The sequence below is a fragment of the uncultured Microbacterium sp. genome, from assembly GCF_900078385.1.
In the GTDB taxonomy this organism is placed as follows: Bacteria; Actinomycetota; Actinomycetes; order Actinomycetales; family Microbacteriaceae; genus Microbacterium.
Window position 1 is genome coordinate 1 of record NZ_FLQR01000010.1, and the last position, 223,751, is coordinate 223,751.

The 223,751-nt window shown below is 71.4% G+C and carries 203 protein-coding genes, 1 tRNA gene, 2 pseudogenes and 1 riboswitch; of the genes and pseudogenes, 106 read left to right on the forward strand and 100 right to left on the reverse strand.

The features are described from left to right. The 3 genes and pseudogenes from QZL85_RS12505 to QZL85_RS12515 all read right to left on the reverse strand — a co-directional run. Positions 1-193 (reverse strand): annotated as a pseudogene (locus QZL85_RS12505) (5-carboxymethyl-2-hydroxymuconate semialdehyde dehydrogenase); the annotation flags it as partial. Between the two features lie 22 nt (positions 194-215). After that, positions 216-905, reverse strand: a complete 690-nt coding sequence (locus QZL85_RS12510) for a GntR family transcriptional regulator (protein WP_295577202.1) — start codon at positions 903-905, stop codon at positions 216-218. Beyond that, complete coding sequence (locus QZL85_RS12515) at positions 902-2,398, reverse strand: fumarylacetoacetate hydrolase family protein (protein ID WP_295577203.1); 1,497 nt, start codon at positions 2,396-2,398, stop codon at positions 902-904. Before QZL85_RS12515 ends, QZL85_RS12510 begins: the two co-directional genes overlap by 4 nt. A 121-nt stretch (positions 2,399-2,519) precedes the next feature. Here QZL85_RS12515 and QZL85_RS12520 point away from each other — a divergent pair, with 121 nt between their 5' ends. Further along, entirely contained in the window at positions 2,520-3,914 is a 1,395-nt protein-coding gene (locus QZL85_RS12520; RefSeq protein ID WP_295577204.1) for an MFS transporter, read from the forward strand. A gap of 55 nt (positions 3,915-3,969) precedes the next feature. Here the strand turns inward: QZL85_RS12520 and QZL85_RS12525 are convergent, their stop codons facing one another. Further along, entirely contained in the window at positions 3,970-4,689 is a 720-nt protein-coding gene (locus tag QZL85_RS12525; RefSeq protein ID WP_295577205.1) for an IclR family transcriptional regulator, read from the reverse strand. 149 nt (positions 4,690-4,838) lie between these two features. On the opposite strand from QZL85_RS12525, the gene QZL85_RS12530 reads away from it, so the two are divergent. Beyond that, positions 4,839-6,725 carry an FAD-binding monooxygenase gene (locus QZL85_RS12530; protein ID WP_295577206.1) on the forward strand — a complete coding sequence of 629 codons (1,887 nt, stop codon included), beginning with the start codon at positions 4,839-4,841 and terminating at the stop codon, positions 6,723-6,725. 19 nt (positions 6,726-6,744) lie between these two features. On the opposite strand, the gene QZL85_RS12535 is transcribed toward QZL85_RS12530, so the two are convergent. Beyond that, positions 6,745-8,397 carry a thiamine pyrophosphate-binding protein gene (locus tag QZL85_RS12535; RefSeq protein WP_295577207.1) on the reverse strand — a complete coding sequence of 551 codons (1,653 nt, stop codon included), beginning with the start codon at positions 8,395-8,397 and terminating at the stop codon, positions 6,745-6,747. 298 nt (positions 8,398-8,695) lie between these two features. On the opposite strand from QZL85_RS12535, the gene QZL85_RS12540 reads away from it, so the two are divergent. Together QZL85_RS12540 and QZL85_RS12545 are read left to right on the forward strand one after the other, a co-directional pair. Next, the gene (locus tag QZL85_RS12540; protein WP_295577208.1) at positions 8,696-10,168 is read left to right on the forward strand and encodes an NAD-dependent succinate-semialdehyde dehydrogenase; all 1,473 of its coding nucleotides are present in this window, start codon (positions 8,696-8,698) and stop codon (positions 10,166-10,168) included. Positions 10,169-10,229: 61 nt separating this feature from the next. After that, positions 10,230-11,309, forward strand: coding sequence for a winged helix DNA-binding domain-containing protein (locus tag QZL85_RS12545; protein ID WP_295577209.1), 1,080 nt, complete (start codon positions 10,230-10,232; stop codon positions 11,307-11,309). A 19-nt stretch (positions 11,310-11,328) separates the two neighbouring features. Here QZL85_RS12545 and QZL85_RS12550 read toward each other — a convergent pair whose 3' ends face one another. Next, positions 11,329-12,777: an XRE family transcriptional regulator gene (locus QZL85_RS12550; RefSeq protein WP_295577210.1), complete on the reverse strand. Its 1,449-nt coding sequence runs from the start codon at positions 12,775-12,777 to the stop codon at positions 11,329-11,331. A 117-nt stretch (positions 12,778-12,894) separates the two neighbouring features. On the opposite strand from QZL85_RS12550, the gene QZL85_RS12555 reads away from it, so the two are divergent. Beyond that, positions 12,895-14,781: a phosphoenolpyruvate carboxykinase (GTP) gene (locus tag QZL85_RS12555; RefSeq protein ID WP_295577212.1), complete on the forward strand. Its 1,887-nt coding sequence runs from the start codon at positions 12,895-12,897 to the stop codon at positions 14,779-14,781. Positions 14,782-15,200: 419 nt separating this feature from the next. On the opposite strand, the gene QZL85_RS12560 is transcribed toward QZL85_RS12555, so the two are convergent. Continuing rightward, positions 15,201-17,105 carry an ABC transporter ATP-binding protein gene (locus tag QZL85_RS12560; RefSeq protein WP_295577214.1) on the reverse strand — a complete coding sequence of 635 codons (1,905 nt, stop codon included), beginning with the start codon at positions 17,103-17,105 and terminating at the stop codon, positions 15,201-15,203. An 83-nt stretch (positions 17,106-17,188) separates the two neighbouring features. Further along, the gene (locus tag QZL85_RS12565; protein WP_295577216.1) at positions 17,189-17,401 is read right to left on the reverse strand and encodes an AsnC family protein; all 213 of its coding nucleotides are present in this window, start codon (positions 17,399-17,401) and stop codon (positions 17,189-17,191) included. Positions 17,402-17,535: 134 nt separating this feature from the next. Here QZL85_RS12565 and QZL85_RS12570 point away from each other — a divergent pair, with 134 nt between their 5' ends. Genes QZL85_RS12570 through QZL85_RS12580 form a run of 3 tightly spaced genes read left to right on the forward strand, consistent with a single transcriptional unit; the run spans position 17,536 to position 20,143 of the window. Beyond that, positions 17,536-18,477: an ABC transporter ATP-binding protein gene (locus QZL85_RS12570; RefSeq protein WP_295577218.1), complete on the forward strand. Its 942-nt coding sequence runs from the start codon at positions 17,536-17,538 to the stop codon at positions 18,475-18,477. Further along, a complete protein-coding gene (locus QZL85_RS12575; protein WP_295577220.1) occupies positions 18,474-19,328 on the forward strand; it encodes an ABC transporter permease in 855 nt (284 codons plus the stop codon). Before QZL85_RS12570 ends, QZL85_RS12575 begins: the two co-directional genes overlap by 4 nt. Beyond that, positions 19,325-20,143, forward strand: coding sequence for an ABC transporter permease (locus tag QZL85_RS12580; RefSeq protein WP_295577224.1), 819 nt, complete (start codon positions 19,325-19,327; stop codon positions 20,141-20,143). Before QZL85_RS12575 ends, QZL85_RS12580 begins: the two co-directional genes overlap by 4 nt. Before the next feature lie 270 nt (positions 20,144-20,413). Here QZL85_RS12580 and QZL85_RS12585 read toward each other — a convergent pair whose 3' ends face one another. The 6 genes from QZL85_RS12585 to ribD all read right to left on the reverse strand — a co-directional run bounded on the left by QZL85_RS12585 (position 20,414) and on the right by ribD (position 25,883). Then, positions 20,414-21,871, reverse strand: a complete 1,458-nt coding sequence (locus QZL85_RS12585; RefSeq protein ID WP_295577226.1) for an MFS transporter — start codon at positions 21,869-21,871, stop codon at positions 20,414-20,416. 171 nt (positions 21,872-22,042) lie between these two features. Beyond that, entirely contained in the window at positions 22,043-22,393 is a 351-nt protein-coding gene (locus tag QZL85_RS12590; protein ID WP_295577227.1) for a Fe-S protein, read from the reverse strand. 61 nt (positions 22,394-22,454) lie between these two features. Further along, a complete protein-coding gene (ribH, locus tag QZL85_RS12595) occupies positions 22,455-22,928 on the reverse strand; it encodes a 6,7-dimethyl-8-ribityllumazine synthase (RefSeq protein WP_295577229.1) in 474 nt (157 codons plus the stop codon). After that, complete coding sequence (gene ribA / locus QZL85_RS12600; protein ID WP_295577231.1) at positions 22,925-24,199, reverse strand: GTP cyclohydrolase II; 1,275 nt, start codon at positions 24,197-24,199, stop codon at positions 22,925-22,927. Before ribA ends, ribH begins: the two co-directional genes overlap by 4 nt. After that, positions 24,196-24,825, reverse strand: a complete 630-nt coding sequence (locus QZL85_RS12605; protein ID WP_295577233.1) for a riboflavin synthase — start codon at positions 24,823-24,825, stop codon at positions 24,196-24,198. The genes ribA and QZL85_RS12605 overlap by 4 nt, the downstream gene beginning before the upstream one ends. Further along, positions 24,825-25,883 (reverse strand): bifunctional diaminohydroxyphosphoribosylaminopyrimidine deaminase/5-amino-6-(5-phosphoribosylamino)uracil reductase RibD, encoded by a 1,059-nt coding sequence (gene ribD / locus QZL85_RS12610; protein ID WP_295577235.1) that lies wholly within the window; start codon positions 25,881-25,883, stop codon positions 24,825-24,827. Before ribD ends, QZL85_RS12605 begins: the two co-directional genes overlap by 1 nt. A 69-nt stretch (positions 25,884-25,952) precedes the next feature. After that, positions 25,953-26,096, reverse strand: a riboswitch (FMN riboswitch). Positions 26,097-26,217: 121 nt separating this feature from the next. Here ribD and QZL85_RS12615 point away from each other — a divergent pair. Both QZL85_RS12615 and glpK read left to right on the forward strand, forming a co-directional pair. Continuing rightward, entirely contained in the window at positions 26,218-27,915 is a 1,698-nt protein-coding gene (locus QZL85_RS12615; RefSeq protein WP_295577238.1) for a glycerol-3-phosphate dehydrogenase/oxidase, read from the forward strand. A 58-nt stretch (positions 27,916-27,973) separates the two neighbouring features. Then, entirely contained in the window at positions 27,974-29,512 is a 1,539-nt protein-coding gene (gene glpK, locus QZL85_RS12620; RefSeq protein ID WP_295577240.1) for a glycerol kinase GlpK, read from the forward strand. 10 nt (positions 29,513-29,522) lie between these two features. On the opposite strand, the gene QZL85_RS12625 is transcribed toward glpK, so the two are convergent. Both QZL85_RS12625 and QZL85_RS12630 read right to left on the reverse strand, forming a co-directional pair. After that, complete coding sequence (locus QZL85_RS12625; RefSeq protein ID WP_295577242.1) at positions 29,523-30,386, reverse strand: Fpg/Nei family DNA glycosylase; 864 nt, start codon at positions 30,384-30,386, stop codon at positions 29,523-29,525. Between the two features lie 33 nt (positions 30,387-30,419). Beyond that, positions 30,420-30,986 (reverse strand): GNAT family N-acetyltransferase, encoded by a 567-nt coding sequence (locus tag QZL85_RS12630; RefSeq protein WP_295577244.1) that lies wholly within the window; start codon positions 30,984-30,986, stop codon positions 30,420-30,422. A 371-nt stretch (positions 30,987-31,357) separates the two neighbouring features. Here QZL85_RS12630 and QZL85_RS12635 point away from each other — a divergent pair, with 371 nt between their 5' ends. Further along, the gene (locus QZL85_RS12635) at positions 31,358-32,221 is read left to right on the forward strand and encodes a DUF559 domain-containing protein (RefSeq protein ID WP_295577247.1); all 864 of its coding nucleotides are present in this window, start codon (positions 31,358-31,360) and stop codon (positions 32,219-32,221) included. 172 nt (positions 32,222-32,393) lie between these two features. On the opposite strand, the gene trpS is transcribed toward QZL85_RS12635, so the two are convergent. Further along, positions 32,394-33,398, reverse strand: coding sequence for a tryptophan--tRNA ligase (trpS, locus tag QZL85_RS12640; protein ID WP_295577250.1), 1,005 nt, complete (start codon positions 33,396-33,398; stop codon positions 32,394-32,396). A gap of 151 nt (positions 33,399-33,549) precedes the next feature. On the opposite strand from trpS, the gene ppsR reads away from it, so the two are divergent. Beyond that, the gene (ppsR, locus tag QZL85_RS12645) at positions 33,550-34,407 is read left to right on the forward strand and encodes a pyruvate, phosphate dikinase/phosphoenolpyruvate synthase regulator (RefSeq protein ID WP_295577252.1); all 858 of its coding nucleotides are present in this window, start codon (positions 33,550-33,552) and stop codon (positions 34,405-34,407) included. Between the two features lie 26 nt (positions 34,408-34,433). Then, positions 34,434-36,845 carry a phosphoenolpyruvate synthase gene (gene ppsA / locus QZL85_RS12650; RefSeq protein WP_295577254.1) on the forward strand — a complete coding sequence of 804 codons (2,412 nt, stop codon included), beginning with the start codon at positions 34,434-34,436 and terminating at the stop codon, positions 36,843-36,845. 19 nt (positions 36,846-36,864) lie between these two features. Here the strand turns inward: ppsA and QZL85_RS12655 are convergent, their stop codons facing one another. From QZL85_RS12655 to sdhC, 6 genes are all read right to left on the reverse strand, one after another. Continuing rightward, entirely contained in the window at positions 36,865-37,719 is an 855-nt protein-coding gene (locus tag QZL85_RS12655) for an exodeoxyribonuclease III (RefSeq protein ID WP_295577256.1), read from the reverse strand. A gap of 31 nt (positions 37,720-37,750) precedes the next feature. Next, the gene (locus QZL85_RS12660) at positions 37,751-38,998 is read right to left on the reverse strand and encodes a YihY/virulence factor BrkB family protein (RefSeq protein WP_295577258.1); all 1,248 of its coding nucleotides are present in this window, start codon (positions 38,996-38,998) and stop codon (positions 37,751-37,753) included. 46 nt (positions 38,999-39,044) lie between these two features. Continuing rightward, positions 39,045-39,812: a succinate dehydrogenase iron-sulfur subunit gene (locus QZL85_RS12665; RefSeq protein ID WP_295577260.1), complete on the reverse strand. Its 768-nt coding sequence runs from the start codon at positions 39,810-39,812 to the stop codon at positions 39,045-39,047. Further along, a complete protein-coding gene (gene sdhA / locus QZL85_RS12670; protein ID WP_295577262.1) occupies positions 39,812-41,617 on the reverse strand; it encodes a succinate dehydrogenase flavoprotein subunit in 1,806 nt (601 codons plus the stop codon). Before sdhA ends, QZL85_RS12665 begins: the two co-directional genes overlap by 1 nt. Before the next feature lie 109 nt (positions 41,618-41,726). Continuing rightward, complete coding sequence (locus tag QZL85_RS12675) at positions 41,727-42,179, reverse strand: succinate dehydrogenase hydrophobic membrane anchor subunit (RefSeq protein WP_295577264.1); 453 nt, start codon at positions 42,177-42,179, stop codon at positions 41,727-41,729. Further along, a complete protein-coding gene (sdhC, locus tag QZL85_RS12680; protein WP_295577266.1) occupies positions 42,179-42,613 on the reverse strand; it encodes a succinate dehydrogenase, cytochrome b556 subunit in 435 nt (144 codons plus the stop codon). Before sdhC ends, QZL85_RS12675 begins: the two co-directional genes overlap by 1 nt. A 209-nt stretch (positions 42,614-42,822) precedes the next feature. Between sdhC and QZL85_RS12685 the strand changes: the two genes are divergently transcribed. The 11 genes from QZL85_RS12685 to QZL85_RS12735 all read left to right on the forward strand — a co-directional run bounded on the left by QZL85_RS12685 (position 42,823) and on the right by QZL85_RS12735 (position 54,082). Beyond that, positions 42,823-43,938: a mannose-1-phosphate guanylyltransferase gene (locus tag QZL85_RS12685; RefSeq protein ID WP_295577268.1), complete on the forward strand. Its 1,116-nt coding sequence runs from the start codon at positions 42,823-42,825 to the stop codon at positions 43,936-43,938. A gap of 157 nt (positions 43,939-44,095) precedes the next feature. Continuing rightward, positions 44,096-45,247, forward strand: a complete 1,152-nt coding sequence (locus QZL85_RS12690) for a BMP family protein (protein ID WP_295577270.1) — start codon at positions 44,096-44,098, stop codon at positions 45,245-45,247. A 117-nt stretch (positions 45,248-45,364) separates the two neighbouring features. Then, entirely contained in the window at positions 45,365-46,879 is a 1,515-nt protein-coding gene (locus QZL85_RS12695; RefSeq protein ID WP_295577272.1) for an ABC transporter ATP-binding protein, read from the forward strand. Further along, the gene (locus QZL85_RS12700; RefSeq protein ID WP_295577274.1) at positions 46,876-48,183 is read left to right on the forward strand and encodes an ABC transporter permease; all 1,308 of its coding nucleotides are present in this window, start codon (positions 46,876-46,878) and stop codon (positions 48,181-48,183) included. The genes QZL85_RS12695 and QZL85_RS12700 overlap by 4 nt, the downstream gene beginning before the upstream one ends. Further along, entirely contained in the window at positions 48,180-49,469 is a 1,290-nt protein-coding gene (locus QZL85_RS12705; RefSeq protein ID WP_295577276.1) for an ABC transporter permease, read from the forward strand. The genes QZL85_RS12700 and QZL85_RS12705 overlap by 4 nt, the downstream gene beginning before the upstream one ends. A gap of 1 nt (position 49,470) precedes the next feature. Beyond that, complete coding sequence (locus QZL85_RS12710) at positions 49,471-49,869, forward strand: cytidine deaminase (protein WP_295577279.1); 399 nt, start codon at positions 49,471-49,473, stop codon at positions 49,867-49,869. After that, positions 49,866-51,155 (forward strand): thymidine phosphorylase, encoded by a 1,290-nt coding sequence (locus QZL85_RS12715; protein ID WP_295577281.1) that lies wholly within the window; start codon positions 49,866-49,868, stop codon positions 51,153-51,155. The genes QZL85_RS12710 and QZL85_RS12715 overlap by 4 nt, the downstream gene beginning before the upstream one ends. Before the next feature lie 89 nt (positions 51,156-51,244). Continuing rightward, the gene (locus tag QZL85_RS12720) at positions 51,245-52,360 is read left to right on the forward strand and encodes an adenosine deaminase (protein WP_295577283.1); all 1,116 of its coding nucleotides are present in this window, start codon (positions 51,245-51,247) and stop codon (positions 52,358-52,360) included. A 104-nt stretch (positions 52,361-52,464) separates the two neighbouring features. Next, complete coding sequence (locus tag QZL85_RS12725) at positions 52,465-53,058, forward strand: molybdopterin-dependent oxidoreductase (RefSeq protein WP_295577284.1); 594 nt, start codon at positions 52,465-52,467, stop codon at positions 53,056-53,058. Continuing rightward, positions 53,055-53,777, forward strand: a complete 723-nt coding sequence (locus QZL85_RS12730; RefSeq protein WP_295577286.1) for a ferredoxin reductase — start codon at positions 53,055-53,057, stop codon at positions 53,775-53,777. The genes QZL85_RS12725 and QZL85_RS12730 overlap by 4 nt, the downstream gene beginning before the upstream one ends. After that, positions 53,777-54,082, forward strand: coding sequence for a DUF6510 family protein (locus tag QZL85_RS12735; protein ID WP_295577288.1), 306 nt, complete (start codon positions 53,777-53,779; stop codon positions 54,080-54,082). Before QZL85_RS12730 ends, QZL85_RS12735 begins: the two co-directional genes overlap by 1 nt. A 21-nt stretch (positions 54,083-54,103) precedes the next feature. Here the strand turns inward: QZL85_RS12735 and QZL85_RS12740 are convergent, their stop codons facing one another. The 7 genes from QZL85_RS12740 to QZL85_RS12770 form a co-directional block, all read right to left on the reverse strand. After that, a complete protein-coding gene (locus QZL85_RS12740) occupies positions 54,104-55,438 on the reverse strand; it encodes an NAD(P)/FAD-dependent oxidoreductase (protein WP_295577291.1) in 1,335 nt (444 codons plus the stop codon). Between the two features lie 11 nt (positions 55,439-55,449). Beyond that, positions 55,450-56,604 (reverse strand): mannitol-1-phosphate 5-dehydrogenase, encoded by a 1,155-nt coding sequence (locus tag QZL85_RS12745; protein ID WP_295577293.1) that lies wholly within the window; start codon positions 56,602-56,604, stop codon positions 55,450-55,452. Further along, the gene (locus tag QZL85_RS12750) at positions 56,601-57,041 is read right to left on the reverse strand and encodes a PTS sugar transporter subunit IIA (protein WP_295577295.1); all 441 of its coding nucleotides are present in this window, start codon (positions 57,039-57,041) and stop codon (positions 56,601-56,603) included. Before QZL85_RS12750 ends, QZL85_RS12745 begins: the two co-directional genes overlap by 4 nt. Positions 57,042-57,132: 91 nt before the next feature. Continuing rightward, the gene (locus tag QZL85_RS12755; RefSeq protein ID WP_295577297.1) at positions 57,133-58,698 is read right to left on the reverse strand and encodes a PTS mannitol transporter subunit IICB; all 1,566 of its coding nucleotides are present in this window, start codon (positions 58,696-58,698) and stop codon (positions 57,133-57,135) included. Positions 58,699-58,726: 28 nt separating this feature from the next. Continuing rightward, positions 58,727-60,388, reverse strand: a complete 1,662-nt coding sequence (ptsP, locus tag QZL85_RS12760; RefSeq protein ID WP_295577299.1) for a phosphoenolpyruvate--protein phosphotransferase — start codon at positions 60,386-60,388, stop codon at positions 58,727-58,729. A 28-nt stretch (positions 60,389-60,416) separates the two neighbouring features. Next, the gene (locus QZL85_RS12765; RefSeq protein ID WP_295577302.1) at positions 60,417-60,704 is read right to left on the reverse strand and encodes an HPr family phosphocarrier protein; all 288 of its coding nucleotides are present in this window, start codon (positions 60,702-60,704) and stop codon (positions 60,417-60,419) included. Continuing rightward, positions 60,701-61,042: a PTS sugar transporter subunit IIB gene (locus QZL85_RS12770; protein WP_295577304.1), complete on the reverse strand. Its 342-nt coding sequence runs from the start codon at positions 61,040-61,042 to the stop codon at positions 60,701-60,703. The genes QZL85_RS12765 and QZL85_RS12770 overlap by 4 nt, the downstream gene beginning before the upstream one ends. A gap of 109 nt (positions 61,043-61,151) precedes the next feature. Between QZL85_RS12770 and QZL85_RS12775 the strand changes: the two genes are divergently transcribed. Continuing rightward, positions 61,152-63,071, forward strand: a complete 1,920-nt coding sequence (locus QZL85_RS12775; protein ID WP_295577305.1) for a transcription antiterminator — start codon at positions 61,152-61,154, stop codon at positions 63,069-63,071. A 110-nt stretch (positions 63,072-63,181) separates the two neighbouring features. Here the strand turns inward: QZL85_RS12775 and QZL85_RS12780 are convergent, their stop codons facing one another. The 3 genes from QZL85_RS12780 to QZL85_RS12790 form a co-directional block, all read right to left on the reverse strand. Further along, complete coding sequence (locus QZL85_RS12780; RefSeq protein WP_295577308.1) at positions 63,182-63,754, reverse strand: GNAT family N-acetyltransferase; 573 nt, start codon at positions 63,752-63,754, stop codon at positions 63,182-63,184. A gap of 159 nt (positions 63,755-63,913) precedes the next feature. Continuing rightward, a complete protein-coding gene (locus QZL85_RS12785) occupies positions 63,914-65,569 on the reverse strand; it encodes a phospho-sugar mutase (protein WP_295577310.1) in 1,656 nt (551 codons plus the stop codon). Next, positions 65,566-66,396, reverse strand: coding sequence for a purine-nucleoside phosphorylase (locus tag QZL85_RS12790; RefSeq protein ID WP_295577311.1), 831 nt, complete (start codon positions 66,394-66,396; stop codon positions 65,566-65,568). Before QZL85_RS12790 ends, QZL85_RS12785 begins: the two co-directional genes overlap by 4 nt. Positions 66,397-66,477: 81 nt before the next feature. Between QZL85_RS12790 and QZL85_RS12795 the strand changes: the two genes are divergently transcribed. Continuing rightward, positions 66,478-67,929, forward strand: a complete 1,452-nt coding sequence (locus QZL85_RS12795) for an NAD(P)H-quinone dehydrogenase (protein ID WP_295577314.1) — start codon at positions 66,478-66,480, stop codon at positions 67,927-67,929. A gap of 78 nt (positions 67,930-68,007) precedes the next feature. Here QZL85_RS12795 and QZL85_RS12800 read toward each other — a convergent pair whose 3' ends face one another. The 3 genes from QZL85_RS12800 to QZL85_RS12810 form a co-directional block, all read right to left on the reverse strand. Then, positions 68,008-68,469, reverse strand: a complete 462-nt coding sequence (locus QZL85_RS12800) for a hypothetical protein (protein ID WP_295577316.1) — start codon at positions 68,467-68,469, stop codon at positions 68,008-68,010. Between the two features lie 42 nt (positions 68,470-68,511). Next, positions 68,512-70,278: a biotin carboxylase N-terminal domain-containing protein gene (locus QZL85_RS12805; RefSeq protein ID WP_295577318.1), complete on the reverse strand. Its 1,767-nt coding sequence runs from the start codon at positions 70,276-70,278 to the stop codon at positions 68,512-68,514. A 78-nt stretch (positions 70,279-70,356) separates the two neighbouring features. After that, positions 70,357-71,013 (reverse strand): nucleoside triphosphate pyrophosphatase, encoded by a 657-nt coding sequence (locus QZL85_RS12810; protein WP_295577320.1) that lies wholly within the window; start codon positions 71,011-71,013, stop codon positions 70,357-70,359. A gap of 36 nt (positions 71,014-71,049) precedes the next feature. Here QZL85_RS12810 and QZL85_RS12815 point away from each other — a divergent pair, with 36 nt between their 5' ends. The 4 genes from QZL85_RS12815 to QZL85_RS12830 are packed head-to-tail and all read left to right on the forward strand — an operon-like array spanning position 71,050 to position 75,315. Then, the gene (locus QZL85_RS12815) at positions 71,050-72,333 is read left to right on the forward strand and encodes a class I SAM-dependent RNA methyltransferase (RefSeq protein WP_295577322.1); all 1,284 of its coding nucleotides are present in this window, start codon (positions 71,050-71,052) and stop codon (positions 72,331-72,333) included. Between the two features lie 21 nt (positions 72,334-72,354). Continuing rightward, a complete protein-coding gene (locus tag QZL85_RS12820) occupies positions 72,355-73,011 on the forward strand; it encodes a response regulator transcription factor (protein ID WP_295577324.1) in 657 nt (218 codons plus the stop codon). Further along, positions 73,001-74,230 carry an ATP-binding protein gene (locus tag QZL85_RS12825; RefSeq protein ID WP_295577326.1) on the forward strand — a complete coding sequence of 410 codons (1,230 nt, stop codon included), beginning with the start codon at positions 73,001-73,003 and terminating at the stop codon, positions 74,228-74,230. Before QZL85_RS12820 ends, QZL85_RS12825 begins: the two co-directional genes overlap by 11 nt. Further along, positions 74,227-75,315 (forward strand): hypothetical protein, encoded by a 1,089-nt coding sequence (locus QZL85_RS12830; RefSeq protein WP_295577328.1) that lies wholly within the window; start codon positions 74,227-74,229, stop codon positions 75,313-75,315. The genes QZL85_RS12825 and QZL85_RS12830 overlap by 4 nt, the downstream gene beginning before the upstream one ends. Before the next feature lie 316 nt (positions 75,316-75,631). On the opposite strand, the gene QZL85_RS12835 is transcribed toward QZL85_RS12830, so the two are convergent. Next, a complete protein-coding gene (locus QZL85_RS12835; protein ID WP_295577330.1) occupies positions 75,632-75,883 on the reverse strand; it encodes an acyl-CoA carboxylase subunit epsilon in 252 nt (83 codons plus the stop codon). Beyond that, complete coding sequence (locus tag QZL85_RS12840) at positions 75,880-77,469, reverse strand: acyl-CoA carboxylase subunit beta (protein ID WP_295577332.1); 1,590 nt, start codon at positions 77,467-77,469, stop codon at positions 75,880-75,882. Before QZL85_RS12840 ends, QZL85_RS12835 begins: the two co-directional genes overlap by 4 nt. A gap of 121 nt (positions 77,470-77,590) precedes the next feature. Here QZL85_RS12840 and QZL85_RS12845 point away from each other — a divergent pair, with 121 nt between their 5' ends. From QZL85_RS12845 to QZL85_RS12885, 9 genes are all read left to right on the forward strand, one after another. Next, positions 77,591-78,373: a biotin--[acetyl-CoA-carboxylase] ligase gene (locus QZL85_RS12845; protein ID WP_295577334.1), complete on the forward strand. Its 783-nt coding sequence runs from the start codon at positions 77,591-77,593 to the stop codon at positions 78,371-78,373. A gap of 51 nt (positions 78,374-78,424) precedes the next feature. Beyond that, positions 78,425-78,979 carry a PH domain-containing protein gene (locus QZL85_RS12850; protein ID WP_295577337.1) on the forward strand — a complete coding sequence of 185 codons (555 nt, stop codon included), beginning with the start codon at positions 78,425-78,427 and terminating at the stop codon, positions 78,977-78,979. Between the two features lie 57 nt (positions 78,980-79,036). Further along, the gene (locus QZL85_RS12855; RefSeq protein WP_295577339.1) at positions 79,037-80,164 is read left to right on the forward strand and encodes a 5-(carboxyamino)imidazole ribonucleotide synthase; all 1,128 of its coding nucleotides are present in this window, start codon (positions 79,037-79,039) and stop codon (positions 80,162-80,164) included. Positions 80,165-80,263: 99 nt separating this feature from the next. Beyond that, on the forward strand, positions 80,264-80,731 hold the full coding sequence (gene purE / locus QZL85_RS12860) for a 5-(carboxyamino)imidazole ribonucleotide mutase (protein ID WP_295577631.1): 468 nt from the start codon (positions 80,264-80,266) through the stop codon (positions 80,729-80,731). Next, positions 80,728-82,164, forward strand: coding sequence for an LCP family protein (locus tag QZL85_RS12865; RefSeq protein ID WP_295577341.1), 1,437 nt, complete (start codon positions 80,728-80,730; stop codon positions 82,162-82,164). Before purE ends, QZL85_RS12865 begins: the two co-directional genes overlap by 4 nt. 19 nt (positions 82,165-82,183) lie before the next feature. Then, positions 82,184-83,308: a glycosyltransferase gene (locus QZL85_RS12870; RefSeq protein ID WP_295577343.1), complete on the forward strand. Its 1,125-nt coding sequence runs from the start codon at positions 82,184-82,186 to the stop codon at positions 83,306-83,308. Between the two features lie 80 nt (positions 83,309-83,388). Further along, positions 83,389-85,650: an SH3 domain-containing protein gene (locus QZL85_RS12875; protein ID WP_295577346.1), complete on the forward strand. Its 2,262-nt coding sequence runs from the start codon at positions 83,389-83,391 to the stop codon at positions 85,648-85,650. Positions 85,651-85,734: 84 nt separating this feature from the next. Then, the gene (locus tag QZL85_RS12880) at positions 85,735-86,625 is read left to right on the forward strand and encodes an ABC transporter permease (RefSeq protein ID WP_295577348.1); all 891 of its coding nucleotides are present in this window, start codon (positions 85,735-85,737) and stop codon (positions 86,623-86,625) included. Beyond that, positions 86,625-87,362, forward strand: coding sequence for an ABC transporter ATP-binding protein (locus QZL85_RS12885; RefSeq protein ID WP_295577350.1), 738 nt, complete (start codon positions 86,625-86,627; stop codon positions 87,360-87,362). The genes QZL85_RS12880 and QZL85_RS12885 overlap by 1 nt, the downstream gene beginning before the upstream one ends. 2 nt (positions 87,363-87,364) lie before the next feature. Here the strand turns inward: QZL85_RS12885 and QZL85_RS12890 are convergent, their stop codons facing one another. From QZL85_RS12890 to QZL85_RS12930, 9 genes are all read right to left on the reverse strand, one after another. Beyond that, entirely contained in the window at positions 87,365-88,798 is a 1,434-nt protein-coding gene (locus QZL85_RS12890; RefSeq protein WP_295577353.1) for a glycosyltransferase family 2 protein, read from the reverse strand. Continuing rightward, the gene (gene rfbD, locus QZL85_RS12895; protein WP_295577355.1) at positions 88,795-90,222 is read right to left on the reverse strand and encodes a dTDP-4-dehydrorhamnose reductase; all 1,428 of its coding nucleotides are present in this window, start codon (positions 90,220-90,222) and stop codon (positions 88,795-88,797) included. Before rfbD ends, QZL85_RS12890 begins: the two co-directional genes overlap by 4 nt. Before the next feature lie 4 nt (positions 90,223-90,226). Then, positions 90,227-91,225 carry a dTDP-glucose 4,6-dehydratase gene (gene rfbB / locus QZL85_RS12900; RefSeq protein ID WP_295577357.1) on the reverse strand — a complete coding sequence of 333 codons (999 nt, stop codon included), beginning with the start codon at positions 91,223-91,225 and terminating at the stop codon, positions 90,227-90,229. After that, positions 91,225-92,094, reverse strand: coding sequence for a glucose-1-phosphate thymidylyltransferase RfbA (rfbA, locus tag QZL85_RS12905; RefSeq protein WP_295577360.1), 870 nt, complete (start codon positions 92,092-92,094; stop codon positions 91,225-91,227). The genes rfbB and rfbA overlap by 1 nt, the downstream gene beginning before the upstream one ends. 51 nt (positions 92,095-92,145) lie before the next feature. Continuing rightward, the gene (locus tag QZL85_RS12910) at positions 92,146-93,213 is read right to left on the reverse strand and encodes an NAD(P)-dependent oxidoreductase (RefSeq protein WP_295577364.1); all 1,068 of its coding nucleotides are present in this window, start codon (positions 93,211-93,213) and stop codon (positions 92,146-92,148) included. 7 nt (positions 93,214-93,220) lie between these two features. After that, the gene (locus QZL85_RS12915) at positions 93,221-93,931 is read right to left on the reverse strand and encodes a 2-C-methyl-D-erythritol 4-phosphate cytidylyltransferase (RefSeq protein WP_295577366.1); all 711 of its coding nucleotides are present in this window, start codon (positions 93,929-93,931) and stop codon (positions 93,221-93,223) included. Positions 93,932-93,958: 27 nt separating this feature from the next. Then, positions 93,959-95,227, reverse strand: a complete 1,269-nt coding sequence (locus tag QZL85_RS12920; RefSeq protein WP_295577367.1) for a polysaccharide pyruvyl transferase family protein — start codon at positions 95,225-95,227, stop codon at positions 93,959-93,961. Between the two features lie 30 nt (positions 95,228-95,257). Continuing rightward, a complete protein-coding gene (locus QZL85_RS12925) occupies positions 95,258-96,205 on the reverse strand; it encodes a phosphorylcholine transferase LicD (RefSeq protein ID WP_295577369.1) in 948 nt (315 codons plus the stop codon). A 313-nt stretch (positions 96,206-96,518) separates the two neighbouring features. After that, entirely contained in the window at positions 96,519-98,744 is a 2,226-nt protein-coding gene (locus QZL85_RS12930; protein WP_295577372.1) for an acyltransferase family protein, read from the reverse strand. A gap of 143 nt (positions 98,745-98,887) precedes the next feature. Here QZL85_RS12930 and QZL85_RS12935 point away from each other — a divergent pair, with 143 nt between their 5' ends. Beyond that, positions 98,888-100,276 (forward strand): bifunctional cytidylyltransferase/SDR family oxidoreductase, encoded by a 1,389-nt coding sequence (locus QZL85_RS12935; RefSeq protein WP_295577375.1) that lies wholly within the window; start codon positions 98,888-98,890, stop codon positions 100,274-100,276. Positions 100,277-100,297: 21 nt separating this feature from the next. On the opposite strand, the gene QZL85_RS12940 is transcribed toward QZL85_RS12935, so the two are convergent. The 8 genes from QZL85_RS12940 to QZL85_RS12975 form a co-directional block, all read right to left on the reverse strand. Further along, on the reverse strand, positions 100,298-101,011 hold the full coding sequence (locus QZL85_RS12940) for a 2-C-methyl-D-erythritol 4-phosphate cytidylyltransferase (protein WP_295577377.1): 714 nt from the start codon (positions 101,009-101,011) through the stop codon (positions 100,298-100,300). After that, positions 101,008-102,756 carry a CDP-glycerol glycerophosphotransferase family protein gene (locus QZL85_RS12945; protein WP_295577380.1) on the reverse strand — a complete coding sequence of 583 codons (1,749 nt, stop codon included), beginning with the start codon at positions 102,754-102,756 and terminating at the stop codon, positions 101,008-101,010. Before QZL85_RS12945 ends, QZL85_RS12940 begins: the two co-directional genes overlap by 4 nt. Then, on the reverse strand, positions 102,753-103,871 hold the full coding sequence (locus QZL85_RS12950; RefSeq protein WP_295577382.1) for an NAD(P)-dependent oxidoreductase: 1,119 nt from the start codon (positions 103,869-103,871) through the stop codon (positions 102,753-102,755). The genes QZL85_RS12945 and QZL85_RS12950 overlap by 4 nt, the downstream gene beginning before the upstream one ends. A gap of 14 nt (positions 103,872-103,885) precedes the next feature. Further along, a complete protein-coding gene (locus tag QZL85_RS12955) occupies positions 103,886-105,160 on the reverse strand; it encodes a CDP-glycerol glycerophosphotransferase family protein (protein WP_295577385.1) in 1,275 nt (424 codons plus the stop codon). Then, entirely contained in the window at positions 105,157-106,341 is a 1,185-nt protein-coding gene (locus tag QZL85_RS12960; RefSeq protein WP_295577387.1) for a polysaccharide pyruvyl transferase family protein, read from the reverse strand. Before QZL85_RS12960 ends, QZL85_RS12955 begins: the two co-directional genes overlap by 4 nt. 51 nt (positions 106,342-106,392) lie before the next feature. Next, a complete protein-coding gene (locus QZL85_RS12965) occupies positions 106,393-108,765 on the reverse strand; it encodes a CDP-glycerol glycerophosphotransferase family protein (RefSeq protein ID WP_295577389.1) in 2,373 nt (790 codons plus the stop codon). Positions 108,766-108,860: 95 nt separating this feature from the next. Continuing rightward, complete coding sequence (locus QZL85_RS12970; RefSeq protein WP_295577391.1) at positions 108,861-110,174, reverse strand: O-antigen ligase; 1,314 nt, start codon at positions 110,172-110,174, stop codon at positions 108,861-108,863. Further along, positions 110,171-111,571, reverse strand: a complete 1,401-nt coding sequence (locus tag QZL85_RS12975) for an O-antigen ligase (RefSeq protein ID WP_295577393.1) — start codon at positions 111,569-111,571, stop codon at positions 110,171-110,173. The genes QZL85_RS12970 and QZL85_RS12975 overlap by 4 nt, the downstream gene beginning before the upstream one ends. 40 nt (positions 111,572-111,611) lie before the next feature. On the opposite strand from QZL85_RS12975, the gene manA reads away from it, so the two are divergent. From manA to QZL85_RS12995, 4 genes are all read left to right on the forward strand, one after another. Then, positions 111,612-112,766 (forward strand): mannose-6-phosphate isomerase, class I, encoded by a 1,155-nt coding sequence (gene manA, locus QZL85_RS12980; protein ID WP_295577395.1) that lies wholly within the window; start codon positions 111,612-111,614, stop codon positions 112,764-112,766. 330 nt (positions 112,767-113,096) lie between these two features. Then, entirely contained in the window at positions 113,097-113,417 is a 321-nt protein-coding gene (locus QZL85_RS12985) for a WhiB family transcriptional regulator (protein WP_295577398.1), read from the forward strand. A gap of 66 nt (positions 113,418-113,483) precedes the next feature. Beyond that, a complete protein-coding gene (locus QZL85_RS12990) occupies positions 113,484-116,312 on the forward strand; it encodes a glycosyltransferase (protein WP_295577400.1) in 2,829 nt (942 codons plus the stop codon). Then, positions 116,309-117,721 carry a DUF5719 family protein gene (locus QZL85_RS12995; RefSeq protein ID WP_295577402.1) on the forward strand — a complete coding sequence of 471 codons (1,413 nt, stop codon included), beginning with the start codon at positions 116,309-116,311 and terminating at the stop codon, positions 117,719-117,721. Before QZL85_RS12990 ends, QZL85_RS12995 begins: the two co-directional genes overlap by 4 nt. Before the next feature lie 4 nt (positions 117,722-117,725). On the opposite strand, the gene QZL85_RS13000 is transcribed toward QZL85_RS12995, so the two are convergent. Then, positions 117,726-118,163, reverse strand: a complete 438-nt coding sequence (locus QZL85_RS13000; RefSeq protein WP_295577404.1) for a metallopeptidase family protein — start codon at positions 118,161-118,163, stop codon at positions 117,726-117,728. A 67-nt stretch (positions 118,164-118,230) separates the two neighbouring features. Between QZL85_RS13000 and QZL85_RS13005 the strand changes: the two genes are divergently transcribed. Together QZL85_RS13005 and ahcY are read left to right on the forward strand one after the other, a co-directional pair. Next, entirely contained in the window at positions 118,231-118,437 is a 207-nt protein-coding gene (locus QZL85_RS13005; RefSeq protein ID WP_295577406.1) for a DUF3499 family protein, read from the forward strand. A gap of 47 nt (positions 118,438-118,484) precedes the next feature. Next, on the forward strand, positions 118,485-119,942 hold the full coding sequence (gene ahcY / locus QZL85_RS13010; protein WP_295577408.1) for an adenosylhomocysteinase: 1,458 nt from the start codon (positions 118,485-118,487) through the stop codon (positions 119,940-119,942). A 10-nt stretch (positions 119,943-119,952) separates the two neighbouring features. Here ahcY and QZL85_RS13015 read toward each other — a convergent pair whose 3' ends face one another. Beyond that, positions 119,953-120,807: an RDD family protein gene (locus QZL85_RS13015; RefSeq protein ID WP_295577411.1), complete on the reverse strand. Its 855-nt coding sequence runs from the start codon at positions 120,805-120,807 to the stop codon at positions 119,953-119,955. 16 nt (positions 120,808-120,823) lie between these two features. Here QZL85_RS13015 and QZL85_RS13020 point away from each other — a divergent pair, with 16 nt between their 5' ends. The 3 genes from QZL85_RS13020 to katG are packed head-to-tail and all read left to right on the forward strand — an operon-like array spanning position 120,824 to position 124,631. Beyond that, positions 120,824-121,819 carry a stage II sporulation protein M gene (locus QZL85_RS13020; RefSeq protein WP_295577413.1) on the forward strand — a complete coding sequence of 332 codons (996 nt, stop codon included), beginning with the start codon at positions 120,824-120,826 and terminating at the stop codon, positions 121,817-121,819. Between the two features lie 53 nt (positions 121,820-121,872). Continuing rightward, complete coding sequence (locus QZL85_RS13025; RefSeq protein WP_295577415.1) at positions 121,873-122,322, forward strand: Fur family transcriptional regulator; 450 nt, start codon at positions 121,873-121,875, stop codon at positions 122,320-122,322. A 26-nt stretch (positions 122,323-122,348) separates the two neighbouring features. Further along, positions 122,349-124,631, forward strand: a complete 2,283-nt coding sequence (gene katG, locus QZL85_RS13030; protein ID WP_295577417.1) for a catalase/peroxidase HPI — start codon at positions 122,349-122,351, stop codon at positions 124,629-124,631. A gap of 232 nt (positions 124,632-124,863) precedes the next feature. Here the strand turns inward: katG and QZL85_RS13035 are convergent, their stop codons facing one another. The 6 genes from QZL85_RS13035 to QZL85_RS13060 form a co-directional block, all read right to left on the reverse strand. Further along, complete coding sequence (locus QZL85_RS13035; protein ID WP_295577419.1) at positions 124,864-125,670, reverse strand: aquaporin; 807 nt, start codon at positions 125,668-125,670, stop codon at positions 124,864-124,866. Between the two features lie 152 nt (positions 125,671-125,822). Beyond that, complete coding sequence (locus QZL85_RS13040; RefSeq protein WP_295577422.1) at positions 125,823-127,124, reverse strand: DUF58 domain-containing protein; 1,302 nt, start codon at positions 127,122-127,124, stop codon at positions 125,823-125,825. Next, complete coding sequence (locus tag QZL85_RS13045) at positions 127,124-128,119, reverse strand: MoxR family ATPase (RefSeq protein ID WP_295577424.1); 996 nt, start codon at positions 128,117-128,119, stop codon at positions 127,124-127,126. The genes QZL85_RS13040 and QZL85_RS13045 overlap by 1 nt, the downstream gene beginning before the upstream one ends. Beyond that, positions 128,116-129,285: a DUF4350 domain-containing protein gene (locus tag QZL85_RS13050; protein WP_295577426.1), complete on the reverse strand. Its 1,170-nt coding sequence runs from the start codon at positions 129,283-129,285 to the stop codon at positions 128,116-128,118. Before QZL85_RS13050 ends, QZL85_RS13045 begins: the two co-directional genes overlap by 4 nt. Next, positions 129,282-129,920 carry a DUF4129 domain-containing protein gene (locus QZL85_RS13055; protein WP_295577428.1) on the reverse strand — a complete coding sequence of 213 codons (639 nt, stop codon included), beginning with the start codon at positions 129,918-129,920 and terminating at the stop codon, positions 129,282-129,284. Before QZL85_RS13055 ends, QZL85_RS13050 begins: the two co-directional genes overlap by 4 nt. Next, complete coding sequence (locus QZL85_RS13060; protein ID WP_295577430.1) at positions 129,917-131,155, reverse strand: glycerophosphoryl diester phosphodiesterase membrane domain-containing protein; 1,239 nt, start codon at positions 131,153-131,155, stop codon at positions 129,917-129,919. Before QZL85_RS13060 ends, QZL85_RS13055 begins: the two co-directional genes overlap by 4 nt. 146 nt (positions 131,156-131,301) lie before the next feature. Between QZL85_RS13060 and mtrA the strand changes: the two genes are divergently transcribed. The 5 genes from mtrA (at position 131,302) to raiA (ending at position 136,851) form a co-directional block, all read left to right on the forward strand. Further along, on the forward strand, positions 131,302-131,982 hold the full coding sequence (gene mtrA / locus QZL85_RS13065) for an MtrAB system response regulator MtrA (protein ID WP_295577433.1): 681 nt from the start codon (positions 131,302-131,304) through the stop codon (positions 131,980-131,982). A 19-nt stretch (positions 131,983-132,001) separates the two neighbouring features. Continuing rightward, a complete protein-coding gene (gene mtrB / locus QZL85_RS13070) occupies positions 132,002-133,681 on the forward strand; it encodes an MtrAB system histidine kinase MtrB (protein WP_295577435.1) in 1,680 nt (559 codons plus the stop codon). Then, positions 133,678-135,354, forward strand: coding sequence for an LpqB family beta-propeller domain-containing protein (locus QZL85_RS13075; RefSeq protein ID WP_295577436.1), 1,677 nt, complete (start codon positions 133,678-133,680; stop codon positions 135,352-135,354). Before mtrB ends, QZL85_RS13075 begins: the two co-directional genes overlap by 4 nt. Before the next feature lie 91 nt (positions 135,355-135,445). Then, positions 135,446-136,102 carry a ComF family protein gene (locus tag QZL85_RS13080; RefSeq protein ID WP_295577437.1) on the forward strand — a complete coding sequence of 219 codons (657 nt, stop codon included), beginning with the start codon at positions 135,446-135,448 and terminating at the stop codon, positions 136,100-136,102. An 89-nt stretch (positions 136,103-136,191) separates the two neighbouring features. Then, positions 136,192-136,851, forward strand: coding sequence for a ribosome hibernation-promoting factor, HPF/YfiA family (gene raiA / locus QZL85_RS13085; RefSeq protein WP_295577440.1), 660 nt, complete (start codon positions 136,192-136,194; stop codon positions 136,849-136,851). Positions 136,852-136,911: 60 nt separating this feature from the next. Here the strand turns inward: raiA and QZL85_RS13090 are convergent, their stop codons facing one another. Next, positions 136,912-138,234 (reverse strand): hypothetical protein, encoded by a 1,323-nt coding sequence (locus QZL85_RS13090; protein ID WP_295577443.1) that lies wholly within the window; start codon positions 138,232-138,234, stop codon positions 136,912-136,914. A gap of 232 nt (positions 138,235-138,466) precedes the next feature. Here QZL85_RS13090 and secA point away from each other — a divergent pair, with 232 nt between their 5' ends. Both secA and QZL85_RS13100 read left to right on the forward strand, forming a co-directional pair. Beyond that, entirely contained in the window at positions 138,467-141,256 is a 2,790-nt protein-coding gene (gene secA, locus QZL85_RS13095) for a preprotein translocase subunit SecA (protein ID WP_295577445.1), read from the forward strand. A 162-nt stretch (positions 141,257-141,418) separates the two neighbouring features. Continuing rightward, positions 141,419-142,642, forward strand: a complete 1,224-nt coding sequence (locus tag QZL85_RS13100; protein ID WP_295577448.1) for a pyridoxal phosphate-dependent aminotransferase — start codon at positions 141,419-141,421, stop codon at positions 142,640-142,642. 263 nt (positions 142,643-142,905) lie between these two features. Here the strand turns inward: QZL85_RS13100 and QZL85_RS13105 are convergent, their stop codons facing one another. Together QZL85_RS13105 and QZL85_RS13110 are read right to left on the reverse strand one after the other, a co-directional pair. Next, positions 142,906-144,633 (reverse strand): DEAD/DEAH box helicase, encoded by a 1,728-nt coding sequence (locus QZL85_RS13105; RefSeq protein ID WP_295577451.1) that lies wholly within the window; start codon positions 144,631-144,633, stop codon positions 142,906-142,908. A gap of 92 nt (positions 144,634-144,725) precedes the next feature. After that, entirely contained in the window at positions 144,726-145,163 is a 438-nt protein-coding gene (locus tag QZL85_RS13110) for an Rv3235 family protein (RefSeq protein ID WP_295577453.1), read from the reverse strand. Between the two features lie 138 nt (positions 145,164-145,301). Here QZL85_RS13110 and QZL85_RS13115 point away from each other — a divergent pair, with 138 nt between their 5' ends. After that, positions 145,302-145,901, forward strand: coding sequence for a hypothetical protein (locus tag QZL85_RS13115; protein WP_295577455.1), 600 nt, complete (start codon positions 145,302-145,304; stop codon positions 145,899-145,901). An 8-nt stretch (positions 145,902-145,909) separates the two neighbouring features. On the opposite strand, the gene QZL85_RS13120 is transcribed toward QZL85_RS13115, so the two are convergent. Continuing rightward, positions 145,910-146,191, reverse strand: coding sequence for a helix-turn-helix domain-containing protein (locus tag QZL85_RS13120; RefSeq protein WP_295577458.1), 282 nt, complete (start codon positions 146,189-146,191; stop codon positions 145,910-145,912). 98 nt (positions 146,192-146,289) lie between these two features. Here QZL85_RS13120 and QZL85_RS13125 point away from each other — a divergent pair, with 98 nt between their 5' ends. The 3 genes from QZL85_RS13125 to QZL85_RS13135 are packed head-to-tail and all read left to right on the forward strand — an operon-like array spanning position 146,290 to position 149,709. After that, positions 146,290-146,919, forward strand: coding sequence for an SAF domain-containing protein (locus QZL85_RS13125; protein WP_295577461.1), 630 nt, complete (start codon positions 146,290-146,292; stop codon positions 146,917-146,919). Then, a complete protein-coding gene (locus QZL85_RS13130) occupies positions 146,916-148,169 on the forward strand; it encodes a hypothetical protein (RefSeq protein ID WP_295577464.1) in 1,254 nt (417 codons plus the stop codon). Before QZL85_RS13125 ends, QZL85_RS13130 begins: the two co-directional genes overlap by 4 nt. Before the next feature lie 52 nt (positions 148,170-148,221). Continuing rightward, positions 148,222-149,709, forward strand: coding sequence for a sensor histidine kinase (locus QZL85_RS13135; RefSeq protein WP_295577467.1), 1,488 nt, complete (start codon positions 148,222-148,224; stop codon positions 149,707-149,709). Between the two features lie 194 nt (positions 149,710-149,903). Here QZL85_RS13135 and QZL85_RS13140 read toward each other — a convergent pair whose 3' ends face one another. After that, positions 149,904-150,152: a WhiB family transcriptional regulator gene (locus QZL85_RS13140; RefSeq protein WP_028496164.1), complete on the reverse strand. Its 249-nt coding sequence runs from the start codon at positions 150,150-150,152 to the stop codon at positions 149,904-149,906. 262 nt (positions 150,153-150,414) lie between these two features. Here QZL85_RS13140 and QZL85_RS13145 point away from each other — a divergent pair, with 262 nt between their 5' ends. Then, on the forward strand, positions 150,415-150,804 hold the full coding sequence (locus QZL85_RS13145) for a histidine kinase (RefSeq protein ID WP_295577470.1): 390 nt from the start codon (positions 150,415-150,417) through the stop codon (positions 150,802-150,804). Positions 150,805-150,816: 12 nt separating this feature from the next. On the opposite strand, the gene bcp is transcribed toward QZL85_RS13145, so the two are convergent. Genes bcp through aroA form a run of 3 tightly spaced genes read right to left on the reverse strand, consistent with a single transcriptional unit; the run spans position 150,817 to position 153,687 of the window. After that, on the reverse strand, positions 150,817-151,284 hold the full coding sequence (gene bcp / locus QZL85_RS13150) for a thioredoxin-dependent thiol peroxidase (protein WP_295577473.1): 468 nt from the start codon (positions 151,282-151,284) through the stop codon (positions 150,817-150,819). Between the two features lie 17 nt (positions 151,285-151,301). Continuing rightward, positions 151,302-152,339, reverse strand: a complete 1,038-nt coding sequence (rsgA, locus tag QZL85_RS13155) for a ribosome small subunit-dependent GTPase A (RefSeq protein ID WP_295577476.1) — start codon at positions 152,337-152,339, stop codon at positions 151,302-151,304. A gap of 13 nt (positions 152,340-152,352) precedes the next feature. After that, positions 152,353-153,687, reverse strand: coding sequence for a 3-phosphoshikimate 1-carboxyvinyltransferase (aroA, locus tag QZL85_RS13160; protein WP_295577479.1), 1,335 nt, complete (start codon positions 153,685-153,687; stop codon positions 152,353-152,355). 48 nt (positions 153,688-153,735) lie between these two features. Between aroA and QZL85_RS13165 the strand changes: the two genes are divergently transcribed. Both QZL85_RS13165 and QZL85_RS13170 read left to right on the forward strand, forming a co-directional pair. After that, positions 153,736-154,392, forward strand: a complete 657-nt coding sequence (locus QZL85_RS13165; protein ID WP_295577482.1) for a sigma-70 family RNA polymerase sigma factor — start codon at positions 153,736-153,738, stop codon at positions 154,390-154,392. Next, positions 154,389-154,634: a zf-HC2 domain-containing protein gene (locus QZL85_RS13170; RefSeq protein WP_295577484.1), complete on the forward strand. Its 246-nt coding sequence runs from the start codon at positions 154,389-154,391 to the stop codon at positions 154,632-154,634. The genes QZL85_RS13165 and QZL85_RS13170 overlap by 4 nt, the downstream gene beginning before the upstream one ends. 25 nt (positions 154,635-154,659) lie before the next feature. Here the strand turns inward: QZL85_RS13170 and QZL85_RS13175 are convergent. Continuing rightward, positions 154,660-155,568 (reverse strand): annotated as a pseudogene (locus QZL85_RS13175) (diacylglycerol kinase); the annotation flags it as partial. Between the two features lie 35 nt (positions 155,569-155,603). Continuing rightward, a complete protein-coding gene (locus QZL85_RS13180) occupies positions 155,604-159,332 on the reverse strand; it encodes a multifunctional oxoglutarate decarboxylase/oxoglutarate dehydrogenase thiamine pyrophosphate-binding subunit/dihydrolipoyllysine-residue succinyltransferase subunit (protein WP_295577486.1) in 3,729 nt (1,242 codons plus the stop codon). A 169-nt stretch (positions 159,333-159,501) separates the two neighbouring features. On the opposite strand from QZL85_RS13180, the gene QZL85_RS13185 reads away from it, so the two are divergent. Continuing rightward, complete coding sequence (locus tag QZL85_RS13185) at positions 159,502-160,959, forward strand: GuaB1 family IMP dehydrogenase-related protein (protein WP_295577488.1); 1,458 nt, start codon at positions 159,502-159,504, stop codon at positions 160,957-160,959. Here the strand turns inward: QZL85_RS13185 and QZL85_RS13190 are convergent. The 3 genes from QZL85_RS13190 to QZL85_RS13200 form a co-directional block, all read right to left on the reverse strand. Beyond that, positions 160,949-161,572 (reverse strand): GNAT family N-acetyltransferase, encoded by a 624-nt coding sequence (locus QZL85_RS13190; RefSeq protein ID WP_295577490.1) that lies wholly within the window; start codon positions 161,570-161,572, stop codon positions 160,949-160,951. The genes QZL85_RS13185 and QZL85_RS13190 overlap by 11 nt on opposite strands. 92 nt (positions 161,573-161,664) lie before the next feature. Next, positions 161,665-162,078: a hypothetical protein gene (locus QZL85_RS13195; protein ID WP_295577492.1), complete on the reverse strand. Its 414-nt coding sequence runs from the start codon at positions 162,076-162,078 to the stop codon at positions 161,665-161,667. Then, positions 162,029-162,634 (reverse strand): hypothetical protein, encoded by a 606-nt coding sequence (locus QZL85_RS13200; protein WP_295577495.1) that lies wholly within the window; start codon positions 162,632-162,634, stop codon positions 162,029-162,031. Before QZL85_RS13200 ends, QZL85_RS13195 begins: the two co-directional genes overlap by 50 nt. Positions 162,635-162,961: 327 nt before the next feature. Here QZL85_RS13200 and QZL85_RS13205 point away from each other — a divergent pair, with 327 nt between their 5' ends. Next, on the forward strand, positions 162,962-164,293 hold the full coding sequence (locus QZL85_RS13205; protein ID WP_295577634.1) for a hemolysin family protein: 1,332 nt from the start codon (positions 162,962-162,964) through the stop codon (positions 164,291-164,293). Beyond that, entirely contained in the window at positions 164,290-165,345 is a 1,056-nt protein-coding gene (locus tag QZL85_RS13210; protein WP_295577497.1) for a hemolysin family protein, read from the forward strand. The genes QZL85_RS13205 and QZL85_RS13210 overlap by 4 nt, the downstream gene beginning before the upstream one ends. 42 nt (positions 165,346-165,387) lie before the next feature. On the opposite strand, the gene QZL85_RS13215 is transcribed toward QZL85_RS13210, so the two are convergent. Beyond that, positions 165,388-166,467: an NADH:flavin oxidoreductase/NADH oxidase gene (locus QZL85_RS13215; RefSeq protein ID WP_295577499.1), complete on the reverse strand. Its 1,080-nt coding sequence runs from the start codon at positions 166,465-166,467 to the stop codon at positions 165,388-165,390. A gap of 51 nt (positions 166,468-166,518) precedes the next feature. Here QZL85_RS13215 and QZL85_RS13220 point away from each other — a divergent pair, with 51 nt between their 5' ends. The 5 genes from QZL85_RS13220 to QZL85_RS13240 are packed head-to-tail and all read left to right on the forward strand — an operon-like array spanning position 166,519 to position 170,943. After that, positions 166,519-167,355, forward strand: a complete 837-nt coding sequence (locus tag QZL85_RS13220; protein WP_295577501.1) for an ADP/ATP-dependent (S)-NAD(P)H-hydrate dehydratase — start codon at positions 166,519-166,521, stop codon at positions 167,353-167,355. A 44-nt stretch (positions 167,356-167,399) separates the two neighbouring features. After that, entirely contained in the window at positions 167,400-168,623 is a 1,224-nt protein-coding gene (locus QZL85_RS13225; RefSeq protein WP_295577503.1) for a hypothetical protein, read from the forward strand. 9 nt (positions 168,624-168,632) lie between these two features. Continuing rightward, the gene (locus tag QZL85_RS13230; RefSeq protein WP_295577506.1) at positions 168,633-168,959 is read left to right on the forward strand and encodes a thiamine-binding protein; all 327 of its coding nucleotides are present in this window, start codon (positions 168,633-168,635) and stop codon (positions 168,957-168,959) included. 9 nt (positions 168,960-168,968) lie between these two features. Further along, positions 168,969-170,183: an MFS transporter gene (locus tag QZL85_RS13235; RefSeq protein WP_295577508.1), complete on the forward strand. Its 1,215-nt coding sequence runs from the start codon at positions 168,969-168,971 to the stop codon at positions 170,181-170,183. 37 nt (positions 170,184-170,220) lie between these two features. Continuing rightward, positions 170,221-170,943, forward strand: coding sequence for an NUDIX domain-containing protein (locus QZL85_RS13240; protein ID WP_295577510.1), 723 nt, complete (start codon positions 170,221-170,223; stop codon positions 170,941-170,943). Between the two features lies 1 nt (position 170,944). Here the strand turns inward: QZL85_RS13240 and QZL85_RS13245 are convergent, their stop codons facing one another. Further along, on the reverse strand, positions 170,945-172,147 hold the full coding sequence (locus QZL85_RS13245; protein WP_295577512.1) for a homoserine O-acetyltransferase: 1,203 nt from the start codon (positions 172,145-172,147) through the stop codon (positions 170,945-170,947). Positions 172,148-172,228: 81 nt separating this feature from the next. On the opposite strand from QZL85_RS13245, the gene QZL85_RS13250 reads away from it, so the two are divergent. Continuing rightward, the gene (locus QZL85_RS13250) at positions 172,229-173,161 is read left to right on the forward strand and encodes a hypothetical protein (protein WP_295577514.1); all 933 of its coding nucleotides are present in this window, start codon (positions 172,229-172,231) and stop codon (positions 173,159-173,161) included. A gap of 63 nt (positions 173,162-173,224) precedes the next feature. Here QZL85_RS13250 and QZL85_RS13255 read toward each other — a convergent pair whose 3' ends face one another. Next, positions 173,225-174,547, reverse strand: a complete 1,323-nt coding sequence (locus QZL85_RS13255) for a bifunctional o-acetylhomoserine/o-acetylserine sulfhydrylase (protein WP_295577517.1) — start codon at positions 174,545-174,547, stop codon at positions 173,225-173,227. A gap of 161 nt (positions 174,548-174,708) precedes the next feature. On the opposite strand from QZL85_RS13255, the gene QZL85_RS13260 reads away from it, so the two are divergent. Continuing rightward, positions 174,709-175,491: an SDR family oxidoreductase gene (locus QZL85_RS13260; RefSeq protein ID WP_295577520.1), complete on the forward strand. Its 783-nt coding sequence runs from the start codon at positions 174,709-174,711 to the stop codon at positions 175,489-175,491. On the opposite strand, the gene QZL85_RS13265 is transcribed toward QZL85_RS13260, so the two are convergent. Continuing rightward, entirely contained in the window at positions 175,412-176,956 is a 1,545-nt protein-coding gene (locus tag QZL85_RS13265) for an MFS transporter (protein ID WP_295577521.1), read from the reverse strand. The two genes, QZL85_RS13260 and QZL85_RS13265, sit on opposite strands and share 80 nt — an antisense overlap. 74 nt (positions 176,957-177,030) lie before the next feature. Here QZL85_RS13265 and QZL85_RS13270 point away from each other — a divergent pair, with 74 nt between their 5' ends. From QZL85_RS13270 to QZL85_RS13280, 3 genes are read left to right on the forward strand one after another with little or no spacing between them, the layout of a single operon-like run. Beyond that, positions 177,031-177,531: a phosphoribosyltransferase gene (locus QZL85_RS13270; RefSeq protein ID WP_295577523.1), complete on the forward strand. Its 501-nt coding sequence runs from the start codon at positions 177,031-177,033 to the stop codon at positions 177,529-177,531. Next, positions 177,531-178,241, forward strand: a complete 711-nt coding sequence (locus QZL85_RS13275; RefSeq protein ID WP_295577525.1) for a uracil-DNA glycosylase — start codon at positions 177,531-177,533, stop codon at positions 178,239-178,241. Before QZL85_RS13270 ends, QZL85_RS13275 begins: the two co-directional genes overlap by 1 nt. 9 nt (positions 178,242-178,250) lie before the next feature. Next, on the forward strand, positions 178,251-178,868 hold the full coding sequence (locus QZL85_RS13280; protein WP_295577527.1) for a GNAT family N-acetyltransferase: 618 nt from the start codon (positions 178,251-178,253) through the stop codon (positions 178,866-178,868). Here QZL85_RS13280 and QZL85_RS13285 read toward each other — a convergent pair. The 8 genes from QZL85_RS13285 to QZL85_RS13320 form a co-directional block, all read right to left on the reverse strand. Next, on the reverse strand, positions 178,845-179,171 hold the full coding sequence (locus QZL85_RS13285) for a protealysin inhibitor emfourin (RefSeq protein ID WP_295577529.1): 327 nt from the start codon (positions 179,169-179,171) through the stop codon (positions 178,845-178,847). The genes QZL85_RS13280 and QZL85_RS13285 overlap by 24 nt on opposite strands. Then, positions 179,161-180,213: a M4 family metallopeptidase gene (locus QZL85_RS13290; protein ID WP_295577531.1), complete on the reverse strand. Its 1,053-nt coding sequence runs from the start codon at positions 180,211-180,213 to the stop codon at positions 179,161-179,163. Before QZL85_RS13290 ends, QZL85_RS13285 begins: the two co-directional genes overlap by 11 nt. Positions 180,214-180,223: 10 nt before the next feature. Further along, positions 180,224-181,042, reverse strand: coding sequence for an ABC transporter ATP-binding protein (locus tag QZL85_RS13295; protein WP_295577534.1), 819 nt, complete (start codon positions 181,040-181,042; stop codon positions 180,224-180,226). Continuing rightward, positions 181,039-181,827 carry an ABC transporter ATP-binding protein gene (locus QZL85_RS13300; RefSeq protein ID WP_295577537.1) on the reverse strand — a complete coding sequence of 263 codons (789 nt, stop codon included), beginning with the start codon at positions 181,825-181,827 and terminating at the stop codon, positions 181,039-181,041. The genes QZL85_RS13295 and QZL85_RS13300 overlap by 4 nt, the downstream gene beginning before the upstream one ends. Further along, positions 181,824-182,696, reverse strand: coding sequence for an ABC transporter permease (locus QZL85_RS13305; RefSeq protein ID WP_295577539.1), 873 nt, complete (start codon positions 182,694-182,696; stop codon positions 181,824-181,826). The genes QZL85_RS13300 and QZL85_RS13305 overlap by 4 nt, the downstream gene beginning before the upstream one ends. After that, entirely contained in the window at positions 182,693-183,643 is a 951-nt protein-coding gene (locus tag QZL85_RS13310; protein ID WP_295577541.1) for an ABC transporter permease, read from the reverse strand. Before QZL85_RS13310 ends, QZL85_RS13305 begins: the two co-directional genes overlap by 4 nt. Beyond that, positions 183,640-185,151 (reverse strand): ABC transporter substrate-binding protein, encoded by a 1,512-nt coding sequence (locus tag QZL85_RS13315; protein ID WP_295577544.1) that lies wholly within the window; start codon positions 185,149-185,151, stop codon positions 183,640-183,642. Before QZL85_RS13315 ends, QZL85_RS13310 begins: the two co-directional genes overlap by 4 nt. 106 nt (positions 185,152-185,257) lie before the next feature. Next, positions 185,258-186,217 carry an alpha/beta fold hydrolase gene (locus tag QZL85_RS13320; RefSeq protein WP_295577546.1) on the reverse strand — a complete coding sequence of 320 codons (960 nt, stop codon included), beginning with the start codon at positions 186,215-186,217 and terminating at the stop codon, positions 185,258-185,260. Positions 186,218-186,286: 69 nt separating this feature from the next. Between QZL85_RS13320 and QZL85_RS13325 the strand changes: the two genes are divergently transcribed. From QZL85_RS13325 to QZL85_RS13335, 3 genes are read left to right on the forward strand one after another with little or no spacing between them, the layout of a single operon-like run. Next, complete coding sequence (locus QZL85_RS13325; protein ID WP_295577548.1) at positions 186,287-186,772, forward strand: carboxymuconolactone decarboxylase family protein; 486 nt, start codon at positions 186,287-186,289, stop codon at positions 186,770-186,772. Further along, the gene (locus QZL85_RS13330; protein WP_295577550.1) at positions 186,769-187,491 is read left to right on the forward strand and encodes a tyrosine-protein phosphatase; all 723 of its coding nucleotides are present in this window, start codon (positions 186,769-186,771) and stop codon (positions 187,489-187,491) included. Before QZL85_RS13325 ends, QZL85_RS13330 begins: the two co-directional genes overlap by 4 nt. A gap of 60 nt (positions 187,492-187,551) precedes the next feature. Continuing rightward, positions 187,552-188,016, forward strand: a complete 465-nt coding sequence (locus QZL85_RS13335) for an SIP domain-containing protein (RefSeq protein ID WP_295577552.1) — start codon at positions 187,552-187,554, stop codon at positions 188,014-188,016. 16 nt (positions 188,017-188,032) lie between these two features. Here the strand turns inward: QZL85_RS13335 and QZL85_RS13340 are convergent, their stop codons facing one another. The 4 genes from QZL85_RS13340 to QZL85_RS13355 all read right to left on the reverse strand — a co-directional run bounded on the left by QZL85_RS13340 (position 188,033) and on the right by QZL85_RS13355 (position 192,253). Then, positions 188,033-188,488, reverse strand: a complete 456-nt coding sequence (locus tag QZL85_RS13340; protein WP_295577555.1) for a Fe-S oxidoreductase — start codon at positions 188,486-188,488, stop codon at positions 188,033-188,035. Then, the gene (locus QZL85_RS13345) at positions 188,485-189,312 is read right to left on the reverse strand and encodes an arginase family protein (RefSeq protein WP_295577557.1); all 828 of its coding nucleotides are present in this window, start codon (positions 189,310-189,312) and stop codon (positions 188,485-188,487) included. Before QZL85_RS13345 ends, QZL85_RS13340 begins: the two co-directional genes overlap by 4 nt. Before the next feature lie 76 nt (positions 189,313-189,388). After that, positions 189,389-190,126 carry a PspA/IM30 family protein gene (locus QZL85_RS13350; protein WP_295577559.1) on the reverse strand — a complete coding sequence of 246 codons (738 nt, stop codon included), beginning with the start codon at positions 190,124-190,126 and terminating at the stop codon, positions 189,389-189,391. 81 nt (positions 190,127-190,207) lie between these two features. After that, complete coding sequence (locus tag QZL85_RS13355; RefSeq protein ID WP_295577561.1) at positions 190,208-192,253, reverse strand: TPM domain-containing protein; 2,046 nt, start codon at positions 192,251-192,253, stop codon at positions 190,208-190,210. A gap of 174 nt (positions 192,254-192,427) precedes the next feature. On the opposite strand from QZL85_RS13355, the gene QZL85_RS13360 reads away from it, so the two are divergent. Genes QZL85_RS13360 through QZL85_RS13370 form a run of 3 tightly spaced genes read left to right on the forward strand, consistent with a single transcriptional unit; the run spans position 192,428 to position 194,932 of the window. Beyond that, positions 192,428-193,261 (forward strand): DUF3097 family protein, encoded by an 834-nt coding sequence (locus QZL85_RS13360; protein WP_295577562.1) that lies wholly within the window; start codon positions 192,428-192,430, stop codon positions 193,259-193,261. A gap of 40 nt (positions 193,262-193,301) precedes the next feature. Next, positions 193,302-194,069, forward strand: a complete 768-nt coding sequence (gene trmB / locus QZL85_RS13365; protein WP_295577565.1) for a tRNA (guanosine(46)-N7)-methyltransferase TrmB — start codon at positions 193,302-193,304, stop codon at positions 194,067-194,069. Positions 194,070-194,080: 11 nt separating this feature from the next. Further along, positions 194,081-194,932 (forward strand): CPBP family intramembrane glutamic endopeptidase, encoded by an 852-nt coding sequence (locus QZL85_RS13370; protein WP_295577567.1) that lies wholly within the window; start codon positions 194,081-194,083, stop codon positions 194,930-194,932. Between the two features lie 14 nt (positions 194,933-194,946). Here the strand turns inward: QZL85_RS13370 and QZL85_RS13375 are convergent, their stop codons facing one another. The 3 genes from QZL85_RS13375 to QZL85_RS13385 form a co-directional block, all read right to left on the reverse strand. Further along, a complete protein-coding gene (locus tag QZL85_RS13375) occupies positions 194,947-195,141 on the reverse strand; it encodes a hypothetical protein (RefSeq protein ID WP_295577569.1) in 195 nt (64 codons plus the stop codon). A 357-nt stretch (positions 195,142-195,498) separates the two neighbouring features. Further along, positions 195,499-195,574: transfer RNA gene (locus QZL85_RS13380), tRNA-Arg, on the reverse strand. 16 nt (positions 195,575-195,590) lie between these two features. After that, entirely contained in the window at positions 195,591-196,349 is a 759-nt protein-coding gene (locus QZL85_RS13385) for an SGNH/GDSL hydrolase family protein (RefSeq protein ID WP_295577571.1), read from the reverse strand. A gap of 114 nt (positions 196,350-196,463) precedes the next feature. Here QZL85_RS13385 and QZL85_RS13390 point away from each other — a divergent pair, with 114 nt between their 5' ends. The 10 genes from QZL85_RS13390 (at position 196,464) to QZL85_RS13435 (ending at position 208,678) form a co-directional block, all read left to right on the forward strand. After that, positions 196,464-197,300, forward strand: a complete 837-nt coding sequence (locus tag QZL85_RS13390; RefSeq protein ID WP_295577573.1) for a transglutaminase family protein — start codon at positions 196,464-196,466, stop codon at positions 197,298-197,300. Positions 197,301-197,381: 81 nt separating this feature from the next. Then, positions 197,382-199,046 carry an arginine--tRNA ligase gene (gene argS / locus QZL85_RS13395; protein ID WP_295577575.1) on the forward strand — a complete coding sequence of 555 codons (1,665 nt, stop codon included), beginning with the start codon at positions 197,382-197,384 and terminating at the stop codon, positions 199,044-199,046. 1 nt (position 199,047) lies between these two features. Next, positions 199,048-199,866 (forward strand): LmeA family phospholipid-binding protein, encoded by an 819-nt coding sequence (locus tag QZL85_RS13400; protein ID WP_295577578.1) that lies wholly within the window; start codon positions 199,048-199,050, stop codon positions 199,864-199,866. A 116-nt stretch (positions 199,867-199,982) separates the two neighbouring features. Beyond that, complete coding sequence (gene lysA / locus QZL85_RS13405; protein ID WP_295577580.1) at positions 199,983-201,395, forward strand: diaminopimelate decarboxylase; 1,413 nt, start codon at positions 199,983-199,985, stop codon at positions 201,393-201,395. Further along, positions 201,392-202,705, forward strand: a complete 1,314-nt coding sequence (locus QZL85_RS13410; RefSeq protein WP_295577582.1) for a homoserine dehydrogenase — start codon at positions 201,392-201,394, stop codon at positions 202,703-202,705. Before lysA ends, QZL85_RS13410 begins: the two co-directional genes overlap by 4 nt. Position 202,706: 1 nt before the next feature. Then, positions 202,707-203,795: a threonine synthase gene (gene thrC / locus QZL85_RS13415; RefSeq protein ID WP_295577584.1), complete on the forward strand. Its 1,089-nt coding sequence runs from the start codon at positions 202,707-202,709 to the stop codon at positions 203,793-203,795. Further along, positions 203,792-204,748 (forward strand): homoserine kinase, encoded by a 957-nt coding sequence (gene thrB, locus QZL85_RS13420; RefSeq protein WP_295577586.1) that lies wholly within the window; start codon positions 203,792-203,794, stop codon positions 204,746-204,748. Before thrC ends, thrB begins: the two co-directional genes overlap by 4 nt. Positions 204,749-204,939: 191 nt before the next feature. Then, positions 204,940-206,958, forward strand: a complete 2,019-nt coding sequence (gene rho / locus QZL85_RS13425; protein WP_295577637.1) for a transcription termination factor Rho — start codon at positions 204,940-204,942, stop codon at positions 206,956-206,958. 11 nt (positions 206,959-206,969) lie between these two features. Next, on the forward strand, positions 206,970-208,049 hold the full coding sequence (gene prfA, locus QZL85_RS13430; protein WP_295577587.1) for a peptide chain release factor 1: 1,080 nt from the start codon (positions 206,970-206,972) through the stop codon (positions 208,047-208,049). A 227-nt stretch (positions 208,050-208,276) separates the two neighbouring features. Continuing rightward, positions 208,277-208,678 carry a phage holin family protein gene (locus QZL85_RS13435; protein ID WP_295577590.1) on the forward strand — a complete coding sequence of 134 codons (402 nt, stop codon included), beginning with the start codon at positions 208,277-208,279 and terminating at the stop codon, positions 208,676-208,678. 174 nt (positions 208,679-208,852) lie between these two features. Here the strand turns inward: QZL85_RS13435 and epsC are convergent, their stop codons facing one another. The 3 genes from epsC to cysK (QZL85_RS13450) are packed head-to-tail and all read right to left on the reverse strand — an operon-like array spanning position 208,853 to position 211,314. After that, on the reverse strand, positions 208,853-209,422 hold the full coding sequence (epsC, locus tag QZL85_RS13440) for a serine O-acetyltransferase EpsC (protein ID WP_295577641.1): 570 nt from the start codon (positions 209,420-209,422) through the stop codon (positions 208,853-208,855). Positions 209,423-209,427: 5 nt separating this feature from the next. After that, the gene (gene cysK / locus QZL85_RS13445; protein ID WP_295577592.1) at positions 209,428-210,372 is read right to left on the reverse strand and encodes a cysteine synthase A; all 945 of its coding nucleotides are present in this window, start codon (positions 210,370-210,372) and stop codon (positions 209,428-209,430) included. Positions 210,373-210,375: 3 nt separating this feature from the next. Beyond that, positions 210,376-211,314: a cysteine synthase A gene (cysK, locus tag QZL85_RS13450; RefSeq protein WP_295577594.1), complete on the reverse strand. Its 939-nt coding sequence runs from the start codon at positions 211,312-211,314 to the stop codon at positions 210,376-210,378. A 122-nt stretch (positions 211,315-211,436) separates the two neighbouring features. Between cysK (QZL85_RS13450) and prmC the strand changes: the two genes are divergently transcribed. From prmC to QZL85_RS13470, 4 genes are read left to right on the forward strand one after another with little or no spacing between them, the layout of a single operon-like run. Beyond that, positions 211,437-212,330 (forward strand): peptide chain release factor N(5)-glutamine methyltransferase, encoded by an 894-nt coding sequence (gene prmC / locus QZL85_RS13455; RefSeq protein ID WP_295577596.1) that lies wholly within the window; start codon positions 211,437-211,439, stop codon positions 212,328-212,330. A gap of 45 nt (positions 212,331-212,375) precedes the next feature. Beyond that, positions 212,376-213,065, forward strand: a complete 690-nt coding sequence (locus tag QZL85_RS13460) for an L-threonylcarbamoyladenylate synthase (RefSeq protein WP_295577597.1) — start codon at positions 212,376-212,378, stop codon at positions 213,063-213,065. After that, entirely contained in the window at positions 213,062-214,222 is a 1,161-nt protein-coding gene (locus QZL85_RS13465) for an MraY family glycosyltransferase (protein WP_295577598.1), read from the forward strand. The genes QZL85_RS13460 and QZL85_RS13465 overlap by 4 nt, the downstream gene beginning before the upstream one ends. Then, complete coding sequence (locus QZL85_RS13470) at positions 214,219-214,725, forward strand: hypothetical protein (protein ID WP_295577600.1); 507 nt, start codon at positions 214,219-214,221, stop codon at positions 214,723-214,725. The genes QZL85_RS13465 and QZL85_RS13470 overlap by 4 nt, the downstream gene beginning before the upstream one ends. 50 nt (positions 214,726-214,775) lie before the next feature. Here the strand turns inward: QZL85_RS13470 and QZL85_RS13475 are convergent, their stop codons facing one another. Next, positions 214,776-214,961, reverse strand: a complete 186-nt coding sequence (locus QZL85_RS13475) for a hypothetical protein (RefSeq protein WP_295577603.1) — start codon at positions 214,959-214,961, stop codon at positions 214,776-214,778. Here QZL85_RS13475 and atpB point away from each other — a divergent pair. The 9 genes from atpB to QZL85_RS13520 all read left to right on the forward strand — a co-directional run bounded on the left by atpB (position 214,899) and on the right by QZL85_RS13520 (position 222,482). Next, on the forward strand, positions 214,899-215,639 hold the full coding sequence (gene atpB, locus QZL85_RS13480) for a F0F1 ATP synthase subunit A (protein ID WP_295577644.1): 741 nt from the start codon (positions 214,899-214,901) through the stop codon (positions 215,637-215,639). The genes QZL85_RS13475 and atpB overlap by 63 nt on opposite strands. Before the next feature lie 46 nt (positions 215,640-215,685). After that, a complete protein-coding gene (atpE, locus tag QZL85_RS13485) occupies positions 215,686-215,922 on the forward strand; it encodes an ATP synthase F0 subunit C (RefSeq protein ID WP_028496101.1) in 237 nt (78 codons plus the stop codon). A gap of 29 nt (positions 215,923-215,951) precedes the next feature. Further along, on the forward strand, positions 215,952-216,509 hold the full coding sequence (locus QZL85_RS13490) for a F0F1 ATP synthase subunit B (protein WP_295577605.1): 558 nt from the start codon (positions 215,952-215,954) through the stop codon (positions 216,507-216,509). Then, complete coding sequence (locus tag QZL85_RS13495; RefSeq protein ID WP_295577607.1) at positions 216,509-217,297, forward strand: F0F1 ATP synthase subunit delta; 789 nt, start codon at positions 216,509-216,511, stop codon at positions 217,295-217,297. Before QZL85_RS13490 ends, QZL85_RS13495 begins: the two co-directional genes overlap by 1 nt. Positions 217,298-217,372: 75 nt before the next feature. Next, complete coding sequence (atpA, locus tag QZL85_RS13500) at positions 217,373-219,013, forward strand: F0F1 ATP synthase subunit alpha (RefSeq protein ID WP_295577609.1); 1,641 nt, start codon at positions 217,373-217,375, stop codon at positions 219,011-219,013. A gap of 28 nt (positions 219,014-219,041) precedes the next feature. Beyond that, positions 219,042-219,944, forward strand: a complete 903-nt coding sequence (locus tag QZL85_RS13505; protein WP_295577611.1) for a F0F1 ATP synthase subunit gamma — start codon at positions 219,042-219,044, stop codon at positions 219,942-219,944. A gap of 22 nt (positions 219,945-219,966) precedes the next feature. Then, complete coding sequence (gene atpD / locus QZL85_RS13510; protein WP_295577614.1) at positions 219,967-221,418, forward strand: F0F1 ATP synthase subunit beta; 1,452 nt, start codon at positions 219,967-219,969, stop codon at positions 221,416-221,418. Between the two features lies 1 nt (position 221,419). Further along, complete coding sequence (locus tag QZL85_RS13515) at positions 221,420-221,680, forward strand: F0F1 ATP synthase subunit epsilon (protein WP_295577616.1); 261 nt, start codon at positions 221,420-221,422, stop codon at positions 221,678-221,680. A 52-nt stretch (positions 221,681-221,732) separates the two neighbouring features. Continuing rightward, positions 221,733-222,482, forward strand: a complete 750-nt coding sequence (locus QZL85_RS13520; protein WP_295577619.1) for a YaaA family protein — start codon at positions 221,733-221,735, stop codon at positions 222,480-222,482. A 6-nt stretch (positions 222,483-222,488) separates the two neighbouring features. Here the strand turns inward: QZL85_RS13520 and QZL85_RS13525 are convergent, their stop codons facing one another. After that, positions 222,489-222,995 (reverse strand): DUF4282 domain-containing protein, encoded by a 507-nt coding sequence (locus QZL85_RS13525; protein ID WP_295577623.1) that lies wholly within the window; start codon positions 222,993-222,995, stop codon positions 222,489-222,491. A 166-nt stretch (positions 222,996-223,161) separates the two neighbouring features. On the opposite strand from QZL85_RS13525, the gene QZL85_RS13530 reads away from it, so the two are divergent. Continuing rightward, positions 223,162-223,751, forward strand: a 590-nt coding sequence (locus QZL85_RS13530) for a DUF5684 domain-containing protein (RefSeq protein ID WP_295577627.1), incomplete at its 3' end; no start/stop codon positions are given.

Consider the following 223,751-nt stretch of genomic DNA (forward strand, 5'->3'; position numbering starts at 1 on the left):
CCGCGAGCTCGACGTCGGCCTTCTTGCCGGCGGCGGCCTGCACGTAGACCTCGTTGGAGACCGGCTCGAGCACATCGAACGTGTCGCCGTCCACCGAGTCGACGAACTGCCCGTCGATGTAGTGCTGGATGCGCGCAGGCAGGTCGGCGGGGACGTGGCGCCGGTCCAGGGCGGGGGCGGTGGTGTCGGTCATGGGGTTACCTCCAGGGACGGGATCAGAAGGCCGGGAGACCGAGGGTCTCGTCGGGGTGCTCGTGGATGAGGTAGGCGTCGAGGGTCGCCGAGCGGTGTCGGCGGGCGGCCTTCTCGATCTCGCCGAGGGGCGCGCCCGTCTCGATGAGCTGCAGGATGTTCTCGTGCTCGCGCACGGACTCCTGCGCGCGGCCGGGGACGAAGCTGAACGTCGAGTCGCGCAGATGCCCGAGTCGCGCCCACTCCGCGTCGACGAGCTCGAGCATGCGGGGGTTCGCGCACTTGGCGAACAGGATCGCGTGGAACTGCTGGTTCAGGGCCGTGAAGGCGCGCGGATCGAAGTCCTCGAGTCGCGCGATCATGCGCTCGTTGATCTGCCGCGCGCTGCGGATGTCGTCCGCCGTGAGGCGGCGCGATGCCAGGGCGGTCGCGGTGCCCTCGAGGATCGAGAGGGCCTGCATGCTGAAGCGATACTGGGAGTCGTCGACCATGGACACGTGGGCGCCGACGTTCCGCTCGAACGTCACGAGTCCCTCGGCTTCGAGCTGGCGGATCGCCTCCCGCACGGGGACGACGCTCATGTCGAGCTCGTTCGCGATGGTGCCCAGCACGAGGCGGTAGCCCGGTGTGAACTCCTGCCCCGCGATCCGGGCCCGGATCCAGTCGTAGGCGCGCTGCGACTTGCTCTGCGACGCCTGCGTCGTCTCGGTCATCGGTTCTCCTCCCGGGCCTCGAAGCGGGCGCGCCACTCGGCGTTCATCGGGAACAGGCCGTGCACGGGGTGACCCGCGGCGACCTGCTCGGCGATCCAGGCGTCCTCGTCCTCCTGGGCGAGGGCGGCGTCGGCGACCTCCTCGGCCAGCGCGGGCGGGATGACGATGACGCCGTCCGCGTCGCCGACGATGATGTCGCCGGGCTGCACCGTGGTGCCGCCGCACGCGATCGTGACGTCGAGGTCCCACGGCACGTGCTTGCGGCCGAGGACCGCCGGGTGCGCGCCGGAGGAGTAGACCGGGATGCCGACGGCGGCGACGGCGCCGGCATCCCGCACACCGCCGTCGGTGACGATGCCGGCGGCGCGCTGCGCGTGCGCACGGATGGCGAGGACATCGCCGAGGGTGCCCGAGCCGGTCTCTCCGCGGGCCTCGATGACGATGACCTCGCCCTCCTGCACCGCGTCGAACGCGCGCTTCTGCGCGTTGTAGCCGCCGCCGTGGCTGTCGAAGAGGTCTTCGCGGTTCGGGACGAAGCGCAGCGTCTTCGCGGTGCCGATGATCTTCCGGTCGGGATGGTTGCCGCGGACGCCGTCGATCGTGACGTTGTCGAGCCCGCGCTTGCGCAGCTGCTGCGACAGTCCGGCGACGGGCGTGCGCTCCAGCTTGGCGCGGAGCTCGGCCGAGAGCGCGGGCGCCGCGGCGGGCAGGCCCGCCGCCTCGCGCGATCCCCAGGCCTCTTCGCGCTGCGTGTCGTCGACGGCGGGGAGCGAGCCCAGGTCGGCGTCGAACGCGGGGCCCTCGCCCTGCGTCACCGTCGTGACGAGCCGTCCGGAGGTCGCGGCCGTCGCGGGGGAGTCGACCTCCACCTCGACGACGTCGCCGGGGACGATGACCGACGAGCCGGCCGGGGTGCCGGTGAGGATGACGTCGCCGGTCTCGAGGGTGAAGTGCTGGGAGAGGTCGGCGACGAACTGCGCGAGCGGGAAGAGGAGGCCGGCGGTGTCGTCGTCCTGGACGAGGCGGCCGTTGACCCACGTGCGCACGCGGAGGGCGGCGGGATCCACGGTGCGCGCGTCGATGAGGTCGGGGCCGAGGGGGGTGAACCCGTCGCCGCCCTTGGAGCGCACGTTCGAGCCCTTGTCGTTCGCGCGCAGGTCGTAGAGGCCGAGGTCGTTCGCGGCGGTCACCCAGCCGACGTGACTCCAGGCCTCTGCGGCGGCGACGCGCTTGGCCGGGGTCCCGATGATGAGGGCGATCTCGCCCTCGAAGGCCAGCAGCTCGGTGCCGGCGGGACGCTCGACGGTGCCGCCGGAGGCGGCGACCGAGCTGGATGACTTGAAGAAGTACGACGGTGCCGCCGGTCGCCGACCGCGCTGATCGGCGCGGGAGACGTAGCTCAGATGCACCGCGATGATCTTCCCGGGGCGAGCCGGGAGCGCGGCGTAACGCGGGTCCGCGGCATCCGGTCGGGTGTCGTTCTCGGTGGTCATGAGCTCCCTCGCTCTTGCGTCGTATTCGAAATCGTATATGATCGGCACGACCGAGGCAAGCACCGCTCGGTCGCCCACACCACAGACGACGTCGTCGACCTTGACACAGGAGTCATCCCACATGAGTGCAACCCCATCCTCCCGCCGGTCCGAGGGATTCACCCCGACCGGCACGATCGCCAGTCACGGTGACCGCCGCCGCGTCGTCTTCGCAACCGTCGTCGGCACGACCGTCGAGTGGTACGACTTCTTCCTCTACGCGTCCGCCGCCGGACTCGTCTTCGGGGCGCTGTTCTTCGAGCCGGCCGGCAAGGAGTTCGGGCAGATCCTGTCGTTCCTCACGGTCGGCATCAGCTTCCTGTTCCGCCCGCTCGGCGCGTTCCTGGCCGGTCACCTCGGCGACCGCTACGGCCGCCGCCTCGTCCTGATGCTGACCCTCATCCTCATGGGCGTCGCGACGACGCTCGTCGGCCTCCTGCCGACGTACGCCGCGATCGGCATCGCCGCCCCGATCCTCCTCGTCTTCCTCCGCATCCTGCAGGGCATCTCGGCCGGCGGAGAGTGGGGCGGCGCCGTCCTCATGGCCGTCGAGCACGCACCCAAGGCCAAGCGCAGCCTCTTCGGCGCCTCCCCGCAGCTCGGTGTGCCCCTCGGCCTCCTGCTGGCGAGCGGCATGCTGGGCCTCATGGCCCTCATCGCGCCGGGCGACGCGTTCCTCGAGTGGGGCTGGCGTGTGCCGTTCCTGCTGAGCTTCGTGCTCATCCTCATCGGCTACTACGTGCGCCGGAAGGTCGAGGAGAGCCCCGTCTTCCTCGAGCTCGCCGAGCGCAAGGAGAAGAGCCGGATGCCGATCGTGCAGCTCTTCCGCAAGCACGCGCTGCTCGTGATCATCGCTGCCTTCGTCTTCGCGGGCAACAACGCCGCCGGCTACATGACGACGGGCGGCTACATCCAGCGGTACGCCACCGACCCCGAGGGGCCCGTGGGCCTCGCCACCGCCGACATCCTCGGCGCCGTGACGATCTCCGCCCTCTCGTGGCTGGTCTTCACCTGGCTGGCCGGCTGGACCGGTGACAAGATCGGCCGGCGCAACACGTACATCATCGGCTGGGCGCTGCAGCTCGTCGGCGTCATCGCGCTGTTCCCGCTCGTCAACACCGGCGACATCGGCCTGCTGACCCTGGGGCTCGTTATCCTCACGGCCGGTCTCGGCTTCACCTACGGACCGCAGGCGGCGCTCTACGCGGAGCTCTTCCCCGCCAGCATCCGCTTCTCCGGCGTCTCGATCTCGTACGCGATCGGCGCGATCCTCGGCGGCGCGTTCGCCCCCACCATCGCGACCGCTCTCGTGCAGGCCACCGGGACGACCGCGTCGGTCACCTGGTACCTGGTCGGCATGACGCTCCTCGGGCTCATCGCGACGCTGCTGCTGCGCGACCGCAGCGGGATCCCGCTCGGCCCGGACCACGAGGAGGAGCAGGCGCAGAGCCCCATCTACGGGGTCGCGAAGGCCTGAACCGCGGACGATCCGAGGGACCGCGACGCCGCCCGCGTCGCGGTCCCTCGGCGTCTCAGCCCTCGAGGGCCTCGCGGATGGCGGTGGCCGACCGGTGCAGGCGTGCCGCGATGTCGGCCGGGGCGGGGGCGCCGCCCACGTGCACGACCGCGATCGCGGCGGGGCGCGTCCCGCCGCGCAGGCGCAGCGGCACGGAGACCGCCTGCACCGTCGGGATCACCTCGTCGTGGCTCGTGGCGTAGCCGCGGTCGGCGGCCTCGGCGATCTCGGCGCGGAGACGGTCGTCCACCTCGACGGGCCACTCGCTCGGAGGGAGGGTGGAGAGGATGGCCTTGCTGGGGGCGCCGACCGTGATGGGATGCCGCGCGCCGGGACGCTGCGCGACCGACGCGACCGCGTGCCGCGGCTCGACGCTCGCGAGCGTGATGCACTCGTCGCGGTCGAGGATCGCGAGGAAGCACGTCATCCCGAGCTCGTTGGCGACCGCGGTGAGCTCGGGGAGGGCCTCGGACTGGAGGTCGGGGGCGACCCCGGCCGCCAGCGCGGCCATCCGCGCGCCCAGCGCCAGCCGCCCGCCCGAGTCGCGGGACACCAGCGCATGGCCCTCGAGCGTCCGCACGAGGCGATAGGCGATGGAGCGGTGCACGCCGATGCGGCGGGCCACCTCGTCGATCGTGACCGGCTCCCGTGCGTCGGCGAGGATCTCCAGGATCCGGATGCCGCGGCTCAGTGTCTGGGATGCCGGCGCCTCCGCGGGTGTGCTGCGTTCGGCCATCGGCATCCTTTCGCTCGCTCAGCGCCCCTTGCGGGGGATCGAGCGGTCGTATACGATCTGTTCAATAGTAGAACGGTGCGTTCGAATATAGAACACGCCGATCGAAACCACAACCCTCGACGACGCAGCCGAGGAAAGGATCGACGACGATGCAGTTCCACCACCACGGGTACATCTCGGCAGACCCCCGTCTCCGTCCCGCCGCCGGCACCGGGATCGACCGCCCCGCCGACCTGCCCGACGAGATCGACGTGCTCGTCGTCGGCTCCGGGCCCGCCGGCATGCTCCTCGCCGCCCAGATGTCGCAGTACCCCAGCGTGACGACCCGCCTCATCGAGCGCCGCGACGGGCGCCTCGCGATCGGCCAGGCCGACGGGATCCAGGCGCGCAGCGTGGAGACCTTCCAGGCGTTCGGGTTCGCGCAGCGGATCATCGCGGAGGCCTACCGGATCACCGAGATGAACTTCTGGGCGCCCGACCCCGCGGACTCCTCGAAGATCATCCGCACGGCGCGCGCCGAGGACGACCCGCACGGCATCAGCGAGTTCCCCCATCTCATCGTGAACCAGGCGCGGGTCCTCGACTACTTCGCCGAAGTCGCCGTCGACTCTCCCGCTCGCATCACGCCCGACTACGGCATCGAGTTCGTGGGCCTCACGGTCGGCGAGGGCGAGTTCCCCGTCGAGGTCGTCGTTCGTTACGTCGCGGGCGAGCGCGCCGGCGAGGAGCGGACGGTCCGAGCCAAGTACGTCGTCGGCTGCGACGGCGCCCGGAGCCGGGTGCGGGAGGCCATCGGGCGCAAGCACATCGGCGGGCAGTCCCAGCACGCGTGGGGCGTCATGGACGTCCTCGCCGTGACCGATTTCCCCGACATCCGCACGAAGTGCGCCATCACGTCGCGGGCCGGGAGCATCCTGCACATCCCGCGCGAGGGCGGCTACCTCTTCCGCATGTACGTCGACCTCGGGGAGGTGCCCGAGGGGGACAACGGCCATGTGCGTGCGACTCCGCTGGACACGATCATCGCGAAGGCGAACGACATCCTCACGCCGTACACGCTCGACGTGAAGGACGTCGCGTGGTGGTCGGTGTACGAGGTCGGGCACCGTGTCACCGACAAGTTCGACGACGTCGAGCCCGGCGCCGATCACGCACCGCACGTCTTCATCTGCGGCGACGCCTGCCACACCCACTCGGCGAAGGCCGGGCAGGGCATGAACGTGTCGATGCAGGACGGGTTCAACCTCGGCTGGAAGCTCGGCGCCGTGCTCACCGGCCAGGCGCCGGAGAGTCTCCTGGAGACCTACTCGGCCGAACGCCAGGTCATCGCGCAGAACCTCATCGACTTCGACAAGGAGTGGTCGAGCCTCATGGCCAAGAAGCCGGAGGAGTTCTCCAGCCCCGAGGAGCTCGCGGAGTTCTACACGTCGACGGCGGAGTTCCCCGCGGGATTCATGACGCAGTACACGCCGTCGATGATCGTCGGAGAGGCCGTGGACCAGGACCTGGCGACCGGCTTCCCGATCGGCAAGCGGTTCAAGTCGCACCCCGTCGTGCGCATCGCCGACACGGTCCCCGCGCACCTCGGCCACCACGCGCGCGCGGACGGACGCTGGCGCATCTACGCTTTCGCCGACCGCGACGCCACGGCGCTGCGGTCCTGGGCGGAGTGGCTCGCGACGGCGCCGGACTCGCCGCTGCACACGTACACCCCTGCGGGGACCGACCCGGACAGCGTGTTCGACGTGAAGGCGATCTATCAGCAGGACCACGCCGAGGTCGAGGTCGGCGACATCCCGCCCGTCTTCCTGCCGCGCGTGGGACCGTTCGAGCTCATCGACTACGAGAAGATCTACGCCGCCGAACCCTCCGACGACATCTTCGAGGCCCGCGGGGTCGATCGCGGCGGCGCCGTCGTCGTCGTCCGCCCGGACCAGTACGTCGCGCACGTGCTGCCGCTGTCGGCGACCGAGGAGCTGGCGGCGTTCTTCGCGCAGAGCATGCTCCCCGCCCGCGCCTCCGCCGCAGTGGTCTGACCGGGGCGGAGGAGCTCGATCAGGAGTTCACGCGGATGATCTCCTGCTGGTACGGCGCGACCACCGACGTCGAGACGCGGCAGTCGAGCATCAGGAACGGGCGATCGGATGCCGGGAGCTCGGCCCAGCGCGCGAGTGCGTCGAGGTCGTCGAGCGTCCGCACGACGACGCCCTCCGCGCCGACGGCGCGGGCGAGTCCCGCGAAGTCGACCTCGGGGATGAGCATCGGCTCGCGGGCGAGGCCCTGGAGTCCGTACAGGTTGACCTCGGCGCCGTAGGCGGCGTCGTTCCAGACGACCGCGAGCCCCCGGCCGCCCGCGACGCGGACGGCCGACTCGAGGTCGGCGAGGGCCATGAGCCCGCCGCCGTCGCCCGTCGTGAGCACGACGGTCGATGTCGGCTTGGCGAGCGCGGCGCCCGGCACCGACGGGAACCCGAGTCCGATGGACTGGTACGCCGTGCCGACCATGATCATCCGGTCCGGTGACGCCACGGGCCAGTACATGTTCGCCCAGCCGATGAAGTGCCCGCCGTCGGAGACGACGACGCGGTCCGCGGGGAGCAGTTCGCCGATCCGCGTCGCGACCGAACGCGGGTCGAGGCGACCGTCGTCGGCGAGGTCGTCGCCGCGCTCCTGGGCGCGCAGCGGCGCGATCTCGATGCTCTCCCGCCACCCGCTGGATTGCGTGCCCCCCTCGACGAGAGCGTCGACGATCGCACGGGCGGCGACGGCGGCGTCGGCGCGGAGGAAGCGCCCGACGTGCGCGTGGGTGGCCGCCGGCGCTGTATCGATCTGCACGACGTGGGTGCCCGGCGCGAAGAGGTCGCCGAAGCGCATCGTGAACTGGTTGAGCGACGCGCCGAAGATCACCGCGACGTCGGCCTCGCGGACGAGCTCCATGGCGCCCTCGGCACCGAAGCCCCCGGTGACGCCCAGGTCGAACTCGGTGCGCGGGAAGACGCCGCGGCCGAGGGCCGTGGAGGCCGTCACGGCGCCGGTCAGGTCGGCGAGGGCCCCGAGCGCCTCGCCGGCGCCGGAGATCCACGCGCCGTGGCCGGCGAGGAGGAACGGCTTCTTCGCGCCGGCCAGTGCGCGCGCGAGGTCGGCGACGGCAGCGCGCGCGAACGGCGTCGCGGGCGCGAGCGGGGCCGGCAGCCGCGGATTGGGCGCGGCCGGGACGGGCCCGGCGTCGAGCTTCGCGACGTCGTAGGGGATCGCCAGCACGGTCGGCACCCGGTAGCTGAGCGCGTGCTCGATCGCGATGGCGGTGGTGGCCGCCGCATCCGCCCGCCCGACCGTGTAGGTGCGGGCGCCGACCGCCGACGCCAGCGCGATCTGATCGACATCCCACGGCCGCGGGCCGGAGGTCGGTTCGTCGCCGACCACGAGGATCAGGGGCACGCGTGCCTGCACCGCCTCGGCCAGCGCCGTCAGCGTGTTCGTGAAGCCGGCGCCGTACGTCGCGGTCGCCGCGGCGAGCCCGCCGCCCGCGCGGTGATAGGTGTCGGCGGCGACGACACCGCCCGCCTCGTGGCGCATCGCCGTGAACGCGACGTCGGTGGAGCGCTCGAGCGCATCGAGGAAGTACGCGTTCCCGTTGCCCATCACCCCGAAGACGTGGTCGATGTGGCGCGCGAGGGTGTGGGCGACGTGCGCGGAGACGGTGGGCACGGAAGAACCTCCGGAGACAGGACGGATGCGGGGAGCCGTATGTGTCTCGCGCGTCCGGTCCCGTGCGGATGCGACGTCGCATCACGCGAGCCGGGACGGCTGCGTGCCCATTTTTCGAGCACCGGCGGGCCTCAGGCCGTGCCGGACGGTCCGAGTATACGGGCGGGCCGCGCGGGTGCACGCGCCGCGTCATCGGGGCGCGCGTGAGGCGACGCTCGACGGACGCCACCCGGGCGACGTAGGATCGTATACGATCTACCTGGATGCGGAACGGCATCCCATCGACGAGGGAGTCACCGTGAGCGAGAACCGCGAGACCGAACTGCTGGCGAGCGTGCCGGACGGACTGTTCATCGGGGGCGCATGGCGCCCCGCCGAGGGCGGCGCGACGCTGACCGTGTCCGATCCCGCGACCGGCGCCGTGGTCAAGGAGATCGCCAGCGCATCGGTCGCCGACGGGAAGGCGGCGCTCGACGCCGCCGTCGCCGCGCAGGATGCGTGGGCCGCGACGCCCGCACGCCGGCGCGGCGAACTGCTGCGCCGGGCGTTCGACCTGCTGCAGGAGCGCAAGGAGGACTTCGCGCTCCTCATGACGATCGAGATGGGCAAGCCGCTCGCCGAAGCTCGCGGCGAGGTCGCCTACGGCGGCGAGTTCCTCCGCTGGTTCAGCGAGGAGGCGCCGCGCATCCAGGGGCGCTACGGCGCGAACCCCGAGGGCACCGGCCGCATGATCGTCACGCAGCACCCGGTCGGCCCGTGCTTCCTCATCACGCCGTGGAACTTCCCGCTCGCGATGGCCACCCGCAAGATCGCGCCCGCGCTCGCCGCCGGCTGCACCGTCGTGATCAAGCCGGCCGCGCTGACGCCGCTCACGACCCTCGCCTTCGTCAAGCTCCTCGAGGACGCGGGCCTTCCCGCCGGCGTCGTCAACGTCGTCACGACCGCATCCTCCGGCCCCATGTCCGAGGCGATCATCCGCGACCCCCGCCTGCGCAAGCTGTCCTTCACCGGCTCGACCCCCGTCGGCGTGAAGCTCCTCGAGCAGGCCGCGCACGGGGTGCTCCGCACGTCGATGGAGCTCGGCGGCAACGCGCCCTTCGTCGTCTTCGACGACGCCGACCTCGACAAGGCCGTCGACGGCGCCATCGCGGCGAAGTTCCGCAACATCGGCCAGGCCTGCACCGCCGCGAACCGCTTCATCGTGCACCGCTCCGTCGCCGACGAGTTCGCCCGCCGGGTCACCGAGCGGGTGCAGGGCTTCCGCTCGGGCCGCGGCACGGAGGACGGCGTCGTGATCGGCCCGCTCATCGACGACAAGGCGGTCGCGAAGGCGGACCAGCTCGTCCAGGACGCCGTGCAGCGCGGCGCCACGCTGCGCACCGGCGGTGCGGAGATCCCCGGAGACGGCTCGTTCTACGAGGCGACGGTGCTCTCGGACGTGCAGCCGGGCAGCGACATCCTGCGCGAGGAGATCTTCGGACCCGTTCTCGCGATCGTCCCCTTCGACGACGAGGACGAGGGCGTCCGCATCGCCAACGACACCGAGTACGGCCTGGTGTCGTACGTCTACACCGAGAGCCTCACGCGCGGCCAGCGGATGATCGAGCGCCTCGCGACCGGGATGATGGGCCTCAACATCGGCGTCGTCTCCAACGCCGCGGCACCCTTCGGCGGCTGGAAGCTCTCCGGCCTCGGCCGCGAAGGCGGCGCCGAGGGCATCCACGAGTACCTCCAGACGAAGTACACGCTGACCCCCGACCCGTTCGCCTGAGCGGCGCGGAGGACCGCGACGGGGGATGCCGGATGTCGCCGCCGCGCGGCAGGATGGCGGCATGGACGTCGTCCGCATCCGGTCCGAGCGGCTGCGCTCGCACCGCCTGAGCGCTCCCGCGCCCTCCGTCGCCGAGGCGGCGGCGCACATGCTCGCGACGCAGGCGCAGGAGTTCTGGGGCGGTCGCTGGGCGCTCGCCGCCCGCACGCGCGGGCAGCCGCGCCTGTCCGACGTGGATGCGGCCTTCGACCGGGGGGAGATCGTCCGCTCCTGGACGATGCGCGGCACCATCCACGCGATCCCGGGCCGCGACCTCGGCTGGGTCCTGTCGATCACCGCCGAGCGTCAGCGTCGTCAGGCGGCGGCCGTGCACCGTCGTGAGGGGATCGACCTCGATGAGCGGCGACGGGCCGAGGTCGCCGCGCGCGCGGCGCTCCGCGGCGGCGACCGCCTGACCCGCAAAGAGCTGTTCGAGGTCTGGGAGGCGGCGGGCGTGTCCACGGGCGGCCAGCGCGGCTATCACCTGCTCGTCGCCCTATCGCTGAGCGGCATCCTGTGTCAGGGGCCGGTCGTGCCGCGCACCGGCGGTCCCACGCGGGAGCAGTACTTCGTCCTGGTCGAGGACTGGGTGCAGGATGCCGCGACGCCCGCCGATCCGCTCGCCGAGTACTTCGCGCGGTTCATCGCCTCGCACGGCCCGGCCGGCGCGCGCGACTTCGCGTGGTGGTCGGGGCTGCCGCTCGGTGAGGCGCGCCGCGCCGCCGAGGCCGCGGGTGACCGGCTGCGCGTCGTGAGCGATGACCGGGAGCCGCAGTACGTCGTCGCCGGCCCCGCGCCGCGGCGCGCCGCCGGCCTTCCGGAGGTCGTCGCCCTCCCGCCGTTCGAGGAGTACTACCTCTCCTACGCCGACCGCACGGTGCCGTGCGCACCGGAGTTCCTCGCCGCGATCGGGCCGAGCATGAACGGCATCGTCCGCCCGATCCTGGTCGCCGACGGCGAGGTGGTGGGGGTGTGGACCCATTCGGTGGCCGTCGGCCGGCACGCCGATGACCCGGTGCCGGAGCTGTTCGCCCGGGGAGCGGCGAGCGACGCAGCGGTCGCGGCGGCGCTGGATCGTTACCGCCGGTTCATCACCGGGTGAGCCGGTTCTCGCGGGCGGATCAGCCCTCCGCGTGGCGGTCGAGGAAGGCGTAGACCTCGCCGTCATCCACGCCGGGGAAGGCCCCGCGTGGCAGCGGGGAGAACATCTGCATGTGCACGCGGGCACTCGGCCACGCCTTGTCCTCCCAGCGCGCCGTCAGATCGGCCGGGGGACGCCGGCAGCACGCCTCGTCCGGGCAGGTCGAGGTCGCCCGCTTCGCGGTCTCGCGTCCGCGGAACCATCGGGCGTCGTCGAACGGCACGCCCACCGTGATCGAGTACTCGCCCTCCGTCGTCGACCCGGTCTGGCTCGAGCACCAGAAGGTTCCGGCGGGGGTGTCGGTGTACTGGTAGTGCTCGGTCGTCCGGTTCTGCTCGCCGAAGGCCGACCGGGCCGCGAACTTGCGGCACACCATCTGGCCCTCGACGGCGCCCGTGACGTCCATGGGCAGCGGGAGCTCGTCGTTCTCGTACACGCGGTTGATGGCGCCGGCGCCGTCGACGCGGAGGAAGTGCAGCTTGATGTCGAAGTGCTCGGTCAGCAGGTTCGTCATCCGCATGCCCGCGGCCTCATGGGTGACGCCGAATGCGTCGCGGAAATCCTCGACGGCCAGGTTGCGGTCCTTCTTGGCCTGGCTGAGGAATGCGACCGACGCCGTCTCGGGCATGAGGCAGCAGGCCGCGTAGTAGTTGATCTCGAGGCGCTGCTGCAGGAAGTCGGCGTAGTCGGTCGGGGGTGTGTGACCCAGCAGCCGGTGCGCCATCGCCTGCAGCGCCATCGAACGGAGGCCGTGCCCGCCCGGGATCGACGCGGGGGGCAGGTAGATGCGACCGTTCTGCAGGTCCGTGACCGACCGGGCGGAGTGCGGCAGGTCGCCGGCGTAGATGAGCTCGAAGCCGAGCTGCTCCGCCATGATGCTCACGCTGCGGTGGGTGAGGGCGCCGGACACGTGTCCCGCCGCGCGCAGCTGCTTCTCCGCGAGCTTTTCGATGTCGACGAGGTAGTTGTTCTTCTCGCGCATGAGCAGGCGCAGCTCGGTGTTGGCGCGACGCGCCTCCTCGGGGGTCGCGATCGCCTCGCGCTCGCGCCGCTGCAGCTCGCGATGCAGGCCCAGGATCGTCTCGATCGTCTCGTCCGACATCGTCTTCGTCACGCGCACCGGCGGGATGCCGAGCCGGCGGAAGACGGGGCTGGACTGCGCGCGGTCGAGCTCCAGTTCGAGAGCCGCGCGCCGGTTCGGCGGCTCGGTGGAGAGCAGGTCGGAGACCTCTGTCCCCGTCGCTCGGGCGATCGCCTGCAGCAGCGACAGCTTGGGCTCGCGCTTCCCGTTCTCGATGAGGCTGAGCTGACTGCCGGCCACACCGACGATCGCGCCGAGCTCGTCCAGCGTGTAGCCGTGGGAGACCCGGTGATGGCGGATGCGGTGGCCCAGGGTCGACAGCTCGAAGGATGCGGAGGAGGGCGCCATTCCTTGAATATATCGAAAGAATCCAGATTCTTGCGCCACTCGGGGTCGGTAAGACCTCCGCGGGGCGAGGCACAGTGGAGGAACGACGACCTTGTCCCTCGACTCGAAGGAATCGCCATGGCCCTCGCCGACATCTTCACCACCCGCCCCGTCCCGATCCAGCGACCGGCGGCGCTCACCGGCGTTTTCGGCGAGCGCCCGCAGCTGGCCGGCGAGGGGATGGCGAAGCTGTACGGCTGGGTCGAGGAGATCGCCGCGCTGACCGAGCCGGCCCGCATCCACTGGGTGGATGGCTCCCGCGGCGAGAGCGAGGCGCTCCTGCGCGAGATGGTCGACGAGGGCAAGCTCATCAAACTCAACCCCGAGTGGCGGCCGGGCTCCTACCTGGCCCGCTCGCACCCGAGCGACGTCGCTCGCACGGAGGGTCGCACCTTCATCGCCTCCGAGCGCGAAGAGGACGCCGGCCCCACGAACAACTGGGTCGCCCCGGACGAGATCCGTGCGACGATCACCCCGCTCTTCGCCGGCTCGATGCGCGGTCGCACGATGTACGTCGTGCCGTTCTCGATGGGCGCCGTCGGCGGGCCCCTGTCGCACATCGGCGTGCAGGTGACCGACAGTGCGTACGCCGTCGCGTCGATCGGGATCATGACCCGCGTCGGGTCGAGTGTGATCGAGCAGATCGCGGACGGCAAGCCGTGGGTCAAGACCGTGCACTCCGTCGGCGCGCCCCTCGCCCCGGGTCAGCAGGACGATGCCTGGCCCTGCAACGACGAGAAGTACATCGTCCACTTCCCTGACACGCTCGAGGTCTGGTCGTTCGGCTCCGGCTACGGCGGGAACGCCATCCTCGCGAAGAAGTGCTTCGCGCTGCGCATCGCCTCCGTCATCGGGCGGGACGAGGGGTGGCTCGCCGAGCACATGCTGCTGATCCGCGTCATCGACCCGCAGGGCAAGGCCTACCACGTGGCCGCCGCCTTCCCGTCGGCGTGCGGCAAGACGAACCTCGCGATGCTCCGCCCCACGATCCCGGGCTGGCGCGTCGAGACCCTCGGCGACGACATCGCCTGGATCCGCCCCGGCGAAGATGGCCGCCTCTGGGCCATCAATCCCGAAGCAGGCTTCTTCGGCGTCGCGCCGGGCACCGGCGAGTCCACGAACGTCACGGCCGTCGAGACCCTCTGGGGCAACACGATCTTCACGAACGTGGCGCTCCGCCCCGACGGCGACGTCTGGTGGGAGGGCCTCACGGATGAGGCGCCCGCCGAGCTGACCGACTGGGAGGGCAAGCCCTGGACGCCCGCATCCGGCACGCCCGCAGCGCACCCCAACTCGCGCTTCACCGTGAGCGCGGGGCAGTGCCCGCAGATCGCTCAGGACTGGGACGCCCCCGAGGGCGTGCCCCTGGATGCCATCCTGTTCGGCGGCCGCCGCGCGACGAACGTGCCGCTCGTCGTCGAGGCCACCGACTGGACGCACGGCGTCTTCCTGGGGTCCAACATCTCGTCCGAGCGCACCGCCGCCGCCGAGGGCACGGTCGGCGAACTGCGCCGCGACCCCTTCGCGATGCTGCCGTTCTGCGGGTACAACATGGCCGACTACTTCGGCCACTGGCTCAAGGTGGGCCAGTCCCTCCGCTTCGATCGCGCTCCGCGGATCTTCCAGGTCAACTGGTTCCGCAAGGGCTCGGACGGGCGGTTCCTGTGGCCCGGCTTCGGCGACAACTCGCGCGTGATCGACTGGATCATCCGTCGCATCGACGGCACCGTCGGCGCTGTGGACAGCCCGATCGGCCGCCTCCCGCTGACCGAGGACCTGAACCTCGACGGCATCCACGTGCCGCAGGAGGACCTCGACGAGCTGTTCGCCGTCGACCCCGAGCTGTGGCTGCACGAGGCCGACCTCACCGAGGAGTTCTACCGCACGTTCGACGGCAAGGTGCCCGCGCCGCTGTATGCCGAGCTCGCGGCACTCCGGTACCGCCTGAAGCGCACGCAGCTCTGACCTTCGCGGTGTTGCTGCGGGCCGGGACCCGCCGTTCGGCGCGGATGAACGGGCGACCCCCGGTTGATCCGCGGCAAAGTGTGGGTCGCGCGGCCCTGCACCGGCCATTCGGCGCGGGTGAACGGGCGACCCCCGGTTGATACGCGACGAAGTGCGGGTCGTGCGGCGCTTCACCCACCATTCGGCGCGGGTGAACCCGCGCGCCATTCGGCGCGGGCGAACCCATCCGCCATTCGGCGCGGGTGAACGGGCGACCCCCGGTTGATCCGCGGCAAAGTGTGGGTCGCGCGGCGCTGCACCCACCATTCGGCGCGGGCGAACCCTCGCCGGGCTTCCCCTGGCGCACACCCTCGCCTGGCCTGCCCGCCCGCGCGACACCCCGCCTGGCCTGCCCGCCCGCGCTACCCGCCGCGCCGAGGTCAGGCGAGCAGCTGGCGCTGCGCGAGCTCGCGGTACAGGGGCACCGTCGCGACGAGCTCGTCGTGCGTGCCCTGGCCGACGACGCGTCCACGGTCGAGGACGACGATGAGGTCGCTGTCGATCACGGTCGACAGGCGGTGCGCGATCACGACGAGCGTGCGGCCGGTGGCGACCGCGTCGATGGCGTCGCGCATCCGCTGTTCGTTGAGGCCGTCGAGCGACGAGGTCGACTCGTCCAGCAGCAGGATCGGGGGAGCGGCCAGCAGCGCCCGGGCGATCGCGAGGCGTTGGCGCTCGCCGCCGGAGAGCATCACGCCCGCCTCGCCGACGGGCGCCGCGAGCCCCAGCGGGCTGCGCTCCAGCACGTCGCCGAGGTTGACGGCGCGGAGAACGCGCTCGCAGTCGGCATCCGACGCGTCCGGCGACGCGAGGCGCAGGTTGTCGCCGATCGTCCCGGCGAGGGTCGGGGCGTCCTGCTCGACGTAACCGAGCTGCGCGCGCAGCGCGAGACGGTCGAGCGTCCGGACGTCCGCGCCGCCGAGCAGCACCGCGCCGGACGTCGGGTCGTAGAACCGCTCGATGAGGGCCAGGGTCGTCGACTTCCCGGCCCCGGACGGCCCGACGAGCGCGACGCGCGTCCCCCGCGGCACACGGAACGACACGCCGCGAAGCACATCCCCCTCCGGCGCGTCGAGCGTGAGGCCGGCGCGGTCGGCGCGCACCTCGGTCAGGGTCTTCAGCGCCTCCGACTCCGCCGACCGGCGCGCCGAGACGACGGCATCCGGGTAGGAGAAGTGCACATCGCGGAACTCGATCGCCGCCACGCCGTCGGCGACATCCGCGGCACCGGCGCCGACCTCTTTCACCCCCGCCGCCACCGCGACATCGTCGGCGGTCTCGGTGGGGAGGTCGAGCACCTCCTGGATGCGGCCGAGCGCGCCGAGCGCCTGGTTCACCGACGTGATCGCCCCGAAGAAGGACCCCAGCGGCGCGATGAGGAAGAAGAGGAACATGACGAAGGTCACGAGGGACGCGATCGAGATCGCGCCGGATGCCACGCGCAGGCCGCCCACGCCGAGCACCACCAGCAGCGACAGCTGCAGCGCGACACCGGCGATCGGGACGACGAGCGCCGACGCCTTCGCGACGCTCACACCCGCGTCGTACGCGTCGGCGGCGGTCGCCGAGATCGCGGCCTGCTCACGGTCGGCGGCGCCTGCCGCGCGGATCGTCCGGATCGAGCCGATGGCGCGCTCCACCCCGGACGCGAGTTCGCCCACCTTCTCCTGCTGCACCTGCGTCGAGCGGCGGATGCGGCCGCTGAGGACGCCCACGACTCCGACCGAGACGCCGACGACGACGAGGATCAGGAGCAGAAGGACGGGGTCGATCACGAGCATCGCGATGATCGCGCCCAGGAAGATCAGGGCGTTGCCGACGGAATCGGCGAGACCCTGCGTCAACACCGCGTAGAGGAGCGTCGTGTCGGTGCCGACGCGCGAGACGAGGTCGCCGGTGCGGCGCGCATCGTACTCCTGGACGGGCAGGTGCAGGAGCCGCGCGATGAGGCGTCGGCGACTGGACAGCACGACGGCCGTGCCGGTGCGCTGCAGCAGATAGTGCTGGAACCCGCTGATCAGCGAGGAGACGATGACGAGTGCGACGAGCGCCCAGACGAGGATGCCGAGCGCGGCGCCGGACTGCACCCGCTCGATCAGCTGGCCGACGACGAGGGGCTGCCCGAGCGTCGTGACGGCGGCGAGGATGCTGAGCACCGTCACGAGCACGATGACGCCCTTGTGCTCGAACAGGAACGGGAGCAGCTGGCGCAGGCTCGCGCGCGGGCCGTCGTCCTTCGCGGGGCGGCGCAGTCCGCGGGAGCGGCGGGCGGTGTCGGCAGACATGACGGGTTGTCCTCGGTTCTGGAGGGAGAGGAGGGGGCGGATGCCGGTTCGCGGCGCGGGACGTGCGAGAGGCGCGGGTGCTTCTATCTTCGCCCGTACTTCTTGTGCACGGCCTGGCGGGTGACGCCCAGGGCGTCCGCGATCGCGACCCAGGAGTAGCCCTTCCCGCGCGCGCGACGGACCTGCTCGGCCTCGGCGCGCGCGAGCTCGGCGTACAGCGCGTGCAGACGCCGGAGCTCGGGGAGCGGATCGCCGCCTTCGGCGGCGCCGATCGCGGTGCGCAGCTGGTCGCTCACGTGCCCTCCCGGAGTGTCGGTCGCAGGCCGCGGGTGCGGCATCCGTCGTCAACCATAGTTGACAAACGAGCGCGCTGTCAACCGTGGTTGACGCCCCCGGTCGGAGTGTCCCCGGCCTTCGCTAGGGTTGTCCGGTGCCTCAACCCGTCATCGCCGCCCAGAACCTCGTGAAGGCCTACAAGGTCAAGGGCAAGCCCGACTTCCTCGCCGTCGACGGGCTGTCCTTCGAGGTCGCGCCGGGGGAGTCGTTCGGTCTTCTCGGCCCCAACGGCGCGGGCAAGTCGACGACCATGAAGATGATCGGCGCGGTCTCGACGCGCACGAGCGGCGACCTCACGATCCTCGGCCTCGACCCGGATCAGTACGGGCCGGAGATCCGTTCGCGCCTGGGGGTCGTGCCGCAGCAGGACAACCTCGACGGCGAACTGAACGCCCGCGAGAACCTCTACATCTACGGACGCTACTTCGGCCTGCCGGGCAAGGTCTGCCACGAGAAGGCCGATGAGCTGCTCGCCTTCGCGCAGCTTGAGGACAAGGCCAAGAGCAAGGTCGACCAGCTCTCCGGCGGCATGAAGCGGCGCCTCACGATCGCGCGCGGCCTCATCAACGATCCGCGCATCCTGCTGCTCGACGAGCCGACCACGGGCCTCGACCCGCAGGCGCGGCACGTCCTGTGGGATCGCCTGTTCCGCCTCAAGGAGCGCGGCACGACGCTCGTGCTCACGACCCACTACATGGACGAGGCCGAGCAGCTCTGCGACCGGCTCATCGTCGTGGACAAGGGCCGCATCATGGCGGAGGGCACCCCGTCCTCGCTCATCCGCGCGCACTCCAGCCGCGAAGTGCTCGAGGTGCGCTTCGGCTCCGACCGCAACGCGCAGGTCGCCGGCCAGCTGGAGGCGGTCGGCGATCGGGTCGAGGTGCTCCCGGACCGCATCCTCATCTACACCGAGAACGGGGAGGCCGCGCTCGAGCGCGTAACGGCTGCCGGCCTCGACCCCATCACGAGCCTCGTGCGCCGATCGAGCCTCGAGGACGTGTTCCTGCGCCTCACCGGAAGATCGCTGATCGAATGAGCGCCACCTCGACGAACCCGACCCTCGACGAGCTGCGCGCCGAGGCCATGGAATGGGGCCGCAAGCCGCGCCGGCTCGGCAGCTGGTACGTGACCGAGCACATGGTGCGGGCCATGCGCGCCTACGGCTGGACGATCATCGTCGGCGCGCTCGGGCAGCCGATCATGTACCTCCTCGGACTCGCGGTCGGCCTCGCCGCCCTCATCCAGGCGCCGATCGTGGATCACGGGCAGGAGGTCAGCTACCTCGTCTTCGTCGCGCCCGCGCTGCTGGTGACGGCCGCGATCGCGGTGGCATCCGAGGAGATGACCTACCCCGTCATGGCGGGCTTCAAGTGGCGGCGGTACTTCTACGGCTTCAACGCATCGCCGCTCGGCAGCGCGCAGATCGCGAACGGCGTGATCGCAGGAGCGGCCGCGCGGATGTTCGTCGCCGTCGCGGCGTATTACCTGTTCATCTGGATCTTCGGCGCCGTGCCGAGTCCCGCGACGGGCTGGATCGCGATCCTCGCGGGCGTCGGGGCCGGTCTCGCCTTCGGCATTCCGTTGATGGCATACGCCGGGTCGATCGAGGACGACAAGGGGCAGTTCGCCCTCGTGCAGCGGTTCCTGTTCATGCCGATGTTCCTCTTCTCCGGCACCTTCTACCCGCTGGAGACACTGCCGGGCTGGCTCCAGTGGATCGGCTGGATCTCACCGCTGTGGCACGGCGCGCAGATCGGCCGGGTCGCGACCTACGGCGCCGACGTGGATGCCGGACTGCTCGCGGTGCACGTCGCCTACCTGCTCGTGCTCTGCGTCGTCGGCTACCTGTGGGGCCGCCGCGTCTTCATAGAGAGGCTCGCGAAGTGACCGCCGTCGTCGATGCCGCCACCCGTCGCGGGGGAGTCCGCGCCCTGTGGGCCGGGAACCCCGGCGCCGTCGTGCAACGGGGCCTCCTGGCCGCGCGATCGTCGAGCTGGATCGTCGTGCTGTCGGGCTTCTTCGAGCCGGTGTTCTATCTGGCATCCATGGGGATCGGCCTCGGCTCGCTCGTCGGCGACCTGCAGACCTCGCAGGGCGTCGAGGTGAGTTACGCCGCGTTCATCGCGCCGGCGCTGCTGGCCGTTTCGGCGATGAACGGCGCGATCTACGACTCGACGTGGAACGTCTTCTTCAAGCTCAACTACGGCAAGCTCTACGAGGGGATGCTGTCCACCTCGCTGGGCCCGCTCGACGTCGCGTTCGGCGAGATCCTGTACGCGCTGCTGCGCGGCCTGCTGTACGCGTCGGGATTCATGATCATCATGCAGATCCTCGGGCTGAACCTCTCCCCGACGGCGATCCTCGCGATCCCCGCCGTCCTGCTGATCGCGTTCGGCTTCGCGAGCCTCGGCATGGCCGTGACGAGCTACATGAAGACGTTCCAGCAGATGGACTGGATCAACTTCGTGCTGCTGCCGATGTTCCTCTTCTCGGCGACCTTCTACCCCATCACCGTGTACCCGGAGATCGTGCAGGGGATCGTCATGGCCTTCCCGCTCTGGCATGGCGTGGAGCTCGTCCGCGGGCTGACGACCGGCGTCCTGTCCGGCGACATGCTGTGGCACATCCTCTACTACGTGGTCATGATCGCGGTGGGACTCGTCTTCACGACCAAGCGCCTCCGCGTCCTGTTCCTCGACTGACTCCGCCGCACGAGGCTTCATCCGCGGCATCGTGCGGATGCGGGCCGGCGGCACCCGCATTTCGGCGCCGATGAAGCGCGCCCTGCCGTCTCATCCGCGGAGAAGTGCGGGTGCTCGGCCCACGGACCCGCCATTCGGCGCGGGTGAAGGCGGGGGCCCGGTCCCCACGCCGCGCTGCGCGAAGTCCGCCGCCGGGCCGCGCGTGGACCCGCAGAGACGACGGATGCCGCGAGGCCGAGGCCCCGCGGCATCCGCGTTTCGAGGTGAACGTCAGAGCGAGGCGGTCTCGCCGAGCCCGATGTTGGTGTCGTATTCGACGTCCTTGGTCTCCTTCGAGAGGATCAGCGCGATGAACGTCAGGACGCTCGCGCCGGTCAGGTACACCCCGACGAGCCACGGCTGGCCGTCGGCCGTCGCCCACAGGGCCACCGCGACGATCGGCGCGAGGGCGGCGCCGAGGATCGACGAGACGTTGTAGGAGATCGCCGAGCCGGTGTACCGCACGTTCGTCGGGAAGAGCTCGGGGAGGACCGCGCCCATCGGGCCGAACGTCGCGCCCATGAGCATGAAGCCGATGATGAGGAACGCCTGCACGAGCGCGCCGGTGAACTTGGGGTCCAGCTGCGGCATCAGGAAGACGTTGAAGAGCAGGCCGAACACGCCGATCGCACCGGTGATCCAGAGCAGAAGCTTGCGCCGGCCGATCGAGTCGGCGATGGGGCCGGAGAGCAGCGTGAAGATGCCGAAGAACACGACGCCGATGATCTGCATGATGACGAAGTCGGTGTAGCCGAAGCCGAGCCCGGGCACATAGGTGGCGGGGTCGAACGCCGTACCGGCGGTCTCTGCCGCCTGCTGCGCCGCCTCCAGGCCCGCCTTCGTGCCGTAGGAGAGCGTGAAGCTCGTCATGAGGTAGAAGAGCACGTAGGTCGCCAGCATGATGAACGTGCCGAGGATCAGCTGCCGCCAGTGCCGGCGGACGACCTCGCCCAGCGGGAACTTGCGGATCGCGCCGGTCCTCTCCGCCTTCGCGAACGTCTCCGACTCGACGAGCTTGAGACGCACCCACAGGCCGATGATGACCATGACGGCGGAGAACAGGAACGGCACGCGCCAGCCCCACGCGAGGAAGGCCTCGGAACGCTGCGCGGGGCCGTCGGGGTGCGGCAGCGCGAAGTTGATGAGCAGGAAGACCGTGTTCGCGATGATGAAGCCGATCGGCGCACCCAGCTGCGGGAACGTGCCGTACCAGGCGCGCTTGCCGGCCGGAGCGTTCTCGGTCGCGACCAGCGCCGCACCGGACCACTCACCGCCCAGCGCGAACCCCTGGAAGAGCCGCAGGACGAGGAGCAGGAGCGCCGCCCACCAGCCGATCTCGTTGTAGGTGGGGAGCAGGCCGATGAGGAAGGTCGCGACGCCCATCGTGAGGAGGGATGCCACGAGGGTGGCCTTGCGGCCGAACTTGTCGCCGAAGTGGCCGAAGATGACCGCGCCGATGGGGCGGGCCACCATGGCGGCGCCGAAGACGGCGAACGAGGACAGCAGCGCCGTCGTGTCGTCGCCGGTGGGGAAGAAGAGGATGGGGAAGACGAGGACGGCGGCGGTCGCGTAGACGTAGAAGTCGTAGAACTCGATCGTTGTGCCGACCAGGCTCGCCGTGATGACGCGGGAGCGGGGGTTGGCGGGAGTGGTGGGGGCCGCGGAGGCGGTCGTCGAAGCTGCAGACATGCGGGGAGGAGGACCTGTCAGTGGAAGGGAAGTCCTCGTGGGACGCACCGGTGGCGGGCATCCGTGGCAGGGGTGGCGCGGCGGACGCGGCGACGTGGGGCACCGGGGCGCCGGCGATGTCGCCGACGCACGAGGGTCGAGTTTACCCTCGGTTCACGGCGCCGGCCGGGTTCAGCGCCAGAGCAGCGCGATCGCGGCGTTGCCGAAGGTGAGGATGCCGATGAGCCAGAACACCGCGGGCGGGACGGCGCCGGCCTTGCGACCGCGGGCGGCGCCGATGCCGAGCAGGGCGCCGATCACGAGCAGGATGACGAGCTTCGTGCCGATCTTGACGTAGTTCAGGTCGTACTCGATGCCCCACGGTGCGGCGAGGGCGAAGCCGGCGACACCGGCGATCGCGAGTCCCCAGTGCATCAGCCGCGTGATGCGGCGCTCGCCGACGGCTTCGACGACCCAGGCGCCGAACAGCACGGCGAAACCGACGAGGTGGACGAGGACGACGGCGTGACGCAGGATCTCCATGCCGTCAGTCTAGCTGAAGGTCGGTGCGACCGGGACCGACGGCGCGGCCGGTTGCCCCGGCTCAGCCGTGCAGGTCGCGCAGCACGAGCGCCGTGCGCAGCGCGGCGTCGGCCGCCTCGGCGCCCTTGTCCTCTTTCGAGCCCTCCAGGCCCGCACGGTCGAGGCCCTGCTGCTCGTCATCCAGCGTCAGCACGCCGAAGCCCACCGGCTTGCCGGTGTCGAGCGCGACGCGGGTCAGCCCGTCGGTGGCGGCGGCCGAGACGAAGTCGAAGTGCGGCGTGCCGCCGCGGATGATGACGCCGAGCGCGACCACCGCGTCGGCGCCCGCCTCCAGCGCCGTCTTGCTCACGACGGGGAGCTCGAACGATCCGGGCACGCGCACGAGCCGCCACGACGCGCCGGACGCGTCGAGCACGCGGCGCGCGCCGGCGACCAGGCCCTCGGTGATCACGTCGTGCCACTGCCCCGCCACGACGACGACGCTCAGCCCCGTCGCGTCGATCGGCTGCGTCTCCGGGGCGCCGTGTCCGCTCATGCCTTCGTCTCCTCGCTGCGCGCCAGCGCGCTGTCCAGGTCGCCCGTGTCGATGATGTGGCCCATCCGGTCGCGCTTGGTGGCGAGGTACTGGTGGTTGTTGGCGCCGACGCCGACCAGCAGCGGGACCTGCTCGACGATGTCGAGTCCGAGCTGGCGCAGCTGATTCACCTTGTCGCTGTTGTTCGTCAGCAGGCGGATCTTCTCGACGCCGAGGTCGGCGAGGATGCCGGCGGCCGCGGCGTAGTCGCGCGCGTCGGCCGGGAGGCCGAGCGCGAGGTTCGCGTCGACGGTGTCGAGGCCGCGCTCCTGCAGGCTGTACGCGCGCAGCTTGTTGATGAGGCCGATGCCGCGTCCCTCGTGGCCGCGCATGTAGATGACGACGCCGCCATCCTGTTCGACCGCGTCGAGCGCGGCGTCCAGCTGCGGTCCGCACTCGCACTTGAGGGAGCCGAAGGCCTCCCCGGTCAGGCACTCGGAGTGCACGCGCACGAGCGGTGCGTCCTCGGCGAGATCGCCGGACACGACGGCGATGTGGTCGGTGCCGGTGATGCGGTCCTTGTACGCGAGGAAGCGGAACGCGCCGTGCGAGGTCGGCACCTGCGCCTCGGCGCGCAGGCTGACGCGGCGCTTCTGCCCTTGCTCGGTGTGCGCCCCCGCGACGCTCGTCCCGTCGAGGTGCGCGATGAGCTGCTCGATCGTGATGACCGGGATGCCCTCCCGCTCGCCCAGCTCCAGAAGCCCCGGCAGACGCATCATGCTGCCGTCCTCGGCGACGACCTCCCCGATCGCGCCGACCGGCTGCAGTCCGGCGAGCCGCATGAGCTCGACAGCGGCCTCGGTGTGGCCGGCGCGCTCGCGCACGCCCCCGTCGACGGCGCGGAGGGGGAGGATGTGGCCGGGCCGGATCACCGAGGTGGGTGTGGAGGCCGGGTTCGCGAGCACGTTGAGGGTGTGCGCGCGGTCGGCGGCGCTGATGCCGGTCGAGATGCGGTCGGCGGCGTCGACGCTCACCGTGTAGGCGGTGCTCCGGCTGTCCTCGTTGACCGCGACCATGGGCGGCAGGTCGAGCCGGTCGGCCCAGTCTGCGGGCATCGGTGCGCAGAGGAACCCGCTGGACCAGCGGATGGTCCAGGCGAGCCACTCGGGCGTCGCGAGCTCGGCGGAGAGGATGACGTCGCCCTCGTTCTCACGGTTCTCGTCGTCCGCGACGATGACCGGCTTGCCGGCGCGCAGGGCTTCGAGGGCCTCGGGGATGGTGGAAAGGCTCATCGGGAGCCTCCTTCGTGGGTGGGGGTGAATGCGAGGAGGCGCTGCACGTGCCGCGCCAGGATGTCGGTCTCGAGGTTGACGTGGTCGCCCGCAGCGCGCGCTCCGAGCGTGGTCACCTCGAGCGTCTCGGGGATGAGGGACACCTCGAACCAGTGCGCGTCGGCGTCGGCCGGCGAGGTCGCGCTGACGGTGAGCGAGACGCCGTCGACGGTGATCGAGCCCTTGTCGACCACGAGCGGAGCGAGGGATGCCGGCAGTCCGACGCGGAGGACCCGCCACTGCGCTCCGGGGCGCACCTCGAGCAGCTCGCCGGTGCCGTCGACGTGGCCCTGCACGATGTGCCCGCCGAGGCGGCCGTGCGCGGCCATGGCGCGCTCGACGTTGACGGGCGCACCGGTCGCGACGGCGCCGAGCGTGGACATCTCGAGCGTCTGCTTCATGACGTCCGCGGTGAACCAGTCGGGGCCCTGGTCGACGACGGTGAGGCACACGCCGCTGATCGCGATCGAGTCGCCCTGGTGGGCGTCCGAGACCGCGAGCGGGGCCCGCACGGTGAGGCGGACGCCGTCGCCGGACGGCGCGACCGCCGTGACGGTGCCCTGTTCTTCGATGATGCCGGTGAACATCAGGCGCTCTCCTTGGGGTGGGCGACGATCAGCAGGTCGTCGCCGAGTCGTTCGATGGATGTCACGGTCAGGCGCCGCTGCGCGGCGATCGTGTCGACGCCGAGCACCCGGAGCGCGGGCCGGTCGGCGCCGTCCGTCCCGGCGCCGAGGAGCGTCGGGGCGAGGTACGCGAGGACCTCGTCCACCAGGCCGGCGCGCAGGAAGGCGCTCGCGATCGTGGGGCCGCCTTCGACGAAGACGCGGTGCACACCGGCGTCGCGCAGCTCGGCCAGCAGCGACGGCTCGTTGGGGCTCTCGCCGCCGAGGTTCTCGCCGTCGCGGTGCAGGAGGGGCAGCGGATGCCGGCGCACGGCGGCGTCGTCGGGGACGGCGCGGGCGCCGAGGACCACCGGCTGCGGCTGATGGGGGTAGAGGGTGCCGTCGGGGCGGCGGGCCGTGAGGGCGGGATCGTCGCTGAGCAGCGTGCCGGTGCCTACGACGATGGCATCCGCCTCGGCGCGGCGCCGGTGCACGTCCGCGCGCGCGTCGGGTCCGGTGATCCACTGGCTCGTGCCGTCGGCGGCGGCGGCGCGGCCGTCGAGGGACTGCGCCCACTTGACGGTGACGTGCGGGCGCCCGAGGCGCTGAACGGTCAGCCAGGAGTCGAGGAGGGCCGTGGCCTCCTCGATGAGCACGCCGGGCACGACCTCGACACCCGCCGCGCGCAGGCGGTCGGCGCCACCCGCGGAGTGCTCGCCCGGATCATCGAGCGCGTAGACGACCCGCGCGACGCCGGCCTCGATGAGGGCGACCGCGCACGGTCCCGTCCGGCCGGTGTGGTTGCAGGGCTCGAGGGTGACGACGGCGGTCGCGCCGCGCGCGCCCCCGGCGGGAAGCTTCGAGAGCGCGTCGACTTCGGCATGCGCCGTGCCGGCGCCGCGATGCCAGCCTTCGGCGAGGACGGCGCCGTCGGGGGAGAGCAGGACGGCCCCGACCTGCGGGTTGACCCCGCGCGGGCCCTGGAGGGCGAGCTCGAACGCGCGCCGCATGGCGTCGCGTTCGCGGTCCGTCGCGCTCATCCCTGGTCCTTGCGTTCAGGCTCCGGGGGCGTGCGGCGCAGAAGGGCCGCCGGGCGTGCGCCGCGGCGTCCTCGTGCTGCCTCCCATCCGGACTAGCGACTTTCGTCGCATCACCGTCGGTCCCGGATTTCCACCGGATCAACCCCTCGGAGAACGAAGGGCTCGCGGACTGTCACCGCCGGTTCGGATTCCCACCGACCCCGGAGCACGTGTTGTTGCTCACGAGTGTAGTCAACGCGCGGCATCGGGGTTCATTCCCGTCATGCCCCGTCATGCCCGCGCGCCGCGTCCCGTGCGCCGGTGAACACGTAGCCTGGAGGCGGAGGCGCGACACATGGACACACCCACCCCGGGCTCGGCCCGACTGCGCGAACGGCCGTACGCCGACGTTCTCGTCATCGGCGGCGGCATCAACGGCCTGGCCACATTCCGCGATCTGGCGATGCAGGGCGTCGACGTCGCCCTCGTGGAGCGCGGCGACTTCGTCTCCGGCGCCTCGGCGGCATCCAGCCACATGATCCACGGCGGCATCCGGTACCTCGAGAACGGCGAGTTCCGGCTCGTCCACGAGGCGGTGACCGAGCGCAACGCGCTGCTGCGGATCGCGCCGCACTACGTGCAGCCCCTGCAGACCACCATCCCGATCTACTCCACCTTCTCCGGCATCCTCTCCGCGCCGCTGCGGTTCCTCCGCCACGGCGCGGGCAAGCCGCGGGAGCGCGGGGCCGCGCTCATCAAGATCGGGCTCGTGATCTACGACTCCTTCTCGCGCGGCGGTGGCCGCGTCCCCCGGCACGAGTTCCACGGCCGCAAGCGCTCGCTGGCGCAGCTGCCGCAGCTGAACCCGACCGTCACGTACACCGCGACGTACTGGGACGCGTCGCTGCGCGACCCCGAGCGGCTCGCCCTCGACGTGCTGCGCGACGCGCTCGCCGCCGGCGGAGACAAGGCGCGGGCGGCCAACTACACGGCCGCCGTGGGCGCGGAGGGCGGCAAGGTCGTGCTGCGCGACGAGACGGGGGAGGACTTCGCCTTCGCGGCATCCGTCGTCGTCAACGCCTCCGGTCCGTGGACCGACATCACCAACCACGCGCTCGGTGACCCCACCGCCCACATGGGCGGCACGAAGGGGTCGCACATCGTCCTCGACCACGACGAGCTGCTCGCCGCGACGGGCGGGCGGGAGCTCTTCTTCGAGCACTCCGACGGTCGCATCGTGCTCATCTACCCGCTGCATGGCCGCGTGCTCGTGGGCACCACCGACATCGAGCACGAGATGGGCGAGCCGATCGTGTGCACCGAGGTCGAGGTCGACTACTTCTTCGAGCTCATCGGCCAGGTGTTCCCCGCGATCCCGGTGGACCGCTCGCACATCGTCCATCGCTTCGCGGGTGTCCGGCCGCTGCCGGGGCACGGCGACCTGGCGCCGGGCTTCGTCTCGCGCGACTACCGCATCGAGGCGACGAAGCTCCCCGGCCCCGTCGAGGCGACGGTCCTGAGTCTCGTCGGCGGCAAGTGGACCACGTTCCGCGCGTCCGCCGCCCACCTGGCCGACCGGGCGCTGGAGCTCCTCGCGCAGCCGCGTCGCCGCAGCACGAAGGGCGTGCCGATCGGCGGAGGGGTCGGGTACCCGCAGTCCGAGCGCGCGCGCCGCCAGTGGCTCGCACCGTACGCCGAGACGCTCGGGTTCGAGCGGGCCGCGCGTCTCCTCGACCGGTACGGCACCGTCGCTGCCGACGTGGCGGCGGCCATCGCCGCCGACCCGGACGACGCACCGCTGCAGACCGTGCCCCAGTTCAGCACGGGCGAACTCCGTCACCTCGCCCGCACGGAGTGGGTCGCTCACCTCGACGACATCCTGCTGCGGCGCACCGGGATCGCGTTCCGCGGTGCGGCGACGCCCGAGGCCACGGCCGAGATCGCGGCGGCGGTCGCGCCCGTCTTCGGCTGGGACGATGCGACGCGGGATGCCGAAGCGGCGCGGGCGCTCGCGTCGGTGCGCTCAGCCGAGCCGGCGGCGCTCCGCGACTGACGCGCGGTAGCGTGACAGGCAGACCTGCCCGCAGGTCACGACTCGACGAGGAGGCCGCGTGGCAGACCATGTGATCGCGATCGACCAGGGGACCACCTCGACCAGGGCGATCGTCTTCGACGTGAACGGGATGCCGGTCGCGACCGCCCAGCGGGAGCACGAGCAGATCTTCCCGCGCGCCGGCCGCGTCGAACACGACCCGGTCGAGATCTGGACGAACACGCAGTGGGTGCTCGCGCGCGCGCTCGGCCAGGCCGGGCTGAACGCCGCCGACATCGCCGCGATCGGCGTCACGAACCAGCGCGAGACCGCCGTCGTCTGGGACCGTCGCACCGGACGGCCCGTGCACAACGCGATCGTCTGGCAGGACACCCGGACGCAGCCGCACATCGATGAGCTCATCGCGGCACACGGCGTGGACGCGTACGCCGACACGACGGGCCTGCCCCTGGCCACGTACTTCTCCGCGTCCAAGGTGGGCTGGATCCTCGACAACGTCGAGGGCGCCCGCGCCGCCGCGGACGCGGGCGACCTCATGTTCGGGACGACCGACACCTGGGTGGTGTGGAACCTGACGGGCGGCCGGGACGGCGGCATCCACGTCACGGACGTCACGAACGCGAGTCGCACCCTCCTGATGGACCTCCATACGCTCGAGTGGTCGGACGACCTCCTCGCGGTGTGGGGCATCCCGCGGGTGATGCTGCCGGAGATCCGGTCGTCCTCCGAGATCGTCGGCGAGGTGCAGCTGCCGGGCGTGCTGCGCGGCGTTCCGATCGCCGGGATCCTCGGCGACCAGCAGGCCGCCACGTTCGGGCAGGCCGCGTTCGAGGCGGGGGAGTCGAAGAACACCTACGGCACGGGGAACTTCCTGCTCGTCGGCACGGGCACCGAGATCGTCCGGTCCGAGGCGGGTCTCATCACGACCGTCGCGTACCGGCTCGGCGAGGAGCCGGCCCGCTACGCGCTGGAGGGCTCGATCGCCGTGACCGGCTCGCTCGTGCAGTGGCTGCGCGACAACCTCGGCATCATCCGCCGCTCCGAAGAGGTCGAGACCCTCGCCGCGTCGGTCGAGGACAACGGCGGCGCGTACTTCGTGCCGGCGTTCTCGGGCCTGTTCGCTCCGTACTGGCGGCCCGATGCACGTGGCGCGCTCGTGGGTCTCACCCGCTACGTCACGAAGGCGCACATCGCGCGCGCCGCGCTGGAGTCCACCGCCTTCCAGACCCGCGACGTCATCGAGGCCGTCGTCTCCGACACCGGGCGCGCGCTCGCGGAGCTGCGCGTGGACGGCGGGATGACGCGCAACGACGCCCTCATGCAGTTCCAGGCCGACATCCTGGGACTCCCGGTCGTCCGGCCGGAGATCGTCGAGACGACCGCGCTCGGCGCGGCATACGCCGCCGGACTCGCCGTCGGCGTCTGGCCCGATCTCGACGCGCTGCGCGCCCAGTGGCGCGAGGACGTCCGCTTCGAGCCGCGGATGGCGGAGGAGGAGCGGGAGCGGCGCTACCGCCTGTGGAAGAAGGCCGTCGCGAAGTCGCTCGACTGGGTCGACGACGACGCGCGCATCATGATGGGCACGACCGGGTCCTGAGCCGCGTCCGTCACTTGAGCAGACGGGAAAGGCGCCGGTCGGCCAGGATCTTGCCGCCGGTCTGACACGTCGCGCAGTATTCCAGGCTGTTGTCGGCGAAGAACACCGAGCGCACCGTGTCGCCGCACACCGGGCACGTCTCGCCGCGCCGCCCGTGCACGGCCATCCCCCGGCGCTTGGCGTCCTTGAGGTCGGCGGGCGGCTTACCCGACGCGGTGGCGACCGCGTCGGCGACCGTGTCGCGGAGTGCCGCGTAGAGTCGGTCGATCTCGGCATCCGTCAGCGTCGCGGCCAGCGCGTAGGGCGACATCTTCGCGACGTGGAGGATCTCGTCGGAGTACGCGTTGCCGATGCCGGCGATCACCGACTGGTCGCGGAGGACGCCCTTGATCTGCGTCCGCCGCCCCGCCAGCAAGCCCGCGAACACGTCGCGGGTGAAGGTCTCGTCGAGCGGGTCGGGGCCGAGGCGGGCGATGCCGGGGACGTCCTGCGGGTCGCGGGCCGCGTACACGGCCAGCGATTTCTTCGTGCCGGCCTCGGTGAGGTCGAAGCCCGAGCCGTCGTCGAAGCCGACCCGCAGCGCGATGGGCGTCTTGCCGGGGCGGATGAGCGCGGGCGACAACTGGTCGTACCACCGCAGCCATCCGGCCTTGGCGAGGTGGAAGACGAGGTGGATGCCGGCATCCGTCGAGAGGTCGACGAACTTGCCGTGCCGCGCGGCACCCGTGACGGTCGCGCCGCGCAGCGCGTCGATCGGCGGGTCGTAGGTCTTCAGAGCCGCGATGTTCGCGACGGAGACCTTCGTGACGGTCAGGCCCGTCACGCGCTCGCCGAGGTAGTCGACGAGGCCCTGCACTTCCGGCATCTCCGGCATGCCGTCATCCTGCCACGGCCTGCCGACCTCGGGTCAGTCCCCGAGCACGTCCCACTGCTGGGGTTCGCGGTCGTCGCGGGGGAGGAGCCCCGCGATCCAGCCGTCGTCGCGGCGGCCGGCGCCGTTGGCGAGGGCCGCGCGGATGAGCCCCTCGTACCGGAAGCCGAGGGTGCGGGCGGCCCGCGCCGAGGCGGTGTTGCCGACGACGGCCCGCCACTCGATGCGCGCGAGGCCGAGGCCGTCGGTCGAGAACCCCCAGTCGACGACGGCCCGGCACGCCTCGGTGAGGAGGCCCTTCTTGCGGTAGGCGGAGGCCATCCAGTAGCCGATCTCGGCGTCGCCGCGCCCGAGGTGGTGCAGGCCCACCATCCCGGTCAGGGCGCCGTTCAGCCGGATCGCCCAGGTCGCCTCCGAGCCGGACTCCCACCACTGCGCGCTCTTGGCCACGAAGCCGACGGCGTGCTCGCGCTCGTACGGCTGGGGCACCGTCGTGTACCGCTGGATGTCGCGGTCCTGGCAGGCCCCGAAGATGGCGTCGACGTCGGCATCGGTCGGCGGGGAGAGTACGAGTCGCGCCGTGGTCAGCGTCACCGGTTCCATCCCGTCACCCTATCGACGACGCACGCGCCGCAACTCCGCCTTGACGGGTTCGCGGTCGTCGTGTCGCGTCCATGCCCCCCGCATCGGCGGAGTTGTTGCACGAGTGCACGGCGTGACACGGTCCCTTCCCGCCCGCCCGCGCGCACGCGGGCGGAGCCCCGCGACCCCCTCGCGTGCCACAACTCCGCCTCCGCGGCCACCGGCCCGGACGAACGACCGGAATCGGCGCTGTGAGGCGGAGTCACGGCACAGGTCCGGCGGCCGGATCGTGCCGGGCGCCGCCTCCTCCCCATCCGGACGGGCCGTCCTCGCTCTCCCCGGATCGTGACCCCGGTGTCCATCGGGCCGGGCGGTCCGGCCACCGTGTCCGGATGATCGGCCCTTACGACTTCGCCACTCGCGCCGACCTCGTCGCCGCGGGCTTCTCCCGCCGGACGCTCGCTGCGGCGCTCACCAGCGGACACATCGTCCGCGCCCGGCGCGACAGGTACCTGACGGCATCGGCCCCGCCCGCGCTCCTGGAGGCGGTGCGCGTGGGCGGCCGGCTGACCTGCCTCAGTCTGCTGCAGCTGCTCGGCGTCTTCGTCCACACGAACACGGTCACCCACGTACACGTCGTCCGCGGCGCGAGCCGGTTGCGCTCAGCGACGAATCCGGCCCGACCGCTCGAAGCGCGCCGGATTCGCGCGAGCCGGGTCCACTGGATGCCGCTCATCCGATCGGACCGCGGGCACAGCGCGTGCGTCGACATCGTCGACGCGCTCGTGCACGCCGTGCGATGCCAGCCGGCGCGCTACGCGGTGGCATCCCTCGACAGTGCCCTCCACTTGAGGCTCATCGGCGAGGTCGAGATCGCCGAGATCTTCGCGGCGCTGCCGCGCAGATTCGCGGTACTCCGCAGACTCGTCGACGGGCGGGCGGAGTCCGGCACGGAGACCCTCGTGCGACTGATCGCCCGCTCGCTCGGCTGCCGGGTCGAGCTCCAGGTCTTCTTCGAGGGCGTGGGCCGCGTCGACCTGGTCATCGACGGGTGGCTCGTCGTCGAGTGCGACAGCAAGGAGTTCCACGAGTCCTGGGCGCAGCAGGTCAAGGACCGCGCACGCGACGCCGCCTTGGCCGCGCGGGGCTGCACGTCGTTGCGGTTCACTGCCGCGCAGGTCCTCTACCGGCCCGAGGAGGTCGTCGCCGCGTTGCGCGGACTCAGCTCCGCGCACCGCCGCTGCCGGGTGTCCTGAGTCCCCCCGTTTCGCCGCACGCGGACGGGCGGACGTCCACCAACTCCGCCAGCGCCCAGGCGCATCGGCCGCCGCGAGTGGCCGGACGCCCGCTCAGGCGGAGTTGCGGCACCCCGGGCCTCGGCAGCCGCGCCGCGCGCGGCGGCATCGGTCAGGCCGAGACCTCAACGCCTCAGACGCGGCGGAGGAGGCCCATCTTGTCGTAGACGTCGGCGAGGGTCTTGTCGGCGACCTCGTCGGCGCGGGCGGCGTTGGCTGCGAGGACGCGGTCGAGCTCGGCGGGGTCGTCCAGCAGCTCGAGCGCGCGCCGGCGCACCGGGCCGAACTCCTCCACGACGACCTCGGCGAGACCCTTCTTGAAGTCGCCGTAGCCGCGGCCCGCGTACTCGTCCTCGATCGCCGGGATCTGCCGGCCCGTGAGGGCGGCGTAGATGACCAGCAGGTTCGACACCCCGGGCTTGGCCTCGCGGTCGTACCGCACCGAACCCTCGGAGTCGGTCACGGCCCGCATGATCTTCTTCGCCGACAGGGCGGGGTCATCGAGCAGCCACAGGACGCCGGCATCCGACTCGGCGGACTTCGACATCTTCGCCGTCGGCAGCTGCAGGTCGTAGATGCGCGCGGTGTCCTGCTGGATGACGGGGATCGGCACCCGGAAGGCCTCGCCGTAGCGGGCGTTGAACCGCTCCGCGAGGTCGCGGGTCAGCTCGACGTGCTGCTTCTGGTCGTCGCCCACCGGCACGATGTCGCTCTGGTACAGCAGGATGTCGGCGGCCATGAGCACCGGGTAGGTGAAGAGGCCCACATTCGTGGCATCGGCGCCGTAGCGCTGCGACTTGTCCTTGAACTGCGTCATCCGCGACGCCTCGCCGAAGCCGGTGATCGTGGAGAGGATCCACGCGAGCTCGGCGTGCGCGCGGACATGCGACTGCACGTAGAGCGTCGACTTCGACGGCTCGATGCCGGCGGCGATGTACTGCGCGGCCGTGCGGCGCGTCTTCTCGCGCAGCTCCGACGGGTCGTTCGGCTGCGTCAGGGCGTGCAGGTCGACCACCGAGAAGTAGGCGTCGTAGGACTCCTGCAGGTCCCGCCACTGCATGAGCGCCCCGATGTAGTTGCCGATCTGGAGGGAATCGGCGGAGGGTTGCATACCGGAGTACAGGCGGGGTTTGCTCACCGGACAATCCTACGGGCGCGGATGCCGGCACCCGCGCCGCGGGCCGGCGCCGGGCGTCGGGTTATGCACGGCCCGTAGCCGCGCGCTCCCCCGTCCCGGGAGTACCGTGAAGGGTGCGGCAAGGACCGCCGCACCGACCGGAAGTCGGACGATGATCGACTCCACTGCGCCTCTGGGTACCGGCGCGACGCCGGTTGCTCCGCCGCGCCGTGCGGCCTTCTTCGTCTCCGACAGCACCGGGATCACGGCCGAGACGCTGGGCAGCGCGCTGCTGGTGAATTTCCCCGGCATCGCGTTCGACCATCACACCATCCCGTTCGTCGACACCGCGTCGCGCGCCGCGGCGGTCGTCGCCGAGGTCGAGCGCGCCGCGGCCGCCGGCCAGGGCCCCATCATCTTCACGACCGTCAAGCAGGCGTCGCTGCGCGCGCTGCTGGCGGCGGCGCCCGCGGTCACGATCGACCTGCTCGCGGGTCACCTGGTCGAACTCGAGCGCGCACTCGGCACAACGGCATCCGAGCAGCTCGGCCAGTACCACGGCGTCGGAGACCTCGAGAAGTACCACGCGCGGATGCGCGCGGTGGAGTACGCGATCGAGCACGACGACGGGCAGAGCGCGCGTGCGCTCGACCTCGCCGACGTCATCGTCATCGCGCCGAGCCGGTGCGGGAAGACCCCCACGACGATGTACCTGGCGCTGCAGTACGGCCTCCTCGTCGCCAACTACCCGCTCACCGACGACGACTTCCCCACCGAGGGGCTTCCGCGCACCGTCGCGCGGTACGCCGCGCGGTGCTTCGGGCTGACCACGACGCCGCTGCGCCTCAGCCAGGTGCGTCACGAACGCCGGCCCAGCTCGCGATACGCGAGCCTCGCCCAGTGCACCCTCGAGCTGCGTCGCGCCGAGGAGCTGTACCGGCGCCACCGCATCCCGTTCCTGAATTCCTCGACGAAAAGCGTCGAGGAGATGTCGGCCGTCATCATGCAGACCATGAAGCTGCGGACGTGACGGTCCTGATTCGAGGAGACAGTGACATGACCAACATCCTGTGGTTCCACGAGATCGGCATGGCCGACCTGCCCCAGGTGGGCGGCAAGAACGCGTCGCTCGGGGAGATGGTCTCCGAGCTCGCCGACGCCGGCGTGCGGGTGCCGGGGGGCTTCGCGACGACGGCCGACGCGTACCGCACGTTCCTGGAGACCGACGACCTCGCCGGGCGCATCCAGACCGCGGTCGGCGCGCTCGACATCGACGATGTCGCCGAGCTCGCCCGTGTCGGCGCGCAGGTGCGGCAGTGGATCGAGGAGCAGCCGTTCCCGCCGGCGCTGGACCGCGACATCCGGGAGGCGTTTGCGCAGCTCCTCGCCGCCGACCCCGACCCGGACCGCGTCACGTGGGCCGTCCGCTCCAGCGCGACGGCCGAAGACCTCCCGGACGCGTCCTTCGCGGGGCAGCAGGAGACCTTCCTCAACATCGGCGGCGTCGACAACATCGTGCAGGCGGTGCACCACGTGTTCGCCTCGCTCTACAACGACCGCGCGATCGCGTACCGCGTGCACCACGGCTTCGACCACTTCGACGTCGCGCTCTCCGCCGGCGTCCAGCGCATGGTGCGCGCGGACGTCGGTGCCTCCGGCGTCATGTTCACAGTGGACACCGAGTCCGGGTTCGACCGTGCGGTGTTCATCACGAGCGCGTACGGACTCGGCGAGGCCGTCGTGCAGGGCGCCGTCAACCCGGATGAGTTCTACGTCTACAAGCCGAGCCTGCGCGAGGGCCGCCCCGCGATCCTCAAGCGGCAGGTCGGGGAGAAGGCCGTCGCGATGCGGTACACCGCGGGCACCGCGGCCGGTTCGTCGACCGAGTTCGTCGACGTCCCCGCGGCCGATCGTGTGCACTTCAGCATCACGGATGCCGAGGTGCACGAGCTCGCCCGGCACGCCCTGGTGATCGAGGACCATTACGGCCGCGCGATGGACATCGAGTGGGCCCGGGACGGCGTCGACGGCAAGCTGTACATCCTGCAGGCTCGACCGGAGACGGTGGTGTCGCGCGACGACGGCGCGATCCTGCGCCGGTTCGTGCTGAAGGAGCGCGGCACCGTGCTCGTCACCGGCCGCGCGATCGGGCAGCGGGTGGGCGCCGGTCCGGTCAGGGTGCTGGAGAGCATCGCGCACATGGACCGGTTCCAGCCCGGCGACGTGCTCGTGGCCGACATGACCGACCCGGACTGGGAGCCCATCATGAAGCGGGCCTCCGCGATCGTCACGAACCGCGGCGGGCGCACGTGTCACGCCGCGATCATCGCGCGCGAGCTCGGCATCCCCGCCGTCGTCGGCACGGGGTACGCGACGCGCACGCTCCGCGACGGCACCGACGTGACCGTCTCCTGCGCGGAGGGCGACGACGGCTTCGTCTACGACGGGATCCTCGACGTCGCCGAGGAGGAGACGCACCTCGACGCCATGCCCGAGATCCCCGTGAAGATCATGATGAACGTCGGCACCCCCGATCAGGCGTTCAGCTTCTCGAAGCTGCCGCACCGCGGGGTGGGCCTGGCCCGTCTCGAGTTCATCATCAACCGGCAGATCGGGGTGCACCCGCGGGCGCTGCTGGAGCGCGACAGCCTGCCGGCCGAGGTGCGCGAGGAGGTCGACCGGATGACGGCGGCGTACCCGAACCCCCGGGAGTACTTCGTGCAGCGGATCGCCGAGGGGGTCTCGATGATCGCCGCCGCGTTCGCGCCGTGGCCCGTCATCGTGCGGATGAGCGACTTCAAGACCAACGAGTACGCCAACCTCCTGGGCGGCGACCGCTACGAGCCGCACGAGGAGAACCCGATGATGGGCTGGCGCGGCGCATCCCGCTACGTGTCGCCCGACTTCCGCGCGTGCTTCGACATGGAGTGCGAGGCGCTGCGGTTCGTGCGGGATGAGATGGGTCTGACCAACCTGAAGATCATGATCCCGTTCGTGCGCACGGTGGCCGAGGGTGCGGCGGTGGTGGAGCTGCTCGCGGAGAACGGGCTGCGCCGCGGCGAGAACGGACTCGAGGTCGTGATGATGTGCGAGGTGCCGTCCAACGCGCTGCTGGCCGACGAGTTCCTCGACGTCTTCGACGGGTTCTCGATCGGCTCCAACGACATGACCCAGCTCGTCCTGGGTCTGGACCGCGACTCGGCGCTCGTCGCGGCGACCTTCGACGAGCGCGACCCCGCCGTGCTGCGGGTGCTCCAGATGGCGATCGACGCGTGCCGGCGTCGGGGGAAGTACATCGGCATCTGCGGTCAGGGTCCGTCCGACCACCCGGACCTCGCCGAGTGGCTCGTCGCGCAGCAGATCGAGTCGATGTCGCTGAACCCCGACACCGTCGTCCAGACGTGGCTGCGTATCGCGGCGAAGCTCGCGGAGAAGGATGCGGCCAGGGAGGTGCAGCCGAGCCGGTGACCGCCGCGGCCGCCCGGACTCAGCCCGCGACGGGCAGGCCCACGGCGTAGTCGGCGACGACGGGCGCGTGGTCGCTCCACCGGGTGTCCCACGAGGGGGCGCGGACCACGGTGTACGCCGTGACGCGCTCGGCGAGGGCCGGGGAAGCCAGGTGGTAGTCGATGCGCCACCCGGTGTCGTTGTCGAACGCCTTGCCACGGTTCGACCACCACGTGTACGGACCGTCGATCTCGCCGTGGAACGTGCGGCCGATGTCGACCCAGCCGAGGCCCGGCCCCTCAGACCCGTCGACACCGGTCACGGTCTCGCCCGCGCGTCCCAGGAACCGGTCGAAGTAGGCGCGCTCGCGGGGGAGGAAGCCGGCCTTCTTGACGTTGCCCTTCCAGTTGCGGATGTCGAGTTCGCGGTGCCCGACGTTCAGGTCGCCGGTGATGAGCGCGAGGCCGGCGCCGAGCTGCGGCATCCGGGACTCCATGGCGTCGAGGAAGGCGTACTTCGCGAGCTGGCGCTCGGTGTCGGCCTCGCCCGTGAAGACGTAGGCGCTCACGACGGTCACGGTCTCGCCGTCGACGTCGATGTCGGCTTCGACCCAGCGTCCCTTCGAGTCGAGGGTGTCGTCGCCGAGCTCGGTCCGCCAGATCTCCAGCGGCTCCCGGGTCGCGATGGCGACGCCCGCGCGACCCTTCGCCACGGCTTCGTCGTTGACGATGTGCCAGCCCGGGAGGGCGGCCGCGAGGTCGGCGGCCTCGGCGCGCACCTCCTGCAGTGTGAGGACGTCGACGGCCGCTGCCTCGAGCCACGGCATCATCCCCTTGCGGGCGGCGGCGCGGATGCCGTTGACGTTGACGGTGGCGATGCGGAGCGTGCGGGTCACCGGTCAAGCCTAGCCAGGGCCCCGGACAGCCTCACTCCAGCAGGGAGCCGCGACGGCGGGGCGGGGCGGGGGCGGCGGCGATCACCTCGGCGAGCTCGTCGCTGGCCTGACCGACCGCCCGATCGGCCCACCAGCGCCGGTACCACGGGGCGGCGGCGTGCGCCTCCTCGGCGGTCCGCAGCCGCACGCGCGCGGCGAGCAGCAGCGCCTCGTGCTCCTCGCGCAGGCGGTCGGCCTCGGACTTCTCCAGCAGCGGCACGTTCTCGTCCTTCGCCGTGACGGCGATCCACGCCGCCGAGACGAGCGTCGCGATGCCCATCACGCGGAACCACACCAGGAGTCCCACGAAGATCGCGAAGGTCGCCAGCAGGGGATTGGTCGGCGTGTACGCGAGGAGGAGCCCGGCCGCGAGCTGCAGGAGCGTGATCGCGATGCTGCCGACGAGCGCCCCGGGCCAGATCGTCCGCCACCGCCGCGACGTCCCGGTGAGGAACCAGAACAGGGCTGCCAGCGCCGCGGCGTTGATGAGAAGCGAGACGAGGACGGACAGGACCTGGACGGTCCCGTTGTAGAGGTACGAGTCGGTCCCGAAGCCGAACAGCGACAGGACGGTCCGCAGCGACCACGTGCCGACGAGACTGAGGACCGAGCCCACGACGAGCGCCGACCCGAAGGCGACGGCGGCGAGGAGGTCCCGTGCTTTCAGCAGCACGTACGACCGGCTGTCGTAGGGGAGGCCGAAGATGTCGCGCACCGCCCGCCGCGCGAAGGTCACGAACCCGATGGCCGTCCACGCCGCCGCGACGAGCGCGATGGCGCCCGTGACGGCGAGGACGCCGGAGTTGCCGCTCGTGATCTGCTCCACCTGCGCATGGGAGATGAGCCCGTCGTCGGCGTCGCCGATGAGTCCGGGGATGTAGGAGTTGATCACCTCGATGAGTCCGCGGACCGCCGTCGGGCTGCCGCCGAGCCAGAGCCCCACCGCCGCGAAGGCCACGTAGATGGCCGCGAAGAACGCGAACAGCGCCTGATAGCTCACTCCGGCGGACAGCAGGAAGCCGTTGTGCTGCAGGAAATGCCGCCAGACCCGGACGGGGAACCAGCCCAGCGTGCGCCGCGTGAGCGCCGTGGCGCGGCTGATCGGCGCGTCGAACCGCTGCCGCAGCGCGGTCTGGCGCGCCTCCCACCGGACGCGCAGGCTCTCCTCTTCGGCGCGCGCGGCCGCGGCGACCCGATGCGGGGCGTGCGGTGCGGGGTCGCCGGAAGCGGGGTCGGACACGCTCACACCCTAGCCAGCCGGGGTGCGGGAGGGCATCCGCACGGCCTCAGCCGCGCAGGACCGCCTGCTTGACCTCGGCGATCGCCTTGGTCACCTCGATGCCGCGCGGGCACGCCTCGGTGCAGTTGAAGGTCGTGCGGCAGCGCCACACGCCTTCCTTGTCGTTGAGGATGTCGAGGCGCACGTCGCCGGCGTCATCGCGCGAGTCGAAGATGAAGCGGTGCGCGTTGACGATCGCGGCGGGGCCGAAGTACTGGCCGTCCGTCCAGAACACGGGGCACGACGAGGTGCACGCGGCGCACAGGATGCACTTCGTGGTGTCGTCGAAGATCGCGCGGTCGGCGATCGACTGCACGCGCTCCTTTCCGGGCTCGGGCGTCGAGTTCGCGATGAGGAACGGCTGCACCTCGCGGTAGGAGGCGAAGAACGGCTCCATGTCGACGATGAGGTCCTTCTCCAGCGGCAGGCCCTTGATCGCCTCGACGTAGATCGGCTGCGAGATGTCGAGGTCCTTGATGAGCGTCTTGCACGCGAGCCGGTTGCGCCCGTTGATGCGCATGGCGTCGGAGCCGCAGATGCCGTGCGCACACGAGCGGCGGAACGACAGCGAGCCGTCGACCTCCCACTTGATCTTGTGCAGCGCATCCAGGACGCGGTCGGTCGCGTAGAGCTCGACGTCGTAGTCCACCCAGCGCGGCTCGGCGTCGATCTCCGGATCGAACCTCCGGATGATGAACGTGACGAGGAACGACTGGATGCCGGTGTCGTTGGTCTGCTCGGCGGGCGCGGCCGCGTCGGGGGCGACGATCGTCATCAGTACTTCCTCTCCATCGGCTGGTAGCGCGTGATCACGACGGGCTTCCAGTCCAGGCGGATGTGGTCCTCCGGGTGCGAGGATCCCGCATCCCCGGAGAGGTACGCCATCGTGTGCTGCATGTAGTTCTCGTCGTCGCGCTTGGGGTAGTCGTCGCGCATGTGGCCGCCGCGACTCTCCTTGCGGTTGCGGGCGGTTACGACGACGACCTCGGCGATGTCGAGCAGGAAGCCGAGCTCGACCGCCTCGAGCAGGTCGGTGTTGAACCGCTTGCCCTTGTCGTCGACGTGGACGTTGCGGTAGCGCTCGCGGAGGTCCGCGATGACGTCCATGACCTCGGACAGGGACTCGTCGGTGCGGAACACCTGCGCCTTGCGGTCCATCTCGTCCTGCAGCGTCTTGCGGAGCACCGCGATGCGCTCGGTCCCGGCGTTGTTGCGCAGGCCCTCGAGCAGCTCCCGCACCTCACGGGCCGGGTCCTCGGGCATCGGGACGAACTCCGCCGTCTGGACGTACTCGACCGCGTTGCGGCCGGCGCGCTTCCCGAACACGTTGATGTCGAGGAGCGAGTTGGTGCCCAGGCGGTTCGAGCCGTGCACCGAGACGCACGCGCACTCGCCCGCGGCGTAGAGACCGGGGACGACGGTGGTGTTGTCGCTCAGCACCTGCGCGTCGACATTGGTGGGGATGCCGCCCATCGCGTAGTGCGCGGTCGGCATGACCGGGACGGGCTCGACGACCGGGTCGACGCCGAGGTAGGTGCGGGCGAACTCCGTGATGTCGGGGAGCTTGGTCTCCAGGACCTCGGCGCCCAGGTGCGTGCAGTCCAGCAGCACGTAGTCGCGGTGCGGTCCCGCGCCGCGGCCCTCGGCGACCTCCTGCACCATGCAGCGCGAGACGATGTCACGCGGGGCGAGGTCCTTGATGGTCGGGGCGTAGCGCTCCATGAAGCGCTCGCCGGAGGCGTTGCGGAGGATCGCGCCCTCACCGCGCGCGCCCTCGGTGAGCAGGATGCCGAGACCGGCGAGGCCGGTCGGGTGGAACTGGAAGAACTCCATGTCCTCCAGGGGCAGGCCCTTCCGCCACACGACCCCGACGCCGTCGCCCGTGAGGGTGTGGGCGTTGGAGGTCGTCTTGAAGATCTTGCCGAACCCGCCGGTGGCGAAGATGACGGCCTTCGAGTGGAAGACGTGCAGGTCGCCGGTGGACAGTTCGTAGGCGACGACGCCCGCGACCTGGGTCTTCCCGGCCTCGTCCTTCACCGTGATGAGGTCGAGCACGTAGAACTCGTTGAAGAAGTTGATGCCGAGCTTGACGCAGTTCTGGAACAGCGTCTGCAGGATCATGTGGCCGGTGCGGTCCGCCGCGTAGCACGCGCGGCGCACGGGGGTCTTGCCGTGGTCGGCCGTGTGCCCGCCGAAGCGGCGCTGGTCGATCTTGCCCTCGGGGGTGCGGTTGAACGGCAGCCCCATGTTCTCGAGGTCGATGACGGCGTCGATGGCCTCCTTGGCGAGGATCTCCGCGGCATCCTGGTCGACGAGGTAGTCGCCGCCCTTGACGGTGTCGAAGGTGTGCCACTCCCAGGAGTCCTCTTCGACGTTCGCGAGGGCCGCCGCCATGCCGCCCTGCGCGGCACCGGTGTGCGAGCGCGTCGGGTACAGCTTGGAGATCACGGCGGTCTTCGCTCCGGGGCCCGCTTCGATCGCGGCACGCATGCCGGCGCCGCCGGCACCGACGATGACGATGTCGAACTCGTGGTAGTGGACGCCGTCCTTGACGACGGTGGCTGCGGTCTGGGTGCTCACGTGTGGGATGCCTTCGTCTTCTGCTTCGTCGTCGTCACTGTCGCGGCCGTCACTGCTCTGGAGATCACTGCTCTGGAGATCACTGCTCTGGAGGTCACTGTTCTGGAGATCACTGCGCGGCGCACATCTCGATCAGCCAGTCCGTCGTGCTGTTCTCGATGCCCAGGCACGGGTCGAACGTGAACACCACGAGGGTGCCCAGGAGGATCAGGAACCCGGAGGCCAGCCAGAGCGCCCAGACCAGGACCGTGCGGATGCGCTCGCCGTGCACGTAGTCGTTGACGATCGTGCGCATGCCGTTGGCGCCGTGGATGAGGGCGAGCCACAGCATCAGCACGTCCCACCACTGCCAGAACGGCGTCGCGAACTTGCCGGCGACGAACGCGAAGTCGATGCCGTGGATGCCTTCGCCGACCATCAGGTTGACGAAGAGGTGGCCGAAGATCAGGACGATCAGCAGCACGCCGGAGGCGCGCATGTAGATCCAGCCCCACTTCTCCAGGTTCGGGCCGCTCTTGCGCGGCTTCGGCGTGCGGGGCGCGGCCAGGGTGTCGGCGGTCATCAGTGTCCCCCTCCGAGCTGCGAGAAGACGATCGGGATGTGTCGCGCGGCGAAGCCGAGCGTCGTCACCGCCCACAGGCCCAGGACGCCCCACCACAGCTGGCGCTGGTGGCGCGTGGCCCACGGCCACAGGTCGACGGCGATGATGCGGAGGCCGTTGAACGCGTGGTAGACGATCGCCGCCACGAGCGCGACCTCGCCGAGCCCCATGATCGGGTTCTTATAGGTCCCGATGACGGCGTCGTAGGCCTCGGGCGACAAGCGGATCAGTGCCGTGTCGAGGACGTGGACGAGCAGGAAGAAGAAGATGGCGACGCCGGTGACGCGGTGCAGCACCCACGACCACATTCCCTCTCGACCGCGGTACAGCGTGCCGCGCGGGGTCCGGGATGTGGTCTGGCTTACCGACGGTGTGACGCGTGCTGGTGCAGACACGGTCGTCCTCCCTTGGTGTGAACGGGCGCCTCTGCCGGACGGGGTGACCGTCCTCCCCGGGGGGAGTTCGGGCCTCATCGCCGCACACGGGCGCTCCGTTCATCCTATTCCCGTCCCCGCGGGGGAGGCGACGAAGGCCCACCTAAGTTCTCTCGACATCGAGAGATCTCCACAGGTCGGCCACGGGGCCGCCCGATAGGGTCGGGGGCATGGTGGACAAGATCGAAGACTTCTACGCGGTCATCCCGGCCGGCGGCGTCGGCAGCCGGCTGTGGCCCCTGTCGCGCGCGGACGCTCCCAAGTTCCTCCATGACCTGACCGGCTCCGGCCGCTCGCTCCTGCGGGACACGTGGGATCGCCTCGAACCGCTCGCCGGCGCCGACCGGATCGCCGTCGTCACGGGCCGCGCGCACCGCGCCGCCGTCGAGGACCAGCTGCCCGGCATCCCCGACATGAATGTGTTCCTCGAGTCCGAGCCGCGCGACTCCGCGGCCGCCATCGGCCTGGCCGCGGCGATCCTGCACCGGCGCGAGCCCGACGTCATCATCGGCTCGTTCGCGGCCGACCACGTCATCCGGGTGCTGCCTGTCTTCCACTGGGCCGTCCAGCAAGCCGTCGCGGTCGCCCGCGAAGGCTACATCTGCACGATCGGCATCACCCCGACGGAGCCCTCGGTCGGATTCGGATACATCAAGAAGGCCGGGATGCTCGCGGTCGACGGTGCGCCGGAGGCGGCGCTGGTCGAGCGCTTCGTCGAGAAGCCCGACCTCGACACGGCCAAGGAGTATGTCGCCTCGCGCGACTTCCTGTGGAACGCCGGGATGTTCATCTCCCGCGCGGACGTGCTCCTTGCCGAGATCGAGGCGAACAACCCCGCCCTGCACGCGGGACTGATGGAGCTCGCCGAGGCGTGGGACGACCGCGAGCGTCGCGGGCCGGTCGTGGACCGCGTGTGGCCGAACCTCGAGAAGATCGCCATCGACTACGCCGTCGCCGAGCCCGCCGCGCTGAAGGGCCGCCTGGCCGTCGTGCCCGGGCACTTCGACTGGGACGACGTCGGCGACTTCGCGAGCCTCGCCAAGCTGAACTCCGGCGGCCGCAAGAACGACCTCGCCATCCTTGGCGAGAACGCCCGCATCCTCTCCGATGCCGCGAGCGGCATCGTCATCAGCCACACGCAGCGGGTCATCAGCCTGATCGGCGTGAAGGACATCGTCGTCGTCGACACGCCCGACGCGCTCCTGGTGACGACGAGCGAGCACGCGCAGCGGGTCAAGGGCGTCGTGGATGCGCTGAAGCTCACCGGTCGCGGCGACGTCCTCTGAGCCCTCGCGGAGTGCGCAGGATGCCACCTGCGTGACGGGTTCATTGCGTCTTTGTAACCATTCCCTCTCACACGGTCGCGCAGGGTGCAAACGAGGCGTCACACTAGGTAGCTTTCATCTGATCCCGCGAAGTCCGCGGTCATCAATGGAGGCTGCATTGACCATCTCGACCACCCAGAAGCTCGCCGGCATCGCGGGCACGGCGCTGCTGATCGCCGCCCTCGCCGGCTGCGGCACCGCTCCCGAGGCGAACCCGACCAGCGCACCCAGCGGCGAGGCCCCCACCGTCGTCGACGGCTTCCTGCCCTGCCTGATCTCCGACGCCGGCGGCTGGAACGACAAGTCGTTCAACGAGTCCGCCAAGAACGGCATGGACCAGGCCGCCGAGGAGCTCGGCGTCGAGCCGCTCGAGTTCGAGTCGGCCAACGACAACGACTACGCGCCCAACATGGAGACCGCTGTCTCCGAGGGCTGCACGTTCATCATCGCCGTCGGCTTCAAGCTGGCCGCCGCGACCGTCGCCGCAGCGACCGCCAACCCCGACCTGCAGTTCGCGATCATCGACGACTACGCCGACGGCACGCAGGTCGACGACGCCGGTGACCCGATCTACGACGGCGCCCCCGATGCTCCGAACATCAAGCCGCTCGTCTTCAACACGGCCGAGGCCGCGTACCTCGGCGGCTACGCCGCTGCGGCGTGGTCGGCGGAGTCCGGTGTGAACAAGGTCGGCACCTTCGGCGGCATGCAGATCCCGTCGGTCGCCGTGTTCATGGACGGCTACCAGCTCGGTGTCGAGAAGTACAACGAGGACAAGGGCGCCTCCGTCCAGCTGTTCGGCTGGGACATGGCGACGCAGAAGGGCTCGTTCACCGGCGCCTTCGACGCGAACGACACCGCCAAGCAGACGGCCCAGGGTGTGCTCGACCAGGGTGTCGACGTGCTCCTGCCCGTCGGCGGCCCGGTCTACCAGAGCGCTGCCGCGGCCATCGCCGACAGCGGTGAGGAGACCCTCATGCTCGGTGTCGACAGCGACCTCGCCGTCGCCGACACGAGCGTCACCGACATCACGCTGGTGTCGATCATGAAGGCGATCGACGTGGCCGTCCACGACGCGACCATCGCCGCCGCCGCGGGCGACTTCGACCCGGCTCCGTACGTCGGCACGCTGGACAACGAGGGTGTCAAGCTCTCGAGCTTCCACGACTTCGAGTCGCAGCTGCCCGATGGCCTGCTCGACGAGATCGCCGCCCTCCAGGAGTCGATCATCGCCGGCGACATCACGGTGGAGTCGCCGAACTCCCCGTGATCTGAACGGAACACCACTCGGGGCGGGCCAGCGCAAGCGGCTCGCCCCGAGTGTCGTCCGGACGACACATCGATGGTGCCCTCCCGCCGGGGAGCAGGTGCCGGATAAGGTGCTGATATGAAGCTCGAGCTCCGCGGAATCACGAAGAGATTCGGCAGCCTCGTCGCCAACGACCACATCGATCTCGTGGTCCAGTCGGGGGAGATCCACGCTCTCCTCGGCGAGAACGGCGCCGGCAAGTCCACGCTCATGAACGTGCTGTACGGCCTCTACACCGCCGACGACGGGGAGATCCTGCTCGACGACGTCGTCCAGCACTTCCGCGGACCGGGTGACGCGATGGCGGCCGGCATCGGCATGGTCCACCAGCACTTCATGCTGATCCCCGTCTTCACCGTCGCCGAGAACGTCATGCTCGGCCACGAGGACACGAAGGGCCTCGGCCGCCTCGACCTGCAGAAGGCCCGCCAGCACGTGAAAGCCGTCGCCGACCGCTTCGGATTCCAGATCGACCCCGACGCGCTCGTGGGCGACCTCCCGGTCGGTGTGCAGCAGCGCGTCGAGATCATCAAGGCGCTCTCGCGCGACGCGAAGGTGCTCGTGTTCGACGAGCCGACCGCGGTGCTCACACCGCAGGAGACCGACGAGCTCATGGCGATCATGCGCCAGCTCCGCGACGAGGGCACCTCCATCGTCTTCATCACCCACAAGCTCCGCGAGGTCCGCGAGGTCGCCGACCGGATCACCGTCATCCGCCTGGGCAAGGTCGTGGGGGAGGCCTCGCCCACCGCCACCAACGCCGAGCTCGCCTCGCTCATGGTCGGCCGCGCCGTCGAGCTCACCGTCCACAAGGCACCCCCGCAGATCCGCGAGGGCGGCCTGGAGGTCCGCGATCTCCGCGTCCTCACCGCCACCGGGGCCATCGTCGTCGACGACGTGAGCTTCGACGTCCGGCCGGGCGAGGTGCTCGCCGTCGCCGGCGTCCAGGGCAACGGTCAGACCGAACTCGTCGAGGCCATCGTCGGCCTCGCGGTGCGCACCGAGGGATCCATCCGCCTGGGCGGGGAGGAGCTCGTCGGCAAGAGCGTCCGCGGCATCCTCGAGTCCGGCGTCGGGTTCGTCCCCGAGGACCGCACGGAGGACGGGCTGGTGGGCGGATTCACCGTCGCCGAGAACCTCATCCTCGACCGCTCCACCGACCCGGCGTTCTCGACCTTCGGCACCATCCGCCGCGGCGTGCTCGACGAGTTCGCCCGGGAGCGGATCACCGAGTTCGACATCCGCACGCAGGGCGCCCAGACCCCGGCCGGAACGCTCTCCGGCGGCAACCAGCAGAAGGTCGTCATCGCACGCGAGATGAGCCGTGATCTCAAGCTGCTCGTCGCCGCCCAGCCCACCCGCGGCGTCGACGTCGGCTCCATCGAATTCATCCACAAGCGCATCATCGAGACGCGGGATGCCGGCATCCCCGTCGTCGTGGTGTCCACCGAGCTGGACGAGGTCACCGCACTCGCGGACCGGATCGCGGTCATGTACCGCGGGACGATCGTGGGCATCGTCCCCGGCGACACCCCGCGCGAGGCCCTCGGCCTCATGATGGCCGGCGCAACCGAACCGGAGGTGACCGCATGAGCGGTTCGACGCCCGGCGCCGACGACGCGGCGCGCCCCACCGAGCAGCTGCCGCCGGCCACCGGTCCGCTGACCGGGGAGCAGGTGCCCGCCCCACCGCGCTCCAACGTCTTCTTCCGGGACCTGATGCGCGGCAGCGCCGTCACGACGTTCCTCGCGATCGTGCTGGCGATGATCGTCGGCGGCGTGCTGATCGCGATCACCAATGAGGCCGTGCAGGCGGCCGCGGGCTACTTCTTCTCGCGCCCGGGCGACACGATCGTGGCGATCTGGAACGCCGTCTACAACGGCTACGAGGCGCTCTTCCGCGGCGCGGTGTTCAACCCGCGCGCGCCGAGCTTCGAGGCGCAGATCCGCCCCATCACCAACTCGCTCGGCTTCGCGGCCCCGCTGATCGCCGCCGGCCTCGGTGTCGCCCTCGCGTTCCGCGTGGGACTGTTCAACATCGGTGCCCGCGGCCAGATGCTCATCGGTGCGATGTTCGCCGGGCTGTTCGCGTTCAACCTCGACCTGCCCATGTGGCTCCACCTGCCGATCACGCTCGTCGCCGGCATCGTCGGCGGGGCGCTGTGGGGCGGACTGGTCGGTCTCCTGAAGGCGAAGACGGGCGCGCACGAGGTGATCCTCACGATCATGCTCAACTACGTCGCGTTCTACCTCCTGCTGTGGATGCTGCGCAGCCCCGGGCTCCTGCAGATGACGGGCAGCAACCAGCCCCAGACGAAGCCGACGCCGGCGTCGGCCCAGTTCCCCGAGCTGCTCGGTCCGCTGTTCCCCGCCCTGGACTGGGGCTTCGTGGTCGTGCTGCTGGCGACCGTGTTCGTCTGGTGGCTGATCGAACGGTCGAGCCTCGGACTCCGTCTGCGCGCCGTGGGTGAGAACCCGCACGCGGCACGTGCCGCGGGCATCAACGTCGAACGGCTCTACGTCTACGCGATGCTCTTCGCCGGCGGACTGGCGGGACTTGCCGCCATGAACCAGATCCAGGGCACCGTGGTCACCGGCTTCGGCGCCACGATCGACGCCGGCATCGGGTTCGACGCCATCACCGTGGCGCTCCTCGGCCGGAGCCGGGCGTGGGGGACGTTCGCGGCCGGCATCCTGTTCGGCGCGCTCAAGGCGGGGTCGTTCTCGATGCAGGCGCAGGGCATCCCCGTCGACATCGTGCTCGTCGTCCAGTCGCTCATCGTGCTCTTCATCGCCGCGCCGCCGCTGCTGCGCGCGGTGTTCTTCCTCCCCAAGACCGAAGTCGAGAAGGCGTCCAAGGCGCGAGCCAAGGCCGCGAAGAAGGCGGTGGCGGCATGAGCGCGCCCACATCCACGCTCGAAGCGGACGACGGCACGATCCAGCTCGCCGTCGTCAAGGAGCGCCAGTTCAAGGTGCCGATCGTGTTCGGCGTCGTCATCGTGCTCCTCGGCGCGCTGTTCGCCTTCGCTCCCCGCGACGGCGTCTCCACCTTCCGGCTCGGCGACCCGTCGTCCGCGATCCCGCTGCCCGAGGTCGGACTGCCGACCGCGACGACCAGCTGGATCCTGCTGGCCGTGCTCGTCGTCCTCGCCCTCTGGGCCGCGTGGGTGGCCTGGTCCTACCGCCGGACGCCGCTGTGGCTCACCGCGGTCTTCGGCGTCGTCGGCGTCTTCGCCTTCCTCGTGTGGGCGGCCGCCGGCGGCCTCGTCCCCGTGTCGAGTCTGCTGTTCGGGGCCGTCTCCCTCTCGGTGCCGCTCGTCTTCGGCGCCCTCGGCGGCGTGATCGGCGAACGGGTCGGCGTCGTCAACGTCGCCATCGAGGGCCAGCTGCTCCTGGGCGCCTTCTCCGCCGCGCTGCTGTCCAGCATCACCGGCAACCCGTTCGTGGGCCTCGTCGGCGCCATGATCGGCGGCGTCCTGGTCTCGCTCGTGCTGGCGGCGTTCGCGATCAAGTACTTCGTCGACCAGGTCATCGTCGGTGTCGTGCTCAACGTGCTGGTGACCGGACTCACCGGCTTCCTCTACGGCGCGCTGCTCGTGCCGAACGAGATCGAGCTGAACCGCCCCGAGCGGTTCGGCCGCATCGAGATTCCGCTCCTGAGCGACATCCCGATCCTCGGCCCGGTCCTGTTCAACCAGACCTTCATCGTGTATCTGATGTACATCACGGTGGCCGTCGTCGCGTGGGGCCTGTACCGCACGCGGTGGGGACTGCGGCTGCGCGCCGTGGGTGAGCACCCGCAGGCCGCCGACACCGTCGGCGTCAAGGTCAACGCGACCCGCTTCTGGAACGTGACGCTCGCCGGCGCCATCGCCGGCGTGGGCGGGGCGTACTTCACGCTCGTCTCCGTGCCGCAGTTCGGCAAGGAGATGACCGCGGGTCTCGGCTTCATCGCCTTGGCCGCCGTGATCTTCGGTCGGTGGGATCCCATCCGGGCCACCCTCGCGGCGCTGCTCTTCGGCTTCGCGACCAACCTGCAGAACCTGCTGACGATCCTGAAGACCCCGATCCCCAGCGAGTTCATGCTCATGCTGCCCTACGTCGTGACGATCCTCGCCGTCGCGGGATTCGCCGGGCAGATCCGCGGGCCGGCGGCATCCGGCAAGCCGTACATCAAGGGATGACATGACCGACATCGACTGGGACCAGCTGCGCCACGTCGCGACCGACGCCATGCGCCGCGCGTACGCTCCGTACTCCCGCTACAAGGTGGGCGCCGCAGCGCTCGTGAGCGACGGACGCATCGTGTCCGGCTGCAACGTGGAGAACGCGTCCTACGGCGTGGGGCTGTGCGCGGAGTGCGCCCTCGTGGGCGACCTGCACATGTCCGGCGGCGGCGAGCTCGTCGCGTTCGTGTGCGTGAACAACGACGGCGAGACGATCATGCCGTGCGGTCGCTGCCGGCAGCTGCTGTACGAATTCGCGCTGCCCGGGATGCTGCTGGAGACCGTGTCCGGCATCCGCACGATCGACGAGGTCCTGCCCGACGCGTTCGGGCCGCGCGACCTCGAGGCCGCGCGATGAGCGTCGAGCCGTTCGACGCCGTCGACGTCATCCGCACCAAGCGCGATGGGGGAGCGGTCCCCGAGGACGCCCTCCGCTGGATGATCGACGCGTACACGCGCGGCTACGTCGCCGACGCGCAGATGGCGTCGTTCGCGATGGCGATCCTCCTCAACGGGATGCAGCGCGACGAGATCCGGGTCATGACGGACGCCATGATCGCCTCCGGGGAGCGGATGAGCTTCGCCGGTCTCGGCAAGCGCACCGTCGACAAGCACTCCACCGGCGGGGTCGGCGACAAGATCACGCTGCCGCTGGCCCCCCTCGTCGCGTCCTTCGGCGTCGCGGTGCCGCAGCTCTCCGGCCGCGGGCTCGGCCACACCGGCGGGACGCTCGACAAGCTCGAGTCCATCCCGGGCTGGCGCGCCGCCCTCAGCAACGACGAGCTCGTCGCGCAGCTCCGCGGCGTCGGCGCCGTCATCTGCGCCGCCGGCTCGGGTCTCGCCCCCGCCGACAAGAAGCTCTACGCGCTGCGCGACGTGACCGGCACCGTCGAGGCCATCCCGCTCATCGCCTCCAGCATCATGAGCAAGAAGATCGCCGAGGGCACCGACTCGCTCGTCCTGGACGTGAAGTTCGGCTCCGGTGCGTTCATGAAGGACGTCGACCGCGCCCGCGAGCTCGCCCGCACGATGGTCGCGCTCGGCACCGACTCGGGCGTGGCCACGACCGCGCTGCTCACCGACATGAACACGCCGCTGGGCCTGGCGATCGGCAACGCCAACGAGGTGCGCGAGTCCGTCGACGTGCTCGCCGGCGGCGGCCCGGCCGACGTCGTCGAGCTCACCGTCGCGCTCGCGCGGGAGATGCTCGCCCTCGCCGGCCAGCCCGACGCCGACGTCGACGCGGCGCTCCGCGACGGGCGCGCCATGGACGCGTGGCGCGAGATGATCCGCGCGCAGGACGGCGACCCCGACGCCGCGCTGCCCCAGCCCCGCGAGACGCACACCGTCACGGCCGACGCCGACGGCGTCGTGACGCGCCTGGAGGCCCTGCCCTTCGGGGTGGCGGCGTGGCGCCTGGGCGCCGGACGCGCCCGCGCCCAGGACCCGGTCATCCACGCGGCCGGCATCGACCTGCACGTCAAGCCCGGCGACCGGGTCGTCGCAGGACAGGCGCTGTTCACCTTGCTCGCCGACGATGAGACCCGTTTCGCGCGCGCCCTCGACGCGCTCGACGACGCGTGGACGATCGGCGCGGAGGCTCCGGCATCCACTCCGCTCGTCCTCGAGCGCATCACCGCCTGACGGACCGCCTGACGGCCTCACCGCCTGACGGACCGCCTGACGGCCTCACCGTCTGACTGCACCACCGCTTGAGAAGGAGCCCCACCCCCATGGCAACCGACACGCACGCCGACGCGACCCTGCAGGGCGTCCGCATCCAGAGTCTGCCGAAGGTGTCGCTCCACGACCACCTCGACGGTGCGCTGCGCCCCCAGACGATCATCGAGCTGGCCGCCGAGATCGGCCTGGATGTGCCCAGCACCGACGCCGACGACCTCGCCGACTGGTTCGAGGACCAGAGCGACTCCGGCTCGCTCGTGGAGTACCTGAAGACGTTCGACCTCACGACCGCCGTCATGCAGACCCGCGACGGGCTCCGCCGCGTCGCGCGCGAATTCGTCGAGGACCTGGCCGCGGACGGCGTGATCTACGGCGAGGTGCGCTGGGCGCCCGAGCAGCACCTCGCGCGGGGACTCTCCCTCGACGAGGCCGTGCAGGCCGTGCAGGAGGGCATCGAAGAGGGTGAGGATGCCGTCGACGCGGGCGGCAAGGCGATCCGCGTCGGCCAGCTCATCACGGCGATGCGCCACACCGATCGGTCGCTCGAGATCGCCGAGCTCGCCGTCGCGCACCGCGGCCGCGGCGCCGTCGGCTTCGACATCGCCGGCCCCGAGGACGGCTTCCCGCCCTCGAACCACCGCGCCGCCTTCGACTACCTCGCGTCGGAGTTCTTCCCCGTCACGGTGCACGCCGGCGAGGCTGCGGGCCTGGATTCCATCCGCTCGGCCCTCATCGACGGACGCGCGCTGCGCCTCGGCCACGGGGTGCGCATCGCGGAGGACCTCGACGTCGTGCAGGAGAAGGGCGAAGAGGTCTTCGTGCAGTTCGGCGACCTCGCCCGCTGGGTGCGCGACCGGGAGATCCCGCTCGAGCTGTCGCCGTCGTCCAACCTGCAGACCGGCGCGATCACGCGCTGGGGCACGCAGCTGGAGGACCACCCGTTCGACCTGCTCTACCAGCTGGGCTTCTCGGTGACGGTGAACGTCGACAACCGCACGATGAGCCGCACGTCGCTCACGCGCGAGCTGAAGCTCCTCGCCGACGCGTTCGAGTACACGCTGGAGGACCTCGAGGCCTTCCAGCTGAACGCCGCGGCCGCCGCGTTCCTCTCCGTCGAGGAGCGGGAAGAGCTGATCGAGCTCATCGCGGAGGGCTTCGACCGCTGAGCGCGGCCGGCCGACCGGAACTGTCGCCCGCCCTCGCGGGCGGCACCCGCACGCCCTATCCTGAGCGATATCCGAGCGGTATCGCTTGGCGGTGGGGAGAGGTCATGGCAGTGTTCTCACGCGGTTTCGGCGGTCGGAGGCGCGAGACCGACCCGGCGATTCCGCCCGGCCAGTACCTGACGAAGGACTTCCCCGTCCTCTCCGCCGGGCCGACGCCCCGCATCCCGCTCGACGAGTGGACCTTCCGGGTCGTCACCGAGAAGGCCACGACCACGACCTGGACGTGGGAGGAGTTCCAGGCGCTGCCCATCGAGGAGATCGACACCGACATCCACTGCGTCACCCGGTGGTCCAAGCTCGGCACGTCGTGGCGGGGCGTGTCGGTGGACACCCTGATGGCCGCCGTCGACACCGACGCGCAGTTCGCGATGGCCCACTCCTACGGCGGGTACACGACGAACGTCCCGATGGCGGACCTCCTCGGCGGCAAGGCGTGGGTCGCGTTCGAGTTCGACGGCGCACCGCTCGCGCCGGAGCACGGCGGTCCGGCGCGGCTGCTCGTGCCGCACCTCTACTTCTGGAAGAGCGCGAAGTGGGTCAACGCGCTGGTGATGCAGGATCGCGACCGGCCCGGATTCTGGGAGCAGAACGGCTATCACCTGCACGGCGACCCATGGACCGAGGAGCGCTATTGGTGACCGTCGGCGGCTGGCGCCCGGCGACCCTCGCCGCCGCCCGTCCCGCCACCGCCCACGCGCGCATCCTGACCCTGCACGTCCCGGGCTGGCCGGGGAACCTGCCGGGCCAGCATCTCGACATCCGTCTGACGGCCGAGGACGGCTACCAGGCCGAGCGTTCCTACTCGATCGCGTCGTCCGGGCCCGGTGAGACCGTGGAGCTGGGGGTGGACCGCGTGGACGACGGCGAGGTGTCGCCCTACTTCGTGGACGTCATCGAACCGGGCGACGCGCTCGAGGTGAAAGGCCCGCTGGGCGCCTACTTCGTGTGGGATGCCGCCGACCCGGCCCCGGTGCAGCTCATCGCCGGCGGCTCGGGGATCGTCCCGCTCCTCGCGATGGCCCGTGCCCGGTCGGTCGCCGGCGGGCACGCGCCGTTCCGCCTGCTGTACTCCGTGCGCTCACCGGGCGACGCCATGTACCGCGACGAGGTCGCGGGCCTGACCGCGGCCGGAATCACGGTGGACTGGCGGTACACGCGGCACGCGCCCGCCGACTGGACCGGCCCCGTGGGCCGGCTCACGGCGGACGGCCTCGCGGCCAGCGCGTGGCCGCCGGAGGCGGCCCCGACCGTGTTCGTCTGCGGTCCGACGGGTTTCGTCGAGGCGACCGCCGACCTGCTGGTCGCCGCCGGGCACCCGGCGGAGCGGGTCCGCACCGAGCGATTCGGAGGAGCCTGATGGACGTCTCTCCCCACCACGGAGCGCCGCCGGACGAGCCGCATGGCCCGGTCCGCCACGTCGACGGCAATGCCCTCGCGGGCCTCCTCGCCGACGTCTTCGCAGGCGACATGACGATGGCCCTCCTCGCGTGCGGACACTGCGGGCAGGTCGGCCCGCTCGCGGCCGCGTCGGTGGAGGACGACGGAGCCGCGGCGATCGTCCGCTGCCGCGCCTGCACGCGGACGCTCCTCACCGTCCTGCGCCTCGACGGCCGTCTCTCGCTCCGCATCGGCGGACTCTCGCGCCTCGACCTCGCGTTGTGACGCGCCGGCCGCGGGCCGGGTTCATCCGCGGGTCGTCCGCCGTGTGCGGAGCGCGGTGCGGGCGGGCTCGCGGAGCGAGCGGATGAGGGCGCGCACCGTCCCGCGATAGGCGTCCTTGTTGACGTAGTACGCCATGCGTTCGAGCCCCAGGTAGCGGTAGCCGCCGGTCAGGTCGGGCCACGGGACGTTCACGCGGCGCCGGAACAGCGACGCGCGCTCCGGGTGGTCGACCTCGGCGCGCAGGTACGCGGCGATGAGCTCGGCCTGCTCGTAGCGGCCCTGCCACCCGAGCCCGGACGCCTCGACCATCCCCATCACGAACAGGCCGTTGAAGGACGGCGGGAAGATGTTGAGGAAGAGCGTCGGCGCCATCCCGGTCCAGTTGAGGTCGGCGCGCTCGACGAACGGGTAGTCCAGCCGGTACCCGGTCGCGAGCAGCACGGTGTCGTACCGTCCGTGCGTGCCGTCGCGGAAATGGACCGTGTCGCCCTCGAACCGTGCGACGTCGGCGCGGATGCGCAGGTCGCCCTGGCCGAGGTGTCCCAGGATCAGCGTGTTGACGATCGGATGCGACTCGTAGATCCGGTGGTCCGGCTCCGGGAAGCCGAACCGGACGGGATCGCCGGTGAACGCGCGGAGCACGCGGGAGTCGACGAACTGCTTGATCCGCGGGGGGAGGGGACGGCCCTGGTTCAGCGTGTCGGCGGGCCGACCGAACAGGTAGCGGGGGACGAAGTGGTAGCCGCGGCGGACGCTCATCTCCACGGATGCCGCGGAGTGGACGGCATCCACCGCGATGTCGCAGCCGGAGTTGCCGGCGCCGATGATCAGCACGCGCTTGCCGTCGAGCTGCCGGGCGCTGCGGTAGCCGCTCGTGTGCAGGATCTCGCCGGTGAACGTGCCGGGGAAGTCGGGCATCCGGGGCGCGGCCAGCGTGCCGTTCGCGATGACGACGCCCGCGTACCGCGCGGTGCGCTCGCCGTCCGGACCGGATGCCGTGACGGTCCAGTCGCCGTCGTCATCCCGACGGAGCGCGGTGACGGTCGTGTCGAACCGATAGTGCGCGGCCAGGCCGAAGTGCTCGGCGTACTCGCGGAAGTACGCGACCAGCTCGCGGTGGCTCGGATAGTCCGCCGTCGTGCGCATGGGGAACTCCGCGAACTCGGTCGTCGTCCGCGAGGAGATGAGATGCGCGGATTCGTACACCGTGGAGCGCGGATTGTCGATGTCCCACAGGCCGCCCACCCCCCGCGAGGCCTCGAAGCCGTCGAAGGCGATGCCCTCGCGCTGCAGCGCCCGCGCGGCAGCGAGTCCGGACGGACCCGCGCCGACGACGGCGTAGCGACGCTCCCGCATGCCCCGGTCGATCAGGCGCCGAGCTCCCGCTGGCGCTGCGCGACGAGGGCCTCGACCCGGGCGAAGAGGGGATGATCGGTCTCGAGCCCGGTGACCGATGCCGTGAAGTCCTCCGCGGACTCCTCGCGCAGGCGGCGCTGCAGCTCGACGGCCTGCTCGTCCGCCGCGTCGTCGAAGAGGAGCGCAGCACCCACGGCGGCCAGCAGGCCGTCGACGGACAGGCCGCGCTCGGCGGCCTCGGCAGCCGGCCCGATGAAGCGCTCGTGCCGGGACAGCTTGCGGAGGGGCTGCCGTCCGACGCGGCCGACGGTGTCGGGGAGCGCGGGGTTGGCGAAGCGGCGCAGGATCGTCGCACGGTACTCCGCGAGTTCGCCGGCGTCGAGGCCGTGCTTGGCGACGAGGAGCGCGGAGGTCTCCTCGAGCGCGGCGGAGACCTTCGCGGCGATCGCCGGATCGGCGAGCACATCGGAGATCTTGTCCACGCCGGCCTGCGCGCCGAAGTACGCCGTCGTCGCGTGCCCCGTGTTGACTGTGAAGAGCTTCCGCTCGATGTAGGGGCCGAGGTCGTCGACGAAATGGGCGCCCGGGATCGTCGGCGGGTTCTCGCCGAACGGCGGCCGTTCGATGGCCCACTCGTAGAACGGCTCGACCGTGACATCCACGCCGGAGCCGGCCGGCTGGGCGGGGACGATGCGGTCCACCGCGGTGTTGGCGAACACGGCGCGGGCGGACAGGCCGTCCCACGCGTCGCCCGCCTGTGCGCGGATCTCGTCGCGCAGCTGGTCGGTCGCGTTGATCGCGTTCTCGCACGCCATGATCTGCAGGGGCGGGGCGGACGGATCGCGCAGGGCCAGCGCGGCGAGGATGTGCGGGGCGACGAACTTCAGGATCGTGGGGCCGACGGCCGTCGTGACGACGTTCGCCGTGGCGATCTCGTCGACGACCGCCTGCGGGTCTGTGGCGCTGTTGAGGGCGCGGAAGCCGGTCACGACCTTGTCGGTACCGCCCTCGCCGACCTCGTGCACGGTGTACTCCGAGACGGCGTTGATGGCGTCGACGAGCGGCGCCGCGACGTCGGAGAAGACGAGGTCGTAGCCGCCCTCGTGGAGCAGGAGCCCCACGAAACCCCGGCCGATGTTGCCGGCCCCGAAATGGACCGCCTTCATGCGTCGTTCACCGACGACAGCATGCCGTACAGCTCTTCGGGCGTCTGCGCCTCCTTGAGACGGGCGACCTCGTCGTCGTCGGAGAAGATCAGCGCGATCTGCGACAGGATCTCGAGGTGCTCATCGCCCTTGCCGGCGATGCCGACCACGAAGGTCACCGGCTCGCCGCTCCAGTCCACGCCCCCGTCGTAGCGCACGAACGACAGTGCGGAGTCGAGGATCGTGTCCTTCGTCTCGTTCGTGCCGTGCGGAATCGCCAGCTCGTTGCCCATGTAGGTGGACACCGTCATCTCCCGCTGCTGCATCGCGTCGAAGTACGCGCTCGTCACGGCGCCCGCCGCCTCGAGGATGTCGGCGGCCTCCTTCATCGCGTTCTCCTTGCTCACCGAGCCGGAGTGGATGCGGACCTGTCCGACGTTGAGAACCTCGCGTGCCATGTCTGTCTCTCTTCCTTGTGGGTCGTTCGGACTCGGAAGGCCACGAGGCCGGGTGCGTCGCGCTGCCCGGCCCCGCGGCGGTCTTCCGAGACTACGCGCGGCGGTGGTGCTGATCCACGACCAGCTGCACGACCTCGTCGTACTTCGGCGAGTTCATGAAGTTGTCCACCGACACGTGCATGGCATCCGGCGTGTGCTTGCGCGCGCGATCCGTCAGCTGCTGCTGCGTGATGACCAGGTCGGCGGAGGAGTCGAGGTTCGCGATCGCCTTGTTGACGACCGTGACGTCCTCGATGCCCGCCTTCTTGATCTTGCTGCGCAGCACGCTGGCGCCCATCGCGGAGGAGCCCATACCGGCGTCGCAGGCGAAGACGATGTTGCGCACCTCCTTGTCGGTGACCACCGAGGTGGCGCCGGCGCCGGCGGCGACACCGGCCGCAGCCGCATCGTCACCGCGCAGTCCGCCGAGGTACTCGGACTTCTTGCCCTTGTTGGCCTCGGTCTGGTCGACGGCCGACGTGAACCGGTCGGTGCCGGCCGCCTCGGCGGCGAGGTCGCGCTTGCGCGAGGCCCGCAGGATGATCCCCGCGACGATGAACGTGACGGCGGCCGAGAGGACGACCGAGAGGATGACGCCGACGTAGCTGTCGTTGGCGGTCTGCAGCATCACGGCGATGATGCTTCCTGGGGCGGCCGGTGCCCGCAGGCCCGTGTCCAGGAGCATGTTGGTCGTGACACCGGTCATGCCACCCGCGATCAGCGCGAGGATCAGCACCGGCTTCATGAGCGCGTACGGGAAGTACACCTCGTGGATGCCGCCGAAGAACTGGATGATGGCGGCGCCCGGAGCCGACGCGCGTGCCGCGCCGATGCCGAAGAACGTGAACGCGAGCAGCAGACCCACACCGGGGCCGGGGTTGGCCTCGAGGAGGAAGAGGATCGACTTGCCCTGCTCGTCCGCCTGCGCGATGCCGAGCGGGGTGAGCACGCCGTGGTTGATGGCGTTGTTCAGGAAGAAGACCTTCGCAGGCTCGATCAGGATGCTCGTCAGCGGCAGCAGGTTGTTCTCCACGAGCCAGCTCACCGCGTTGCCGAGGACGGTCATGATGCCGTTCACGAGCCACGCGATCGGGTAGAAGCCGACGACGGCCATGATGAAGCCCCAGATGCCCGCCGAGAACATGTTCACGAGCATCTCGAAGCCTGCCCGGACCTTGCCCTCCCAGAGGCTGTCGAGCCACTTCATGGTGTAGGCCGCGAGCGGTCCCATGATCATCGCGCCGATGAACATGTGGATCTGGCCGAGCTGCGGCTCACCCTCGGCGAGGGTCGCGTTGAACTGCGCGATGAGCAGGTCGGAGCCCGCGATCGCACCCATCGTCGCGATGGTCGCGACGACGCCACCGCGCTGCTTGTAGACCATGTAGCCCGCCGTGTAGGCGATGATCAGCGGCAGCAGGTAGTGGATGAACGGGCCGACGATCGTGGCCAGGTCGGCGTTGGGCGTCCACCCCACGTCGATGAAGAACGCGGTGAAGATACCCCATGCGATGAGGGCCGGGATGTTCGGCATGATCATGCCGGAGAGGAATGTGCCGAATCGCTGAACGCCGACCCGGATACCTCCGCGCGTGGTGGGATTGGACGCCGTTGTCATTGCTGGTTCTCCTTCTGGTGAGCCGTGGCTAGGCCACGGTGTCGGCTGCGGCTTGGGCCGCAGCTCGGGCTGATGCCGCCCCGTCGGCGGCGAGGGCAGCCGCGGCGATGCGCTCGGCATCGTCGCGGGTGTACTTCAGGAGCGTCGCGCGGACATCCGCGAGCGCGGTGGGCGCCATCGACAGGGTCGTGGCGCCGAGGCCGACGAGCACCACCGCGAGGAGCGGATCGGCCGCCGCCTCGCCGCAGATGCCGACCGGCTTGCCGGTCGTCCGGCCTGCGGCGCCGGTCATGCCGATCAGCTGCAGGACGGCGGGGTGCCACGGGTCCTGGAACGAGGAGACCGAGCCCAGGAGGCGGTCCGCCGCCATCGTGTACTGGGTCAGGTCGTTCGTGCCGATCGAGGCGAAGTCGGCGATGCCGAGCACCTTCTCGGCCATGAGAGCCGCCGACGGGACCTCGACCATGACACCGGCGGTCTTGATGCCGTAGTCGCGGCAGAGCGTGGTGAAGTACTCCGTCTCCTCGACCGTGCCGATCATGGGGGCCATGACCCACAGGTCGGCCTGCGTCGCAGCCTGAGCCTGCTGCAGCGCCGTCAGCTGTTCGCGGAGGATATCCTCGCTGGCCCGGAGCGACCGGATGCCGCGGAGCCCGAGAGCGGGGTTCTCCTCGTGCGCGTCGTTCAGGAACGCGAGGGGCTTGTCGGCGCCGGCGTCCAGCGCCCGGACGACGACCTTCTTGCCGGGGAACGCGTTCAGCAGCTCGGTGTAGGCCTTGGCCTGCTGCTCGACCGTCGGCGCCTGCGAGGAGCTGAGGAAGAGGAACTCGGTGCGGAACAGCCCCACGCCCTCCGCGCCGAGCTCGACGGCTTCGGCGGCGCCTTCGGGCTTGCCGAGGTTCGCGAGGAGCGGCACGGCGGTGCCGTCGGCGAGGGCGCCGGGCGTGATCGGCGCGGACGCGGCGGTGCGCCGCGCGTCGGCCCGGTGCTGCGCCTGGCTCAGCTCGTCGTCGGACGGACTCGCCGTCACGACGCCCTTGGCGGCATCCACGATGACGATCTCGCCGTCGGCGAGGTCCTTCGCGGCGGCGGCGCCGACGACCGCGACGATCGACTTCTCGCGGGCGAGGATCGCCGTGTGCGAGGTCGGACCGCCATCGGTCGTGACGAGGGCGAGGACCTTGTCGAGGTCCAGCAGGGCGGTGTCGGCCGGCGCGAGGTCCTTGGCGACGAGGACGAACGGGTGGCCGGGGTCGGGGATGCCGGGTGCCGGAAGGCCGCGAAGCCGCGCGATGACCCGCTGGGCGACGTCGTCGAGGTCGGCGGCGCGCTCGCCGAGGTAGCCGCCCATCGCGGCGAGGGTGTCCCGGAACCGCGCGAAGGCGTCGTGGACGGCGAACTCGCCGGTCTTGCCGGCGGCGGTGCGGGTGAGGACCTCCTGGTCGAGCGTGGGGTCCTCGGCCATCATGGCCTGCGCCTCGAGCACCTCGCGGGCCAGGCCTCCGGCCTGCGCGCCACGCGTCTCGAGCTCCCGGGCGACGACGGCGACGGCATCCCGGACGCGCGCGATCTCCTCCTCCGGCGAGAGCGTGCTGGGCACGTCCTCGGGGGCGGGCAGGGGCTCGGCCATCCGTGCCACCGGTCCCTGGGCGACTCCCAGGCCGATGCCGACTCCGCGCAGTTCACTCATCGTCGTGTCCTCGTTCCGTTCTTCTTCTTCACTCGTCGTGGTCGGTCGTCAGCAGCTCGGCCAGCTCGTCGAGCACGTCGTCGGCGGCGTCCCCGTCGGCGATCAGGGTCACGTAGTCGCCCTTCTCGGCACCGAGGGAGATAACCCCCAGGATGCTGGCGGCGTTCACCGGGCTGCCGGATCCCTTGGAGATCGACACCGGGATGCCGGCATCCTTCACCGCCTGCGCGAACAGCTTCGCGGGGCGGGCGTGCAGCCCGTTGGACGAGCCGATGCGGATCGTCCGGGTGGCCTGCGGTGCGGACTCTTCCGTCATGGGATGTTCCTCTCGGTGGCGTCTTCGTCCGCGGGTGCGGCCAGGGCGGTGTCGACCAGGGCGAGCGTGCGCGTCCCGTCGATGTCGGCGAACACGTCGTCCGGCAGCAGCACGACGCGCGCGCCGCGGTAGGCGGCATCCCGTCGGATGTGCTCGAGCGAGCGACGCAGGTGGGGGCCCACGAGCACGACGTCCGCGGCATCCAGATCGATGGCCAGGGACTGCTCGGTGCCGGCGACGGCACTGATGTCCCGTCCGGCCGCCTGGGCGGCATGGCGCACACGCTGCGCGACGAACGTGCTCGACGCTCCCGCGCCGCACACCACGAGGATCCTCATCGACCCGCCTCCTTCTTCGCCATTCTTGTGAAAGTGCTGGGAGCGGACAACCAGGTTCGCTTCCGCGGGGGAGGAAACTCCGTCGCGGGGTCGTGGTTGACTGTCCTCCGTGAGCAGAGCCAGGCAGGATCGCGTCGTCGCCCTGCTCACGCGACGCGGCGAATGGACGACCGCCGCAGAGCTCGCCGACGCGATCGGCGTGACCCCGCGCAGCATCCGGAGCTACGTCACGGGCCTGAACGCGCGCGTCGCGGACGGAGTCGTGGTCGAGTCGGGTCCGCAGGGCTACCGCCTCGGGCCGGACGCCGGCGCTGCGCTGCGGACGACGGGCCCGGACGCCTCCGCGCCGCGGGAGCGCCTGCACCGCCTGGTACGGGCGATCCTCGCCGCGCCGGACGGGGTGGATGTCTTCGAGATCGCCGACACCTTCCATGTCAGCCCCGCCACGGTGGAGGCCGACCTCGGTCGCGTGCGGGCCCTGCTCGGCGGAACGGAGCTGACCCTCGAGCGCGCCGCGTCCCGCGCGCGTCTGCGTGGCACCGAGATGGCGCAGCGGAGACTCCTCAGCAGACTCGCCCACGAGGAGACGGAGGACGGCGCCTTCGATCTGGAGGCGCTGCGTCGAACGCTCGGGGAAGGATCGATCGGCGCCAGAGCCTTCGGCCCGTTCAAGGCGGAGCTCGTCTCCGGCCTCGGGAATCTCGGCTACTTCGTCAACGAGTTCGGCATCGGCGACGTCATGATGCACATCGCGATCGCGGCCGACCGGGTCGCCGGCGACCATGCGCTCGACGACGGCGGCGAGGGCTCCACGCCTGCGCAGATCGCGGAGCTCATCGATCGGCTCAGCGCGGACCACCTCGGCGTGCGCCTCGGCAGCGGGGACCTCAGCCACCTCGCCGCGATCGTGCAGAGCCGGGTCATCGCACCCGGCGCGGCCGCGCCCGCCGAGGTCATCCGCGAGCGGGTCGACCCCGAGGTGGAGGCCGCGGTCCGCGGCGTCGTCTCCCGCGCCGCCGCGGAGTTCCTCGTCGACCTCGACCATGACGACTTCGTCATGCGGCTGTCGCTGCACGTGCAGAACCTCCGCGAGCGCGCGCGGGAGCAGGCATGGTCGCGGAACCCCCTGACCCGGTCGCTCAAGACGACGTACCCGATGATCTTCGAGGTCGCGGTGTTCATCGCGGACGGGCTGCGGGGACTCCTCGGCATCCCGCTGCTCGACGACGAGATCGCGTACATCGCCATGCACGTCGGCGGGCGGCTCGAGCGCAGCCGCCGCGCCGGCGCCCTGCTGACGGCGACGATCGTCTGCCCCGGGTACTACGAGCTGCACGAGCTGCTGCGCTCGAGCGTCGACCGCTCCCTCGGCGGGGCCATCGAGGTCGTCGACGTCGAGACGCGGGTCGACCCCGACTGGGAGTCGATCGACAGCGACCTGATCCTCAGCACGATCGACCCGCCGCTCACCTCCGACCGGGTCGTGCGCATCCAGCCGTTCCTCACCGAGGCCGACGTGGAGCGCGTGCAGGCGGCGGCGGGGCGCGTGCGGCGGGCCCGGCGCCTCGCGCGGCTGCGCGCCGAGCTCGAACGCTACTTCTCGCCCGAGGCGTTCGTGCACGGCCTCGGCGCCGGCGTCGACGAGGAGCAGGTCATCCGCCGCCTCGGCGGTCTGCTCGTCGCGCAGGGGGTCATCGCCGAGGACTACGTCGAGCGGACGCTGGAGCGCGAGCGGCTCTCCTCCACGGCGTTCACCGACGCGCTCGCCGTCCCGCACGCGATCGGGATGTCCGCCACCCGCACCTCGATCGCCGTGGGCATCGCCGACCCGTCGATCCCGTGGGGCGATGCGCGCGTGCAGGTCGTGGCCATGGTGGCGTTCTCCGAGTCCGACCGCGCCGCGTTCCAGACCGTGTTCGAGCAGCTCGTCGAGGTCTTCAGCGAGCGGGAGAGCGTCCAGCGGATCCTGCGCCGGGGGACGACCTTCACGGCATTCCTTGACGAACTCGTCGCCGTGGTGGACGGCTAGCGCGCTGCGCCCGCCGATGCGAGGACGCTGAGAAGCCACATCCGGCATGAGAAACCACGCCGGAGGTGGTTTCTCATGCTGATCGTGGTTTCTCGGCCGGCCGGGCGCCGTCAGGGTCGCGCGAGCCTGGTCTGCAGTCCCAGCCGGACCGCGGGCCACTCGTGCGGGAGGATCGAGTAGACGACCGTGTCGCGCAGCGTCCCGTCGGGTCCCAGTCGCGCGTTCCGCAGCACGCCGTCCTGCTTGGCGCCGAGCCGCTCGATCGCCGCGCGCGATTGGCGGTTGTGCCAGTGCGTGCGGAACTCCACGGCGATCGCATCGCACGCCTCGAAGGCGTGACCGAGGAGCAGGAGCTTCGCGGCCGTGTTCACCGCCGTCCGCTGCACGCGTGTGGCGAGCCAGGTGTAGCCGATCTCGACATGGCGGTTCGGCTGGTCGACGTTGCAGAACGTCGTCATGCCGACGGCGCGGCCCGCGTGGAGCACGGCCCACGGGTTCATGCGACCGGCATCCCGCTCGGCGAGACGGAACGCGATCTCCTCCGCGGGCGACGCGGGCACCGACGTGTACCAGGCGTACTCGAGCCCCGTGGCGGCCTCGGCGAGGTCGTCCGCGTGGTCCGCGGCGAGCGGCTCGAGCCGCACGTGGTCGTTCTCCAGGACGCGGGGCTCGGTCAGCAGCACGCCGTTCAGCCTACCGAGCGGGGTCCGGCGAAGCCGTGCAGCGCTGAGAAACCACATCCGGCATGACAAACCACGCCGGAGCGGGTTTCTCATGTTGATCGTGGTTTCTCAGCGGCGCGGCCGCGGGGCGCAGTGCGGCGAGACCGCCGGGCGGGCGGGTCAGGCCGAGGCGGCGGCGACGAGCTCGCGCGCGCCGGCGTCGAGCGCGGCGAGCCGCGCCGCGGCGTCCTCGGCGGAGGTCCCGCGCACGTCGAGGTACACCTTCAGCTTGGGCTCGGTGCCGCTCGGGCGCACGATGACGCGCGACCCGTCGTCGAGCCACAGGCGCAGCACGTCGCCCGAGGGCTGGTCGGCCGCGGGCACGAGCAGATCCTCGACCCGCTGCACCCCGACCCCGCCGAGTGCGACGGGATGCTGCGCCCGCAGCGCGGCCATGATGCGGCCGATGATCGACACGTCCTCGACGCGCACCGAGACCTGACCGCTGTCGAAGAAGCCGAACGTCTCCTGGAACTGGGCCAGGAGGTCGGGGACTGCCGCGCCCTGCTCGCGCGCTTCGGCGATCATCCCGAGCATGGCGATCGCGGCCGAGATGCCGTCCTTGTCGCGGACCGTCTCGGGGTTCACGAGGTAGCCGAGCGCCTCCTCGAACCCGAAGACGAGTCCGGGTGCGCGGGAGATCCACTTGAAGCCCGTGAGCGTCGCGTGGAAGTCGAGCCCGTAGTGCTCGGCGACGGTCTGCAGGCCGGGGGAGGAGACCAGCGAGCAGGCCAGCGACCCTGTCGACGCCGTGCGGGCGGCCCGCCAGCCGAGGAGCAGCCCCACCTCGTTGCCGGTCAGCCGGCGCCAGCCCCCGTCGGCCTTCGCATCCGGGATCGCGACGGCGAGCCGGTCGGCATCCGGGTCGTTGGCGAGGATGAACTCCGCGCCCGCCGCCCGCGCCGTCTCGTACGAGAGGTCCATGGCCCCCGGCTCCTCCGGGTTGGGGAAGGCGACCGTGGGGAACGCGCCGTCCGGCGCGATCTGCGCCTCGACGACGAGGGGCTGCGGATAGCCCGCGAGTGTGAGGATCCGGGCGAGCGTCTCGTGTCCGACGCCGTGCATCGCCGTGTACACCCACGGCATCCCCGCCGCTCCGGCCGGTGCCGGCGCGACGAGCGCGGTCGCCGCGACGTACGACTCGACGACCGCCTCGTCGGCGACCTCGTACTCCGTCGAGCGCGGCAGCGTGCGGATGTCGCCGGCATCGGCGACCCGCTGGATCTGCGCGGCGATGTCGGCGTCGGCGGGCGCGACGATCTGCGAGCCCTCGTCCGCTCCGCCGAGGTACACCTTGTACCCGTTGTCGTCGGGCGGGTTGTGGGATGCCGTCACCATGACGCCGGCGGCGGCGTCGAGGTGACGCACCGCGAACGCGAGGACCGGGGTCGGCAGGAGACGCGGCAGCAGGACGGCCCGCAGGCCCGCCCCGGCGAAGATCTCGGCGCTGTCCCGCGCGAAGACGTCGGAGTTGCGTCGCCCGTCGTACCCGATCACGACCGTGGCGCCCGCGCCCGCGCGCTCCCGCACGTACGCGGCGAGTCCGGCGGCGGCCTGCGTCACGAGCACGCGGTTCATGCGGTTGCTGCCGGCGCCGAGGCGTCCGCGGAGGCCTGCCGTGCCGAACGCGAGCCGTCCTGCGAAGCGGTCGGCGAGGTCGGCGGCCGCGGCCGCGTCGCCGGCTTCGGCCCGGCGGATCAGCGCATCCAGCTCGTCCCGTGTGACGTCGTCCGGGTCCTGCGCGAGCCACGCCCGCGCGACCTCGACGGTGCTCACAGCTCGCCGATCACGCGCGCCAGGAGCGCGGAGATGACCGGCTCGGCCTCCCGGCCGGCTTCGATGACCTCGTGATGGCTGAGCGGCGTGGTCTGGATGCCGGCGGCCATGTTCGTGATGAGCGAGAAGCCGAGGATCTCCATGCCCGCCTGACGGGCCGCGATGGCCTCCAGCGCGGTGGACATGCCGACGATGTTGCCGCCGATCGTCTTGGCCATCCGCACTTCCGCGGGGGTCTCGTACTGCGGTCCGCGGAACTGGCAGTACACACCCTCGTCGAGGCTCGGGTCGACCCGACGGGCGAGGTCGCGCAGCCGCACCGAGTACAGGTCGGTGAGGTCGATGAACGTCGCGCCCTCGAGGGGCGAGTCGCCGGTCAGGTTGATGTGGTCGCTGATCAGCACGGGCTGTCCCGGCTTCCAGCCCGACTTGATGCCCCCGGCGCCGTTGGTGAGGACCATCGTGCGGGCGCCGGTCGCCGCGGCGGTGCGCACGCTGTGCACGACGCGGCGCACACCGTGGCCCTCGTAGTAGTGCGTGCGCGCCCCGATGACGAGCACACGGCGACCCTTGGGGGTCAGGATGCTGCGCAGCGATCCGACGTGGCCGACCAGGGCCGGCTTGCTGAAGCCGGTGACCTCGGTCGCCGGGATCTCCGCGGTCGTCCCGCCGATGAGGTCGGCGGCCTTCCCCCACCCGCTGCCGAGTGTGAGGGCGATGTCGTGGCGGTCGACGCCGGTGAGCCGGGCGATGTCGGCGGCGGCGTCGGCGGCGAGCTCGAAGGGGTCGCTGGTGGGATCGTCGAGCGGATTGGAGATGTCGGACATGGGTCCACTCTAGGAACCCGGGCGCCTTCCCGGCCAGACCGGGCGGCGCGGACGGGCGGCGCGGCCTGAGACAATGGACCAATGACCTTGAGCTTCGAGAGCACGCAGAGCGTCATCGTCCTCGGTGGCGGTCCCGGCGGGTACGAGGCGGCGCTGGCCGCCGCGCAGCTCGGCGCGGAGGTCACCCTCGTCGAACGCGCCGGCGTCGGGGGGTCGGCGGTCATCACCGATGTCGTGCCGTCGAAGAGCCTCATCGCGACCGCGGATGCCGCGGTCGCGATCTCCGAGGCCTCGGACCTCGGCGTGCAGCTGTTCGCGACATCCGATCGCGGCAAGCCGCTCAAGCCGCAGGTCGCGATCAACCTCGCCGCCGTCAACAAGCGGCTGATGTCGCTGGCGCGGCAGCAGTCCGACGATATGCGCGCGACGCTCGTGGAGGCCGGCGTGCGCCTCATCTCCGGCCACGGCCGCCTCGACGGCACGCATGCCGTCGTCGTGTCGACGAGCCAGGGCGGCACCGACTTCGACCGCATCGAGGCCGACACGCTCGTCGTCTCGGTCGGGGCCTCTCCGCGCGAGCTGCCCACGGCGATGCCGGACGGGGAGCGCATCCTCACCTGGACGCAGCTGTACGACATGAAGACCCTCCCCGAGCACCTCATCGTCGTCGGCTCCGGTGTCACGGGAGCCGAGTTCGCCTCGGCGTACATGAACCTCGGCGCCAAGGTCACGCTGATCTCGAGCCGCGACCAGGTGCTGCCCGGTGAGGACACCGACGCCGCCGCGGTGATCGAGAAGGTCTTCAAGCGCGGGGGGATGACGGTTCTCGCGAAGTCGCGCGCGGAGAAGGTCGAGCGGGTCGGCGAGGGTGTCGTCGTGACCCTCGGCGACGGCCGCACCGTCGAGGGCAGCCACTGCCTCATGGCGGTCGGCTCCATCCCCAACACGTCCGGGATCGGCCTCGAGGACGCCGGCGTCCAGCTCGCGGAGTCGGGGCACATCCAGGTCAACCGCGTCGCGCGGACCTCGGTGCCGAACATCTACGCCGCGGGCGATTGCACGACCTTCGTCCCGCTGGCATCCGTCGCGTCGATGCAGGGGCGGATGGCGGTCTTCCACGCCCTCGGCGACGCGGTCATCCCGCTCGATCGCCGCCGCATCGCCGCGAACATCTTCACGGCGCCGGAGATCGCGACCGTCGGGTACCAGGTCAAGGACATCGAGTCCGGCCGGATCGACGGCTATGTGCACAAGCTGCCCCTGGCCGCCAACGCCCGCGCGAAGATGATGGGCGTCAAGGACGGGTTCGTGAAGCTCATCGCGCACACCGGCTCGGGCATCGTGCTGGGCGGCGTCATCGTCGCGCCGCGCGCCTCGGAGCTGATCTACCCGATCGCGATCGCCGCCGAGCGCCGGCTCACCGTCGATCAGCTCTCCCGAGTCTTCGCGGTGTACCCGTCGCTGTCCGGGAGCATCACCGACGCCACACGCGCGATGCACCCGATCGACCGCAGCACCACCGACATCAGCTGACGCCCGTCACGCCGCGGCGGTCTCGTGACGTGGGCCGGCATCCGCGCGGTCCCGTCCTGATCGGAGCGCCCTCGCGGGTCAGCGCTCGATGACCATCCCCTGGATCACCGCGACGTGCAGGTACGTCTCGATGCTCCCGTGGGCGTCGATGACCGCTGCGGACGCCGGAGTTCCGTCCAGCTCGATCTCGTGCACGTCCTCATCGCACGGGATCTCCGCGTCGAACGGGTCCGACTCGGCGCCGTCGGCGGAGACCAGGGTCACCGCGACGTCGGCGGTGCCGCCCCCGAAGCACTGCGCATCGGCGCGGACGAGCGGGGTGGGGGAGGCGAACTCGAGCCGGCCGTCGCCATCGGAACCCTCGTGGTCGATGAGGAGCGACACGGTCCCGGCGGCGCCGGGGCCGTCGGACTGGGCCGCCTCGACGTCCTCGAGCCACGCGCGCGCGTCGTCGAGGTCGATCCGGGGGGCCGTGGCGCACCCGGCCAGCACGAGCAGCAGCCCGGCACCGGCCGCCACGATGCGACGTCGATCCTTCATGGGCCCCACGCTACGCCACGGGTCCCGGTGTGACCCGATGCGTCAGGAGATGGTCAGGAGCTGATGTCCGGCCGACACGGTCGTGCCGGGGGCGGCGTTCACGGCCCCCACGACGCCGTCCTTGTGCGCCTGGATGGGCTGCTCCATCTTCATCGCCTCGAGCACGACGACGAGGTCGCCCTTGACGACCTGCTGCCCCTCCTCGACGGCGACCTTGACGATGGTGGCCTGCATGGGGGACTTCACCGCGTCGCCGGAGGCGCCCGCCGTCACCGACGCGGCGTGCGAGCGGCGCGACGGCGGCACGGCCGCCGGGCGGCCGATCCGCGTCGGAGCCTGCACGATGCGATCGGGGAGGCTCACCTCGAGGCGCTTGCCGGAGACCTCGACGACGACGCTGTGGCGCGGCTCGCAGGCCGACGGGGAGTCCAGCTCCCCGTCCCACGGCGGGATGTCGTTGACGAACTCGGTCTCGATCCACCGCGTGTAGACGCCGAACCGGCCGTCCTCGGCCGTGAACGCGGGGTCGCGGACGACCTTGCGGTGGAACGGCAGGACCGTCGGCATGCCGGCGACCTCGAACTCGTCGAGCGCCCGGCGGGAGCGCTCGAGCGCCTCGGCGCGGTCGCGGCCCGTGACGATGATCTTGCCGAGCAGCGAGTCGAAGGCGCCGCTGACGCTGTCGTTCGCGGTGACGCCGGAGTCCAGGCGGATGCCGGGGCCGCCGAACGTCTTGAACTGGTGGATGCGTCCCGGCTGGGGGAGGAAGTTCCGACCCGGGTCCTCGCCGTTGATGCGGAACTCGATCGAGTGCCCCACCGGCTCGGGGTCTCCGTAGTCGAGCGTGCCGCCCTCGGCGAGACGGAACTGCTCGCGCACGAGGTCGATGCCGGTGACCTCCTCGGAGACCGGGTGCTCGACCTGCAGGCGTGTGTTCACCTCGAGGAACGAGATCGTCCCGTCCCCGCCGATGAGGAACTCGCACGTGCCGGCTCCGACGTAGCCGACCTCCTTGAGGATCGCCTTGGACGATTCGTAGAGGATGCGGTTCTGCTCGTCGCTGAGGAACGGCGCGGGTGCCTCCTCCACGAGCTTCTGGTGGCGGCGCTGCAGCGAGCAGTCGCGCGTCGAGACGACCACGACGTTCCCGGCGGCGTCGGCGAGGCACTGCGTCTCGACGTGGCGCGGCTTGTCGAGGTACTTCTCCACGAAGCACTCGCCGCGCCCGAACGCCGTGATGGCCTCGCGGGTCGCGGACTCGAACTGCTCGGCCACTTCGCTGAGCTCGCGGGCGACCTTGAGCCCCCGGCCGCCGCCCCCGTAGGCCGCCTTGATGGCGATGGGGAGTCCGTACTGCTGCGCGAAGGCGATGACCTCGTCGGCTCCGGACACGGGGCCCGGGGTTCCCGGCGCCAGAGGGGCGCCGACCTTCTCGGCGACGTGACGGGCCGTGACCTTGTCGCCGAGCGCCTCGATGGCCTCGGGGGAGGGTCCGATCCACACCAGCCCGGCCGCGATGACGGCGCGGGCGAACTCCGCGTTCTCGGCGAGGAAGCCGTAGCCCGGGTGCACGGCGTCGGCGCCGGACCGGCGGGCGACCGAGAGGATCTTCTCGATCGACAGATATGTCTCACTGCTCGTCACGCCCTCGAGCGCGTACGCCTCGTCGGCGAGCTTGGCGTGCATCGCGTCGCGGTCCTGGTCGGCGTAGACGGCGACGGAGGCCTTCCCGCTGTCGCGGGCGGCACGGATGACACGGACGGCGATCTCGCCGCGGTTCGCGATGAGCACCTTGGCGATAGGGGGCATGAATGCCAGCCTACCCAGCACACGGGGGTCGACTTTGGATCACTCGCACAAGATCACCGAGAAAACGTGGGCGGAACCCTACGAGTCGGCGGGGCTGCTCCAGAGACTCGTCCAGGTGACGCCCAGGTCTGCGGCCAGTCGCCGCACCGTCGACAGCGACATTCCGACGACCGTCGACGGGTCGCCGTCGACACGATCGATGAACGCGCCGCCGAGGCTGTCGACGGTGAAGGCGCCCGCGACCTGGAGCGGCTCGCCGGAGGCGACATAGGCGTCGATCTCGGCATCCGTGATGTCGCCCGCGAAGGTGACGGATGCCGCCGCGACGGCGTGCGCCTCGCGCGGCTCGGCGCCGGGCGCGAGGCGGAACACGCTGTGACCGGAGTGCAGCACACCGGTGCGCCCGCGCATGCGGTGCCAGCGCGCGGTCGCCACCTCGGCCGTGTAGGGCTTGCCGAGCACCTCGCCGTCGAGCTCGAACATGGAGTCGCCGCCGATGACGAGCCCGTCGAACTCCGGCTCCTCGGCGGCCAGGGTCGCGGCGACGTCGGCGGCCTTGCGGCGCGCGAGGAGCAGGACGTGCTCATCGGGCGGGAGGACGCGGCCCTCGTGGGCCTCGATGGCGGCGATGACCGCCTCCTCGTCGACCTGCGGCGCCTGCGTGCGCGGTTCGATGCCGGCCTGTCGCAGCAGCATGAGGCGGGCGGGGGAGGTGGAGGCCAGGCACACGCGCATTCCCCCACGGTAGCGGCGCCGTGGGATGCTCGACGGATGGATGCCGGAGACCTCATCGACCTGGACGTGACCGACGTCGCCCACGGCGGCGTGTTCGTGGGGCGGCACGAGGGCCGCGTGGTCTTCGTGCCCGACGCGATCCCCGGCGAGCGGGTCCGCGTGCGGTTGACCGACACCGGCAAGTCCGCGTTCTGGCGCGGGGAGACGCTCGAGGTGCTCGACGCGTCGCCGCACCGTCGCCCGCACGTGTGGCCCGCCGCGGATGTCGCCGTGAGCCCGCAGGATCGTCCCGGCGGCGCCGACTTCGGACACATCGACCTGACGCACCAGCGCGAGCTGAAGACCCGCGTGCTGGCTGACGCCCTCCGCCGCATGGCCGGCCTCGAGCTGCCGACGACGATGGAGGCCGCGGGCGGCGAGAGCGCCGCGGAGTCCGCCGACGGCACGCGGTGGCGCACCCGCGTCAGTCTGCACGTCGATGCGGACGGCCGCGTCGGGCCGTTCGCGGCGCGCAGCCACCGGGTCATCGACGTGGACGACCTGCCCCTCGCCGTGCCGGCCGTCGCGCAGGCGGCGCGCACCATCAGCGGGCTGCCTCCCGGTCGCGTGGACCTCGTCCAGCCTGCCGACGGGCGGGTCCGCCTCCTCGCCCGCCCGGAGACGCCCCCGCGGGCACGGCGCGGCCCGCGCCGTCCGCCGGCCGATCCGGCGATCCGCGAAGTCGTCGTCGAGACGGTCGGCGGTCGGGACTTCCGGGTGGATGCCGGCGGGTTCTGGCAGGTGCACCGGCTCGCCGCGACGACGCTGACGGATGCCGTGGCGGCGGCGCTCCGGGAGGACGGCGCACTCGACCCGGACGCGGCGAACCTCGACCTGTACGGGGGTGTCGGGCTCCTCGCGGCCGCCGTGGCGGGGGTCGGCGGAGCGGGCACCCGCATCACGAGCGTCGAGTCGGATCCGCGCGCCACCGAGCACGCCGGTGAGAACCTCGCCGAGTGGGTCGGCGCGCGCGCCGAGACGGGCCGCGTGGACCGGTGGCTCGCCGAGTTCACGCGCACGGCATCCGCCGACCAGCGCGCACGACTGGCCCGCGGCGTCGTCGTCCTCGACCCGCCGCGCGCGGGCGCCGGCCGCGAGGTCGTCGACCTCCTCGCGGACCTCGATCCCGCGCGCATCGTCTACGTCGCGTGCGACCCCGTCGCGCTCGCGCGCGACCTGGCGACCTTCCGCGCGCATGGCTTCGACACCCGCAGCGTCCGCGCGTTCGACCTCTTCCCGCACTCGCATCACGTCGAGGCCGTCGCCGTCATGTCACGATGAATCGCTCGCTAGGCTGAGCCCATGACGAGGGTCGCACTGATCGACGACCACGAGTCCGTGCGTCTGGGACTCGAGGCGGCCTGCGCGCGCGCCGGGACCAAGGAAGTGGTCTTCTCCGGCAGCAGCGTGCGGCAGTACCTCGACTGGCGCACCTTCTCGGCATCCGCGCCCGCCGATGTCGTGGTGCTCGACCTCACCCTCGGCGACGGCACGACCGTCACCGAGAACGTGTCGCGCCTCGTGGGGGACGGCTCGTCCGTCATCATCCACAGCGTCGCCGACCGGCCCGCCGCCGTGCGCGAGGCCCTCGCCGCGGGGGCCGCGGGCATCATCAGCAAGTCCTCCCGCATCGACGACGTCATCGACGCCATCCGCACGGTCGCACGCGGCGAGCCGCTCGACAACGTCGAATGGGTCAGCGCCGTCGAGGGCGACCGGGCGTTCGCCGACGCGCAGCTCTCCGCGCGCGAGCGCGACGTGCTGCGGCTGTACGCGGCGGGTCTGCCGCTCAAGGTCGTCGCCGAACGCCTCGGCATCGCCTATTCGACGGCGAAGGAGAACATCACGCGGGTGCGCGTGAAGTACGTCGAGGTCGGCCGCCCCGCGCCGACGAAGGTGGACCTGCTCCGCCGCGCGATGGAAGACGGACTGGTTGCCGAGGGTTCCGGTGACGGCTGAACGCATCGCGCTCGACCCGGCCACCCGGCGGCCCCTGGGCGACATCTCGGCCGGCGTGGAGAACTTCACGCAGGCGCGCGTCGAACGCATCATCGTCGTCGCGATCGGCTCCGGCTCCACTCTTCTCGGCACGCAGGGGTTCCTGAACGCCCTCGCGCCGCCGCAGGAGGATCCGCTCTGGCGCACGGGCCTCGTGATCGCGATCTTCCTGCCGCTCGCGCTCATGGTCATCGCGTGCTTCGCGGGCGTCGCGGCGCGCGGCTTCGCCGGCGTCTTCGCCGTCGTGTTCCCCCTCGCTCTGCTGACCTGGCCGCTCGCGACCGCCGGTCGTCCCGCCGACCCGGCCGAACCGTGGATCTGGTACCTGCTGAACGTCGCGACGTCCGCGGCGGTCGTGGCTTTCCGCATCCCGCTCCAGGTGGTGTGGGCGGTGCTCGTGCCGGTGCTGTTCGGCGTCGTGCGCATCGCGCAGGTCGGCACCGCGCAGGGCAGCGTCGTGGTCGTCGTGCTCGACGTCGTGTACGCGCTGATCCTCGCCGGCGTCGTCATCACCCTCGGGTGGATGCTCCGCTCCGTCGCCGCGGGCATCGATGAGACCCGGGGGAGCGCCGTCGCCTCGTATGCCGCGGCGGCCGCCGCCGACGCGGTCGAGAAGGAACGCGTGGCCGTCGCCGCGCTCATGCACGACAGCGTCCTGGCCGCCTTGATCGCCGCCGAGCGGGCGACGACCGATCGTGAGCGCACCCTCGCCGTGTCGATGGCGCGGGAGGCTCTCACCCGCCTCGCGAACGCCGACCAGAGCGCGGGCGAAGGACCCGACGAGCCCGTGGACGGCGCGACCATCGCCGCGCAGCTCGAGGCCGCCGCCCGCGACCACGGCCAGGCCGTGACGGTCGCGCGGGACATCGATCCGTCGGCCCCGGCGATTCCCGGCCGCGTCGCCCGCGCCCTCATCCTCGCGGCCGCGCAGGCGATCGCCAACGCCATCCAGCACGCGCACGGGGCGGGGCTCACGGTGGAGGTGTCGGCCGACCGTGAGGGTGTGCGGATCCGCGTCGGCGACACGGGGCACGGGTTCGACCCGGCCGCCATCCCGGATGACCGCCTCGGCATCCGCGCCTCGATCATCGCGCGCGTCGCGGCGGCGGCCGGCCGCGCGACCGTCGACAGCAGCGCCGCGGGCACCGTCGTCACCCTCACCTGGGAGCAGCCGCGATGACCTTCTCCGTCCGCGTGGTGCTCTCGGCGCTCGGCGCCGCGTTCACGGCGTACCTCGCCGTCGGCGGCATGCTCTGGACGACTCCCGTCGAGTTCCCGCTCATGCTGACGGCATCCGTCGTGCTGTTCCTCGCGACGACGTGGCTGTGCATCTTCTGGAACGTCCGGCCCACCGAGACGCCGTCGCCGGAGACCATCACGGCGGGCCTCGGCGGACGCGCCGTCCTCCCCGCGTGGGCGGGCGTGCTCGCCCTGGCGAACGTGGCGATCGTGCCGTCGGCGACCTGGTACGCCGCGGGGCCCGCCGCGCGCCTGGAATCGTTCGCCACGTGGAGCCTCGGCGGGATCGGCGCGCTCATGGCGATCGTGATGGTGCGCCGCCGACCGTGGATCGCGTGGATCGGCGTCGTCCTGCTCGCGGTGGAGGCCGCGTTGTGGATCGGCATCGCGAATGCGCTCGCCCTCGGCGTCGTCGGTGCGGTCACCTGGGTGGGACTCGCGCAGCTGATCACGCGGCTCCTCGACAGCGCGGCGCGCGACACCGCCGACCTGACCGAGCTGCAACGGGCGTCGTCGGAGTGGCTCGCGTCGCAGGATGGGCGGCGGCGGGAACGCCGCGCACAGGTGCAGCGGGCCCTGTCGGTCGCCGGGCCCGTCCTTGCGCGCACGGTCGAGACCGGCGGTGTCCTCGACGACGACGAGCGGATGGGGGCGCGGCTGGCCGAAGGCCGCCTGCGCGACGACATGCGCGGCCCCCGGCTGCTGGATGACCGCGTCCGCGCGCAGCTGGAGGAGGCCCGCCGGCGGGGCGCGAGCGTCACGGTCCTCGACGAGGGCGGACTGGAGGGCCTCGACGAGGACGCCCTCACGGCGATCCGCGGCGAACTCGCGCAGGCGCTGGACGAGGCGCACTCGGACCGGCTCTACATCCGCACGTCGCCGCATGAGAAGACCGCCGTGACCGTGGTCGGGCGCTCGCGTCTGGACGATGATCCCGACGGCGAGGAGCACGTCGACCTGTGGCACGAGATCTCCCGGCCGCCGGTCGCCGGCACGACGCCGGCCCGCGACGGCGCCGATCTCTGACGCGCGGGACTCCGACGCTCAGGCACGTGACGCGCCGGCGCCGTGAGCCCCGGCGCACCTGACGTACCGGCACCGGACGCACGGACGACGGACGCGTCTCCATGGCGTCGGCCTGAAGGGCCGAAGAGAGAGGGAGGCGAGGGGCGGCGAAGCCGCCCGCCCCTCGCCATGCGAGCGGTTACCCGAAAACCGACTCGCGGGGCCGGACCACTGAGGCGATCCGACCGAACGCAGAAGCGTTCCAGCGGTTCCAGTCTGGGGGAGGGGCGCCCCCGGCGTCTGTAGGTATTTCGGGGGACATTTCCGCGATGTTACGTCAGCCGCGGAAGCGGCCCCAGCCGACATCGCGCCGCAGCGGCTCGCGCAGCGCACGCGCGGAGATCGACCACGCCGACGCGGGCGCCTGGTCCTCCTCGACGATCGTCGTGGCGGCTTCCCGCTCGTACGTCTCCGTCACGACGGCGAGCACGGCGGCGAGCTCCTCCGGCGTGGGGTCGCCGCGGCGCACCTCGACCGGCAGGAGGTGCGCTTCCGCCTCTCCCGTACCGCCGGCATCCACGTCGCTCACAGCGGGATGTTCCCGTGCTTCTTCGCCGGCAGGCTCGCGCGCTTGCCGCGGAGCGCCCGCAGCGCCTTCGCGACGGCGACGCGCGTCTGGGCCGGCTCGATGATCCCGTCCAGCTCGCCGCGCTCGGCGGCCAGGAACGGGGACGCGACGTTGTAGGTGTACTCGTTGGCGAGGCGGGTGCGGACGGCGGCGACGTCCTCGCCGGCCTCCTCCGCCTTCTTGATCTCGCCCCGGTAGAGGATGTTCACGGCGCCCTGGCCGCCCATGACGGCGATCTCCGCCGTCGGCCAGGCGAGGTTGATGTCCGCCCCGAGCTGCTTGGAGCCCATCACGATGTACGCGCCGCCGTAGGCCTTCCGCAGGATCACGGTCACGAGCGGCACGGTGGCTTCGGCATACGCGTACAGGAGCTTCGCCCCGCGGCGGATGACGCCGGTCCACTCCTGGTCGGTACCCGGCAGGTAGCCCGGCACGTCCACGAGGGTCAGGATCGGCACCGAGAACGCGTCGCAGAAGCGCACGAACCGGCTCGCCTTCTCGCCGGCCTCGATGTTCAGGGTTCCCGCCATCTGCGACGGCTGGTTCGCGATGATGCCGACCGTCCGGCCTTCGATGCGACCGAAGCCGATGACGATGTTCGGTGCGAACAGGGGCTGGACCTCGAGGAAGTCCCCCGCATCGACGATGTGCCCGATGACCTGGTGGATGTCGTAGGGCTGGTTGGCGGAGTCGGGGATGATCGTGTTGAGGACCCGGTCTGAGTCGGTGGTCTCCCACTCGAACTCGTGCTCGTACGCGGGCTGCTCGGACATGTTGTTGTCCGGCAGGAAGCCCAGCATCGTGCGGACGTAGTCGATCGCGTCGTCCTCGTCCTCGGCGAGGTAGTGCGCGACGCCGGAGCGCGTGTTGTGCGTGTACGCACCGCCGAGCTCCTCCATCCCGACGTCCTCGCCGGTGACCGTCTTGATGACGTCCGGGCCGGTGACGAACATCTGGCTCGTCTTGTCGACCATGACGACGAAGTCGGTGAGCGCGGGGGAGTACACCGCGCCGCCCGCGGCCGGGCCCATGATGATCGAGATCTGCGGGATGACGCCGGATGCCGCGGTGTTCAGGCGGAAGATCTCGCCGTACTTGCCGAGGGCGACGACGCCCTCCTGGATGCGCGCGCCGCCGGAGTCGAGGATGCCGACGATCGGCATGCCGCCGCGGAGCGCGAACTCCATGACCTTGATGATCTTCTCGCCTGCGACCTCGCCCAGCGAGCCGCCGAAGGTGGTGAAGTCCTGCGCGTACACCGCCACGGTGCGGCCGTGGATCGTGCCGGTGCCCGTCACGACGGAGTCGCCGTAGGGGCGGGAGCGGTCCATCCCGAACGCGGTCGTGCGGTGGCGGACGTACTCGTCGAGCTCGACGAAGGAGCCGGGGTCCACGAGCAGCTCGATGCGCTCGCGGGCGGTGAGCTTGCCCTTCGCGTGCTGCTTCTGGACCGCCACGGCTTCGGCGTCGACGACCGCCTCCTGGTAGCGCGCGCGGAGGTCGGCGATCTTGCCGGCGGTCGTGGAGAGGTCGGGCTGATCGGTCACGCGTTCCACACTAGCGAGCGGGTTCGGCCGTCGGTTGGAGTGAGGCCACAACGAGGCGGCGCTTCGGCTGTGGGTTCCGGCAGGTCTGGGCGGCGCGAGGCGGCGCGCGTAGGGTGGCGTCATGGCGCTCTCCCCGCACGGTTACCCCCTCGCCGCCGCTGTCAGCCCGCGCGTGCACGTCGTCGAGACGATCGACTCGACCAACGCGAAACTCCTCGCCGACGCGGCCGGCGACCCGGACGGCCACCCGCACCTCTCCCTCGTCCTCACGCGCGATCAGCGCGCCGGCCGAGGGCGCCTGGACCGCACCTGGACGACGCCGCCCGGGACGGCGCTGGCCGTCTCCGTGCTCCTGCGGGTGAGCGCGGTCCCCGCCGCGATGCGCGGCTGGATCCCGCTCATCGCGGGCGCCGCCATGACGCGGGCCGTGGCGGCGCAGCTCAGCGGGCACGACGTCGCGCTGAAATGGCCGAACGACGTCCTCGTGGACGGTCGGAAGATCAGCGGCATCCTCGCCGAAGTGCTGCCCTCGGACCCGTTCGCCGTCGTCGTCGGCGCGGGGGTCAACACCGCCATGACGGACGCCGACCTGCCGATCACGACGGCGACGTCTTTCGCGGCGCTCGGACGCGAGGCGGACGAGGACCGGCTCCTCGCCGACTTCCTGACCGGGCTGCGCGACCGGATCGCCGCGCTCGCCGTCGCGGGAGGACGCTCCGACGCCGTCCACGCCGACATCCAGGAGCTCTGCGCCACCGTCGGCTCCGACGTGCGGGTCTCCCTGCCCGACGGCACGACCCTCGTCGGCCGGGCCACCGGACTGGACGCCGAGGGGCGCCTCCTCGTGCGGACCGCGGACGCCGAGACCGCTGTCGCGGCCGGCGACGTGGTCCACGTGCGCTAGATCCGGGCGCGCCGCCCGCCGACCGTCCGAGGCGCCCCGCACAATGGGGGTGTGACTCAGCCGACCGCGTACCCGGGGCGCCCGCTCACCCCGGTGCCGGCTGCGTCGAGCCCCGAACTGCGGATCGCCCGCCTCCGTACGCACGGCCGGTCGCTGCTGTGGCCTGTGCTCGTCCTCCTGGCCGTCGCCGCGGCCGTCGGCTTCTTCGCCGGCAATCTCCCCGCGCCGTTCGAGGACTGGATGCTGTGGGCGGCCGCCGGACTGGTCGTCCTGCTGCTCGTCGTGGTGCCCTTCCTCGCGTGGCTGTCGCGCACCTACACGATCACGACGCGCCGCGTCATCGCGCAGTCCGGGCTCATCGGGCGTCGCCGCACCGAGCTCAGCCACGCCCGCGGCTACACGATCGCCGAGCGCCGCGGTCCCATCCAGCGGATGTGGGGTGCCGGCACCCTCACGCTCTCGAACGGGATCGACGCACCGCTCCGCCTCCCGAACATCCCGTCCGTTCGCCTCGTGCACGAGGTTCTCGCGGACCAGGTCGAGGTCAGCCAGATCCTCGCGCACCGCGACTCGCACAGCATCCCCGTCGTCGCGCCCGGCGCCTGACCCCACCGCATCCCCGCGCCCCGATGCGCGAAGATGGGAGGGAGCTAAGGAGCAGTCATGGCACTTCGGGTCGGAATCATCGGCGGCGGGCAGCTGGCGCGGATGATGATCGCGCCGGCCGTCGAGCTCGGCATCGACGTCCGCGTGCTCGCCGAGGAGCCGGGGATGGCCGCCCACCTGGCCGCCACGGCGGTCGGCGACTACCGCGACGCCGAGACCGTGCTGGCCTTCGCGCGCGAGGTCGACGTCGTCACGTTCGACCACGAGCACGTCCCGCAGGACGTGCTCACCACCCTCGTCGACGCCGGGGTCGCCGTGCACCCCGGCCCGCACGCCCTCTGGTTCGCGCAGGACAAACTCCGCATGCGCACGCGCCTCGCCGAACTGGGACTGCCCCAGCCGGACTGGGCCGCGGTCTCCGACGCCGCGGGCCTCCAGGACTTCCTCGACGCGCACGGCGGACGCGCGGTCGTGAAGACGCCGCGCGGCGGCTACGACGGCAAGGGCGTCCGCGTGGTGTCGGCGCCGGACGACGTCGCCGACTGGCTCACGGCGCTCGGCGACGGCGGGGAGCTCCTCGTCGAGGAGCTCGTGGACTTCACGCGGGAGCTCGCCCAGCAGGTCGCCCGCCGCCCCTCCGGCCAGCTCGTCGCCTACCCCGTCGTGGAGACGGTGCAGCGCGACGGCGTGTGCGCCGAGGTCCTCGCACCCGCGCCGCACGCCTCGGCACGGCTCAGCGACGTGGCCGCCTCGATCGGCGCGCAGATCGCCGAAGGGCTCGACGTCGCCGGCATGCTCGCGGTCGAGCTGTTCGAGACCAGCGACGACCGTCTGCTCGTCAACGAGCTCGCGATGCGCCCCCACAACAGCGGGCACTGGAGCCAGGACGGCGCCGTCACGGGGCAGTTCGAACAGCACCTGCGGGCCGTGCTCGACCTGCCGCTGGGCGACGCGTCGCCGCGTCAGCCCTGGTCCGTCATGGTCAACATCCTGGGCGGCCCGCTCCGCGACGGCCTCGACGCCCGGCTGCCCGCCGTGCTCGACGCGCACCCCGCCGTGAAGGTGCACACCTACGGCAAGGATCCCCGCCCGGGCCGCAAGGTCGGGCACGTGACGGCGGTCGGCGACGAGCTGGACGGCGTGGTCTACGAAGCCCGGGCCGCCGCGGCGTTCTTCGCGGACTGAACAGCCGTGCCGTTGCGGGCATCTTCCAGCCGGGACGCCTAGCCTGGTCGAGTGAACCGGCCGCTGCACTCGTCAGACACCCCGCTCGTGGGCGTCGTCATGGGATCCGACTCCGACTGGCGCGTCATGAGCGATGCCTCGCAGATGCTGTCCGACTTCGCGATCCCGCATGAGGTCGAGGTCGTCTCGGCCCACCGCACCCCCGACAAGCTGCTGCGTTACGGCCGCGAGGCGCGTGGACGGGGGCTCAAAGTGATCATCGCGGGCGCCGGCGGCGCCGCGCACCTCCCCGGGATGCTGGCCTCGCTCACGCCCCTTCCCGTGATCGGCGTGCCCGTGCAGCTCGCGACCCTCGACGGGCTGGACTCGCTCCTCAGCATCGTGCAGATGCCCGCCGGGATCCCCGTGGCCACCGTCTCGATCAACGGCGCGAAGAACGCCGGCATCCTCGCTGCACGCATCCTCGGTGCGGACGACCACCGACTCGGCGACCGCCTCGAGCAGTACGCCCGCTCCCTCGAGGAGCAGGTGGAGGAGAAGAACCGCCGCCTGAAGGACGCTCTATGACCCTGCTCAGCCCGCCGCGCTCCACCCGGGCGCCCGCGGCGTCGGCGGGGGTGCTCCAGGACAGACCGCTGCGGCATCCGGATGTCTCGTCGCAGGCGGTCATGACGCGCCGCGCGTGGTGGCTCGTCCTGATCGGCTTCCTCATCCCCGGGTCCGCCCAGGTGCTCGCCGGCAACCGGCGGCTCGGCCGCGTGGGGCTCGGCGCCACCCTGGCCTTCTGGGTCCTCGCCGTCGTCGGCGTGCTGACCGCGGTGCTCTGGCGGTCGATGCTCATCACGGTGCTGACGAGCTGGTTCGTGCTGCTGCTCATCCAGGTGCTGTGCGTGGTCTACGCGGTGCTGTGGGCCGTCCTTGCCATCGACACCCTGCGTCTGACCCGACTCGTGCGCGCGCGTCCGCGGGCCCGCGTGGGCATCGCGGCACTGTCCGTGGCGCTGCTCGCGCTGTCCAGTGGCGGCGCCCTCGCCGCCGCGCAGTACGCCGGTTCGGCGCGGGAGGCCATCGCGTCGGTGTTCGGCGCGGGACCGAGCGTGCCGCCCTCTGACGGCTACTACAACTTCCTGCTGCTGGGCGCGGACAGCGCCAAGGGGCGCGACCACATGCTCTTCGACAGCATCTCCGTCGTCTCCGTCAACGCCGACTCGGGTGCCGTGACGATCACCGGCATCCCGCGCGACATGCGGAACGTGCCGTTCTCCGACGGACCCATGCGGGACCGCTACCCGGACGGGCACACCGGCCACGCCGACCCGGTCTGCGGATGGGACAACAAGATCAACCAGCTCAGCACCGAGGTCGGGCTCTGCCTCGACGGCGAGGCGATGTACCCGGAGGCCGCCGAGATCGGGTCGACGCCGGCCATCGAGGCGACCCGCGACGCGGCCGAGGGCGTGCTGGGGATCGAGATCCAGTACTTCGTCTTCGTGGACATGGACGGCTTCGCGGCGCTCATCGACGCACTCGGCGGTGTCGAGATCACGGTCGACGAGCGCCTTCCCACCGGCGCGCTGCACGAGAACGAGGACGGGTCGCTGTCGGGCATCACCGGCTGGATCGAAGCCGGCACGCAGCACATGGACGGCGACACCGCGCAGTGGTACGCGCGCTCCCGCTACACGACGAGCGACTGGGACCGGATGCGGCGCCAGCGCGAGCTGCAGCAGGCGATCCTCGCCCAGTTCACACCCATGAACGTCGTCACGCGGTTCCAGGACATCGCCTCGGCCGGCTCGCAGATCGTCGACACCGACCTGCCGGAGACGATGATCTCCTATCTCGCGGACCTCGCCCTGAAGGCCAAGGAGCAGAAGGTGACGACGATCGAGCTGACGCTCGAGAACGACATCGACCCCGACGAGCCGGACTTCGCCGCGATCCACGAGCTCGTCGACGGGGCGCTCCACCCCGCGGAGACCCCGGCGCCGACGCCGTGAGCGCGGTTAGGCTCCTCCAATGACGGCGACACTGCGCATCGTGCTCGACCAGGTGACGTCGCCGACCGATCCCGATCTCGCGGTCGCGTCGGCACAGCTCGCCCGCGCGCTCATCGACACCGCCCCGGCCGGCTGCGAAGTCGCCGCCCTCATCCCCGCCGCGCCGGCCTCCGACGTCGAGGACCTGCAGCACCGCCTGCCGGGCCTGAGCGCCGTCGACCGGGCGGCACTGCCTTCGCGCCGGCTCGCCGCCGCGTGGCAGGTGGGCGTGCCCGCCGGGGCGGGTGGCGGCCTCATCCACTCCCCGACCCTCATGGCGCCGCTCGTGCGACACGATCGCGCCCACGACCACGACCAGACCATCGTCACGCTCTGGGATCTGGATGCGTGGGAGCACCCGGGCGAGCATCCGCGCACGAGCGTCGCCTGGCAGAAGGGGATGCTGCGCCGCGCCGCCCGGTACGCCGACGCCGTGATCGTCCCCACGCATGCCGCCGCCGCGCGGGTCGGCGAGCTCGCGAACCTCGGGGAGCGGATCCGTGTCATGTCGGGAGCGGCGCCCGCCGACTTCCGCGTACCGGCCGACGAGGTCGGCCGGCGGAGAGAACTCGGCATCCCGGAGGGGTGCCTGCTCGTCAGCGGATCCGCGGCCCCGTCGACCGGCCTCGGGGTGGCGTTCGAGGCGATCGCCCGTCACGGCGGCGACCTGCCCATCGTCGTCATCGACGCGCCCGAGGGCGGGGAGCCCGCCATCGCCGATCTCGCCGCGGCCGCCGGGGTGCCGGAGCGGCGGCTGCATGTCCGGACGGCTCTCGCGCCCGTCGACCGCGCCGCCGTCTTCGGCGGTGCGGTGACGTTCCTGGCGCCGTCGACGCGCACCCATTTCCCCTGGCGTGTCGTGGAGGCGCTGCGCCTCGGCGTGCCGCTCGTCGCGGCGGGGAGCGATGTGCACCGCGAGGTGATCGTCGACGGGGGAGTGATCGTGGAACCCGATGACGTCGACGCGTTCGCGGCAGCGATCGGTGCGGCGCTGGGGTCCGCGGAAGCGGCGGAGAGACTCGGGGTCCTCGCGGCCGACCGCGGCCGCGCGTTCTCCTGGGCCGGGGCGGCCGAACGCGTCTGGCAGCTGCACGCCGACCTCTGAGGTCGCTTGAAACGGCGTGTCTCTCATCCAATCGGAAGATTCGGGTGGTATCAGGCGGTCACTTCCGTCACAATGGTCACATGTCACTTCCCCCGGTGCGCCGACGTGCGGCGAGCCCGAGAGCCCTCGCCGTCAGTCTCGTGGGCGTTCTCGTGGCGGCCCTGCTGAGCATCGTGGCGCCCGCGGCGGCTCAGGCCGCAGCGCTTCCGCCCTCGATCCTCGAGGGCGGGTTCATCATCAGCGACGCGGAGTACTTCGACAGCGACTCGCTCACCGCCGCCCAGATCCAGACGTTCCTCACCGCGAAGGTCCCGACCTGCAAGGCGACGACGGGGCCGACGTGCCTGAAGAACTTCAAGACCGCCCTGCCGAAGAAGGCGGCGGACAAGTACTGCAAGGAGATCGCGGCCAAGACGACCGCGACGGCCGCCGAGGTGATCGCCACGGTGGGACTCGCGTGCGGGATCAACCCCAAGGTCATCCTCGTGATGCTGCAGAAGGAGCAGGGCCTCGTCACCGCCACGGCGCCCACGGACTGGTCCTACCGCGCGGCCATGGGGCAGAGCTGCCCCGACACCGCACCCTGCTCCGCCGCGGCGGCAGGCTTCGTCAACCAGGTCTACCTCGGCGCACGGCAGCAGCAGGTCTACACGAAGAACCCGGACTCCTTCAACTACAAGCCGGGACAGGTCAACACCGTCAAGTGGCATCCCACCGCGTCGTGCGGCACCTCGAAGGTCTACATCCAGAACCGGGCCACCGCGAACCTCTACATCTACACGCCGTACCGTCCCAACATCGCGGCGCTCGCCGCCGGGTACGGCACCGGTGATGCGTGCTCGACCTACGGGAACCGGAACTTCTACAACTACTACGTGGACTGGTTCGCCCCGACGGCGTCGCCGTCCACCGGCGCCCCGGCGCAGATCGCCGCCTGCACGAAGCCCGCCGCAGCGGACATCGCCGCCGCGACCGGGACGGCCACGACCAAGGCCGCCGTCACGGTGCGCACGGCGCCGACCACACTGTGCGGGACGTCCACCAAGGCGCTTGCCAAGGGCGCCAAGCTGACCGTCACCGGCGCCTATGGGGCGTGGATCCGGGGGACCACGGGCGGAAAGACCTACTGGGCACCCAAGTCCGCGCTCTCCGTCTCCGTGCCCGCGCCGGCCGGCAGCGGCGAGGTCTGCGCTCTGCCGTCGGCGACGAGCATCTCGCCGGCATCCGGCACCGTCATGGTCACCACCGGCGCCCTCAACGCGCGCAAGGCTCCGTCGACGAGTTGCGACACCGGCAAGAAGCAGATCACGATGGGCACGGTCGCCGCCCGTACCGGCACGTACGGCGAGTGGTGGCGCGTCACCCTGAGCGGCTCGTCCTACTGGGTCCACAGCGCCTACGTCGCTGTGCAGAAGCCGACCCCGACACCGACGCCGACGCCGACTCCCACTCCGAAGCCGACCCCGACACCGACGCCCACTCCGAAGCCGACGCCGACTCCCACTCCGACTCCGACTCCGACTCCCACGCCGACGCCGACGCCGACGCCGACTCCGACGCCCGCCCCGGCGGTCACCCTGTACACGGCCACCGTCGTCCACCTGCGCGCGAGCATGTCGACCACCGCCACCGCGCTGTACTCCTTCACGCCGGGCACCCAGCTCGCCGTGAGCGCGACGAGCGGCGCGTGGAGCAAGGTGACGCACGGATCGCTCCGCGGATGGGTGCGAAGCTCCCAGCTGACATCCGACAAGCCGACGGCCGCCGCGTCGTCCGCGCAGAAGACCACGGCCGCGCTGAATCTCCGCACTGCGGCCACGTCGAACAGCCCGGTGCTGACGACCCTGGCGAAGGGGACGAAGGTCACCGTCACCGCGACCTCCGGAACATGGCGCGCCGTGACCGTGGGCTCCCGTAGCGGCTGGGTCAACGGTCGCTATCTCACCGCCGTCGCGAGCACGCAGCCCGTGACCATGCAGGCGACGACGACCGTCAACCTCCGGGCCTCCGCATCGACCTCCGCGACGATCATCGCGAAGCTCGCCACGGGCACCAAGGTCTCCGTCACGGGATCCAGCGGCAAGTGGCGCAAGGTCGCGGTGGGAACCCGCACCGGGTGGGTGCACGGCGACTATCTGCGGGCCGTCGCCACCACGACGTCCAAGACCGTCAAGACGACCACCGCGGCTCTGAACCTGCGGTCGAAAGCATCCACGAGCGCCACGGTGATCACGGTGCTGCCGAAGGGCACGAAGGTGACGGTGGTCGCGAGCAGCGGCACATGGCGGAAGGTCACCGTCGGGTCCCGAACGGGCTGGGTGGCTGCTGCCTACCTCACGTAGGCGTCAGCCGGGTCTCCAGCTGCCGTCCGTTAGGATTGCTGGTGGCCCGCATCGGGCAGTGACCCGGCGGCAACGAGGACATCAGTGACTCCTATCGACTACAGCGCCTTCGATACGCCTGGACGAGGGCGAGGCATCCTCGATGTCGTCCGTTACCGCTACCTGCTGCGCCTGCTCGTGGGCAAGACCTCCTCGCTGCGCTATCGCAACTCGGTGCTCGGGTGGTTCTGGTCGTACGTGCGGCCCACCGTCCAGTTCCTCGTCTATTACCTCGTGGTCGGTCAGATCCTCGGTATGCACAAGAACGTCCCCGCGTTCCCGCTGTACCTGTTCAGCGGCATCGTCCTGGTGAACCTCTTCAACGAGTCCTTCGGCGCGGCGACGCGGGCGATCGTCGGCAACAAGGCGCTCGTGCGCAAGATCTATCTCCCCCGCGAGCTGTTCCCCATCTCCGCGATCATCGGATCGTTCATCCACTTCCTGCCGCAGCTTGCGATCCTCATCGTCGTGAGCCTGCTGTTCGGCTGGATCCCCTCATTCGCCTCGATCGGCCTCATCCTCGCGGGCGTCGTCATCGTCCTGTTGTTCGTGACCGGGATCGGCCTCTTCTTCTCCGCCGTCAATGTGCGCTACCGCGACGCGACCAACGTCGTCGAGATCATTCGCACGGTCGCCACGTGGTCGGTCCCGACCCTCTACACGTGGTCGATGGTCTACGACCGGACGCGCGGGATCCCGTGGCTGTTCGACCTGTACATGTCGAACCCGCTGGCCGTCGCGCTCGAGCTCTTCCACGAGGCCTTCTGGGTGCGCCTGCCCGATGTGGTGAACGCCGCCACACGACCGGCGAACGCCGACTGGCCCCCGGCATTCGGTTACTACGTCATCGCCGCCGTCGGCATCATCATCTTCAGCCTCGTCGTCGGCCAGTTCGTCTTCCGGCGCCTCGAGCGCTCCTTCGCCCAGGAACTGTGATGTCCTCCACTCCTCAGCCCCGCATCATCGTCGAGCATGTGTCGAAGTGGTTCAACAAGCGCAGCAGCCGCTCGATGAAGGATGCCGCCATCAACGTCATTCGCCGGATGCCGGTGCGCGCGCGCCAGTTCCAGGCGCTCGACGACATCAGCTTCATGATCGGCGAGGGCGAGTCGGTCGCCGTCATGGGTCTGAACGGGTCCGGCAAATCGACGACGCTGAAGCTCGTCTCCGGTGTGCTGGAGCCGGACGAGGGGCGCGTCTTCACCCGCGGGCGGGTCGCGGGCTTGATCGAGGTCGGCGCGGGGTTCCACCCCGATCTCACCGGCCGCGAGAACGTGTTCCTCAATGCCGCCATCCTCGGGATGAGCGAGAAGGAGACCACCGCGCGCTTCGACGAGATCGTCGCGTTCAGCGAGATCGGCGAATTCATCGACGAGGAGGTCAAGCATTACTCCTCCGGAATGTTCATGCGTCTCGCCTTCAGCGTCGCCATCCACGTCGAGCTCGACGTGCTCCTCGTCGACGAGGTCCTCGCCGTCGGCGATGCGCCGTTCCGCGCCAAGTGCAACGCCAAGCTGAAGGAACTCGCCGACCGGGGCGTCACCATGATGGTCGTCAGCCACAGCAGGAGCCAGGTCCGGGAGCTCTGCACGCGCGGCATCGTCATCCGCAAGGGGAAGCTCGTCTTCGACGGGCCCATCGACGAAGCGGTCCGCGTCCTCGAGGGGAAATAGGCTCAGCGGGGACGGGGCCGACGGCGGAACACCCTCCGCACGCGCGACGGCAGGAGCCGCACCGTCCAGTCCTTGAGGCGCCGCGCGGCCCGGCGTCGGCCGGCCACCGCCCCAGACCCGCCCCCGCCGCGTCGGCGTTCCGCGGTCACCGTCGTCTCCCGTGGCCCGAGCGCCGACGCCACCCGGATGCGGTCGCCCGCGTGCGCGGTTGCGTCCGGCGCGCGGAAGACGACTCCGTCTCCCGTGAACACGGTCCGCGGTGCGCCGGAGATCCGGGTGATACGGTCGGGAACGACGCGCTCCGCCGCCCGCGCGCCGAGGTCGGCGAGCACAGGCTCGACGATCGACGGCGAGAGGTGGGCGCGCAGAACGGCGGCGAGCGTGGTCCCCGGCGTCAGCGTACGGCCGGCGTCCATGAGCTCGAGTCCGATTCCGCCGTCGTCCTCCCAGGCGCGGACGTCGATCCGGTGGAGCGCATCGTCCGCGCGGTAGAACTCCGACATGGGGGCGTGACGCGCGATGGCGGCACCGACGGCCACGGTGGCAGTGGTCGCCCGGAGCGCCGTCGGCGCATATCGCTGCCGCACGATGCGACTCACCTCGTCGTAGAAGACCTGGCGCCGTGCCGTGGGAAGGTCGCGCACGATCGGGGAGCGGAGTCTGCCGATCAGTTCGTTGCGCAGCCAGCGGCTGAGATAGCGCTCACGGGCGGCCCCGGCCGGCAGGTGATCCTCCACCAGATCGATGACCTCTTCGACCACGGCGTAGTAGGGGACGGGGTCGTACGACCGGAAACCGGCGTTCCGCCCGTCGTCCCGGCTCGTGTGGAAGTAGCAGTCCGTCTCGGCGTAGACCGAGACGACGTCCGCGCGCAGGTATGCCGCTGTGACGAACAGGTGGTCTTCGAGGCGCCGCGTGTCCTCCGGGAAGCGGAGCCCGATCCGATCGAGGAACGCGCGCCGGAACATCTTGTGGGGCGTCTGGCTGTCCTCGATGCGGTCGACGCCGATCTGCGCGCGCGGCACGGAGCGCCGGAAGAGCGCCGTCGGGACGCGGCGATCCACGCCGACCATCTTCCCGACGACGACGTCCGAGCCGTTCGCGTCGGCATACGAGGTGAGTCGTTCCAGCGCCTCGTCCCCGAGCCAATCGTCCTGGTCGACGAACTGGATGTACGAGCCGCGTGCCGCGGCGATTCCGACGTTGCGCGGCTGCCCCGGCCACCCGTGGTTCGCCTGGTGGATCACGTGGGCGTTCTCGCGGTCCGCGCACCAGGCGTCCAGCAGGCCCGCCGTGCCGTCGGTGGAGCCGTCGTCGACGAAGACCGTCTCGAACCGTTCGGTGGGCAGCGACTGCCTGTCCAGGGACCGCAGCAGCGGGTCGAGGTAGCGCCCCGGGTTGTACACCGGTACGACGACGCTGACCGCGATCGTCATGACTGCGGAGTGTCCGTCGGGGTCAGGTAGGCGCGCAACGTGGTCCGCCAGTCCGCGGGCGTGAAGCCGGCATCCGCGATCTTCTCGAGCGCGAGCGCACTGTGGCGCGGACGCGGGGCGATGGGACCGCTCGCGGAGGCGTAGTAGTCCTCCGTCGTCACGGGGGTCACGCGCGCCGCGTCGTGTCCGGTCGTGGCGAACACGAGCGCTGCGACGTCCGCCCATGAGACGACATCGCCCGCCCCGGTCAGGTTGTAGACCCCGTAGGCGGGTGTCGTCTCGAGCAGGTGGCGGATGCCGCGCGCGATCTCGCTCGTGAACGTCAGCCGTCCGTGCTGGTCGGCGACGACATTCGGGTCGATGCCGCGCGCGGCGAGCGAGGCCATGGTGCGGACGAAGTTGGGGCCGTCCCCGATGACCCAGCTCGTGCGGAGGATGTAGTGGCGGGGAGCGGTGGCGGCGGCGGAATCGCCGGCCGCTTTCGTCTGGCCGTAGACCCCGAGGGGGGCGACCGGCTCATCCTCGCGGTACGGGGCGTCGGAGCTCCCGTCGAACACGTAGTCCGAGGAGACGTGGACGAGGGTCACGCCGTGCGCGGCCGCGAGGCCGGCGAGGGCGGCGACACCCGCCGCGTTGGCCGCCCAGGCGTCGCGACGCCCCTCCGGGGTCTCGGCGAGGTCGACCTTCGTGTAGGCCGCCGCGTTGACGATGGCCGCGTAGTCCCGCCAGCGACGCGCGCCGGAAAGGCCCGGAGCGGAGACGTCCAGGTCGGCCCGTGTCGCGAACTCGACGTGCCGCGCGCCCTCGTACTCCGCGCGCAGAGCGCGGCCCAGCTGACCGTCCGCGCCGAGCACCAGGATCTTCTTGGGCGGGATCGGGACCACATCCGCCAGGGCGGGGTGGGCGAGGTCCTTCGCCGAGATCCCGACCTGATCGAGCGGGATGGGCCAGGCGATCGCGACGGTCTCGTCGGCGAGGTTGAGGAAGGAGTACTCCGCGTCCGGGGACCAGTGGTCGTTGACGAGGTAGGTGTACGCGGTGTCGGGCGCGAGGGTCTGGTACGAGTTGCCGACGCCGCGCGGCACGAAGATGGCCTTCGACGGATCGAGCTCGGTCGTGAAGACGGCCCCGAAACTCGGACCCTCGCGGAGGTCGACCCAGGCCCCGAAGATGCGTCCGGTCGCGACGGAGACCCATTTGTCCCACGGTTCCGCGTGGATGCCGCGGGTGGTGCCGACGGCGTCGTTGAAGGAGATGTTGTTCTGCACCGGACCGAAGTCGGGCAGGCCCAGCCCGGTCATCTTCTCGCGCTGCCAGTTCTCCTTGAACCAGCCGCGGCTGTCGCCGTGCACGGGCAGGTCGAAGACGACGAGGCCCGGGATGGTCGTCTCCCGGGCTGTCAGGGTGGCGCCGTACCGGGTCACCGGGTCACTGGCCTTTCGACGTGTAGAAGGCTTCGACGCCGTCCTTGGTGGGAGCCCACCAGGACTCGTTGTCGCGGTACCAGTCGATCGTGGCGGAGAGGCCGGCCTCGAAGTCGCGGTAGCGGGGCTGCCAGCCGAGTTCGGTGCGCAGGCGGGTGGAGTCGATCGCGTAGCGCAGGTCGTGCCCGGCGCGGTCGGTGACGTGGTCGTAGGCGTCGGCGGGCTGTCCCATGAGGCTCAGGATGAGTTCGACGACGGTCTTGTTGTCCTTCTCGCCGTCTGCGCCGATGAGGTAGGTCTGGCCGATCTCGCCGCGCTCGAGGATCGTGAGCACGGCGGAGGAGTGGTCGTCGGCGTGGATCCAGTCGCGGACGTTCTCGCCCGTGCCGTAGAGCTTGGGGCGGATGCCGCGGATCACGTTGGTGATCTGCCGCGGGATGAACTTCTCCACGTGCTGGAACGGCCCGTAGTTGTTCGAGCAGTTCGAGATGGTGGCGCGCACCCCGAAGGAGCGCACCCAGGCGCGGACGAGCAGGTCGGAGCCGGCCTTGGTGGAGGAGTACGGGCTGGACGGGTTGTACGGGGTGTCCTCGGTGAAGCGGGCCGGGTCGTCCAGCTCCAGGTCGCCGTAGACCTCGTCGGTGGAGATGTGGTGCAGCCGTGTGCCGTGCCGGCGCGCGGCCTCTAGCAGCGTGTACGTGCCGATGATGTTGGTGTCCAGGAACGGACGCGGATCGTGCAGCGAGTTGTCGTTGTGCGACTCCGCGGCGTAGTGCACGACGGCATCCGCGGCGGAGAACAGCTCGTCCACGAGGCCCGCGTCGCAGATGTCGCCCTGCACGAACGTGAACCGGTCCTCCGCCAAGCCGTCCAGGGATGCCCGGTTGCCGGCATAGGTGAGCTTGTCGAGCACGGTGACGTGGTGGTCGGTGTGCTCGAGGACGTGGTGGACGAAGTTCGAGCCGATGAACCCGGCCCCGCCGGTGACGAGCAGATGAGCCATCAGCGGCCCCTTTCCAGGACTTCGAGGAGATAGGTGCCGTACCCGGACTTGACGAGCTTGTCCGCCCGTTCCCGCAGCGCCGCGTCGGAGAGGAACCCCTGCCGCCACGCGACCTCCTCCGGGACGCCGATCGACAGGCCGGTGCGCCGCTGCATCGTCCGGACGTACTCGGCGGCGTCGGTCATCTGGTCGAACGTGCCGGTGTCCAGCCAGGCCGTCCCGCGGGGCAGCACCTCGACCCGCAGCTTGCCGCGCTCGAGGTAGGCGCGGTTGATGTCGGTGATCTCGTACTCGCCGCGCGCACTGGGGGACAGGCCCCGCGCGATCTCGATGACGTCGTTGTCGTAGAAGTACAGGCCGGGAACCGCATAGTTGCTCTTCGGCTCGTCGGGCTTCTCCTCGAGGGAGACGGCACGGCCTTCGGCGTCGAACTCCACGACGCCGTACGCGGAGGGCTCGGCCACCCAGTAGGCGAAGACCGCTCCGCCGTCCACGTCTGCGTACTGCTTGAGCTGACGCCCCAGGCTCGGTCCGTACAGCAGGTTGTCCCCGAGGACGAGGGCGACCTTGTCGTCGCCGATGAAGTCCGCGCCGATCGTGAACGCCTGCGCCAACCCGTCCGGGGACGGCTGCTGCGCGAACGTCAGCGACACCCCGAACTGCGATCCGTCGCCGAGCAGCCGCTCGAAGAACGGCGCGTCGTGCGGCGTCGTGATGATGAGGATGTCATCGATGCCGGCGAGCATGAGCGTCGACAGCGGGTAGTAGACCATCGGCTTGTCGTACACCGGGATCAGCTGCTTGGACACGCCCAGCGTGATCGGGTGCAGACGCGTGCCGGAGCCCCCGGCGAGGATGATGCCCTTCACGAGTCCATCGTGGCATACCCGTCAGCGGGCCCGGATCCGCCCGGGGTCGGGCTAGATCGAGAACGGACCCTCGGGGTCCTTCAGGACGGCCATCATCCGATCGACGCCGCGCTCGAGGTCGAACACGGGCGTCCACCCGAGAGCCTCCAGCTTCTCCGAAGCCAGCGAGGAGTTCACCATCAGGTTGTGGGTGCCCGACTCCGCGCTCTCCGGAATGTCGAAGCGGACGTTCACGCTGGCTGCCCGCGCGACGGCCTCGGCGAGTTCGCGGACCGTGCAGATCGAATGCGGGTTCGAAATGTTGTACGCGTTGTCCCGCTCACCGCGGAGGAGCACGGTGAGGATCGCGGACGCGCAGTCGAGCGAGTAGCAGTACGAGCGCAGCTGGTCGCCCCGGCTCCTGAGGATCACATCGTCACCGGCAACGGCGCGCCGGGTGACCTCCGCCGAGACGCGATTGTCCGAGCTCCGGATGGAGGGGCCGTAGATGTGCCCGGGTCTGACGATCACCGAATCGATGCCGTACTCCATGCCGTACGCCACGCAGAGAGACTCGCCCGCGCGCTTGGACGACGGATAGCCGGCGCGCTGGTTCAGGATGTCGAGGTATCCGAAGTCGTTCTCCGCGTAGGGGTTCATCCCCTCCTTCTGCCCGTACACCTCGCTCGAGGAGATGTACAGGAGCCGGCGGACGGAGCTCGCGCGAGCGAGGTCGAACATCGCCGAGAGCCCGACGATGTTCGCGAGCATGGTCTCCACGGGAAGCTTCAGGTACATCGCGGGGTTCGCGTTGCTGGCGCCGTGGATGACGTAGTCGATGTCCGTCGCGAGGGCGACCTGTTCGCTCGACGTCGCGTCGTACGGGACGAAGACCAGTTCGCCGGGGGCGGGGGAGAAGCTCTGGAACCTGTCCGCGGCGTCCTGCTCGCTGCGCCCGGCCAGGTAGACCGTGATGTTCGCACTCAGCTCGCGGTTCATGAACAGGAGCAGGTCGACGACCGACGAGCAGATCATCCCCGTCGCCCCGGTGACCAGGACGCGGGTGTTGAAGAGGGCGCGCGCATCCGGGATGCTCGCGAAGGCCGCGCGGAGGTCCTCCGCGTACGAGTCGGCGGTCACCGTCGGATCAACCGGCCGCGTGCCGGGCGTCGAGGATGGACTCGAAGATGTAGAGATCGTCCATCGTCGTGATCTTCAGGTTCTGCTCCGAGCCCGCCGAGAAGTAGACCGTCTCGCCGAGTTCGTGCATCAGCACACACGATGCCGCGGTGTCTCCGATGCCCTGGACCTTCGCCTGCTCGTGAGCCCACATGAGCTTTCCCAGCGTGTACGAGTGCGGCGTCTGGGTGCGGAACAGCTGCTCGCGCGGGATGGACACGGTCGATGACACGCCGCTGTCGTCGCTTCGGAACACCGCCTCGACGCAGGGGATCGCGGCGACCGCGCTGCCGTTGGCCTTGAACTCGGCGATGTTGTCGGAGATGATCTCCGACGAGACCAGGCAGCGGTTGCCGTCGTGGATCATCACGATGTCCTCGTCGGTGGCGCCTTCCTCCCTGATCTTCGATAGGCCGATGTGGATGGACTCCTGACCCGTCGCCCCGCCGGGCACGATCGCCTGCAGCTTGGTGATGCCGTACTGCTTCGCGTAGGCGTTCACGACGTCGATCCAGGACGGGAGTGTCACCACGACGATCGCATCGATGGCCGGATGGTTCTGGAACGCCTCCATCGTGTAGACGATCAGGGGCTTGTTCTTGACGTGCATGAACTGCTTCGGGATGTCCTGCTTCATCCGCGAACCCGTGCCTGCCGCCGTTAGCAGTGCTGTGATCATGTGGGAGCTCCTGGGGGTGAGAACGGTTCAGTTGCGTGCGTTGAGGATGAGGGGGAGATAGTCGGTGACGCTCTCCTTCGCCTTGTCCTTCATCGCGGAGAGCAGCTCGTCGTCGATTCCCTCGGCCTTCGCCTTCTCCATGCTGTCGACGATGTACTCCGGCCGGAAATCCTTCTGCCGGATGGCTCGTTCGGGGTAGCCGATGATGTCCATCAGCTTCTCGACCTTGTCGTTCCAGGACAGGATGACGGAGGGGACGCCCATGGTGAACGCCGCGATGGAGGAGTGCATCCGGCACGTGATGATGGCCTCGTAGCCGTTGATCGTGTCCACCAGCACGGTGTCGTCGACCGGTCGGTCGACCAGATAGGACCCCGGCAGCCCGAGCTTCTTCAGCACCCGCTTGCCCAGCGCGACATCGCCGGGCAGCCCGTTCGTGAAGAACTCGAACTCGTAGCCGCGATCGCGGAGGACCGTCGCGATACCGGCGAAGAGCGCGGTCCATTCCTTCGAGCCGAACTCGACTCCGTAGCCCTGGAGGGAGTTGCCGCGGATGAGGCCGATGCCGATCTTCTTCCGCTCGATGCCCGTGTCGATCCCGTACGCCTCCTTCATCCAGAAGGCGGAGTCCGCGAGCAGCTTGACCGTGTGCCCGGGGCCGGCGCACGCCTGCACCTCGGTCACGTTATCCCTGGCGGAGACGTAGGTGACGGCCGACGAGCGGATGGCGCGTTTGAGGATCGTGCTCCCGAAATCGCGCTCGTCGAAGGCGCCGGCCCGGCCGATGGCGTTGTAGACCACCTCGAGCCCGTGTCGCTCGGCGTACTCGCTGATCAGCAGGAGTGACCAGTGGTACTCGTTGTAGCTGTACTCGAGGAGGCCGGCACCGTCGATCACGATGTAGTCGACGCCCTCGAGCTTCAGGTCGAAGTAGCTCGCGAGCCGCTTGCGGTAGTTGCGACCGTGCTTCCAGATCAGGTGGCGCCCCCGGCTGATCAGGTTCTGCACCGCCTTGCTCTTGGCGCTCCGGCCCCGCCGCTGCAGGTTCAGGAAGAGCTTCTCGGTGAGGCGGCCCTTCTCGCTGTAGCGGTAGTAGTTGCGCAGGCGCCGCTCGCGGGCGTCCGGGATCTCGAAGATCGTGTCGTTCCGGCCGAGCAGGTCGACCTCGACATACTCGATTCCGATACCCGGCTCCGCCTGCTCGAGCCCGTCGGCGATCAGGTACTCCAGGCTCCGCGCGATGAACATCTCCCCGAGGTTCTCGCTCTTCACCAGCCCGCAGATGGCGATCTTCACAGTCTTCGTCTTCTCAGTCGTCGGCACCTGTCACGCCATCTCGTCTTGCATCTCGTCATCGTCGGCGATGGGCAGCTCGTCGCCGCCTTCCTCTGCCTGCACGACGATCACCCGCGGCGCTTCGCCGGGCAGGTGGGGGAAGAAGGTCACGAAGTCGTGACGGGGGACCCGCTTATGCACGGGAAGCCATTCCATGTAATTGGCCCCGTACAGCTGACGGAGGTACGTGTCGTACCCCGCCGGAGCGGACAGCAGGTGGCCCTCGAACTCCATCTTGATGACCGGGGTGTACTCGGCCTTCACGACGCGCTCTTCCGTGGTGTGCACGTTGGTCATCATCACGCCGACGTAGTCGGATTCCTCGAACGCGATCGAGGTGGCGTGTTCGATGACCTTGTCGAAGAGCGGTCCGACGCCGATGGAGCGATAGACGCGCGTCGCGAGCCGATTGCGAAGGATGCGGTACGGGTTCCGGCCGCGGTACTTGCGCACGTTGCGTGCGTGCCGGACGCGGTCCTTCCTGCGCCTGATCTCGGCGTAGTGCTCCTGGTTCTTCTCCTCGGTGTCGGGGAGGCCCTCGACCGGGAAGATGTCCAGGAAGATCGGGTAGACCTTGCCGCCGATCCCGCCCTTCGTGCGCTTGGCGACGAGGATCCGCTCGGAGTACAGCTTCCAGTGGTAGGCGAAGTACCGGTTCGAGTTGTTCGGCGGCATGAGCTCGAAGTCTCCGATGCGGCCGCCGGAGAGCTCCATGAGCTTCTCGCAGTCCGTTCTCGGCATGTTGACGTCGACGTCGTCGTCCCAGGGGATGAACCCCTTGTGCCGCGCCGCGCCCAGCAGCGTCCCCCCGGAGAGGTAGTACGTGAGGCCGTGCTCTTCGCAGAATGCGTCGAAGGCCAGCAGCAGTTCGAGCATCGCCGCCTTGTGGTCCGCGTCCGTTGCGAGATCCTTGAGGTCGCTGTAGCTGTAGTCCTGCATTCCCTGTTCTTCTCCTCTAGGACGCATTCATCTCATCCCGGCTCCGATGGCCGTTCGTGACCGGGCGGTCGCACGAGAACCGGCCCTCGACTCACACACCCCACGAACGACTCCGAGCCGCCCGGCGGTTCGGGGCGACCGAGATTTCGCGGCGGTCAACCGTCGGAACATAGTACCGCAGTACTTTCTGCGCCTTATCTGTCCCCCCGGACGTCACCCCGCGTGCCCGCGCGCTGACGGAGGTCGTGCGGCGAGCAGGAAACCCCTGATCTCCGCGCGTATCCGGATAGGTGCCGCCTCGTGTGGGCGCCACTCACCACAGAACGTCGTCGGCCAGGGCGGACTGTCGCAGCTGGGCTTCGAGCGGCTTCGCCAGGGTCCGTGCGTACGTCTCCGTGAAGTGCGCGGAGTCCCGCCAGACCACGACGTTCCCGACGACGGCCGCGCACGCCTCGGCATCCGGGCAGACCCAGTTGCCCATGTCGATGACGTCCGCATCCGACAGCCCTTTCACGGCCCGCTCCACGTACCTGCTGCCCGTGCCGAATGCGACATTCCGCGGCGTCGCGCAGGCGGTGAGATGGTCGGGGTTCGCCGAAATGCACTCGGGGACGTCGCTGGTCATCCGCGGGGTCGCGTTCATCACCAGCGTCGGAATCCCCGCCTCGTTCAGCAGGCGGAGATTCTCGTGAAGACCATCGGCGTAGAGGCTCCTGGCTTCCGCGCGGGAAACGCCCTCCTGCCAGGCGGCTCGCGTGGCCCGGTTCGCCGTGACGACCAGGTCGGGGCGCTCCGCGAGTATCTGGTCGAAGCTCGTCGCGCTCCATTCGTTGCAGCTGGTGTACTCGCCGCCATTGCGGTCGGCCTGGCTCCCGTGCGAGAAGCCGCACGATGCCTTGCTCGTGATCCGCAGCCGCCAGCCGTGCTTCTCCGCGAGTGCGATGTAGGGCGGCGCCCAGTTGGCGGCGTGCGAGTCGCCGATCAGGACCACACTCACCTCGCCGTCCGGATCACCGAAGATGCAGCCCTCGATCTTCGGCGTGGCCGGCGGACTGCCCAGATGGCAGTCGAGCGCGTAGACCACCGTATTGTCGGCACGGGCGGTGATGGCGGAGGGCGTGAACCCGCCCTCGACCACGTCGACCGGCTTTCCCGCATCCGTGAAGCTCGCGAGGTCGTCATCGGAGAAGTCATCCGTCAGCGCCTCCGCGCCGACCTTCTCGTCGGCGGCGACGGCACGCTCCGGATTCAAGGTCGCCGGGGCGACGAAGACGACGGAAGCGACGACGGCGGTGGCCGCCATCAGGCCCGCCCCCGCCAGCAGCGAACGGCGCGAGGACCGCTTCACCCAGTGCCAGTCGCGGAACGGGTTCTCGATGAACCGGTAGCTCAGCCAAGCCGGGAGCACGGCGAACGCGACGATGAGGAGCCCGTACCGGACGCGCAGGTCCCCGCCGAGCAGGTACGTGCCGACGACGATGAGCGGCCAGTGCCACAGGTAGAGCGAGTAGGAGATGTCGCCGATCCAGCGCATCGGCTTCAGCGTCAGCAGCCGGCCGACGCCGGTCTCCGCCCGGCCGTTCATCCCGGCGGCGATGATCGCCGCGGCCCCCAGCGTCGGGACGAGCGCCGCGGAGCCCGGGAACGGCATGGCGCCGGAGAAGAGGAGCGTCGCGGCCACGATGGCGGCGAGCCCTGCCCAGCCCAGGGCGTATCCCAGCCAGTGGGGGATGCGCGCGACCTGCGGCGCGAACACGGCGAGCGCTGCTCCGATGGCGAGTTCCCACAGCCTCGTCGTCGTGACGAAGTAGGCGGTCTCAGGTTCGGCGCCCGTGTAGTAGATCGAGAACAGCAGCGACGGCACGAGGATCATGAGCACGCCGACGCGCGCCGCCCGCATGGCGCTCACGCGGCGATCCGCGGTCGCCCCCTCGCGCGCGGCGCTCTTCCGCGCCCGGCGCCGGACGAGCGCCAGCAGGGCCACGAGGATGAGCGGCCAGACGATGTAGAACTGCTCCTCGACCGCCAGCGTCCAGAAGTGCTGCAGGGGGCTCGCGGCGACCTCGGCGTTGAGGTAGTCGGTGCCGGCGGCGAAGACCCAGTTCACGACGTACACGGCGGAAGCGAGCGCTTCGATGCCGATCGACTCCCAGCGGATCTGGGGGAGGAACACCACCGTCAGCACGAGGGTCGCGAGCAGGACGACCGTCGCCGCGGGCAGGATGCGCCGAGCGCGTTTCGCGTAGAAGTCGCCGAGCCGGATGTGCCCGGTGTTCTGGGCTTCTCGCAGGAGCAGACCGGTGATGAGGAAGCCGGAGATCACGAAGAAGATGTCGACGCCGACGAAACCGCCGCGGAAGAACGACCAGTTGGCGTGGAAGAGCAGGACCACGCCGACGGCGACGGCCCGGAGGCCCTGGATGTCGGGCCGGAAGCTCGCGCTCTTCGGCAGCTCCTTCGCGCCGGGCGTCGGCTGCTGGCCCCGTCGCAACTCGGCTCGGGAACGTGCCGGGGGCGGTAGTACGGCGTCAGTGGTCACCAGAGGATTCTGCCATCGAGCGGTCGTGAATTCGCCGAGCGCCCCGCACGGGGCGACCATCCGACACCCGCCGCGACGGTGCGCGCGGGCCACGCGCCGTAGGATGTGACGCGCCCCTGACGCTCACACTGCAAGGAATCTCGATGCCCCCGTCGACCCGCACCGTCGCCGTCATCCTCGCCGGCGGCATCGGCGTACGCGTCGGCCTCGGCATCCCGAAGCAGCTCATCAAGATCGCCGGCAAGGCCATCGTCGAGCACACCCTCGACGTCGTGAACGCGAGTCCGGTCATCGACGAGATCGTCATCGTGATGAACGCCGGTTCCCTCAGCGAGCTCGACAGTCTCAAGGATCCGGAACGCTTCCCCAAGCTCACCAGGATCATCCCGGGCGGCGTCAGCCGCAACGACTCGACGCAGGCAGCCCTCGCCGTCCTGGGCGATGACCCGGCGACGAAGGTCATCCTGCACGACGCCGTGCGGCCCTTCGTGAGCGAACGCATCCTCGAGGAATGCGTCGAGGCGCTGGACGACTACGACGCCGTGGACGTGGCGATCCCGTCGGCCGACACGATCATCGAGATCGACGCCGCCTCGCACATCACGAACATCCCCAGTCGCTCCACGCTCCGCCGCGGTCAGACGCCGCAGGCGTTCCGGCTCGGCACGATCCGCGAGGCCTACCGCCGGGCGGACATGGACCGGACGTTCCACGCGACGGACGACTGCGGCGTGGTGTTCACCTATCTTCCGCACGTCCCGATCTACGTCGTCGAGGGCTCTGCCGAGAACATGAAGATCACCGAGCCGATCGACGTGCACATCGCCGACAAACTCTTCCAGCTGCAGTCCGAGAGCCTTTCGGCCGTCGACGAACTCCCCGACCTGCGCGAGAAGGTGGTCGTCGTCTTCGGCGGCAGCTACGGCATCGGCCAGAGCATCGTGGAACTCGCCACGCAGGCCGGCGCCGAGGTCCACGAGTTCAGTCGTTCGAGCACCGGCACCGACGTGCGCTCCCCCGAGCATGTGGAGGAGGCGCTGAAGGTCGCCTACGACGCGTCCGGGAGGATCGACCTCGTCGTGGTGTCGGCGGGCATCCTGCAGATGGGCCCGCTGACGGAGACCGATGTGGAGCACATCACGGCCAGCATCGAGACGAACTTCCTGGCGCCGGTGATCGTCGCACGCGCGGTGCACAAGTACCTGGCGCAGACGAGCGGGCAGATGCTGCTGTTCACCTCCAGCTCGCACACCCGCGGACGCGCGAACTACGGGGTCTACTCGGCGAGCAAGGCCGCGATCGTCAACCTGACGCAGGCCCTGTCCGAGGAGTGGGCGCCCGACGGAGTACGCATCAACTGCATCAATCCTCAGCGCACGCGCACGCCGATGCGGACGAAGGCCTTCGGCGAGGAGCCCGAGGACACGCTTCTCGATCCGAAGGATGTCGCGTCGGTCAGCCTGCAGGTACTCGCGAGCGACCTCACCGGTCAGATCGTCACCGTGCAGGTCGAGCAGATGCGGAAGCGCTGACCCCGACGGAACGCGGCCTCGTCAGCCGCCGATCTGATTGCGCTCGAGCACGTCGAAGAACGCGCGGCAGATGTAGTAGTCCTCCGCGGTGGTGATCTTGATGTTCGAGCGCGGCCCGGGCACGCGGAACAGCTTGTGCCCGTAGCGCCGCAGCAAGGTGGCGGTGTCGATGGAGTCGTCGTCCCCGTCCGCCACGGCACGATCGTAGATCTCCAGCGCGGTGCTGAGGCGCATGCTCTGCGGGGCCTGGGCGATGTAGAGGAAGTCGCGGGGGAGGACCTCGTCGATCTCTTCGCTGGATGCGGAGACGATGGTCTCGTTGCCCTTCGTGCACGTGATCGCCGCGCCGAGTTCACGGACGGTCCTGATGTTGTCGGAGATGAGCTGCGCGTTGATGAGAGGTCGCACCCCGTCGTGGATGAGGACCACCGAGTCGCCCGGGCATTCGTTGGCCACCGCCCGGATGGCGCGGTGCCGCGACTCCTGGCCGGTCGTCCCGCCGTCGACGATCCAGTTCACCTTCGTGAGCTCGTAACGCGCGACCAGATGCGCGAATCTGTCCCGCCACGCCGGGAGGATGGCGACGGCGACGCGATCGATGTCCGGGTGGTCCTGGAAGTGCTGGATGGTGTGCACGATCAGGGGCGTTCCGTGGATCTCGAGGAACTGCTTCGGCAGGTTGGCCGAAGACATCCGCGAGCCGATGCCGCCCGCGAAGATCACCGCTATGTTCATCGCTGTTCAGTCTCCATCGCTGGTGTCGGGTTCGCCGGGGTGCGCGACGCGACGAGGTGGGTCTCGGGATGCTCGTCGAGGATGAGCCAGTCGATCACCCGATCCGCGGCGCCCGTATCGATTCTGTCGAAGTTCTCCGCCCGGAAACGGGCGAGTTTGTCCTGCTCGAAGTCGCCGTCCCGGATGGCGCGGACGACCTCATCGAACGTTTCGCAGACGCGGCCCGGCGCTGTCTGCTCGTAGTCCCGGTGGAAACCGCGGGTCGCCGCGTAGCTCGCCCGGTCGGGAGCGAAGAACAGCATCGGCCGGTCGAGGAGCGCGAACTCGTAGATGATCGACGAGTAATCGGTGATCAGAAGGTCCGTGACGTGCAGCAGGCCCAGCCCGTCTGGGAACCGGGTGAAGTCGAAGAAGCGGTCGCGGTACTTCTCCGGGATCCGGATGGGGTCCTTCACGAAGTGGTGCATCCGGAACAGCACCACGGTGTCGGGTGGGCAGGCCGCATAGAGGGCGTCGAGGTCGATGAGGTCGTAGTCGTAGAACGCGGTGCGGTACCCGCTTCCGCGGAACGTCGGCGCGAACAGGATGATGCGTTTGCCGCGGAGCTGTGGATGCTGCGCGTAGAAGTCGTCCAGGAACGATGCCGTGCGGGCTTCGTCGAGGAACCAGTCGATCCGCGGCAGCCCGGTCGGGATGACGGCGGCCTCCTCGATGCCGAACGCTTCCGCATAGACGGGGCGCAGGTGCTCGGAGCCGCTGATCGCATAGGTGTACTGACGGTGGGGCTGACGGAGCTTGGGTGAATCGGTGCTGCCGAAACGGCTGTACCCGACCGATTTGAAGCCGCTGCCGGCGTGCCACACCTGGATGACCCGCGTGCGCCGATCGATCGTGATGCTGTTGAGCAGTCCGAAGTAGTCGTCGAGCAGGATGGTCTCGCTCGTGGCCAGGAGGTACAGGATGCGAGTGGTCGTGACCCACCCCGTGGTGCTCGGAAGGCGGAACGAGAAGCGCAGATCGAACTGCTTGTCGAGTCCGCGTTCGACCATGCGCTCGTGGACGCGGAGGAGGTTGCCCTCCATCGACGGCTGCTGGTCGGAGGCGAAGAGGATCCTGCCGGGCTTGGGCCCGATGAAGCGTGCGGCGAGGTAATAGATCGTGCGGGCGTATCGCTGCCTGGCGTCCGCTCCGAGGAGCTTCGCCTTGATCCGCGCGACGATCGAGGGCGTTTGAGCCGGAGCCGGGGAACGATGCAGGTGATACGTGTGGAGGAGGAGGTCGAGGCGCGTGGCGTCGTCGCGATTGTCGTCGACGCCGAAGGACACCGTCATGGCCGAGCGGTTCAGGTCGTAGAGGAACACTCGCGATGCGTCATCGAGGGAGTCGAGATCGTCGCCGTCCTGCGACGCGATGGGGCCCGGCGTCCCATCGAGGAACGACTGCACGCGCCACGTGCCGTCGGGGATGGCCGTGCGACCCGCGAAGGTCGTGACATTGATGCGGATGACGAAGGAGCCGTCGCCGTCGTCGGTGGACGGCACGTCGAAGGTGCGGCGGCCGTCGGTGAACGCGAACGACACGTCCGACGGCCGTGCGGCGTGTGCTGCTCCGGTGGCAGGGGAGAGGTGGAGCCGGATCGTCAGGTGGATCCGCTCCCAGGCGATGCCGGTCACCTCGAGCAGGTAGCCGCGGGCGAGGGCGGCCGAGTCCGTGCCGGGGGCGTGCGCCTGCGGGTCGGTTGTCACGGTCGGCGGCGTTCTTCGTGCCAGGCGATCGTGCGATCCACTCCGGCGCGGAACCCGACGTGCGGGACCCATCCGAGCGCCCGGAGCCTGGTGTCATCGAGCCCCTGCCCGCGCACGGCGCTGTACCCGGACACGTCGACCCCTTCACGGAAGCCCACCGTGAGGCCGCGCTCGGGGCGGGCCCCCGCGAAGGCCGCAGCGAGTTCCCGGATGCTGATGAAGCCGTCCCGATCGGCGATGTTGTAGGCGATGTCCTCGCCGACGAGGAGCGCTGTGAACATTCCGGAGACGGCATCCGCGAGATACGTATAGGTGCGCCGCGCGCTGCCGTCGCTGTTGAGCACGATATCGCGGCCGGCGAGGACGTCGGCGGTGAAATCGGCTTGCACGCGTCCGTCGTCGAGCGCCATGCCCGGGCCGAAGACATGCCCGAAGCGGGCGATCGTGATGGAGATCCCGTACTGGGCGCGGTAGCTCACCGCGATCGTCTCCGCCGCGCGCTTGCCCTCCGCGTAGCTGGCGCGCGGGGTCAGGATGTCGACCGCGCCGTACCCGTCTTCGGTCACGAGTCCGTCGTCGTCGGGGCGCTGCCCGTACACCTCCGCGGACGACATGAGCACGAAGGCGGCGTCCCCGGACCGACGACAGAGATCGAGCAGATGGAACGCGCCCTGCACGTTGGCGCGAATCGTGTCCACCGGTGCCGTCGCATGAAGGTGCGGGCGGGCGGGGGAGGCGCCGTGGATGACCAGGTGCACCGGCTCATCGAGGTGCACCGGCTGCGTGACGTCCCCCTCCACCAGCGCGAGGTCGCTTCTGTCGATGACGTCGGCGAACGTGCCGCGGGCCGTCGACGGATGGCGGACGAGCCCCAGCACCCGGATGCCGGCGCCGCGGGTGTCGTTGAGTCGCAGCAGGGTGCGGGCGACGTAGGCGGGGATCATGCCGCTCGCGCCGGTGATCAAGACCGTCTTGCCGAAGAGCTTCTCCCACGGCAGGGCCGCGGCGACGATGTCGTCGAGGTCGCGGGCGACGACACTGCTGGTGGCCGGAACGGACCCCGAGCGTGTCCCCGGATGCGCCGGAGAGTCACTGCTCGGATGGTCTGCGGACACGTCAGCAGTATATGTCAGCGGGACATCAGCTCCTCGAGCCTGTCCACGACGCGGGACGCTGCGTGACCGTCGTCGACGCTGCCGGACACCTCGAGGAACTGCCCGATCTCGCGGCCGTGGACCTCGTGATCGAACTGCTCGATGTTCCTGAGCAGCGCGTGGTTCGAGGTCGCCAGAGGGAGCGGGAGCTTCTCGAGATCACGAGACGTGCCGCGCTCGTGGGTGGAGAACAGGAACGCCGGCTTGGCCGTGAGCAGGTAGTCGCAGATCCAGCCGGCGCCATCGGTCATGCCGGCGTCGGCGAGGACGAGCAGCTCCTGCACATCGGGATGGAACGAGGCGTTGTGGCAGTACGCGGGAAGACCCGCCAGCAGCACGTCCGACTGTGCTTTGTCGCTGTTGTGCGTGCGGATCAGGATCTCCCAGGTTCCGCCGAACCGCTCCGACAGGGCCGCGCGCACCGCGTTGACGTCGATGCCGCTGAGCGGCGTCGCGCGGGGGTCGCCCCCGCGCGTCGGGCCGTACAGCAGGAACCGCTGGCCGGTGTCGGCGATGTCGAGACGGTCGAGCGCCTTCTTCCGCATCCGGGTCGCCGTCTCCTGGGACGTGTCTGAGAGGACGTCGTTGCGCGGGTGACCGATCCTCGACTTCGGCACGTCGGGCCAGTACGTCTCGGTGAAGACGTCGTCTTCGAACGTGCTGTTCGTCAGCAGGACGTCGGTCTGCGTGTTGTCGAGTTCGCGCAGGCGCAGGTAGGACCTGCGGTCGCGGCCGGCGCTGTCGAGCCGCTTCAGTCCGAGTGGGTCGTGCCAGGTCTGCACCCACTGCTGGGAGCTTCCTTTCACGACACCGCTCTCCTGGAGGCAGTGGGCGTTCTGGACCACGACCTTCGCGCCGGCAACGGATCGGAAGTACTCGGCGGTGCCGTACTTCACGAAGTGGAACTCGCTCGGGAAGGGTCCGATCGACCGATCGCGGAGCACCCACGTGATCGTCAGGGGCGCACCGCGGCGGAGGATCTCCTCCGCGATGTACTTCGGGTCGCCGGTGTACTCGCCGTCCCGCTCGATGAGCACGATCGACGACTGCTCGACCCGGGTCCTGTTCGCCACCATGCGCTTCCCGAAGGACGACAGCCACGTGTCGATCCGCGAGGTGACCACCTCCTGCACGAGGAGACGGATGCCTCGCACGGTCACATGGACGGTGCGGACGAGGATCTCGACGAGGCGGAAGACACTTCCGACGAGCACCGTGAGGAGCTTTCCTTCGATCAGCTTGTCGATCATGTCTTCCTCCGAGGGACGCTCTCCACGAAGGCGGTGAGCTGTCGTCGGGTGCGCTCACGCAGCTCCGAGCGCAGCTCCGAGTCGGGCGCGGGGAGGTCGTTGCTCACGAGCATGCGCGCGATCTTCGCGACGTCGAGTTCGTGCTCGTCGAAGTACCTGTCGCGCAGGCCGGTGATCTCGGTCAGGAACTGCAGCTTCTCGCCCCAGATGAGCCCCACGACGGGCACGTCGATCGCGTACGCGGTGATCCCCGCGTGCATGCGTGCGCTCAGGATGATGTCGAAGCCGGCGACGAGGTTGACGAACTCCGCCGACGTCGCGGGCCGATGCACCAACTGATCGCTGCGCAGATTCATGCTCGACACCAGCGACTGGCCGAACGTCTGGTCGACCGTCATGCCGTTCGAGAACAGGACGAAATCCGCGTCGAGTCGCTGCAGTTCCTCGATCAGGTTCCGATAGAAGTTGACGATGGCGTCCGGGGAGATGTGGCCGCCGTACACGGAGAAGTTCTGGGGGTTGATGAGGTTGATGCCGATCCGGTGCCCGGTCCGCTCGGCCTGGCCGCCGACGTTCTCCTCGAGGATCTCCATCTCCCTCAGCCAGAACACGGGGTCGCCGACGCGCTCGGTGACGATGCGCGGGTTGGTGATGTAGTGGGCGTCGAGGGTGTCGATGTCGTCGCGCGTGGTGATGACGCGCACGTTGTCGGAGTTGAGGGCCTTCTTGAGCCGCTGGCACCTGATGTCGGTCTCGCTGTACCCTTCCACGCCGACGGCGTTCATCATCACGGGGATGTCGCGCATGCGAGCGGTCTCCAGGATGAGCTCGTCGATGTAGTTCAGGCCCTGCGTCTTGAACTTGATGAACCCGCCGCCGGTGAACACGATCGCGTCGAGATCCTTGATCCGGTCTTTGAAGTACCAGCCGAGCTTGGTCCTCCAGTACAGGCGGTTGTAGTGGTAGGCGGCGCGCTGTCCGCGCAGAACCGACAGGACCGGGCGCTGGAACACCTTCATGACCGCGGCGGCACGGTAGTTCAGACGGCGCATTCCGGAGCGGATGCTGTCGTTCTTCGGATCGACGTCGATGTCGACGAGCACGATGTCCGGGTCGTGGGTTCGCAGCAGGTACTTCGAGGCCTCGACCAGAAGGTAGTCGCCCACGTTCTCGTTGGTCATCAGGCCAACGACCCCGATTGTTCTTCTCATGCCTGGGTCAGTGTAACGGGGTCAGTCGGCGAGGGCGGTCGCGACGATGCGGGCGATCTCGTCCGCGCACGGGGTGGCACCGGGCATGGGCGCCTCGTCGCCGGGGACCTGCACCCAGCGCGTCGCGAAGGCGGCCGCGTCGGCGGGTGTCGCCGTGTCTGCCGCGACGGCGGCGGCGAGCTCGCCCACGGTGCGCACGATCGGCCCGGGCAGGTCATGGCGGTAGTCGAGGTAGAAGTCCCGTGACGCGAGGTAGTCGTCGAGATCGGGGGTGAGGAAGTAGCTCGGCACGTCGACGACGGCGGCCTCGTACAGGGCGGAGGAGTAGTCGGTGATGAACAGGTCGGCCACCGTGAGCATCTCCTGCGTGGAGAATCCGTCGGCCGTGTCGACGTCTGCGCCGAACGCCCCGTGCATGAGGGGATGCAGCTTGACGACCGTGTGGACGCCCACCGCCTCCAGCGCTGCGGTGAGCGCGGGCACGTCGACGGTGACGCTGCCGTCGAGACGGAAGGTCGGCGCGAAGACGGCGACGTGGCGACCGCGCAGGTGCGGGTGCGCCGCCAGGATGCGGCTGCGGGTCGCCTCCCGCCGGGCCGGATCGCGGAGCCGGTCCACCCGGGGGAGCGGAGCCACGCGCACGCGGGAGAGCTCGGTGCCGAACGCCTCCGCGTAGGCGGGCCGGCAGTCCTCCGCACTCGTGAGCACGATGTCGTAGCCCTCGTGCATCCGCATGGCGCGCGCGATCCGCTCGTCACGGCCCTCCTCCTGGCCGAGGATGCTGATGCCGAACTTCTTGAACGCGCCCAGCGCGTGCCAGATCTGGATGACGGTGAGGTCGCTCTTGTGCCGGAGGACGCTCGCGACGATCGCGTACGTGTCGACGACGAGGACGCGGGCGGTCGCGACGTGGTAGAGCTGCGCGAGCATGTGCACGGCGTAGCCGACCTTGCCGAACAGCCCTGGCGGCACCATCCGGACGAGCGTCACGACCCGCACGCGGGGATCGAGACGCTCGATGGCCGCGCGCAGGTCGACGAAGTCGTCCGGGATGGTCGGGTGCTCGCGGCTGATCATGACGACCTTGTGCCCTGCGGGCAGCAGCTTCAGCGGGGCGTACACGAGCGCGAGGCTCGTCCGCGCGAGCCAGGCGACGGCGAGCCGGATGCCGATGCGCCCCTCGGCGCGGGTCGGCTCCGGGGTTCCGCCCGGGGCGACGGCCGCGCGCTCCACGACGGCCCGGGGGCGCAGCAGCAGCTCCCGGACGATCCGTTCGCTCGAGCGGCCGTCGCAGGCCGACATGAACTCCTGGCGGAACGCGGTCGCCGCCTCGGACGTCCGCGCCGACCGGATCGCGCCGGCCAGGTCGCCGCCCTCTGCGACGAGCGGGCCGGTGACGTAGTCGGCGAACGGACGGTAGAAGTCGCGGCTCGCGGCATAGTCCGCGAGGTCGGGGCAGAAGAAGACGATGGGCCGGTCGAGGAGGGCGAACTCGAAGATCGCCGACGAGTAGTCCGTCACGAGCACGTCGGCCGCCATCATGAGCTCCGTGAGCTCCCGGTCGCGGGTGACGTCGACGACCCCGCTCACGTCGGGGCGGAGGACGTCGAGGGGCGCCACGAAGGGGTGCATCTTGACGAGGAGCACCCAGTCGTCGCCGAGGTCACGGACCAGGTCGGCCCAGGGCACGCTGTCGGTGTCGAACGTCGCGGAGAGCTGACCGTCGCCGCGGAAGGTGGGGGCGAAGAGCGCGATCTTGCGGTCGGCGGGGATGCCGTGGCGCTCCCGCACGGCCCGCGCGGCCGCGGCGACACGCGCCTCGTCGAAGAAGACGTCGGTGCGGGGGACGCCGAGCGCGTGCACGCGCGACACGTCGATCCCGTACGCCTCCGCGTAGTCGGGTCGGATGGCCTCGGAGCTGACCGTCGCATCGGTGTAGTTGCGGTGTGCGAGCGAGCCCGGCAGCGGGCCGCCGGGCAGCCCCGCCCGGCTCCATCCGACGCGCTTGAACGCGCCGGCGGCGTGCCAGACCTGCACCAGCCGCGTCTCCGGGCGGATGCGCAGCGGGTACACGAGGGGGTAGAAGTCGTCCAGGACGATGGTCTGCGCGGTCGCCATCAGGCGCGGCAGGCGCCACATGTCCCGCAGCGGGCGCCGTGCACGGAGGGCGGGCTTGAAGATCCCGATCACCTCGGCGGCGGGGTCCTGACGGACGGCCTCGTCGCGCAGCGACGCGAAATTCCCGGAGAAGTCGGCGCGGGCATCGGAGAGGAAGAGGATGCGGCCGGCCACGACGGGCCGCCGGGCCCAGAGCCGGTACATCAGGATGTACGGCGCGAAGCGCCATCGCTGGAGGAAGGCGCTGCCGCGCAGCAGACGGCGCAGTCGACGCACGGGGACCTCCGGGACGGGGCGGGCAGGGGACGGTCGATTCTATGCGGCCCGGCTCGGCGCGACCTGGGCGCTCCGGGCGCGCACGGCGTCGGCGCTCAGTCGTCGAGGCGGTGGGGCAGATCGTCCGGCGGCGACGGGGCGTCCATTCCGCTCCGCCAGCCCTTCACCAGGGAGGCGCGCGTCGCGCACACGACGATGAGGAACCACCCGAAGCCGCCCAGGAGCGAACTCGTCACGACGGAGTCGGCAAGCAGCACGATGAGGATCAGCGGCGGCCAGGTGTACACCGTCGACCGGCGCTCGGACGCCGTCACCCAGGCGCGCGCCAGGGCCAGGCCCGCGAAGGCGAGGAGGAGCACGACCCCGACGGCGCCGGCCTGCAGCAGCACGTCCATCCACGCGTTGAGCGCCGATGCGTGGTCGCCGCGCACGAGGAAGCGGATGAAGCTGTACGGCATGACACCGTCCGGCCACGTGCCGACCCAGCCCCACCCCTGCACGGGCTGGACGGCGGACAGGTCGAGGATCGCGTTCCAGAGCCTCGACCGGGTGAGGAAGTCCGGCTCGGCGTTGAGCCAGTACACGAGGGGACGGCGGAACGCGTAGACGAGGATCCCCGCCACCGTGAGGACGCCGGCGATGGCCCACTGCAGGGTCGGTCGGGCGGCCTTCGGGGTGCGGCGGACGACGGCGAGGATGCCGGTCGCGAGGCCGGCGACGACGACCATCAGAAGGACGATGGGCGACGCCGTGAACACCGCGAGGGCGCCCGCCAGCGTGACGGAGAAGATCGACAGGCCCGGTGTCACCGAGCGCGTCCGCCACTCCACGAGGAACGTGATGAGCGCGATGATCGTGACGAGCCCGAGCTGTGTGCGGGTGCCGAAGAGGCCCTGGATGGGTCCGCCGTCGGCCAGGTTCCCCGCGATCCGCAGGAACGGGATCGGCAGGTCGAGCAGGACCCCGCTGAGCACCTCGACGACCAGCGACGCGCTCAGCAGCACGCGCAGCACGTCCCCGGTCGCGCGGACCGTCTGGAGCGTGTCGCGGAACTGGGCCACGACGACGGCGAGCAGGGTGGGGGCCGCCAGCTGCAGCCATCCCATGACCCCCTCGACGGGCGCGCGCGACCACAGGGTCGTCAGGAGCAGCCAGATCAGCAGCGCCGCGAGCGTCGTCGGCATGAGTTCGATGACACGCCACTCGCGCCGCCGCGCCGCGAGCAGGGCGACGCCGATGACGCAGAGGCCGACGATGATCGCACCGTACCCCGCGTCGCCGATGAGACTGCGCAGGACGTGGGTGGAGAAGAGGGCGGCGATCGCGATCGTCGCGAAAACCGCCGCGAACGCCGAGGAGCGCAGCAGCGACATGGTCTGGCCGCTCGGCGTCGGCACCCCGGCGGTCATCGTCCGCGCAGCCGCTCGCCCTGCTCCCCGACGAGCCGGCGCTCGGCCGGGCCGCGGTCCACGAGCGGCGCCTGCTTGATCTTGAAGGCCAGGAGGATGACGAGGAACCAGCCCCAGGCCAGCAGCGGGCCGGATTCGGCCAGTCCGCGCACCAGCAGGATGGCTCCGGTCAGCGTCGGGACGAGGGTCCCCGCAGAGTAGGGGCGGTCCGAGACGAGGTCCCAGCGCGGACGGTCCACCGCGAAGAACCACGCGCGCCAGACGTACGCCAGGAAGGTCAGGGCGATGAGCACGAGACCGACGATGCCGAGCTGGAAGAACACGTCGATCCACATGTTGTGCGCCTGCATGACCGTCTCGCCGTGGTCGACGATCCATTCGTCGAAGCCGGGGTCGGTCGGCACCCACGGTGTGGAGAACCCCCAGCCGAGCACGGGTCGCTCCACGGCGCGCTCCATGACGGCGCCCCAGATCCCCTCGCGTCCGGTCAGGTCGGCGGAGCGGCCGAGGAGCGCGAAGACGGCGTCGCGGGCGAGCCAGAGCGCCGTCAGGCCCCCCACCGCCACCACGAAGTAGGCGAGGTAGAAGCGCGTCCGTCCGCCGGGGCGGTTCGAGGTGCGCATGAGCAGCGCCGTCAGGAGGACGACGACGACGGCCGCGGCGGCCAGGTACGCCGTCGCAGAGCCCGCGCGGACGAACAGGTAGCCGGCCAGCACCATCCATCCGATGAGGAGCACGCGGCGCGGCGCTCCGCCGGCGAGGCGCACGCCGAAGACGACGAGGGCGAGCAGCGCGACGTAGGCGAGGTCGTTCGCGTTGCCGAACAGCCCCTGGATGCGCCCCCCGTCGAAGAGGTTGTCGCGGGACCAGAGCACGATCGGGTCGTCCACCGGACCGTCCGGGCGCACGAAGCCGGGGAGGATCGGACCCTGCCAGATCAGCGAGACCCACAGCTCGAACACGAGCGACAGGCCCAGGATCCACTTCAGCGCCGACGCTACCGCCCGGATCAGCTCGCGCCACGTGAGCACGGCACCGACGAACATCGCCTGCACCGAGGTCGTGAGCAGCAGCAGCAGCGTCATGGCGGTGGCGGTGGGCCACGCGCTCCAGAGCAGCGACGCCACGGCCCACGCGATGTAGGCGACGGCGAACCAGGGGAGCCGGCGCCACTGCACGACGGGGCGGAGCGTCACCCACAGGAGGACGGAGACGAGGCCGGAGCCGGCGGCGACGATCGCGGAGCCCAGCGTCCCCAGCGCCAGGAGCCAGCTGGTCCCTGCGAGGGCACCGGCGAGCACGAAGATGCACCACCCGCGCAGCAGCAGGTGGCCGGTCTTCTCCCGCACCGGCGCCTGGGGCGGCGCCGAGATCGGGTGCATCGTGTGAACAGTCATCTGCGCTCAGGCTATCGCGCGTGACCTTTAGGCTGAGGGGGTGCTCATCGGCCTGACGAACGAGCCCCGCGATTACTCGTGGGGGTCCGCCACCCTGATCCCCGACCTCGTCGGCCGGGCGCCGGACGGGAGTCCGGAAGCCGAGATCTGGTACGGCGATCACCCGGGCTGCCCCGCGCGCGTCCAGGACGGTTCGGGACGGACGCTGGACGGGCTGATCGCGGACCGGGGGGAGCGTCCGCTCCCGTACCTGATGAAGCTGCTCGCGGCGGGCAGCTCGCTGTCGATCCAGGCGCACCCCTCCCTGGCGGAGGCGGCCACCGGCTTCGCCCGGGAGAACGCGGCGGGGATCCCCGTCGATGCACCCGAGCGCACCTACCGGGACGCCAACCACAAGCCGGAGATCATCGTCGCGGTCAGCGACGTGTTCCGCGCCCTCGTGGGACTGCGTCCGCTCGAGGACACCCGCCGGCTGCTGGCGGAGCTCGGCGAGGGCCCGGGCGTCACCGCGCTCGCGGCCCGGCTCTCCCGGCCGGGAGCGGACGCGGACATCCTGCGGGAGACGCTCGAGTGGGCGCTGAGCGGGCAGGCCCAGGCCGAGATCGACGATCTCGTCGTGGCGCTCCGGGCCGCCTCCAGCACCGAGTTCGCCGCCGAGCTGCAGGTCCTGCGCGCCGCGGCCGAGGACTTCCCGGGCGACCCGGGGATCGTCGTGGCGCTCCTGATGAACCTCGTCGAGCTGCACCGGGGCGAGGCGCTGTTCGCACCCGCCGGGGTGCTGCACGCCTATCAGGACGGCCTCGGCGTCGAACTCATGGCGGCCAGCGACAACGTGCTGCGCGGAGGACTCACGCCGAAGCACATCGACGTTCCCGAGCTGATGCGGATCGTCGACACCACCCCGGAGCCCGCGCCCCTCGTGACGCCGATGACCGTCGACGGTGCCGAGGTCTTCGACGTCGGCATCCCCGACTTCGCGCTCGTCCACGCCGCCGTGCACTCCGGCCGGGCGCAGCGCCTCGCGCTCGCCGGGCCCGCCATCGCGCTCGTCACCCGCGGCGAGGTGACCGTGACGGCGGCCGGCGGCGCTCTCACGCTGCGGCCCGCGGAAGCCGCCTACCTCACGGTCGACGAGACGAGCGTCGAGCTCACCGGCGAGGGCGACGTGTTCCTCGCGCAGCCCGGCCGCCCCTGATCGCCGCGGTCACCTGCGGCATCCGCCGCGCCCGCGCGGATCGTCCCGCACCAGGCGGGTGATGGCGTGCTCGCCCCCCGGATGGTGTGACACCCCGCGAGCGGATGTCACAGCGGATGCCGGTGTTGGCGGCGCAACCCGCAGGTTCTGGGACACATCGTCGCGGGGCAGGGCGGGCGCCACGCGGCGTGCGCGACACGCCGGGCGAGCGTCAAGAAGGTTCAATGTCGGCTTGAGGCTTTACGATCTGCGACTTGACCGGGGCGAATGACAAGGGTGTAATTATCCCTACACACAGACATCGTGTGGATATACAGGTGGGAGAGCGAGATGACGGGTTACCGTTCCGGCGTTCCCGAGAATTGGTTCGTCGATCCGATCAATCTCGGAGTGCCCGGCGTGCGTCGGCCCGCCGAGACCGGCGAGGACACTGCCCTCGCCTGGCAGTCCGAATCGCTCTGCGCGCAGACCGATCCCGAGGCCTTCTTCCCGGAGAAGGGCGGCTCGACCCGCGACGCGAAGCGCATCTGCGGGTCGTGCGACGTGCGCGGGGAGTGCCTCGAGTACGCCCTGCAGAACGACGAGCGCTTCGGCATCTGGGGTGGGCTGAGCGAACGCGAGCGGCGCAAGCTCAAGCGGCGCGCGAGCTGACCGATCCCGGCGAATCGCGCGCGGCTGCCTCTGCTGTCGCGACGCGCCGCCTAGGCTGACCACGTCATGCCCGCCCGAGTCCACGCACTGCTGGTCGTGCGCCCCGATGGGCGCATCCCGGCCGACCTCCATCTGCGCCGGACGCTGACCGCCCTCGCGGCGCAGTCGCGTCCGGTGGATGCGCTGACCCTCGTGCTGTGCGGTCCGGCCGACGCCGTCCGCGCCGCCGCGGCCGCCTCCGGGGCCGAAGGCGTCATCACGGCGGACCGGTCGACGAGCTACGCGCAGGCGCTGCGCCTGGCCACGCACCGCCTCGACGGCGACGCCGTGTGGCTCCTCGCGCAGGACACGGTGCCGGCACCGGAGGCCCTCGCCCGGCTGGCCGGGGCGCTCGAGACCGCCCCGTCGGTGGCCCTCGCCGCGCCCAAGCTCGTCCGGTGGGACGATCACGGCCAGATCGCGTCGCTCGGGGTGTCGATGACACGCCTCGGTCGCACGGTCGGTCTCGCCGACGGCGAGCTCGACCAGGGACAGCACGACGCCACCGAGGACGTGCTGGGCGCCGACGTCCGCGGCCTCCTCGTGCGCGTCGCGGAATGGCGGGCGCTCGGCGGCATCGACCCCGCGCTCTCCGGCGCCGACGAGGGACTCGACCTCGGGGTGCGCGCGCGTCTGGCGGGCGGGCGCGTCGCCCTCGCACCCACGGCCCTCGTCGCGGTCGCCGGCGACGGCGTCGCGGGGCCCCCCGGCGGCGAGGACTTCTGGGCCCACGTGCGCCGCTCCTACGCGTCCCGCACCGCGCAGCTGCACCGCCGACTGGTCTACGCTCCGGCCGCCGCCGTGCCGCTGCACTGGCTGTCGCTGCTCCCGCTCGCGCTGTGGCGGACCCTCGGACACCTCCTCGGCAAGCAGCCCGACCGGATCGGATCGGAGTGGGCCGCGGCGGTCATCGCGATGATCCGGCTCCCCTCCGTCGCGGCGGCGCGCGGTCGCATCCGGCGCGCCCGCACGGCGGGCTGGGCGCAGCTGGCACCGCTGCGGGTCACCACGGCGCAACTGCGCCACCGGCTCGACGACGACGGCGACACCGGTGATCACCATGACCTGCGGTTCTTCACGGGCGGCGGGGCGTGGCTGGTGCTCGCGGCGCTCGTCCTGTCCGCCGTGGCGCTGCCGTCCCTGCTTGCCTGGCCGGTGCTCGGCGGGGGTGCGCTGGCTCCGCTGCGGTCGACGCTCGCGCAGCTGTGGGAGGACGCCGCATGGGGACAGCGCCCCCTCGGCTGGGATCTCGTCGGGCCCGCCGACCCGTTCAGCGGGCTCGTCGCCCTCGTCGGCAGCCTGTCCCCGTGGGAGCCCTCGCGCGCCGTCGTGGTGCTCTGGATCCTCGCGCTTCCCCTCGCGACGCTCGGCGGCTGGTTCGCCGCGACGCGCGTCACGCGCCGGAGCACGCTCCGGGCGCTCGGCGCGGTCGCCTGGGCGCTCGCCCCCGCCTTCCTGGCGGCGCTGGTCGACGGACGTCCGACCGGTGTGCTCGTCCACCTGCTCCTGCCCTGGCTGTTCTACACGGGCGTCGCCGCGCACCGCTCGTGGACGAGCGCCGGTGTGGCCTCGCTCCTCCTCGCCGCCGTGATCGCCTGCGCCCCGTCGCTCGCGCCGGGCCTCGGGGTGCTGTGGCTCATCGCCGTCGTCCTGACCGTCGTCCTGCGCGGCGGGAGAGGCCTGCCGCACGTCGTATGGCTCATCGTCCCGACCGTGGTGCTGTTCGCGCCGCTCGTCTGGCACCGACTCCGCGCCGGCGACGCAGGGAGCCTGCTGGCCGATCCCGGGGTTCCCCTCGACACCGGCGGCGCGGCCGACGTGCTGCGGCGACTGCTGCTGACCGCCGGGTTCCCCACCGCCGACCCCGGCGGCTGGAACGCGCTCCTCGGGGACGCCGCGCCGGTCTGGTGGGTGCCCCTGCTCACGGTGCCGCTGCTCGTCCTCGCGCTCCTCGCACCGCTCACGGCGCGGCTCACGGCATCCCTCACGACACTCCTCGTCGCCGCGCTGGGACTCGCGACGGCGTTCGCAGCGGTCGGCGTGACCCTGTCGGCCTCCGGCTCGGATGCCGTGGGGCTGTGGCCCGGCGCAGCGCTGAGCCTCGCGTGGGCCGGGTTCCTCGGCGCCGCCCTGCTCACCCTCGACCTGCTGCCCGGCATCCGGTTCGCCCGTCTCGTTGCCGCGGCCGTCATCATGGTCGCTCTCGGCGCCGCGGCCTTCCCCGCGCTCACCGCGACGGTCCGCGGCACCGCGGCGCTGACGAACGGCCCCGCGAGCACGCTGCCGGCCTACGTCGACGCCGAGGGGCGCGGCGGGACCTCCAACGGCACTCTCGTCATCGTCCCGCAGCCGGACGGCGGCATCGCGGCGTCGGTCGTGTGGGGCGGGAGCGCGACGCTCGGCGGCCAGACGACGCTGCTCTCCGCGCGGACGACGGCGGACGCCGCCGACGTGACGACCGCGCGCATGGCGGCGGACCTCATCACGGATGCCGCGGGGGATGTCGTGGACCGGCTGGCCGATCACGGCATCGCGTTCGTCGTCCTGGGCACCACCGCGGACGGCGATGCCGATGGGGCCCGTGCGATGCGACTGTCGGCGCAGACGGCCCTGGACAAGCGCAGCGGAGTGGACATCGTCGGCGAGACCGCGAAGGGCACGCTGTGGCGCCTGTCCGGCGAGGTCTCCGCACGCTCCGCGTCGGCCGAGACCGTCGCGACCGCGCGGCGCGTGGCCGCCGTACAGCTCGGGGTCGTCGCCGTCGCGCTTCTCCTCGCCCTCCCGACGAGCGCGAGCCGCCGAGAGGGCCGGGGCCTGCCCCGCGTCGTCGGCACCAGCAGAGCGGAGCGCCGATGAGCATCAGCCGGACGCAGCGCGGGGCGCGGACCGCCGTGGGCATCGCCGTCACGGTCGCGTTCGCGCTGGGCGCCACCGCGGCGGCGGTCTTCCCCTGGCCCGAGTTCACGCGGCAGCCGCTGTCGGTCACCGCCATCCCCGAACCCGAGGCGTCCGTCCTCGCCTGCACGGGACCCCTCCTGGCGGTCGGGCGCGACGCCGGCGACGCCGCCGCGGTCACCGAGGCGGCGCGCCAGCGCGTCGTCGCGGCGACCGGCGCGGGTAGCGAGCCCGCGACGGAGGCGACGCTGCTCGTCCCCGATGTCATCGACGGGCTCGGCCCGCAGGCCTTCACCGCCGCCCCGAAGGACCGCACCCGCACCGACCTGGCGGCCGCGGGCTCGACCTCTGTGTCGGGCGACGACCTCAGCGGCTTCGCCGCCGCCGCGTGCACGCCGCCGCTCATGGAGTCGTGGCTCGTCGGCGGCAGCGCCATCACCGGCGCGGCGGACCTCGTCCTGTTGACCAACCCCGGCACCGTCGCGGCGCGGGTGGACCTGACGGTGTATGGCGCAGGTGGCGCCGTGACCCCGCCGTCGGGCACCGGCATCGTCGTCCCAGCCGGAGCGCAGCGCGTGCTGCCGCTGGCGGGACTCGCGCTGGGCGAGCAGAGTCCGGTCATCCGGGTGACCTCCGCCGAGGCTCCCGTCCAGGCCGCGCTGCAGGCGAGCATCACCCGCACACTGGTCCCCGGCGGCGTCGATCAGGTCGGCGCGACCTCCGCACCCAGCGAGAGCCAGGTGATTCCGGCGTTCTCCGTCACCACCCGACCCGGCGATGCGGGGGCGTCCGACACGACGACGCTGCTGCGGCTCCTCGCACCGTCAGCGGGAGCAGAGGCCAGCGTGACGGTCTCGCGCGTCGGGGCGCGCGGCGCGGTCGACGAGCCGCGGACGGTCACCCTCGATGCCGGGGTCCCGCTCGAGCTCGAACTCGAGGACCTCGGCGTCGGCGCGTACAGCGTGCACGTCGACGCGACCGGTCCGGTCGTCGCCGCCGTGTGGGAGACGACGGGCTTCGGGGAGGGCGCGGACTTCGCCTGGTACACCGCGGCCGATCCGCTGAAGGTGCCGAGCCTGTTCGCGGTGGCGCCCGGCACCTCGCCGATGCTGACGCTCACGAACGGCGGCGAGGCCGACGTCGTCGCCGAGGTGACCGCCGACGCCGGCGCCGGAGGCGCGACCGACATCACCGTGCCGGCGGGCGGCGCGGCGCGATTCGCCCTCCGGGCCGGCACGGTCTACCGGCTGGTCTCCGGCGGAGCGGATGTGCGGGCGAACATCACGTACTCCGGCGTCGGGGCCCTCGCGGGCTATGCGGTGCTGCCGGCCGACGCGGCGGCGTCGGCGATCGTCGTCTACACGCAGTGACCGCTCAGAAGTAGCGGAAGCGCTCCGGGCCGAGGTCCCAGGGGTCCTTGTCGAGGTACTCCGCCGCGGCACGGAACACGCAGCTCTCCACCGACATGCGGCGATGCAGCTCGTCGTCACGATGCAGGTGGCTCAGCCGCTCGATCGGAAGGCGGTACAGGACGATCCGCTTCTGATCCGCGAGGACCGTCCACCTCGGGATGCCCTCGGCATCGGTGTCGGCCGGCATCGCGCCGATGTCGAACTGCACATCGCGCAGCTCCGGCCAGGCGCTGCGCAGGAACTCGACAGCGGTGCCGACGGCGAGGTCGAACTTCTCCGCCCGGGTCTCCAGCGGCGGCAGCGGCGGGCGCACGACGGGGCTGCGGTCCTCGCGGCCATGCCGGCCGTGCCGCGACGGCCGCGCACGCGTCGTCGCGGTGCGAACGCGGCGCCTCATCATGACCCCATCCTAGGTCGCGCGGCGCGGCCTGCGTCCGGCCGGGCGCGCGCTCGCTACGGTGGACACGATGTTCGAGAGACTCTGTTCCAAGGTGGGCTGCGCCCGCGAAGCGGTGACGACCCTCACCTTCGACTACGGCGACCAGATGGCCGCCGTCGGTCCGCTGGGGCGCGGCAACGACCCGCACGCCCACGACCTGTGCGCCATCCACACCGATCGGCTCTCCGTGCCGAAGGGCTGGGTCGTCGTCCGGCACGAGACGCTCCGCGTCTGATCGACCCGCGGCCTCCACACCGCCGCGCGTAGTGGGAGAATGGGCGGATGCCGACTCCCGTGGACACCCTCGACTTCGTCGTCGCCGACATCGCGCTCGCCGCTGCCGGCCGTCACCAGATCCGCCTCGCCGAGAACGAGATGCCCGGCCTCATGGCCCTGCGCGAGGAGTTCGGGCCGTCGCAGCCGCTCCGCGGCGCACGGATCGCCGGCTCGCTGCACATGACCGTGCAGACGGCCGTCCTCATCGAGACGCTCGTCGCGCTGGGCGCCCAGGTGCGCTGGGCGAGCTGCAACATCTTCTCGACGCAGGACGAGGCCGCCGCCGCCGTCGCGGTGGGCCCGACCGGCACGGCCGACGCCCCCGCCGGCGTGCCCGTCTTCGCGTTCAAGGGCGAGACCCTCGCGGAGTACTGGCAGCTGGCCGACCGCATCTTCGACTGGTCCGCCGAGGGGTTCGACGGCCCGAACCTCATCCTCGACGACGGCGGCGACGCGACGCTGCTCGTGCACAAGGGCGTCGAGTTCGAGCGCGCCGGTGCGGTTCCGGACGCCGCGACCGGCGACTCCGCCGAGTACCGCATCGTGCTCGACACGCTCCGCGCGAGCCTCGCGCGCGACCCGCAGCGTTTCACGCGGATGGCCGCCGGCATCCTCGGCGTCACCGAGGAGACCACGACCGGCGTCCACCGTCTGTACGAGCTGCACGCCGCCGGCGGGCTCCTCTTCCCGGGGATCAACGTCAACGACTCCGTCACGAAGTCGAAGTTCGACAACAAGTACGGCATCCGCCACTCGCTGCCGGACGGCATCAACCGCGCCACCGACGTCCTGATGGGCGGGAAGGTCGTCTTCGTCGCCGGGTACGGCGACGTCGGCAAGGGCGCCGCGGAGGCGCTCCGCGGACAGGGCGCACGCGTCATCGTCGGCGAGGTCGACCCCATCTGCGCCCTCCAGGCCGCCATGGACGGCTATCAGGTCGCCCGGCTCGAATCGGTCATCGGCGATGTCGACATCCTCATCACCGGGACCGGCAACACGCAGGTCGTGACGGTCGAGCACCTGCAGGGCCTCAAGCACCTCGCGATCGTCGGCAACGTCGGCCATTTCGACGACGAGATCGACATGGCGGGGCTGGAGTCCCTTCCTGGCGCGGAGCGCATCGAGATCAAGCCGCAGGTGCACGAGTGGCGGATGCCGAGCGGCCGCAGCATCCTCGTGCTCAGCGAGGGGCGTCTGCTCAACCTCGGCAACGCGACGGGGCATCCGTCCTTCGTGATGAGCGCCTCGTTCACGAACCAGGTCCTCGCGCAGCTCGAGCTCTTCACGCGCCCGGGAGATTACCCGGTCGGCGTGTACGTGCTCCCGAAGGCGCTGGACGAGAAGGTCGCCCGCCTGCACCTGGCGGCGCTCGGCGTCGAGCTCACCGAGCTCACCCCGACGCAGGCCGCGTACATCGGCGTGCCCGTCGACGGCCCGTACAAGGTCGACCACTACCGCTACTGACGCTGCTGCGTCAGCGCTCGGGGAAGCCGCGCGGCGCCGCGCCGACCCCCGCGGTCAGTCGCGCGACACGCGTCTGCTCGCCGACCAGCGCCGCGTACTCACGGTCCCGCCGGACGGCCACGACGGCCCGCACCAGGGTCTCGGGGTCGACGCTCGGCACCGGTGAGACGTACGGCGCGACGTCCGCCGCGATCGCCGCGGCGGTGCGCGCCCGCGCGGCCGGGTCCAGCCCCGACGCCGTGCGCACGAACTGGGCGGCCCGCCGGGCCACGCGGTAGGGGAGTCGCGTGACGTCCGCGACCCGCGCCCAGTCCGCGAGCGGCGCCGGCACGCCGCCGACCGGCGCCGGCAGCCGGGGGGCGCGGGTGCGCTCGGCGTAGGTGCCCGCGAGCAGATCGCCGAGGCGCTGCGCGCGGGGGGTGAACGCGCCGACGATGCCGGCCACCGCGCCGAGCGTGAACCACACCTCCAGCACGCCGGTGAGCGCGCGGATGAACGCGTGCCGGAAGCCCGCCGCTCCGCCGTCGACCCGCACGATCCGGCTGCCGACGGCGAGCTTGCCGAGGCTCCGACCGCGCGTGGCGGTCTCGACCGCCGTCGGCACGACCACCATGACCACCGCGAGACTCGCGACGGTGAGGGCCGGGGACAGCGCCGCGAGGTCGAGGCCCACGCCGGCGACCCAGCCGGCCGCGAGGAGGAACACCACGAGCAGCGCGACGCCGGTCACCATGTCGATGAGGAGCCCGAGCGCCCGGAGGAAGAACCCGACCGGCTGCACGTCGAGGGCGACGGCCTCGCCGGTGAGGATCTCGTCCTGCCGGATCTGCGCCGGTGCGACCGGGGTGGGGCCGGGGGTGGGCATGGGTACAGTAAACCAAATGGACCTCGACGCCCTGACGGCCGCGCGTCGCGCCGAGTGGGCGCGGCTGGACGAACTGGGCCGTGTCCGGCGGCCGAGCGGGCGCGACGTCGACGAACTCGTCGCCCGGTACCGCTCGGCCTCCGCCGATCTCGCCGAGATCAAGACGACCGCCGGCCGGAGCCCCGAGGGCGATCACCTCTCGACGCTGCTGGCGCGCGCGCGCCTGCGTCTGACCGGCGCCCCCGACAACGTGCTCCGGCAGGTGCCCCGCTTCTTCGTCCACCAGCTTCCCGCAGCCCTCTACCGGCTCCGCTGGACGACCCTCGCAGTCGCGCTGGCGTTCTTCGCCATCGGAGCGCTCGTGGCCACGTGGATCGCCGGCGACGCCGCCGTCGTCGCCGCCCTCGGGGACGAGGCCGGGCTCGCGCAGTACGCCGAGGCCGACTTCACCGATTACTACAGCGAGAACCCGGCCGCCGTCTTCGCCGGGACGGTCTGGACGAACAACGCCTGGATCGCCGCGCAGTGCGTCCTGTTCGGCGTCACCGGCATCTGGCCCGTCATGGTCACGATGCAGAACGCCGTGTCGGTCGGCACAGCCGCGGCCGTGCTCTTCGCGCACGGGCGCGGCGACGTGTTCTTCCTCTATATCGCCCCGCACGGCCAGCTCGAGCTCACCTGCCTCTTCGTCGCGGCCGCGGCGGGGCTGCACATCTTCTGGGCGTGGGTGGCCCCCGGCCCGCGCGGTCGCGGGGAGTCCCTCGCCACGGCCGGTCGATCCCTCGCGACCGTCGCGGTCGGCCTCGTCCTGGCGCTCGCCGTCGCCGGTCTCCTCGAGGGGTTCGTGACGGCGCAGCCGTGGCCGTGGCCTGTCAAGATCGGGCTCGGGACGCTCGCGCTCGCCGCCTTCCTGGGGTACATGCTCATCGTCGGACGGCGGGCCGCCGCGCACGGGGAGACCGGGGATCTGACCGAGTACGAAGCCGGCACGACGCGGCTCGTCGCGGGCTGATCCACCGCTCCCTCTAGTTTGGATCCGTTCAAAACAGTCGCTAGACTGGGGGCATGTCGACGACCGCCGTGCAGGGCCCCTCGCGGCACCCGGTGGCCTCCGAGGCGCTGCGCGATGCCGGCCTCCGCGTCACGCAGTCGCGCGCCGCGGTCTACGCGGCGCTCGCCGCCCACCCGCACGCGAGCGCCGACGCCCTGTTCGCCGCTGTGGGTCCGCTGATGCCCAGGCTCAGCCGCCAATCCGTCTACAACGCGCTCAACGACTTCGCCGATGCCGGCATCGTCCGTCGGATCGAGCCGGCCGGGCAGTCGATGCTGTTCGAGCTGCGCGTCAGCGACAACCACCACCACCTGATCTGCACCGACTGCGGCACCGTCGCCGACGTCGACTGCGCGGTCGGGCATGCCCCCTGTCTCACGCCGTCGCAGGACCACGGTTTCGCGATCGCATCGGCGGAAGTCACGTACTGGGGCCTGTGCTCCGCGTGCGCGGCCGCCGCCTGAGCACCACCACCCGAGGAAGGAATCCCATGACCGACCACGAGCCCACCGCCGCCCCCATCGGCGAGGACGTGACTGACATCAGCCAGGACGTGCTCGTCGCGGACACCGACGAGGCGAAGGCGGAGGAGGCGGCGGGATGCCCCGTCGTCCACGCGCAGCCGCACCCCACGACCGGCTCCGCCAACAACGTCTGGTGGCCGAACCAGCTGAACCTCCGGGTGCTCAAGAAGAATCCCGTCGAGGCCAACCCGCTCGGCGGCGACTTCGACTACAAGGCCGCCTTCGAGGCACTCGACCTTCCCGCGGTCAAGGCCGACATCGCGGCGGTCCTCACGACGTCGCAGGACTGGTGGCCCGCGGACTTCGGCAACTACGGCCCCCTCGTCATCCGCATGGCATGGCACAGCGCCGGCACTTACCGCGTCCACGACGGCCGTGGCGGCGGCGGGGCCGGTCAGCAGCGCTTCGCGCCGCTGAACAGCTGGCCGGACAACGTCAACCTCGACAAGGCGCGGCGCCTGCTCTGGCCCGTCAAGAAGACCTACGGCCAGGCGCTGTCCTGGGCCGACCTGATGATCCTCGCCGGCAACGTTGCGCTCGAGACCATGGGCTTCAACACGTTCGGCTTCGGCGGCGGCCGTCCCGACGTGTGGGAGCCGGACGACGACGTGTACTGGGGCCCGGAGACGACGTGGCTCGGCGACCAGCGCTACAAGGGCGACCGGGAGCTCGACAAGCCGCTCGCGGCCGTGCAGATGGGGCTCATCTACGTCAACCCGGAGGGCCCGAACGGCAACCCCGACCCGCTGGCCTCGGCGCGCGACATCCGCGAGACGTTCGCCCGCATGGGGATGAACGACGAGGAGACCGTCGCCCTCATCGCCGGCGGTCACACGTTCGGGAAGACGCACGGCGCGGCCCCCGACTCGCACGTCGGGGACAACCCTGAGGCGTCCGGCCTGGAGGCGCAGGGCTTCGGCTGGCAGAACGGCTACGGCTCCGGAAAGGGCGACGACACGATCTCCTCCGGCCTGGAGGTCACCTGGACCTACCACCCGACCCGGTGGGACAACGAGTTCTTCCACATCCTCTACGCCTACGAGTGGGAGCTCATGAAGAGCCCCGCCGGCGCGAACCAGTGGCGTCCGACGAACGGCATGGGCGCGGACATGGTGCCGCTCGCGCACGACCCGTCGAAGCGCCGCGAGCCGCGGATGCTGACGAGCGACCTGGCCCTGCGGATGGACCCGGAGTACGACAAGGTCTCCCGGAAGTTCAAGGACGACCCCGAGGCGTTCGGCGATGCGTTCGCGCGCGCCTGGTTCAAGCTCACCCACCGCGACATGGGCCCGATCGCCCGCTACGTGGGCCCCGAGGTCCCCACCGAGGAGCTCATCTGGCAGGACCCGCTCCCCGCCGTCGACCACATCCTGATCGACGACGCCGACGCGGCGGCCCTGAAGGCGCAGATCCTCGCCTCCGGTCTCACCGTCGCCCAGCTCGTGTCGACGACCTGGGCCGCGGCCTCCACCTTCCGCGGCAGCGACAAGCGCGGCGGCGTCAACGGCGCCCGCATCCGTCTGGAGCCGCAGAAGGACTGGCAGGTCAACAACCCGCCGCAGCTGCAGCAGGTGCTCGCACAGCTGGAGTCCGTCCAGGCGTCGTTCAACGACGGCCGCACCGACGGCAAGAAGGTGTCGCTCGCCGACCTCATCGTGCTGGCCGGCAACGCGGCCGTCGAGAAGGCCGCGCAGGATGCCGGAGTCGAGCTGACGGTGCCGTTCCGCGCGGGCCGCACCGACGCCACGCAGGAGCAGACCGACGTGGAGTCGTTCTCCTACCTGGAGCCGGCCGCCGACGGGTTCCGCAACTACTACGGGCGCAACGCCGTCCTGCCGCAGGAGCACCAGCTCATCGACAAGGCCAACCTCCTCACCCTCACGGCGCCGGAGATGACCGTCCTCGTCGGCGGCCTGCGCGTGCTCGGGGCGAACTGGGACGGCTCGGAGTACGGCGTGTTCACCGGTCGAGCCGGCGTGCTGACGAACGACTTCTTCGTCAACCTCCTCGACCTCGGCACGACGTGGACGGCGCTGGACCCGGGGTCGCAGGCATACGAAGGCGTCAAGGAGGGCTCGACCGAGCGTCTCGGGCGCGGCACGCGCGTCGACCTCCTGTTCGGCTCGAACTCCGAGCTGCGCGCTCTCGCCGAGGTGTACGCCTCGGACGACGCGACGGAGAAGTTCGTGCGCGACTTCGCGGCGGCGTGGGGCAAGGTCACCGAGCTCGATCGGTTCGACCTCGTCTGACGGCTCGTCTCGTCGGAAGGCCCGTCCCTCGTTTTCGGGGGCGGGCCTTTCCGCGTCCTGATCGCGCTTCCGCGGGGTGCTCGCGCTTCGCGCGTCGCGGACGGTGCTCGCGCTTCGCGCGTCGCGCTCCCGCTGCGCGGTTCGCGGGGGTTCGGACAACAGGGCCCCTACCCCGACTGTCCGTACCCCCGCGAACCGCTCCGCTGGCGTCGTGGGCGGGTCCGGGGCGCGGTCAGGCGGCGCTGCGGGAGTCGAAGAGGGCCTTGTGGGCGAAGCCGGCGATGAGCGCCCCGACGATCGGGAAGACCAGGAACACCCAGAGCTGCGCCAGCGCGTCGACGCCGCCGTAGATGGCCGTCGCGATCGACCGCGCGGGGTTCACCGACGTGTTGTCGATGGGGATCGTCGCGAGGTGGATGAGCGTGAGCGTCAGGCCGATGACGAGCCCCGCGAGCGGTGTGCCGCGCGTCGCGTGCGTGACGCCCAGGATGACGAGAACGAAGACGCCGGTGAAGAGGATCTCCGCCGTGATCGCGGCGCCGAGCCCGAAACCGCCGGGGGACTGGGCGCCGAAACCGTTGCTCGCGAAGCCGGAGCTCTGCCGCGCGGCGAGCCAGCCGTCGGGACCGAACATGCCGATCAGCACGAGCAGGCTCGTCCCCACGGCGCCGCCGACGATCTGGGCGATGATGTAGCCGAGCGCGTCCCGCCACGGGAACCGCCCCGCGGCGGCGAGTCCGAGCGTCACGGCGGGGTTGAAGTGCCCGCCGGAGATCGGCCCCCACGCATACGCGCCGGCGACGACGGTGAGTCCGAAGGCCAGCGCGACGCCGACGAAGCCGATGCCGAGGGAGGTGCCCGCCGCGCTCGTCCCGAAGTCGGCCGCGAACAGCGCGGCGCCGATCGAGCCGAAGACGAGGAGGAACGTCCCGGCGGCCTCGGCGAGGAGCTTGATCCCGGTCGTGGGCCCGGCCTCCGGCGGGGTGTGCTCGAGCGGTGTCGGGACGGCGGGCTGATCGGGGATCGGATCGGGGCTCATGACTCCTCCTTCGGGTGCGGATGCCGCGAGTCTCCCGCCGATCGCGCGCGACCGCCAGAGCCGCGTCGCCGGGACCGCGTCGTGCGGGCGGCGGCGTCGAGGTCACCCCTCTCGGTCGCCCCGGTCCCGCGGCGTCTGAGCGACGCCGGGGATCACAGCCGGCCCGCGGCCTTCAGCGCGAGATAGCGGTCGGCCACCCGCGGCGGCAGCGACTCGGCGTCGGCGACGACGGCATCCGCCCCCGCGCGCCCGATCGCGGACGCGACCTCGCGGGCGTCGCGCGCGCTGCGCTCGGCCGCCGCGAGGGCGTACACGCCCGCGGCGTCGCGGGCACGGTCGGTCAGAGGCTCGTCCGCCGACACGCTGCCCACCACGACGCGGCTGCGCGCGGTGAGCGCGGGCAGCGCCGCGAGGAAGCCGCGCGCCGAGTCGACGGCATCCTGCGCCGTCAGCAGCACGACGAGCGCGGGGCGGGTCGTCAGCCGGTGCACCTGCGCGGCCGCGGCATCCCAGTCCGTGTCGATGAGCTGCGCCTCCACAGGCGCCATGGCGTCCACGAGCGCCGGCAGCAGCCCCGTCCCGTCCACGCGCGTCACGCGGGCCCGCAGCACGCGGTCGAACATGACGAGATGCACGTGGTCGCCGGCGCGGACGGCGAGGGCGCCGAGGAGCAGCGCCGCCTCCATCGCGGCGTCCAGGCGCACACCGTCCCCGACGCGCGCCGCCGAGGTGCGGCCCGTATCGATGACGATGACGACATGCCGGTCCCGCTCGGGCCGCCACGTCCGCAGCATCGTGGTCGTCGCGCGCGCGGTCGCCCGCCAGTCGATCGAGCGCACATCGTCGCCCCGCACATACTCGCGGAGGCTGTCGAACTCGGTGCCCTGCCCGCGCATCTGGACGCTCGTGTTGCCGTCGAGTTCGCGGAGCCGCGCGAGCCGCGAGGGCAGGTGCCGGCGCGCGGTGAAGGGCGGCAGGACGCGCAGCGCGCCGGGCGCCTCGACGCGGCCCTGACGACCCGCGAACCGCAGCGGCCCGTCGGCGCGGACGACGACGAACCCGGTGCGCAGCTCGCCGCGCCGGCGCGGATGCAGCGTGATGTCCACGGCCCGCCGCTCGCCGGCGGGGATGTCGATCACGCTGCGGCCCTCCGGCGCGCCCGCGGTCGGCTGCCACGCGTCCCGCACCCGCCCGCGCAGGCGGCGACGGCCCCGATTGGTGAGGAGCACGGTCGTCGGCACGTCCTGGTCGCGCAGCACCCGTCCGGGCACGCGGCGCTCGACGTCCACGGTGCGCGGGTCGGCCGCGCACGCCGCGTCGACCGCGGCCGCGGCGACGCACAGCGCCGCCCACGCGCCGGCGACCGTCCACGCGGGCAGCCCGGCGGCCGAGAGCAGCACGACGGGGACCACCCCCAGCGCGAGCGCGAGCGCGAGGCGACCGGTGACGAACATCAGATCGGGACGCGGGTCTGGGCCAGCACCGACGTGAGGATCGCCTCCACGGAGACCGCCTCCAGCTCGGCCTCGGGGCGCAGTCGCACCCGGTGCCGCCACGTCGGCAGCAGCATCGTCTGCACGTGGTCGGGGGTGATGGCGGGGTAGCCGCCGAGCCAGGCCCACGTCTTCGCGGTGGCGAGGAGCGCGGTCGCCGCGCGCGGGCTCGCCCCGAGCTGCACGGACGGGGACTGCCGGGTCGCGCGGGCGAGGTCGACCACGTATCCCAGCACGTCGTCCGAGACGGTGACGGATGCCGCGGCGCGCTGCGCCGCACGGATCTCCGCGGCTCCGACGACCGGCTGCAGCCCCGCGCCGGCCAGATCCCCGGGCCGGAACCCGTCGGCGTGCCGGCGGAGCACCGCCATCTCGTCGGCCCGCGCGGGCACGTCGATGAGGAGCTTCAGCAGGAACCGGTCCAGCTGTGCCTCGGGCAGGGCGTACGTGCCCTCGTGCTCGATCGGGTTCTGCGTCGCGGCGACGAGGAACGGGTCGGGGAGGGGACGGGACTGCCCGTCCACGGAGACCTGGCGCTCCTCCATGGCCTCCAGCAGTGCCGCCTGGGTCTTCGGGGGCGTGCGGTTGATCTCGTCGCCCAGCAGCACGTGGGTGAACACCGGTCCCGCGCGGAACTCGAACTCGCCCGCCCGCGCGTCGTAGACGAGAGATCCGGTGACGTCGCCCGGCATGAGGTCGGGGGTGAACTGGATGCGGGTGGTGTCCAGTCCGATGGCGCGGCTGAAAGCCCGGACGAGCAGCGTCTTGGCGACGCCCGGCACGCCCTCGAGCAGGACGTGTCCGCGCGCGAGCAGTGCGATCAGCAGGCCGGTGACGGCGCCGTCCTGGCCGACCACCGCCTTGCCGACCTCGAGCCGCACGCGGTTCATCGCCTCCCGGAGCACGTCGTCGGAGGGCTCGTCGGCGGAGGGGACATCGGCGACGGTGTCGCTCATGGGCTGTTCCTTTCGGGGCGAAGGGTGCGGGTCACCGCGTCCTCGAGGTCGCGGAGGCGGTCGGCGAGGTCGACGAGTTCGCGGTCGGTGCGCGGCACGGCGTCCAGCAGCACGTCGGTCACGGTGGCGCGGTCCGCGCCCAGATGTGCGGCGACCGCGTCGGCGACCTCCCGGACGGATGCCGCGGGGCCGAGTCCGAGGAGCCGGGCCAGGCGATCCAGGGCGGCGATGCGCAGCTGGTCCGCGGCGTGCCCGGCGTCCCCGGCGCGCGCGTACAGCTGGGCGCGGCCGACGGTCGTCTCGCCCGCGCGGACGGACACGGGGAGCGTCTCGGCCACGAGCGGACCGAACCGCCGTCCGCGCCAGATCGCGGCCGCGAGCGCCGCGCCGGCGAGGAGGGCGAGCGCCGGCGTGACCCAGTCCGGCGTCAGTTCACCGATCGTGGGGGCTGTCGTCAGGTCGCTGTCCGTGAGCGCCGGCAGGTACCAGACGACGTGGGCCCCTCGCCCGAGCAGGTTCGCGCCGAGGGCCGCGTTGCCGTCGTCGGCGAGGTGCTCGTTGGTGAGGAGGGCTGTGGCGTCGAGGGCGGCGATCCGGCCGCCGTCGGTGTCCCGCACGAGCAGGCCGTGCCCGCCGCCGGACGGGTAGCACGCGACCGCATCGCCGGCGGCCCCGAAGACGGTTCCGGGCGAGATCTCGCCGGACCGCGCGGCCTCGGGCAGCGCGCAGGCCGGCACGGCCGCGCCGGCACCGACCCCCGCGGGGGTCGACCCGTCCAGCAGGAGGCGCAGATCCCGTGACCGAGGCTCGAGCAGCACGACATCCGCGGCCTCCGCCGTCAGGGCGGCGAGATCCTCGTCCGACAGCGGGGCGGTGTCGGTGACGACCAGTGTGGATGCGGATGTGAGCGCGTCCGCCGCCGCGGCGCGGTCGCGGGCGACGTCGACCGCGACCCCGTGGTCATCCAGCAGGCGGGCGAGCGCACGGCCGCCGTCCGGGGCGGGGGACTCCGGGTCCAGCAGACCCGCGGCCGGCATCTGCGAGATCCCGCCGATCGCGGCAGCGACCGCGCCGATGACGAGCAGTGCGGCGCCGATCGCCGCCCACCCCGCGATCGCCCGGCGGCGCGGCCGCACAGCCGCGCGCGCCGGGGCGGCCGCCGTCATACCGGGGTCCGTTCCGGCCGCGGCGCCGCCAGGAGGCGCTCATCGAGCGACGCGACGAGCTCGTACGCGTCGGCGGTCCCCGGGCGCCGGAGGTAGCGGACGTCGTCGAACGCATCCGCCGCGCGGGCCAGCGTCTCCGCCTCGGCGGGGAAGGCGCCCGTCGCGGAGCGTGCGAAGCCGTGGACCGTCGCCCCCGGCGGCGTCTCCACGATCGTGCGGTCCGCGAGCGATCGGGCGATCGCGCGGAAGCGCAGCACGATCGCGTCCTCCCACCGCGCGGCGGCGGCCGCTGTCCGGGCGGCGCGGCGCAGATCGTCCGCGGACCGGCGCTCGGCGTCGCCGAAGAGGACGGCGGCGGCGCGCGTCCGCGCGGCCCCGCGTGGCCGACCCCAGATCACGACGGCGACGGCGATCGCCGCGACGACGACCACGAGCACCGCGACCGCGAGCCACGGGCCGAACGCCGGCGGGAGGTCGCCGCTGAACAGCGAGAGGAAGAAGTCGCCCACGGCCCGGGCCGCGCGATCGAACGGCGTCGGCTCCGCGACCCGGTAGACGGGGTCCGCGAGCTCCCGCTCCGCCCACTCGCGCGCTTCGTCCCCGTCCGGGATCAACGGCGCGATCGGCACCCTCACGGCGATCCCGGTGCGCCGCCGGGCGGTGTCCACGTCCTCGGCGACGGAGCGGGATCCCTTGCGGGGGGAGTCGCGGCGCCGGGCGAGGGCGTCGGCGGCGCGGCCGTGGGGTACGGCGGGGCCGGGAACGGGGGCGCGGGGTGACCCGCGAACCCCGGCACCGCGGTGCCCGGTGCGGGCGGAGCCCACCGGGGGAGGTCGCGTCCGATGTGGATCCGGTAGGGATCGGTCGGCACGGCGCCCGGAAGCTCGCGCCGGTCGACGTAGGCCAGGAGGTCGAGGTCCAGGCCCTCCCGCCGCATCCGGGAGTCGATGTAGATGAGCGCCGTCGCCGTGGACTGGACGACAAGTGCGACCGACTGCAGGAGCACCACGAGCACCTCGGTGACGAGCAGGCCGACCAGGAGCGCGATGACGCTGCCGACCTCCGGGTCTCCGGTCGGAGAGAAAACCGTCGTGATCCCGGTCGTCAGGAACGACATCGGCAGGCTGACGAGCTGCGCGAGCGCCCCGAACGCCGCCGAGATGATGACCACGATCCCGAGCGACGGCCAGAACCGTCCGCGCGTGAGGGACCAGGAGCGGCGCACGGCGTCGAGGATGCGTGCCCGCTCCATGACGATGACGGCCGGTGCCAGCAGGAGCTTGACGGTGAGCCACAGCGACACCGGGACGGCGACGAGGATCGCCAGGATGACGAGACCCACGACGACGGCGACCGATGCCTGCGCCAGCAGCACGAATGCGGCGACCAGGATGCCGACGAGCACGCCGACCGCGAGGCTCAGCAGCACCGTGTACCCGATGAGCCGCCACGCGACGGGCGTGACCTGCCGCCAGAGTCCGCCGAGGGTCAGCTTCTCCGCGAGGGCGGCGTGCGCGACCTCCCGCACGATCACGGCCTGCACGAGCACGCTGAACGCGTTGGCGGCGAGGCCGAGGACGAGGCTCACGGCGCCGACGAGCGCGATCGAGCCCGCCATCACGGTGTCGAAGTCGTCGTCGCCGGGCGACAGTGTCGCGAGGCGTCCGAACGAGTAGATCCCCGCCGCGACGATGCCGGCTGCCGCGACGATCGTCACGACGGTCTGCGCGACCAGTGCGAAGCCGAGCAGCACGCGCGGGTTCTGCCGCAGCGCCGCGAAGGCGCGACCGAGGATGGTGCCGAATCCCAGAGGTCGGAGCGGAATGATGCCGGGCCGGGGGGCAGGCGTCCACGTCGGGTAGGCCGTCACATGCACTCCTCGAACGATCGGCGCGGGTCGTCCTATCGTGTCATACCGGGGCCGTCGGGCCCCGGCGGGGCGGGGTCCGATACTGTGGGGGATGCGCCCGGCCGGCGCACCGGCATCCGCCGCACCCGAAGGACGAACAGGTCACAATGACATCCCGCATCCTGGTTGTCGACGACGACACCGCTCTGGCAGAGATGATCGGCATCGTCCTGCGCACCGAGGGGTTCGAGACGGCGTTCTGCGCCGACGGGGCGGTCGCGATGGATGTGTGGCGCGCCGAGCGCCCGGACCTCATCCTGCTCGACCTCATGCTGCCCGGAATGGACGGGATCGAGATCTGCACGCGCGTGCGGGCCGAGTCCGGCGTGCCCATCATCATGCTGACGGCGCGCACCGACACGGCCGACGTCGTGCGCGGTCTCGAATCCGGCGCCGACGACTACATCGTCAAGCCCTTCAACCCCAAGGAGCTGGTCGCGCGCATCCGCACGCGCCTGCGGCCGGCATCCCAGCCGGCGGGGGAGACGCTGCGGATCGGCGACCTCTCCGTCGACGTCGCCGCCCACGAGGTCCGCCGCGCCGAGACCGTCATCGCGCTGACGCCGCTGGAGTTCGAGCTGCTCGTGGCGCTCGCCTCCAAGCCGCAGCAGGTGTTCTCCCGGGAGATGCTGCTCGAGCAGGTCTGGGGCTATCACTACAAGGCGGACACCCGCCTCGTGAACGTGCACGTCCAGCGGCTGCGGGCCAAGGTCGAGATCGACCCCGACAACCCGAAGATCGTCACGACGGTGCGCGGCGTGGGCTACCGCGCCGGCGCCGTCGTCTAGCCCCCGCCGGAATCGGATCGTGTCGCCGACGAGCACCGCCACTCACGCCGTCGTCACCGACTGGCGGAACGCGCGGGAGTGGCCCCGCCGCATCATGCTGGCGTGGCGCCGGTCGCTGCGGTTCCGCACGGTCGCCCTGACACTCGGGTTGACGGCTCTCACGATCCTGGTGGCCCTGGTCTGGATGGCCCTCGCGATCCAGAACGATCTGTTCGAGTCGCGTATCCAGCAGGTGCAGTCGGCGGCGAGCCGGGCGACGCAGTCGGCGCAGACCACGCTGGACGCGGCTGTCGTCGAGAGCGACACGCTCGCGCTCCAGAACCTCATGGACCGGGTCCGCGACTCGATGGCGCGGCAGGCGTCGACCGACATGATCGCCGCCTTCCGCATCTCGGACGAGCCGTCCTCGACGGCGCCCCAGGACTTCGAGGCCGGCGGCCTCACCTCCGCCCTGCTGACCTCCGGCCTCCGCGAGACCGTACGGCGGGACGCCGGCACGCAGTGGTGGCAGTCCATCGGCATCCCCGCCGACGACGGCGGGCGGATACCGGGCGTCGTGATCGGGCAGCAGCTCATCCTTCCCGAAGCCGGCGCCTACGAGGTCTACTTCGCCTACGAGCTGGGTTCCGAGGCGCAGACGCTGCAGTTCGTGCAGGTGACGCTCTGGGGCGTCGGCATCGTCCTCGTCGTGCTGATCGGCGCGGTCAGCTGGTTCGTCCTCCGTTCGGTCACGGTACCCATCGCGCGGGCCGCGGAGACGAGCGCCAAGCTCGCGTCCGGCGACCTCGGCGTCCGCCTGCCGGTGCAGGGCGAGGACGAGTTCGCGACGCTGGGGCGCTCCTTCAACGCCATGGCGGACAGCATCGAGGCGCAGATCAAGGAGCTCGCCGAGCTGTCGCTCGTCCAGCAGCGGTTCGTCTCCGACGTCTCGCACGAGCTGCGCACGCCGCTGACCACCATCCGGCTCGCGTCGGACATGCTCAACGACCAGCGCGCCGCGTTCGACCCCACGACCGCGCGCGCCGCGGAGCTGCTGCACGCGCAGGTCCAGCGCTTCGAGACGCTGCTGACCGACCTCCTCGAGATCAGCCGGTACGACGCGGGCTCGGTCCAGCTGGAGAACGAGGCCACGAGCCTCGCCCATCTCGCCGAGGACGTCATCGCCTCGATGCAGCAGCTCGCCGATCAGCACGGCACCGATGTGCGTCTCGTGGCCCCCGGCGGGTACTCGCCCGTCGACATGGATCCCCGCCGCGTGCGCCGGATCGTCCGCAACCTCCTCGGCAACGCGATCGAGCACGGCGAGGGGCGGCCCATCGTCGTGATGGTCGACAGCAACCAGCAGGCCGTCGCGCTGAGCGTCCGCGACTTCGGTCTCGGCATGAGCGCGGCCGACGCGGAGCGCGTGTTCGACCGGTTCTGGCGCGCCGACCCGTCGCGCAAGCGCACGATCGGCGGGACCGGGCTCGGCCTGTCGATCGCGCTCGGCGACGCCCGCCTGCACGGCGGCACCCTCGAGGTGTGGTCCGAGCTCGGCCGGGGGACGAATTTCGTCCTGACCCTGCCGCGCCAGGGAGCGACGCTCCGCGGCGCCCCGCCGATCCCCGCCGACCCCGGTGACGACGGCACGCCCGTGGACGATCTCGGCATGACCCAGCCGCTCGATCTGCCCGACCTCGCCCAGGGAGGCCGCCCGTGACCCGCCGCCGCGCCACCCTCGGCCTCGCCGCCGCGCTGCTCGCCCTGCTCCTCACCGCCTGCGCCGGGCTCCCCACGACCGGTCCGGTCAACGCCGGCCGACCCGTCACGGAGGAGGACGGCGACACCGACGTCGCGTTCGTCCCGGCAGGGCCGTCCCCCGGTGCGACGCCCGCCCAGATCGTCGAGGGCTTCATCGCGGCGGGGTCCGGCACACGGAGCAACTGGGCGACCGCACAGGAGTTCCTGACCACGGAGTTCCGGGCGACGTGGCGCCCGCAGGCCGGCGTCACCATCTACCGGGCCGGCGAGCGCGCGCTCTCCGAACCGGCCGAGGACGAGATCGTCCTCACGATCGCCCCGGAGGCGACGGTGGACGCGGCGGGGGCCTACGAGGTCGCCGGCGAGGGGGAGATCGCGATCGGATTCCGCCTCGAGCGCGCACAGGGGGAGTGGCGCATCGCCGAGGCGCCGGACGGCGTCATCCTCGACGAGACGCGATTCCGGTCGGTCTTCCGCAGCTACGAGCTGATGTACTTCGACCCCAGCTGGCACTTCCTCGTCCCCGATCTGCGCTGGTTCCCGACCACCAACGCCGCGACTCGGATCGCGGAGGCGCTCGTCGACGGCGCGCCGAGCCCCTGGCTCGCCGAGTCCGTCGTCACCGCGTTCTCCGCCGATGTCGACCTCGCGCAGCGGTCGGTGCCGGTCCGCTCCGGCGTCGCTCAGGTGTCGCTGGAGAGCGGCGCCCGTCAGCTCGAGTCCGGGATCCTCGACCGCATGCAGACCCAGCTCCGGGAGAGCCTCGCCGGCGCCGGCATCCCGGAGGTCGACATGCTCGTGGACGACCAGGTGCTCACCGCCGAGGCCGTGAGCGTCGCACCGACGCGCATCGACTCGCGGCCGCTGGTGCTGACCGACGATGCGTTCGGGTTCCTCTCCGGCACGCAGATCGAGGAGATCCTGGGGCTGTCCGCCGCCGTCCGCTCGGTCGACGCCGTCGCGATCGAGGTGGCCGCGTCCCGCTCGTTCGCGGCCGTGCAGACGGCGGCGGGCAGCACGGCGCGGGTCGAGGCGGGTGCCGCCGTCACCGAGATCGACGCCCGGCGGGGCCTCGTGGGGCCGACGATCGACACCGAGGACTACATCTGGAGCGTGCCGGCGGAGGATCCGGGGGCGGTCGTCGCGATCGGGCCGGACGGTGCGTGGCACGAGATCGCCGACGCATGGAGCGGGGCGACACGCCTCTCCGCCATGCGCATCTCGCGCGACGGCGCGCGTATCGCGGCGGTCGTCCGCGACGGCGCCCACCCCTCGGTGTGGGTGGCCGGCATCGTGCGCAATGAAGACGCGGTGCCCGTCGCGCTCAGCGACCCTCAGCTGCTGGCCGTGCTCCCGGGGGACGGGGTCGGGCTCGCGTGGGGAGATGCGACCACCCTCGCCCTGTCGTACACCGACGGCGGGCAGACGTTCGTGCTGGAGCAGCCAGTCGGCGGTCCGGGGTCGTCGCTGCGCGCCCCCGCCGGCATCACGACGGTCGCCGGTGGCAACCAGCCCGGCGGCGTGCGGCTCCGTGATGAGGACGGCGAGCTGTACGTCCAGCGCGGCGCGTCGTGGCAGGACCAGTTCTCCGGAGTCCGTGTGCTCGCGACGCAGCAGGGCACGCCGCGCTGACGTCTCCTCCCCAATGCGGTCTCCGCGGCGGGGGGACACGGAACGGGGGTCTCGCGGGACGGCGGGAGCACTCCCGCCGCACGATGGGCGGATGCCGTCCTCCCATCTCCGTGGCGCGCTCGCCGAGGCCCTCTCGCTCGTCTTCCCGACCTGGTGCGCCGGCTGCGACCTGCCGGGGGTGCCGCTGTGCACGGACTGCGCCGCGGCGCTCGCTCCTGACCCGCGCATGCGCCGGCTGCCGGACGGCCTCCGCGTGCACAGCGCGTTCGCCTTCGAGGGCGTTGCGGCACGCGTCATCCGCGCGCTCAAGGAGGAGGGTCGGACGCCGCTCGCGCGCCCGCTCGGGGCGGCGCTGCGCACCGCTGCGCAGGCTGCGGATGCGGGCGGCGACGTGCATGTCGTGCCCGTGCCGACCTCGCGCGCTGCCCTGCGCCGACGCGGCTACCGCGTCGCGGAGCTCGTCGCCACGCGGGCGGGGCTGGCGCCGGAGCGACTGCTCGTCGCCGCGGCGCCGTCCGCCGACCAGCGCGGACTCGGACGTGCCGAGCGCGCCGGCAACGTCGCGGGGACGATGCGCGCCCGCCGCGTCGCGGGGCTGCGCATCGTGCTCGTGGATGACGTCGTGACGACCGGTGCGACGCTCGCCGAAGCGGTTCGGACGCTGCGCGACGGGGGCGCCGACGTGCTGGCGGCCGCGACGATCGCCGCCACGCCGCTTCGGGGGATAATCACGGCACACCGCGCGTGACATGCGGCGGCGCCGGGGCTACGTTGGGGGGACAGAAGGCGAACCGAGGTCCGCCCTTGACCGGGAGGACCGGAACAAGGAGGTCAGGGATGGAAACCAGCATCGTCGGCGTGGGCGTGAGCATCACGGATCGGTTCCGCACCGTTACCGAGGAGAAGTCCGCCCGGATCGAGAACCTCGCGCCGCGGGCGCAGCGACTCGACGTCAAGGTCACCCACCGCGTCTACCACAACGGCGGACGCGAGGATGAGACCGTCGAACTGACTCTGACCGGCAAGGGCCCCATCGTCCGCGCGGAGGCCACCGACGGCGACAAGTTCGCCGCACTGGACATCGCGGTGGACAAGATGGCCGAGCAGCTGCGGCGCGCGAAGGACAAGCGGGTCGACGCCCGCAACCACTCCCGTGGCGCCAAGCTCGAGAAGGGCACCGGAACGATCGCCGGGATCGACGTGAAGCCCGCCTCGCTGGATGTCATCCGGGCCGTGGCGACAGGGGAGATCCCCATCATCACCGGCAACGAGGAGGAGGCGGACTACACCCCCGTCGTCATCCGCACCAAGCTGTTCGAACCGGAGTGGATGACCGTCGAGGAGGCCGTGGACCGCATGGAGCTCGTCGGGCACGACTTCTTCCTCTTCATCGATGCGCGCACCGACCACCCCAGTGTGGTGTACCGCCGCAAGGGCTGGGACTACGGCGTCATCTCGCTGACCACGGTCGCAGCCGCGGAGGAGCTGGTCTCCTAGACCGAGCACGGGAGGGCGGATGCCGTGCGGCATCCGCCCTCCCGCACGTCCGGGCGGTGATCAGTCGAACATGCCGTCCAGGAGGCTGCCGATCACGAGGCCGCCGAGGAGGCCGCCCATGATGTCGGGACCGCCGCGCTGACCGCGCCCGCCGCCCTGACCCCATCCGCCGTCGTTCGGGCGGGACGAATCGATGTCGCGCTGCGCGAGCTGCAGCGCCTCGGCGGCGAGCATCCCGCACCGGCGCGCGTCGGCGAGCGCCTGCTCGCGGAGGTCCTCGTCGATCGGCGCGCCGATGAACGGTGCCAGCTCGAGGCGGATGCGCTCGGCTTCGGCGAGCCGTGTGCGGGCGTCGGCCCCGATCCAGCCGCGGTGACCCGAGATGACGCTGCGCGCGACGCCGAGCTGGCGGTCGGCGTCGTCGATCGCATGGCGCACATGCGACTCCGGCGGCAGGGGGCGCGCGGCGCGCTCGCGGGCCTTCGCGACGGCGAGGTCGAGCGCCGTGTTGGCCTCGCGCAGCCGGGTGAGCTCGGTGAACGGGTCGGGCTTCTCGGCGGTCGTGCCGAAGTCGTCGAGCGCCTTCTCAAGCGCCGTCGTCGCTGCGGCGACGGCCGGGACGCCGGCGAGGTCACGCGCGTCGACGATGTCCTGCCGGGAGTCATCGACGATGGCCGTGAGGGTCGACGAGGCACGCAGGGCCTCGACCTCGAACTGGTCGACGGACTCGAGCAGCGTCGTGGCACGGCGCACCGCCTCGATCGCGGTCTCGAGCGCGATGTTGGCCTGCTCGCGCTGGCCGCTCTCGCGGCGGACCTCGGACACGTCGGAGCCGTGCACGGCGAAGTCCAGCAGCTGCCGGGCTTCGGCGGGGTTCCCGGAGATCTTGCGGAGGGCCGCGGGGGAGTAGCGCTGCTGCAGCCGGGCGACCGTCTCCTCGGCCTGCGGCAGGCGGGCGCGCAGGCGCTCGACGTCCCGGCGGATGCCGGCGATGATCTCCGGTGCGCGCCGCGCGCGGGCGATGGACTCGGCGAGCGCCTCGGTCCGGTCGTCGAGGAGCTCCTGCGCCCAGTCGCACAGCTGGATGATGCGCTCGTTGCGGGTCTGCAGCTCCTCCGACGTGTCCGGGATCTCGTCGTGGTTCAGCTGGTTCAGGTGGAAGGCCTCGCCCAGATGCTGCCGGACGGCGGCGACCGCCGCGCGCAGCTCGCCCGTGGCATCCCGTCCCAACTCGATCTCGGCGTACGTGAGCTCGTCGGCGGTGGTGCGGATGCGCTCATCGGCGGCGACGAGAGCGGAGTCGGCCCGTCGGCCGAGCTCGGCGATCTTCGCCTGCAGCTCCTCTTGCTCGCGTTTGCGTCTGCCCCAGATTCCACCAGCCATGGCTCGATCCTAGATCCGCGGCGCCCGGCGGCGCCGCGGGCGGCCGCGGTTCCCTGCCGGTTCGCAGAACCCGTCCCCGCGCGCGCATCCCGGCTGTCCGCTGTGGGAGATACCGGACCCCATGCAGATGTCTCCAAGGTCACAGGCGGATAACATGGCTCAATATGCCTGCGCCTTGCGCGGGCACCCGCCGACCGGGACGTCGGCGGCACCCGACAGATGGAGATCGTCCGTGGCCAACCCCCTCGAGAAACTGCTTCGCGCCGGTGAAGGACGGATCCTCCGGCGGCTCCAGCAGGTCGTGAAGGCCGTGAACGCCCTCGAAGAGGACTACGCGCAGCTGACCGACGACGAGCTGCGCAGCGAGACCGCCGAGCTGCGTGCCCGCCACGAGGCCGGCGAGTCGCTGGACAAGCTCATGCCCGAGGCGTTCGCCGCGGTGCGCGAAGCCGCCCAGCGGACCCTGGGCCAGCGTCCCTACGACGTGCAGATCATGGGCGGCGCGGCGCTGCACCTCGGCAACATCGCCGAGATGAAGACCGGTGAGGGCAAGACCCTGACCGCGACGTTCGCCGTGTACCTCAACGCGATCGCCGGCAAGGGCGTGCACGTCATCACGGTCAACGACTACCTGGCCTCGTACCAGTCCGAGCTCATGGGGCGCGTCTACCGCGCCCTCGGCATGTCGACCGGCACGATCATCGCCGGCCAGACCCCGGAGATCCGCCGTGAGCAGTACGCCGCGGACATCACCTACGGCACGAACAACGAGTTCGGCTTCGATTACCTCCGCGACAACATGGCGTGGCGCAAGGACGACCTCGTCCAGCGCGGGCACTTCTTCGCGATCGTGGATGAGGTCGACTCGATCCTCATCGACGAGGCCCGCACGCCGCTCATCATCTCCGGCCCCTCCTCCGGGGAGGCCAACCGGTGGTTCGTGGAGTTCGCGAAGATCGCGAAGACCCTGCAGGCCGGCGTCGACTACGAGGTCGACGAGAAGAAGCGCACGATCGGTGTGCTCGAGCCCGGCATCGAGAAGGTCGAGGACTACCTCGGCATCGACAACCTGTACGAGTCGGCCAACACGCCGCTCATCTCGTTCCTGAACAACTCGATCAAGGCGCTCGCGCTGTTCAAGCGCGACACCGACTACGTCGTGATGAACGACGAGGTCATGATCGTCGACGAGCACACCGGCCGCATCCTCGTCGGGCGGCGCTACAACGAAGGCATTCACCAGGCCATCGAGGCGAAGGAGGCGGTCCCGGTCAAGGCGGAGAACCAGACCCTCGCCACCGTGACGCTGCAGAACTACTTCCGGCTCTACGAGAAGCTCGCCGGCATGACGGGTACCGCCGAGACCGAGGCGGCCGAGTTCATGTCGACCTACAAGCTCGGCGTCGTCCCCATCCCGACCAACAAGCCGATGGTCCGCAAGGACCAGTCCGACCTCGTCTACAAGAACGAGCAGGCCAAGTTCACGCAGGTGGTCGAGGACATCGCCGCGCGCCATGAGACCGGCCAGCCGGTCCTCGTCGGCACCGTCAGCGTCGAGAAGAGCGAGTACCTCTCCCGCCTGCTCGCCAAGAAGGGCGTCAAGCACGAGGTCCTCAACGCGAAGAACCACGCGCGTGAGGCCGAGATCGTCGCCCGTGCCGGGCGCCTCGGGGCCGTCACGGTCGCCACGAACATGGCCGGCCGCGGCACCGACATCATGCTCGGCGGAAACGCCGAGTTCCTCGCCGTGCAGGAGGTCAAGTCCCGGGGTCTGGACCCCGTCGAGACCCCCGAGGAGTACGAGACCGCGTGGGACGAGGTCTACCCCGCCATGCGCGACACCGTCGCCGAGGAGGCCGTCGCGGTCGTCGAGGCCGGCGGCCTCTATGTGCTCGGCACCGAGCGTCACGAGTCCCGCCGCATCGACAACCAGCTGCGCGGCCGCTCGGGACGTCAGGGCGACCCCGGCGAGAGCCGGTTCTACCTGTCGCTGACCGACGACCTCATGCGGCTGTTCCAGTCCGGAGCCGCCGAGGCGATCCTCGCCCGCACGAACTTCCCGGACGATGTCGCGATCGAGTCCGGCATGGTCTCCCGTGCCATCAAGAGCGCGCAGGCGCAGGTCGAGGCCCGCAACGCCGAGATCCGCAAGAACGTCCTGAAGTACGACGACGTCCTCAACCGCCAGCGCGAGGCGATCTACGCCGACCGCCGGCACATGCTGGAGGGCGATGACCTCTCCGACCGTGTGCAGCACTTCGTCGAGGACGCTATCAACGCGATCATCGATGACCACACCGGTCGCGGCCACAACGAGAGCTGGGACTTCGACGCGCTCTGGACCGAGCTGAAGACCCTGTACCCCGTGGGGGTCACGATCGACGAGGTCGTCGCGGAGAGCGGCAACGCCGGCCGCGTCACCGCGGAGGGCCTCAAGCGCGAGATCCTCTCCGACGCGAGGATCGCCTACGACAAGCGCGAGGAGTCGCTCGGCTCGCCCGCCATGCGCGAGCTCGAGCGCCGCGTCGTGCTGCAGGTGCTCGACCGCCGCTGGCGCGACCACCTCTACGAGATGGACTACCTCAAGGACGGCATCGGCCTGCGCGCCATGGCCCAGCGCGACCCGCTCATCGAGTACCAGCGCGAGGGGTACCAGATGTTCCAGTCGATGATGGGGCAGATCAAGGAGGAGTCCGTCGGGTTCCTCTACAACCTCGAGGTCGAGGTGCGCCAGGCCGAGGGCGCCCAGGTCGAGGCGAAGGGTCTCACCGCGCCGACGGTCGAGGCGCAGCGACTGCAGTACACCGCGTCCAACGACGCCGGCGAGGTCGAGGTGCGCAACGAACGCGGGCAGGTGCAGCAGGCGGCGACGAGCAAGCTGCGCGCCGCGCAGGCCCCCGCTCCCGCCGAGCCCGCCGCCGAGGCGCCCCGCGGGGCGTTCGGCCAGCGCACCGACGGCGGGTCCGCCGCCGCGACGGCGCAGAACCGCGCACAGCGCCGCGCGGCCGACAAGAAGAAGTAGTACGCGCGGCATCCCGGCCGACGTCAGGCGATCGGCCGGGGTCCGGCGGGCCCGGCCCGGATCGGCCTGACCCGGGCGGATCGCCCGAACCCGGCAGCCGGCGGCCCGCCGGGGGCCACGGGGCGCGCATTGGCCTGGTCGGCGCGGGGATATCCTGAGCGGATGAGCCCCCGCATCCTGGACCAGTCGTCGAAGCTGAAGGACGTCCTCTACGAGATCCGTGGGGCCGCCCTCGTGGAGGCCGACCGGCTCGAGGCCGACGGGCACACGATCCTCAAGCTCAACACCGGGAACCCCGCCGTGTTCGGCTTCGAATCGCCGTTCCAGATCGTGCGCGACATGATCGAGGCCATCCCGCACGCGCACGGGTACAGCGACAGCCGCGGCATCATGTCGGCGCGCCGCGCGATCGTGTCGCGCTACGAGGAGGAGGCCGGCTTCCCGGCCTTCGACCCGGATGACGTGTACCTCGGCAACGGCGTGTCCGAACTCATCACCATGACGATGCAGGCGCTGCTCGACGAGGGCGACGAGGTGCTGATCCCCTCGCCGGACTATCCGCTGTGGACCGCGATGACGAGCCTCGCCGGCGGCACTCCCGTGCACTACCGCTGCGCGGACGAGAACGGCTGGCAGCCCGACCTCGAGGACATCCGCGCGAAGGTCACCCCGCGCACGAAGGCCATCGTCGTCATCAACCCGAACAACCCGACCGGCGCCGTGTACTCGCGCGAGGTGCTGGAGGGGATTGTGGAGATCGCCCGGGAGCACGAGCTCCTGCTGCTCTCCGACGAGATCTACGACCGCATCCTCTTCGACGATGCCGTGCACGTCCCGCTCGCGACCCTCGCCCCGGACCTGCTGTGCCTCACGTTCAACGGGCTGTCCAAGACCTACCGGGTCGCCGGCTACCGCTCCGGCTGGATGGTCATCACCGGGCCGAAGAAGCACGCGTCCGGCTTCCTCGAGGGCATCCAGCTGCTGGCCTCCACGCGGCTCTGCCCCAACGTCCCCGGGCAGCACGCCGTCCAGGCCGCCCTCTCCGGCGTCCAGTCGATCAATGCGCTCATCGCCCCGACCGGTCGCCTGCACGAGCAGCGGGATGCCGCCTGGGCGGGCCTGGAGAAGATCCCGGGCGTCACGTGCTTCAAGCCGAAGGGCGCGCTGTACGCCTTCCCGCGGCTGGACCCCGAGGTGCACGACATCCGCGACGACGCGAAGCTGGTCTACGACTTCCTCGTCGCCGAGCACGTGCTGCTGGTCCCCGGCACCGGCTTCAACTGGCCGACGCCCGATCACCTGCGGATCGTCACACTGCCCGAGGCGCGCGTGCTGACCGAGGCGATCGAACGGCTCGGCAACTTCCTCGCCTCGTACCGGCAGTGACGCCCCCGGCGACCGCGGCGTGGTAGCGGACGGCGCGGGCCGTCGTGGCGCTGTCGGCCGGCCGCGGGCGGCGTGCGGCCCGGTGCAGCGCCGGCCATGGTGCGCGAACGGCAGGACCGGATGTCGCGCCTGGGGCGCCCGGCCACTCATCCGCCCCACCCGTCACGTCTGATCCTGCAGATCGCCCCGCAGGACGGCGTCGACAGCCGGGCGTCTCAGTGATGCAGTGACGCCGTGATGCAGTGACGCAGCGACGCCCTGCCTCAGCGGCGCGGCGGACGATCCGGGCGCTTGGCGGAGCCGCCGAATCGGTCGGGCTGGATCTCGATGAGCTTGCCGCTGATGCGCGTGCCCTCGAGGCGCTTCAGCGTCTCGCGAGGCAGGTCGGCGGTGAGTTCGACGAGCGAGAAGTCGGGGCGGATCTGGATCGCGCCGAAGTCCTCGCGCCGCAGGCCCCCCTCGTTGGCGAGGGCGCCGACGATCTGGCGCGGCTCGACCTTGTGGCGACGGCCGACCGAGATCCGGTAGGTGGTCATCGACGAGCCGCCCGAGCGCGGACGGCGATCGCCCCGCTCTCCCTGGTCGCTGCCGCCACGGGTCTCGCGATCGGACCGGGGCTCGGGCGCCGCGGCGGGGTCGAGGAGGAGCGGCGTCTCGCCCTGGGCCACGACGGCGAGAGCGGCGGCGACATCGGCCTCGGGCACGTCGTGGTGCTCGACGTAGTGGGCCACGATGTCGCGGAAGACCCCGATCTGCGCCGGGTCGGCGAGGGCCGCGGTGATCGCGTCGTCGAAGCGGGTGAGGCGCGTCGCGTTGACGTCCTCGACGCTGGGGAGCTTCATCTCGGTGAGCGGCTGGCGCGTGGCCTTCTCGATCGTGGTCAGCATCCGCCGCTCCCGGGGCGTGACGAAGCTGATCGCGTCGCCGGTGCGCCCGGCACGACCCGTACGGCCGATGCGGTGCACGTACGACTCCGTGTCGATCGGGAGGTCGTAGTTGACGACATGGCTGATGCGGTCGACGTCGAGCCCGCGCGCGGCGACGTCCGTCGCCACGAGGATGTCGAGCTTCCCGCTCTTGAGCTGGCTGACCGTGCGCTCGCGCTGGGCCTGTGCGACGTCGCCGCTGATCGCCGCGGCGGTGTACCCGCGGGCGCGCAGCTTCTCGGCGAGGGTCTCGGTCTCGTTCTTGGTGCGGGTGAAGACGATCATGGCCTCGAAGTTCTCGGTCTCGAGGATGCGCGTGAGCGCGTCGACCTTCTGCGGGTACGACACCATGAGGTAGCGCTGGGTCGTGTTGGCCGACGTCGTCGTCTTCGTCTTGACCGTGATCTCTTCGGGATCGTTCAGGTACTGCGTCGAGATGCGCCGGATCTGCGTGGGCATCGTGGCGGAGAACAGTGCCACCTGCTTGCTGGTCGGGGTGTCGGCGAGGATCGTCTCGACATCCTCGGCGAAGCCCATCTTGAGCATCTCATCGGCCTCGTCGAGCACGAGGTACTTGAGCTCCGACAGGTCGAGCGTGCGCTTCTCCAGGTGGTCCATGATGCGTCCCGGCGTGCCGACGACGATGTGGACGCCGCGGCGGAGCGCCGAGAGCTGCTGACCGTAGCCCTGGCCGCCGTAGACGGGGAGGACGTGCACGCCGCGCATGTGCGAGGCGTACTTCTCGAACGCCTCGCACACCTGCAGGGCGAGCTCGCGCGTGGGCGCGAGCACGAGGGCCTGCGGGGTCTTCTGGGCGAGGTCGAGGCGGGAGAGGATCGGCAGCGCGAAGGCGGCGGTCTTGCCGGTGCCTGTCTGCGCGAGGCCGACGACGTCGCGGCCGGAGAGCAGCGGCGGGATGGTGGCCGCCTGAATGGCGGAGGGCGTCTCGTAGCCGACGTCCTTCAGGGCCTTCATCACCGCATCGCTGAGCCCGAGCTCGCTGAAGGCTGATTCCGGACGGGCAGATTCTGCCTCAACGGAAGGATTCTCGGTGGATGACGCCATACGTCGACGGTAGTCCTCTCCCGACGCCCCCCGCGACCGGCCCGGACTCCCCCGACGTCACGAGCCGCCGCGGCCCCGCTCAGCGACGCGCGCTACAGGAGGGCGAGGGATGTCGCGCGCCAGCGCCCGTCCCATCCCTCCAGGCGCAGTGCGACGGCGCGGGTCCGCGCAGGGCCGGCCACGATCACGACCGCTTCCACGACGCCGTCGGCGGGCGCGTCATGCCGGATGGTGAGGATGCGATGCGCGGGCCGGGCGGCCGCCACGCCTCGGGCGCTGCGGGCTCGTGCCGACAGGTTCGCGCGGGTGACGAGGGCGCGGAACGCGTCCTCCCCGAACCAGCGCGCCAGCTGATCGACCTCTCGGACGCCGGCGAGCACCTCGAGGACCCCGATCGTGAGGTTCTTCAGCAGGGGCTCGGGCTCCGGCAGCTCGCTGCTGGGAGTGCGCTGCGGGGCGAAGTACTCCGCCACGTGGAGCGCGGAGCCGGAGGCTGCCGGTGTGCGCGCGGTGCTCGGTGGGGGAGCCATGCCGAGTCCTCTCTCGAGGGGTGTCGCGGGGGTGTCGTGGCCACGAGTAGAGCACAGCCGCGCGGGGCGCAGGATGAGAATCCTCCAACTGTGGACAACCGGTGCACGCCGCGCCCGAGGTGTCCTAGCCTCTGCCGCGTGCCATGGGAACGGTTCTTCGAGGACCTGGAAGACCAGCTCGACTCCGAGTGGGAGGCCGAGCGCGCCGCGCTGGACACCGAGGCCGAACGGCTCCGTCTCGCCCGGCTCACCCTGCGGCAGCGGCTCGTCGCGCTGACGGACGGCGGGCAGTCGCCGCCGCGGCTCGAACTCGCCGACGGCGACGCCGTCACGGGACGCCTGGCAGCGGTCGGCGCCGACTGGATCGCGCTCACGCCGGACACCCGCCGCGCGGGCGCCGTGCTGGTCCCCTTGGCCGCGGTCGTGGCCATCGGGATGCCCCACGCCGACGTCCTCCGCAGTGCGCGCGCGGATGTCGCGTCCACGCGCCTGGCCGAGCGGATGACGTTCGGCTTCGTGCTGCGCGACCTCGTCCGGCGGCGGACGCCTCTGACCGTCACGGTGCTCGGCGGCCGCACCCTCTCCGGCACGATCGACCGCGCGGGGGCGGACCACCTCGATCTCGCGCTGCACGACCGCGGCCAGCCGCGCCGCAGCGGGCTGGTGACCGGGCACCGCCTCATCCCGTTCTCCGCGGTCGTCGCGGTGCGGCTCGACGCCCCCGCGCCGCTGCCCTGAACCGCTGCTCAGTCCGGGCGGCGGACCGCCCCGCGGCCCCACAGCTCCGGGAAGCTCGCCGCGTTGGACTCCCGCCACAGCGCGATGCGCCGGGCCTCCTCGGCCTGGTCGTCGAGATAGTGCTCGACGCTGTCCGCCTCGATCCGCCACCGGGCGGGCGTCCCGACCTTCACCCCGCGCAGTCGGCCGTCCAGGACGAGCGCCACGACTTCGTCGACGCCGATCTGGAGCACCTCGGCGACCTGGGCCGGGGCGAGCATGCGCGCGGCGGACCGCGGTGTCTCGGGCATGAGGCCATTATGTTCCGGCCCCGCACCAACCCTCGTCGGCCGCGCCGGGCTGTGGATAACCGCCGCGGCGCCGCGTGCACCTGGTCCACCATGGGGCGATGACCGCTGTGGAGATGGCCCGCCCCCGTCCGCGCGCGTTCTGGTCCGACGCGCGCTTCCTGCTGGGGATCGCCCTCATCCTGGTCTCGATCGCGGGCGTCTGGCTCATCGTGTCGGCGGCGCGGCAAACCGTCCCCGTGTTCGCGGCGGCGCGGACCATCGTGCCGGGTGAAGAGGTGGCGGCATCCGACCTGCGGGTCGTGGAGGTCGCGCTCGGTCAGGTGGGGGACGCGTACACGTCGCCCGGGACACTGGACGGCGGCGTCGTGGCGACGCGGACCATCGAGGCCGGCGAGCTCGTGCCCCGGAGCGCCGTCGGCGATGCCGCACGCGCAGCCGTCACGACGGTGGCCCTGCGCAGCGCGGGAGACGTGCCGGCGGCGGTGGACACCGGGACGGTCGTGGAGGTCTGGGCGGCGCCGCAGCGGGAGCGCGGCGTATTCGACCCGCCGCGCATCCTCGTCCCTGCCGCGACGGTGGTCTCGGTATCGCGGGACGACTCCGTCATCGGCGGGACCGGCACCGCGCTGGAGGTCGTCATCGACCGCGCGGATGTCGCTGCGACGCTGGAGGCGGTCTCGGCGGGCTGGAGCATCTCGGTCGTCCCGGCGACGGGGCCGGGCCGATGAGGGTCGTCCTCGCCCTCGATGGGGCGCGCGCGTCGACCCTCGCGGAGGACCTGCGGCTCGAGGGCGCGGAGGTGCGCACCGTCGTCGCCGCGGGTGACCCGGCCGCCGCCGTCGCGGACGCGATGGCCGGGCCCGAGGCGGCGGAGCTGCTCGGAGAGCTCGCGCGGGCCGACCTCCTCATCGTGGCTGCCGGACGCGGCGCCCTGACGGCGGAGCTCGTCGGCGCGTGCGACCGCTTCGGCGTGCGGATCGCCCCGGTGTGCGCACGCGAGGCGGACCGGCGGCTCGCCGCCATGTTCGGCCTGCACCCGTACTCGGGCGATGCGGACGCCGTGGCGCTCCTGCGGCCTCCGGAGCGCCCGGAGACGGCGGTCGAGAGCGCGCCGGGCGGGCGCGTCCTCGCCGTCTGGGGGCCGGGCGGCGCACCGGGACGGACGACGCTGGCCATCGAACTCGCCTGCGAGCTCGTCCGCGACGGGCGCCGCGTCGGTCTTGTCGACGCCGACGCGCACGCGCCCTCACTCGCCCTCGCGACAGGGCTCGCCGACGAGGGGCCCGGCTTCGCCGCCGCCTGCCGGCAGGCGGAGCGCGGGACCCTGACCGTCGCCGAACTCGCCCGCATCGCCGCGCCGCTGGGTGATGTGGAGGTGCTCACGGGGCTGAACCGGCCGGGCAGGTGGCCCGAGCTCAGCCAGGCCAGGGTCGCCGCGGCGCTGGACGTGTGCCGAGCCTGGGTCGATGACACCGTCGTGGACGTCGCGGCCCCGCTGGAGCGCGACGAGGAGATCGTGAGCGACATCGACGGTCCCCGCCGCAACGCCGCGACCCTCGCGGCGCTCGCGTCCGCCGACGTCGTCGTCGCCGTCGTGGCCGCCGACCCCGTCGGGGTGTCGCGGTTCGTGCGCGACCATGCGCAGCTGCGCGCGGTGGTCGGAGCGACTCCCGTGCGCGTCGTCGTCAACAAGACGCGCGGCGGTCCGCTCGGCATCGACGCGCGGGGGCAGGTGCGGCGCACGCTCGAGCGATTCGCGGGCATCGAGGACGTGTGGTTCGTGCCCTGGGACGGCCGGGCCGTCGACGCGGCGCTGCTGTCCGCGCGGCCCGTCGCCCACGTGTCGCCCCGTTCGGCGCTCACCGGGGCCCTCCGGCGGTTCGTGGGCGAGGCCGTCGTGCCGCCGATCAGGAAGCCGGTCGAGCGCCGCGAGCGCGGACGCACCGGCCTCTCGGCGCGGCTGCTGCGCACCGCGTGAGGGGCGCCTCCTCGCGCGCGGCGCGCCGGCGTGCCCCCGTAGGCTAGGTGGGGTGTCGACGCTCAGCGATCTCGTGTATGCCCAGGGCCGTTCCACCGCGGCCGACGTCGAGTGGCTGCACCGCCTGGCCGGTGACGGGCAGCTTCTGGCCGACCTGGCGTTCGCCGACATCGTGATCTGGGTGCCGACCGCCGACGATTCGTTCATCGCGGTCGCGCACACCCGGCCCGGCGGAGCGGCGACGCTGTTCTACCGCGACATCGTCGGCGATCGCGTGCGCCCGCAGTGGCGGACGCAGGTGAAGGATGCCTTCACGCAGGTCCGCATCGTCGACTCCGCGTCGCCGGACTGGTTCGAGGAGACGCCCACCCGCGTCCGCGCCGTCCCGATCGTGCGCGAGCGGGGCACCGATGCCGCGCCGGCGACGGTCATCGGCGTGCTCACGCGGCACACGAACCTCGGTGAGACGCGCGCCCCCTCGCGACAGCAGATCACTTTCAACGACTGCGCCGACGACGTGTTCGGGATGATCGCGACCGCCGACTTCCCCGACCTGACCGCGCCGACCTCGCCGCGCCGCGGCGCGCCGCGCGCGTCGGACGGCCTCATCCGGGTCGACGTCGACGGTGTCACGACCTTCGCGAGCCCCAACGCGCTGTCCGCGTTCAACCGGCTCGGGTTCGAGGATGAGCTGGAGGGGGAGTCCCTCATCGAGGTCGCGACCACGATCCTCCCCGCCAAGCGTCAGTTCGACGAGTCGCTGCCGATCGTCATGACCGGTCGTGCGCCGTGGCGTGCCGACATCGAGGCGCGCGGCGTCACGGTGTCGCTGCGCACCGTCCCGCTCCGCGATCACGGCACCCGCATCGGCGCCATCGTGCTGTGCCGCGATGTGACCGAGATCCGGCACCAGGAGCAGGAGCTCATCACCAAGGACGCCACGATCCGCGAGATCCATCACCGCGTGAAGAACAACCTGCAGACCGTCGCCTCCCTCCTGCGGATCCAGGCGCGGCGGACGCACTCCGACGAGGCCCGCGACGCGCTCACGCAGGCGATGCGGCGGGTGTCGGCCATCGCTGTGGTCCACGACACCCTCTCCGAGGGTCTTGCGCAGAACGTCGAGTTCGACGACGTCTTCAACCGGGTCCTCAAGCTCGTCGCCGAGGTCGCGGCAGCGCCGAACACGCGTGCGCGGACGCATCGGACGGGGTCGTTCGGGACGCTGCCGAGCGAATACGCGACGCCCCTCGCGCTCGCGCTGACCGAGCTCGTCACCAACGCCGTCGAGCACGGGCTCGCCGACAAGGAGGGCGACGTCGAGATCATCGCCGAGCGGTCCGAGGACCGCCTCGAGGTCCGCGTGCGCGACAGCGGCGTCGGTCTGCCGGAGGGGCAGGTCGGCCGTGGCCTCGGCACGCAGATCGTGCGCACCCTCATCCAGGGTGAGCTCAGCGGCACGATCGACTGGCACACGATCATGGGCAGCGGAACCGAGGTCACCATCGACATCCCGCTGCGCTACATCTCGCAGGCCTAGTCGTCGCGCAGCCTACCGGTCACGCCACCGGTGGCTGCGTGCCGGCGGGGTCGCCGGTGCCGTGACGCGGTGGCGCAGTGTGTCACGCCACCGGTGGGTGCGTGCCGCCGGGGTCGCCGATGCCGTGACACGGCGGCGCTGGGTGTCACAGCACCTGCGGTGCGTGCTGGCGGAGAGCGGAGCCGGGGGCTCCGTCAGGAGGCGCGGCGGGCGCGGGCAGCGCGGCGCTTGAGTGCGCGGCGCTCGTCCTCGGACAGCCCACCCCAGACGCCCGAATCCTGACCGGACTCGAGGGCGTATTGCAGGCAGATCTCTGTGACGGTGCACCGTGCGCACACGGTCTTGGCCTTCTCGATCTGGTCGACGGCCGGGCCGGTGTTCCCCACGGGGAAGAAGAGCTCGGGGTCGACGGTCAGGCAGGCGGCTTTGTCGCGCCAATCCATAGTGGGGTGCTCCTTGGATGCGGGATTGAAGATGCGGGTGTGGGCTCGGACGCACGTGGACGTCGACTACCCTTGTGGGTGTGCGAGCTGACCGCTCGCCCCACTGCGCTGTGGGAGCACACGCTTCTTCCATCCTCCCACGGACGACAAGGTGAATCAAGGGTGAACGGCGCCTCAAACGGCGCGGTTTGCTGTGTATCGCCTCCATGCGAGGCCCATCTGCGCCGCGTCGCGGCGTCGAAGAACGAGGAGACCGCACCGGATGCCCATCACCGTCGTCGAGCGGACCGCCGCCGCGCTCTTGGCCGCAGAAGGCGTCGGGCTGCTCGTGCTCCTCGGCTGGCAGATCGTCGCGATCGTGACGGGTGACACCGACTCGGTCGCGAGCGCGGTGGCGCTGATCGTCCTCACGGCGCTCGGCGCCGCGGCCGTCCTGGGCTTCGCCGTCGCCACCTGGATCGGGCAGTCCTGGGGGCGCTCGGGCGGGATCGTCACGCAACTGCTGATCCTCGCCGTCGCGCTCGGCGCGGCCACCGGTGACTACGGGCATCCCGCGGTGGCGGTCGCGCTCGCGGTCCCGGCGGTCGTCATCGGGATCTGCCTCGTGGCGGCGGCGCGCGCCGCCGGAGGGCGTCGTCCCGCGGCCGAGTGAGTCGCTGGTGGGTCAGGTGAGGCCGAGAAGCGCCCGCACGCGGGCGACGTGTCCCGTCGCCTTCACGTTGTACAGCGCGTGCGCGATGCGGCCGTCGGCATCGACGACGAACGTCGAGCGGATGACGCCCTCGACGAGCGTGCCGTAGTTCATCTTCTCGCCCCACGCGCCGTACGCCTCGTGGACGGCGTGATCGGGGTCGCTCAGCAGGTCGTAGGTGAGACCGTCGCGCTCCCGGAACGCGCGGAGGGTGGCGGGGTCGTCGCGCGAGACACCGAGCACGGTGTACCCGGCCGCCTGCAGCGGTGCCAGGCTGTCACGGAAGTCGCACGCCTCGGTGGTGCACCCCGGCGTCATCGCGGCGGGGTAGAAGAACAGCACGACGCCTCCGCCGCGCAGGTCGGCGAGGGCCACGGGGCGCTCGTCCTGGTCGACGAGCGTGAAGTCGGGAGCGGGGGAGCCGGGCTCGAGTCGGGACATGCCCCCAGCCTAGATCGTCAGGCGAACGTCGCCAGCAGTCTCTGCAGGGAGTCCAGGCGCGCGGCTCCGCTCTCCCCGAGCCGACCCTCCTGCACGGCCTCCACGAGCGCGCAGTCCGGTGCATCCGGCAGGTGCGTGCAGCCGCGCGGGCACTCCTCCGCGACGATCGCGAGGTCGGTGAACGCCTTCAGGATGTTGGCCGGGTCGACGTGTCCGAGGCCGAAGGAGCGGACGCCCGGGGTGTCGATGACCCAGCCGCGGCCGCCCGCGCCGATGTAGCGGAGCGAGACGGTGGAGCTGGAGGTGTGCCGGCCGCGTCCCGTCACGGCGTTGACGTGGCCGGTCGCCCGCAGCGCGCTCGGCACGAGCGCGTTCACGAGCGTCGACTTGCCGACGCCGGAATGCCCGACGAACACGGTCGAATGTCCGATCAGGTGGGCGCCGACCACGTCGACCGGCATGTCGTCGCGGGCGCTCGTGAACACCTGCAGGGCATCGAGTCCCTCGAAGTTCGCGAGGAACGCGGACGGGTCGGCGAGGTCGGTCTTTGTCACGACGAGGAGGGGACGGATGCCGGCATCCAGCGCCGCGATGAGGTACCGATCCACGAGCCGCGGGCGCGGCTCCGGGTCGGCCGCGGCGACCACGATGAGCATCTGGTCGGCGTTGGCCACGACGATCCGCTCGACCTGATCGGTGTCGTCGGCGCTCCGGCGCAGGAGCGACGTGCGCTCCTCGATGCCGACGATCCGCGAGAGACTGCCCACGTCGCCGCTCGTGTCGCCGACGATCCGCGCACGGTCGCCCGTCACGATCGGCTGCTTGCGCAGCTCCCGCGCCCGCGTCGCGAGCGCCTGGTGCTCCTCGGGCCCGTCCTCGTCGACGAGGACGGTGTAGCGTCCGCGGTCCACGCCCAGCACGCGGGCGATCTTGGCGTCGGCGTGCGCGGGCCTCCGCTTGGATCGGGGACGGTTCGCCTTCGGGTTCGGGCGGACCCGGATATCCGACTCGTCGTACTCCGGTTCGTCGTCGTCGGTGTCGTCGAGCCAGCTCACGCGGCGCCTCTCGTCACGCCGGATCGCCCTCGAGCATCCGCTGCCAGAGCTGCGGGAACTCCGGCATGGTCTTCGCGGTGGTGCCGATGTCGTCGACCTCGACGCCCGGGACGCGCAGGCCGATCACGGCGCCCGCCGTGGCGATCCGGTGGTCGTGGTGGGCGCGCCACAGCCCGCCGCGGAGCGGGCGGGGAAGGATGCGGATGCCGTCGGGCAGCTCTTCGGCCTCGCCGCCGAGAGCGCGCAGATTCGACACCAAAGCCGCGATGCGATCGGTCTCGTGGCCGCGGATGTGCCCGATCCCGTGCAGGGTGGTCGGCGCGTCGGCGAAGGCGGCGAGCGCGAACAGGACGGGGGTCAGCTCGCTCGCGGCGCTGAGGTCCAGGTCGACGCCCGCGATGCGATCGGTGCCGGTCACCGTGAGCGCGCCGGCGCGGCGCGAGGTGCGGGCGCCCAGCACGGTGAGGATGTCGGAGAGGAGCGCGCCGGGCTGCGTGGAGTGCGCGGGCCAGCCGGGGACCGTCACGGACCCGCCGGTGACGACGGCGGCCGCGAGGAACGGCGCGGCGTTGGAGAGGTCCGGCTCGATCGCGATGTCCTTGCCGCGGAGAGCCCCAGCGGGGACGAGCCACTCGTGCGCGTTCGGCCGCTCGACGTGCACGCCGCGATGGGCGAGCGCCTCGACGGTCATGTCGATGTGCGGCGCGCTGGGCAGCCGGTCTCCGGAGTGGATGAGGTGCAGGCCGACGTCGAAGCGGGGCGCCGCCAGCAGGAGGCCCGAGACGAACTGGCTGGACGTGCTCGCATCGATCGTGACCTCGCCGCCGCGGATGTGCCCGCGTCCGCGCACCGTGAACGGCAGCGACCAGTTCCCGCCGTCGTCGATGTCGACGCCGATCTCGCGGAGCGCCTTGATCATCGTCCCCATCGGGCGGTGCAGGGCGTTCTCGTCGGCCGTCAGGGTGACATCGCCCCGCGACAGGCCCGCCAGCGGAGCGACGAACCGCATCACCGTGCCCGCCTGCCCGCAGTCGACGACCGTGTCGCCGGTCAGCGCGGCAGCCGGGTTGACCTCGAGGTCGGGACCGAATTCGCCCTCGCCGTCCACCGACTCGATCTGGACGCCGAGCGTCCGCAGCGCCGTGATCATGCGCGCCGAGTCGTCCGAATGCAGGGGCGACAGGAGGCGGCTGGGCGTCTCGGCGAGGGCCGCCAGGATCAGCTCGCGGTTGGTCAGCGACTTCGATCCCGGGACCGTGACGGTCGCGTGCACGCCTGCCACCGCCACCGGCGCGGACCAGAGTTCGCGGGTGGCGGGCGGCTGCGGGGAATACCCAGGGGCGGTCATCGGGTTCTACCCTAACGAACCCGTCCGTCCCTGAGCCTTTGGAGTGCAATGATCGCGACCGTCGACCCACTCTCCGAATGGGAGGAACTCGCCGACGTAGACTGGCTCCTGATGGAAGATCAGGCGGCCGTCGACCCGCGTACCCAGTTCGAAGAGCAGGCGCTCCCCTTCATGGACCAGCTGTACGCAGCGGCCATGCGGATGACGCGCAACCCGGCCGACGCCGCAGATCTCGTGCAGGAGACGTTCGTCAAGGCGTTCGCCGCCTGGGCCTCGTTCACGCAGGGGACGAACCTCAAGGCGTGGCTCTACCGCATCCTCACGAACACGTACATCAACACGTATCGAAAGAAGCAGCGGGAGCCGTACCAGGGGACGATCGACGACCTCGAGGACTGGCAGCTCGGCGGCGCGGAGTCGACCACGGCGACCAGTTCGCGGTCGGCCGAGGCCGAGGCGATCGACCGCATGCCGGCATCCATCGTCAAGGATGCCCTGCAGTCCATCCCGGAGGACTTCCGTCTGGCGGTGTACTTCGCCGACGTGGAGGGGTTCGCGTATCAGGAGATCGCGGACATCATGAAGACACCCATCGGCACCGTCATGAGCCGTCTGCATCGTGGCAGACGGATGCTGCGTGACCTGCTGGCCGACTATGCGAGAGAACGCGGCATCGACGTGCCCGCGACGAGGAGCGCGAAATGACCGACTGCGGCTGCGACAAGGCCCGGAAGGACCTCGAGGAATACCTCCGCAACGAAGTGTGCAAGACCGAGCATTCGGACATCACCGAGCATCTTGCGAACTGCCCGAGCTGCCAGGAGGAGGCGCTGGTCGCCCGAACCCTGACCGAAGTGGTCGCCCGGGCGTGCCGCGAGACGGCGCCCGAGACGCTGCGCGACCAGGTGCTCGCGCGACTGCGCTCCGAGCAGGCCGCGCACCACTGATCCCCGCGTGAACCGCCCGCGTCGTTCAGGCGGGCGCGAAGAGCGTGAGGGCGTGCGGCACGACCTCGACCCGCACGGGCAACGCGCCCATCGCGTCGCCGTCCGCATAGGCGGTGACGCCCGCCGAGGCCAGGCGCGCCGCGCGCACGCGGTACGTCGACACCTGGGGAGCGGATGTGTGCGTCCCGCGGTAGACCCGCGGGAGCAGGCGCAGCAGGAGGCGCAGCCGCCCCGCGGGCCGGATGAGCGTGACATCGAGGAGGCCGTCGGCGGGGTCGGCGTCCGGGCAGATGGGCACGCCGCCGCCGTAGGTGCGCCCGTTGCCGACCGTCGCGATCAGCAGGTCGCCGCCGATGTGCTGCGTGGTCCCGTCCGCCAGTTCGAGGTCGACGTCGTACGGCTCACCACGCAGTCGCACGAACTCGATCAGCAGGGCGATGCGGTAGCGCATCGCGCCGCGCGGCCACCGCATCCGGTTCGCCCGGTCGTTGACCTTCGAGTCGAAGCCGCTCGCGAGCACCGTGCCGTACAGCGTGCTGGTGCCGTCCGCGCGGACGATCCGGGCGAGGTCGATCGTGCGGGTGCGGCCGGCGATGACGGCGTCGGCGGCGCCGTCGGCGTCGAGATCGCGGAGCCCCACCGTCGTGGCGAGGTCGTTGCCTGTACCGGAGGGGACGATGCCGAGCGGGATGCCGGTGCCGGCCAGCTGCTGGATCGCCAGGTTCACGGTGCCGTCGCCCCCCGCGACCAGGACGGCGTCGACCCCCAGCTCGAGGGCCGCGGCCAGCAGCTCCGAGGATTCCCGCGCGCTCCCGCCCGAGACGAGCGCCGTCTGCACGCCGTGCGCGCGCAGCCGGTCGGCGGCGTGCTCGGCCGCGTGGGCGCCGGCATCCGCGCGCGCGGTGGGGTTGACCAGGAGAGCGACGTGCATGGCGTCCCGTCTGCGCGGCCGATGCCGCCGTCGCTGTCCTACAGGGAGAGGGCCTTGGCCATGATGGCGGCGTGCTCGACCGCGTGCACCTTGGGGGAGCCCGTCGCCGTGGAGGCCGCGGCGGCGCGGGAGACCCGGCGGATCGTCCGGCCGTGCAGGTGCTTGACGACCTCGAGCGCGATGAACGGCCACGCCCCCTGGTTCTCCGGCTCGTCCTGCACCCACACCAGCTCGGCCCCCGGGTAGGAGTCGAGGACGGCGTTGAGCTCGTCGATCGGCGCCGGGTAGTACTGCTCCAGGCGGACGAGGGCGATCTCCGGGTTGGGGTTCTTCTCGAGCTCGGACGCGAGGTCCCAATGGATCTTGCCGGCGTGCAGCAGCACGCGCTTGACCGCGCCGCGGTCGAGCGTCCGGCCGTCGTCGAGCACCGGCTGGAACCGGCCGGTCGCGAAGTCCTCGACGGGGCTCGTCGCACCGCGCAGGCGCAGCATCGCCTTGGGCGTGAACACGATGAGCGGGCGACGCGGGCGCGCGTAGGCCTGCCGGCGGAGCAGGTGGAAGTACGAGGCGGGGGTCGAGGGGCGCGCGACGGTCATGTTGTCCTGCGCGCACATCTGCAGGTAGCGCTCGATGCGCGCCGAGGAGTGGTCCGGTCCCTGACCCTCGTAGCCGTGCGGCAGCAGCAGCACGACGCTCGACTGCTGTCCCCACTTCTGGTCGGCGGCCGAGATGTACTCGTCGATGACCGACTGGGCGCCGTTGGCGAAGTCGCCGAACTGGGCCTCCCACAGCGTCAGGGTGTCGGCGCGCTCCACGGAGTAGCCGTACTCGAAGGCCATCGCGGCGTACTCGCTGAGCAGCGAGTCGTAGGCGTAGAACTTGCCCTGACCGTCGGCGAGGTTCGCGAGCGGCAGCCACTCCTGGCCGTTCGCGCGGTCGTGGATGACCGCATGGCGCTGCACGAACGTGCCGCGGCGGGAGTCCTGCCCGGCGAGGCGGACGTTCGTGCCCTCCATCAGGAGGGAGCCGAAGGCGAGCAGCTCGCCGAAGCCCCAGTCGATGCTGCCGTTGCGGCTCATGTCATGGCGCTTGTCCAGCAGCTGCTGGATCTTGTTGTGCACCGTGAAGCCCTCGGGCTTGTTGATGAACGCCTCGCCGACCTGGCGGACGACGTCGGCGGAGACGCCGGTCGTTTCGGGCTCGCCGGCGACGACCTCGATCGTCGTGGTGGGGGCGACGACGGGGGAGGAGCCGGTCTCGGCGGCGTGGGTCTGGGCGAACGCGATCTCCAGGCGGTCCTGGAAGTCGCGCTTGGCCTGCTCGTACTCCTCTTCCGTGATGTCGCCGCGACCGACGAGCGCCTCGGTGTACAGGCGCCGGACCGAGCGCTTCGCCTCGATGAGGTTCGTCATGAGCGGCTGGGTCATCGAGGGGTCGTCGCCCTCGTTGTGACCACGGCGGCGGTAGCACACGATGTCGATCACGACGTCGCGGTTGAACTCCTGGCGGTACCGGAACGCGATCTCCGCGACACGGACGACGGCCTCCGGGTCGTCGCCGTTCACGTGGAAGATCGGCGCCTGGATCGTCTTGGCGACGTCGGTGGCGTAGATCGACGTGCGGGCGTCCTGCGGCAGGGTCGTGAAGCCGACCTGGTTGTTGACGATGACGTGCACGGTGCCGCCGGTGCGGTACGCGCGCAGCTGCGACATCTGCAGCGTCTCGAACACGACGCCCTGGCCCGCGAAGGCCGCGTCGCCGTGCACGAGGATCGGCAGCCAGGAGAACGAGCCGATCGGCATCCGGTCCTGCTTGGCGCGGGTGATGCCCTCGAGCACGCCGTCGACCGTCTCCAGGTGGGAGGGGTTCGCGGCGAGGTACACCGGCAGCTCGTCGCCGTCGTCGGCGACGAAGGTGCCCTCGGTGCCGAGGTGGTACTTCACGTCACCCGACCCGCTCTTCGAGCCGATCGCGACGGAGCCCTCGAACTCGCGGAAGATCTGGCTGTAGGTCTTGCCGGCGATGTTGGTGAGGACGTTGAGGCGGCCGCGGTGGGCCATGCCGATCGCGACCCCGTCCAGCGTCGCGCCCGCGGCGCCCTGCAGGATCTCGTCGAGCAGGGGGATGAGCGACTCGCCGCCCTCGAGGCTGAAGCGCTTCTGGCCGACGTACTTGGTCTGCAGGAACGTCTCGAACGCCTCGGCCTGGTTGAGCTTGTCGAGGATCCGCAGCTGCTCGCCGTGACCGGGCTTCTGGTACTTGACCTCGACGTTGTCCTGGAACCACTTGCGCTGGCCCGGGTCCTGGATGTGCATGTACTCGAGGCCGATGGTGCGGCAGTACGAGTCGCGCAGCACGCCGAGGATGTCGCGGAGCTTCATCTGGCGCTTGCCGCCGAAGCCGTTCGTGACGAATTCGCGGTCCAGGTCCCAGAACGTCAGCCCGTGCGACTCGATCTCGAGGTCGGGGTGCGTGCGCTGCACGTACTCGAGCGGGTCGATGTCCGCCATGAGGTGGCCGCGGACGCGGAACGAGTTGATGAGCTCCTGCACGCGGGCGGTCTTGTCGACGCGCTCAGCCAGGTCGACGTTGATGTCGGTGCCCCAGTGGATGGGGGCGTAGGGGATCCGCAGCGCCGCGAAGATCGACTCATAAAACCCGCGCTGCCCGGTGAGCAGCTCGTGGACGATCTTGAGGAACTCGCCCGAGCCGGCACCCTGGATGACGCGGTGGTCGTAGGTGCTCGTGAGCGTGATGGTCTTGCCGATGCCGAGCTCGACGAGGGTCTTCTCGCTGGAGCCCTGGAACTCGGCCGGGTACTCGAGGGCGCCGGCGCCGACGATGCAGCCCTGACCCTTCATGAGGCGCGGCACGGAGTGCACGGTGCCGATGCCGCCCGGGTTGGTGAGGGAGATCGTGGTGCCCTGGAAGTCGGCGGCGGTGAGCTTGTTGCCACGGGCGCGGGTGACGAGGTCCTCGTAGGAGGCGAGGTACTCGCTGAAGGTGAGGGCCTCGGCGCGCTTGATGCTCGGCACCATGAGGGCGCGCGAGCCGTCCGGCTTGGGGAGGTCGATCGCGATGCCGAGGTTGATGTGCGCCGGCGCGACGACCGAGGGCTTGCCGTCGATCTCGGCGTAGGACACGTTCTGGCTCGGGAAGGCCTTCAGCGCCTGGATGAGCGCCCAGCCGATGAGGTGCGTGAAGCTGACCTTGCCGCCGCGGGTGCGGGCCATGTGGTTGTTGATGACGATGCGGTTGTCGATCATCAGCTTGGCCGGGACGGTGCGCACACTCGTGGCCGTGGGGACGGTGAGCGACTCGTCCATGTTGGCCGCGAGGGTCTTCGTCATGCCGCGGAGCGGCGTGACGACGTCCTCACCGGCCTCGGAGGGAGCCGCGGGCGCGGCCTTCGGCGCCTGCGCCGGGATCGGCTGCGGGGAGGCGGGGCGGGCGGTCGTGCGGGCGACGGGGGCGGATGCCGACGGGGTCGGCGCCGCTGCGGCGGTCGTGGGCGCGTCCTGCGCGGGTGCGGCTGCCGGTGCCGCTAGCGGTGCAGCTGCGGGTGCCGGTGCCGGTGTCGCTTCCGGTGCGGGCGCGGCGGCCTCAGCGGCGCCGTCGGGCTGGTAGGCCTCGAGGACCGGCCACCACTCCTTGTCGACCGAGTTCCGGTCCTTCGCGAATTGCTCGTACATCTCGGCGACGAGCCATTCATTGGCCCCGAATTCGCTTTCGCTCGAAGTTCCCACGCCGGTCGCCGGACTGGACACGGTTGCGCCTGCTTTCGTCAGTGAAGTTCAGTACGTGCGGGGCATCGGATCCGCCCACGCGCACACTCGACAAGGGTATCCCAGGTTTGCGCGCCGTACCCCGGCTCTCCGACCGCACGAAGGCATCCGACGATGCGGAACCGGCACGCAGAGTCGCTACCGTGGACTCATGCAGTTCTCCGGAGAACAGCCCACCGTCGACCTGACGTATTCGGACGTGTTCCTCGTCCCCCGACATTCCGCCGTGACGAGTCGGCTCGACGTCGATCTGTCACCGCACGACGGCACGGCGGCGACCATCCCGCTCGTCGCGTCGAACATGAACTCGGTCACGGGGCCGCGGCTCGCCGCGGCGCTGGCACGCCGCGGCGGACTCGGCGTCCTGCCGCAGGACATGCCGCTGCAGGACCTCGACGCGGCCATCCGCTGGGTCAAGGACCAGCCGGTGCCCTGGGACACGCCCCTCGTGCTGCCCCCGGACGCGACGGTGGCGGAGGCCGCCGGGCTGCTGCCGCCCGCGGGTCCGCACGCGATCGTCGTCGCCGCGGCGGGCCGTGCCGGCATCCACATCGACGACGTGCTCGGGATCGTGTCGGCGTCGCGGCTCGCGACCGCCCTGCCCGATGCCCGGCTCGGCGACCTGACGCGGGGGCGCGCGCCCTCCATCGACGCGGACGACGTCGAGGACGCGCGACACGCCTTCGACCTCCTCGTCGACGCCGGCGCGGAGACCGTCTGCGTCCTGCACCAGGGTCACCTCGTCGGGACGCTCTCGCAGCGCAGCGCGCTGCGCTCGACGCTGTACCGCCCCGCGGTCGACGCCGACGGCCGGCTCATCGTCGCGGCCGCCGTGGGGATCAACGGCGACGTGGCGGCGAAGGCGCAGGCGCTCGCCGCGGCCGGCGTCGACGTCCTCGTCGTCGACACGGCGCACGGCCACCAGGACGGGATGCTGCGGGCGCTCCGCGCGGTCGCCGACCTGCAGCTGGACATCCCCATCGCGGCGGGCAACGTCGTCACGACCGAGGGCGTGCAGGACCTCGTCGCCGCCGGCGCCTCGATCCTCAAGGTCGGCGTGGGACCCGGCGCCATGTGCACGACGCGCATGATGACGGCCGTGGGTCGTCCCCAGTTCTCCGCCGTGCTGGAGACCGCCGACGCCTCCGCCGAACTGGGCGCGCACGTCTGGGCGGACGGCGGAGTCCGCTACCCGCGCGACGTCGCGCTCGCGCTCGCCGCAGGGGCCGCGTCCGTCATGATCGGCTCGTGGTTCGCCGGCACGATCGAGTCGCCGGGCCCGCTGCAGATCGACGAGACCGGCCGTGTCTTCAAGGAATCGTGGGGGATGGCCTCGACGAAGGCGGTGCACGGCCGCTTCGGGCGTCTGGACCCCTACGAGCGGGCACGCAAGGAGCTCTTCGCGGAGGGCATCTCGTCGTCGCGCATCTACCTGGACCCGCTCCGGCCGAGCGTCGAGGACCTCATCGACATGATCACCTCGGGCGTCCGGTCGTCGTTCACGTACGCGGGGGCGGCGACGGTGCCCGAATTCCACGAGCGGGCCACGGTCGGCCTGCAGTCGGCGGCCGGCTACGAGGAGGGCAAGGCGCTGCCGGTCAGCTGGTAGCCGCCTCGCGCTCCCGGTCCTCCCACTCCCGGCGCAGCACGCCCATGACGACGGAGTCGTAGCGCTCACCCCGCACCTCGCGGGCGTCGCGGAAACGCGCCTCCTCCGTGAAGCCGAGGCGGCGCCCGACGGCCAGCATCCGCTCGTTGCCGGACCACGTCGAGTAGTCGAGGCGGACGGCATCCGTCGTGCGGAAGAGGTAATCGGTCCAGATGTGCAGCGCCGCGGTGCCGATGCCGCGCCCGCGGAGCACGGGGTCGTAGACGGTGAGGCCCATGCGCCGCCAGTCCGACGCCTGCGACTCCCAATGCCACGAGACGGTGCCGAGGATCGTCGCCGGGTCCTCGGCGGCGGCGATCACGGCGCGCTGCAGCGGCGAGTGCGCGGCGTACGACCCGTCGGCGAGCCCCGTCGCCAGCCGTGCGCACGCGGCGTCGATCTGCCCGGCGTCGAGCTTCGCGAAGTAGGGGCCGTCCCAGCGGTGCCAGTCCTGGTCGGGCTGCAGCCAGCGCCGATAGGCGTCGATGTCCTCCGCCACGAAGGGACGCACCCGGATCCCGCCGCGATCCTCGCCGACTCCGCCAGCTCCGCCCGCTCCGCTGCCACTCACCACGCCCCCATTCTGCCCGTCGCCCGCGCTGCCGAAAGCGGCACGCGCTGCGGAACGTTCGACCGCGCGTGCCGCTTTCGGCCGCGCGGATGCCGTCACCGCAGGACGGGGTCGCCGGCGCGCGGGCGCGGCTTGCTGCTGCGCAGGCCGTCCGCGGTCAGGACGTCGTAGACCCGCTGAGGGTGGTCCGCGTCGGTGGCCTCGAGACGGGAGAATCCCCGCACCTCCCGGCGGATCTCGTTCTCGCGGGTCTTCTCCTCGATGACGATCGCGGCCGGCGTCCGGCCGGCGCTGAACTCCGGGCTCAGGTACTTTCCGCGGCCGTCGATCTCGAGCCAGTGATCGGCCTCCGGGAAGTACAGATCACCGAAGACGAGGCGGCCGCTGCGCAGCCGGCGGCGCTCCTGCAGCCGCGGGTGCGGGAAGCCGAGCGCGATCACCAGCAGCCGCATCTGCGTCTCACGGGCATTGGCGGCCAGCGACGCGGATGCCGCGACCGCGCCGCGCACGCGCATCCCCGCGCACGGGCTCCGTGTCGAGCAGTGCGAGGATGTCCTCCGTCGTCGCGAGAGCCCCGCCGCCCCGGCCCGTCCACAGCGCCTGGTCGATCGCGGACACGCCGCGGGCGAACGGCAGGATGCGCGCCAGGTCGAGAGCGGTCTGCGCGGGCGTCGTGACCTCGTGCGCACCGAACGGCACCCGCGCGACCCGCTCGAGCCCCAGCGCTCGCCGACGGATCGCTCCGCCGGAGCGTCCGCCCGTGGCCCGTGCAATCGTGACGTCGACGGCATCCGGCCACGGGCCGAGCAGATCGATGCCCCACACGGCCGCAGCGGCGAAGTGCGACACCACCGCGGGCGCATCGAGCCGGGCGAGCACCTCCTCGACGCGCAGGCGGTGACGTCGGATGCCGCTCAGCGCGCGCCATTCGGGGCTGCTCACGAACACGCCCGGGGCGATCCGCGTCCAGGTGCGCTCGCGCAGGTGACGCCGGACGCGCCGGTAGTCGGGGTGGGCGATCAGCTCCCGCCGACGCGCCACCAGGATCTCGGGGACGGGCATCATGCCTCCCACCGTGACCGGCCCCGCCCGCCACGCGCGGCCGGACCCGCGCACCCGTGGACCACCGGGCCATCGCGCGTCCCGGGGAGGAGGCGCCGCGACGCCGATGCGCGCTGTCGAAAACGGCACGCGCTGCGGAAGGTTCGACCGCGTGTGCCGCTTTCGACCGCGCGACGGGTGACGACGGGGTGGGGTGGGCGGGGCGGCGGCGGGGTGGGCGGATGCCGAAGGGACGGACGCGTGCCGTAGAATCGGCGGCACAATGGACGACCCTCCCAGTAGACGCTCGCCCCACCGACCCTCCTCGCTGCGGAGCGGGGGTGATGCGTGATGGATTACGTCATGTTGGGCGTGGGGCTGCTCCTGACCATCGGCACCGGTCTCTTCGTCGCCAGCGAGTTCGCGCTCGTCAACCTCGACCGCGCCGACCTCGAAGCGCGGCAGGCCGCCGGTGAATCCCGGCTCGCGCGGACCATCGCGGCTCTGCGGATCACCTCGACCCACCTCTCCAGTGCGCAGCTCGGTATCACGCTGACGACGCTGCTCACCGGCTACACGATGGAGCCCGCCATCTCGAACCTGCTCCGGCCGGTCTTCGAGGGCTGGGGGATGCCGGACTCGGCGTCCCGTCCCATCGCGACGATCATCGGCGTCGCGATCGCGACCGTCTTCTCGATGATCCTCGGCGAGCTGGTGCCCAAGAACTTCGCGCTCGCGATCCCGCGCCAGACGGCGAAGCTCGTGATGCCGTTCCAGGTGGCGTTCACCACGGTGTTCCGTCCGGCCATCACCGTGCTCAACGGCAGCGCGAACGGCGTGCTCCGCGCCGTCGGCATCGAGCCGAAGGAGGAGCTGTCCGGCGCGCGCACCGCCGAGGAGCTGTCGAGCCTGGTCCGCCGCTCCGCCAGTGCGGGTCTGCTCGAGAAGGACACCGCGTCGCTCCTGGACCGCACCCTGAACTTCGCCCGCCTGACCACGGCCGACGTCATGACGCCGCGCCCCAGCATCCACGCCGTGGCAGCGGGCGACAGCGTCGAGGACGTCGTGCAGCTCGCGCGCCGCACCGGCCACAGTCGCTTCCCGGTCTACGACGAGTCGATGGACGACATCACCGGCATCGTGCACCTCAAGCAGGCCGTCAGCGTGCCGCGCGATCGCCGCGCCGACGTTCCGGCCGCCGCGATCGCGGAGGAGCCGCTGCGGGTCCCGGAGGCCGTGCACCTGGATGCCCTGATGTCCGAGCTCCGTGCCCGGGGGTACCAGATGGCCATCGTCGTCGACGAGTACGGCGGGACCGCCGGCGTCGTCACCCTCGAGGACCTCGTGGAGGAGATCGTCGGCGAGGTGCTCGACGAGCACGACCGCAGTCGCGCCGGCATCGTGCGCGGCCGCGAGGGCAGCGTCGTCTTCCCCGGCGACCTCCGGCCGGACGAACTGCTCGACCGCACCGGCATCCGCGTCCCCGAGGGCGACGTCTACGACACGATCGGCGGATTCCTCATGGCCACGCTCGAGCGGATCCCGACCGTCGGCGACGCCGTCGAGCTCGAGGACGGCACGCTGCGCGTCCAGCGCATGGACGGCCGCCGTGTCGACCGGGTCCGCTTCCTGCCCACGCCGCTCCCGGGCGGCGCCGACGAGACGGGCGGTGAGACCCGATGAACGACTGGGCCGGAATCGCGTGGCTCGTGGTGCTGCTCGCGTTCAACGCGTTCTTCGTCGGCGCCGAGTTCGCCGTCATCTCCGCGCGCCGCTCGCAGATCGAGCCGCTCGCCGAGAAGGGCTCGCGCGCCGCCAAGACCGCGCTGTACGCCATGGAGCACGCGACCCGCATGCTCGCGACGAGCCAGCTGGGCATCACGATCTGCTCCCTGCTGATCCTGAACGTCTCGGAGCCGGCGATCCACCACCTGCTGGAGGGTCCGCTCGGGCTCACGGGCTGGAGCGAGGCCGTCATCGGCGGCGTTGCGTTCGCCGTCGCACTGCTGCTCGTGTCGTACCTGCACGTCGTCTTCGGCGAGATGGTGCCGAAGAACCTGGCGTTCTCGCTGCCCGACCGCGCGGTGCTCATGCTCGCGACACCGCTCGTCTGGGTCTCCAAGCTCTTCCACCCGCTGATCGTCGTACTCAACTGGATCGCGAACCACGCGGTCCGCCTCTTCGGCGTCGAGCCGAAGGACGAGGCCGCCTCGACCTTCACGCTCGACGAAGTCGCGACGATCGTCAACCAGTCGCGCATCGAGGGCGTCCTGGACGACGCCTCCGGGGCGGTCGCGGCGGCGGTGGAGTTCACCGACAAGAAGGCGAAGGACATCGCCGTGCCGCTGTCGGCGCTCGTGACACTGCCGGAGCACACGACGCCGGACGAGATCGAGCGCGCCGTCGCCAAGCACGGCTACTCGCGCTACGTGATCGTCGACGCCGAGAGCCTGCCGATCGGCTACGTGCACTTGAAGGACGTGCTGCGGGAGGCGGAGGACCCGGATGCCGGCGCGAGCGCCGCGCTGCCGATCAAGCCCAAGCGCATCCACCACATGCTGCCGGTCGCCGAGACCACCGACCTCGAGGACGCCCTGGCGCTCATGCGCCGTTCCAGCCGCCACCTCGCGCAGGTGCGCGACACGAAGGGCCGGATCACCGGCGTGCTGTTCCTCGAGGACATCATCGAGGAGCTCGTCGGCGAAGTGCACGACGCCACCCGTCGCGGCTTCTGAGCCGGGCGCGCCGGACCCGAGCGGGGGCGGCGCGCCCCGCGCTCAGCCGGCGACGCGCGGCCGTGCCCGCTCGTACTGCGGCGGCCAGGGTGCGGCCGTCGGCTCGCCCAGCTCGGTGGCGGCCCGGAGGCCGAAGTGCGGGTCGCGCAGCCACTCCCGCGCGGCGAGGATCGCGTCGGCCTCGCCCGCGGCGACGATCTGCTCGGCCTGCTGTCCGCCGGTGATCTCGCCGACCGCTCCGACCGGAACGCCCGTGCGCCGTCGGATCTCCGCCGCGAGCGGCACCTGGTAGCCGGGACCGGTCGTGATGCTCTGGTGGGCGACGAGCCCGCCGCTGGAGATGTCGAGCAGGTCGGCGCCGTGCGCGGCGACCCAGCTGCCGACCGCAACGGTCTCCTCGACGCCCCAGCCGCCGTCGGCCCAGTCGGTCGCCGAGAACCGGACGAAGACCGGCCGGTCGCCCGCGGCCGCGCGCACGACGTCGACGACCCGCAGCAGCAGGCGCGCGCGGTTCTCCAGCGACCCGCCGTACTCGTCCTCGCGCAGGTTCGACAGGGGCGAGAGGAACTGGTGCAGCAGGTAGCCGTGCGCCGCGTGCACCTCGAGCACCTCGAAGCCCGCCTCGACGGCCCGGACGGCGGCCGCCGCGAACGCATCCACGATCGCGTCGATACCGGCGGCATCCAGTGCCTCCGGCGCCGCGAAGCCGTCGAACGCGATCGCCGAGGGCGCCGTCGTGGTCCATCCGCCGTCCTCGGCCGACACCGATCCGCGCCGCCCGGAGAACGGGGACCAGGTGGACGCCTTCCGGCCCGCGTGCGCGAGCTGGATGCCGGGCACCGCGCCGCGCGCGCGGATGGCGGCCACGATGGGCGCCCACGCGTCACGCTGCCCGTCCGTCCACAGCCCGGTGTCCTCCGGGGTGATCCGTCCCTCCGGCACCACCGCGGTGGCCTCCGCGATGACGAGGCCCGCCCCGCCGGAGGCGAACTGCGCCAGGTGCACGTGGTGCCAGTCGTTGGGGATCCCGTCGACGGCGGAGTACTGGCACATCGGCGCCACCCACAGCCGGTTGCGGAACGAGGTCCGTCGGAGGGTCAGGGGGGTCAGCAGCGAACTCATGCGCTCATGTCCTTCGTGTAGGCACTCGTGGGGGGCGGGTAGGGTGGCGCCATGTTCGACACCGACGAATGGACGTCGGCGGATACCGCGGGCGTCCTCCGGGTGCCAACGGCGTCCGACGACAAGTATTCCCGTGGGGTCCTCGGCGTCCGCACCGGGTCGGATGCGTATCCCGGCGCCGCGGTCCTCGGTGTGGAGGCCGCGTGGCGGACGGGGCTCGGGATGGTGCGCTACCTGGGGCCGGACCGAGCCACCGATCTCGTCCTGCGGAGGCGGCCCGAGACGGTGACGGTGGACGGCCGGGTGCAGGCCTGGCTGATCGGGTCCGGGACGGATGCCGGCGTGCGTTCGCGCGCGGAGACCGAGGCCCTGCGCGACATCCTGACCGGCGCGGAACCCGTCGTCGTCGACGCCGGCGCGCTGGATCTCGCGCCGGAGGCCACCGCGCCGATCATCGTGACGCCGCACGCGCGCGAACACCGCCGGCTGCGCGACCTGCTCGGCCTGGGTGAGGCGCCGGACGACGTCACGGCCGCGCGGGAGACCGCGGCGACACTCGGCGGGGTCGTGCTGCTCAAAGGCGCCGCCACGATCGTCGCCGCGCCGTCGGGCTGGGTGCGGGTCGTGCGCGCCGAGACCTCGTGGCTCGCGACGGCGGGGACCGGGGATGTGCTCGCGGGCGCGCTGGGCGCGCTCGTCGCCGGCGCCGAGGCCGCCCGGGGAGCGGAGCCGACCGTGGATCTGGCCGCGCTGGCGGCCGCCGCGGCGTGGCTGCATTCGCGTGCCGCCCGGCTCGCCTCGCACGTGCGGGACGGCGGACCCGTGACGGCCGGCGATGTGGCCGACGCGCTCGCGGCGGCGGTGGGCGGCGTGCTGTCCCGCGGCTGACGCGGCGTCGGGGTCCCGCCGTCCGCGCTCCCTAGGATGGGGGGATGTCGAGGCGCGCCGTCCTGTGGATCGCCTTCGCGCTCGTGCACCTCGGCGTCGCGTGGCTGGGGTTCGTCATGCCCAACGAGCCGATGGGCGACGTGTACCGCGTGTACGAGCCGTGGTCGGCGCAGGCGCTCACCGGCGGCGGAATCGTCGGCATCGACTCGACGTGGGTGTATCCGCAGCTCGCCCTCGTGCCGATGGTGCTGACGCAGGTGGTGGCGGCCCTCGTGGGCAGCTACACCGTGGCGTGGGCGGTCCTCGTCGTGCTGATGGATGCCGTCGCGTTCGCCGTCCTGGTGGGGCGCGGCCGCTCCACCGGGCGCAGCGTCGCGGCCTGGTTCTGGCTGGCCGCGATCGCGCTGCTCGGCCCGGTCGGCATCTACCGTCTCGACGGGTTCACCGTGCCGGTCGTCATCCTCGCGTCCCTGTGGATCATCGGCCGCCCGTGGGTCGCCTCGCTCCTCCTGGCCGCGGTGACGTGGATGAAGGTGTGGCCCGCCGCCGTCCTCGCCGCGGCCGTGATCGCCGCCCGCCGACGCGGCGCGCTCGTCGGCGGGGCGGTCGTGGTCTCCGCGCTCACGCTCGCGGCGGTGGGGGCCGCCGGGGGGATGGCCAGTGCGTTCGGGTTCATCTCCGATCAGACCACGCGCGGCCTGCAGGTCGAGGCGCCCGTGAGCATGCCCTACCTCTGGGGGGCGCTCCTCCGCCTCGACGGGTTCTGGGTGTACTACTCCACCGACCTGCTGACCTTCCAGGTCACCGGCACCGAGATCGACACCGTCATCGCGGCGATGACCCCGCTGCTGATCATCGCGGTCGGCGCCGTCGCGGTGCTGGGGGCGGTGCAGGCCGTGCGCGGCGTGCGGTTCATCACCCTGTTCCCCACCCTCGCTCTCGCGCTCGTCACCGGGTTCATCGTGTTCAACAAGGTCGGCTCCCCGCAGTACCTCGGCTGGCTCATCCCCCCGGTCGTCATCGGCCTGGTCCTCGACCGCGCCGCGTGGTTCGCGCCGGCCGGCCTGGCCCTCGGCGCGGCGTTCCTCACGCAGCTCGTGTACCCCGTGCTGTACGCCGACATCCTCTACCCCGCCCCGCTCGCCGTCACGCTGCTCACCGTGCGCAACCTCGTGATCGTCGCGCTGTTCGCCTGGATGGTCGTCCGCCTCGCCCGCCTGCACCCGCACGTCCGCGCCCGCGCCGCCCTGCTGCACCCGATCCCCTGAGAGGTCCCCATGCTCATCGCCTTCTCCGTCGCCCCCAGCGGCACCGGCCGCGCCGACGGCTCCGTCCATGACGCGGTCGCGGCGGCCGTCGCCGTCGTCCGGGCATCCGGGCTCTCGCACCGCACGTCCTCGATGTTCACCGAGATCGAGGGGGAGTGGGACGAGGTCATGGCGGTCGTGAAGGCCGCGACCGACGCGGTGCTGCCGTTCGGGTCGCGCGTGTCCCTCGTGCTGAAGGCCGACATCCGCCCGGGCTGGACCGGCGAGATCGACGGGAAGATCGAGCGGCTGGAACAGGCCATCGAATCGGTTCGACACGTGTCGGAAACCGAGTAGCATCGACGTGTGACCGCCTCGACCAGCTCGAGGGGTGCGGCGAAGTGGGCGCTCCTCTCCCTCGCCATCGGCAGCTTCGGCATCGGCATGACCGAGTTCGTCGTCATGGGCCTGCTCCCCGACATCGCCCGCGATCTCCTGCCGCAGGCCTGGGCGACCGACCCCGAGGACGCGATCGCACGCACGGGGTGGCTCATCACGCTGTACGCCCTCGGCGTCGTCATCGGCGCGCCGACGATCGCCGGCTCGGTCGCGAAGTACCCGCGTCACCGCGTCATGCTTCTCCTGGCCCTCGCGCTGACGGTCTTCAACGCGCTCACCTTCCTCCTCCCCACGTTCGAGGCGGTCGCCGCGTCGCGTCTGCTCGCGGGCCTGCCGCACGGGGCCTACTTCGGCATCGGGGCGCTCGTCGCCGCCGACGCCCTCGGGCCGGGCAAACGCGCGAAGGGCGTCGCGTTCGTGCTGACCGGCCTCACGGTCGCCAACGTCGTCGGGGTGCCGCTCGGCACCTTCCTCGGCCAACAGCTCGGCTGGCGCACCGCGTTCCTCCTCGTCGCCGGCATCTTCGCCCTCGCGACCGTCCTCATCGGGCTCACGGTGCCCGCGCACGTCGGCGATCCGGGGCGGACGCTCCGCGCCGAGCTCGCCGTCTTCCGCGTCGGGCAGGTGTGGCTCGCCCTCGGCATCGGCGCGATCGGGTTCGGCGGCTTCTTCGCGGTGTACAGCTACGTCGCGCCGGTCGTGACCGAGGTGACCGGGTCACCCGCGTGGGTGGTGCCGCTCGTCCTGGTCGTGATGGGGGTCGGGATGACGGTGGGCAACCTCGTGGGCGGACACCTCGCCGACGTGGACCTCACCCGCACGATCCTCGGCGGACTCGGCGTCCTCATCCTCGTACAGGTGCTCCTCGCCCTCACGGCCGGCTCGATCGTCGCGGTCACCGTCCTCGTCTTCGCCGTCGGGTTCGCCTCGTCGGTGCTCAGTCCCGCCATCCAATCCCGTCTCATGGACGTCGCCGGCGACAACCAGTCGATCGCCGCCGCCCTCAACCACTCGGCGCTCAACATCGGCAACGCGGCGGGCGCGTTCCTCGGCGGCGCCGTCATCGCCGGCGGCTTCGGCTACGTCGCCCCGCTGTGGGTCGGCGCGGGCCTGGCCGCGGCGGGCCTCGTCATCGCGATCGCCAGCTTCGCCTCCGAGCGCCGCGTCGCGCTCGCCGTCTGACCCGCCCACGGCCCGGCCCTCCGCGTAGAGTCGTGCCGTGTCCGACGACGTGACCCGCGACCTCGCCGCCGCTGCCGCGGAGCCCCGAGACGATGCGCCCGCTCCCGCCGCCGCGGACGATCTCCCGGTCGCGGCCACCGTCGTGGTCCTCCGCGATGCGCCCGGCGGCGCGGAGGCGCTCCTCATCCACCGTCCCGACCGGGGGAGCTTCGCGGGGGCGTGGGTCTTTCCCGGCGGCAAGCTCGAACCGTCCGACGAGGGCGACGACGAGGAGGCCGCGGCCCGCGCCGCCGCCATCCGGGAGACCTGGGAGGAGACCGGGCTCCGTCTCGCCCCCGACGCCCTGCACGCGTTCGCGCGGTGGGAGCCGCCGCCGGGCATCGCGCTGCGCATCCGCACCTGGTTCTTCCTCGCCCGAGACACCGGCACCGAGCTCGCGCTCGCCGACGCCGAGGCCGTGGGAGCGATGTGGGCCCGTCCGGCCGACGTGCTCGCGCGTCACTCCCGCGGGGAGCTCACGCTGTACCCGCCCACCTGGGTGACCCTGCACGAGCTGTCCGGAGGCGGCGTCGACGCGCTCCTGGTGCGCGCCGATCGCGAAGCGCTCCGCACCTACGAGACGGCACTGCACCATGGTGGGCACGGCACGCTCCTGCTGTGGCGGGAGGATGCCGAATACGACGCCGCCGCAGCGGGCGGCTCCGCACGGCACCGGCTCGACGTCTCCGCGCTGCCGTGGGTGTACACCCGCGCCGACTGAGTCAGTCCGCGAGCAGTCGCTCCAGATGCCGGCCGACGGCCGGTGTCTCGATGAGGAAGCCGTCGTGCCCGAAGTCGCTCGTGAGCACGACGGCGTCGTCGTCGATCGTCGACCGGATGCCGCGGGCGATGCGGTGCTGCCCGTCCACCGGGAACAGCCGGTCGCTGTCGATGCCGAGGACGAGGGTCCGCGCGGTCACGCGGGCCAGCGCATCCTCCACGCCGCCCCGGTCGCGGCCCACATCGTGCGAGTTCATGGCCTCGACGAGGGCGATGTAGCTGTTCGCGTCGAAGCGGCGCGTGAACTTGTTGCCGTGGAAGTCGAGGTAGCTCTCGACCGCGAAGCGCCCGCCGTGCCCGAGCGGGCTCTTCCCGGACTGCCACGACCGCTGGAAGCGCTGGTTCAGCTCGGTCGGGCTGCGGTAGTTCAGCAGTGCCATACGACGCGCGAGCGCGAGGCCCCGGTGGGGGCCGTCGCCGTCCCCGGCGTCGTAGTACTCGCCCCCGGCGTAGCGCGGGTCGATCTGGATGGTCGCCAGCTGCACCGAGTTCAGCGCGATCTGGTCGGCGGTGGTCACCGGGGGAGCCGACAGCACCGCGAGACGCTGCACCCGCTCCGGCGCGCCGATGCCCCACTCCAGGGCATGCATGCCGCCCATCGACCCGCCCACGACCGCAGCCCAGACGTCGATGCCGAGCGCGTCCGCGAGGCGCGTCTGCGCCGCGACCTGATCGCGGATCGTCAGGTAGGGGAAGCGTGCGGCCCACTCGTAGCCGTCCGGCGCGATGCTCGACGGCCCCGTCGAGCCCTGGCATCCGCCCAGCATGTTCGGGGCCACGACGAACCAGCGGTCGGTGTCGATGGGGCAGCCGGGCCCCACGATGTCGCCCCACCAGCCGTCCGTCGGGTGCCCGGGGCCGGCGGGACCACGGACGTGGCTGTCGCCGGTGAGGGCGTGCAGGACCAGCACCGCATTGTCGCGGGCCGCGTTCAGCTCGCCCCACGACTCGTACGCGAGGCGGATGCCGGGAAGCTCCCGGCCGCCCTCCGTCCGGAAGGCGCCGAACGCGGCGAACCGCCGCTCGCCCTGCGGATCGCCGTCGCGCCACGCCCCCGACGTCGGCGGGCGCCCGAGCAGCGAGCGCGCGTCGGCCTCCGTGATCGGCGCGCTCGGCACCGTGTCCTCGGAGGTCTGCCAGTCCATGCGTGCCATTCTCCCGTGCGCGCACCCCGGCGCGGTCCGTGTTACGTCGCGGGTGTCCACGCCCGTGGGTAGCATTGCGCCGTGGACGACGTGCTCGATCACCTGCTGTCCGGCGACCCGGCGATCCGCTGGCAGGTGCTGCGCGATCTGACCGATGCCCGGCCCGAGGACGTCGCCGCCGAACGCGCGAAGGTCGCGGTCGAGGGCTGGGGGGCACGTCTTCTCGCGCTGCAGGCGGAGGACGGGCTCTGGGACGGCGGCACGTACCGCCCCGGCTGGGCGGATGAGGATCGGCCCATGTTCGACGCCTGGACGGCGACGCACTTCTCGCTGCAGCAGCTGGTCGACTTCGGCGTGGACCCGGACAGCCCCGCGGCGCGCGTCGCCGTCGAGCGGGTCCGCGTGCACGTGCGCTGGGAGCATGCGGGTGAGCCCTACTTCGACGGCGAGGTGGAGCCGTGCATCAACGGCGTCGCGCTGAGCGTCGCCGCCTACTTCGGGCAGGACGGTCACCGCCTGATCGACACGCTCCTCGCCGGCCAGCTCGCGGACGGCGGCTGGAACTGCTGGGACGACGCCGACGTGTCGTCGCTGCACTCCACGATCTGCGCGCTCGAGGGGCTGCGCGACGCGGACGCGGCCACGGGCGACGACCGCATCCCGGAGGCCTGCCGCCGCGCCGAGGAGTACCTGCTCGCGCGGCGGCTGCTCTGGCGTCGTGGCGACGGAGGGCTCATCGACCCGCGGTTCGGGATGCTGTCCTACCCGGTGCGCTGGTTCTACGACGTCCTGCGGGCCCTCGATCACTTCCGGCTCGTCAACCGCCGAGACCCGCGCCTCGCGGACGCCGTCGCGCTGCTGCGCGCCAAGCGGCTGCCGAACGGCCTGTGGCCGCTGGAGAACACGCACGAGGGTCCCACCCTCTTCGCCATGGAGCGCGAGTTCGAGGGGTTCCCGAGCCGGTGGGTGACCCTGCGCGCCCTGCGCGTGCTGCGCTGGTGCGACGCGTCCTGACCGCAGAAGACGGATGCCCCGCCCGAAGGGCGAGGCATCCGTCGTGTTCTGAGGAGGAACGGATCAGGCGCGGGCGGCCTCCGAGACGCGGCGCGCGGCGCCGAGCGCCTGCTCGAGGTCGGCCTTGAGGTCCTCCACGTTCTCGAGGCCCACCGACAGGCGCACGAGACCCGGCGTCACGCCGCTCGTGAGCTGCTGCTCCGGGGTGAGCTGGGAGTGCGTCGTGGACGCCGGGTGGATGACGAGCGAGCGCACGTCGCCGATGTTGGCGAGGTGGCTGAACAGCGTCAGGGAGTTCACGAACTCGCGGCCCGCCTGCACGCCGCCCTTCAGCTCGAAGGACAGCACGGCGCCGACGCCCTTGGGCGCGTAGCGGTTCGCGGCGGCGTACCAGGGCGAGGTCGGCAGGCCGGAGTAGTTGACGGACGCGATGTCCTCGTGGTTCTCCAGCCACTCCGCGATCTCCTGGGCGTTCTGGACGTGGCGCTCGATGCGCAGCGACAGCGTCTCGATGCCCTGGATGAGCAGCCAGGCGCTCTGCGGCGAGATGGCGGCGCCGAGGTCGCGGAGCAGCTGCACGCGGGCCTTGATGATGTAGGCCAGGCCGTCGCCCACCGCGGTCGTGTACGACGCGCCGTGGTAGGAGGGGTCGGGCTCGGTGAGGCCCGGGAACTTCTCGACGTTCTTGGACCACTCGAAGGTGCCGCCGTCGACGATCACGCCGCCGATGACGGTGCCGTGGCCGCCCAGGAACTTCGTCGCCGAGTGCACGATGATGTCGGCGCCGTGCTCGAACGGGCGGATCAGGTACGGGGTCGCGATCGTGTTGTCGACGATCAGCGGGACGCCGGATTCGTGTGCCACATCGGCGACCGTGCGGATGTCGAGGACGTTGATCTGCGGGTTGCCGATCGTCTCCGCGAAGAACAGCTTCGTGTTCGGGCGGACGGCGGCGCGCCAGGCGTCGGGGTCGTCCTGGTTCTCGACGAAGGAGACCTCGATGCCGAGCTTGGCCAGCGTGTACTTGAAGAGGTTGTACGTGCCGCCGTAGATGGAGCTCGAGGAGACGATGTGGTCGCCGGCCTGCGCGATGTTGAGGACCGCGAAGGTCTCGGCGGCCTGGCCCGAGGCGACGAGGAGTGCGCCGGTGCCGCCCTCGAGTGCAGCGACGCGCTGCTCGACGACATCCTGGGTCGGGTTCTGGATGCGCGTGTAGATGTTGCCGAACTCGGCCAGCGCGAAGAGGTTCGCGGCGTGGTCGGCGTTGTCGAACACGTACGAGGTGGTCTGGTAGATGGGGGTGGCGCGGGCCTTCGTGACCGGGTCCGGAGCGGCGCCGGTGTGGATCTGCTTGGTCTCGAAGCGCCAGTTCTCGGGTGCGGACATGTCGGCTCCTGCGGTCGGTCGGGGCCTGCGACGGACGCCGCGGGCCATCACCGACAGTAGGGTCGCGGGCGGGGACGCGACAACGCGTGGGACATCTGACGTAACGCGGCACGCGGCGGGCCCGGACGCCGCGTCGCGGCGGGGTGGGTAGCGTGGAGGTCATGACGACACGACGCGCCGTGGTGACCGGCGCCAGCTCCGGGATCGGCGAGGCGACGGTGCGTGCGCTGCGCGCGACGGGATGGGACGTGGTGGGCGTCGCCCGCCGCGCGGAACGGCTCGCGCGCCTGGACGAGGAGGTCGGGTCGGTGTCCTTCGCCGCCGACCTCACCAAGCCCGCCGACGTCGACGCCCTCGCCGAGCACCTCGCCGGCACCGGCGACGTCCACGCCCTCGTGCACATCGCGGGGGGCGCACGCGGCACCGACCGCGTCGAGGACGGCGACCCGGAGGACTGGCGGTGGATGTTCGAGGTGAACGTGCTGTCGGCGCAGCTCGTGACCGCCGCGCTCCTGCCGCTCCTGCGCGAGGCCGCCGTCGACGGCTACGCCGACACGCTGTACGTCACGTCCACGGCCGCGCAGACCGCGTATCCGGGGGGTGCGGGCTACAACGCCGCGAAGGCGGGGGAGTCGATGCTCGTGCACGCGCTCCGCCTCGAGCTGAACGGGGAGCCGATCCGGGTCACCGAGGTCGCCCCGGGCATGGTGCAGACCGAGGAGTTCACCCTCAATCGTCTCGGCGGCGACCGGGCGAGCGCGGAGCGCGTCTACGAGGGCGTCCCCGAGCCGCTCACGGCGGACGACGTGGCCGACGTCATCGCCTACGCGCTCAACGCCCCCGGCCACGTCAACCTGGACCTCGTCACGATGCGTCCCGTCGCGCAGTCCGCGCAGCACCTGCTCGCGCGCGGTCCGCTGCGCCCGCGCCTCCCGCACGACTGATCGGGGCGGCTGATCGCTGGGCGGCGCCGGCCGGGGGAGCGTCCGCGAAGGCCACCTTCGGCACGAAGACGAGCAGCAGCGCGGCGAGGAACCCGCCCGCGGCGCAGATCGCCCACACGGTGAGGTAGCCGCCGAGCGACGCCGCGGTCTCGCTCGCGACGATGCCCGCGCCGGCGGCGAGGACGACGCCGAACACGGCCGAGGAGAACGTCCCGCCGATCGTCTTCGTCGTATTGGTGAGCGCGGATGCCACACCCGTCTGCCCCCGGGGGGCGGCCGCCGCGGCAGCGGCCGGCATCGCGCCGACGAGGGCGCCGCAGCCGAGCCCGGCGATCGAGAGGTTCAGCAGCACCTGCCACAGCTCCACGTGGAACGGCAGGAACAGGGCGTAGCCGATGCCGACGAGGAGCGCCGCCGCGATCAGCACGACGCGGGGGCTCGCCCGCCGCGATGTGACGGCGAAGATCACGGCGCCGACGATGAGCGAGACGAGGTAGACGCCGATGACGTTCGACCGCTCGGTCGCGTCGAGACCCAGCCCGTAGCCGAGCGACGGGTCGGTGCCGGCGTACGTCGAGAGCGGCCCCTGCGCGCCGAGCAGACTGATCCCGACGAGGAAGGCCGTCGCCTGCACGGGCCACATCTCCGGCCGGCGGAGTACGCGGATGTCGACGGCCGGGTCGCTCTGGCGCAGCTCGTAGCGCACGAACAGCACGAAGCCCGCGAGACCGGCCGCCAGCAGCAGCCACACCCACACCGCGCCGGGGCCGTTCAGCCGCAGGAAGGTGAGCGAGCTCGTGACGAGCAGCAGCGAAAGCGCCAGCAGCACGAAGCCGCCGGTGTCCAGGCGCCGGCCGGGCACCGGCTCGGACTCGGGCACCCAGAGCCAGATGACGACGGCGACGAGGGTGACCGCGATCGCCGGCACGAGGAGGGTGAGGGTGAGGTTCTCTCCGGTCGCGGCGAAGATCCGCCCCGCGGCCAGCGCCCCGATGATGGCACCCGCCTGGAGGCCGACGACGAGGAGGCCCGCCGCTCGACGCGTGAGCGAGACGCCGCGGTTCTGCGTGCGGCCCCGCTCGAAGATGAGCGCGATCTCCAGCGGCAGCCACACGACGTAGAAGCCCTGCAGCGCCCACGCGATGAGGAAGGTCCAGAACGAGGTCGCGAACGCGAGCCACCACGTCGCCCCGGCGGTGAGGATCGCCGCGATCAGCAGGATCCGCTTGTGGCCGTACATGTCGCCGAGCTTCGCGAGCACCGGCACGACGAGGGCGGAGAGCAGCAGCTGCGCCGCCTCGAACCAGTTGACGTCCGAGTCGTGGATGCCGAGCGCCAGCACGATGTCGCTGAACAGCGGCACGTAGTACCCCTGCAGCATGCCGGAGACCAGCTCCACGACGATGAACCAGCCGATGAGGCTCGCGGTGATGCCGAGCGTGGAGGTGCGGAGCGCCGTGGTCACGGCGATCAGTCTAGGGGTGGGCGGTCGGCGCGCCGCGGCGGCTCTAGGCTGGGGCGGAGCAGAGGAGGCGCCGGGTGACGGATGAGCGGGAGACCCTGACCTGGGACGGGTTCGGCGACGCATCGCGGGAGCTGGCACGCGCGATCGTCGCGGAGGGCTTCGTCCCCGATGTGGTCGTCGCGATCGCCCGCGGCGGGCTCCTGCCGGCCGGCGCCATCGCGTACGGCCTGGGTGTGAAGAGCTGCGGTGCGCTGAACGTCGAGTTCTACACCGGCATCGGCACGGTCCTCGACGCCCCCGAGCTGCTGCCCCCGGACCTCGACCTCGGGTACCTGCCCGGCAAGCGGGTCCTGCTCGTCGATGACGTCGCCGACAGCGGACGCACGCTCGCGCTCGCCGTGAAGCTGCTGCGCGAGGTCGGCGCCGATGTGCGGTCGGTCTGCATCTACACGAAGCCGGGATCCGTCGCGCTGCCCGACTTCTCCTGGCGCGAGACCGACCGGTGGATCGATTTCCCGTGGTCGTCGCGGGGGAGCGTCCTCGAGGAGGATGCGGGCGCGGCGGCGTCGGCCTGATGTCCGCGTCGCTCGACGAGCTGGCCGAGGCCGGTCTCATCGATCCGGAGTGGGCGGTCGCACTGGCTCCCGTCGCCGGCGACATCGCGGCGCTCGGCGCCCGGCTGCGCGCCGAGGTCGCCGCCGGTCGCGGCTACCTTCCCGCGGGCGATCGCGTGCTGCGTGCGTTCGCGCGCCCGCTGCGCGAGGTCAAGGTGCTCATCGTCGGTCAGGACCCCTATCCGACCCCGGGGCACCCCATCGGCCTGTCGTTCGCGGTCGAGCGGAGCGTGCGGCCGCTGCCGCGCAGCCTGCAGAACATCTACCGCGAGCTGCACGACGACCTCGGCATCCCACCGGCCCCGCATGGCGACCTCTCCGCATGGAGCGCGCAGGGGGTCATGCTGCTGAACCGGGTGCTCACGGTCGCCCCCGGCGTCCCGGCATCCCACCGCGGATGGGGATGGGAGGCGGTCACGGAGCACGCCATCCGTACGCTCGTCGCCCGTGCGCAGCCGCTCGTCGCGATCCTGTGGGGGAAGGATGCCGCCGGCCTGAAGCCGCTTCTCGGGCCGACCCCCGTCATCGAGTCGGCGCATCCGTCGCCGCTGTCCGCGCGGCGGGGCTTCTTCGGCTCACGGCCGTTCTCCCGCACGGACGACCTGCTGCGGGGCCTCGGCGCCGACCCCGTCGACTGGCGGCTGCCCGACCCGGACGCGCTCCCCGCGTAGGCTGTCGGCATGCTGGAGGAGGAATACGACCGCGACCGTCGCCGCCTGCCGCGGCACCTGCGCCGCCAGCCCGAACCGGAGCGGCCGTTCACTTACGAGATCCGTCCTGCCGTCCGCGCGGACGTCCCCGACATCCGGGAGATCTACAACTACTACGTCACCAACTCCGTCGTCACCTTCGACGAGAAGAAGTGGACGCACGCGCAGTGGGCCGACAAGTTCGACCACCTGCAGAAGCTCGGCCTGCCGTTCCTCGTCGCCGTCTCGCCGTCGGGCCAGGTCCTCGGCTACGGCTACGTGTCACCCTGGACCGGCAAGTCCGGCTACCGCTACACCGTCGAGAACTCCATCTACCTGGGCCAGGCGGCCACCGGCAAGGGCCTCGGGCGAGCGCTCCTGGAGGCGCTCATCGCGGCGTGCCAGCAGCTCGGCATCCGCGAGATCGTCGCCGTGATCAGTGACCGCGGGGCCGAGGCCTCGGTCGCGCTGCACGGGCGGCTGGGCTTCGTCGAGGTCGGCCGGATGGGCAAGGTCGGGTTCAAGTTCGGGCGCTGGCTCGGCACGATCTACATGCAGAAGCACCTCGAGCCGCTGAAGAAGCGCTCATTCCTGCGGCGCCGCGACTGACCGCGCGAGCTCTCGCACGGCGTCGATGAGCTCACGCCACGGCCCGTCGACATCCTGTTCGGCGAGCTCCGCGTGGCGCTCGTCGGGGCCGCGCACGGCGGAGACCGACCACGTGAACCGGTCGGCGCCCTCCGGCTCCGCGGCGACCTCGTCGCAGGCCTCCCACGGGCAGCGCTCGACGATGTCGGCGAGGCCGGAGGCCGCGCCGCCCTCCACGTGCCAGCGCCGGGACAGTCCCGCGAAGCCGCCCGTGCGCACGACGGTCACGGCGACGGCGGGTGCGTCCTCGGGTTCAGCGGCCATCCTCGATCACGCCGACGCCCGTCCATGCGTCTCGGACGGCGGCGGCCTCCTCCGACTCCTCACCGTACTCCTCGACGGCGGTGGCCAGGGTGGCCGTCGCGAAGGCCGTGAAGTCGGCGCGCGGGGTGAGGCGGCCGCCGGTCAGGGTGAGGTACCAGATGCGTCCGGCGCGCTCCCACGCGTGTCCGCCGAGCGCCGTCGCCGCGAGGTGGAACGCGCGGTTCGGGATGCCCGAGTTGATGTGCACGCCGCCGTTGTCGGAGGTCGTCTCCACGTAGTCGGCCATGTGCCCGGGCTGCGGGTCGCGGCCCAGCACGTCGTCGTCGTAGGCGGTCCCGGGCGCGCTCATCGAGCGCAGCGCCGTACCCTGCACGGCGTCGGTGAAGATGCCGGCCCCGATGAGCCACGTCGCCTCGTCGGCGGTCTGCCCGTGCAGGTGCTGCTCGGTCAGAGCGCCGAACACATCGGCGATCGACTCGTTGAGGGCGCCGGACTGGCCCGTGTAGTCCAGGCCGCCGGCGTTCTCGATCACCCCGTGGCTGAGCTCGTGTGCGATGACCGTCACGGAGCGGGTGAAACCGGCGAAGACCTCTCCGTCGCCGTCGCCGAACACCATCCGCTCGCCGTTCCAGAACGCGTTGTCGTAATCGACGCCGTAGTGCACGGTCGCCGCCAGCGTGCCCCCGACGCCGTCGATCGACGCGCGGCGGAAGGCGTCCCAGTACATGTCGAACGTCGCCCCCAGCCCGTCGAACGCCTCATCGGCGGCACGGTCGCCGGTCGCCGGATCGTCCTCCCCGCGCACGCGCACACCCGGCAGGGTCTCCCGGTTCTGCGCATCGGAGATCACCCGGTCGGGCAGCGGCGAGGCCTCCATGACGAGCGCGTCGCCGTCGACCGACAGGTCGAGCCGGGCCCGCACCGGACGGTACTCCCGGGCGACGGCCAGCGTCGCGCGGGCCGCCTCGGCCGCGCGCGCAAAGTGCGGCTCCTGGGTCGCGGCGAGCCGGGCGAGCAGATACGGGGGGACGATGGCGTGCATGTGCGACACGTTAGCCCTCGCCCCCGACGCGGCGGTCCCGCGCGTCGATGACGGGGATGGAGGCCAGCAGCCGTCGCGTGTACGCGACCTGGGGCTCCAGCAGGACCTTCTCGGTCGGTCCCTCCTCGACGATGCGGCCGTCTTTCATGACGATCACCTCGTCGCAGAGGTTCTGCACGACGCCGATGTCGTGGGAGACGAGCAGGAGCGTGAGCTGCTCGCGACGGCGGAGGTCGCGGAGGAGCTCGAGGATCTGCGCGCGCACCGTGACGTCGAGCGCGGAGAGCGGCTCGTCGCCGACGAGGACGCGGGGACGGTGCACGATCGCGCGCGCGATCGCGATGCGCTGCCGCTGGCCGCCGGAGAACTCGTGGGGGAAGCGGTCGGCCATGTCCGCCTCGAGTCCCACGTCCTCGAGCACCTCGTGCACGCGCGCACGGCGGTCACCGGGGATGCCGAGGGCCCACAGCGGCTCGGCGACGATGCGCCCGACGCTCATCCGCGGATCCAGCGACGCGTACGGATCCTGGAACACGATCCCGGTCTCGCGGCGCAGCCAGTGCAGCGAGCGCGCGCCGGCGCGCGCATCGACCGGTCGCCCGTCGAAGGTGACGGTGCCGGTCGTCGGGGTGTCGAGCCCGAGCAGGAGGCGGATGAGCGTCGACTTGCCGGAACCGGACTCCCCGATGATGCCGACCGCCGAGCCGGCGCGGACGTCGACGTCGGCGTCGTCGAGGGCCGTCGTGTACCTCGGTGGCGCGAAGAGTCCGGGGGAGGGCGCGCGGAAACGGCGGCCGAGGCCGCGCGCGCGGATGAGGTCGTCGCTCACGCCCGACCTCCCGGGCGCCACAGGGTCGCGGTGGCGTCGCGCAGCAGACCCTGCGTGACGGGGGAGGTCGGTGCACTGAGCAGCTGGGAGATGGCGCCCTCCTCGACGACGCGGCCGTCCTCGAGGACGACGGCGTGCGTCGCGATCTGCGACAGGACGGCGAGGTCGTGGGTGATGAAGACGAGCGACATCCCGTCGTCGGCGACGAGGGAGCGGAGGAGTTCGAGGATCTCCGCCTGGATGGTCACGTCCAGGGCCGTGGTCGGCTCGTCGGCGATGAGGAGGCGCGGCCGGCAGGCGAGGGCCATCGCGATCGCCACCCGCTGCCGCTGACCGCCGGAGAGCTGGTGCGGATAGCGTCCGACGATCTGCTCCGGGTCGGGCAGCCGCACGCGGTCGGCCTCGGCGACGGCGCGGGCGAGTGCCTCACGCCGCCCGAGCCCCTCGTGGATGCGGATGGACTCGGCGATCTGCCGGCCCACGGTGCGGATCGGGTTCAGCGCCGTGCGGGGCTCCTGGAAGACGATCCCGATCTCGTCGCCGCGCAGCTGCGCGAGCTCGCGGTCGGGCAGGTCGATCAGCTCGCGTCCGGACCAGCGGATGCTGCCGGTCGCCGTCGCGCCGCCGGGGAGCAGTCCGAGGAGCGCGAGGGCCGTGAGGGACTTCCCGGAACCGGACTCGCCGATGAGGCCCACACGCGCGCCGTCGGGCACGTCGAAGGAGATGCCGTCCACGACACGGCGGCCGGAGATCTCGATCGTCAGGTCCCGCACCTCGAGGCTCACGCGACCACCGCCGGCACGTGATGCGCGGCGCGGCGCCGCGACAGGGTGGGATCGGTGGCCTCGCGGAGGCCGTCGCCGAGCAGGTTCAGGCCCAGCACCGTGAGCGTGATCGCCAGGCCCGGCCACACGACCGTGAGCGGATACACCGTGATGTAGGCCTGCAGATCCTTCAGCAGCAGTCCCCACGACGGTTCGGTGACGGGCGCCCCGAAGCCGAGATAGCTGAGACCCGCCTCGGCGAGCACAGCGACGGCCATCGCCCAGGACAGCTGCACGATGAAGACGGGCGCGACGTTGGGGAGCAGGTGCCGCCAGAGGTTCTGGAACGGGGTGAGGCCGCTCGCGCGGCCGGCCAGGACGAAGTCGCTGTGCAGCACACGGCGCAGCTCGGGACGGGTGACGCGGGCGACGTTGACGCCGAAGCCGATCCCCACCGAGATGATGACGACCCACAGCGAGCCGCCCCACACCGCGGAGATCATCATCGCGATGATCAGCACGGGGAACGCGATCAGGATGTCGACGAGCACCGCGACGGACTCCCGGAGCCACCGCGCCGTCAGCGCGCCGAGTGCGGCGAGGACGATCCCGATCACGGTCGCCACGACGGCGGCGCCCACGGCCACCCAGACCGTCGTGCCGGCGCCCGCCATCAGGACGCTCAGGATGTCGCGGCCCGATCCGTCGGTGCCGAGCAGATGCGGCCAGCCCGGCGGAGCCCAGCGGTCGGCGATGTCGACGCGCTGCGGGTCGAACGGCGTCCAGAAGCGCGCCACGAGCGCGACGACGGCGATGCTCGCCGCCACGATCAGTCCGAATCGGCCGGTGGAGAGTGCCCACAGCCGGCGGAGCCACGCGAACCGGGTCATTCCGCCTCCCGCTGTCGCGGGTCGATGACCCGGTGGGTGAGGTCGACGAGGAACCCGACGATCAGCACGAAGCTCGTCAGCACCAGGAGCTCGCCCTGCACCTTGAGCAGGTCGCGGTTGCTGACGTCGGCGACCAGCATCCGCCCGATCCCGGGCAGCGTGAACAGCTGCTCGATGACCACGGCGCCCACGATGATCCCCGCGACCTGAAGCCCGAGGACCGTGATGATCGACAGTCCGACGGTCGGCAGGCCGTGCCGGACGAGTGCCTGCGTGCGGGTCAGTCCCTTCGCGGCGGCGGTGCGGACGAAGTCCTCGCCGACGGCCTGCAGGGTCGCCGAGCGGACGAACCGCAGCAGCATCGCGCCCTCGATGACGCCGATCGTGATGGCGGGCAGGAGCAGCGCGCGCAGCGCCGCGCCGGGGTCGGACCAGCCGCCGCGCGGGAACCCCTGCGCGGGCAGCCAGCCGAGCCAGACGGCGAACACGACGACGAGCATCATGCCGGCCCAGACGACCGGGACGGCCGCCACCGCCTGCGCGGCGACGCTCAGGGCCGTGCCGTCGGCCCGGCCGCGCCGGATCGCGGAGAGGACGCCGAAAGGCAGTGCGATGACGATGGCCACGGTCATCGAGAGGAGACCGAGTGGGATCGTGACCTGCGCCTTCTGGGCCAGCTCGCTCGCGACCGGCGTGCCGGTGAGCATCGACTCGCCGAGGTCGCCGGTCAGGACACCGCCGATCCAGGCGGCGTACTGACCGAGCAGGGGCTGGTCCAGGCCCAGGCGCTCCCGGATCGCCGCGACCTGCTCCGGCGTCGAGTTGAGGCCCGCGATGAGCTGGGCGACGTCTCCGGGGAGCACCCGCAGAGTGAAGAAGATGAGCGCACTGGCGACGAACAGCCCGAGCAGCAGCAGGGCCGATCGCGTCAGGGCGTATCGGATCACTCCGTGCTCTTGACCAGTTCGGCGAGGTTGAGGCGCTCGTTGACGTTCACCGACGGCACACCGGCGACGTCGGAGGACACGGCGAGCACGGACGCGCCGTTGTACAGCCAGTCCGCCGCCATGTCCTCGGACACGATGCGCGCCGCCTGGGCCAGCAGGTCGGCGGCCTCGTCCGGGTCGACCGCGGCGATGGAGTCCGCGAACAGCTTCTGCACCTCGGGATTGTCGTAGGTGAAGTAGTACTCCGGGTTCGCCCAGTTCTCGAAGTCGCGGGACTCCGTGTGGAGCACGAAGCTCAGGTCGTAGTCCTTGTTGATGTACACGTCGTTGATCCACGTGGGGAACTCCACCTGGTTCACCTTGAGCGTGATCCCCACGTCGTTGAGGTTCGACACGAGGATCTGCGAGACCGTGGTGCCGTACCCGCTGTACAGCGTGAGCGTCAGCGTCAGGTCCTCCGCGCCGGCGTCGGCCAGCAGCGACCGGGCGGCTTCGGGATCGAAGGGCGCCACGTCGGAGAGGTCCTCGTAGCCGGGGTCGAGCTCGGGGATGGGGCCGTACTGCGTCTGGCCGGCACCGAGCGCCTCGACGATGGCATCCTTGTCGATCGCCTGCCGGATCGCCTGGCGCACGCGCTTGTCGCTGAGCGGGCCGCTCGCGGAGTTCATCGCGAGGGTGCCCTTGTCGGTGGACTTCCCGAGCACGAGGCTGAAGTCGCCGCCCGCCTCGATCTGGTCCTTCAGGTTCGCGTCGAAGCCGGTCAGCACATCCAGCTCGCCCGCGAGCGCGCCGTTGAGTGCGGCCTGCGTCTCCGGGATGTAGCTGAAGACGACCTCGGCGACCTGCGCGGGCTCGCCCCAGTAGTCCGCGTTGCGCGCGAACGTGATGCTGGCGCCCTGCTTCCAGCTCGCCAGGGTGAACGGACCGGTGCCGTTCGCGGCCGTCTTGCGGTCGATCTTGTCGCCCTTCTTGAGGACGAGCCCGGCGCGGCCGGTGAGGTTCCACAGGAGCGTCGAGTCCGGCGCGCTCAGCGTGAGGGTGATCGTCTGCCCCTCGGCGGCGATGCCCGTGACGCCCGCGAGGCGTGCCGAGTCGCGGTAGGCCGCGTTGTCCCGCACCTGCGTCAACGACCACACGACGTCCTCGGGGGTGAGCTCCTGGCCGTCGTGGAAGGTGACGCCCTCGCGGAGCGTGAACGTGTAGGTGAGGCCGTCGGGCGAGATCTCGTAGTCGCTCGCGAGGGCGGGGACGATCTCCTGATCCGGCGTGCGGGCGACGAGGCCCTGGTAGACGTTGTCGATCAGGATCTGGTCCAGCGCCGCACCGGCGGTCTCGCGGATGTCGAGGTTGCCGGGCTCCAGCACGAGGCGGATGCCGACCGAGGCGTCCGGGTCGGGGGTGACGTCGGTCTCGGACGGGCCGGGCGTCGTGCTGCCGGTGCACGCGGTGAGGAGGAGGGCGCCGGCGGCGAGCATCGCCGCAGCGGCGAGGGCGGTTCGACGAAGCATGCGGGGGAGGTCCTTTCGCAAGGGCAGACTCGGCGTCATCGGTGTCCGATGCGGGTCTGCGGACGTGGTGCGCACAACAGCCTAGGGTGACGTGTGGCTCGCGCGGTCATCGGGCGTCATGAACGCGTTCCGCGATGAGACCGCCGAGCTGGACGGGCACGTCCTCCTGCACGTTGTGCCCCGCCGGGACCGTGATGATCTCGGCGGCGGGAAGGCGCCGCGCGTACTCGTCGACGTCCGCGGAGGAGAGGTAGCCGCGCGCGCCGCGGATGAGCGTGAGCGGCACCGTGACGGCGGCGAGGTCGTCCCACCCGGCGGACGACAGCACGCCGGCCGCGGCAGTGGCCGCACTGTCGGCCGCGTCCGCGGCCGCGCGGTCGGTGGCCAGCAGATGGGCCAGGTGCGCGAAGTGGTGCTTCCACTCGACGCGCCCGTCGGCGCGGACGCGGGAGTTGAGGAACACGCCCCGCGTCGCCGCCTCCCGCGAGCCGCCGAGTCCGAAGGAGAGGGCGCGGTCGACGAGCTCCTCCCGCGAGGCCCAGTCGCTCGGGCCGGCGAAGAACTCGCGGATCTGGCGGGCGCCGCCGTTCGGATCGAGGCCGGGGGAGATATCGACGACGATGAGGCCGCGCACGAGGCCCGGATGCGCCGCGGCGAGGGCCGCGGCGGTCAGTCCGCCGAGCGACTGTCCGACCACGATCTGCGGCGACGGCGCCCACTCCGGCAGGACCACGGCGAGGTCCGCCGCGAGGGTGCGACCGCTGTACGCGCCGTCGGCGCGCCACGACGAGTCGCCGTGCCCGGGCAGGTCGACGGCGAGGGCCGGCAGCCCGAGGGCGAGGATCGTCGTGTCCCAGGTGTGGGCGTTCAGCCCGGCGCCGTGCAGGAAGGTGACCACCGGCGGGGTGAAGCCGCCGGTGGCGGCGTCGCCGTACTGCAGGGCGCTGACCGTGCGGCCGTCCGGCAGGGACGCGGTAAGGCGGCGGACCGGCGGGATCGCGGCCGCCCCGATGTCGGCCGCCTGCGCGGGAAGGAACGAGAACTCGTCGAACGGCGTCGTGGTCACGCGGCATCCTCGGGGTGACGGGGTGATGGTCGATCCATTCTCGCGGATGCCGTCGGTAGGGTGGGCGTCATGACCACGGAACGCCGCGTGCACCTCTCCCGCTCGGCTCGTCCCGCGTACGACGCCCTCGAGGCGTTCTCGCAGACCGTCGGCGAGATCGCGGCCCAGGCGGGGATCGACGCGCGGCTGAAGGAGCTCACCCTCGTCCACGCGTCGCAGCTGAACGGCTGCGCGTACTGCGTCCGTATCCACGTGGACCGGGCCGTCGCGGCGGGCCTCACGGCGGACGAGATCGCGCAGATCGCGACATGGCGCGACTCGGGCGTCTTCACGGCACGGGAGCGCGCCGCGTTCGAGCTGGCCGAGCGCTACGTGTACATCCATGAGGACGGGATCCCCGACGAGGTGTACGACCATGTCGGCGGCATCCTCTCCGAGCCGGAGTACGTCGCCCTCAGCTGGCTGCTCGTGTCGATCAACGCCTTCAACCGCATCACGATCGCGGGCAAATACCCCGTCCCGCCGCGGCGGGGGGCCATCGCGGACCCGGCATGACCGATCCGCTGACGATCGCGGGGGCCCTCAACTTCCGGGACACCGGCGGTCTTCCCGCCGATGGCGGCACGACGCGTCCGGGCGTCCTGTTCCGTTCGGGCAACCTCGCACGCGTCGACGCCGCCGGGCGCGCCGCGCTGCAGCGGCTCGGCCTTCGTCGCATCATCGACCTCCGCGACGACGCCGAGGTCGCGTGGGAGCCGACCCGGCTGGCCGAGCTCGGCCACGAAACCGTCCGGATCCCGCTGTTCACCGGGTCGACGGCATCCTTCTTCGCCGAGGACCTCACGCTGGACGACCTGTACCGGAGCCTCGTCGACGGTTCGGGGGAGAGCATCGTGGCCGTCGTGCGGGCGGTGATCGCGGACCAGCCCGTGCTCGTGCACTGCACGGTCGGCAAGGACCGCACCGGGGTGACCGTGGCCCTTGCGCTCGCCGCTGCCGGCGTCGACGAGGACGCCGTGGTCGCAGACTACGCGCGCACCGAGGCGCTGCTGCCGGCGCGGCGCAACGAGCAGGTGGTCGCCTACCTCCGCAGCATGCACCCGGAGGCGCGTCACCTCGAGGAGCTGGCGACCCGTTCGCCGGCGCCCGCCATGCGCCGGGTGCTCGACGATCTGCGGGCCCGGTTCGGTGCCCCCGTCGACTTCCTCCGCGCGCACGGGCTCCGTGACGACGAGATCGATGAGCTGCGACGCGTCCTGATCGTCCCGCGCTGACATCCGCGCGGCGGAGGCAAGGTAAGGCAACCCTTCCTCACAGGGTATAGTGGTCGCATCATGTCCAGCTCCCTCGCGCACACTCCCGCCGCCTGCCGGGCGTCGAAGCACACGCGCGTCCAGCACCTCATCACGGCGGACGAGTCCTCGCTCGCCGAACTGGAGGCGCTGATCGCGACGCTGCCGCTCTGCTCTACCGGTCGCGTGTTCGTCGAGGTCCCGGATGCCGGCTGGATCGGCCGGATCGCGGCGCCCGCGCGGATGACCGTGACGTGGCTCGACCGCTCGCGCCGCTCCGGAGCCCCCGGCACGAGCCGGGCCTGCGCGCCCGGCCAGGCTCTCGCGCGCGCCGTCACGGCGTGGGCTGACGAGATGCTGTGCCGTGCGGACGATGCGACCCGCATCCACCTGCTCGGCGGGTTCCTCGGCACGGCCGACATCGTGGACCACCTGACGACGGCGCTGCACGTCGAGGCCTCCGCCATCGACGCTCCCGAGCGCTTCGGGCTGCTCTCCGCCCGCTGAGTCGACTCGACGGGGCTCAGCGTCCCGCGATGCGCGGCACGTAGTTCCCGTCCTCGAGGCCCGCGAGGATCTCGAAGCGGTTCTTCAGCGGGTTCCGGCCGGCGAAGAGGTACAGCACCGGCATCAGGAACCCGTAGCGCCGCCACTGCGCGGCGTGCACGGCTTCGTGGCGGAGGATCCGCTCCGTGAGGGGGCCGTCGCCGGTCAGGTAGCAGCGACCCACGCACACCCCGCCCCGGCCGTACGTCCAGGACGGCATCCCGCGGAAGACCAGCAGCCCGCCGCGGCGGAGCACGGGGCCCGTGGACCACAGCGATCCCCACACCCAGCCGACGGACGTTCCCCACCAGTAGCCGACGCGGCTGATGGGGGAGTCGAGCAGGAACGACGGGATGGCGCGGTCCAGGCGCTCGCCGCGGGTGACGGCACGCTCGGCGTCGGCCTTCCAGCCGGGCGGCGGGGTGGCGATCATGCGACCGCGCCCACGATGCGCAGGATGCTGCCGAGGTCGTCGACGGCGGCGGCGGGCGTCGCGGGCGCGAATCCGCAGACGGAGGCGCCCGCGAGGGGCAGGCGCTCACGCAGCGCGGCGATCGACGCGGTCACGTCGGCGACGGCGAGCCCGAACGGGACCGCGGAGGTGAGGCCGGTCATGACGGCGGGGTCGAGCACATCGAGGTCGATGTGGATGTAGACGGCGTCCGCGCCGGTCGCGACGACCGCGTCGACGAGGGCGCTCGGCTCGCCGAGCTCCGCGACGGTGAGGACGCGCAGCCCGGTCGCGACGATGAGGGCGGCCTCGGCATCCTCGAACTCGCGGGCGCCGGCCAGAAGGACACGGTCGGCGCTGACGACGCCGCCGGTGGAGAGTTCGCCGTCGCCGAAGACGGCACGCAGGGCCATGCCGGCGAATGCACCGGAGGGCGAGGTGTCGGGGGAGTGCAGATCACCGTGCGCGTCGAACCACACGACGGCCATCCCGGGATGCCGGCCGGCCGCGTGGGCGATCGCGGGGACGGCGACGCCGCAGTCGCCGCCGATCACGACCGCCGCCTCGCCGCCGGACTGCTCGGCGTGCTCGGCGAGCTCGGCGGCGAGGAGATCGCGGATGCGGGAGAGGGAGCTCAGGCGCCGCACCGGGCTGCCGAGCGATTCGCCGGCCTCCAACGGCACGTCGATGCGCGTGGACGAGGCGCGCGGCAGATCGCCCGCGATGGCCTCGGCACCGTCGATGAGCAGCATTGCGCGCGCGGCCGGAGAGCCCTGCCACTGCGGAACCACCACGAAGCGGGTCATGCGCTGCCTCTCGAGGCGAGGGGGCACGGCGCCGACCGGAGTCGGCGCCGTGCCACGGCGGAACGGCTCGCGCCGACTACTGCTCGATCGCGGGGGCTGTCGAGCCCCCGGTCTTCAGCGCCGCGAGCCGGGCCTCGACCTCGGTGAGCTCTCCGACGTCCTCGAGCTGGTTGAACTGCGCGTCCAGCGACGACGCCGCGAGCTCCTGCTTGCCGGTCGCGAGCGCCTCCTGCCGGCGGACCTTGTCCTCGAAGCGGCCGAGCTCGCTCGTGGGGTCGAGCACGTCGATCGACTTGACCGCGTCGTGGACCTTGTTCTGGGCCTCGGCGGTCTTGGCGCGGGCGAGCAGCTCGGAGCGCTTCGAGCGCAGCTGGTCGAGCTTGCCCTTCATGCCGTTCAAGCCGTCCTTGAGCTTCTCGACGACCTCGGTCTGCGCGGTGATCGACGGCGCGATGGCGCGGACCTCGTTCTCCTCGCCGATCTGACGCTGCAGCGCGATCTTCGCGAGGTTGTCGAACTTGTCGGCGTCGGCCGTGTTGCCCGCGGAGCGCAGCTCGTCGGCCTTCTTGCTCGCGGCGAGGGCCTTGTTGCCCCACTCGACGGCGGCCTTCTGGTCCTCCTCATGGTCGCGCTCGAGCAGGCGCAGGTTGCCGATCGTCTCGGCGATCGCGGCCTCGGCGTCGGCGATGTTGTTCGTGTAGTCGCGCACGAGCTGGTCGAGCATCTTCTCCGGGTCCTCGGCGGAGTCGAGGAGGGCGTTGATGTTCGCCTTCATCAGGGTCGAGATGCGTCCGAAGATGGACTGCTTTGCCATCGGTTTTCCTTTCCTAGCGGGAAGTCTCTTCAGTTGTAGTCGGAAGTCCATGTCACCTTCTGCAGGGTGGGCGGTGCGCGTTCAGAAGCGGCCCCCTCCGCGCCGGCCGCGCGTGCCGCCGCCGCCGAAGCTGCCGGGGCCGAGGCCTCCTCCGCCGAAGCCGCCCCCGCCGCCGCCGCCGAAGACGCCGCCGCCCCCGCCGCCGCCGCCGAAGATGCCGCCCCCGCCGCCTCCGCCGAGGAGGGAGTTGATCACGATGCCGCCGAGGACGGCGCCCATCATGTTGCCGCCGCCGCCGCTGTTGCCGCCGCCGCCGAAGAGGCCGCCGCCACCGCCGGAGAACGCGCCGACGTCGTTCTGCGCATGCTGGATGGCCTGGCCGGCCAGGTCGTTGGCGCGCTGCGCGTACTGCAGGGCCTGTGCGGGGTCGCTGGCGGCGAGCTGCTGCGCCTGGACGAGTGAGGCGCCGGCCTCGGCGAGCCGTGTGCGGGCTTCCGCGCCGATCGCGCCGCGGCGGGAGGTGATGAAGTCCTCCGCGGCGGAGACCTGCGCCTGGGCCTGCAGGAGCTGCTGACCGAGCAGCTGGCCGGCCCGCTGCGCCTGGGCCTGGGCGTCCCGGACTCCGGCGAGCAGGGTGTCGATCTCGGTGTTCACGGCCTCCAGCGCCGCGAGCGTCGCGAGCGGGCGCTTCTGACCGCCGGTCAGATTCGTGCGGGCGGCATCGACCTGCTGACGGGTGGATGCGATCACGGGGGCGAGCCGCGCATCCGGGTCGGGCATCGCACCGGCCGCGGCGAGGTCCTTCTCGAGGTCCGCGATCAGGGCCGCGGCGTTCTGCTCGCCGGCGGCGAGGTCGCCCTGCAGCTTCGTGACGGCATCCTCGAGCATGCGCGCCTGCCCGAGCGCCTCCTCTGCGGCGCGGATGCTGACGGCGGCCGCGGATCCGTCGCCCGAGCCGATCGCCTGCTGCGCGGCCGTCAGTCGCTCGTCGGCGAAATCGATGCGCTGCTGCGCCTGCGCCGGGTTGTCGGCGATGGTGGCGAGCGCTTCGGCGGCGTACGTCCCCTGCAGCGCGGCCAGACGCTCGGTCGCTTCGGCGAGCCCTCCGGCCACCGTCGCGCGCAGCTCCTGCGTGCGGGTGAGTGCTTCGGGTGCGTTCTGCTCGAGCTTGCGCAGCTCGTCGAACGCGTCGGCCTTCTCGTCCAGTTCCGCATTCGCCGATTCGCACAGCTCGAGGATCCGCGTGTTCCACGCCCGGACGTCCTGCTCGGTGTCGGGCACCTCGTCGTCGAGCTGCTGCTGCAGGGAGAACGCCTGGTCCAGGTTCGCCTTCGCGCGCGTGAGCGTCTCCTCGAACTCCGCCGCGGCGGCGTCGCCGAACTGGGCCCGGGCGAACCCGAGCTCCTGTTCGCTGGTCTTCACCGCATCGTCGGTCTGCACGAGCGCGGACGCCGCGCGCCGCGCGAGCTCGGCGGTGGGGACGGCGGTGACCGCCTCCGGCCCTGCCGCCCCGCCGGCGGCGGCCTTGGTCTTCCGGCGCGAGCGCACGACGAGCCAGACGACCACGATCACGGCGGCCGCGATCAGGAGGAAGACGAGGATGCCGCCGAACCCGCCGCCGTCCGCTTCGCCCCCGGGGGCGCCGTCGCCGCCGCCCACCGCGTTCTCGAGGCCGTCGGCGGCCGCGATCCCGGCGCCGGCCCAGTCCTCCGCGCCGAGCGCGGGCAGGATGCGCTGCTGTTCGATGGTGCCGAGGGCGGCGAAGTCGACGGGACCTGCGGAGTCCCCGGAGAGGTAGAACGTGCGACCCTCGGTCGCGACCGCGAGGAGGTACTGGTTGGGGCCGAGCCCGTTCGCCTCGGCCGTCTCGGTCGCCCACGCCTCGGGGTCGCTCGGCTCGGTGAACTCGTCGACGTAGACCACCCAGAGGTCGACGCCCGACGATGCGGAGAGCTGCTCGGACCGCTGCTGGACGTCGCTCTCCTCGGCCGCCGACAGGACGCCGGCGTCATCGAGGACGCGCGTCGCCCCCAGGGCGACGGGGGCGGTCGCGAGCGCGCCGCCGGCAGCCCCGCCGACGACGATCGCCACTGCGGCAGTGAGCGCCAGAGCCCATCGCGATCGCATCGGTGGATCCTCCTCCGGGGGCATGGCGGCCGCCCCCTCCGCGAGTCTATTCCCCGGCTCGCATGGGGCGATAGCTCCGCGCGGCGCCGTTCGCCGCGCATCCCGTGGTTTCCGCGCGTGGCTCGTTCTGGGCCCGGCCGGACCGGGTTAGGCTCTCGCGTTCGGAGGGTGACGATGGAAGACCGATACGCAGGCGACGTGCTCGCTCCGGGCTGGCGCAGCGCCGGCCGCCCCGTGGTCCCGGTCGTCGAGGCTGTCCGCGATCTCGTCGTCGAGGTCGCCGCCGACGGCTTCTGCGGCGCCGTGGCCGGGTGGCAGCCCGGACTCGTGGAACTCGAGGACCGGCACGGCCGCGTCCGCCTCTTCCCGCTCGGCGCGGGGTTCCTGGTGGACGGCGCGCCGGTGCAGCTGACCGCACCGAAGGCCGCGGCGCCCAGGACGCCCGCCCGCACGGCATCCGGGTCCTTCGCCGCGCCCGATGCGCGCGCACGGGTCGCCCGTGCGTCCCGGATCCTCGTCGAGGGCAAGCACGACGCGGAGCTCGTCGAGAAGGTGTGGGGCGACGACCTGCGGGTCGAAGGGGTCGTCGTCGAGTTCCTGCAGGGCGTCGACCTGCTGGACGCCGTCCTGCAGGGCGATCCGCCCTCGGCGGAGCGCCGCTACGGCGTGCTCGTGGACCACCTCGTCCCCGGGTCGAAGGAGACCCGTCTCGCGCAGGCCGTCGAGCGCGGCCCGCACGGGCGCTTCGTGCGGATCGTCGGGCACCCGCACGTCGACGTCTGGCAGTGCGTGACCCCGAAGGCGCTCGGCATCGCCGGGTGGCCCGAGGTGCCGCGCGGCACCGAGTGGAAGGTGGGCGTCAGCCGCGCCCTCGGCTGGCCGGCGGAGACCCCCGTCGACCTGGCTCGGAACTGGCAGCGGATCCTCGGCGCCGTGCAGTCCTACCGCGACCTCGACCCCGCCCTGCTCGGTCGCGTCGAGGAGCTCATCGACTTCGTCACGGAGTGACCCCGCGGGGGTGGCGCGGCCGACTGGGTAGCCTGGGGGGATGCCGCATCCCGCCGACGCCGACGCACCTGCCGACGACGACGCGTCCGACGCCCCGCGGTTCCGCGAGAGGCCCGTCTCGTTCGTCCGCCGCAGCGGACGGATGAGCGACGGGCAGGAGCGCGGCTGGGCGGCGCTGTCGCCCCAGTACCTGCTGACGGTCGAGCGGGACGCCGCCGCCACCAGCGTCCGGCCGGGCGCGCCCATCGACCCTGCGGTCGTGTTCGGACGCTCCGCCCCGCTCGTCGTGGAGATCGGCTCCGGTCAGGGGCACGCGATCGTGCATGCCGCCGGCACGACGCCGGCGACCGACTTCCTGGCCGTCGAGGTGTTCCGTGCGGGCCTGGCCCGCACGATGCTCGACGCGGATCGGGCCGGGATCGACAACCTCCGTCTCGTCGAGGCCAACGCCCCCGAAGTGCTGGAGCACCTGCTGCCTCCGGCATCCGTCGATGAGATCTGGATCTTCTTCCCCGATCCGTGGCACAAGAACAAGCACACGAAGCGTCGCCTCATCGCGCCCGACTTCCCGGCTGTCGCGGCACGGGCGCTTCGGATCGGCGGGCGGCTGCGCCTCGCGACGGACTGGGAGGACTATGCGCTGCAGATGCGCGAGGTCATGACCGCCGCGGCCGGATTCGCGCCGGCGTTCGAGGGGGAGTGGGCCCCGCGGTTCGACGGGCGCATCATGACCGCGTTCGAGCGCAAGGGCCTGGCGAAGGGACGCCACATCCGCGATCTCGTCTACATCCGCGCCGACGGCAAGTGAGCGGGCCGCCGATGCCGACTGATTCCGATCTGGGCATACGCCCCGTCGTCTCGCTGCGGACGATCCCGGCGGCGCTGATCTGCCTCGCCGCCCCGGCCCTGTTCGTGCTGCAGATGTCGTGGCTCGGCTGGGCGCTGCTGGCCGCGGGGATGCTGGGGGCCGTGCTGATGGAGCGTGGCGCCGTGATGCAGCGCGGCCCCTCGCTCACGCGCGACCTGTCGCTCATCGCGGTGGGGCTCTTGATCGTCAGCGCCATCGATCTGGCTGCCGAACTCGACAACCTGGCCATGGTGCGGTTCACGCTGGCCCTCGGCGGCGCCGTCGCGGTTCCCTACGTCATCTCGCGGTGGGTGTATCGCGATCGGGCGATCCGGTTCCCGTGGCGCGGCGGCCACGCGTGGAAGCCATGGCAGTGGATGTGGCTCGGCGCGGTCCTCGTGCTCGGCTGGCTCCTGCTGCCGTTCTACTTCCTCACGAGCGGGGTCTACCAGAACTGGCCCGTCGTCGACTCGCCCGACCTCATCGCACGGCTGTTCGTCGGCGTCGGAGCCGTGGGCATCTGGGACGAGCTGTTCTTCATCTGCACGTGCTTCGCGCTCCTGCGCCGGCACTTCTCCGACGGCGCCGCGAACGTCCTCCAGGCGATCGTGTTCGTCTCCTTCCTGTGGGAGCTCGGCTACCGGGCCTGGGGCCCGGTCCTCACGATCCCCTTCGCACTGCTGCAGGCCGTGATCTTCCTCCGCACCAAGTCGCTCGGCTACGTCGTGACGGTGCACCTGCTCTTCGACGCCGTCGTGTTCGCGGTGCTCGTCCACGCGCACAATCCGGGGCTGCTGGACTGGCTGTTCTTCATCTCGCCGTAGCGCCGCCCGCGTCGTCACAGCAGCGCGAGCAGCGCCGGCCCGAAGACGACGAGCGCGGCGACCGGGACGACCAGGAGGCCGAGCGCCACGATGCCGAACGCCAGCATGCTGCCGAGCACCGAGAGGACGGCGGCTGCCCCCGCGGAGACCCGCTCGGCCGGGGAGATGCGGCGGGAGTGCGGACGGGCGGAGAGGGTCGCGGTGGCCATGATCCGACGGTAGGAATCGGCGGAGGCCGAGCGCGTCGGCCTGCGGACCGATCCGCGTCATCCTGGAGGATGACGCGCGCCGCGGGAGGCGGCATCCTCACCTTCAACATGAACTCGAGATGACTTCTCGACGACATCTTGACGGCGTCGCGGGGCGGAGTATCTTGGTGTTCGCGAAGGAAAACGGAGACACAGGGACTCGCAAGAGAACCGGGAACAGAGACCGAAACCGCAACTGACGATCGCCCCGAAGCTCCGGCTCCGGGGCGATCTTCTTTTGTCCGGTGGACGCAGTCGACCCCGGCGAAAGGAGAAGGGACCGCAGGGTCTGAGTGACCCGCGATCCCTTGTTCCTAGTGGTGCCCCCGACAGGAGTCGAACCTGCGACCTACGGTACCGGAAACCGGCGCTCTATCCACTGAGCTACGGAGGCGTACCGATCGAGACTATCACCGCGAGATGGTCGCGACCGCCTCCGCCAGGCGCTCGGCGAGGTACCGATGTCCGGCGGTGGACGGATGGTCCCGACCGATCCCGGTGTCGATGACGTCGAGATAGTTCGCCTCGGTGATCCAGCCCTCGCGGAGCGGCGAGAGGTACCACCAGCCGCGCTCGCCGGCAAGCCGCGCGAGGTCGCGGTCGATCCGCGCCGTCGCCTTCTGCACCGGCAGCACCTGCGGGGCGGGGCCCAGCACGACGATCCGCGCGGACGGGTACGTGGCGGAGAGTCGGTCCCACGCCGCGTCGACGGCGGCGGCATACCCGGTCGCCGGCAGGCGGCGGTCGTTGATCGACCCCTGGATGATGACGAGGTCCGGTTCGATCGCCGGGTCGAGCGCCGCGATGCGCGTGCCGAAGTCGGGTCCGTCGATGCCGGGCTTGAGGTAGCCGCTGCCGCGCACGCCGTCGACGACGGTCGTCCAGCCCGTGAGGTCGGACACGACATACGCGTAACCGAGCGCCGGGTCGGATGCGGCAGAGCCGAACGTCCACGAGTCGCCGAAGATCAGGACGGTGGGATTCTCCGGCAGGTCGAGGAGGTCCGGCGTGACCGCGACGGCGGTGTCGCCGGAACCGGCCGCGACGGTCGCCGCAGGCGTCGACCACGGCCGCCAGACGGCCACCACCGCGACCGCCGCGAGGACGACCGCGAGCCCCGCGAGGACCCACGGCGGGATGTGCCGGGAGGTCGGGTCGATCGCGCGCATGCGATGAGGGTACGTCACGTTGCGGGCCGGACGGAAACACCGTGTCGACACCCTTCCGCGAGCCCGCGGCAGGGCAGTGCCGGAGGACGCCGCACGGCATGCGAGGATATCCCGGTGCAACGCATCGTGACCGCCGAACTCGACCTGGATCTGGGGTCCTCCGTCGACCTGATCTTCCAGATCGCGGCGGCCCAGCCGGCGCCCGTCGTGCGTGAGGAGCTGACCTTCACGCAGGGCGATCGCGTGTACACGCCGACCGAGATCGTCGACCAGTCCGGCAGTCGCCTGCACCGCCTCCTCGGCGAGGCCGGCCGGCTCGAGGTCCGCTACGAGGCGGTTGTCGAGGGGCTCGGCACACAGCGCGCCACGAGCGACCTCGAAGCCATCACGTACCTGCGCCCGAGCCGCTACTGCCAGTCCGACGAGGTGTTCTCGCAGGCGCGCCGTCAATTCCGCGGCCTCCAGGGGCACGAGCTGATCGCGGCGGTCAGCGACTTCGTCGCGACCAGCACCACCTACACGCCGGGGCTCAGTCAGGGGACCGACTCCGCGGTGACGACCCTCATGACAGGCCAGGGCGTCTGCCGCGACTACGCGCACGTCGTGATCGCGCTGCTGCGCGCGATGGACATGCCGGCCCGCTACGCCGCCTGCTTCTCGCCCGGCCTTCGCCCGATGGACTTCCACGCCGTCGCCGAGGCCTACCTCGACGGCAGCTGGTACGTCATCGACGCGACCCGCCTGGCGAACCGCCGCTCGCTCGTGCGCATCGCGACGGGCCGGGATGCCGCGGACTGCGCCTTCCTCAGCTACCACGGCGGACACGTGGGCCTCTCCCGCATGCGGGTCGACGCCTGCGTCGTGCCGGACGACGCCGCCGAGTTCGACATCGTCGCCGTCGCATCCGATCCCGCTCACGACGACGCGACCGAGCTGATCCAGCTGGCCTGACGCCTCCGGCATCCGTCCGCGACCGCTCGGAGAGCGCCGAACGGGGGACGGTGCGGGCACGGCCCGTAGACTTGAGAGGTTATGAATCCTGACGCCCTCTCCGAAGCCCTGCTCGCCGTCATCGCCCCGCTCGCGGAGGCGCGACGAGCCGGCTCCAGCGAGGGACTCACGGTCGCGGACCTCGTCCTCGAGCGTCCTAAGAACCGCGATCACGGCGACTGGGCGTCCAACGCCGCGCTGAAGCTCAGTAAGACCATCGGCGCCAACCCGCGCGAGTTCGCCGCGGAGATCGCGGCGCGCCTCAGCGACGTCGACGGCGTCGGGAGCGTCGAGGTCGCCGGCCCGGGGTTCATCAACATCCGTCTGGATGCCGCCGCCGCCGGCGCGCTCGCGAAGACCATCGTCGAGGCGGGCGCCGCCTTCGGCAGCAACGAGAGCCGCGCCGACGAGGTCATCAACCTCGAGTTCGTCAGCGCCAACCCGACCGGACCCATCCACCTCGGCGGCACGCGCTGGGCCGCCGTCGGCGACTCGCTCGCGCGGATGCTCGCCGCCCAGGGCGCCGCCGTCACGCGGGAGTACTACTTCAACGACCACGGCGCCCAGATCGACCGGTTCGCGCGCAGTCTCCTCGCCGCGCACGAAGGCCGGCCGACGCCCGAGGACGGCTACGGCGGCGGGTACATCCACGACATCGCCCGCCGCGTCGCGCTGGCCTACGAGGGCGACATCGACGCGCTCGAGCCGGCCGAGAAGCAGGAGGCGTTCCGGGCGATCGGCGTGGGCTTCATGTTCAGCGAGATCAAGCAGTCGCTGCACGAGTTCGGCGTCGATTTCGACGTGTACTTCCACGAGAACGACCTGCACGACTCCGGCGCCGTCACCCGCGCCGTCGAGCGCCTGCGGGCGCTCGGCCACATCTTCGAGTCCGACGGCGCCACGTGGCTGCGCTCGACGGACTTCGGCGACGACAAGGACCGCGTCGTCATCAAGTCCGACGGCCAGCCCGCGTACATCTCCGGCGACCTCGCCTACTACCTGGACAAGCGCGAGCGCGGCTTCAACCGCTGCATCATCATGCTCGGCGCCGACCACCACGGCTACGTGCAGCGCCTCATGGCGATGTGCGCCGCCTTCGGCGACGAGCCGTACGTCAATCTGCAGATCCTCATCGGCCAGATGGTCAACCTCGTCAAGGACGGCCAGCCCATGCGCATGTCCAAGCGCGCCGGCACGGTCGTCACGCTCGAGGATCTCGTGGAGATCGTCGGGACGGATGCCGCCCGCTACGCGCTCGTGCGGAGCTCCGCCGACTCGAACCTCGACATCGACCTCGACGTGCTGCAGAAGCGCACCAACGACAACCCCGTCTTCTACGTGCAGTACGCCCACGCGCGCACCCACAACGTCGGCCGCAACGCCGCGGACTCGGGGGTCGACCGGTCCGCGTTCGCGCCGGAGCTCATCGACCACGAGACCGAGTCGGCGCTCCTCGGCGCCCTGCAGGAGTTCCCGCGCATCATCGCGTTCGCCGCGGAGGTGCGGGAGCCGCACCGGGTCGCCCGCTACCTCGAGGAGCTCGCCGGCCTGTACCACCGCTGGTACGACAACTGCCGCGTCACGCCGCTCGGCGACGAGGAGGTCACCGACCTGCACCGCACGCGGCTGTGGCTCAACGACGCCACCGGTCAGGTCCTCCGCAACGGTCTCGGCCTCCTGGGCGTCAGCGCCCCCGAGCGGATGTGACGTGACGACCGGCGACACGCAGCCGACCGCACCGCTGCCCGAGGTCCGCTGGACCACGGTCGCGGACGAGCCGCGGCGGCGCGGGCGCGGCTGGATCGTGCTCGTCGTCGTGCTCGTCGTCGTCGCGCTGCTCGTGGTCGCGGGCGAGGTCGCCGCACGCGCCCTCGCGCCGAAGATCATCCGCGACCAGCTGGTCTCGAACCTCGGTCTCCCCGCGGATCAGCAGATCGACGTGGAGATCCCCGGACTGCTGCTGCCGCAGCTCGCCGTCGGCAGCGTCGCCGAGATCACGCTCGCGTCCGACGACATCGAACTGGACGGCCTCGCCGGCGACGTCCGCGTGGACCTGCAGGACGTCCCCGTCTGGGGCGGGGTCGACTGGAGCGGCGGATCCGCCCAGATCATCCTCGACGAGGCGCAGACCCGCGCACTTCTGGCCCGCGTCGACGGTTTCCCCGTCGACGCCTTCCGCCTCGCGGAGCCCGAGGTCGCGCTCGAGACCGAGTTCGACGTCTTCGGCGCCTCGATCCCGCTGGGTGTGCGCCTCACCGCGGAGGCGCGCGACCGCGACCTCGTCCTCTCGCCCACGACCCTGCTGCTCGGCGATGCCGAGGTGTCGGCGGACGCCGTCCGGCAGCAGCTCGGTCCGCTCGTGGGCTCGTTCCTCGACGAGTGGACGGTGTGCCTCGCGCAGTATCTGCCCGCCGCCCTCACCCTCGACGACGTCCAGGTCGAGGACCGCGGCGTCGTCGCGCGATTCGAGATCGACAGCGGCATCCTGCGCGACCCGGCCATGCAGGCGAACGGCACCTGCGAGTAGGTGTCGGAGGCGCGTCACACCGACGGGCCGGCCGTGACCCGTGCCCTAGACTGCAAGGACTGCCGGAGCGTGATGACACCGCCCGCAGGCCCGTTCCCGCCCGATTGGTGATCCCCGTGTCCGCGTCGCCCGCCCGCCCGCTCGTCCCGGAGTGGCTTGCCGTGCCGGCGGATGCGAATGCCCTGGCCGAAGAGGTCTGGCCGGTGGCGTCGGGCCGCGACAGGGACGGCGTGCTGACCCTCTCGGGCATCCCCGTGACGACCCTCGGCGCGCAGTTCGGGACTCCGCTCTACATCCTGGATGAGGATGGGGTGCGCGCGCGTGCGCGCGACGTGCGCGAGGCGTTCACCGCGGCCGCCGCGCGCCACGGCGCACAGGCCCGCGTGTACTACGCCGGAAAGGCGTTCCTGAGCACCGAGGTGGTCCGCTGGGTCACCGCGGAAGGACTCGCCGTCGACGTGGCGACGGGGGGAGAGCTGGCGGTCGCACTCGCCGCCGGCGCCGACCCGGCACGGATCGGACTGCACGGTAACAACAAGTCGGTCGCCGAGCTGGAGCGCGCCGTCGCGGCGGGCATCGGGTCGGTCATCGTCGACAGTCCCGTCGAGATCGAGCGGCTCGCGGCGGCCGCGGAGCGCCACGGCGTCGTGCAGAGCGTGCTGATCCGTGTCAACAGCGGCGTGCACGCCGAGACGCACGACTTCCTCGCGACCGCGCACGAGGACCAGAAGTTCGGCTTCGCACTGGAGGCCGCGCCCGCCGCCGTCGCCCGCATCCGCGCGCTGCCGTCGCTGCGCTTCATCGGCCTGCACTGCCACATCGGGTCGCAGATCTTCGGCACCGCCGGGTTTGCGGAGTCCGCCGCCCGGCTCGTCGAGCTGCACGCGGCGCTCCTCGCCGGCGGCGACGTCCCGGTCCTGAACCTCGGCGGGGGATTCGGCATCGCGTACACGACCGCCGACGACCCCACCCCGATCGCGCAGCTGGCCACCGGGATCGTCGACGCCGTCGCGGTGCAGTGCGTGCGGCACGGCATCCCGGTGCCGAACCTCGCGTTCGAACCCGGCCGGAGCATCGTCGGCCGCGCCGGCGTCACGCTGTACGAGGTGGGCACCGTCAAGCCGGTGCGCGTCGCGGACGACCTCGAGCGCGTCTACGTGAGCGTCGACGGCGGGATGAGCGACAACCCGCGCCCCGCCCTCTACGGGGCGGATTACTCCGCCCGCATCGCGTCCCGCACGAGCGACGCCACGCCCGCCCTCGTCCGCATCGTCGGCCGGCACTGCGAGTCCGGGGACATCGTGGTGGATGCCGAGTACCTGCCCGGCGACGTCGCCCCGGGCGATCTCATCGCGGTGCCCGCCACCGGCGCCTACTGCTTCTCGCTCGCGAGCAATTACAACTACGTCCCCCGCCCGCCCGTCGTCGCCCTCGCCGGTGGCGAGGCGCGCGTCATCGTGCGCGGAGAGACCATCGACGACCTGCTGGCGCGCGACGCCGGGATCCGCCTGACCGAGGGAACCGAATGACCGAATACCGCCGCCTCCGCGTGGCTCTGCTGGGTGCCGGCGCCGTCGGTTCCCAGGTCGCCGCGCTCCTGCGCAAGCATGGAGACGAGCTGGCGGACCGCGCCGGCGCCGCCCTCGACCTCGTCGGCATCGCGGTGCGCGACCTCGACGCGCCGCGCGACACCGACCTGCCCCGCGAGCTGCTGACGACCGACCCCGAGCCGCTCATCGTCGGCGCCGACATCGTGATCGAGCTCATGGGCGGCATCGAGCCCGCCCGCAGCCACATTCTGGCGGCCATCAACTCCGGTGCCGACGTCGTCACGGCCAACAAGGCGCTGCTCGCGACGCATGGTCCGGAGATCTTCGAAGCCGCCGACCAGGTCGGCGCGTCGGTGTACTACGAGGCCGCCGCCGCGGGCGCCATCCCCATCATCCGTCCGCTGCGCGACTCGCTCGCCGGCGACCGCGTGCAGCGGATCATGGGCATCGTCAACGGCACGACGAACTACATCCTCGACCGCATGGATCGGGAGGGCTCCGACTTCGCCGACGTGCTCGCCGACGCGCAGGCGCTCGGATACGCCGAGGCCGACCCGACCGCCGACGTCGAGGGCTACGACGCGGCGCAGAAGGCCGCGATCCTCGCGAGTCTCGCCTTCCACACGGCCGTGCCGCTGGACGGCGTGCACCGCGAGGGGATCACCTCCGTCGACAAGCAGATGATGGACGCCGCGCGGCACGCCGGCTACGTCATCAAGCTCCTGGCAGTGTGCGAGCGTCTCGCCGGCGAGGACGGCGAGTCGATCTCGGTGCGCGTCTACCCGGCGCTCATCCCGCGCGAGCACCCGCTGGCCAGCGTCCACGGCGCCAACAACGCCGTGTTCGTGCAGGCCGAGGCCGCCGGGGACCTCATGTTCTACGGCGCCGGGGCCGGCGGCGTGCAGACCGCATCCGCCGTGCTGGGTGACATCGTCTCCGCCGCGCGCCGTCACATCGCCGGCGGCGTCGGGGTCGGCGAGTCGACCCGCGCCAACCTGCCCGTCGTCCCGATCGGCCGGGTCACGACGCGCTACCAGATCACCCTGGAGGTCGACGACGAGCCGGGCGTGCTCGCCACCGTCGCCGGCATCCTGAGCGAGGGCCGCGTTTCGATCGCGACCGTCGAGCAGACCGTCATCCGGGAGAGCAACGGAGAGCCGGGCGTCGCCCGGATCGTCATCGGAACACACAAGGCTGTCGAGCAGGACCTGAGCGAGACCGTGGATCGGCTCGCCGCGAGCGGCGTCGTCGAGCGCGTCGTCTCCGTCCTGCGCGTGGAAGGGAACTGACATGGCACACCTCTGGCGCGGAGTGATGCGCGAATACGCCGACCGGCTCGGCGTGACCGACGCCTCCACCGTCGTGACGCTGGGCGAGGGCGGCACGCCGCTCATCCCCGCGGCGTCGCTGTCCCGGATGACGGGCGCGGACGTCTACGTGAAGTTCGAGGGCATGAACCCGACCGGCTCCTTCAAGGACCGCGGCATGACCGTCGCGCTGTCGCGGGCCGTCGAGCACGGCGCGAAGGCCGTCATCTGCGCGTCGACCGGCAACACGTCCGCCTCCGCGGCCGCGTACGCGGCGCACGCCGGCATCACCGCCGCGGTGCTCGTTCCCGAGGGCAAGATCGCGATGGGCAAGCTCAGCCAGGCCGTCGCGCACGGCGGCACGCTCATCCAGATCCGCGGCAACTTCGACGACTGCCTCGAGATCGCGCGCGAGCTCGCGGACAACTACCCCGTGCACCTGGTGAACTCGGTCAACCCCGACCGCATCGAGGGGCAGAAGACCGCCGCCTACGAGGTCGTCGAGCAGCTCGGCGACGCGCCGGACTTCCACTTCATCCCGGTCGGCAACGCCGGCAACTACACCGCGTACTCGCGCGGGTACCGCGAAGAGGTCGCCCGCGGCGTCTCGACGCGCGTTCCGCGAATGTTCGGCCTGCAGGCCGAGGGCTCCGCGCCGCTCGTGCGGGGCGAGGTCGTGAAGAACCCCGAGACTGTCGCCTCCGCGATCCGCATCGGCAACCCGGCGTCGTGGGAGCTCGCCCTCGAGGCGCGCGACGCGACGCAGGGCTGGTTCGGCGCGATCGACGACGAGCGCATCCTGGCGGCCCAGAAGCTCCTCAGCTCCACCGTCGGCATCTTCGTCGAGCCCGCCTCGGCGATCAGCGTCGCCGGGCTCCTCGACCGCGTGGAAGCCGGCGTCATCCCGGCCGGCGCGAAGGTCGTCCTCACCGTCACCGGGCACGGCCTGAAGGACCCGCAGTGGGCCCTCCGCAACGCGGACGGCTCGTCCGTCGAGCCGGTCGTCGTGGACGCGACCACGAGCGAGGTCGCCTCGGTCCTGGACCTCGCTCCCGTCCAGGCCGCGGGATGAGCGCGTCGCGGCCGGTGGACGCCGGACGCGCCGTTGCCGTCCGGGTCCCGGCCACGAGCGCCAACCTCGGTCCCGGCTTCGACACGCTCGGGCTCGCCCTGAGCGTGTACGACGAACTCACCGTCACGACCCTCGACGGGCCGGGCCTGGAGATCACCGTCACCGGCGAAGGAGCGGCGGACGTCCCGACCGACGCGTCGCACCTCGTCGTGCGCTCGATGGCGTACGCCTTCGCCGCGTGCGGCCGGGAGATGCCCGGCATCCACCTCTCCGCCCGCAACACGATCCCGCACGGGCGGGGCATGGGCTCCTCCGGCGCTGCCGTCGTCGCGGGTCTGCTCGCGGCGAAGGGCCTCCTGGCCGGCGACGTCGACCTCGACGACGCGACGCTGCTGCGCCTCGCGACGGAGCTCGAGGGCCACCCCGACAACGTCGCGCCGGCGCTGTTCGGCGGGCTCACGATCGCCTGGCTGGATGCCGACGGGCCGCAGCACAAGAAGCTGCTCGTGCACCGCGGCGTCTCGCCCGTCGTGTTCGTCCCGGATTTCACGATGTCGACCTCTGTCGCGCGCGGTCTCGCGCCGCTCCAGGTGCCCCGCGAGGACGCCGTCTTCAACGTGTCGCGCTCGGCGCTGCTGATCGCGGCGCTCACGCAGAGCCCCGAGCTGCTGCTCGCCGCCACCGAGGACAAGCTGCACCAGTCCTACCGCGCGCAGGCGATGCCCGCCACCGACGCCCTCGTCCGCGCCCTGCGGGCCGAGGGCTTCGCGGCCGTCGTCTCCGGCGCCGGTCCCAGCGTCCTCGTGCTCGCCGACGGACCCGGCCAGCGCCTTGCGGCTGCTGAGATCGCGGCCTCCGCATCGGACACTCCGTGGGAGGCGCTCATGCTGGCCGTCGACGTCAAGGGTGGTACAGTGAGGGACCATACGGAGGGTTCCACGGGTCACCCGTGAATCTGACCTCCGTCGCAATCTGCGAACCACCGCACAACCCCGACCGGTGCCCGCTGTCCTCTGCGGCTACGGACGATCATGTGGGTCGGGTCGGCTCCTGTCTGTGACCGGATGCCGAGCGGTTCGGACCTTTCCCCTACGAAGGAGTACTCGTGGAGTCCCTCTCCGAGATCCAGAACACTGATGCCCCCGTGCTGAACGACGACGAGCAGACCGGCACCGACGCCGCGGCGGACGCCGCCGCCGAGACGGTCGACGCGCCCGCCGAAGAGACGCCCGCCGAAGTCGCCGAGGAGCCGGTCGCCGCTGAGGCGCCCGTCGCCGACGAGGCCCCGGTCGCCGAGCAGGCACCCGTCGAGGCTGCTCCCGCCGACGACGACGCCGAGGCCGCCCCGGTCGCCGAGGAGGCCCCCGTCAAGAAGGCGCCGCGCAAGCGTGCGCCGCGCCGCGCCAAGAGCAGCGACGTCCCGGCCGAGGTTCCTGTCGACGCAGCGCCTGTCGACGCAGCGCCCGCCGACGCAGCGCCCGCCGACGCGGCATCCGCCGAGGCCCCCGCGGAGGAGGCTCCGGCAGAGTCCGCCGCTGCCGACGCCGAGGTCGCCGCGCAGCCGGTCGACACCGCCGACGACAGCGCCACGACCGAGCCCGCCCGCGACGCCGCGCCGGGCGACGCGTCCGTGCCGAGCGAGGACGGCGACGCCGAGGACGGCGACGCCCCGCAGGGCGACACCGGCGCACAGGGCGAGAACGACGCCCAGGGCGAGGGCGAGACGCCCAGCCGTGGCCGCAGCCGCTCGCGCAGCCGCAACCGCAACCGCAACGCCAAGGGCGAGGGCGGCCCGGCCGCTCAGAACAACGCTCAGAACACCCAGGGCGCCCAGAACGGCCAGACCGCCCCGCAGCCGGAGGACAAGCCGGCCGTCGAGAGCGACGACGAGCAGGGTCAGGGCCGCGGCCGGCAGCGCAACAAGCGCCGTACGCAGACGCCCGGCGACGAGTTCGAGACCGAGATCGGCGAGGATGACGTGCTCATCCCGATCGCCGGCATCCTGGACGTGCTCGACAACTACGCGTTCGTCCGCACCACCGGCTACCTGCCCGGCCCGAGCGACGTGTACGTCTCCCTCGGCCAGGTCAAGAAGTACAACCTGCGCAAGGGCGACGCCGTCGTCGGCGCGATCAAGCAGCCCCGCGAGGGCGAGCAGTCGAGCCGCCAGAAGTACAACGCGCTCGTCAAGGTCGACGCCGTCAACGGCCTGTCGGTCGAGGACGCCGCCGGCCGCGTCGAGTTCGGCAACCTGACTCCGCTGTACCCGCAGGATCGCCTCCGCCTGGAGACGGCCCCGGAGAAGCTGACGCAGCGCATCATCGACCTGGTCGCCCCCATCGGCAAGGGCCAGCGCGGCCTCATCGTCGCGCCGCCCAAGGCCGGCAAGACGATCGTCCTGCAGCAGATCGCGAACGCGATCGCGACGAACAACCCCGAGGTCCACCTCATGGTCGTGCTCGTCGACGAGCGGCCCGAAGAGGTCACCGACATGCAGCGCACCGTCAAGGGCGAGGTCATCGCGTCGACCTTCGACCGTCCCGCGGAGGACCACACGACCGTCGCCGAGCTCGCCATCGAGCGCGCCAAGCGCCTCGTGGAGCTCGGTCGCGACGTCGTCGTGCTGCTCGACTCGATCACGCGCCTCGGCCGTGCCTACAACGTCTCCGCGCCGACCTCGGGCCGCGTGCTCAGCGGTGGCGTGGACGCCTCGGCGCTGTACCCGCCGAAGCGCTTCTTCGGCGCCGCGCGCAACATCGAGAACGGCGGATCGCTCACGATCCTCGCCACGGCGCTCGTGGAGACCGGCTCCAAGATGGACGACGTGATCTTCGAGGAGTTCAAGGGCACCGGCAACAGCGAGCTGCGCCTGTCGCGTCAGCTCGCCGACAAGCGCATCTTCCCGGCCGTCGACGTCAACGCGTCGAGCACCCGCCGCGAGGAGATGCTGCTCTCGGCCGACGAGGTCAAGATCACCTGGAAGCTCCGCCGCGCACTCGCCGGCCTCGACCCGCAGCAGGCGCTCGAGGTCGTGCTCGGCAAGCTCAAGGAGACGCAGTCCAACGTCGAGTTCCTCGTGCAGATGCAGAAGTCGATCCCGACGCCTGCTCGTGACGGCCATGGCGGCGGTTCGAGCCACGGGCACGAGAACAGCATCCGCTGATCGGCGGCGTCGTGTTCGAGTCCGTCCGAGGGCTGATCGCCGAGCACAGGTCCGTCCAGGAGGAGCTCTCCGATCCGGCCGTGCACGCCGACGCCGCGCGCGCCAAGCGCGTCAACCGGCGTTACGCCGAGCTGTCGCGGATCGTCGCCGCCCATGACGCATGGGCGGCGGCGACCGACGATCTCGAGGCCGCCCGGGAGCTCGCCAAGGAGGATGAGGCGTTCGCCGCCGAGGTCCCCGCACTCGAGCAGACGGTGTCCGACGCGCAGGAGCGCCTGCGCCGGCTGCTGATCCCGCGCGACCCGGATGATGCGCGCGACGTCATCATGGAGATCAAGGCGGGGGAGGGCGGCGCCGAATCGGCGCTGTTCGCCGCGGATCTCCTGCGCATGTACCTCCAGTACGCCGCCTCGAAGGGGTGGAAGACCGAGCTGCTCGAGCGCAACGAGTCCGACCTCGGCGGCTACAAGGACGTGCAGGTCGCGATCAAGGGCAGCTCGAGCGACCCGGCTCAGGGCGTCTGGGCGCACCTGAAGTACGAGGGCGGCGTGCACCGCGTCCAGCGGGTCCCCGCGACGGAGTCGCAGGGCCGCATCCACACCTCGACGACCGGCGTCCTCGTCTTCCCCGAGGTCGATGAGCCGGACGAGATCGAGATCAACCCGAACGACCTGAAGATCGACGTGTTCCGCTCGTCGGGGCCGGGCGGGCAGTCCGTCAACACGACCGACTCCGCCGTGCGCATCACGCACGTGCCGAGCGGGATCGTGGTGTCGATGCAGAACGAGAAGAGCCAGCTGCAGAACCGCGAGGCCGGCATGCGCGTGCTCCGCGCGCGGCTGCTCGCGAAGCAGCAGGAGGAGCGGGATGCCGCGGCGTCCGACGCCCGCCGCTCGCAGATCCGCGGCATGGACCGCTCCGAGCGCATCCGCACCTACAACTTCCCGGAGAACCGGATCGCGGACCACCGCACCGGCTACAAGTCGTACAACCTCGATCAGGTCATGGACGGGGCGCTCGAGCCGATCGTCGCGTCCGCCATCGCCGCGGACGAAGAGGCCCGGCTCGCCGCCCTCGGCTCCGACGCCTGACCCCGCGCCCGCCGCCTCGGCCCCCGCCTCGCCCGCGTGTCACAGAACCGGCGGGTGTCGCCGGGCGCACCGGCATCCGCTGTGACATCCGCCCGTGGCGTGTCACAGAACCTGAGGGTCGACGCCGCTCTCGCCCGCGTGATGTGTGACACATGCGGCGCGGTGGGCGGATGGCGCGCCGGAACGCCGTACGCACGCGCCGTCCCGGACGGCGCTACGCTCGCGGCATGATCATGTTCCTGCTGCGGGCAGTGGTGTTCCTCGTCTCGGCGGCCATCGGACTCATCGCGGCGGACCTCATCCTGGACGGCTTCCGGATCGACTGGAGCGACTGGTGGGGCTTCGTCCTCGCGATCGTGATCTTCGCCGTCCTGCAGAGCGTCCTCGCGCCGTGGCTGGCGCGCGTCGCACAGCGCAACGCGCCGGCGCTCCTCGGCGGCATCGGCATCGTCTCGACGTTCGTCGCGCTGCTGGTCGTCGTGCTGATCCCCGGCGCGGGGCTCACGATCAGCGGCGCCCTCGCCTGGGTGCTGGCGCCCGTCATCGTCTGGATCGTGACGGCCCTCGCGACCCTGTTCCTGCCGATGCTGCTCATCAAGAAGAAGGTCGCCGAGCGCCGCGGCAGCTGACCGCCGCCGCATCCGCTGCGCCGGAGGAGTCCGGCATCGCCTGCGCAGGCGCGCGAATCCGGGACGCCGTCGCCCCGGCTCAGGCGTTCCGCCGACCTCAGGCCGATCCAGCGCAGAACAGCCTGAGTGCGGCAGATCGCCTGAGCCGGGCTGACGACCGCGGCCCGGGCCCGGTCAGATGAAGTACTCGGGCGCCGTCAGGAGAGCGCGGGTGTCCTCGCCCGCGACGCGGTGGCGGGCCTTCGCGGGGATGCCGATCAGCACGGAGTCCGCAGGGGCGTCCTTCGTGACCACGGCGTTCGCGCCGACGACCGAGTGCGCGCCGATCCGGACCGGACCGAGGATCTTCGCGCCGGCTCCGACGGCGACGCCGTCCTCGAGGGTCGGATGCCGCTTGCCCGCGGAGCGGGTGCGACCGCCCAGCGTGACGCCGTGGTACAGCATGACGTCGTCGCCGACCTCGGCCGTCTCGCCGATCACGACGCCCATGCCGTGGTCGATGAAGAAGCGGCGCCCGATCTCGGCGCCCGGGTGGATCTCGATGCCGGTCAGCCAGCGGGCCAGCTGCGACACGGCGCGCGCCGGGAAGCGGAGCCCGCGGACCCACAGGGCATGCGACAGGCGGTACGCCCAGACGGCGTGCACCCCGGAGTACAGCAGTGCGATCTCGAGCCGGCCGCGCGCGGCAGGGTCGCGCAGCCTCGCGGCCGCAAGGTCCTCCCGGACGCGGGCGCGCACGCCGATGCGTGTCACGACGCGTCCTCCCGCAGGTGCGCGTACAGCGCCGTCGAGAGGTAGCGCTCCCCGGAGTCCGGGACGATCACGACGATGCGCTTCCCGGCCGAATCGGGCCGGGCCGCGATCTGCAGCGCGGCCCAGACGGCGGCCCCTGCCGACATGCCGGCGAGGACCCCCTCGCGGGTGGCGAGACTCCGCGCGACCTCGATCGCGTCGTCGAACTCGACGTCGAAGATCTCGTCGACGACGGAGCGGTCGAGCACCTGGGGGACGAAGTTCGGTCCGATGCCCTGGATGCGGTGCCCGCCGGCGCGACCCTCCGTGAGCACGGGGGAGTCCTTCGGCTCGACGAGCGCGACCTTCACGTCGGGGTTGCGCTCCTTGAGCACCTGCCCGACGCCCGTGATGGTGCCGCCCGTGCCGGACCCGGCGACGAACCAGTCGACGCGCCCGTCGGTGTCGCGCCAGATCTCCTCGGCCGTCGTCGCGCGGTGGATCGCGGCGTTCGCCTCGTGCTCGAACTGCCGCGCGAGTACGGCGCCGGGTGTCTCGGCGACGATCTTCTGCGCGGTGTCGACGGCCTCCGTCATCCCCTTGTACGGGTCGGTGAGGACGAGCTCCGCGCCGTACGCCTTCAGCAGCGCGCGGCGCTCCTTCGACATGGACGCGGGCATCGTGAGGATGACGCGGTAGCCGCGCGCCGCACCGATGAGCGCGAGCGAGATACCGGTGTTGCCGCTCGTGGATTCGACGATGGTCCCGCCGGGGACGAGCTCGCCGGATGCTTCCGCCGCTTCCACGAGGGCATAGCCCAGGCGGTCCTTGACGCTGGAGCCGGGGTTGTAGAACTCGAGCTTCGCGAGGACCTCCGCGTGGAGTCCTTCGGTCAGTGCGTGGAGGCGGACGAGCGGGGTGTTGCCGAACGCCGTCGTGATGTCGGGATGGATGCCGGGCACGTGTCAGTCTTCGCGCAGGTGCTCGTACAGCGCGGTGGAGAGGTACCGCTCGCCGAAGGACGGGATGATCACGACGACGTTCTTGCCCTCGGCCTCGGGGCGCGCCGCGACCTGCAGGGCGGCCCAGATCGCCGCGCCGGAGGAGATCCCGACGAGGATGCCCTCCTTCGTCGCGACCTCGCGGGCGACGGCGATCGCGTCGTCGAAGGCGACGTCCTGCACCTCGTCGATGACGCTCTGGTCGAGGATCGGCGGGATGAAGTTGGGGCCGATGCCCTGGATCTTGTGCGGGCCGGGCGTGCCGGTGGTCAGCAGCGGCGAGTCGGCCGGCTCGACGGCGACGATGGTGGCGTCCGGGACGCGCTCCTTCAGCACCTGGCCGACGCCGGTGATGGTGCCGCCGGTGCCGATGCCGGCGACGAAGTATCCGACCTTTCCGTCGGTGTCGCGGATGATCTCCTCGGCGGTCGTCCGGCGATGCACGTCGACGTTGGCCTGGTTCGCGAACTGCTTGGCGAGGATGGCGCCCGGCGTCGCGGCGGCGATCTCCTCCGCCTTGGCGACGGCGCCCTTCATGCCGAGCGCCGGCTCGGTGAGGACGAGCTCTGCGCCGTAGGCCTTCAGGAGCATGCGACGCTCGACGGACATCGAGGACGGCATCGTGAGGATGACCCGGTAGCCCCGCGCCGCACCCACCATCGCCAGGGCGATGCCGGTGTTGCCGCTCGTGCCCTCGACGATCGTTCCGCCGGCGGTCAGCTCGCCGGATGCCTCCGCGGCATCCACGATCGCGACGCCGATCCGGTCCTTGACCGACGAGGCGGGGTTGTAGAACTCGAGCTTCGCGAGCACGGTGCCGGGGAGACCCTCGGCGACGCGGTTGAGCCGCACCAGCGGGGTGTTGCCGAATGCGCTCGTGATGTCGGGGTGGATGCCGGACATGGTCTGCCTTTCGTGCGGGTTTCTGCGTCGTCCCGCGTGAGGCGGCGACCGTCGGTCAAGCCTACGCGTCCGCCCGCCCGGGCGGCCGAATGTGACGGGCGCGGCTAGGCTGGTGCGCGCCCATGAGCTCCACTGACGACCCGCGCCCGGCTGCGCCCGAACGGCTCTCCGCGCTGATCCGCTCCGCGGCGGCCGCGCTCGCCGCCGCCGGCGTCGCGACCCCGGACGCCGACGCCGAGCTGCTCGCCGCCCACGTGTGGCGGCTGAGCCGTGGCGGGCTGGCCGCCGCGGCGATGCGCGGCGACGACGTCCCCGCCGAGGGGCGCGACCTCTTCCTCCGGCTCGTCGCCCGGCGCGCGGCACGGGAACCGCTGCAGCATCTGACCGGGCTCGCCCCGTTCCGCCACCTCGAGCTGCACGTCGGGCCCGGCGTCTTCGTGCCGCGACCGGAGACCGAGATGGTCGCCCAGCTCGCGATCGACGCGCTGCGGGCGACCGCCGCCGCCGAGCCGATCGCCGTCGACCTGGGGACCGGTTCCGGCGCCATCGCGCTGGCGCTGGCCACCGAAGTGCCGCACGCGCGCGTGCACGCCGCGGAGAACGCCATCGACGCGTTCGTGTGGGCGAAGCAGAACTTCGCGGCCGTCGGGGCGACCAACGCCCGGCTCGCGTTCGTGGACCTCGCGGTCGCCTTCCCGGAACTGGACGGCACGGTCGCGGTGGTCGTCTCCAACCCGCCGTACGTGCCGGATGCCGCGATCCCGCGCGACCCGGAGGTGCGCTTCTGGGACCCGCCGTCCGCCCTGTACGGGGGAGCGGACGGGCTGGACGTCGTCCGCACCCTGTCCGCGGTCGCACGGCGGCTGCTCCACCCCGGCGGGATGCTGGTCATCGAGCACGGCGAATGGCAGGGGGAGCCCATCCGCGCGCTCCTGACCGCCGACGGCTGGCGCGCCGCCGCCACGCATCCCGATCTCACGACGCGCGACCGAGCGACGACCGCGCTGCGCGACTGACCGCTCAGGAAGCGCGCGGCGGCGCCCATCTAGAATGGTGCGGTTATGTCTCCCGTGTTCGACTGCCGCGACCAGGCCGAGCTGCTCCCCGGCATGCGCCAGGCGCGCCAGGCGATCGGCCGCGGCGAGCTCATCGTCCTGCCGACCGACACGGTCTACGGCATCGCCGCCGACGCGTTCAGCGCGTCCGCGGTGACCCGCCTGCTGGCGGCCAAGGGTCGCGGCCGTCAGTCGCCGCCGCCCGTCCTGGTGGCGGGACTGAACACGATGCGCGCCCTTGTGGCCGAGGTCCCCGAGCCGGTCGAGCGGCTCGTGGAGGCGTTCTGGCCTGGCGGACTCACGATCGTGCTCCCCGCGCAGCCGTCCCTGTCGTGGGACCTCGGCGACACGCACGGCACCGTCGCCGTCCGCATGCCCGCCGAGCCGATCGCCCTCGAGCTTCTCGAGGAGTGCGGCCCGCTCGCCGTCTCGAGCGCGAACCTGACCGGGAAGGCCGCCGCGATCGAGGTCGACGCGGCCGTCGACATGCTCGGCGAGAGCGTCGCGGTGTACCTCGACGGCGGACCATCGCGGACCGGCGTGGCATCCACGATCATCGACGCGACCGGCCTCGTCGGCCCGGATCGCCGCCCCGTCCGGGTCCTCCGGGACGGCGCCGTCGACCGCGCGGCCCTTCGCGGCGTCCTCGGCGACCTGCTCGAGGACGACCCGGACGAGGCCGGCGGCGCTGCGTGAAGCACTACGTCTTCATCCTCATCCTGACCGCGGCCATCACGCTCGCGTTCACCTGGATCGTGCTGCGCGTGAGCCTGCGGTACAAGCTCTACCCCGCCATCCGCGAGCGGGACGTCCACAAGACCCCGACGCCGCGGCTCGGCGGCGTCGCGATGTTCCTCGGCGTCGTGGCGGCGTTCGCGCTGTCGTCCCAGGTGTCCTACTTCGCGATCCTGTGGCAGAACCCCGCCCGCATCTGGGCGATCCTCGGCGCGACGCTGCTGATCGTCGTCATCGGTGTGGCCGATGACCTCTGGGACCTGGACTGGATGATCAAGCTGGGCGCGCAGTTCCTCGCCGCCGGCATCATCGTCGGGTTCGGCGGCATCCAGATCTTCGCGATCCCGATCGGCGGCCAGCTGCTGTTCTCCAGCTGGCAGAGCTTCCTGCTGTCGGTGTTCGCGATCGTCATCGTCATGAACGCGGTGAACTTCATCGACGGCCTGGACGGGCTCGTCGCCGGCGTCGCGCTCATCGCCAACGGCGTGTTCTTCGTCTACGTCTACCTCGTCGCGCGCGACCGGGGCGCCGACAGCTACTCGAGCCTCGCCCCGTTCATCGCCGTCGTCCTCGTCGGGGTGTGCATCGGCTTCCTGCCGCTGAACTGGAACCCCGGCAAGATCTTTATGGGCGACTCCGGGGCCCTCATGCTCGGGCTGCTGATGGCCACGTCCTCGATCGTCGTGACGGGGGACCTCGACCCCGGCGCGCTCGGCGACAACGACGTCTTCGGCCGCTCCCAGCTGCTGGGCGCGTTCATCCCCATCCTCCTGCCGGTCGTCATCGTGCTCCTTCCGCTGCTGGACTTCGGGATGGCCGTCATCCGCCGGATGGCGAAGGGGAAGTCGCCCTTCTCCCCAGACCGCAAGCACCTCCACCACCGCATGCTCGACATGGGGCACACCGACCGCAACGCCGTCATCGTCTTCTACGCATGGACCCTCGTCGTCAGCCTCGCGGTGCTGCTCATGTACATCGGCACGACGGCCGGCTGGCCGGGGCTGTACTGGCCCGGCGTCGCCTACCTCGTCGTCGGGATCGCCGCATGCCTCGTCGTCACCCTCCCGCCCTCCCGCGCACCGCGCAGCCTCCCGGCCCGACAGGAACTCACCTCATGAACCGTCCGACCGTCTCCAGCACGCCGGTCCTGCGCACCACGCTCCTGTGGTCCGCGGGGGCGACCGCCGTCCTCGCCCTCGTCGGCGCGATCGTCGGCTACGCCGTCGCGGGCCCCGAAGGGCTGTGGAGCGCCCTCGTCGCCGTCCTCCTGGCCGCGCTCTTCCTCGGCCTCACGGGCGCCAGCATCCTCATCGCGAACCGCTGGTACGGCGACGCCCTCTACATCCCCATCTTCTTCGGCACCGTGATGGGGGCGTGGGTGGTCAAGTTCATCCTGTTCATCGTCGCCCTGGTCGTGCTCCGCGGACAGCCCTGGCTGAACCCGCCGGTGTTCTTCGTCGCCCTCATCGTCAGCGTCGTCGCCTCGCTCGTCATCGACGTCGTGGTCATGACGCGGATGCGCATCCCGCACGTCAGCGACGTGACGCTGCCGACCGCCGCGGACCTCGGGGAGGACGGCGGCGACGCCGCTCCCGAGGTCGGAACCGCCCCCCGAGGCTGATAGGCTGTTTCTGCGCCCGCCCGCTCCTCGGAGCGACTGCGCAGTGACGCTCACCGACCATCGTCGCCTCGGCTGACACCGACGCCCCGAAGCTGGAGCCAGCGCTGTTTACTCAAGCTGCGAACCTGTTCGCCACCACCGCCGAAGATGACGGCGGATTCCATGGACCGTCGATCGATGAGTTCTTCCCCGAAGCCGTCTTCCAGATCGGCGCGCTGGAGATCAACCGGATCCATCTGATCCAGTTCCTCGCCACGATCGCCATCGTCGTCATCTTCCTGCTGGGCACGCGCCGCATGACGATCGTGCCGTCCCGCTTCCAGAGCCTCGTCGAGATGGGGCTGGACTTCGTCCGCGTCAACATCGCCGAAGACCTCCTGGGCAAGAAGGATGCGCAGCGCTTCCTGCCGATCCTCACGACGATCTTCTTCATGACGCTGTTCATGAACCTGACCGGCGTCATCCCGTTCCTGAACATCGCCGGCACCGCGATCATCGCCGTGCCGCTGCTGCTCGCCGTGGTGAGCTACGTCACGTTCATCTACGCCGGCATCAAGAAGAGCCCGAAGAACTTCTTCAAGAACGCGCTCTTCCCCTCCGGCGTCCCGTGGCCGATCTACATCATCGTGACGCCGATCGAGCTCATCTCGACGTTCATCATCCGGCCGGTCACGCTGACCCTCCGACTCCTCATGAACATGATGGTCGGCCACCTGCTTCTGGTCCTGTTCTTCGCCGCCACCCAGTTCTTCCTGTTCACGGCAGGCGGCTGGTGGTCGGCGCTGGCCGCGGGATCGCTCGCGTTCGGCTTCATCTTCACCCTGTTCGAACTCCTGGTGGCAGCCCTCCAGGCCTACGTCTTCACCATCCTCACCGCGGTCTACATCCAGCTCGCGGTGGCAGAAGAGCACTGAGCGGGCGGGCAGCAGCCCACCCACCCAACTGAAAGGAAACACCCCCGTGGACGCAACTACGGTTCTCGCCGAGGTCTCCGGTTCCATCGCGACGGTCGGCTACGGCCTCGCCGCCATCGGCCCGGCCATCGGCGTCGGCATCGTCGTCGGCAAGACGATCGAGGGCGTCGCCCGTCAGCCCGAGCTGGCCGGCCGCCTGCAGGTCCTCATGTGGATCGGCATCGCCTTCACCGAGGCGCTCGCCTTCATCGGCATCGCCACCGCCTTCATCTTCGGCTACTGATCGCGCTTTCCCAGTCTTAAGGAGACAGGATGCTGAACGCTCTTGTCGCGTATGCGGCGGAAGAGGGTGCTGCAGAGCACAACCCTCTGATTCCGGCGTGGTACGACATCATCTGGTCGGCGGTCTGCTTCGTCGTCATCCTCTTCATCTTCTGGAAGGTCGCCCTTCCGAAGATGAAGGCGCTGCTCGACCAGCGCGCTGAAGCCATCGAGGGCAACATCGCGAAGGCCGACGAGGCCCAGCGCAAGGCCGAGGCCGCGCTCGAGGAGTACACCTCGCAGCTCGCCGACGCGCGCAAGGAGGCCGGTGAGATCCGCGACGCCGCCCGTGAGGACGGCAAGAAGATCGTCACCGAGGCCAAGGAGACCGCATCGGCTGAGGCCGCGCGCCTGAGCGCCGCCGCGCACACGCAGATCGAGGCGGAGCGCCAGTCGGCGCTCGTCTCGCTGCGCAGCGAGGTCGGCACGCTCGCGCTCGACCTGGCCGGCGGCGTCATCGGGGAGACCCTCTCCGACGACGCGAAGGCTCAGGCCGTCGTCGACCGCTTCCTCGCCGACCTCGAAGCCTCCGAGAAGGCGACGAACTGATGGGCAGCGCGACCACTCAGGCGCAGTCGGCCTCGACCGCGGCACTGGATGCCGTCGGCGACGTCGACCTGGGCGTCGCCCGCGAGCTGTTCGCTGCGGCGCGCGCTCTCGGCGGGACGTCGCAGCTGAGCGGCGCGCTCTTCGACTCGACGGCTCCCGCCGGGGCGCGGGCCCGCGTCGTCGCGGACGTGTTCGCCGGCTTCCAGCCGACGACGGTCTCGCTGCTGCAGACGGTCGCCGCCCAGCGGTGGTCGTCGGTCGACGACCTCATCACCGGCATCGAGGACCTCGCGGTCCGCGCGGCGGCGATCGCGGAGACCGGCGCCGACGTCGACGGAGAGCTGTTCGAGGTCATCCGCGCGATCGCCGGCAATGCGGAGCTCGAGCTCGCGCTCGGCAGCCGTCTCGGCGACGCGGACGCCAAGGGCACCCTCGTGGAGTCGATCCTGAAGGGGCGCGCGAGCGGCGCGACCATCCTGATCGCCTCCTCGCTCGTCCAGCAGCCGCGGGAGCGCCGCGTGCGCTCGCTGCTCACCCGTGCGCTCGGCCTCGTCGCCGATCAGCGTGGGCGCACCGTCGCGACCGTGTACAGCGCGGCCTCGCTCAGCGACGCGCAGCGGACGCGCCTGGAGCGCACCCTCGGCCAGCGGTACGGCGCCGAGGTCTCGCTGAACGTCGTCGTGGACCCCACGGTCGTCGGCGGCCTTCGCATCGAGATCGGCGACGACGTGATCGACGCCACCGTCTCCTCCCGCCTCAACGACCTGCGTCAGAAGCTCGCGGGCTGACACTCACCGTCCCACCGGGGACGGACACGGCAGGGCCCGGCTCTGCGACACAGACATTGCACAAGAAGGAAGACCATGGCAGAACTGTCCATCAGCCCCGACGTCATCCGTGACGCGCTGAAAGACTTCGTCGCAGCCTACGAGCCCACCGGGGCCGCGGCGACCGAGGTCGGCACCGTCGTCGACGCGGCCGACGGCATCGCCCACGTCGAGGGTCTGCCCGGCGTCATGGCGAACGAGCTCGTCCGCTTCGACAACGGCGTGGAGGGTCTCGCGCTGAACCTCGACGAGCACGAGATCGGCGTCGTCGTCCTCGGCGACTTCTCCGGCGTCCAGGCCGGCCAGAAGGTCACCCGCACCGGGGAGGTCCTCTCGGTCCCCGTCGGCGACGGCTACCTCGGCCGCGTCGTCGACCCGCTCGGCAACCCGATCGACGGCCTCGGCGAGGTCGTCTCGGACGGTCGCCGCGCCCTCGAGCTGCAGGCGCCCGGCGTCATGCAGCGCAAGAGCGTCCACGAGCCCATGCAGACCGGCATCAAGGCGATCGACGCCATGATCCCCGTCGGCCGCGGCCAGCGTCAGCTCATCATCGGCGACCGCCAGACCGGCAAGACCGCCATCGCGATCGACACGATCATCAACCAGAAGGCCAACTGGGACTCCGGCGACGTCAGCAAGCAGGTGCGCTGCATCTACGTCGCGATCGGCCAGAAGGGCTCCACGATCGCCGGCGTCAAGGGCGCGCTCGAGGACGCCGGTGCCATGGAGTACACGACGATCGTCGCCGCTCCGGCATCCGACCCCGCCGGCTTCAAGTACCTGGCGCCCTACACGGGCTCGGCCATCGGCCAGCACTGGATGTACGGCGGCAAGCACGTCCTCATCATCTTCGACGACCTGTCCAAGCAGGCCGAGGCCTACCGCGCCGTGTCGCTGCTCCTCCGCCGCCCGCCGGGCCGCGAGGCGTACCCCGGTGACGTCTTCTACCTGCACTCGCGTCTGCTCGAGCGCTGCGCGAAGCTGTCCGACGAGCTGGGCGCCGGCTCCATGACGGGTCTGCCGATCATCGAGACGAAGGCCAACGACGTGTCGGCCTACATCCCGACGAACGTCATCTCGATCACGGACGGCCAGATCTTCCTGCAGTCCGACCTGTTCAACGCGAACCAGCGTCCCGCCGTGGACGTGGGCATCTCGGTGTCCCGCGTCGGCGGCGACGCCCAGGTCAAGTCGATCAAGAAGGTCTCCGGCACGCTCAAGCTCGAGCTGGCCCAGTACCGCTCGCTCGAGGCGTTCGCGATGTTCGCCTCCGACCTGGATGCCGCCTCCCGGCGTCAGCTGGCACGCGGTGCGCGACTGACCGAGCTGCTCAAGCAGCCGCAGTACGACCCGTACCCCGTCGAGGAGCAGGTCGTCTCGATCTGGGCCGGAACGAACGGCAAGCTCGACACCATCGAGGTCGAGGACGTCCTGCGGTTCGAGCGCGACCTGCTCGATCACCTCAAGCGCAACACGACGGTCCTGGACCGCCTGCGCGAGACGAACGTCCTCGACGACGACACCGTCGCCGAGCTGACCAAGGTCACCGACGATTTCATCCTGGAGTTCCAGGGCGGCAAGGGCCAGGCCATCAACAAGCCGGGCCACGAAGAGGTCGCCGCCGCTCACGAGGAAGACGTGAACCAGGAGAAGATCGTCAAGGGCCGCCGCGGCTGAGCCGCGACGCTGCTGAGACACAGAACCCATGGGCGCTCAACTCCGGGTCTACAAGCAGAAGATCTCTTCTGCTCAGACGACCAAGAAGATCACGAAGGCGATGGAACTCATCGCGGCTTCGCGCATCCAGAAGGCGATGGCGCGCGTCCGCGCGTCCTCTCCCTTCGCGCGGGCCGTGACGCGGGCCGTCTCCGCCGTGGCGACGCACTCCAACGTCCAGCATCCGCTCACGACGGAGCGCGAGGTCATCCGCCGGTCGGCGGTCGTGATCTTCGCGTCCGACCGTGGCCTTGCCGGCGCGTTCAACTCGCAGATCCTCCGCGAAGGCCTGCAGCTGGCGGAGCTCCTCCGCTCGCAGGGCAAGGAGGTCGACTACTACCTCGTCGGTCGCAAGGCGGTGGGCTTCTTCCAGTTCCGCCGCATCGCGTCTTCGGGTGAGTGGGTCGGCGACACCGACACCCCGCACTTCAACACGGCCGAGCAGATCGCCGGCGCCCTCCTGGGCGCCTACGACCTGGGCGGCGACGAAGGCGGCGTGGACGAGATTCACCTCGTGTACAACCGGTTCGTCAGCATGATGACGCAGTCGCCCGAGACGGTGCGCCTGCTTCCGCTCGAGGTCGTCGAGGCCGACGAGGCGGAGTCCGCGACGAACCAGGTGTACCCGCTGTACGAGTTCGAGCCGAGCCCGGAGACCGTGCTGGACGCACTCCTCCCGGTGTACGTGCAGAGCCGCGTGTTCAACGCGCTCCTGCAGTCCTCGGCGGCCAAGCACGCGGCGACGCAGAAGGCCATGAAGTCGGCCAGCGACAACGCGGACAAGCTCATCACCGATTACACGCGCCTGCGCAACAACGCGCGCCAGGCGGAGATCACGCAGCAGATCGCCGAGATCGTCGGCGGCGCCGACGCCCTGGCGTCGGGCAAGTAAGACCAACCGAAAGAGACAGACAATGACCACCGTCACTGCCGAAGCCGCCGAGACCACGGTCGTCGGTCGCGTTGCGCGCGTCACCGGCCCCGTCGTCGACATCGAGTTCCCGCACGACTCGATCCCCGACATCTACAACGCTCTGAAGACGACGATCACGATCGGCCAGGAGCAGACCGAGATCACGCTCGAGGTCGCCCAGCACCTCGGCGACGACCTCGTCCGTGCCATCTCGCTCAAGCCCACCGACGGCATGGTCCGCGGGCAGGAAGTGCGCGACACCGGCGGCCCCATCACGGTCCCCGTCGGCGACGTCACCAAGGGCAAGGTCTTCAACGTGACCGGCGACGTCCTCAACGGCGCACCGGGCGAGACCATCGAGGTCACCGAGCGCTGGGGCATCCACCGTCAGGCGCCGAACTTCGACCAGCTCGAGTCGAAGACGCAGATGTTCGAGACCGGCATCAAGGTCATCGACCTCCTCACCCCGTACGTCCTCGGCGGCAAGATCGGCCTGTTCGGCGGCGCCGGCGTCGGCAAGACGGTCCTCATCCAGGAGATGATCCAGCGCGTCGCGCAGGACCACGGTGGTGTGTCGGTGTTCGCCGGTGTCGGCGAGCGCACCCGCGAGGGCAACGACCTCATCCACGAGATGGAGGAGGCGGGCGTCTTCGACAAGACGGCCCTCGTCTTCGGCCAGATGGACGAGCCGCCGGGGACGCGTCTGCGCGTCGCCCTGTCGGCCCTCACGATGGCGGAGTACTTCCGCGACGTGCAGAAGCAGGACGTGCTGCTGTTCATCGACAACATCTTCCGTTTCACGCAGGCCGGCTCCGAGGTCTCGACGCTGCTGGGCCGCATGCCCTCCGCCGTCGGTTACCAGCCGAACCTCGCGGACGAGATGGGTGTGCTCCAGGAGCGGATCACGTCCACGCGCGGTCACTCGATCACCTCGCTGCAGGCGATCTACGTCCCCGCCGACGACTACACCGACCCGGCCCCCGCGACGACGTTCGCGCACCTGGACGCCACCACCGAGCTCTCCCGTGAGATCGCGTCGAAGGGCCTGTACCCGGCCGTCGACCCGCTCACCTCGACGAGCCGCATCCTGGACCCGCGCTACATCGGCGCCGACCACTACCGCGTGGCCACCGCCGTGAAGCAGATCCTGCAGAAGAACAAGGAGCTGCAGGAGATCATCGCGATCCTCGGTGTCGACGAGCTGTCCGAAGAGGACAAGGTCGTCGTCTCGCGCGCGCGCCGCATCCAGCAGTTCCTCTCCCAGAACACCTACATGGCGAAGAAGTTCACCGGTGTCGAGGGCTCCACGGTCCCGATCAAGGAGACCATCGAGTCCTTCGACGCCATCGTCAAGGGTGACTTCGACCACGTCGCCGAGCAGGCGTTCTTCAACGTCGGCGGCATCGCCGACGTGGAAGAGAAGTGGGCGCAGATCCAGAAGGAGAACAACTGACATGGCGCTGACCGTCACCCTCGTCTCCGCGGAGGAGGAGGTCTGGCACGGCGAGGCGAGTCTCGTCGTCGCCAAGACCGTTGAGGGCGAGATCGGCTTCATGACCGGTCACGAGCCGGTGCTCGCGATCCTCGCCGAAGGTCAGGTCCGCATCACGCAGACCGACGGCGCGAAGGTCATCGCGACGGCCCACGACGGCTTCCTCTCGATGGAAGGCGACGTCCTCACGATCGTCGCCGGGCACGCGGCCCTGCAGTCCTGACACGCACGAACGACGCCGCCCGGTCCGCCGGGCGGCGTCGTCGTTCCCACCCATGCTGATCCTGCTTCCGCCGTCCGAGACCAAGCGTCCCGGCGGTGCCGGTGCGCCGCTGGACGCGACGTCCCTCGCGCTGCCCGCGCTGTCCGGGCCCCGCACGCGTGTCGCCGAGGCGCTCGTCGCGTTGAGCGCCGACCCCGACGCCGCGGCGCGCGTCCTCAAGCTGTCCGACCGGCAGCGCGGCGAGGTCGCCGTCAACGCGGAGCTACTGTCGGGCCCGACCATGCCGGCGGTCGACCGGTACACCGGTGTCCTCTTCGACGCGCTCGATGCCGGGTCCCTTCCGGCCGCCGCGCGCCGGTGGCTGGGCGCCCATGTGCTGATCCACTCCGCGCCCTTCGGCCCCGTCGCGGCCCTCGACCCGATCCCGGCCTACCGGCTCGCCGCGGGGGCGTCGCTGCCGGGCGTCGGGCCCCTCCGGAGGGTGTGGGCCGAGCCCGTCTCCGACGCCCTGGCCGGCGCGGCGCCGAGGTTCGTCCTCGACATGCGATCCGAGGCCTACGCGGCGCTCGGCCCCGTCCCACGCGGGGTGGCATCGGCCTATGTCCGCGTCGTGACCCCCGGCCCGGACGGCGCGGTGCGGGCGCTCAACCACTTCAACAAGCATGCCAAGGGCGCGTTCACGCGCGCGCTCGCGCTCGCCCGGCCACGCGTCGGGACGCGCGACGCGCTGCTGCGCTGGGCCGACGAGGCCGACTGGACGCTGCGTCCCGGGGCGCCCGGTGAGCTCGACCTCGTGGTCTGAGCGGCGTCAGCCGCGCTCGGTGTTCTTCGCCGTCTGCTCGGTGTTCTCCGCGATGGCGATGAGCGCGACCACAGCCTCGATGACGAAGCGCAGCACGACGATGGCGAGGAACGCCGCGATCGGCACGACGATGAGCGTTGCCACGAGGAGCGAGACGCCCGCGCCCGGGTTCCACCACAGCGCCCCGATGCCGGAGACGAGCCCGCCCACGAAGTACACGATGAACGCGATCCCGATGGCGACGAGTCCCACGACGTAGAACGCGCTGGCCAGACGGCGGGTGATGAACGTGGAGAACGACACATCGAACAGCGACCTGAGGAAGCCCCGGCCGGTCGCCGCGAGATCCGCGCTCGGCGCCGCCTGCGGCACTCCGGTGTCGTCGGGGTCGGCGGCCGGATCGTAGCCGGGCTGCGCGGTTCCGGCGGCGTCGTCCCGGGCGGCGACGCGCGCCGCCTCCGCAGCGGGAACGATCGGCGGCGGGGGAGGGGTCGGATCGTTGATGTCGGTCATGGCATCCCTTCGGCTGTCCTCTCGCCAGGCTAGCGACCGCGGCGCGCCGGGGCGAGGTATCGCGCGTTTTCCCCCTGGCGAGCAACCAGATCGCTACGATGTGGACCAGCCGGGCGATCGTCTGGCTTCCGCTGGCGGCCCCGCCGCACGTTCTGAAAGGGACGACATGGACTACAACGACGGCCCGGGTATCGCGGCCGCACTCGCGCTCGGCTTCATCTTCTTCCTCTTCGCCGTGGCCGTCTGGGTGGTCACGTCGTTCTTCCTCATGAAGATCTTCGACAAGGCGGGTGTGCAGGGGAAGTGGCGCGCCTGGGTGCCGGTCTACAACTACATGGTGTTCTCGAAGCTCGGCGATCTGAGCCCGTGGCTCATCCTCATCGCCATCGGCGCGTCGGTCTTCCTCAGCTGGCTGCCGGTCATCGGACAGCTCATCTCGATCGCGAGCTTCCTCGTCCTCGCCCTCGCGGCCTGGCGTGTGGGTCTGAAGCTGCAGAAGGAGCCCGTCTGGGTCGTCCTCTACATCCTGCTGGCCCCGGTCTGGCTCGGCATCCTGGCGTTCGACAAGTCGCGGTGGAACACCGCGGTCCCGCCGGCACCGTGGGCGTCCAACGCGTTCCTCAGCGACACCACCGTGTGGCCGGGCGTGCCCGCTCAGGCACCCGCCGGCGGCTACGCGGCCCCGGGGGCGCCGGCCGGCTACCCGTCCGCTCCGCCGGCCGGCTACACGCCGCCCGCGCCGCCTGCCGGGTACAC

Bases quoted from the DNA above. Each gene is read 5' to 3' on its own strand.
- QZL85_RS12510 (WP_295577202.1), bottom strand. From the start codon at position 905: ATGACCGAGACGACGCAGGCGTCGCAGAGCAAGTCGCAGCGCGCCTAC.
- QZL85_RS12515 (WP_295577203.1), bottom strand. From the start codon at position 2,398: ATGACCACCGAGAACGACACCCGACCGGATGCCGCGGACCCGCGTTAC.
- QZL85_RS12520 (WP_295577204.1), top strand. From the start codon at position 2,520: ATGAGTGCAACCCCATCCTCCCGCCGGTCCGAGGGATTCACCCCGACC.
- QZL85_RS12525 (WP_295577205.1), bottom strand. From the start codon at position 4,689: ATGGCCGAACGCAGCACACCCGCGGAGGCGCCGGCATCCCAGACACTG.
- QZL85_RS12530 (WP_295577206.1), top strand. From the start codon at position 4,839: ATGCAGTTCCACCACCACGGGTACATCTCGGCAGACCCCCGTCTCCGT.
- QZL85_RS12545 (WP_295577209.1), top strand. From the start codon at position 10,230: ATGGACGTCGTCCGCATCCGGTCCGAGCGGCTGCGCTCGCACCGCCTG.
- QZL85_RS12550 (WP_295577210.1), bottom strand. From the start codon at position 12,777: ATGGCGCCCTCCTCCGCATCCTTCGAGCTGTCGACCCTGGGCCACCGC.
- QZL85_RS12555 (WP_295577212.1), top strand. From the start codon at position 12,895: ATGGCCCTCGCCGACATCTTCACCACCCGCCCCGTCCCGATCCAGCGA.
- QZL85_RS12560 (WP_295577214.1), bottom strand. From the start codon at position 17,105: ATGTCTGCCGACACCGCCCGCCGCTCCCGCGGACTGCGCCGCCCCGCG.
- QZL85_RS12575 (WP_295577220.1), top strand. From the start codon at position 18,474: ATGAGCGCCACCTCGACGAACCCGACCCTCGACGAGCTGCGCGCCGAG.
- QZL85_RS12585 (WP_295577226.1), bottom strand. From the start codon at position 21,871: ATGTCTGCAGCTTCGACGACCGCCTCCGCGGCCCCCACCACTCCCGCC.
- QZL85_RS12590 (WP_295577227.1), bottom strand. From the start codon at position 22,393: ATGGAGATCCTGCGTCACGCCGTCGTCCTCGTCCACCTCGTCGGTTTC.
- ribH (WP_295577229.1), bottom strand. From the start codon at position 22,928: ATGAGCGGACACGGCGCCCCGGAGACGCAGCCGATCGACGCGACGGGG.
- ribA (WP_295577231.1), bottom strand. From the start codon at position 24,199: ATGAGCCTTTCCACCATCCCCGAGGCCCTCGAAGCCCTGCGCGCCGGC.
- QZL85_RS12605 (WP_295577233.1), bottom strand. From the start codon at position 24,825: ATGTTCACCGGCATCATCGAAGAACAGGGCACCGTCACGGCGGTCGCG.
- ribD (WP_295577235.1), bottom strand. From the start codon at position 25,883: ATGAGCGCGACGGACCGCGAACGCGACGCCATGCGGCGCGCGTTCGAG.
- QZL85_RS12615 (WP_295577238.1), top strand. From the start codon at position 26,218: ATGGACACACCCACCCCGGGCTCGGCCCGACTGCGCGAACGGCCGTAC.
- QZL85_RS12625 (WP_295577242.1), bottom strand. From the start codon at position 30,386: ATGCCGGAGATGCCGGAAGTGCAGGGCCTCGTCGACTACCTCGGCGAG.
- QZL85_RS12630 (WP_295577244.1), bottom strand. From the start codon at position 30,986: ATGGAACCGGTGACGCTGACCACGGCGCGACTCGTACTCTCCCCGCCG.
- QZL85_RS12635 (WP_295577247.1), top strand. From the start codon at position 31,358: ATGATCGGCCCTTACGACTTCGCCACTCGCGCCGACCTCGTCGCCGCG.
- ppsR (WP_295577252.1), top strand. From the start codon at position 33,550: ATGATCGACTCCACTGCGCCTCTGGGTACCGGCGCGACGCCGGTTGCT.
- ppsA (WP_295577254.1), top strand. From the start codon at position 34,434: ATGACCAACATCCTGTGGTTCCACGAGATCGGCATGGCCGACCTGCCC.
- QZL85_RS12665 (WP_295577260.1), bottom strand. From the start codon at position 39,812: ATGACGATCGTCGCCCCCGACGCGGCCGCGCCCGCCGAGCAGACCAAC.
- QZL85_RS12675 (WP_295577264.1), bottom strand. From the start codon at position 42,179: ATGACCGCCGACACCCTGGCCGCGCCCCGCACGCCGAAGCCGCGCAAG.
- QZL85_RS12685 (WP_295577268.1), top strand. From the start codon at position 42,823: ATGGTGGACAAGATCGAAGACTTCTACGCGGTCATCCCGGCCGGCGGC.
- QZL85_RS12695 (WP_295577272.1), top strand. From the start codon at position 45,365: ATGAAGCTCGAGCTCCGCGGAATCACGAAGAGATTCGGCAGCCTCGTC.
- QZL85_RS12700 (WP_295577274.1), top strand. From the start codon at position 46,876: ATGAGCGGTTCGACGCCCGGCGCCGACGACGCGGCGCGCCCCACCGAG.
- QZL85_RS12705 (WP_295577276.1), top strand. From the start codon at position 48,180: ATGAGCGCGCCCACATCCACGCTCGAAGCGGACGACGGCACGATCCAG.
- QZL85_RS12710 (WP_295577279.1), top strand. From the start codon at position 49,471: ATGACCGACATCGACTGGGACCAGCTGCGCCACGTCGCGACCGACGCC.
- QZL85_RS12715 (WP_295577281.1), top strand. From the start codon at position 49,866: ATGAGCGTCGAGCCGTTCGACGCCGTCGACGTCATCCGCACCAAGCGC.
- QZL85_RS12720 (WP_295577283.1), top strand. From the start codon at position 51,245: ATGGCAACCGACACGCACGCCGACGCGACCCTGCAGGGCGTCCGCATC.
- QZL85_RS12725 (WP_295577284.1), top strand. From the start codon at position 52,465: ATGGCAGTGTTCTCACGCGGTTTCGGCGGTCGGAGGCGCGAGACCGAC.
- QZL85_RS12735 (WP_295577288.1), top strand. From the start codon at position 53,777: ATGGACGTCTCTCCCCACCACGGAGCGCCGCCGGACGAGCCGCATGGC.
- QZL85_RS12740 (WP_295577291.1), bottom strand. From the start codon at position 55,438: ATGCGGGAGCGTCGCTACGCCGTCGTCGGCGCGGGTCCGTCCGGACTC.
- QZL85_RS12745 (WP_295577293.1), bottom strand. From the start codon at position 56,604: ATGAAGGCGGTCCATTTCGGGGCCGGCAACATCGGCCGGGGTTTCGTG.
- QZL85_RS12750 (WP_295577295.1), bottom strand. From the start codon at position 57,041: ATGGCACGCGAGGTTCTCAACGTCGGACAGGTCCGCATCCACTCCGGC.
- QZL85_RS12755 (WP_295577297.1), bottom strand. From the start codon at position 58,698: ATGACAACGGCGTCCAATCCCACCACGCGCGGAGGTATCCGGGTCGGC.
- ptsP (WP_295577299.1), bottom strand. From the start codon at position 60,388: ATGAGTGAACTGCGCGGAGTCGGCATCGGCCTGGGAGTCGCCCAGGGA.
- QZL85_RS12765 (WP_295577302.1), bottom strand. From the start codon at position 60,704: ATGACGGAAGAGTCCGCACCGCAGGCCACCCGGACGATCCGCATCGGC.
- QZL85_RS12770 (WP_295577304.1), bottom strand. From the start codon at position 61,042: ATGAGGATCCTCGTGGTGTGCGGCGCGGGAGCGTCGAGCACGTTCGTC.
- QZL85_RS12790 (WP_295577311.1), bottom strand. From the start codon at position 66,396: ATGTCCGACATCTCCAATCCGCTCGACGATCCCACCAGCGACCCCTTC.
- QZL85_RS12795 (WP_295577314.1), top strand. From the start codon at position 66,478: ATGACCTTGAGCTTCGAGAGCACGCAGAGCGTCATCGTCCTCGGTGGC.
- QZL85_RS12800 (WP_295577316.1), bottom strand. From the start codon at position 68,469: ATGAAGGATCGACGTCGCATCGTGGCGGCCGGTGCCGGGCTGCTGCTC.
- QZL85_RS12805 (WP_295577318.1), bottom strand. From the start codon at position 70,278: ATGCCCCCTATCGCCAAGGTGCTCATCGCGAACCGCGGCGAGATCGCC.
- QZL85_RS12810 (WP_295577320.1), bottom strand. From the start codon at position 71,013: ATGCGCGTGTGCCTGGCCTCCACCTCCCCCGCCCGCCTCATGCTGCTG.
- QZL85_RS12815 (WP_295577322.1), top strand. From the start codon at position 71,050: ATGGATGCCGGAGACCTCATCGACCTGGACGTGACCGACGTCGCCCAC.
- QZL85_RS12820 (WP_295577324.1), top strand. From the start codon at position 72,355: ATGACGAGGGTCGCACTGATCGACGACCACGAGTCCGTGCGTCTGGGA.
- QZL85_RS12830 (WP_295577328.1), top strand. From the start codon at position 74,227: ATGACCTTCTCCGTCCGCGTGGTGCTCTCGGCGCTCGGCGCCGCGTTC.
- QZL85_RS12845 (WP_295577334.1), top strand. From the start codon at position 77,591: ATGGCGCTCTCCCCGCACGGTTACCCCCTCGCCGCCGCTGTCAGCCCG.
- QZL85_RS12855 (WP_295577339.1), top strand. From the start codon at position 79,037: ATGGCACTTCGGGTCGGAATCATCGGCGGCGGGCAGCTGGCGCGGATG.
- purE (WP_295577631.1), top strand. From the start codon at position 80,264: ATGGGATCCGACTCCGACTGGCGCGTCATGAGCGATGCCTCGCAGATG.
- QZL85_RS12865 (WP_295577341.1), top strand. From the start codon at position 80,728: ATGACCCTGCTCAGCCCGCCGCGCTCCACCCGGGCGCCCGCGGCGTCG.
- QZL85_RS12870 (WP_295577343.1), top strand. From the start codon at position 82,184: ATGACGGCGACACTGCGCATCGTGCTCGACCAGGTGACGTCGCCGACC.
- QZL85_RS12875 (WP_295577346.1), top strand. From the start codon at position 83,389: ATGTCACTTCCCCCGGTGCGCCGACGTGCGGCGAGCCCGAGAGCCCTC.
- QZL85_RS12885 (WP_295577350.1), top strand. From the start codon at position 86,625: ATGTCCTCCACTCCTCAGCCCCGCATCATCGTCGAGCATGTGTCGAAG.
- QZL85_RS12890 (WP_295577353.1), bottom strand. From the start codon at position 88,798: ATGACGATCGCGGTCAGCGTCGTCGTACCGGTGTACAACCCGGGGCGC.
- rfbB (WP_295577357.1), bottom strand. From the start codon at position 91,225: ATGGCTCATCTGCTCGTCACCGGCGGGGCCGGGTTCATCGGCTCGAAC.
- QZL85_RS12915 (WP_295577366.1), bottom strand. From the start codon at position 93,931: ATGATCACAGCACTGCTAACGGCGGCAGGCACGGGTTCGCGGATGAAG.
- QZL85_RS12925 (WP_295577369.1), bottom strand. From the start codon at position 96,205: ATGCAGGACTACAGCTACAGCGACCTCAAGGATCTCGCAACGGACGCG.
- QZL85_RS12935 (WP_295577375.1), top strand. From the start codon at position 98,888: ATGCCCCCGTCGACCCGCACCGTCGCCGTCATCCTCGCCGGCGGCATC.
- QZL85_RS12940 (WP_295577377.1), bottom strand. From the start codon at position 101,011: ATGAACATAGCGGTGATCTTCGCGGGCGGCATCGGCTCGCGGATGTCT.
- QZL85_RS12955 (WP_295577385.1), bottom strand. From the start codon at position 105,160: ATGATCGACAAGCTGATCGAAGGAAAGCTCCTCACGGTGCTCGTCGGA.
- QZL85_RS12960 (WP_295577387.1), bottom strand. From the start codon at position 106,341: ATGACCAACGAGAACGTGGGCGACTACCTTCTGGTCGAGGCCTCGAAG.
- QZL85_RS12970 (WP_295577391.1), bottom strand. From the start codon at position 110,174: ATGACCGCCGGGGTGCCGACGCCGAGCGGCCAGACCATGTCGCTGCTG.
- QZL85_RS12975 (WP_295577393.1), bottom strand. From the start codon at position 111,571: ATGACTGTTCACACGATGCACCCGATCTCGGCGCCGCCCCAGGCGCCG.
- QZL85_RS12985 (WP_295577398.1), top strand. From the start codon at position 113,097: ATGACGGGTTACCGTTCCGGCGTTCCCGAGAATTGGTTCGTCGATCCG.
- QZL85_RS12990 (WP_295577400.1), top strand. From the start codon at position 113,484: ATGCCCGCCCGAGTCCACGCACTGCTGGTCGTGCGCCCCGATGGGCGC.
- QZL85_RS12995 (WP_295577402.1), top strand. From the start codon at position 116,309: ATGAGCATCAGCCGGACGCAGCGCGGGGCGCGGACCGCCGTGGGCATC.
- QZL85_RS13000 (WP_295577404.1), bottom strand. From the start codon at position 118,163: ATGATGAGGCGCCGCGTTCGCACCGCGACGACGCGTGCGCGGCCGTCG.
- QZL85_RS13005 (WP_295577406.1), top strand. From the start codon at position 118,231: ATGTTCGAGAGACTCTGTTCCAAGGTGGGCTGCGCCCGCGAAGCGGTG.
- ahcY (WP_295577408.1), top strand. From the start codon at position 118,485: ATGCCGACTCCCGTGGACACCCTCGACTTCGTCGTCGCCGACATCGCG.
- QZL85_RS13015 (WP_295577411.1), bottom strand. From the start codon at position 120,807: ATGCCCACCCCCGGCCCCACCCCGGTCGCACCGGCGCAGATCCGGCAG.
- QZL85_RS13020 (WP_295577413.1), top strand. From the start codon at position 120,824: ATGGACCTCGACGCCCTGACGGCCGCGCGTCGCGCCGAGTGGGCGCGG.
- QZL85_RS13025 (WP_295577415.1), top strand. From the start codon at position 121,873: ATGTCGACGACCGCCGTGCAGGGCCCCTCGCGGCACCCGGTGGCCTCC.
- katG (WP_295577417.1), top strand. From the start codon at position 122,349: ATGACCGACCACGAGCCCACCGCCGCCCCCATCGGCGAGGACGTGACT.
- QZL85_RS13035 (WP_295577419.1), bottom strand. From the start codon at position 125,670: ATGAGCCCCGATCCGATCCCCGATCAGCCCGCCGTCCCGACACCGCTC.
- QZL85_RS13040 (WP_295577422.1), bottom strand. From the start codon at position 127,124: ATGTTCGTCACCGGTCGCCTCGCGCTCGCGCTCGCGCTGGGGGTGGTC.
- QZL85_RS13045 (WP_295577424.1), bottom strand. From the start codon at position 128,119: ATGAGCGACACCGTCGCCGATGTCCCCTCCGCCGACGAGCCCTCCGAC.
- QZL85_RS13050 (WP_295577426.1), bottom strand. From the start codon at position 129,285: ATGACGGCGGCCGCCCCGGCGCGCGCGGCTGTGCGGCCGCGCCGCCGG.
- mtrA (WP_295577433.1), top strand. From the start codon at position 131,302: ATGACATCCCGCATCCTGGTTGTCGACGACGACACCGCTCTGGCAGAG.
- QZL85_RS13080 (WP_295577437.1), top strand. From the start codon at position 135,446: ATGCCGTCCTCCCATCTCCGTGGCGCGCTCGCCGAGGCCCTCTCGCTC.
- raiA (WP_295577440.1), top strand. From the start codon at position 136,192: ATGGAAACCAGCATCGTCGGCGTGGGCGTGAGCATCACGGATCGGTTC.
- QZL85_RS13090 (WP_295577443.1), bottom strand. From the start codon at position 138,234: ATGGCTGGTGGAATCTGGGGCAGACGCAAACGCGAGCAAGAGGAGCTG.
- QZL85_RS13100 (WP_295577448.1), top strand. From the start codon at position 141,419: ATGAGCCCCCGCATCCTGGACCAGTCGTCGAAGCTGAAGGACGTCCTC.
- QZL85_RS13105 (WP_295577451.1), bottom strand. From the start codon at position 144,633: ATGGCGTCATCCACCGAGAATCCTTCCGTTGAGGCAGAATCTGCCCGT.
- QZL85_RS13110 (WP_295577453.1), bottom strand. From the start codon at position 145,163: ATGGCTCCCCCACCGAGCACCGCGCGCACACCGGCAGCCTCCGGCTCC.
- QZL85_RS13120 (WP_295577458.1), bottom strand. From the start codon at position 146,191: ATGCCCGAGACACCGCGGTCCGCCGCGCGCATGCTCGCCCCGGCCCAG.
- QZL85_RS13125 (WP_295577461.1), top strand. From the start codon at position 146,290: ATGACCGCTGTGGAGATGGCCCGCCCCCGTCCGCGCGCGTTCTGGTCC.
- QZL85_RS13130 (WP_295577464.1), top strand. From the start codon at position 146,916: ATGAGGGTCGTCCTCGCCCTCGATGGGGCGCGCGCGTCGACCCTCGCG.
- QZL85_RS13140 (WP_028496164.1), bottom strand. From the start codon at position 150,152: ATGGATTGGCGCGACAAAGCCGCCTGCCTGACCGTCGACCCCGAGCTC.
- QZL85_RS13145 (WP_295577470.1), top strand. From the start codon at position 150,415: ATGCCCATCACCGTCGTCGAGCGGACCGCCGCCGCGCTCTTGGCCGCA.
- bcp (WP_295577473.1), bottom strand. From the start codon at position 151,284: ATGTCCCGACTCGAGCCCGGCTCCCCCGCTCCCGACTTCACGCTCGTC.
- aroA (WP_295577479.1), bottom strand. From the start codon at position 153,687: ATGACCGCCCCTGGGTATTCCCCGCAGCCGCCCGCCACCCGCGAACTC.
- QZL85_RS13165 (WP_295577482.1), top strand. From the start codon at position 153,736: ATGATCGCGACCGTCGACCCACTCTCCGAATGGGAGGAACTCGCCGAC.
- QZL85_RS13170 (WP_295577484.1), top strand. From the start codon at position 154,389: ATGACCGACTGCGGCTGCGACAAGGCCCGGAAGGACCTCGAGGAATAC.
- QZL85_RS13185 (WP_295577488.1), top strand. From the start codon at position 159,502: ATGCAGTTCTCCGGAGAACAGCCCACCGTCGACCTGACGTATTCGGAC.
- QZL85_RS13200 (WP_295577495.1), bottom strand. From the start codon at position 162,634: ATGATGCCCGTCCCCGAGATCCTGGTGGCGCGTCGGCGGGAGCTGATC.
- QZL85_RS13205 (WP_295577634.1), top strand. From the start codon at position 162,962: ATGGATTACGTCATGTTGGGCGTGGGGCTGCTCCTGACCATCGGCACC.
- QZL85_RS13210 (WP_295577497.1), top strand. From the start codon at position 164,290: ATGAACGACTGGGCCGGAATCGCGTGGCTCGTGGTGCTGCTCGCGTTC.
- QZL85_RS13215 (WP_295577499.1), bottom strand. From the start codon at position 166,467: ATGAGTTCGCTGCTGACCCCCCTGACCCTCCGACGGACCTCGTTCCGC.
- QZL85_RS13220 (WP_295577501.1), top strand. From the start codon at position 166,519: ATGTTCGACACCGACGAATGGACGTCGGCGGATACCGCGGGCGTCCTC.
- QZL85_RS13225 (WP_295577503.1), top strand. From the start codon at position 167,400: ATGTCGAGGCGCGCCGTCCTGTGGATCGCCTTCGCGCTCGTGCACCTC.
- QZL85_RS13230 (WP_295577506.1), top strand. From the start codon at position 168,633: ATGCTCATCGCCTTCTCCGTCGCCCCCAGCGGCACCGGCCGCGCCGAC.
- QZL85_RS13245 (WP_295577512.1), bottom strand. From the start codon at position 172,147: ATGGACTGGCAGACCTCCGAGGACACGGTGCCGAGCGCGCCGATCACG.
- QZL85_RS13255 (WP_295577517.1), bottom strand. From the start codon at position 174,547: ATGTCCGCACCCGAGAACTGGCGCTTCGAGACCAAGCAGATCCACACC.
- QZL85_RS13260 (WP_295577520.1), top strand. From the start codon at position 174,709: ATGACGACACGACGCGCCGTGGTGACCGGCGCCAGCTCCGGGATCGGC.
- QZL85_RS13275 (WP_295577525.1), top strand. From the start codon at position 177,531: ATGTCCGCGTCGCTCGACGAGCTGGCCGAGGCCGGTCTCATCGATCCG.
- QZL85_RS13280 (WP_295577527.1), top strand. From the start codon at position 178,251: ATGCTGGAGGAGGAATACGACCGCGACCGTCGCCGCCTGCCGCGGCAC.
- QZL85_RS13285 (WP_295577529.1), bottom strand. From the start codon at position 179,171: ATGGCCGCTGAACCCGAGGACGCACCCGCCGTCGCCGTGACCGTCGTG.
- QZL85_RS13290 (WP_295577531.1), bottom strand. From the start codon at position 180,213: ATGCACGCCATCGTCCCCCCGTATCTGCTCGCCCGGCTCGCCGCGACC.
- QZL85_RS13305 (WP_295577539.1), bottom strand. From the start codon at position 182,696: ATGACCCGGTTCGCGTGGCTCCGCCGGCTGTGGGCACTCTCCACCGGC.
- QZL85_RS13315 (WP_295577544.1), bottom strand. From the start codon at position 185,151: ATGCTTCGTCGAACCGCCCTCGCCGCTGCGGCGATGCTCGCCGCCGGC.
- QZL85_RS13325 (WP_295577548.1), top strand. From the start codon at position 186,287: ATGACCACGGAACGCCGCGTGCACCTCTCCCGCTCGGCTCGTCCCGCG.
- QZL85_RS13330 (WP_295577550.1), top strand. From the start codon at position 186,769: ATGACCGATCCGCTGACGATCGCGGGGGCCCTCAACTTCCGGGACACC.
- QZL85_RS13335 (WP_295577552.1), top strand. From the start codon at position 187,552: ATGTCCAGCTCCCTCGCGCACACTCCCGCCGCCTGCCGGGCGTCGAAG.
- QZL85_RS13340 (WP_295577555.1), bottom strand. From the start codon at position 188,488: ATGATCGCCACCCCGCCGCCCGGCTGGAAGGCCGACGCCGAGCGTGCC.
- QZL85_RS13345 (WP_295577557.1), bottom strand. From the start codon at position 189,312: ATGACCCGCTTCGTGGTGGTTCCGCAGTGGCAGGGCTCTCCGGCCGCG.
- QZL85_RS13350 (WP_295577559.1), bottom strand. From the start codon at position 190,126: ATGGCAAAGCAGTCCATCTTCGGACGCATCTCGACCCTGATGAAGGCG.
- QZL85_RS13355 (WP_295577561.1), bottom strand. From the start codon at position 192,253: ATGCGATCGCGATGGGCTCTGGCGCTCACTGCCGCAGTGGCGATCGTC.
- QZL85_RS13360 (WP_295577562.1), top strand. From the start codon at position 192,428: ATGGAAGACCGATACGCAGGCGACGTGCTCGCTCCGGGCTGGCGCAGC.
- trmB (WP_295577565.1), top strand. From the start codon at position 193,302: ATGCCGCATCCCGCCGACGCCGACGCACCTGCCGACGACGACGCGTCC.
- QZL85_RS13370 (WP_295577567.1), top strand. From the start codon at position 194,081: ATGCCGACTGATTCCGATCTGGGCATACGCCCCGTCGTCTCGCTGCGG.
- QZL85_RS13375 (WP_295577569.1), bottom strand. From the start codon at position 195,141: ATGGCCACCGCGACCCTCTCCGCCCGTCCGCACTCCCGCCGCATCTCC.
- QZL85_RS13385 (WP_295577571.1), bottom strand. From the start codon at position 196,349: ATGCGCGCGATCGACCCGACCTCCCGGCACATCCCGCCGTGGGTCCTC.
- argS (WP_295577575.1), top strand. From the start codon at position 197,382: ATGAATCCTGACGCCCTCTCCGAAGCCCTGCTCGCCGTCATCGCCCCG.
- QZL85_RS13410 (WP_295577582.1), top strand. From the start codon at position 201,392: ATGACCGAATACCGCCGCCTCCGCGTGGCTCTGCTGGGTGCCGGCGCC.
- thrC (WP_295577584.1), top strand. From the start codon at position 202,707: ATGGCACACCTCTGGCGCGGAGTGATGCGCGAATACGCCGACCGGCTC.
- thrB (WP_295577586.1), top strand. From the start codon at position 203,792: ATGAGCGCGTCGCGGCCGGTGGACGCCGGACGCGCCGTTGCCGTCCGG.
- QZL85_RS13435 (WP_295577590.1), top strand. From the start codon at position 208,277: ATGATCATGTTCCTGCTGCGGGCAGTGGTGTTCCTCGTCTCGGCGGCC.
- cysK (WP_295577594.1), bottom strand. From the start codon at position 211,314: ATGTCCGGCATCCACCCCGACATCACGAGCGCATTCGGCAACACCCCG.
- prmC (WP_295577596.1), top strand. From the start codon at position 211,437: ATGAGCTCCACTGACGACCCGCGCCCGGCTGCGCCCGAACGGCTCTCC.
- QZL85_RS13460 (WP_295577597.1), top strand. From the start codon at position 212,376: ATGTCTCCCGTGTTCGACTGCCGCGACCAGGCCGAGCTGCTCCCCGGC.
- QZL85_RS13470 (WP_295577600.1), top strand. From the start codon at position 214,219: ATGAACCGTCCGACCGTCTCCAGCACGCCGGTCCTGCGCACCACGCTC.
- QZL85_RS13475 (WP_295577603.1), bottom strand. From the start codon at position 214,961: ATGGATCCGGTTGATCTCCAGCGCGCCGATCTGGAAGACGGCTTCGGG.
- QZL85_RS13490 (WP_295577605.1), top strand. From the start codon at position 215,952: ATGCTGAACGCTCTTGTCGCGTATGCGGCGGAAGAGGGTGCTGCAGAG.
- QZL85_RS13495 (WP_295577607.1), top strand. From the start codon at position 216,509: ATGGGCAGCGCGACCACTCAGGCGCAGTCGGCCTCGACCGCGGCACTG.
- atpA (WP_295577609.1), top strand. From the start codon at position 217,373: ATGGCAGAACTGTCCATCAGCCCCGACGTCATCCGTGACGCGCTGAAA.
- QZL85_RS13505 (WP_295577611.1), top strand. From the start codon at position 219,042: ATGGGCGCTCAACTCCGGGTCTACAAGCAGAAGATCTCTTCTGCTCAG.
- atpD (WP_295577614.1), top strand. From the start codon at position 219,967: ATGACCACCGTCACTGCCGAAGCCGCCGAGACCACGGTCGTCGGTCGC.
- QZL85_RS13515 (WP_295577616.1), top strand. From the start codon at position 221,420: ATGGCGCTGACCGTCACCCTCGTCTCCGCGGAGGAGGAGGTCTGGCAC.
- QZL85_RS13520 (WP_295577619.1), top strand. From the start codon at position 221,733: ATGCTGATCCTGCTTCCGCCGTCCGAGACCAAGCGTCCCGGCGGTGCC.
- QZL85_RS13525 (WP_295577623.1), bottom strand. From the start codon at position 222,995: ATGACCGACATCAACGATCCGACCCCTCCCCCGCCGCCGATCGTTCCC.